Origin of the sequence: Citrobacter sp. Marseille-Q6884 (genome assembly GCF_945906775.1) — a bacterium.
GTDB lineage: Bacteria > Pseudomonadota > Gammaproteobacteria > Enterobacterales > Enterobacteriaceae > Citrobacter.
In genome coordinates, this window is record NZ_CAMDRE010000001.1 from 2,593,389 (window position 1) to 2,824,074 (window position 230,686).

A 230,686-nucleotide genomic window follows, 5' to 3' on the forward strand; every position below is an offset into this window, starting at 1 on the left:
GATCATGGTATGGCGAGTGACCGTGGTTTTGAACTCGTCGTACTCTTCCTGCGTCGGTTTTTCGCCATACAGCAGGATATAACACACTTCCAGATAGTTGGATTCAGTTGCCAACTGGTCAATCGGGAAGCCGCGATGCAGCAAAATACCTTCGTCACCGTCGATGAACGTAATTTTGGATTCGCAGGATGCGGTAGAGGTGAAACCTGGGTCAAAAGTAAACATGCCTTTTGAACCAAGGCTACGAATATCAATAACGTCTTGACCGAGTGTACCTTTTAGCACATCCAGTTCAATAGCAGCATCACCGTTTAGAGTGAGTTTTGCTTTAGTATCAGCCATTTACGGTCTCCTTAGCGCCTTATTGCTTAAGACTGCAGATGTCAGACTTGTCTTCGATACATCAATTAACCGTTACCAGTTTGTTATTCGGCTCGCCGCTCTGCGAGAGAGGAGAAAACCAGGGTACAGAGCAATGGGCGCTTGCAGGTAAATCAGTCAACTCATGGTGAATTTGCAACAAATCAACAACTTAGCAATCCGAATTATTTAACCTGTCTACACTAATAACTGTCCTGAAGGTATTGGTCAATACTCCCACACTGTTACATAACTAATTCAAGGGTGAAAGAGTGACCCCATAACTTTTACGCATTATATGCTTTTTCTGGTGTCGTTTGTAACAACTTTGTTTAATGATTGTCAAATCAGATGATTAAAAATTAAAATAATGTTGTTATCGTGACCTGTGTCACTGTTCGGGATAAAACCCGACAAACTATATGTAGGTTAATTGTAATGATTTTGTGAACGTCCTATACTGCCGCCAGGTCTCCGGAATACCCTGCAATCCCGAGCCAACCAGCGTTGTAACGTGTCGTTTTAGGAACTGGAAGCAGTGTTTTATATGACGCGTAGTTATGGTAAGGACGCTGTCTGACCCGCACGCAGACCGGAGGAAGGAAATCCCGTCGTTTTTCTGGTTACAGGTGTCTTCATCTCCTGAACCCGAAGTCCAAAGGGAATAATAAGAACAGCATGTGGGCGTTATTCATGATAAGAAATGTGAAAAAACAAAGACCTGTCAATCTGGATCTGCAAACGATCCGGTTCCCAATCACGGCGATAGCGTCCATTCTCCATCGCGTATCTGGAGTGATCACCTTCGTGGCGGTCGGGATACTGTTGTGGTTATTGGGTACCAGCCTTTCCTCCCCTGAAGGTTTCCTCGCGGCATCATCCATTATGAATAACTTCTTTGTAGAGTTAATTCTGTGGGGGATTCTGATCGCGCTGGCATATCACGCTGTAATGGGCATCCGCCATCTGTTGATGGATTTTGGCTACATTGAAGAAACCCTCGAAGCAGGGACGCGTTCCGCCAAAATTTCTTTTGTTATCATTGTCGTGCTTTCACTTCTCGCAGGAGTCCTCGTATGGTAAGCAACGCCTCCGCATTAGGACGCAATGGCGTACATGACTTCATTCTGGTCCGTGCTACCGCTATCGTTCTGACGTTATACATCATCTACATGGTCGGCTTTTTCGCCACCAGCGGCGATCTGACCTGGGAAATCTGGACCGGTTTTTTCTCATCGGCATTCACCAAAGTCTTCACCCTGCTGGCACTTTTCTCCATCTTGATTCATGCCTGGATTGGCATGTGGCAGGTGTTGACCGACTACGTTAAACCGCTGGCTGTGCGCCTGATTCTGCAACTGGCTATCGTCGTTGCGCTGGTGGTTTACGTCATTTATGGATTTGTTGTGGTGTGGGGTGTGTAATGAAACTGCCAGTCAGAGAATTTGATGCTGTTGTGATTGGTGCCGGTGGCGCAGGTATGCGCGCGGCGCTGCAAATTTCCCAGAGCGGCCAGACCTGTGCGCTGCTTTCTAAAGTCTTCCCAACCCGTTCCCATACCGTGTCTGCGCAGGGTGGCATCACCGTTGCGCTCGGTAATACCCATGACGATAACTGGGAATGGCACATGTACGACACCGTAAAAGGGTCGGACTACATTGGCGATCAGGACGCTATTGAATATATGTGTAAGACCGGCCCGGAAGCGATTCTGGAGCTGGACCATATGGGGCTGCCGTTCTCTCGTCTGGAGAATGGCACCATTTATCAGCGTCCGTTTGGCGGCCAGTCGAAAAACTTCGGCGGCGAGCAGGCGGCGCGTACTGCGGCGGCGGCTGACCGTACTGGCCATGCGCTGCTGCACACCCTGTATCAGCAGAACCTGAAAAACCACACCACCATCTTTTCTGAATGGTATGCGTTGGATCTGGTGAAAAACGCCGACGGCGCGGTTGTCGGATGTACCGCGCTGTGTATCGAAACCGGTGAAGTGGTTTACTTCAAAGCCCGTGCGACCGTGCTGGCAACCGGCGGTGCTGGCCGTATTTATCAGTCTACAACTAACGCCCACATTAATACCGGTGACGGCGTGGGCATGGCTATTCGTGCCGGTGTTCCGGTACAGGATATGGAAATGTGGCAGTTCCACCCGACCGGTATTGCCGGCGCGGGCGTACTGGTTACCGAAGGTTGCCGTGGTGAAGGCGGTTACCTGCTGAATAAACACGGCGAACGCTTCATGGAGCGTTATGCCCCGAATGCGAAAGACCTTGCGGGTCGTGACGTGGTGGCGCGTTCCATCATGATCGAAATCCGTGAAGGTCGTGGTTGTGATGGTCCGTGGGGCCCGCACGCCAAGCTGAAACTTGATCATCTGGGTAAAGAAGTTCTCGAATCCCGTCTGCCGGGTATTCTTGAGCTCTCCCGTACCTTTGCGCACGTTGACCCGGTGAAAGAGCCAATCCCGGTTATCCCAACCTGTCACTATATGATGGGTGGCATCCCGACCAAAGTCACCGGTCAGGCGCTGACCGTGAACGAGCAGGGCGAAGATGTCGTCATTCCTGGCCTGTTTGCAGTGGGCGAAATCGCCTGCGTATCCGTACACGGTGCCAACCGTCTGGGCGGTAACTCGCTGCTTGACCTGGTGGTGTTCGGTCGTGCGGTGGGTCTGCATCTGCAGGAATCTATCGCTGAGCAGGGCGATCTGCGGGATGCGACTGAAGAAGAGATCGATGCCTCTCTGGCGCGTCTGAACCGTTGGAACGGTAACCGTGATGGTGAAGATCCAGTGGCTATCCGTAAAGCGCTGCAAGAATGTATGCAACATAACTTCTCGGTATTCCGTGAAGGCGACGCGATGGCGAAAGGTCTTGAAGAGTTGAAAGCCATCCGCGAGCGTCTGAAAAACGCCCGTCTGGATGATACTTCCAGTGAGTTCAACACCCAGCGCGTTGAGTGTCTTGAGTTGGATAACCTGATGGAAACTGCGTACGCCACGGCGGTGTCCGCTAACTTCCGTACCGAAAGCCGTGGTGCACATAGCCGCTTCGACTTCCCGGAACGTGATGATGAAAACTGGCTGTGCCATTCCCTGTACCTGCCAGAATCGGAATCCATGACGCGACGTCAGGTCAATATGGAACCGAAACTGCGCCCGGCATTCCCGCCGAAGATTCGTACTTATTAATGCGGAGACAGGACAATGAAACTCGAGTTTTCGATTTATCGCTATAACCCGGATGTTGACGATGCTCCGCGCATGCAGGATTACACGCTGGAAGCGGAAGAAGGGCGTGACATGATGCTGCTGGATGCGCTGATGCAGCTGAAAGAAAAAGATCCGTCGCTGTCATTTCGTCGCTCCTGCCGTGAAGGGGTCTGCGGTTCCGATGGCCTGAACATGAACGGTAAAAATGGACTGGCCTGTATCACACCGATTTCTGCACTGAATCAGCCGGGCAAGAAAATTGTTATCCGCCCTCTGCCTGGTTTACCGGTCGTGCGTGATTTGGTGGTAGACATGGGGCAATTCTATGCACAGTATGAGAAGATTAAGCCTTACTTGTTGAATAATGGGAAAAATCCACCGGCTCGTGAGCATTTACAAATGCCTGAGCAGCGTGAGAAGCTCGATGGGCTGTATGAATGTATTTTATGTGCATGCTGCTCAACATCGTGCCCATCATTCTGGTGGAACCCGGACAAGTTTATTGGCCCGGCAGGTTTGTTGGCCGCGTATCGCTTCCTGATTGACAGCCGCGATACCGAAACCGACAGCCGCCTGGAAGGGTTAAGTGACGCTTTCAGCGTATTCCGCTGCCATAGCATCATGAACTGCGTCAGCGTATGTCCTAAAGGACTGAACCCGACGCGCGCCATCGGCCATATTAAGTCGATGCTGTTGAAACGTAGTGCGTAAGTTGTCGTTGTTGCCGGGGAAGACGTTTTCCCCGGCAGTGTAGGAAACCTCTAAAAACTGCCCCGTATTTTTGACAGTTTTTAAAGGTTCCTTCGCGAGCCATATGACAAAAGAGCTCGCAAGTGAACCCCGGCACGCACAGTGGTGTGCGTGGTAGTATCCACGGCGAATATACTCGTCATCGTTTACGTTGCATGTGCGTTGGTTGCGCTTGCTCATCCCGGTCACTTACTGGATGTAAGCTCCCGGGGATCCGCAAGCTCGATGCTTTCCTGAAACGTGATCGATTTCGAGTATTAAGTAAGCACAAAAGATGCTTAAGGGATCACGATGCAGAACAGCGCTTTGAAAGCCTGGTTGGACTCTTCTTACCTCTCTGGTTCAAACCAGAGCTGGATAGAACAGCTCTATGAAGACTTCTTAACCGACCCTGACTCGGTAGATGCTAACTGGCGTTCGACGTTCCAGCAGTTACCTGGCACCGGAGTCAAACCGGATCAACTCCACTCAAAAACGCGTGATTATTTCCGTCGGCAGGCGTTGGTTACCCCTCGTTACTCCTCCACTATTTCCGACCCTGATGCTAATGCGAAGCAGGTTAAAGTCCTGCAGCTCATTAACGCCTATCGTTTCCGCGGTCATCAACATGCGAATCTTGATCCGCTGGGACTGTGGCAGCAAGAGAACGTGGCCGATCTGGATCCTTCTTTCCACGATCTGACCGATGCGGATTTCCAGGAAAGCTTCAACGTGGGTTCATTTGCCGGTGGCAAAGATACGATGAAGCTGAGCGACCTGGTTGAGGCGCTGAAACAAACTTACTGCGGCTCGATTGGCGCCGAGTATATGCACATTACCAGCACCGAAGAGAAACGCTGGCTTCAGCAGCGCCTTGAATCCGGCCATGCCGCGTTCAGCAGCGAAGAGAAGAAACGCTTCCTCAGTGAACTGACCGCAGCTGAAGGTCTGGAACGTTACCTGGGAGCAAAATTCCCGGGCGCTAAACGTTTCTCGCTGGAAGGCGGCGATGCGTTAATTCCGATGCTCAAAGAGATGATTCGCCATGCAGGTAACAGCGGTACGCGCGAAGTGGTTCTGGGCATGGCGCACCGTGGTCGTTTGAACGTACTGGTTAACGTGCTGGGCAAACGCCCGCAGGAACTGTTCGACGAATTTGCGGGCAAACATAAAGAGCACCTCGGTACCGGTGACGTGAAGTACCACATGGGCTTCTCATCGGATATCGAAACCGAAGGCGGTCTGGTTCACCTGGCGCTGGCGTTTAACCCGTCGCACCTGGAAATCGTCAGCCCGGTCGTTATCGGTTCCGTTCGCGCGCGTCTGGACAGACTCGACGAGCCGAGCAGCAATAAAGTCTTGCCGATCACGATTCACGGCGATGCTGCAGTGACTGGCCAGGGCGTGGTTCAGGAAACCCTGAACATGTCGAAAGCACGTGGTTACGAAGTGGGCGGTACCGTTCGCATCGTCATCAACAACCAGGTGGGCTTCACGACCTCTAACCCGCTGGATGCGCGTTCTACGCCGTATTGCACCGACATCGGTAAGATGGTTCAGGCGCCGATTTTCCACGTTAACGCTGATGATCCTGAAGCGGTCGCTTTCGTCACTCGTCTGGCGCTGGATTTCCGTAACACCTTCAAGCGTGATGTCTTCATCGATCTGTTCTGCTACCGTCGTCACGGCCATAACGAAGCCGATGAGCCGAGTGCAACGCAGCCGTTGATGTATCAGAAAATCAAAAAACATCCGACGCCGCGCAAAATCTACGCTGACAAGCTGGAGCAGGACAAAGTCGCGACGCTGGAAGATGCAACCGAAATGGTCAATCTCTATCGCGATGCGCTGGATGCTGGCGAATGTGTGGTGAAAGAGTGGCGTCCGATGAACATGCACTCCTTTACCTGGTCGCCGTACCTCAACCATGAGTGGGATGAAAACTACCCGAACAAGGTTGAGATGAAGCGTCTGCAGGAACTGGCCAAACGTATCAGCACTGTGCCGGAAGCGGTAGAGATGCAGTCTCGCGTCGCCAAAATTTACGGTGACCGTCAGGCGATGGCGGCAGGCGAGAAGCTGTTCGACTGGGGCGGCGCGGAAACGCTGGCTTACGCGACGCTGGTTGATGAAGGTATTCCGGTGCGTCTGTCAGGTGAAGATGCGGGCCGCGGTACGTTCTTCCACCGTCACGCGGTGATTCACAACCAGTCAAATGGTTCTACTTACACGCCGCTGCAGCACGTTCATAACGGTCAGGGCACTTTCCGTGTCTGGGACTCCGTGCTGTCTGAAGAAGCGGTACTGGCATTCGAATACGGTTACGCCACCGCAGAGCCGCGCACGCTGACTATCTGGGAAGCACAGTTTGGTGACTTCGCCAACGGCGCGCAGGTGGTTATCGACCAGTTCATCTCCTCCGGTGAGCAGAAATGGGGCCGTATGTGTGGCCTGGTTATGCTGCTGCCGCACGGCTACGAAGGGCAGGGACCGGAGCACTCCTCCGCGCGTCTGGAACGTTATTTGCAGCTTTGCGCTGAGCAAAACATGCAGGTCTGCGTACCGTCTACTCCGGCGCAGGTTTACCACATGCTGCGTCGTCAGGCGCTGCGCGGTATGCGTCGTCCGTTAGTGGTGATGTCGCCGAAGTCATTGCTGCGTCATCCGCTGGCAGTGTCCACGCTTGACGAACTGGCTAACGGCGCGTTCCTGCCAGCCATTGGCGAAATTGATGAACTTGATCCGAAAGGCGTGAAGCGCGTAGTGATGTGTTCTGGTAAGGTTTATTACGACCTGCTGGAACAGCGCCGCAAGAATGATCAAAAAGATGTCGCCATTGTGCGCATCGAACAGCTCTATCCGTTCCCGCATAAAGCGGTGCAGGAAGCGCTGAAACCTTTTGCTCATGTACATGATTTTGTCTGGTGCCAGGAAGAGCCGCTAAACCAGGGCGCATGGTACTGCAGTCAGCATCATTTCCGTGAAGTGATTCCATTTGGGTCTGCTCTGCGTTATGCAGGTCGCCCGGCCTCTGCCTCTCCGGCAGTAGGATATATGTCCGTTCACCAGAAACAGCAACAAGATCTGGTCAATGACGCGCTGAACGTCGATTAAATAAAGGATAAATAATGAGTAGCGTAGATATTCTTGTTCCCGACCTGCCTGAATCCGTAGCGGATGCAACGGTTGCAACCTGGCACAAAAAACCGGGCGATGCAGTACGTCGTGATGAAGTACTGGTAGAAATCGAAACTGACAAAGTGGTACTGGAAGTACCGGCATCAGCGGACGGTATTCTTGATGCGGTTCTGGAAGATGAAGGCACCACAGTGACTTCTCGTCAGATCCTCGGTCGCCTGCGTGAAGGCAACAGCACCGGGAAAGAGACCAGTGCCAAGTCTGAAGAGAAAGATTCTACTCCGGCGCAGCGCCAGCAGGCGTCGCTCTCTGAGCAGAATAACGATGCCCTGAGCCCGGCGATCCGTCGCCTGCTGGGTGAGCACAATCTCGAAGCCAGCGCCATCAACGGCACGGGTGTTGGCGGTCGCATTACCCGTGAAGATGTTGAAAAACATCTGGCCAAAGCACCGGCGGCAAAAGAAGAAGCCAAAGCACCGGCCGCGGCTCCTGCAGCACAGCCTGCGCTGGGCGCACGTGGTGAAAAACGTGTACCGATGACCCGTCTGCGCAAACGCGTAGCTGAGCGTCTGTTGGAAGCGAAAAACTCTACCGCAATGCTGACGACCTTCAACGAAGTCAACATGAAGCCGATTATGGATCTGCGCAAGCAGTACGGTGACGCGTTTGAAAAACGTCACGGTATCCGTCTGGGCTTTATGTCTTTCTACGTTAAAGCCGTGGTTGAAGCGCTGAAACGCTATCCGGAAGTGAACGCCTCTATCGATGGCGATGACGTGGTCTATCACAACTACTTTGATGTCAGCATGGCGGTCTCTACGCCGCGCGGCCTGGTGACCCCGGTTCTGCGTGATGTCGATCTGCTGGGTATGGCTGACATCGAGAAAAATATCAAAGAGCTGGCAGTAAAAGGTCGCGACGGTAAGTTGACGGTTGAAGATCTGACGGGCGGTAACTTCACCATCACTAACGGTGGTGTGTTTGGCTCCCTGATGTCCACACCAATCATCAACCCACCGCAGAGCGCCATCCTGGGTATGCATGCCATTAAAGATCGCCCGATGGCTGTAGACGGTAAGGTTGAAATCCTGCCGATGATGTATCTGGCGCTGTCTTATGACCACCGTCTGATTGATGGTCGTGAGTCAGTAGGCTTCCTGGTGACCATTAAAGAGTTGCTGGAAGATCCAACACGTCTGCTGCTGGACGTGTAACCAAAAAGAGTATCACCTGCCCCGTAGGTCTGAATCTCTCATCAGGCCTACGGGTTAAAAGATAACGATTACCTGAAGGATGGACAGAACACATGAACTTACATGAATATCAGGCAAAACAACTTTTTGCCCGCTATGGCTTACCGGCACCGGTGGGTTATGCCTGTACTACTCCGCGTGAAGCTGAAGAAGCTGCATCAAAAATCGGCGCAGGCCCGTGGGTAGTGAAATGTCAGGTTCACGCTGGTGGCCGTGGTAAAGCGGGCGGTGTGAAAGTGGTTAACAGCAAAGAAGACATTCGCGCTTTTGCTGAACACTGGCTGGGTAAACGTCTGGTGACCTACCAAACAGATGCTAATGGCCAACCGGTAAATCAGATTCTGGTTGAAGCGGCGACCGACATTGGTAAAGAGCTTTACCTCGGCGCAGTCGTTGACCGTAGCTCACGTCGCGTGGTCTTTATGGCCTCCACTGAAGGCGGCGTGGAAATTGAAAAAGTGGCGGAAGAAACCCCGCACCTGATCCACAAAGTGGCTCTCGATCCGCTGACCGGCCCAATGCCGTATCAGGGACGCGACCTGGCGTTTAAACTGGGCCTGGAAGGTAAGCAGGTTCAGCAATTCACCAAGATCTTTATGGGACTGGCGAATATCTTCCTGGAGCGCGACCTGGCGCTGATCGAAATCAACCCGCTGGTCGTGACTAAGCAGGGCGATCTGATCTGCCTCGACGGTAAACTGGGCGCTGACGGTAACGCACTGTTCCGCCAGCCAGATCTGCGTGAAATGCGCGATCAGTCTCAGGAAGACCCGCGTGAAGCACAGGCTGCACAGTGGGAACTGAACTATGTTGCTCTGGACGGTAACATCGGTTGTATGGTTAACGGTGCGGGCCTGGCAATGGGCACCATGGACATCGTTAAGCTGCACGGTGGCGAACCGGCTAACTTCCTGGATGTTGGCGGCGGCGCAACCAAAGAGCGTGTCACGGAAGCATTCAAAATCATCCTCTCTGATGACAACGTTAAAGCCGTTCTGGTTAACATCTTCGGCGGTATCGTTCGTTGTGACCTGATCGCTGACGGTATCATCGGCGCGGTAGCGGAAGTGGGCGTAAACGTTCCAGTGGTTGTGCGTCTGGAAGGTAACAATGCCGAGCTCGGCGCGAAAAAACTGGCTGACAGCGGCCTGAATATTATTGCAGCGAAAAGTCTGACGGATGCAGCTCAGCAGGTTGTTGCCGCAGTGGAGGGGAAATAATGTCTGTTTTAATTAATAAAAATACCAAGGTTATCTGTCAGGGTTTTACCGGTAGCCAGGGGACGTTCCACTCCGAGCAGGCGATTGCTTACGGTACACAAATGGTCGGTGGCGTAACACCGGGTAAAGGCGGCACCACTCACCTGGGCCTGCCGGTATTTAACACCGTGCGTGAAGCCGTAGAAGCCACGGGCGCGACAGCGTCTGTTATCTATGTACCTGCGCCGTTCTGCAAAGATTCTATTCTGGAAGCGATTAACGCAGGCATCAAACTGATCATTACCATCACTGAAGGTATCCCGACGCTGGATATGCTGACCGTGAAAGTGGCGCTGGATGAAGCTGGCGTACGCATGATTGGCCCGAACTGCCCAGGTGTTATCACCCCGGGCGAGTGCAAAATCGGCATTATGCCGGGCCATATTCACAAACCGGGTAAAGTGGGTATCGTTTCCCGTTCCGGCACGCTGACTTATGAAGCGGTTAAGCAGACCACTGACTACGGTTTTGGTCAGTCTACCTGTGTAGGTATCGGCGGTGACCCGATCCCTGGCTCTAACTTCATCGATATTCTGAAGCTGTTCCAGGAAGATCCACAGACTGAAGCAATCGTGATGATCGGTGAGATCGGTGGTAGCGCGGAAGAAGAAGCGGCTGCCTACATCAAAGATCACGTAACTAAACCGGTTGTGGGCTACATCGCCGGTGTGACCGCGCCGAAAGGCAAGCGTATGGGTCACGCAGGGGCAATTATCGCAGGGGGTAAAGGTACGGCAGATGAGAAATTCGCCGCACTGGAAGCCGCTGGCGTGAAAACCGTGCGTAGCCTCGCGGATATCGGCGAAGCACTGAAAGCGGTTATTAAGTAATCCTCAAAAGCAGTAACAAAACCCGACCCCTTCGCGCGACAGGAAATAGTTGTTGTGCGAAGGATGCAGGGTTGATTCGTTTTCGACATGGTTGGCCATCTTATGATGGCCTTTTTTATTTGTCTTAATCCAATATCTTGCAAATCAATCATAATCATCTTCACAAATGAGATTATTTTTTGCGGTAAACATCATTCTTTCTTTAGGCTAAATTCTGCATATTACCGGCTCAAATATCATCGTTGCCGGAGGAATCGAGTCGTGAAAATTAAGGATGACTATTTACACTGTTTTTCCTCCATCGCAGAAATCTTCTCCCGTGCGACGGGATTAGCGGCGATGATTGTTGATGTAACAGGTAAGGCGATATCCGATTGTTATAACTTTAATTCATTTTGTACATTAATGCGTGCGAACGAAACATATCGTGCAACTTGTCAAAAGTGTGATAAGTATTGTGCTTTTGAAGCGCTAAAACAGGTCAAACCCAGAATACTCTGCTGTCATTCGGGATTAAGCATCTTCTCGATGCCTCTAATTCACGAGGGTAATCTTTACGGTTTTATTATTTGCGGTCAGGTGCGGGTAAAGTATCAGGAATATAAAACTATTATTGTTGAAGATAAACCGCAGTGGATGAATGATCCGAAAATAAAAGAAGAATGGGAACGAGTTACTGTTGTCGATAATAATACGCTGGTGGCATCGGCAAATTTATTAAGTTTTATTGTGGATAATTTTGAGCAGGAAGAAGATATGGAGAGTGTCTCTGAACCACAAGTGAGTTATGTCAGAAATTACAGTTCCGAGTTTTCTCGCCACGAGAAAAAATTATTGGCAGCGTTGCGCTATATTGATGATAATTTATATGGCGAATTGTCTCTGGAGTCCGTGGCGGCGCATGTTTGTTTAAGTGCTAATTATTTCAGTCGTTTTTTCAAAAAACGGCAGGGTGTGAATTTCAAAACCTGGGTAAATCAGAAAAAAATGCAAAAGGCAGGGGAGTTACTGCACGATCCTGTTCATTCAATAGACAGCATTGCCCGGAAACTTCAATACGCGCAAACCAGTTATTTTTGTCGCGTATTCCGGGCAGCGCATCAAACATCACCCCAGTCTTTTCGTCACGCCAGGCTTTCGCAGTAAAGATGCTCCGGCAGCGTTACGGCTTCAGGAATAAAAGACAGGCGATCGCTCAGCGTGACGACATCGCCAATAACGATCAGCGCGGGGGGCATAATGTTCGCTTCCTGCGCTTTGCTCAATAATGAACCCAGTGTGCAGGTCAGGCGGCGCTGATTTTCTCGTGTGGCGGACATGATAACGGCCACGGGGGTGTCGGCAGATTTACCGCCCATCAAGAGTTCTTCGCAGATAAACGCCAGGTTGGCGATGCCCATGACGATAACCAGCGTACCGTTGAGTTTAGCCAGTTGACGCCAGTCCTGCTGCTGATTTCCTTCCCGCGTATGGCCTGTGACCACATGAAACCCGGATGCAAAATCACGATGGGTGACAGGAATACCCGCACAAGCGAGGCCACCAATGGTGGAGCTGATACCGGGAACCACTTCAAAGGGAATGCCGACGTCAACCAGCCCTTCGACTTCTTCCGCGCCACGGCCAAACACGTAAGGATCGCCGCCTTTGAGGCGAACGATGTTCTTATGTGTTTCCGCATACTGGATGAGCAATGCGTTGATTTCATCCTGTGGAACACAATGAAAGCCCGGATTTTTACCAACATTGATCAGCAGACAGTCTGGAGATGCCCATTCCAGGATTTTAGGATTGACCAGCCGATCGTAAATAATGACGTTAGCCTGTTTAATGCACATCATCGCTTTGAGGGTGAGTAACGAAATATCGCCGGGACCTGCGCCAACGAGCCAGACCTTTCCGAAAGTTTTCACATTGCGTCCTTTATCACGTCAAACATAAAAAGGCAGAAACTACATGGAGGAGTGTTTAAAAGCAGTCGTTTGCCTGTAAGTTATAACGCTGAATTGTCCTAAATTATCGACTGAATAATATTGATTAGTCTCGCAAAGTTTTTTCCTCAATAAACAAGATGACTTGAAAAATTATTAAGAACTTATTGGCTCTATTTGCCTGAGTTTAACCTTATTTAAATTGTGTTTATTGCTGTGCTTGAGTATTATTGGCTAATATTTATACGCTATTTGTATGAGTAAATCATGGACTGGATCAATGACATCACAGGACAAAATAAAATATAACTCTCGATGCATATCTGGGTGCATTAAATTATTTTTTATAAGTTAAACTATTTTTGTACGCTGCAAATGGAAGAGGTTATGAGAGGAAAAATACCGAAGACGGAGTTGCTGGTAACTTTTGAAGTGGTTGCGCGTCACGAAAGTTATACCCGGGCAGCAGAAGAGCTGGCTTTAACACAAAGTGCGGTTTTTCGCCAGGTGAATGCATTAGAAGATTTTCTAAATACATCACTTTTTAATCATGCTAAAAAACGCATTTTCTTAAATGCCGCAGGAAAACATTATTTAAGTATCGTAAAGGAAACGCTGAATAAACTGGAACGTGATACGACCACGATCATGACCTGGCAGCCGACGGTGCAGGTCATTGAGCTGGCTGTTAATCCTACGTTTAGTACCCATTGGTTGATCCCGAACCTGCGCGAGTTCAATAAGCTCAATCCTGATATTATCGTGAATATCCATTCTTTAGCGAATATCGGTGATTTCCTTAACCGCGAGTACGATGCCGCGATCATGCGGGAAGATTTCTGTTCGCCGTGGTCTGGGGTTGAGTACCTGTTTGAAGAGGAAATTTTACCGGTCTGCAGCAGATGTTTGCTTTCTGAACCTAATCAGAAGGTGGCCGTCGATGATTTGCTGAATGAATTTCCGCTTTTGCATCAAAGCACACGGATAAAAGGCTGGCAGGAATGGTTTTCGCTGTCCGACATCAGCAGTCCGCTGGTGAACAAAGGACCTCGATTTGATTTATTGTCGATGCTCATTGCGGCGGTACGTTCCAATTTAGGTGTCGCGCTGTTGCCCCGTTTTGCTATTCAGCACGATTTGGACAGTGGTGATATGGTCATTCCTTGCGATGTGCCGATGCGTACCGGGAATCGCTTCATCATGACATGGCGTGAGGAAAAATCGGAATCCCTGCATTTACAGATATTCCGCAACTGGTTACTGAATAAATCCGCCGTATCGGCGACGTGATGGTGGCTTTGTTTTAGGAAGCCGGATGAGGCGGTTACACCGCTATCCGGCATAGAGGCAAAGCAAACAAGAGGCCGGATAAGCAGTTGGCTATCCGGCAAAAGAAAGTCGTGTTACCAGTCGATTCCGACTTGCGCCTGAATACCGCTATCAAAGGCATGTTTGACCGGGCGCATCTCACTCACCGTATCCGCAAGTTCGAGTAATTGTGTGTGGCACCCGCGCCCCGTGACGATGACGCTCTGTTCTGCAGGGCGATTTTCGATAGCGGTGAGAACCTCCTGCGTGTCCAGATAGTGATAGGCCAACATATAAGTGAGCTCGTCGAGTACCACCAGGTCGTAATGCGCATCGGCTAGCATACGCTTACTTTCTTGCCAGACGGCGGCTGCCGCTGCAATGTCGGCTTCACGGTTCTGTGTTTCCCAGGTAAAGCCGGTACCCATAATGTGAAATTCAACGCCGAGCGGTTGCAGCGTGTTGTACTCGCCATTGTCCCACTGACCTTTAATAAACTGCGCGATGCCAACGGTTTTTCCGTGACCAACCGCGCGCGTTGCCGTACCAAAGGCTGCGGTGGATTTCCCTTTACCGTTGCCGGTAAAGACGATCAGAATCCCTTTTTTCTCCGTTGCCGCCGCCACGCGGGTATCGACCTGCTCTTTCAGCTTCTGCTGCCGTTGGCGATGTCTGTCATTGTTGGCTCGCGCTTCCATTGTGTTGCTCCTTATTTCCCTGCCGGGCAGGTTGTACAGCGATGCTGCTGCTCAAACTGGCTGAAGAAGTTATTGCCTTTGTCATCCACTAACACGAAGGCTGGCATGTTTTCGACTTCCATCATCCAGACTGCTTCCATTCCCAGTTCCGGGTACTCAAGGCAGCGCAGGCTTTTCACATACTGCTGTGCCAGTAGGGCTGCCGCCCCCCCGATGCTGCCAAGGTTAAATCCGCCATGAGTGTGGCAGGCATCGGTGACTTGCTTACTGCGATTGCCTTTCGACAACATAATCAGACTGCCACCCGCCGCCTGGAAGGCATCTACGTAGCCATCCATGCGCCCGCCGGTGGTGGGACCCATTGAACCACAGGCCTGATTGTTCGGTGTTTTTGCCGGGCCGGCATAATAGACGATATGATTTTTCATGTACTCTGGCATCGGCTCACCGTTATCCAGACGTTCCTTGATTTTGGCATGAGCGATGTCACGGGCGACGACAATCGGACCGCTGAGTGACAGTCGGGTTCCAATAGGCAACGCGGTAAGGTCGTGCAGAATCTCGCGCAGTGGGCGATCCAAATTGAGCTGCACGGTTTGGGCGCCATTTTCTACGCGTTGAGAATCGGGAATATATTTGCCCGGATTATGCTCAAGTTTCTCCAGCCAGATACCGTGTTTGTTAATTTTGGCTTTAATGTTGCGATCGGCAGAGCAGGAGAGTGCCATGGCGATAGGGCAGGAGCCACCGTGACGCGGCAGACGAATCACCCGAATATCGTGAGCAAAGTATTTTCCGCCGAATTGCGCGCCAATACCAAACTCGCGGCTGGCATTGAGCAGCGTGGCTTCGAGTGCCGTATCGCGGAAAGCCTGCCCCAGTTCGTTCCCGCTGGTGGGCAGGTTATCGTAGTATTTCGTTGAGGCCAGTTTGGCGACTTTCAGTGCCTGATCGGCAGACAGACCACCGACGACAAAAGCAATGTGATACGGTGGGCAGGCTGCGGTTCCCAGCGATTTCATTTTTTCAATCAGGAACGCAGTGAGTTTCTCTGGCTGCAGAATGGATTTTGTTTCCTGATACAGCGCCGCTTTGTTTGCAGAGCCGCCGCCTTTGTTGACGAACAGGAACCGGTATTCGTTACCCGGTGTGGCGCTGATATCGATTTGTGCTGGCAGGTTAGTCTGAGTATTGACCTCGGTATACATATCCAGCGGGGCGTTTTGCGAGTAACGCAGGTTGTTTTCGGTGAAGGTGGCATATACGCCTTTGCTTAATGCTTCGGCATCGTCACCACCGGTCCAGACCTGCTGACCTTTGCTCGCAACAATGGTTGCGGTGCCGGTATCCTGGCAGTTTGGCAGTATGCCTTTGGCGGAGACTTCAGCATTGCGCAGCAGTTGAAGCGCGACGTATTTATCGTTACTGCTGGCCTGCGGGTCATGCAGGATGCTGGCGACCTGTTTCAAATGTCCGGCACGCAGAAAGAATGAAGCCTCATAAAAGGCCTGTTGCGCCAACAAGGTTAATGCCTCGGGCGCAACCTTGATCACTTCCTCTCCGTCTAACTCTGTCACCGTAACGTGCTGGTTACTGAGTAATTCATATTCTGTATTATCTTTACTCTGAACAAAGAGTTCCTGCCAGACAAATGGTTTAGACATTTACTTCTCACCTTTAAGTTATTTGGCCGGATGGCTGCGTAATGCCTGACCCGGCCTACGGGGGTTGACCGTACTGTAGGCCGGATAGCGTCAGTGCCATCCGGCTTTGGCTTAGTGCGCTAAAAAGACATTAGCTTTTGTCGCTTCGGCGACATATTCGATAGTTTTCTGGGCGCGAACGCTGTTACCGGCTTCATCCAGCGGCGGTGAATAGACGGCAATGGCATATTGGCCGGGGACGACCGCAACCATCCCGCCACCAACACCGCTCTTCGCCGGGATACCAACGGTGTAGAGCCATTTGCCGCTGCCGTCATACAATCCGGCAATCGCCATTTCGGCCAGTACCTGCGGGACATACTTTTCATTCAGCAATTGTTTACCGTTGAATGGAGATTTTCCTTTGTTCGCGAGTACAGCACCCATTTTCGCCAGTTGTTCAACGGTGATATCTACCGAACACTGACGGGTGTAAATCTCTACGGCTTCTTCTGTGTTGCCGTAGAAGCTGTTATAGGATTCCATCAGTTTTGCCAGTGCCTGGTTATGCTGGTTGGTATCCATCTCTGATTTGAAAACGGGCTCATTAACGGTGAGCGTGGCATCTGCCCAGACGTTCAGGTTGTCGAGGATTTTGTTCCAGCGATCCGTTTTGTCTTTGGCTTCGATCAGGCTAACGGTGCTCATCGCGCCAGCGTTAACGAGTGGGTTTTCCGGTGCGCCTTTAGTGAGCTCAACGGCTAAACCTGAGTTGAACGGCATGCCGGTGGCATTGGCCCCGAGTTTATCCAGCACGACCTGAGGACCGTGCTGCTCCATGGCCAGCGCCATGGTGAAAACTTTACTCAGGGATTCCATCGGAAAGGGTTTTTTGACATCGCCAACCTGGTAGATTTTGCCGTCAACCGTGGCGATGGTGATGGCAAAGTTTTTCGGACTGTAGGTTGCCAGGGCCGGAATATAGTCGGCAACTTTGCCGTCATTGTTACTTTTATACTTCTGATGCGCCTGCTCAATCAGTTTGGCGTAGTCCGGCGTGGTTTGCGCGAATGTCGTTGCGCTAAACAATACGCTGAAGGAAAAAATACTCACGCCGATAATGGATTTATTCATGGTGCATTCCCTGTTGGTGTTGTGAATAAAGATCCGTAGACCGGAAAAACCTTATGGGCCTGGTAAGACGCGTTGCGTCGCCATCAGGCATGGCTCTCTTGACGGATAGCGGCGTAAACACCTTATCCGGCCTACAGATCGTTGTTATTTAACTATCAGGACATAGCAACTTCCGTTTCGGTAACAGGACGTTCCTGTTCCGGGGTTTTAACTGGCGCAGCGCCACGACAACCCTGGCCGAAGTGTTCACCTTCCCAGCGGCTGACAATGGCAGCACCCATTGCATTACTCATTACGTTAGTGGCAGAACGACCCATATCGAGGAATGGATCAACGCCCATCAGCAGGATCAGACCGGCTTCAGGAATGTTGAACTGGTTCAGTGTTGCGGCGATAACCACCATTGATGCACGTGGTACACCGGCCATCCCTTTAGAGGTCAACATCAGGATTAACAGCATGGTGATTTGCTCGCCCATGCTCAGCTCAATGTTGCACGCCTGTGCAATAAACACTGTGGCAAAGGAGCAGTAAGCCATGGAGCCAACCAGGTTAAAGGAGTAACCGATTGGTAAAACAAAACTGGCGATTTTTGAAGAAACACCGAACTTTTCCAGCTTATCCAGCGTGCCCGGGAAAGCAGCTTCAGAACTGGAGGTAGTAAAGGCCAATAGAGCCGGTTCGAAGATTGACTTTGTCAGACGGCTGATGCAAGGGCCGACAATCATGGTAGACAAACCGATCAGGATGGCCCACAACATGCCCAGGGTCAGGTAGAACTCACCCATAAAGATACCGGCGCTAACCATTACGCCCAGACCACGTTCGGCGATCAGACCTGAAATAGCGGCAAAAACAGTCAACGGTGCAAACAGCATGACGTAGCCTGTCAGCTTCAGCATGACGTGTACCAGTGAGTCCAGAACTTTAACGATAGGCTCTGCTTTTTCGCCAATTGCAGCCAGACTGCATCCGAGGAAAATGGAGAAGACGACGATCTGCAGGATTTCGTTACGCGCCATCGCATCAACAATACTGGTCGGTACGGCGTGCGAGATAAATACTTTCAGCGTAAAGGGTTCTGACTTAACGGCGGCAACAGCCCCAACATCATGTGGAACGAAGTTAATGCCTGCGCCCGGCTGGAAGAGATTGACGATAACCAGACCCAATGCGATTGACAGCAATGAGGCGCAAATAAACAGGAAAAAAGTTTTGGAGAATATACGCCCAAGCGTTTTGGCATCGCCCATTTTAGCAATACCGACGACCAGCGTTGAAATAACTAATGGTGCGATAATCATTTTCACCATACGCAAGAAGATTGTGGTGAAAATGGAAATATCCTGTGCATATGATTTTGCTGTTTCAGCCGCTGCCATATTATTTATGGCCACCCCGGCAATCATGCCGAGTATCAGGCCTAATATGATCATCTTCGTTAAACTAATTTTCTTCATGTTTACTCCATCGGATAAAGGCTGGTAATTAAAATAGTGTAGGGTGACGTGCACCTGAGCCAGGACAGCAGCTCAGGCACACGCCTGTTGTGACCAACCGCATGAATAATTCGAAGCACTGTGATACAGCTGAATTCTGTGCTCCAATGGTTGTTATTGTGTTTTTTTGTTACAAGTCGAACTCAATACTTAATAATGGTGCATGTTGCTGTGCACCATAAACGTCATTATCACCAACGTTACCGGAGATAATGTCGCGAGGCATGACGATTTTTACTGCATTAGCCGGATCAAACCAGACGATATTATGAATAAAGTCAGGCTCGACATTATATAAACCGGCAATAAGCTGCGGCGTTAATTGCTCCGAGGCTTTCACCCGCTGATAGTCTTCCCTGGTTTTAAATAAGATATCTAAGACCAGTTCATACGGTCCGGCGTTTTTGGAACGAATGACCTGCGCCAGTGAACAAATTGAGTGTTTCATGCCTGAACTCCTTCTGGCGTCACCTGTTCAATGTGGAAATCAAAACGCAGTGCATCGCTTGCTTCAATCAGGTGGTAGATTGAGAACTCATACACCGGCCCACTCTGAATATCAGATGGTGAGAACGGGAAGGCGAGGTTGCCCGCAGTCGCAATACGATTTTCATAGCCGTAATGCAGCAGAGTTGAGCGCACCAGCGAACAAACGCTGTTGGCAATATCCTGCGTGGGCGCGACCACATCCAGTAAAATCCCCAGTTCATGCCCGGCGGTTTTCATCGGTTCATGATTACCCATCACGCCATTTTTACCGTACAGATGGAACGTCATGCGGATACTGTCATCATTCAGCGAAAGGTTACGCGCCACGCTGGCTTGTACCTCTTCAAGAATGGTGTCAATGCTGGCAATCATAATCGGGTCGCGCGTTCCGGCGATGGTCAGACAACGGAAGCCAACCTGACGCGCACCTTCCAGCTTCAGCGCATACGGCGTTTCTTCATGACGCGAACCGCTGACATACACTTCACCTTCGTTAACGGCGGTGAAGGTACATGCTTTCAGGTTCAGTACGCCACCGGGTCCTGGCAGAAAATAGGGATCGGACTTCTCATACAGGGTGTGGGCCGCTGCAGAGGTTTCAGTGAACTTACGCTTAGGGTTGAACGCCTTCAGCGTAAAGCCGTTGTCGTCAATGATCCCCATCGCGCAATCCGAGCCGGAGCCAGGGGTGGCGGCAATAGCAGCACACTCAAGGATTTTACCGCAGTGAAGCGCCAGACCTTCATCAAAGCCCTGCATAATCGGCAGTGCAGCGAAACAGGCGGGATCGTAAGCACGTCCACCCAGAACCACCTGCGCACCCGCTTCAAGCGCACGCTGGAAAGGTTCAACACCCATCTGTGCGACGATATAGGTGCTCTCTTCGATAGCCTCGTGAGTCAGTTCAGGGACAAAATCCAGTGCGGTGATTTTGCCGTTATCCAGCGCCTGATGAACGATTTCTTTATCGACATCAGACGGGATCAGCGCCAGCGAGAACGACAGTTTTTCTTCCTGTGCGATCTCATGGATTATCTGGCGACACCACTCCAGATGAGGGGCGGCACCCGAACCACCGGCGGTACCGATCACCACCGGGATGTTGTTCTTAACGCCTGCCACGATCATATAGCGCAGATCGCGTTTTACTCCAGCCCTGTCAGTAAAGGGTTTACCTGCCCCCAGGTAGTGGGGGCCAGGATCGGAGGAACCCGCGTCAACCGCAATAAGATCGGGTGACTCTTCCATGGCTTTACGAAAACTCTCTTCCGGGAAGCCATAACCCAGAATAGCTGTAGGCGATAAGATCTTAAATGTGCGTGCCATCTCTTAATCCTTAGTCTGCAACAGCGCGATGGTGCGGTTCATTTCGTTAAACACGATATTGAGACCTTCATCGAAGCCCATACCCGGTTTGATCAGCATGCGCATTGGACGTGCCGCCAACGCGACGTGTACGCAGGTGCGAGCGCTGATCTCAGTTTCGTTACAGGTACCGCCCTGGTAGGCTTCCATTGCGTGTTTGTTGCAGTACAGCACTGCATCAACGATGTTGTGAATACCACCGAGATCAGGCGTTTTGATCTGTACCATGTGGCAGCTGCCTGCATCGGTGAAGTCCACGATATCCTGATAGGTGTTACACCATTCATCAGCAACGATTTTCACACCGGAGCCCAGACGGGTCAGCTCTTTGGTGATGGCAGTCAGCATACGGATCTGATCTGGCTTGTTGCCCGCATCGACTGGACCTTCAATGTACAGTGGCAGACCCTGTGCTTCTGCTTCCAGACTGGCGATGTATTCAGCGCAACGAACCGGGTCCATATCAAAAATCAGACCAATGGTGCCGTACACATCAATATGCAGCGTTGGGTGATAACGCTCGCTGGTGCGCAAGCTTAAAATACGGTTGGACAACCAGCGCACGTATTCACGCAGTTTTTCGCCTTTATAGCCCAGTTTCTCTTCAACGTTGTTGATCAACGCGTGTGGCAGTACGTCCACGCCTTTGAGGATCATCTTGTCAACGGCGATATAGCGGTCATCACCGCTCTGACCAAATAATGGAATGGCTTCTGGCACGCAGGGTAATTGCCATTCATCGCAAACGACTTCTGTTTTCAGACGACCAGTGGCCAGTGCAGTGGCGTCAAGCAGCGCCTGAGACAAACCGTAACGGACTGCGGTATGTAACAGATTGCCTTCAATACGCAATTGGTCGAAGAAACGTGCGTTTGGCAGGAACGAATCAACGTCACGGCCTTCCAGCAGTGGTTTGATGTGATCGTTCAGGAACGGAATGAAGTTCTCAGCCAGGAACAGTGGATCACGGCCGCCTGCGCCGGAATACTGTACCGCTGCACAATCACCGACGGCTACCGCGCCATTTTCCAGAATCAACTGTACGGAAACACATTCCCCCGCCTGACGAACAGATGTAAACCCAGGTGTAACCGGATCGCCGGTATAGATAAACCCATCGTGACCTGCACCGTTTTTAATGGCCTGCTGATCGTCAAAATAAAATGAGGAGTAGCCAGCGGTGAAAAGGGCCTGTTTAATTTTCATTATGGTCTTCCTATTAATTTACTGTGGGATACGGCGTTGATGTCATCAATGACCATCTGGAAAGAAGGTTTACGACCTTCAAAATGTGCACGCTCTGCGACGTAGTCGTGGTGCAGGGCGAGAATATCTTTCGGCAGCGGAACCGCACCGGCTTCGAGAATGCGGATTGCACCAGTGTTATCGCGAACAGGCAGGATTTTGCCGGCGTTACAGGCTGCTGGAGCGAAAGGTACATCCAGAACACCTGCTTCAAAGGCCAGCACGGTGCCGCGTGCAATGTCACCATTACCCAGTTCAAAGACTTTTTTCAGTACAGCGCGGACTTCGCTCTTAATCAGCTCGACTTCCTGTTCCACGGCAGCGCACTGCGGGAATTTCTGGTCGCTGACCATGTTGAGCATCTGGCGTGAAGCTTTGAGTCCCTGGGCATTGGCCGCCGCTGTCGGGATACCGAATGCTTCATGTGGGCTTTTGGTGATCACTTTAGTGGCACCGGACATACCCGCAACTGCAGCACCCCAGGCGATAACGGAGAATGCTTTTGCTTCATCTTCCGGGAAACCGCCCATCCACTGGTGGAATACGGTGCTCAGCTCGTAATCGTCGAAGCCGTAGTTCTGGAAGTATTCGTGGGACAGTTCACGCAGAGCTTGAATTGCCGCGATATCCTGAGTCAGACTGCCGACCTGGCCGTAACCAACGGTGATGGATTTCACGCCTTGTTCCAGCGCCAGCAGACCTTCGATAATGGCAACCGAGTGGGACATAAATGGCGGGATCAGCGTACCGGTCAACGGACCAAACGGTTCACGGTTAATGCGAATGCCGTTTTCTTCGTACAGTCCCATCAGGCGATCGCAGTACTGCCAGTCACGGATAGATTTTTCCAGGGTGACGCGTTTAGCGTAAGGGATGTTGTAGGAGATACCGCCGCCTTCGTAGCTGGTAAAGCCACTGGCCATGGCGATTTCTGCCAGCAGACGCGCATCCGGCGTGCCGTGGCGAACCTGAATCGGTTTGTCCAGCGATTCTGTCATACGACGGCAGGCAGCAACACCGTGGTTGACGACCGGTAAACCATTAAGCTTGGAGGTTCCGGCTTCGATGGATTTTTGGATCCCAACGGCGGCTTCTTCATAGCGGTTCAGACGGGTATAGGCATCGATGGTGCTGGGCAGCAGATCGCACTCTTCCTGTAATGTTTTGAGCAATTCAATGTGCTCATCCATTAATGCAACGCCTGCACGCGGCTGGCTCAGGGTTTTACCTTCCTGGTCGGCCTTCAGCAGTGCAAGAGAGAAACGTTTTTTCTCTGGAATTGATTGCTGGTACTTCACGCCATCTTCAAAGTTTTCAACGTCCTTGCCGGTATGCCAGGTTTGCAGCACCTGATGCCTTTCGGTCATGAATTCATCATGGGTCAATTTTTTATTTCGAAGTTCCATTCGTAGCTGCCTTTAGTTTTGTAGGGTTAAACACTGAATGCTGGTGCGAGCAGCGGCTTGCGGGTGCAGCCTGGCGACGTTTGCCAGAAGAGGGAGCAGGCCATATGAATCGCGGTAATACTCAAACTGATTCGGTAACAGAATTCTTTTACCCTGGTCGTCCAACTCCCGGTATTTGAGCCAGTTATGGATATCGAACTGGCCGGCGCGCGAGAGCCATCCACCTGAACCGACGACTTTACGTACGGTGGTGAGATCGCGACCCATCTGTAAATCCACATTACCTACGCAGGTACAAACCTGCTTTTTAGTGCCCGCGTGGCGCTCAGTGGCATAGCCCACGCACAAACCTGCCAGCAGAGTATCGAAATACTTTTCTTCTTCGCTGATTGGCAGGTAATCCGGTTGCCCAACCAGATGCCGCAGGTAGCGGTAAAATGCTTCCTCACGCTGTGGCTGCTGGGCAAAGATAACTTTCACCATCTCCTGGGTACTTTCCCCCACGACGACGGCGGAAACGCGCATTCCCAGATCGCCTTCAACGGTACGTTTGACGAAAGGTTCTGGCACGCCATGCAGTACGGTGTCGGGGGCGAGGATATTCGCGCTGGCCGAATAGACATCCGTGGTGGCTCCGCCCATGTCGATCAGCATGAATTCCTTCCATGCACTGTCGTAATCGCTAATTGCTTTTACCAGTTCATACACCGTCCACGGTGTCGGCATGGGTTCTTCGCCAGTTTCACCTACAATGACGTCCAAACCTTTGCCTTTAACAATGCGAGACAAGAACACGTCGCAAATGGCCTGACGTGCGGCAAACGGATTTGGATGATCAAGATCGGGCAGGATGTTATCTACCGTGGTCAGATCTTTATGTCCCAGAATGGTTTGTATATCGTCCTGAATGTCCCGATTTCCGGCGTAGATAATGGCGCAATCAAGCTTTGACTCTGCCAGCGCACGCGCATTAGCAAGGCCGTAGCTTTCTTCACCGCCATCTGTACCTCCGGTAAACAGCAGGATGTCTGGTGGTGAGGATTCCAGCGCCTGAATGTCATGACGATTCAGCTTGTACGAATAATATTGCGCGATCTTTGCTCCCGCCGAATGCGCGGTTACTTTCGCCGATTCCAGCGTAATGGAAGGCACCAGCCCCATTGCTGCAACAGCGAGGCCGCCCTTGGCCGACGAGGAGTATTTCAACTGCACTTCACCACTTTTCAGTAACGGGCGAGCATCGGCAACATTCAGCACCTGATTCAGGCTGGCAAAAAAACCGTCTGCCAGATGATGTGTGGTGGTTGGGGTCAGGACATGGTTTACCAGGGTTAACGCCTCTCCTTCATGTGCGAAGAGGGCTGCCTTAGTCCATGTCGAGCCGATATCGACAGAAACTGTTTGCATCAGATAGCCTCTTCCAGGCAACGCTGTTCGAGGCCATTATGTTGATGAATATCATTAGTGATCAGCGCACAGACATCTTCGAGGTCATGGCTGGGGGCGAAGACACGGTTAAAGCCCATCTCTTTAAACTTCACTTCTACATCGGCAAAGTCATGTTTACCCACTACGAGGTTACCGCCGACATAGAGCAGGATATCGCCGAGGCCGCGTTCGATGCAGCGCTCACGTAATCCGAGGCAGTCAATGTCGCCATGGCCGTAGATGGAGGACACGACGATGGCATCGGCGCCGGTTTCAATCGCGGCATCAATATATTCATCCTGACTCACCATCACTCCGAGGTTGATTACGTGAAAATCATGAGCAGTAAATACGCGGTCCAGAACTTTATTGCCTACTGCATGGCAGTCAGCACCGATGACGCCAATAACAAGTGTAGATTTCTTCATGGGTAATCCTCTGTAGGGCTGATGGTCAATAAGTGAAAATTATTTTTAATATTTAGAGCATGGTGTATGACAACCTTTTAATAGTGTTGGAGTGTCTGTGTAAGCTAAAAAGGAAGCAATTGATCTATTTTCAAAATATCCTTCAAAAAATGATTATTATATCAATGCGAAATTAAAGTGATTTAAAATCAACGGGTTGCGCTTGTTTTTTTGCTGGGTGTTTATTATTCGTAAAAAAACGCTAATAAATGACTTGCCATGTTTGTGATCGAAATCTTATTTTATACGGGAGCCTTTCATACGCATTTTTAATAATTTCAAAAACATATTTGCTAAATAACTTGTGAACGAGTTAACGGTTTTTTATTTATTATTCTTATATGTCGAAAATAATTTATGTTAAATTTAAGATAAAAATGATAATAAAATGTGTGGAAGATATTTAATATTTGGCTCACATAGACAGAAGGGGAGGAAATGATAACTTACGGTGATGATTCTGGTGGAAAGGCTGGGTTCTGGGCGCGGGAACATGTCCATGTTGGCCTGGTGAATGAACTATTGTTCAGCTTCCAACTGAGATAGTTACATGATGGTGTTAATTATAAGTAAAATTAAAATTAATTATTTGTATAGAATAACGATTTCAAAACTTGCTAAAAAAAATCTGTGAGCTACCCGGCAATACTTACTCTTTATCTGCTACCGCATTTTGCCATCAAGATGGGTTAAAAGATCGTGTAGATTTAAATAAATAATCTATCATTTGTAGTAACGGCAATTACCCATTGAAAAACAAGCCATTAACATCATATTCACTAGTCTTGCTTGTGATAAACATTGTTAACATTAAAATTGAAAATTGATTTAAATCAATGTTTAAAACTTGGTAAACGCTATCAAATGAGGTTAAATTGCTGCAGATCAAATTGGTCTGAAAGTGATAAATTAGCTATAAATTGATCACTATCGAAAAATGCAAATTTACCTCGATAAAAACCTGTTTATTGTAAGGATTTTACGGCGTAATATAATTGCGGGATCAATTTGAGTGTTTTATTAACATGTTTGTAACTTTTCATCATTGTCCTTTCTTCAAATGAGAAGAAAGAGCAGCGATGGTTGGGAGCAAATAAATTTGTATTGGGGCATGCGTGTGACCCTTTCTAACGGGGTTCACTCTCGGAGTCTTCATGCGATGAGCAAGGAGTCATGATGTTAGATATAGTCGAACTGTCGCGCTTACAGTTTGCCTTGACCGCGATGTACCACTTCCTGTTTGTGCCACTAACGCTGGGTATGGCGTTCTTGTTGGCCATCATGGAAACGGTCTACGTCCTTTCCGGCAAACAGATTTATAAAGATATGACCAAGTTCTGGGGCAAGTTGTTTGGTATTAACTTTGCTCTGGGTGTGGCTACCGGTCTGACCATGGAGTTCCAGTTCGGGACTAACTGGTCTTACTATTCCCACTATGTCGGGGATATTTTCGGTGCGCCGCTGGCGATCGAAGGCTTAATGGCCTTCTTCCTCGAATCCACCTTTGTAGGTCTGTTCTTCTTCGGTTGGGACCGTCTGGGTAAAGTCCAGCACATGTGCGTAACCTGGTTAGTAGCCCTGGGCTCGAACCTGTCTGCACTGTGGATCCTTGTTGCTAACGGCTGGATGCAAAACCCAATCGCTGCGGATTTCAACTTTGAAACCATGCGCATGGAGATGCTGAGCTTCTCTGAACTGGTGCTCAACCCGGTTGCACAGGTGAAATTTGTACACACCGTTGCTTCTGGCTATGTTTGTGGCGCGATGTTCGTTCTGGGTATCAGCTCCTACTATATGCTGCGTGGTCGTGACTTCGCGTTCGCTAAACGCTCTTTTGCTATCGCTGCCAGCTTCGGTATGGCTGCCATTCTCTCTGTTATCGTGCTGGGTGATGAATCCGGTTACGAAATGGGTGACGTGCAGAAAACCAAACTTGCCGCCATTGAAGCAGAATGGGAAACACAGCCTGCACCAGCATCCTTTACGCTGTTCGGTATTCCGGACCAGGATGCACAGGAAAACCATTTTGCGATTCAAATTCCTTATGCGCTGGGCATCATTGCCACCCGCTCTGTCGATACACCGGTAATCGGTCTGAAAGATCTGATGGTGCAGCATGAAGAGCGTATCCGTAACGGGATGAAAGCGTATCAACTGCTGGAAGAACTGCGTGCTGGCTCTACCGATCAGGCCGTTCGCGACCAGTTCAACAGCATGAAGAAAGATCTGGGATATGGTCTGCTGCTGAAGCGTTATACCGATAAGGTCACCGACGCGACTGAAGCACAAATTCAGCAGGCAACGAAAGATTCTATTCCGCGTGTCGCTCCGCTGTACTTCGCTTTCCGAATCATGGTGGCGTGCGGCATCCTGATGCTGGCTATTATCGCGGTATCCTTCTGGACTGTGATTCGTAACCGTATCGGTGAGAAAAAATGGCTGCTGCGCACCGCGCTGTATGCGATTCCATTACCATGGATTGCTATTGAGTCCGGTTGGTTTGTTGCAGAGTACGGCCGTCAACCGTGGGCCATTGGTGAAGTGTTACCGACAGCCGTGGCGAACTCTTCGCTGACTGCTGGCGACCTCATCTTCTCGATGCTGTTGATTTGCGGCCTGTATACGCTGTTCCTGGTGGCTGAACTGTACCTGATGTTCAAGTTTGCACGCCGTGGCCCGAGCAGCCTGAAAACCGGTCGTTATCACTACGAGCAGTCCACTGTGACTTCTCAGCCGGCACGCTAAGACAGGAGTCGTCAAATGATCGATTATGAAGTATTGCGTTTTATCTGGTGGCTGCTGGTTGGCATTCTGCTGATTGGTTTTGCAGTCACCGATGGCTTCGACATGGGGGTGGGCATGCTCACCCGCTTCCTCGGTCGCAATGATACCGAGCGTCGAATTATGATTAACTCCATCGCCCCACACTGGGACGGTAACCAGGTTTGGCTGATCACCGCGGGTGGCGCATTGTTCGCTGCATGGCCGATGGTTTATGCCGCTGCGTTCTCTGGTTTCTATGTGGCGATGATCCTTGTACTGGCGTCATTGTTCTTCCGTCCGGTCGGTTTTGATTACCGCTCGAAGATTGAAGATATGCGCTGGCGCAACATGTGGGACTGGGGCATCTTCATTGGTAGCTTCGTACCACCGCTGGTCATTGGTGTGGCGTTCGGTAACCTGCTGCAAGGGGTTCCGTTCCACATGGACGAGTACATGCGTTTGTACTACACCGGTAACTTCTTCCAGTTGCTGAATCCGTTTGGTCTGCTGGCAGGTATCGTCAGCGTGGGTATGATCATAACTCAGGGTGCGACCTATCTGCAGATGCGTACCGTAGGTGAACTGCACCTGCGTGCACGTACGACTTCTCAGGTTGCGGCGCTGGTGACTCTGGTCTGCTTCGCGCTGGCAGGTGTCTGGGTCATTTACGGTATTGACGGTTATGTTGTGACTTCCGCACTGGATCACCATGCCGCATCTAACCCGATGACGAAGGAAGTGGCGCGTGAAGCGGGCGCATGGATGGTGAACTTTAATAGCTCACCGATCTTGTGGCTGGTTCCGGCTCTGGGTGTGGCTCTGCCACTGTTGACTATCCTGACTTCTCGTATGGATAAAGGGGCCTGGGCGTTTGTCTTCTCTTCACTGACATTGGCTTGCATCATTCTGACAGCGGGTATTGCCATGTTCCCGTTTGTGATGCCATCCAGCACGATGCTGAATGCCAGCCTGACGATGTGGGATGCCACCTCCAGCCAGAGAACCTTGAACCTGATGACCTGGGTTGCGGCGGTGTTTGTACCGATTATTCTGCTTTACACCGGCTGGTGTTACTGGAAGATGTTCGGTCGCATCACGAAAGAAGATATTGAAAGCAACACCCACTCTCTGTACTAAGTAAGGAGCTAAAAATGTGGTATTTCGCATGGATTTTGGGAACGCTTCTTGCCTGTGCATTTGGGATAATCACAGCGCTGGCGCTTGAGCACGTTGAAGCAGGCAAAGCCGGACAAGAAGAAAGCTAATGACCAAAATTATCGCGTTATTATATGCGGTAATGGATAAGCGCCCCTTGCGGGCGCTTTCCTTTGTGCTGGCTATTGTGTTGGCAGGCTGCATATTCTGGGACCCTTCACGGTTCGCAGCAAAGACCAGCGACCTGGAAATCTGGCATGGTTTTCTGTTGATGTGGGCGGTCTGTGCTGGAATCATCCATGGCGTGGGATTTCGTCCTCGCGCAGTGCACTGGCAGGGCATTTTCTGCCCGTTAATCGCTGACATCGTGCTTGTTGTTGGCCTGATTTTCTTCTTCTTTTGAATAAGAAACATCCTTAAATATTTATGGGCTTGCATAAGCCCGTAATTTTTTACTCTCCGTTTACTTTCCCCCATTCCAAAGCATCATTCCCGCGCGTATAGTAGCGAAGTTTGAAAGCACTAACCTTTTGTTGCATTACCAGGATGTAAAGTGAATACAGCGCGATATACAACGGCATTCTTGATGCATCGCGGCGGCAAATACGCGAGTTACCAGGTGCTTGCAAAAGCAAGTGACCAGGGCAAGTGGACGAAGCCAACAAAGAGGCAGTAAGGATGAATAAGTATATATTTCGATGGCCGGTTCGTGTCTACTATGAAGACACCGATGCCGGTGGGGTGGTTTACCACGCCAGTTACGTCGCTTTTTATGAAAGAGCACGCACAGAGATGCTGCGTCATCATCACTTCAGTCAGCAAGTGCTACTGGCTGAACGTGTAGCCTTCGTTGTGCGCAAGATGACCCTTGAGTATTTTGCGCCTGCCCGGCTTGACGATATGCTCGAAGTCCAAACCGAAATTACGTCAATGCGTGGCACCTCATTGGTTTTCACGCAACGCATTGTCAACGCAGAGAACACCGTGCTGAATGAAGCCGAAGTTCTGATTGTTTGCGTTGATCCACTCAAAATGAAGCCTCGTGCGCTTCCCAAGTCTATTGTCGCGGAGTTTAAGCAGTGACTGACATGAATATCCTTGATTTGTTCCTGAAGGCGAGCCTTCTGGTTAAACTTATCATGTTGATTTTGATTGGTTTCTCAATCGCATCCTGGGCCATTATTATCCAGCGGACCCGTATTCTTAACGCTGCTTCTCGTGAAGCAGAAGCGTTTGAAGACAAGTTCTGGTCTGGCATTGAATTATCGCGCCTGTATCAGGAAAGTCAGGGGCGTCGTGATAATCTTGCGGGTTCAGAACAAATTTTCTATAGCGGATTCAAAGAGTTTGCTCGTCTACATCGGGCAAATAGCCATGCGCCGGAAGCGGTTGTTGAGGGGGCATCTCGTGCGATGCGAATCTCCATGAACCGGGAACTGGAAACGCTGGAAACGCATATTCCATTCCTGGGAACCGTGGGTTCAATCAGCCCGTATATCGGTCTGTTTGGTACGGTTTGGGGGATCATGCACGCATTTATCGCCCTGGGTGCGGTAAAACAGGCAACTTTACAAATGGTTGCACCGGGTATTGCGGAAGCATTGATTGCGACGGCTATCGGTTTGTTTGCGGCAATCCCGGCGGTTATGGCTTACAACCGACTGAATCAGCGCGTGAACAAGCTGGAACTGAATTACGACAACTTTATGGAAGAGTTTACCGCGATTCTGCACCGCCAGGCGTTTACCGTTAGCGAGAGCAACAAGGGGTAAGCCATGGCCAGAACGCGTGGACGAGGTCGTCGCGAACTCAAGTCCGAAATCAATATTGTACCGTTGCTCGACGTATTGCTGGTGTTGTTGCTGATCTTTATGGCGACAGCGCCGATCATTACTCAGAGCGTGGAAGTCGATCTGCCGGATGCGACCGAATCGCAAGCCGTAAGCAGCAACGACGAACCACCGGTCATTATTGAAGTTTCCGGTATTGGACAATACAGCGTGGTGGTTGAGAAAGATCGTATGGATCAACTGCCGCCGGAGCAGGTTATCGCGGAAGCGAAAAGTCGGCTGCAGGCCAATCCGAAAACGGTCTTCTTAATCGGTGGTGCGAAAGACGTGCCTTATGATGAAATAATTAAAGCGCTGAACTTGTTACACAGTGCAGGCGTGAAATCGGTTGGCTTAATGACGCAGCCAATCTGATGTCTGCGTATTCCTGGCTTGAAAGATAGCGCGTAACAGGCGAACAGTTTTTTGGGAACCGAGAGTGTCAAAGGCAACCGAACAAAACGACAAGCTCAAACGGGCGATAATTATTTCAGCGGTGCTGCATGTCATTTTATTTGCAGCGCTGATCTGGAGTTCGTTCGATGAGCACATTGATGCTTCAGCCGGCGGCGGTGGCGGTTCGTCTATTGACGCCGTTATGGTCGATCCTGGCGCCGTTGTTCAACAGTACGATCGCCAGAAGCAGCAGCAGGCAAGTGCGAAACGTGCAGAAGAGCAACGTGAAAAACAGGCCCAGCAGCAAGCTGAGGAGCTTCGCGAGAAGCAGGCCGCTGAGCAAGAGCGACTGAAGCAGCTTGAAAAAGAACGTCTGGCCGCGCAGGAAAAAGTGCGCGAACAGGCGGAGCAACAAAAACAGGCAGAAGCCGCAGCGGCGAAAGCGCAGGAGCAACAAAAGCAGGCTGAAGAAGCTGCAGCGAAGGCAGCGGCAGATGCGAAGGCTAAAGCTGATGCTCAGGCGAAACAAGCTGCAGAAGCTGCGAAGAAAGCGGCAGCAGATGCGCAGAAAAAAGCTGAAGCTGAAGCGGCAAAAGCGGCAGCTGATGCCAGGAAAGTAGCGGAAGCGAAAGCTGCGAAGGCCGCCGCAGATGCTGAGAAGAAAGCGCAGGCAGAGGCTGCTAAGCAGGCTGCTGCTGAGAAAGCTGCCGCCGAAAAAGCCGCAGCCGCTGCTGAAAAAGCTGCTGCTGCAAAAGCGGCTGCCGCAGAAAAAGCTGCAGCAGATAAAAAAGCCGCAGCGGAAAAAGCGGCCGCAGATAAGAAAGCTGCCGCAGAAAAAGCCGCCGCCGATAAGAAGGCTGCTGCTGAGAAAGCGGCTGCTGCCAAAAAAGCGGCAGCAGAGAAAGCCGCGGCTGCCTCTGGCGTTGACGACTTGTTGGGCGACTTAAGCTCCGGTAAGAATGCACCGAAATCGGGTGGTGGTGCGAAAGGAAGCAATGCTTCTCCGGCAGGGAGTGGTAATACTAAAAATAATGGCGCATCGGGTGCTGATATCAGTAACTACGCCGGACAAATTAAATCGGCTATCGAGAGTAAGTTTTACGACGCATCGTCCTATGCAGGCAAAACCTGTACATTGCGTATAAAACTGGCTTCCGACGGTATGCTGTTGGATATTCAGTCTGAAGGTGGCGATCCTGCGCTTTGTCAGGCCGCGCTCGCTGCAGCCCGACAGGCAAAGATTCCGAAGCCACCGAGCCAGGCGGTTTATGAAGTCTTTAAAAACGCACCTCTGGACTTTAAACCTTAAGTAAGGTTTTCCCCGAGTTCTCGGGGAAAACAGTCTAAGGTAGAGACAGAGTTCTGGTAGTTTTGTGTATTTGAGTTTGTTAACATTCTGCTAAATTATCGTGGGCTTTCCGTCCAGATAAGGGAGATATGATGAAGCAGGCATTACGAGTAGCATTTGGTTTTCTGATGCTGTGGGCAGCGGTGCTGCATGCAGAAGTACGTATCGAGATCACCCAAGGGGTGGACTCGGCGCGCCCGATTGGTGTTGTCCCGTTCCAGTGGGCAGGACCGGGTGCTGCACCTGAAGATATCGGTGGTATCGTAGGTGCTGACCTGCGTAACAGCGGTAAATTCAACCCATTAGATCGTTCTCGTCTGCCGCAGCAGCCGGGTACGGCGCAGGAAGTTCAGCCTGCCGCATGGTCCGCGCTCGGTATTGATGCCGTGGTTGTTGGCCAGGTTACGCCGAATCCTGATGGCTCTTACAGTGTGGCGTACCAGTTGGTTGACACCGGTGGCGCACCGGGTACCGTATTGGCACAGAACACCTATAAAGTGAACAAGCAGTGGCTGCGCTACGCGGGTCATACTGCAAGTGACGAAGTGTTTGAAAAACTGACTGGTATTAAGGGCGCATTCCGTACCCGTATCGCTTATGTTGTTCAGACCAACGGTGGCCAGTTCCCGTATGAGTTACGCGTGTCTGACTACGATGGTTACAACCAGTTCGTGGTTCACCGTTCACCGCAGCCGTTGATGTCTCCGGCGTGGTCCCCGGACGGTTCGAAACTGGCCTATGTGACCTTCGAAAGTGGCCGTTCTGCGCTGGTTATCCAGACGCTGTCTAACGGTGCGGTTCGTCAGGTTGCGTCGTTCCCGCGTCACAACGGTGCACCAGCATTTTCACCGGATGGCAGCAAACTGGCGTTTGCCCTGTCTAAAACCGGTAGTCTGAACCTGTATGTTATGGATATTGGTTCTGGTCAGATTCGTCAGGTGACTGATGGTCGCAGCAACAATACTGAACCTACCTGGTTCCCGGATAGCCAAAACCTGGCCTTTACCTCTGACCAGGCTGGTCGTCCTCAGGTATACAAAGTTAATGTTAACGGCGGTGCTCCACAGCGTATTTCCTGGGAAGGTTCGCAAAACCAGGATGCGGATGTCAGTAGCGACGGTAAATTTATGGTAATGGTAAGCTCAAATGGTGGGCAGCAACACATTGCCAAACAAGATCTGGTAGCGGGTGGCGTACAAGTTCTGTCGTCAACGTTCCTGGATGAAACGCCAAGTCTGGCACCTAACGGCACTATGGTAATCTACAGCTCTTCTCAGGGGATGGGATCCGTGCTGAATTTGGTTTCTACAGATGGGCGTTTCAAGGCGCGTCTTCCGGCAACCGATGGACAGGTTAAATTCCCTGCCTGGTCGCCGTATCTGTGATAATAAATAATTGATTAATAAAGGAATCATTGAAATGCAACTGAACAAAGTGCTGAAAGGGCTGATGATCGCTCTGCCTGTTATGGCAATTGCGGCATGTTCTTCTAACAAGAACGCCAGCAATGACGGCAGCGAAGGCATGCTGGGTGCCGGCACTGGTATGGATGCAAACGGCAGCGGCAACATGTCCTCCGAAGAGCAAGCGCGTCTGCAGATGCAACAACTGCAGCAGAACAACATCGTTTACTTCGATCTGGATAAGTACGATATCCGTTCTGATTTCGCTGCAATGCTGGATGCGCACGCTAACTTCCTGCGTAGCAACCCGTCTTACAAAGTCACCGTAGAAGGTCATGCGGACGAACGTGGTACTCCTGAGTACAACATCTCCCTGGGTGAGCGTCGTGCGAACGCCGTTAAGATGTACCTGCAGGGTAAAGGCGTTTCTGCTGACCAGATCTCCATCGTTTCTTACGGTAAAGAAAAACCTGCAGTACTGGGTCATGACGAAGCGGCTTACTCCAAAAACCGTCGTGCCGTACTGGTTTACTAAGAGAATTGCATGAGCAGTAACTTCAGACATCACTTGTTGAGTCTGTCGTTACTGGTTGGCATAGCGGCCCCCTGGGCCGCTTTTGCACAGGCGCCAATCAGTAGTGTCGGCTCAGGCTCGGTCGAAGACCGTGTCACTCAACTCGAGCGTATCTCTAACGCTCACAGTCAGCTTTTAACTCAACTCCAGCAACAACTCTCCGATAATCAGTCCGATATTGATTCTCTACGTGGTCAAATCCAGGAAAGTCAGTATCAGCTTAATCAGGTTGTTGAGCGCCAGAAGCAGATATTGTTGCAGATAAATAATCTCGGCAGCGGCAGTACGCCAGCAGCGCAGTCTACGGATGGTGCTCAGAGCGGGGCTGCGGCGCCATCGCCTGATACAGGCTCTGCGGCAACGTCAGGCGCTCCGGCTCAAACTGGGGATGCCAATACGGATTACAACGCGGCAATTGCACTGGTGCAGGATAAATCCCGCCAGGATGATGCGATTGAGGCATTTCAGAACTTCATCAAAAAATACCCGGATTCCACTTATCTGCCAAATGCGAACTATTGGCTGGGCCAGTTGAATTACAACAAGGGTAAAAAAGATGATGCGGCGTTCTATTTTGCTTCGGTAGTAAAAAACTTCCCGAAATCACCTAAGGCTGCAGACGCAATGTATAAAGTTGGCGTCATCATGCAGGACAAAGGTGATACAGCAAAAGCGAAAGCGGTTTATCAGCAGGTTATCACTAAATACCCTGGTACTGATGGCGCGAAACAAGCACAAAAGCGCCTTGGTTCGATGTAATGTACACCATGCGACCAGAAATCGTGTTATTTCTGGTCGCGTCGTGTGATTCCTAAGCAGTTGAGTTATTTACATCGAAATTTTTGTTGCGCTAAAATCTGAAATCAGTAATATATGCCGCCGTTGCCACGGGATATTAAACAAACCGAAAGCAACGCAAAAGTGGGTCGTTAGCTCAGTTGGTAGAGCAGTTGACTTTTAATCAATTGGTCGCAGGTTCGAATCCTGCACGACCCACCACTCAATTAATGAGTACGCAGTATCCAGCGTAGTTCGGGTGATTAGCTCAGCTGGGAGAGCACCTCCCTTACAAGGAGGGGGTCGGCGGTTCGATCCCGTCATCACCCACCACTCGGGGCGTTAGCTCAGTTGGTAGAGCAGTTGACTTTTAATCAATTGGTCGCAGGTTCGAATCCTGCACGCCCCACCAATTTTAAATTGGTAACGAGTAAAATCTTTCAGGTAACACCCCGATGGGTCGTTAGCTCAGTTGGTAGAGCAGTTGACTTTTAATCAATTGGTCGCAGGTTCGAATCCTGCACGACCCACCATCCTGAAAAGATTAAAGCAGTAATTCCCGCAAGGGGTCGTTAGCTCAGTTGGTAGAGCAGTTGACTTTTAATCAATTGGTCGCAGGTTCGAATCCTGCACGACCCACCAATGTAAAAAGGCGCCCTAAAGGCGCCTTTTTGCTATCCGCGATTTATAAGATTCGAACCTGCAGCAGGTTCGGGTCTCACGTAGTGAGACAACGGAGCCGTTTACGGCGACGGCCCGAAGGGCGAGCGAAGCGAGTCATCCTGCACGACCCACCAATGTAAAAAGGCGCCCTAAAGGCGCCTTTTTGCTATCTGCGATTTATAAGATTCGAACCTGCAGCAGGTTCGGGTCTCACGTAGTGAGACAACGGAGCCGTTTACGGCGACGGCCCGAAGGGCGAGCGAAGCGAGTCATCCTGCACGACCCACCAATGTAAAAAGGCGCCTTAAAGGCGCCTTTTTGCTATGTACGATTTATAAAATGGGATAATCGCTCCCTGCTTTAAAACACTATAGCGCCACTCATAACAATCCGCGAAAATGTGTGTGCAGGTGAACACTGAATCTCAGGTAGTGTCTCTGAGTGCCTACAGCGCCTGTAGAGGAGTTTATGCTAGTCACCGGTAGCCACATTTGTTTTCTCTTTTCCTCCTCTTTCCGGGCGCCTCAGGCGTGCGCTATGCGCAAAAGCCACTGAGCTGGTTGTATTGATAATACGGCAGATTCAATAATGCTATCCCGCCTACCCGAGATCGATTCAGTCAATTGTCTACCAGTTTGTCCGTGCCTTGCGAGAATACGGATATCACCGCGAAGAAGATAACCGTATGACTCCTGTATGTACAAAAGGCGCCATAGTATCGCTGACAAAAATGAGTGGCATTGCGCGAGCAGTAAACCACGACTGTTCATTCGTTAATACGGTTATGCTGGATCGCTGAGATAATGATTCAGGGTATCGCGTATATTTTTTAGCGCTGACATGCTGCTCATTTCACACTGCTTTTGAAGTTGGCTATCGCTAAGTGCTTTTTGGATTGCTTTACGCGCAAGATTATCTGCGACCTTGTTCAATTCATACGTCCAGATTTCTTTACCATACTCTACCAAAATGGTCTGATGTGAGGATTTTTTTATTTCTATGGTAAGTCCTGCATTAACAAACATATGCTTAATTGCATGACTGTGTGAGTGCAATCTATCCGGTATAGTGACAATAACTCTGGTGAGATTATGTGGCTCCGTCGTCAGACGCTCGACCAAAATACCAAGTAGATGACAAATAGTTTCTTCATGATTGAAGAAGGTCTGTAGTTTTGTTGTCACAATTTCTAAGGCACTGTTTATGATATTATTTCTGTGGCTTTCATTATCATTAACAAACTTCGCAAAATCCTGAATAGAAAATGTCATACCTGCGACATATCCTTCAATCCATGCGCGATTGTGAATGTCATCGACGGCGCCCTCAGCATCACGTATTACCTTACATGCATGCCGTTGTGTGTGGTCAAGTATCTGATTAAACGTGCGATAATTGATCACATCATGATGTTTAATGATTTTACCGACACTTACCCCAGGTATTTTCTTGACGGTGATTTTCTTAAGCATATTCAAAAGCCCATTTCAAAGCAGGTAATGCACTATTTAAGCTACCACATGACGCATTTTGATAGCTAAATGATAAGGGGAAAATAAATCGTAATCTCTCCAGAAAAATCATAGGGAGAAGTTCTTTTGCAGCACCATAGATAAAATTAGCACCAACCTGGCTGATATGGCTTTTACTGAGGTCTTTTGGAATATCCACAACTTCAGGAACAGATAAGGGAAGAGGAAGGTAGATGAATTTTATTTCACTATAACTTAAGTTCTTTATATATGATGGCGTACTAATAATTTGTGCAGACAATAACTTCAGGCCTATAAGATGAGCTGCATGGCTGATTTTATCCCAGTTATTGATGAATAATGAAGTAAGCTCGTTATGATCTATATCATCACCACATAAAATGTTTGGTTCTGATTTCTCGAGAAGAAAGTGATTCTTTAAATATTCTGGCAATGCACTGATTTCAATGTCATGCAGAGAAGGAAATGCTAACCAACTGTACTCACAATAGCCGGCAGGATTGTACAGAATATTAATGAGTCTTGTATAGTAGTGCACGGCATATACCTTATCATGGATTACAATAACACTGATCAAAATTGAGGATATCATTTATACCCTCAAGCAATACAAAGAGAATTACGCCAAATCACTGTCTCTACTCTTTATAAGAGTTGTGATGTTCTTGCTTCGGAAGAAGAATAAGACAATAAGTATAAGAACAGAAACAGTCAGCAAGCCGAACACCGCGAATATCCAAACGGGGGTTGACTGTACAGGTTTACTGGGTCTGATAGTGTCACTTTTCTTGAAAATGACAACTGAAATATCTTCATACTTTATTGTACTTAAACTGTTCTTAATTAGACGTTTTATTTTGTCAATGTATTCAGCCTCGTTAACTGTATTTTTATAAATAAGCAGTACAGAAACTGATGGAGGGACTATGTTTTCATTAGTATCCGCAGTAATTGGATAACTCAGATGAACTCTCGCTGATGTAACATTGTCAATCTCCAGAATTGTCTGTCCCAATCTTTGCTCGATAGCAGAAATTAAGCGAACTTTTTCTCCCAAAGGTGTTGATACCATAGCATCTGAGGGGAACTGATCGGCAATTTCAATATGTTCAGCTGAGGGCAAATTATAGGTATTAAGCAAGTCAACTGCATCGCTCATATAATTTTTATCAACACGAATTGAAAAAATACCTTTGTCACCTTTTACCTTTTGTGCATCAATATTATTTTGCTCTAAAAGTGAAACTATTTCATTAGCTTGCCGTTCTGAGAGATTTGAAACCAATTCAGAATCGCAACCACTCAGAGCTAAGAGGCATATGAAAAGGATGAATTTTGGCACCAGGTTTTTAATCATGTTTTAACCAGGGTTTCAATCGCGGCAACACCTTTTCTGGCCAGCGTGCTACAGAAGTTGATATCCAGCGTATAAATAGAAAGTTGTTCCTGCCAGTGTGCGAGTTTGATCGGATCACTGGTGACATTCGGGTCATTCAGTGCAGAATAGATTTTTTCCCGGGTAAATTGATTTGTTACAGCCTGATTTGAAAGGGCTTCCTTGAATCTTTCTTCGAGAGAAATAATGGAAACACTGGAAAATTCTGCTTCTGTCAACTGGGTATCATGACCGTATCGACCTATGTTCCCAATAGCATTTATTTGGCTAAAAGACACATTCCACCCCAGATGTTATTTATAGTTAGCGATAATCGCTTGATCAATATCTCGGAATGCTTTGACGACGTTTGATTGTGCATTACGATACAATGTGTAAGAGGATAATGCCGACTGATACTGAGCCAACAATGCAGGGTCAGAGGGATCGGCTTGCAATGCCGAAAGGGCCTGGGTCAACTTGTCCTGAAGAGACTTTACACCCGCATCAAAGTTGTTGGATGTTTGTTCAATAAAACGAGTGGAATCACCACCGTCTACAGGTGTTATTACAGGTGTCTTAGAAACTAACATAACAAATACCTTATTTAATATTGATTTGTTGCAGTTATATCGGAATATAACCAGTGATTTCCTGGAATGACGATATAGCTATCTTTTCCAGTCTTAAATGTCCGGTTGCGTAATGGATCTTCATTTAGATTGATAATGAACTTTACATATTGATCACCATATTGAGCATAAAACTCATTAACCTGCTGGCGTAAAGTACTTAGACGAAAATCATCAACATCACCACTTATATTGAAGGTCACGTGATCTTCTGTAATATCTTTCTGGTGATAAACCCCAAGTGATTTCAGGCGTTCAGTGGCATTTGCAAGTACAATCTTATCAGAAACTCTTTGTATATTGATCGACTTCAAGTATGGGAAGTTTTTAAGTAAGACATTATGGATGAGTTGATCAGTTTTCTTAATTTTAGAACTACGTTCCTGGCTAAGTGTCAAGTTAATAGTAAATGCAGATGTGAATTTAACATCAAAAAATGGAATAACATGTTCTGAAAGCAATTTTTCTATATTTTCAACTTCTGCTGGTTCAGAAATAATATTAATGTGACTGCTGGAATGGTTACTTTTACGGAGTGCTATTTCTGACCATACGGCATCTGAGAGCGTTCTTGTCAGGATATACGTCTCGCCATTTTTATTTTGGCTAATATGAGGATTAACAGGGCTGAGCACATCTTTGAGTGTACCAACGTTATTCGTAGTGGAAAATAAAAACAGCACCGCTACACAGGCTACACAGAGGGACCCAAACACTGCACATTTAAAAAAGAACACGTGATCCTTTTTTACAGAATGGCGCAATGAGCTCTGTACTTCTGTAATCTTCTGCTGTAGGAGCGGATAATGATACTGCGTAACGTCATGGCTCCACTCCTCCGATATATGTTTGAGAGCGATAATGGCATGACCAATAGTGACAGGTTGATTCAATGATATTGCTAAAGGTTCAAAATTTTTCTCGCCGTCCGACAGAGTGATACCTTCAGATTTAGCATCGCTAATGTCATTTTGAATACTACCGTCTGATATGACTCCTTCCTCAGTGTCGCCAGTCTGGTGCAAGCCAAGTGGAATACGCTGCACTGTCACGGTTATTGTTTGATCCTCTGATAGCTCAAATTCTTCAGGTTTGGTGAGGCGCAGGAGTATTTTCTCGTTAGCGCCATAAGCACAGGGGATCACCAATGTATTTAATGAGTGCTGATACACACTCCCGGTGTGGCTTTTTTCAATGGTTTCATTATCGCAGAAAAAAAGGTGAACATTTTCACTCGGTAACCTAACATCGACACCAAACATAGGGCCAGAAAGGATCTTTAAGACAAATTCTTGCATGAGTTTACTATGCCCTGTGCCATCTCGTTCAAATCACAAAAACAATACCTGTATGAATTAATATAAATATACAGGAGTAACCAGCTTGTGAGCGCTTGAGTTGCCGTGCTCGTCTCGAAAAGGAGTTTAGCCAGAGATACAAGAATGGTTAATAAAAATTTATTTAGAGATCTGCCTGAATGGTTACAGTACGCTCTGCCCAGTAACAGCGAATGAGTGAATAACATCGTGTAGGATAGAGATACATGCGAGTGACTGAAGTTGGAAAATCAATTCATGGGCAAGAAATATGAATGTGGTGGAATTAGCAGCTATGTTGATGCGTCTGCTACTGATTTTAACAGTACCTTGGCTATTAAGCGCTTGTGTTACGCATTACAGTACAGAGCCGCAAGAGGGCGAAGTTCTGGCTGCTGATAGATTATCTGATACAACGAAGTACTCGCTAGAAACATTAAAGAAAAGAATGAGTGCTTGCGCTATACAGTATGCAATTGCAGCAAAAAAGAATGATGATTTACGTATTGAATTTAAAGCAGATAACCAACGAGTATCCTATCACTCTGCGACTCCTGATCTTACAGACTATATGAACATATGTGCCGGAGAATTCTATATCGGCAATGATCGCGACAAAGGCATCATAAGTATCTCCAGCAAAGGAGTATAATTGATGAGAAAAATTTTTAGCTGGCATACACAGTCCAGACCCGTAGAGATAACGGGTGAAAGCATATTGCTTGTCAAAGCAACATCAACAGAACGGCAACAACAAATGGCTAAAGTCGTGACTGATGCTGGAGCCCGTTATTGTGTAACAGGTATCCACGATAACGTTATGTCACTGATTTTTTCTGAACGGCATGCTTTGCTATCATTCCCTGACGATGTGCAGCATGTCTGCTTATCTATGCATCCGCTATGCGAAATAATGGCATTTTTAGACGAAAGCCAGCAGTTATCAGACGGAAATAAAGATAAAGAGCTCCTTCTGAACATAGATATTTGCTCTTATGATGAACTTATCTATTGGTTTATCTGCAGCTATTTGATGGGAAATGGTCGAGATAGCTACCTGGAATTACTCGAATGCATACGCAGGCAGGAGTCATATTTTCTAACAGGATATCTTTTTAAAAACAGATGTTCTAACGAAAAAATAAATACGCTATGCCAGACTTATGGCTTATCCTATTCGTATTTTAGGAAAATCACAAAAAAATATCTTGGTGTATCTGCAAAATCTAAAATGTCTGATTGGAGATTAGCGCAAACTATATTAGACATACTTGATGGTGAAAGAAGTATTACTGAAATAGCTCTCAAGAACGGTTATTCGTCTTCAGCCCATGTCTGTTCAACATTTAAATCGGTACTAGGTATTTCGCCCTATGCAATCAGGAAAATGAATGGAAAATGATATAACTCTCGCGACAGCAGACGGTGCCGAAATTATTGAACTTGTGCTTTTCTCACTACAGGACCCAGATTTCTTGACAAAATACAGCACGTTGTCAGCGTTATGGGCAAAGCTTATTCAACTAAAAATCGTCACAATAGCTATAGACAATAATAATGTAGTTCTTCGATTATTCACATATGAATCGGACAGCGATGTGATATTAAATACTTATTTGGATGAAGTTAGAAATGTTTTCGCTTGCATATAGTAAATGTAAATTTGGCATATTAGGCGGACTTGCCATCTTTTGTGGTTGTCAAAGTAGCCTGCTCTACGCACGTGATGCCTCCAGTCCAGGGACAACGTTGGTGTCGCTAACAACAGCAGCGGAGACGGAAAACGCATCTACTGATCACGTTGAAAATAGTTTTGTTGCCCGAGATAAAGGCGTTGATTATCTTTTTAAGGCTCTTTCGTCAAAGATACAAAAACCCATTATTGCCAGCGCAAAAGCAAAAAAGTATTTCGTGACGGGAAATTTTGATTTGACTAAACCAATTGAGACTTTATCAGCCGTAACGGCTGATTTGGGGTTGATCTGGTATTTTGATGGTTCAATCTTTTATATTTATGAGGCTTCAGAAGCTACTACTGCTGTTGTACAGTTTTCAAAACGTAACTTCGGCGACTTACTAAGTTTTTTAAAGCAAAATTCTTTATATGATAGCCGCTATCCACTAAAAATGAATTTTAGTGCTGATACGCTGTATGTATCTGGCCCTCCAAAGTATGTAGACATCATTACCGCTATTACCAGCCTAATGCAAGATAATCCGAATGATGATCTCCAGCAGCAGGTGATAGAAACGATCAAGTTGCGTCATGCTTTTGTTGACGATCGCAGTTATAAATATCGTGACCGTACTATTGCAATACCAGGAATTGCTACAACAATTAATACATTATTGTCGGATACAAACCATCCCAGAGAAATTTCATCAGCCCGTAAGCCGGTAGAAAGTAATATCGAAAGTGAGAGTCAGGTACCATCCTTTGGACAAAGCGCACGTTTTGAGCAGGATGAGATGGATGAACTAAATAATAATATGAAAGTTGTGGCATTTACCGGCCGTAATAGTTTAATGGTGAAGGGTACACGTGCCCAGGTCAATATGATTAAAGATTTGATTGCATCATTAGATGTGCCACGTAAACAAATTGAACTGTCATTATGGATTGTGGATATTAGCAAGGATGACCTCGATTCGATAGGGGTAAACTGGGGGGGGCAGTTTAAGATAGGCGATGAGATTGGTGCACTTTTTAATACAGGAAGTGTTATTAGTTCGACGCAACAGAACTTTTTTCTCGCTGAGGTTTCTGCATTAAGCAAAAATAATAAAGCAAATATTGTATCACGTCCTTTCCTCTTAGCTCAGGAGAATATGCCATCGCTGTTTGATAATACTAAGAATTTTTACGTTCGGCTGGCAGGTGAAAACAATGTTGATTTGCAAACGGTGACTTATGGCACGACGATAAGTGTCACTCCGATGATTTCTGATGATAATAAAATTACTGAAATGACACTTGAGATCATGGATGGTAGCACCAGCGTTTCAGAAGACGGCAAGGCCGAAGTTGTTGATAATTTACCTGTAGTAGGCAATACAACGATAAGCACGTTAGCACGAGTAATGGAAGGGCAAAGTTTAATGATTGGCGGTTATACCCGCGATCAGGTTCAGTTTAGTGTTTCAAAAATTCCACTACTAGGTGATCTTCCTTATGTTGGTAATCTCTTTAAAAATACTACGAACACAGTCAGTAAGACCGTACGTATTTTTTTAATCCAACCTAGAGTCTTGAAAGATTTCAGCACTGAAAATAGTGATCTTAATAAATATATAAACGATGGATGGAACGCAATTAATCATTTTGATGCTAAATATAAAATTATAAATCCTGGCAATCAATCTGGAAATTAGCAGAATCAGGTAACGCATAATGCTCATAAATATTTCGTCGCTATCACAAACTGGCATGACATCAGGTATAACTGAACTCGTCGATGATTTAGCCAGAATGCAAGATAATGCTGAGGTAAAATCAAATTATTCAACGAATTCTGTAGCTCTGGCCATGGCAGATGATTTGTCTATGTTGTTAAGCACTATGTTACAGAACCGGCGTGCTGACAAGGCACAGTCAAATTCAGCTGATGCGGAAAAAAAATATATACGAATACTGGAAGAAAAAAAACCAGAACATATTACAAAAATTATAAGTTATGCAAAAGACTCAGGCATGACACCAAAGCAATTATTGTTCATTATATCGCAAATGTATAATAACCCCGTTGATGTTGCTTTATTATTACAGTCATTCATTCAGAACAAAAAGAAAATCAGAAACAACTCTGCTGAAAATGAGTTAATGGATGTATCTCTTACGCTCCTGGAAGATACCTATAGCTTATTGTTGTCTGGACCAGAAAAAAGAAAAATAAAAACTGGGTTAAATATTCAACATCAAGTTGATGTCTACGGTAGTATGTTGAATCTTGATGCTGAAATGATGCGGAAAATATATCTAGATTTCATCTCCGAAGAGTGGGAACCTATCGATATATATAAATCTTTGATCGAAAAAGTAGGAGTTGATAAATACCATCTGGCACTAGAGTATATTGTCAGGTCACTCCATTGTGATATTAACTCATATGACCCGTCCTGTACATATCAGGAGTTTGGAGCGCTTCTGGACACATCATTTATCCTTAGCGTGATAAAATCCGCCGATATCTCATTTATGCGTGGGATTCAACATATTGGTATGTTAAATTCAACGTGGAAAATTTCGAAGTCAATGGTTCTGGATTATTTTATTTCTTTAGTCAGCAACACAAGTGAGTGCGGGAATATCACCGCAGATTTTATACAACGCTGCATGAAGTATAACAATGAAGAAGATAAAGTGAATTTTTTGCATGTCGTACAAGGCCTGGTTCGTACACTTCCTCTTTTTCTTTTTTCAAACGCAACTCAGGATTGTGCTGCCATTAAAAATGCAGTTGACCTTGAACTCAGTATCATTATGACTGGTTTTACAGCATCCACAAGAGAGTGTATACGCTATGAATGATAGTGATGCCGCATTCAAGCAACAGTTGGAGAAATTAAAGCAGGGTGGGGAATTGCAGCTTGAGTGCTGTGGCTTAAATCTGCGAGTGAGCCTGGCGCATAGCATGTTTATAATCCTGGTCGAAACGCTGGTTTCTCCTGATAGATTTTATGATTTTATTCAACGGCAGCAGGAAGACATGTGGACTAATGAGCAATACCTTTTATGTGGAAGAAAGGTTCATTATTGTCTACTTGCAGATAATATGGATTTTGGAACCATTATTAATTGTGCGTATTCGGTAGTCAACCGCAGCCAGGCATATCAGTAACGCAAGGATTATTATGTTTGCGAACATTTTTAATAAATTATCACAACGACCGGAACTGTTTCTCGTTGTTTTGATGGTCGTAATACTTGCCATGCTCATTATTCCATTACCAACATGGCTAATCGATATTTTGTTGGCGATTAACATTAGTATTTCGATACTGCTATTTATTGGTACATTTTACATTCAGAAGGTACTCGAGTTTTCAGCTCTACCCTCTGTACTGCTTATTACAACACTGTTCCGGTTAGCGTTATCAATAAGTACCAGTAGAATGATTTTAATACAAGCTGACGCAGGGCATATTATAAATACGTTTGGTAATTTTGTTATTGCTGGAGATATTATTGTTGGCTTGATTATTTTTTCTATTATCACACTGTTTCAATTTATTGTTATTACTAAAGGTTCTGAACGTGTTGCTGAAGTTTGCGCTCGATTTTCTCTTGATGCTATGCCTGGTAAGCAGATGAGTATTGATGCCGATCTGCGTGCAGGCACTATAGCTCCCGAAGTTGCACAACAACGACGTTCAATGCTGGAAAAAGAGAGTCAACTCTTTGGAGCATTAGATGGCACGATGAAGTTTATTAAAGGTGATGCGATTGCTGGTATCGTCATCATATTTGTCAACTTTCTGGGAGGGATCTCCATTGGCATGGGACGTTTAGGTATGTCTTTCTCCCATGCAACGGATATCTATACCATCTTGACTATTGGAGATGCATTGGTAGCGCAGATCCCTGCTTTATTGATCTCTATTGGCACAGGATTTGTTATTACCAGGGTTAGTGAGGATGGTAAAAATCTCGGTAACAATATTATTGAGCAGATATTTAGCCGAGATTTTGTTTTACTTGTTACCGGAGCCATCACATTGTTAATGGGAATGCTACCGGGTTTCCCGCTGATGGTCTTTTTTATATTATCCATGCTTTTTTTTGGACTATATGGGTATCGTGCATACAAGCGTAAATTAGACCAAAAATCTTCAGGTAGTAATTCTTCTTTTATGACCCCATTCTCACGAAATTTAAGTGAGGAGGACCCCGGTGATGGAGAATATACTGATCTGAGCAATATAGTACCTGAAACCTTGCCAATATTAATTCTGGTTCCTGAAGTTATTTTTGATGATAAAAAGGCCAAATCTCTATCCGGGACTCTTAAGCGCGATTTTTATATTAATTTTGGCATAGAGTTGCCGGATGTAAGAGTAAACGCTATTGTGGGAGAGTGCGTTGATAGCGTTAAACTTCTGATTAACGAGGTCCAGGCTAGTGAGTTTAATATAGCTTTTGGTTACAGCAAAATCTTGCAATGGGATAATGCTATAGAGTTGATGGATGTCGATACAAAAGTATTCACAACAGCAGGTATCCAAAGCCAGTGGATCAAAAATGAAGATTTACCCAAATTGCAGGCACTAAATCTGATGACTCGTTCAGCGGAAAATGAGTTAAGTCTAAGTGTGCAGTCAATTGTTTCGCAAAATATAGCAGAGTTTTTTGGTATTCAGGAAACTAAAAATATTCTCGATAAGATGGAAAGTCTCTATCCAGAGCTTCTAAAAGAAACATATCGCCATGCCACGGTACAACGTGTAGCAGAGGTGTTTCAGCGGTTGTTGAAAGAGAAAATTTCTGTCCGAAACATGAAGGTTGTACTTGAAGCTTTAGCATTATGGGCCGGCAAAGAGCGTGATACCATACTGCTTGTTGAGCATGTACGTGGTGCATTGGCTCGTTATATTTCAGATAAGTTTTCGGTAAACAACCATCTGTCTGTACTCCTTCTTTCTCCGGAAACCGAAAATCGTATTCGCAAAGGTATTCGTAACACTTCAACAGGATCATTTATTAATCTTGATCCAGAAGACAATGAATATGTTATGAATGTCTTTAATCACGGAATCCAGTCTATTAATTATCCGTTAAAAGAAATCGTTGTTTTAACTGCTGTCGATATCCGTCGCTATGCTAAGCGGCTGCTGGATGTTCAGTTCCCGGAACTGGAGGTGCTGTCATTTGGTGAAATTTCTGAATCTGTAAAAATCAACGTTATTAAAACACTGTAAAGGAAAAATTTATGTATCAGATTGAGTTAGTCAAAATTCTAAAAGAAGCTTTAGATTATTTGGGATGCGATCCTGCTATCATCTCCGATATTGACCACCATTCAACAATCGAATTGACATTTGAGTCCTCTCCAACACTGTTGATCTCATTTATTGATGAGAATGTGGTTATGTGGACTCAACTTGTGCCCGTAAATCCAAACTTATTAATTCAGTGTGCTCCGCAAATCATTGAGCCATTGGTTGCGGAATATGAGTGGGCGGCTAATGCACAACTCCATTTGGTTGCTGGGGATGAATGGTACGAATTGCGTGCTATTTTGAATCCTGAATATATGGAAAATGGTGAGAAGTTTGGTATGGCGCTGGAGAGTTTCTTTGAATTGATGCAAAGGTTTTATAAGGTACTAAAATAATGGACGATTTGGCCATTCACGATTTTTTTACATGCAATGCAAAAATATCTACGGTGGCTGGTTCAATTATAACAGCGCCATTAAAACTCTCTTTCGTTGGTGAGCGTTGTTTTCTTTATCGATCTCTGCAATCAAGTACACCTATCGCTCAAGCCGAGACTATCGGTCTCGGCACAGAAGGGGCGACACTCAGCCTACTTGGTTCGTCCGGGGGGATTTCTACGTCGGATCTTATTGTCCCGACTGGCAGCACCTTTTCCATTCCTCTGAGTGAATCATTGCTTGGTAGCGTCATTGATTGTCAGGGCAATGTACGTCAACGTTTTGGTGAGCACCCGAAAACCGATACGGTCTTCTCCACAACTCGTCCCATCGCAAGTTTTCCGCCTGATTTTAGTGAACGCAGACCTATTCATGAAATATTTCAGACAGGGATTAGAGCGATTGATAGCCTGCTAACATGTGGTATAGGTCAGCGTATCGGAATTTTTGCAGGTGCCGGCGCAGGTAAAACTTCTTTGATGTCGATGATCATCAACCATTCTATGGCGGATGTTTATGTTATTGGATTGGTGGGGGAACGTGGCCGTGAAGTCACTGAATTCCTGGATGAGGGACTTCCTCATGAAAAACGTTGTAATACTATTGTTGTCTATTCGACGTCGGATAGGCCAGCGGTCGAACGTCGCAATGCTGCACTGATTGCGACGACGATTGCCGAATATTTCCGCGATAATGGTATGTCAGTAGTTCTAATGGTGGACTCTATGACGCGTTATGCGCGCGCATTGCGCGATGTAGCGCTGTCTGCTGGTGAGATGCCTGCACGCCGGGGCTACCCGGCATCTGTATTTGAAGAACTACCGCGTATTCTTGAGAGAAGTGGGGCTACGCTCAAGGGGAGTATTACGGCATTTTATACCGTGTTACTTGAAGAGGAAGAGGATGTCGATCCAATAGGTGATGAAATTCGCTCTATCCTCGATGGGCATATCTATCTTTCCCGGAAGTTGGGTGGAAAAGGACATTTCCCCGCGATAGACGTTCTGCGTAGCGCCAGTCGGGTTGTCTCCTCTATTTGTGATTCAAAGCAGCTTAACCAGGCCGCAAAAATCCGTGAATATATTGCGCGTCTTGAAGAGCTCCAGCTCATGCTTGATCTGGGTGAATATACGCCAGGTGAAAATAGAGAAACGGATGAAGTCATTAATAAGCGGCCTGCAATTGATAAGTTTGTGAAGCAGGCGATGCATGATCGCAGCGATTACGCTGATACGCTGGAAATGTTATATGCGATCTAAGCATTTGGTACGTTTTTACGATGAGCACTGCAGTCGCGCCATTGCGAAAATTTCCGGATGTGAAAAGGCGTTGATGGATTCACAGACCCAATTGAAAAATATGCATGAGCAAGAAAAAGTTATGCAACAAGACCTCAGTGCTCTGTGGGAAGAGATATTGGGTAAAGCTGTAATACAGCGAGATATATTTACACTAAAACGTAAAGAGGCACTTATCTTAGTGCGGCATGATGAATTACAACTTAAGATCCAGGAAATAAAAGATTCGGTAGACTTACTCATAGATAAACGTGATGATTTTATACGTATACGCTTGCATTATGAAAAGAAAAAAAAGAAATGGGAATGGATATCTGAACGCACGAAAAAAATGCGGATCAGGAATCAACTCCAAAAGGATGAACATGCGGTTGAAGAATGTGTCACATGGGTAACTCAATGATCATCAAACCTGTTTCCCAACATCAAATATTATCTATTCATGATGATCAGCCAGTATTGTCAATTGAAGAGCGTCGTGGCATTTGGCTAAAAAAAAGAAAATGTCTCCAGGAAAGCAGCGACATTACTGACGGGCAGGGCGTCGGACTCGTGTCGTTATACCAACCACACTATGTGAAACCCACTAATCTCGTGTTGGATTCCAGAGGTGGGCAAGGGATTATCTCTGAAGTGAGCAATTCGCAACATAGTTCGGTAAAAGGCTCGATGGAATGGACTAATACAGCGCGTCCTGTTTTAGATGAGCGAGATTTCCATAGAGTCATGACGGTGAGCAAAGAGAAACTTGCTGCAACGGAAATCGTTGCTCACGCAGCGACTGTAGGTGCAAGTAAGAGACCAGGAGAAGGGCGTTCTACTACAGAACAAAGAGATTATCCGGAGGCCGTTCAGGGGAAACGGGGTGTGGATAAGCATCGCGCGAACACTCTTATCTCGGGGCCACAGAGGACACCTCCCTTAGCTGGAAACTCTGCAGACAATGCTCTGAGAATGCGCTATATAAAAAAAATAACAGATATAACATCGCCTCCAATAACACATCCAAAAGTAAACGGCGTTGTGTCAGACAGCGGAGGTTTAACGCTGCTGGACAGCGGTGTTTTACCAAAAAGTGAGGGCAACGAACAGCTTGAACTGGATACTTTTAGTCAGACAAAGGAAGTCGTTGCGCTCGGGCAGGTATTAATAACACATCGTGAGCCACCGATGCCTCAAAGAGTAGTGCAAGCAATAAGTGGTGATGAGAGAAGTGCTGACAGGGGAAAAATCAAGGATAAAAATAATTCGCTAGTGGCTGATAGAGTACACACTGAAGGCACTACGAACTTACGTGACAATTCACGGGCTGAAATGACCTGGCATTTTAAAAGTTGGACTGATAATGCTAATCACACAGCCAAATTGATTTTTCCTGATGCCCTCTCAATGGGAACTAACGTCAACATATTACCGTCCGATGAAACGGTGCGCAGTGCATTAGTAAAGCAACAAAATAGTGATGGTGTTTCTGGTATCCGAATCGACATAGCCATATCTCAGGAGCAGGGACGTGAGCACAGTAATCACTCAGGCCAGCATAGTGAAGAAGAGGAAAGCGAAAAATGAACTTCCTTGCACTGCGCGAAGTTAACAGGCACCTGACATTACTGAAAAGATATGCTAATGCTACGGGAAAATGTTATCAGACTCTAATATCGCCTTCGCAAAAGGAATTTATTCATATTACAGCAACGCTAAGCGAGCAAGTAGTTAATTTGTATTGTGATGTGGACAAACTCCTACATCACTGCTCACCGGCGGCCGAAACGTTACCCGTAGAGCTGGTAGATAAGTATTTGCTTACAGGTTTGGCCAAACGTTATTTCGCTTGTCATGATCTATTGATGCCAGTATCGCAGAAGCCTGTAGAACTTTTTGATGTACAAGGGGTGCGGAATGCTACTCAGATCGCTTACCCGTTAGTCTCAATGGATCCTTCGAAAGGGTTTATATGGGCTGAGCTTGCGGATATTACCGTTCCAATTTTGCCAAAAATAGTCAACGAAGCAAATTGGTCACATTTGATATTACAAATGAAGATCTGTTTAGGTTATACCTTAATTCACTATCCTGACATTGCTGAACTATGCTGTGGTGATTTATTCATACTGGAGGTACAAACTTGTAAAGCCACAATAGCAAATGCAATCACCATGGGGTTTAAAATAGACGAGGGAAATATGATTGTTGATTCGATGGAAGAATATGATGCAAGCACAACAGACGACAGTATATCTCTTGTAGAGAAAAATTGTCTAACAATGGACAACTTGGAATTAAAGGTGGAATTCTTCCTTGAAGAACGAATCATGACTTTGGCCGAACTACAAAGTATTAAAGTGGATGAGCACTTACCTCTGCAAAAGGTCGGTGGCACAGTCAATGTTAATCTTCGTGTCGGGAAAAAAGTCATCGCTGCAGGTGAATTGGTCCGTGTCGATGATAGATTAGCTGTAGAAATACATAACATATATGGAACTGTGTGAGATAATATCATGTGGGGAACAAATGATATTTCTTTAATCAGTCTGCTCAGTTTTGCAACACTATTGCCTTTTTTAATTGCGGGTGGTACGTGTTTCATTAAATTTTCGATTGTTTTTTCATTAATTAAAAATGCAATTGGTTTGCAGCAGGTACCCTCAACACTGACATTGAACTCACTTGCACTCTTGCTGGCTTCGTTTGTTATGTTTCCCATTGCGACGAAAGTATATGAATACTCTGTGACTGAAGGTGTAGATTTCCATCGTGTTGAGTCCGTACAGCGTTTTGTCGATGAAGGTCTCGGGGATTATAAGCGCTATCTTTTTAAATTTTCAGATAAATCATTGCTAAAGTTCTTTGATGACATATATACCCAGCAGATTAAGGTCTCAGGAAATGATAGAAAAGGGCCTGAGAAAATGACAGCTGAAAATACATCAATATTTTCACTGCTGGTATCCTATGCGTTGAGTGAAATCAAAGATGCTTTCATTCTTGGGTTTTACATATATCTACCTTTTATCGTTGTAGACCTGGTAGTATCTAATATCCTACTGGCACTAGGGATGATGATGATGAGTCCAGTTACAATATCATTGCCTATTAAATTAATACTTTTTGTCTCTATAGATGGTTGGTCAAAAGTAGCAACAGGCATGGTAATGCAATATTCAAGTTTGTGGAAAGGGTAGATCATATATGGATATGATCTTTTATATCAGTAACAAAGGACTATATCTGATCTTGCTATTATCAGCACTACCAGTCCTGGTAGCAACAGGCGTTGGGCTTCTTGTTGCATTAATCCAGGCAGTTACGCACATACAGGAGCAAACACTCCCATTTGGTGTGAAACTTTTAGCCGTTTGTTGCTGTCTGTTCGTTACTGCCCCTTGGTTTATTTCTACAATGCGACACTATGCTGTTGAAGTACTCAGTATGGCTTTTAGTGCACACTAGGCATTATTTATGAATTACTTCACGGATTTTAATTTTATTGTCATGGTGGCTATTTGTGGAATGGCCAGGTTACTTCCAATATTCCTGCTTCTACCATACTTAAATAGCCAAATACTTGGTGGCATGATAGTAAAAAATGTAATTATAATTTTTATTGTTATAGGGTTTATGCCACTTCTGACAGGGCAGTATGCTGATATTATAGATATACCTTTCGTGATGGTTGTATTGAAAGAAATTATTATCGGTCTGATCTGTGGGTTTTGTTTTGCTATACCCTTTTGGATCGTACTTGCAATCGGTGAGATCATTGACAATCAGCGTGGAGCAACGATTAGCAGTACGATGAATCCAGGTATTGGCGTTGATACATCAGTGATGGGTACTTTCATGAATTTTTATTTTGCCGCCATATTCGTAATAAATGATGGTATGGCAACCATTGCGAAGGCACTTTATGCAACTTATGCTATTTTCCCTTTGAACGAAATATTTGTTTTTAATTGGACTCTGATGTTAAAAACAATAACATTGCTTAATGCAATGATGTCTTCAGCAATTATTTTAGTTGGACCAGTAGTGGTTTCACTTTTTCTGATTGAAATTTCAATTGGCATTTTATCACGTTTTGCTCCACAGTTGAATGCATTTTCAGTGGCTCTATCGATTAAAAGTGTTATTGCTTTTTTTGTATTGCTTATTTATATGACATCAGTGCTGACCCCTAAATTATTGGATATGAAATTGCTACATTTTTTACCAGGGGCGGATGTATAATCTATGGAAGAAAAAACAGAATTACCTACAGATAAAAAGAAACAGGACTCAGCTAAAAAAGGTCAGATTTTTATTAGTCGTGACTTTATTGGATTTTTATCGCTGCTTGGTATCTCTGGTTTTGTTTATGCAACATTAGCTGCTAGTGATCTTAATTTTTATTTTGATATATTTAGTACAGGATTTGTAAATCTGTCTATAGAACAATATACCAAAATGGTTTGTATCACTGCATTGAGGATCATTGCTTCAATTGTCGGTGTTTCTATTTTTTTTGCCATAATCCTAACAATGATCCAGACGCGTTTTCATCTTGCATCAGAAGCCATTCGCTTGGATTTTTCCAGCATTAATCCGATATCAGGATTCAAAAAGATATTTAGTCTTCGATCATTAAAAGACAGCATTAAGTCTATTTTGTTTTTACTTATGTCAATATGCGGAATAGGTATTTTTGTTATAAAATATCATCAGAGAATTTTTTCTTTGCCCTATGGTGATCTGGAGCACTATATCGTAACCTGGCGGAGTCTACTGCCACCACTTGTTATTTACATGCTGATTCCTATTTTAGTTGTCATCGCTTTTGATGCCTTGGCAGATTTCTTCTTATATATAAAAGAATTGATGATGACTAAACAAGAGATTAAACAAGAGTATAAAAATAGTGAAGGCAACCCAGAAATAAAAGGTAAGCGCAAACAAATACACCAGGAATTATTATCTGAACAAATGAAATCAGACATTCGTGAATCGAAATTCATTCTTGCGAATCCAACACATATAGCTATAGGTATCTACTACCATAGTGGTTTTATGGATACACCATTTGTTTCTCTTGTTGAGAAAAATGCCAGGGCCATTGCTGTGATTGCATATGCAGAAAAACATAATATTCCTGTGCTACGTAACATTCCATTAGCGCGAGCTATTTATAAAGATGCTGAGCCATTTAAGTTGGTAGAATATAATCACTTGGTATCTATAATGCAAATTATTACCTGGTTGGAACAGGTTGAAAATGCAGGAAAACAAGAGCCAGATTTAGCTCGTAATAGTGAGGATAATGATTCACTGTATTCAACAATAAAAGATTAAAGAGGGATAATGACATGAATAAAGGGAAAGGGAATTTTATTTTATTAGTATGTATTTATACTATAACTCTGAGTGTATGGGCGCAGTCGTATTGTTATCTGGACCCAGGCGGAATTAAGCGAATATCAGTAATAAAGATAAGCCAGCATTATACTGTATGCTCACCCATATCTGATCTTCCAATAAACATTCAGCACAAGGTGAAGATAGGTATTAACCCTTATACAGAACTGTATAAAAAAAGGTGGAACTCTGCTTCGACCTGGAATAAATTAAAAGAACACTCAGAAACTAATTATTTAATACGTGCAATCTCTTACCGCTATAACGTAGATCCAAAGCTGGTTAAGGCTATTATTGCTGTTGAATCAGGATATAATCCAAATGCAGTATCATCACGTGGCGCACTAGGACTTATGCAATTGATGCCAGCTACGGCAAAAGAACTGGCTGAAAATGCAAGACTAGACTTAAAAAAAAGACATTTACTCGAACCGGAAATAAATATTCGCCTGGGGGTTAAGCACCTTTCTGAATTGGCTATCAGATACAATAATAACATTGAATTAATGTTGGCAGCTTATCATGCAGGGATTGGAAATGTTGCGCGTTATAACAATAAAGTACCGCCATTTTCGGCAACACAACGCTACATCCATGATGTCACCTGTCGTTATAAAGACAAATATGCCTCATATGATAAGAGCATTTTTTGCAAGTTCTAAATGAAACTTAATGCTAATCTTGCTCGATGGGTGTCAGGTATTAAATAGTATTATACGTTCAATATCTTGGAGAGCGGAGTTGATGACGATAACAACGATTTTGAGTATTACTCGGCAAGGTTTTTTGTCGAAAGTAGAAAATATCAATACAACAAACAATACTTCGTTAAACTCGATAAATAATGATCCATCTGCGAACAATTCAAATCAACTACGTGACAACTTAGTATCCGGATTACAATCCTATCAAAAATTATGGCTGGATACACTAAAATTTCATGGTGTAAATATTGATACTTCACCGGCACAGAATGTTCTGAAATCCATTCAACCTCTTCTGACCTCATCGGATAATACATTAAGCAATATAACAAGTAATATGATGTCTGACTGGGAAATCTATGATGATGTGTGTGACAAACTGGCTTATATGCAAGATAATTATATGGACATCTATGCTCAAGTTACGGAGCAATATCAACTTTATATGCAAGATGTAAATACTTTTAAGGCCTCGCTAACCAGTTATATGGATAATGGTACTGATGAAATTAAGTTAAATCTCACAGGTATTAAAGATGAGATCAATAAAGTCATTGATAAATGGCAGAAAAAACCAATTTTGACTGTTAACTCCAAAGAAGAAGCAGATTATTGGCAGGATCAGCTAGGATTAGATTATAGAGTGAATGGTGCAAATTACTATTTTTTTGTTAATCTACAACCGATGTATGATATACGGGATTCTGTCAATAAGTTATCATCCCCGCTGAGCACTGCGCGGTTCAATCAATGGCAAAACAGTGTCAATAGCGCATGCAGTACAATAGAGAGCGATACTCAAATTATTGCACAGAAATACTCACAGGCAAATACAGTATTTAATAACCTTGCAAAGATTTTATCCTCTACGATGGATTCACTATATCAAACAGATAAAGAATTCCTACGCAATTAATCTGGAGCGGTATCATGCGTATATCTACATTTTCTGTACCTGTCGACAGTAATAATGAATGTTCTGAAATTAATAATATAAAATCCCTAAGTAGAACCTGTCAGATGTCTGAACATATTACTAATGACTTGCTTTTTTTTGTTAAAGCTGACGATACTGATATTGTTGAAAATGAAAATCCAACAAATATGCAACCGTTAATGATGGCTACAATGATTTCACAATATCGTGTTGAGGCTATGCTAGGCGGTGATCAGAAGCAAGAAGACAATCCTATGTATATTTCTGATTGGTAAGGATTAATATATAATGTGAATAATATCTTGAGGGTTATTTATTTGGTGATTGCATTTTGCAGATTGGAAAAACATATATTATAGCTCTGGCGCTTTATTCATGTTACTCTCCCCTGATTTTCATGTTTTTATATGATTGTTATATAGTAATGGAATGTGTGCTTCTTTGATGATAATTGCTAGGGATGCGTGAATTATGCTTCAGGGAGATAACAAAAGAGTCAGAATAGCTATAGCAGATGAGCAACCTATCGTTTTGATTGGTCTGCGTTCAATTCTTGCCGGTATCGAAAATATTGAGGTGGCCCAATGCTGCTCCTCTGGGGATTCGTTGCTTAAAATGCTCATGAAGAATAATCAGCCCTTAGATATTTTGCTGACGGATTTTTCTTTTACTCAAGGGTCAAACGATGACAGTTTTCGATTAGTCCGGAGAATAATTGATTCTGGAAAAGTAAAAAATATTTTTATTTTTACCGATGTTCGTTGTGCCTGGACTCTACAACGATTGCTACAGTTAGGCGTAACTTGTTTGCTAAGTAAACGTGACGATATAGCTGAGCAAATCACTTGTGCAATATCGGCTGTCAAACGTAATAAGATTTGGCTTTCTCCCTATATTCAAATGCTTATTGCTCAGGCTGAGGTGGACTCAGTAAATTCATCAGTGATGGCGGAACTGACAGAAAGGGAATTACAGGTCGTTCGTTTATACGTTGAAGGACTTCGGCTGAAGGAAATTGCAGAAAAATTGTGTCGCTCAGTGGCTACAGTAGCTGTTCATAAACATAATGCAATGCAGAAACTGAATATCACGAATAATATTCAGCTAGTCACTTACGTAAAAAGTCTGGATATGTAATTACCATCTTACTTGTGGATGTCTCCATAAATTCAGGAGAATCCTAATACTTATTCAAGTTATTTATGAGAGATTATATGTTGTATTGTAATACTGTTAATCGCAGAGTATCCAGAAAGATTTATGTTGGCACAGTGCCTGTTGGCGGTGATGCACCTATAAGTGTGCAATCGATGACAAACACATCGACTTGCGATGTCGAAGCAACTATTAGTCAGATCCAGGCTCTACAGCGCGTAGGTGTCGATATTGTTAGAGTTTCGGTTCCGACTATGGATTCGGCCGAAGCATTTAAAATCATTCGACAGAGAGTAACGATTCCTGTCATTGCAGATATCCATTTTGATTATCGTATTGCGCTTAAAGTTGCAGAGTATGGTGCTGACTGCTTACGAATTAATCCGGGCAATATAGGTAATGAACAGCGTATCCGCATGGTTATAGATTGTGCTCGTGACAAAAACATTCCAATCCGCATTGGCATAAATGGAGGGTCTCTGGAACGTGACATTCAGGAGAAGTACCATGAGCCGACGCCAGCTGCATTGCTTGAATCGGCAATGAGACATGTCGACATTCTTGATCGCAATGATTTCCACAATTTTAAGATCAGTGTTAAAGCTTCTGATGTCTTTCTTGCGGTAGAGTCATACCGCTTACTTGCCAGACAAATCGAGCAACCCCTTCATCTGGGGATTACAGAAGCAGGGGGATTACGTGCCGGATCCGTAAAATCTGCGATTGGTATAGGGATGCTATTAGCTGAAGGAATCGGTGATACACTTCGAGTCTCCCTGGCGGCTGATCCAGTGGAAGAGGTTAAAGTTGGATTTGATATATTAAAGTCATTGCGTATTCGTTCCAGAGGTATCAATTTTATAGCCTGTCCAACCTGTTCCAGACAGGAATTCGATGTGATCAATACAGTAAATACACTGGAACAGCGTCTTGAGGATATTATTACCCCTTTGGATGTATCCATTATCGGATGTGTTGTCAATGGACCCGGTGAAGCACTGGTTTCATCATTAGGCATTGCCGGTGGTAAAAAGAACAGTGCTTTCTATATGGACGGTATTCGTCAAAAAGAACGATTTAATAATGAAAATATCATTGAGTTACTTGAGCAGAAGATTAGACTGAAAGTGCAAGAAAAAAGTGCTTCAGATTAATTGAGTAGGCGCGGTATAAATATTTATCTAATAGGTTGCGGATTTTTTATTTGCTACATTTCTCCTGTCTCATATCAACTTGTTTTACATAATATGAATTGGACAGGAGAGTATTAATATGTCAATAACGACAAACTCAATAAATTGTGCATCTTCGGTAAACATCACTAAAGTATGCCCTCCACATGTTTCATTTGATAGTTCACGAAAGAACAATTATATAATTGATAACTCCCGACAGTTAATTGAAACGATGCCGAAATTACCGGGGATTTCAGTTGATGCACAACAAGAGGATGTTCAGACACACCGCAATAATTTACTGGCATGCTTGAATGAACTTGAAAAAACGGGCACCTGGTGCCTTCAGCAGAAAGATAGCTCAATTCGTCCCAGAGCAGTAGGGTTACAGGCTATTTTTGAGCATGCATTATTAAGTTTGCTGGAGTCTGGTGAGGTAACGCGAGCAGATATTATTTTTACAACGTTAAACCCTGTAACCCCACTCTGCCATGTAAACGCTTTATGTACTCCATCACTAATATCAGGTTCCGTGTCACACCATGCAGGGAGCTATGACACTGTTATAGAAAGAGTTAAAACGGTCCCCCAATTACTTAATCACCCATCTGTCCATATATGTTCAGTTTATTCAAAGGAGAGAGAGAATCCTGTAGATCAGGCTGTGTATAATGATGTTTGCCTTATGCATCCAGATAAAAGTCAATTTTACTCATTATGTTCAGATGAACCATTGGCAGAGAGTTTATCAGGTGCAAATTATTTCTTAACATCAAAAGACAATAATGTTAGCCTGTTTGGTATAAGAATTACACAAGCTAATATAGAAACAGATAGTTGTGCGATTTTTACTAAAGATGAACAACAGAAGCTAAAAGATCTTTCTGATAATTATATGGATATTATTTTAAAAAAGCGTCCTGAAGATGAAAATTTAAGGAGTTTTGTCAGCCTACTGCATCAAAATTATTCCTAAATCAGGCCTGTATATCTTTTTGTTTCGAGATTATCCGTTCAGCCATCAATAAATATTGATGGCTGAACGGATAGAAAAAATAGGACTGAGAGATGTGTTGCACTAATTGACCGGTAAAGGTGGAGGAACAGGGATCCCTTTCAAATCGAGATTTATATTCGTTACAGATTGAAACCCTTCATCTATATTCGGTTCAATGATTTCTTTAACTGCTACAATATTTCCGGTGTCGTATTCTTTCTCAGAGTGATGTACCTCATAGTTCTCATTGGCTCTCTTCGCAAAGAGCGCATTGAGTTCACTCACTAAACCACCATGCTTTTTAGCCATTTCTGGGTCAATATTATATTGTCCTTTACTTGCAACTTTTATTTTTGCTGTACTCTCAGAGATTATTTGTGGCTTACCTTGTGTACTTAGCAGACCAACTGGCATAGGGGGTGGTAAAGGGATACCTTTAGCATCATGTTTTACTTCTGCAACAAACGCCTTCGCTTGGGCGACTGCTTGTGTCTTTGCTTCAGTATCTTCTTCTGCTTTTATAGCTGCGCTAACTCTGGCCTCCATTTTTGCTTCAGCTTCTTCTCGTTTTTGCACTGCTTCCGGGCTCTGGTATTCTTTCTTCAATTCAGCAATTTCTTGCTGAATTTTATTCATTGATTTGTCAGTGTGAGACTGGTCATCAGTAGCATGCATACTGGATAGTCTTGCTTTCAATTGTGCCATGAAGTCGACTTGTACCCCTTTACTTGTGGGGACTGGCGCATCCAGATGTTGCGCATGCTTCAGATTAGCTTGCGAGATCGCATCTGCCAGAGACCCTACCGCTTTAGGCGGGGTTGCGGAGTTTACAGGCAAGGGTAGTGGCGGAGGTTGAGGGATGCTACTTTTTTGACGTTGTGCTATCTCGATAGATTGTGGCTCTGATGCTGATGTGATTCTATTCGAGAAGAGAGCATCGCTTTGCGAATTATGTCGGACTGAACCTATTTTCCCAAAATGCTCGGTTGTCTGCACATTATCTTTGGGAGTGTGCTTGTGTGAAAGTAAAATGCGTATAGCACTAATCGCGTGCAATGCAGCACGGATCCCTGTGTGGATGAAATTATGCTTTTTATGGGGCATCTGTGAAGTTTGATTAACATCCTTCAGTTGCTCATTAAACTTTGTCGCAGTCGATTTTGGCTGCGCATCTACATTATTAATTGAAATAAAAGGGGAGCTTGGTATCACATGATTAGATATCTTCATTTGGTTTCTCATATTATCTGATGTATACATAAAATATATCATTAAAGCATTTTTTGATTTCAAAAAACGCCTTTTAATTAAGATTTGAATGTTATGTATATGATCCCGTAAAGTCTTACGCCTGAGTCTAAAGTTTTATTTAGTATAGCGTTTTTTTGATGGCTGACATTAGATACTAATGCAGTGATAATGTATTGAGGTTATAATCTCTACTACTATGTAACACTTTTTATGTATACATGTTACTGTAGGTTCAATGACAGAATCCAGGTACTAAATCAGTTTAGTTTAGTAATCAGAAGAGCGATATATATAAGTGGTCTGACTTCATTTAGTGGTATAGTCTTGCCGTTCATAAGAACTTCTTTAATGAAGGATGTATGAGCGTTGTTACGATAGGGCTTGTCAAGAAGGCAAAATATGACCACTATTAATAAAAATTTGCTTAGAGCTATTCAGAATAATTCGCTTACCTCTGTCGATACTCAAAAAGAGCCAGGGTTGGTAAATGATTGTCATGACACTTCTCAAAAGCGAACTTCGTTTGACAGTGAGCTTTCAGAGGTTAAAAATGTTACTAAGTCATTGAGTAACATGGTTAGGGTAGGAACTACGTCCTCTTCTAAAGGAGGGATATCCCAAGACTTACATCATGTAAATGTTCTGGTGTCTGGTAGTCCGCATATGATTGGGGAAGAACGCCAACGTATTGAGACCCAGAGGCGCGTCGATGAAATTGTTAATGTTTTCTTACCAAATATTGACACCACTTTTCAGGTCGCTCGAACATTATATGATAACGCTAAAATGAGTGACAAGCCTGGTTTGGTGGATGCGGAACGCATTTATACGATAGCTGATGTGCAGAAACGAGATTTACAGGATGAGGCAATATCCTTGTTCTATCAGGAAAATAGACTAAGTAGCTATAATTTAAATAGTCGTCTGGAGAAGCAAGTGACTCTTGATGGATATCCGCTATTTTCGTTAATATTTAGTTTGTCATATTCATTTGACGATGTGGAGAGATTGCTTGATAGAACTTTTGCTAAAGAGTCATTTTTACAATTTGTGACCAATGATAGCAATCGTCAAAAAATATGTGAACTATATGGGATTTTAGGAGGTAATACTAAAAATTCATTAGATAATGAAATTATGCAAACTCTGCAAAAAGCGAAATATTTTCTTTGAGTATAAAATGTGACTTATATTTGTATAGTTACCTTAATACCACGATTATATCAATAAACGATATTTTTAATATTTGTGGTCGGCTACGTTATTACTTTATATTTGATTTTTTTGTAAGATTTAAATGTCCTTTCTCTTAGAACCTATACCGAGCATGAACGTGTAATTTTATAATTCAAGTTTATTTCTATAAATTACATTAACGATACGCATCCAAAACTAGAATCAATTTTTGCCCACAAACGGCGTTCTGTAAAATTATTGTTTTTACAGTGAAATTGGTTGTTTTGATAGCTTTCGCGTAAATCTTCTGACAAACCTCATGTATAATCGACTTCTGGCATAAGTATTTCGTTATAGTATTTAATGCCTGAATTGTAGTGAGGTTTTTCCTCTGTGGATTATCTATTACCTGTGCCAGCTGTTACCTGCGATTTAAATTTGTTTTATATAGACAAGTAAATTTTTATTTATATGAATACTTGAGGGGTGGAGAAATAATGCTCTGTTGATGAGGTGCCAATGAGGCTTGAAATGAACTGCTGCGAATCGATAAACCATAAAGGTCAAAAATTATCCCTTATGAAGGAGAAATTCTGTGAGTAAAGAAATCATACCAGAGCATGTTCTGAGCGGTTTCGATATCGGGGACAGTGAAGAATTATTGACGGAGTTTATGAAAACAGGAGCATCAAAAAAGCAACTCTATGCTCTTCCTGAAAACCTCATGGAGGGATTCTATACCTGCGCTTATGACTACTACACTCAAGGTAAGTTGGATCTGGCGGAGCAGTTTTTTAAATTTCTTTTTATGTATGATCTCTATAATGCTGACTATGCATTCGGCCTCGCGTCTGTTTACCAGCTTAAAAAACAGTATCAACGAGCTCTGGATATATATTCAGTCGCATTTGCTTTAAGTAAGGATGACTATAGAGCGATGTTTGAAGCAGGGCAATGCAATATGCAACTTCGCTACATAGGAAGAGCAAAAAAATGTTTTGAACTCGTGATTGAACATGAGCAGGATACGCAATTAATAGAGAAGGCAAAACTGTATCTGGAATCAATTGACAGTATAAAAAATATCAGCGAAATCACCGCTAAGGAAGAAGAAAGGGAAAATCATGAATGGAATAACAAATAACCCACTGCCTCTGTCAGCATATACCAGTAATATTATTCAGCAAGATATCAATATCGCATCTAAAGCAGAAGCTGTTAAATTGAACAGTACGCAAATGGATGCAGCCCGAAAAATCGTTGAAAATAAAGTCATTACTCAATTTGATAAATCGCAAAACAATGGTGATACATTAAAACCCTCTTTGCGAGCACCAACCTCATCGCATAATGCCCCATCCGGACTTGAGGCCGAAAAAAAAGGGGGAATGGAGACCTACAATGAGCTGATGGCAAACATGATCACCTTGCTGGGCGAGCAAAGCATTGATGAGTTGCAAGCTCGTGTTGAAATGTACACTAAGTATAGTAAGGACAATTCGACTGCCAGCATCGAAGTTTTGAATCAGGTTGAAGCTGAAGAGCAAGATTACGCTAACGCAAAAACTGCTGAAGCGACCGCTTCACAAAACGTGAACGCTCTTGAATCCCAAATCGCACAGGTCAAGCAAGAACTCCAGTCTTTACAGCAAACTCAGGCTGATATCGAAACCCAGCTCAATGATCCAAATCTCTCCCCTGAAGAGTCTGCAAATTTAAGCTCGCAGTTGAAAAACATCAATGCACAAATTACACAAAGCCAGGCCTCGTTGAATGAACAGCAGACGGCGCTGGTGACAGCTCGTCAAACATTAAGTTTGGCATCTATTGATTTAAACCAGAAAAAAGTAAAGCTTGAATCAAGCCTCAATTATCTCGACTCACTGAACAAGAATGCTGCCAGTGTTAATACCGGGCTACAGTCCTCTTTAAAAACAACCGCAGGTACAGCTGCGTTACTGATGGCACAATTGATCGCTATTATCGGTGATTCGACAGAAGAAACGATGGAACTGAACCTGAAATTTTCACAGAAGGTTCAGGCTGCGCAGCAAGAAAAATTGACCAGCGATGCGGAAGAGGTTGAAAAGCAGCAGGAAAAATCCAAACAGATGCAGGAAACAATGGGCTGCATTGGTAAAATTATTGGCGCTATTGTGACAGTTGTCTCCGCTGTTGCTGCGGTTTTTACGGGGGGAGCATCATTGGCTCTTGCCGCCATTGGCATCGCGTTAATGACAGCAGATACCATTTATCAAAAAGTGACTGGTAATGAATCGTTTATCGCCGCAGCGCTTAAACCCATTGTAGAACATGTGCTGATGCCCATTATTCAGCTTATCACTAATGCTATTTCTCAAGTGCTCGAGAGCCTGGGCGTTAAAAACGATATTGCCGAAATTGTTGCTACTGTATTGGCGGTTGTTGTATTGATAGTTGCTGCAATAGGTGCAGCAGTCATTGCGAAAAAATTGCCTGTAGATAAATTGATGAATATTATCGGAAACATGCTCAAGAAAGTTCTGCATAATGTGTTAAGTGCTATCACTAAAGCAGTTAAACCGCTCCTTTCAGGAATAAAAAATATTACTGATGATGTTATTGCTGAAATATCGAAAGTGATGAAATCGGTAGCTAATGCATTAAATCAGTTAATTGGTGATGGGGCGAAATCCAGGATGAATTTACTGAAAGAATTCTTTGACGATGAAGTGGCGACAAAGATGCTAGGGAATAAACTCAATCTTGCAGAAGATATCCTTAGAGTTGCTGACGTCAGTGTGGACTCATCTGGCAACATTGCTGCGGGGACTCTGGAGAAGCGTGTGAGTGAAATGTTAGCGGAAATAACGGAGTTACTCTCTGCATCTGCCAGCATGAAACTCTTTACTGATGGCGTAACTGACGCATACAGTCGTTCGATTGAAAATCTTAATATGCTTATGACCAATGCTGCTGATATGGCCGGTGGCGAGCAAGAGGTTGGACGATTCATATTTGCGCACACCCGAGCATAAAAATAGTTAACGTACTGTGCGTTTTTCTGATCATCGGTGTATTGAAAAATACTTACGTTGTTAGGATATACACCGGAAAGTATCGATATTCCAGTATGTTGCTTTTTGAGATGGTGTAGGATATCTAATAAGGAATAAATGATGAATACAACAATTAATAATGTTTTCTCGCAGTTAAATATCCCTTTTGCTGGAGCTCCGATTGAGAATGGTAGCACTCAGGTTAAAGGGCTACATGTAAGGGATTCCGCTATTTCTGATTATATTGCTAACAGCCTTGCTGTCGGTACCCGTGGAAACGACGATGGAATTGACATGCACTCAGGGGTGCGTAGTGAGCAGTTTATGCAGTTGCTTAACAATTCACAGCAGGTTCTGGAGACTGCACTGGCTAAACCAGGCGATTCTAAGGCAGTCAGTCTGGTGTTGCCTAAAAGTTCTCAGCAGGCCAGTTTGATCTGTATGTTGATTGAGTTAGCGAATCAAGCATCGATCGCTGACATTGAACTGAGTAGTACTTTTGGCATCATGAGTGAAAAAAGTAATATGAATGCCGCAGATGCGCAAAAAGCTCAGGGGTTGGCTGCTTTCTCTAAAAGTATTATTTCATCATCGATCAATATGGCAAGTACGGGTGTTTCTACGCATAAATCTGTGAAAAACTATTCGGCAACGAAAGTGAATATTAATCAGAACCTGAAAGGTATGCACGATGCGGATCTCAATGTACGCCAAATGCAGAATTCATTAAACGCCAGTAAGAACGAGCGGCTTGATTTGAGTGATATTTCTGAATCGTCGTCCACTGTGAAGAAAGCAGATGGCACGCTTGCTGAATTGCAGAAGCAGGAGAGTGCTATGAAAGCGGAGCATCACGCTGTGGCCTCGCGAAATATCGATGATGCCATCAGCAATCGCGATGCTTTTAACGCGGCCTTTTTGCAAGGAGAAGCGCGTACTCGTCTCACTTCTTCTCAGATTGATGCTCAGCGCGCCATTGGTACATCCGGAGCTAATATTGCAGATGGCTCAGGTACCCTCGCCAGCAACATCGAGCAGAAAGAGGAGACTGAAGCGCGTTCGGCATCAAAAGTTATGGATGGGTCGGTTGAAATGTCACGACAACAGGCCCAGAAATCACAGCAACTTTTGTCAAATATGATGAACTTACTGAATGATGTACGACGTACGGAAGCTGATCTGGTAAGTGCTTTTGCCAATAATATGAAAGCGTAATTCAGGTTAATTCATAATTTATTTTCAACATGTTTAGTTGCATCTTTAGTATTTTAACTAAACCTTGGGGGCTTAAACTCTGAGGTTTGGTTTTTTTAGAACGTGAATGGGGTTTTCAGTCCCTAATACATTTTTGCACAGTGAGAATATTGCACATAAACCTGAAACTAAATGACAATTTATTGAACTGAAAAACCTCTTACACTACTCTGCTTTAAATTTAGCTATGCGTTTGACGACCGCATGCTTCAGCTTTTTATTTATCCATCATCAATACCTGGTCAATCTTTGATATGTTATTTTAACGGTGAATATTATGTCTATGAAGCTAACTCGTAGCGCCTCTGTTGACTCTTCAGTATATCGGCCGGTAAGCGTGGATAAAAAGCTATCTGAATTGGTTTCGGCTCTTCGGACTGTTCATACGACGTCTGAGATGAAATCAGTAAAAACGGATAATGAGTTACCGAAATTTGATTTGCTAAAATTTAGGAATCAATATCGTGAAAGCGTCGCGACAAATGTTATGTCTGCATTAAGTGATGATTTCAAGCAAGCTTATGAAACGGGCGATAATGCGCAAAAAAGAAATCTGGAAAACGTTGCAGTCGCGGTGTATCTGGCTAAGGCTCATCATGCTGATGAAGGGCGTGATGATGTGCAGTTCGGTAAACTCGTCAACAAGTGGCTTGAAGCAATAAAAAATGGTAATAAGAATCCGGGATGCCATTTTTCTGTTGAACAGAATTTCAGTGTTAATCGGAAAAATAAAGAACGTGATTCTTACCACAAAGCGGTCAATGAACTAGGCCTGTATTTAAAGGAAAACTTTGCGGGGCCAAAAGCGCTTGCCAAAGCGGTGATGGTGGATGTCAGGAAAAAATGTAGTGATGTGCTCTCTTTTCATGGCATCGATATTTCAACCGTTTCAAAATATCTGGAACAAACCGCATTTAATGCTGAAAAAAACATGTGTCATTCGATTGCTCATCTTTCCTCTCCGGGAAGGGAAGGAACGGTTTTTTTGAAGCATGCAGCAATACACATTAATTCAATGCTTAATTATCCGAACTATCTGCGAGAAATTTTAAGCCGGGCAGATAACTCCGCTTCACAGCGGGCAGCACCGCCTGTTGAACCCGAAGGAAAGGATATTCCTGCTGTAAAACCGGAAGACAAAAATATTTCTCCGACCGTCCCGGCAAACCCGCCTGTTCCTGAGAGGGAAAGCTTTTATCCGTCAGGCGCAACGCCCGTTGTTAATCTGAGTAACATCGGTAATCCGACGATACATATCGACCTTGGTGATAAACTTGAAAAATTGCTCGAAAGGGGTAATAACGTTTATCATATTCACCATTATCACATTTGTCATTGCCAGCATGTTCATGGCAGTTCTGTACTACCACATAATTTTTCTCTTTTTACACACACAGGCACGACTCAAACGGCTAATGTTGAGCCCGAGCGTTATCCGTCTGGAGTAACGCTCACCCGGCCGATAATGCCATCAATCAGGGGTGTATCGAGCACTGATTTTATAGATTCAACGGATACTGATGATGGCGCAGATGTGGTTGATGGGAGTTCGGTGAATTCTGCATTATCTTCTTTCGCAGATAGCGCTAATGATACGACAGATAACGTAGTTACTGATAAATCAGCCGCAGATAGACACGAAAATGTAGGCCATTCAGTAGACGATGATAATCAGGCCTTATCTGACAACATACAGCCCGCCAGCGAGCGGATCCCGGCTTATGAGCGTACATTTAAAAACAATGGACTCTTAACCGAACCTGTACAGATTTCCACGCCGGGTATTGAGGCATCATTAAAACCGATGCCCAACATCGACACGTTTATTGCGAAGGAAGAACGTGCCGGAGGTGCAGTAACATTGAGTGCACAGGGGTTACGGCGTCCCAATAATGTCGGTAATGATACCGCATCGTTTACCCGGCAATCAGGGTTATTTACCGGTACACTGGAGGATGCAATAAAGAATCAACCGGAACCTGACTTGCAGGTATTGCACAATATTCAGTTATCCGAGAACGAAGAGAGTGATAACACTTTTATTTCCACGGCAACTCTTACGCTTCACCAGCGTAATAAGGCGCTGGAATTCGATAATCCTGCTACGTTGAGACAGCAGGTACGTAGGTCCACTTCTTTATCTGACGAATTTCGCTCGAACAATATAGTCAGCAATAGCACCACGGTACAGGGGGATGGGGTTAATCGCATGGTATCGAACGATGACTCTACTCTTACCAATACTGCAGCAATATCATCTCTGCGGGGTGCTGAGCAAGTCAGTGATGCGACTATGCCGGAAAGAACCCAACAGAATCCGCCTGATGCCAGAATAATCCGACCCTATAGCGCTTATCTGGATGAGAAGGGTAACCCCAAATCACCTGTCACCCTGACAGTAGATGGTTTGCATCGACCACGATATTAACAGGATCAAAATAATAAAATGCAGAGTATCGAAACAATAAATGAATACATATTGTCTGAAGTGACAAAGATAAAATCATTGCCGCCTGGCTCATTTACTATCGATAGCCATATTATCTATGATCTTTACTTTGACTCAGTGGACCTCATTGATCTTCTTACAGCAATTGAAGACGATCTCAATGTAGTTATTGCGGATGATAAACTGGAAAAATTTACAACTCTCTCGTCGATTTCGCAGACGATTTTGCATTGCAGCAGTTGTTAGATTTTTTTGTTAGGGATTATCTTTTTTATTTTCAATCCGAAGGTTATTGAAGGCGAACTCTCTACGGTCATCAACTGAAAAAGACGCTTGTAGCGTCTTTTTGTTGCTGGAGATAAGTCGTTTCTTTCATCTGCGTTAGACAACGCTCACTAAGCAGTATCATCATACGCAATTCTTGTGACTTTTATGCGCCAATCCGCTATCTTGTTTAGCATATAAAACAAAGCTAACCGATTATGGCGTGCGTCACGCTTTTACTCGGTTATTTCGTTAAGTCAGTAAAACGAGAAAGCATGATGAGCGTGATGTTTGATCCAGAAGCAGCAATTTATCCGTTTCCGCCAAAACCGGCTCCATTGAGCGCTGACGAAAAGCACTTTTATCGTGAGAAAATCAAGCGCCTGCTCAAAGAGCGTGATGCCGTGATGGTCGCCCATTACTACACCGACCCTGAAATCCAACAGCTCGCGGAAGAAACCGGCGGCTGTATTTCTGACTCACTGGAAATGGCACGATTTGGGTCGAAGCATTCCGCTTCGACTCTGCTGGTTGCGGGCGTCAGATTTATGGGTGAAACAGCCAAAATTCTCAGCCCGGAAAAAACCATTCTAATGCCGACTTTACAGGCCGAATGCTCTTTGGATCTGGGGTGTCCGATTGATGCGTTTAGCGCGTTCTGTGATGCACATCCTGATCGTACTGTCGTTGTCTATGCCAACACCTCTGCTGCCGTTAAAGCGCGCGCTGACTGGGTTGTGACATCCAGCATCGCGGTTGAACTCATAGAACATCTGGATAGCTTAGGTGAAAAAATTATCTGGGCGCCGGACAGGCACCTGGGCAATTACGTGCAAAAACAGACCGGCGCAGATGTGCTTTGCTGGCAGGGGGCCTGTATTGTGCATGATGAATTTAAAACGCAGGCGTTAACGCGTATGAAAGGGCTCTACCCGGAAGCTGCCGTGCTGGTTCATCCTGAATCTCCTCAATCCATTGTTGATATGGCCGATGCAGTGGGATCAACCAGCCAGCTGATTAATGCGGCTAAAACGCTGCCGCATAAACAGCTTATTGTGGCGACTGATCGGGGCATTTTTTACAAAATGCAGCAAGCGGTTCCTGACAAAGAGTTGCTCGAAGCGCCGACGGCAGGAGAGGGGGCAACCTGTCGGAGTTGTGCCCACTGCCCGTGGATGGCAATGAACGGTCTGAAGGCGATTGCTGAAGGACTTGAGCAGGGTGGTGTAGCTCATGAGATACAGGTTGATGCAGCGCTGCGCGAAGGGGCTCTCCTGCCGCTAAACCGCATGTTGGAATTTGCGGCTACACTACGAGCTTAATTAGAGTATTTCGCTCTGGGGGAAAAGATGGATTTTTTTAGCACGCAGAACATTCTGGTACACATTCCGATTGGCGCAGGCGGTTACGATCTGTCGTGGATTGAAGCGGTGGGCACTATCGCTGGCTTACTTTGTATTGGCCTCGCCAGTATGGAGAAAATCAGTAATTACTTTTTTGGGCTGATAAACGTCACGCTATTTGCCATTATTTTCTTTCAGATCCAACTCTATGCCAGCCTGCTGCTACAGGTTTTCTTTTTTGCCGCCAATATCTACGGCTGGTACGCCTGGTCCCGGCAAACCAGTCAGCATGAAGCTGAACTGAAGATTCGCTGGTTACCGCTGTCGAAAGCGATGGGCTGGCTGGCTGTATGCGTGGTGGCCATTGGTCTGATGACTCTGTTTATCGATCCGGTCTTTGCTTTCTTGACCCGCGTTGCCGTGAACATCATGCAAGGGCTGGGATTACAGGTCGCCGTACCGGAACTGCAGCCGGATGCGTTTCCGTTCTGGGATTCCTGCATGATGGTGTTGTCAGTGGTGGCGATGATCCTAATGACGCGTAAATACGTTGAAAACTGGCTGCTGTGGGTGATCATTAACGTCATCAGCGTGGTGATCTTTGCGCTGCAAGGTGTATATGCGATGTCGCTGGAGTACATGATCCTGACCGGTATCGCACTTAACGGTAGCAGGATGTGGATTAACAGCGCGCGCGAACGTGGCTCACACGCGCTTTCCCATTAATGATGGTGATGTGTATGGCCAGACAGCCCCTGATAAAGGTGGCAGTCTGGCCCGTTACACGGCTGGTATTCCATCTGAATAGTGGCGTGCTCAATGTGGTAGTGATGTATAAGGAAATGCTGAATTCGTTCCAGCAACGCATCGTGGTCATGTGGCGGGATCACCTGCACATGCAGCGTCATGACCGGTTTTTCACCGACCATCCAGACGTGTACGTGGTGCACATTACGCACTTCTGGAATATCCCGACTGAGATGGCGTTGCAATGCAGCAATATCCAACGTGAGCGGCGCACCTTCCAGTAACTCATTCACGCTATCTTTCAATAAACGCCAGGCGCTGCGTAGTACCAGCACGGAAACCAGAATAGAAAGAATCGGGTCCGCGGGCGTCCATCCTGTCCAGATGATGATCAGCGCAGCAATAATCGCGCCGACTGAGCCCAGCAGATCCCCCATCACATGGAGTGCTGCGGCACGAACATTGAGATTTTTCTCTTCACTACCGCGATGCAGAACCCAGAAGGCCAGAACATTAGCCAGCAAACCGGCAACGGCAATCACCATCATCATACCGCCAGCTACAGGGCGGGGCGTTTGGAAACGTTCAATGGCTTCCCAGACGATTAAAATGGTGATCACCACCAGTGCAATCGCGTTCACAAACGCGGCCAGTGTGGTGAGCCTCAGCCAGCCGAAAGTGTGCCGGATGGTGGGAGGGCGACGGGAAAACTGGACGGCCAGCAACGCAAAAAGTAACGCGGCGGCATCGGTAAGCATGTGACCGGCATCTGCGAGTAATGCCAGAGAGCCAGAAAGTATCCCACCGATAACTTCAACCAGCATAAACCCCGCGGTAATACAGAAAGCGAACATCAGTCGCCGGGCATTATTATCTTCTGGCAGCTCAGGAGAAGTATGAGTGTGTGAGTGCGCCATCGTGTCATCCCTTTGTTATTCTCATCTTTACTGTATGACATCATACCGGGTTTGGGCTGACAAAATTAAAAAGGAGAGCGATTGCTCTCCCGTTATTAGCCATATTTTCAGCTTTACTGGCTGGTGCCATCCGTTTTGGTATCAACATCATTGTTGATGTCGCTTCCTACCTTTTTATTCACATCCGGACAACGACCGTCTTTACACATCGAGTTTTTATGTACCTCGTCTTTTGTCATTCCTTCATGGTTCATTGATGAACCGTTCGGGTGCAGCATGGTGCCCCCCGAATTGATTTTATTGTTATCGACGTTATTCGGCGCAACGTTTTCTCGTGCATCCGGGGCCGTTTGGCCTGCATCCGCCGAAGAATTTGCTTGTCCATTATTGGACTGCGTGGTTGTCTCTGCTGCCAGTGCCGCGCCGCTGGCGAGGGTGAGGGTGGCAGTCAGGAAAAGTGAGGCCAGCTTTGTCATTTGCATAATATGCTCCTGTTATGGTCGATATGTCGGATAACCTCTTCCAACAGTGCATGTGCCAGTTAAATCCTCAGAGAGTGGTTAAATATTTCAGTATGAAAATTAAAACCAGCATAGAATATTGAATTAAATGAAAAAATAAGTTGTTGCAGTTAAAAATTGTAGTTTAGATCTCGTTTTTCGCTACTTTATTGCGTTTTTTCGGTTGATTCCAGGATTAATCCGTCCAAAGTGTAAAACCCCGTTTACACTTTATGACTGAAGATATAGATTGGAGGGATTGCATTCATTTATATAAGTATGGCAACGCTGGAAAAATCATGAATTATCAGAACGACGATTTACGCATTAAAGAGATCAACGAGTTATTACCGCCAGTCGCACTGTTGGAAAAATTCCCCGCTACTGAAAATGCCGCAAACACGGTAGCCCATGCCCGCAAAGCGATTCATAAAATTCTGAAAGGAAGCGACGATCGTTTGCTGGTCGTCATTGGGCCATGCTCAATTCATGATCCGGCAGCCGCGAAAGAGTATGCTTCTCGCCTGCTGGCATTGCGTGAAGAGTTAAAAGACGAACTTGAAATTGTGATGCGCGTCTATTTTGAAAAGCCGCGTACCACTGTGGGTTGGAAAGGGCTCATTAACGATCCGCATATGGACGGCAGCTTCCAGATCAACGACGGCCTGCGTATTGCGCGTAAGTTACTGCTGGATATCAACGATAGCGGCTTGCCGGCGGCAGGTGAATTCCTGGATATGATCACCCCACAGTATCTCGCTGATCTGATGAGCTGGGGCGCAATCGGAGCGCGTACAACAGAGTCTCAGGTTCACCGTGAGCTGGCGTCAGGGCTTTCTTGTCCGGTTGGTTTTAAAAACGGTACTGATGGCACAATCAAAGTTGCCATTGATGCTATCAACGCCGCAGGTGCGCCGCATTGTTTCCTGTCTGTGACCAAATGGGGTCATTCCGCGATTGTGAATACCAGTGGTAATGGCGATTGCCATATCATTTTGCGCGGCGGCAAAGAGCCGAATTACAGTGCCCAACACGTTGCTGACGTGAAAGAAGGGCTGGTCAAAGCGGGTCTCTCTCCGCAGGTTATGATCGACTTCAGCCATGCGAACTCCAGCAAGCAGTTCAAAAAGCAGATGGATGTTGCCAAAGACGTTTGCGGACAGGTTGCTGGTGGTGAAAAAGCGATTATTGGCGTGATGATTGAAAGTCATCTGGTGGAAGGTAACCAGAACCCGGATAACGGTGAACCGCTGACCTACGGTAAGAGCATTACCGATGCCTGCATTGGCTGGGAAGACACGGATGCGGTGTTGCGTCAGCTGGCGAATGCGGTTAAAGCGCGTCGCGGCTAAGGATTTAGCTTCACTGAGAATAAAAAAGCGTGGATTTTCCACGCTTTTCTATTTAAGGCGAAGAAATTACTTCGCTTTGCCCTGGTTGGCGACGGCCGCCGCTTTAGCTGCGATCTCGTCAGCATTACCCAGATAGTAATGTTTGATCGGCTTGAAGTTTTCATCGAACTCATACACCAGCGGTACACCGGTCGGAATATTCAGTTCAAGAATTTCATCTTCGCCCATATTATCCAGGTATTTCACCAGCGCGCGCAGAGAGTTACCGTGAGCGGCAATAATCACGCGCTCACCGCTCTTCATACGCGGCAGAATGGTTTCGTTCCAGTAAGGGATAACGCGGTCAATGGTCAGCGCCAGGCTTTCAGTTACCGGCAACTCTTTATCGGTCAACTGCGCATAACGCGGATCGTGACCCGGGTAGCGTTCGTCATCTTTGGTCAATTCCGGCGGCGTGACGGCAAAGCCACGACGCCACTGCTTAACCTGTTCGTCGCCATATTTTTCTGCGGTTTCAGCTTTGTTCAGACCCTGCAGCGCGCCGTAATGGCGTTCGTTCAGTTTCCAGGATTTTTCAACCGGCAACCAGGCCTGATCCAGTTCATCCAGCACATTCCACAGGGTATGGATGGCACGTTTCAGCACAGAGGTATAAGCAAAATCGAAACTGTAGCCTTCCTCTTTCAGCAGTTTACCTGCCGCTTTTGCTTCGCCTACGCCTTTCTCGGACAGATCAACATCGTACCAACCGGTAAAGCGGTTTTCGTTGTTCCACTGACTTTCACCGTGACGTACCAGAACCAGCTTCGTTACAGCCATACACTCACTCCTATAAATCATATTGAATGATAATAATTCTCATTATATTGCCGTAATGCGCCAGCGGCAATGCTTACGCATAACCATAGCGAAAATAGCGACACAGTGTAAGGTTCTTGTGAACTCAAGGTTGCGATTTTGTCTTTAAGTGGTGCGATTTTGAGCGGGGCAGGGAGGGGACGAGCAATAAACCCGATGGCTTGCGTCATCGGGCTTGTCACGGTGCACTATCAGGCAGGTATAAACCGATACTCAGTCACGCTGGTGTACTCCTCGCCAGGACGCAGTAAGCAGTCTGGCTGAGGCCATTCAGGATGGTTCGGGCTGTCTGGTAGGAACTCACTTTCCAGTGCCAGTCCTTGCCAGTCGGCGTACGCTTCAGGTCCACGAGAGGGAGTGCCACCGAGGAAATTCCCGGAGTAGAACTGCAATGCCGGAGCCGAGGTGTAGACCTCCATCTGCAGTTTTTCATCCTGCGACCACAGGTGAGCGGCAGGTTTACGGGCATCACCTTGTGCCTGTAGCAAGAAGGCGTGGTCGTAACCTTTCACCTTACGCTGGTCATCATCGGCCAGGAACTGGCTGTCGATGACTTTGGGTGTACGGAAATCGAAAGAGGTACCTGCTACCGATTTCAGCCCGTCGCGCGGGATCCCTGTCTCATCAACCGGCAGATACGTATCGGCCAGGATCTGCAGCTTATGCTGGCGGATATCGGTTTTGTCACCGTCGAGATTAAAATAAACGTGATTCGTTAAATTCACCGGGCACGGTTTATTCACCGTCGCACGGTAGGTGATCGAAATACGATTATCGTCAGTCAGGCGGTACTGTGCCGTCGCGCAAAGATGGCCAGGGAAGCCCTGATCGCCATCGTCTGATGTTAAGGCAAACAGCACCTGGCGGTCGTTCTGATTCACTATCTGCCAGCGGCGTTTGTCGAAACCGTCGGGCCCGCCATGCAGCTGGTTTTCACCCTGGCTTGGCAGTAATTCAATGGTTTCGCCTGCAAAAGTATACCGACTGTTCGCGATACGGTTAGCGTAACGGCCAATCGATGCGCCAAGAAACGCAGACTGATTCGGGTATTGCTCCGGGCTGGTACAGCCGAGTAGCGCTTCGCGAACGCTACCATCGCTGAGTGGGACGCGCGCAGACAAAAGCGTTGCGCCCCAATCCATTAGGGTAACGACCATCCCTGCGTCATTCCGCAGGGTTAGCAGTCGAAACGGCTGGCCATCGGGGGCCAGTACGGGAATTTCGTTTAGCACTGTCCGGCTCCTTGTGAAGGTTTGCAGACATAGAACGTTTCTTTGATACCGGTTTTCGCTTCGTACTGTGTGGCGACAGCCTGCTGGACAGCAGGAACCAACGCTTGCGGAATCAGCGCCACAATGCAGCCACCGAAACCACCACCCGTCATGCGCACACCGCCTTGATCACCAATGGTCGCTTTGACAATCTCAACCAGCGTATCAATTTGCGGTACGGTAATTTCGAAATCATCGCGCATGGAGGCGTGAGATTCCGCCATCAGCTGACCCATGCGCAGTAGGTCGCCTTTCTCCAGCGCTTCTGCGGCTTCAACGGTACGGGCATTTTCAGTCAGCACATGGCGAACACGTTTGGCAACGATCGGATCCAGCTCGTGTGCGACGGCGTTAAATGCCTCCAGGCTGACATCACGCAGCGCGGGCTGCTGGAAGAAACGTGCACCTGTTTCACATTGTTCGCGGCGGGTGTTGTACTCACTGCCCACCAGCGTACGTTTAAAGTTACTGTTGATGATGACCACCGCCACACCTTCAGGCATGGAGACCGCTTTGGTGCCCAGTGTGCGACAGTCGATCAGCAGCGCATGATCTTTCTTGCCAAGAGCAGAGATCAACTGGTCCATAATCCCGCAGTTACAGCCGACAAACTGGTTTTCAGCTTCCTGACCGTTAAGGGCGATTTGCGCGCCATCGAGCGGCAGATGAAAAAGCTGCTGGAATACCGTTCCCACCGCCACTTCCAGCGAAGCCGAAGAACTTAAGCCTGCCCCTTGCGGTACGTTGCCGCTGATCACAAGATCCGCACCACCAAAAGCGCTATTGCGTTTTTGCAGATGCTTCACCACGCCACGCACATAGTTTGACCACTGTTGGCTGTCGTGGGCGATAATCGGCGCATCAAGAGAAAACTCATCAATCTGATTATCGTAGTCAGCGGCAATAACGCGAACTTTACGATCTTCACGCGCCGCACAACTGATGACAGTTTGGTAGTCAATTGCGCAAGGCAGGACGAAACCGTCGTTATAATCGGTATGTTCGCCGATCAGATTTACGCGACCAGGTGCCTGAATAGTATGGGTTGCAGGGTAGCCAAACGTTTCAGCAAACAGAGATTGTGTTTTTTCTTTCAGACTCATTATTTAAACTCCGGATTCGCGAAAATGGATGTCGCTGACTGCCCGCAGACGTTCAGCGGCTTGTTCTGCCGTCAGGTCGCGCTGGGTTTCCGCCAGCATTTCATAACCGACCATAAATTTACGCACGGTTGCGGAACGCAGCAGCGGCGGATAAAAGTGTGCATGCAACTGCCAGTGTTCATTCTCTTCGCCATTAAATGGCGCACCGTGCCAACCCATTGAGTAAGGAAATGAGCACTGGAACAGGTTATCGTAACGACTGGTCAATTTTTTCAGCGCCAGCGCCAGGTCAGCACGTTGCGCGTCGGTCAAATCGGTAATACGCAATACATGTGTTTTCGGTAGCAGCAGCGTTTCGAACGGCCATGCCGCCCAGTAAGGCACTACCGCCAGCCAGTGTTCGGTTTCCACCACCGTGCGGCTACCATCAGCCCGTTCACGCTGGACATAATCGACCAGCATGGGGGATCCCTGTTCAGCGAAGTACGCTTTTTGCAGACGATCTTCACGCTCGGCTTCGTTGGGCAGGAAACTGTTGGCCCAAATTTGACCGTGCGGATGCGGGTTCGAGCACCCCATCGCAGCGCCTTTATTTTCAAACACCTGCACCCAGGGATAGGTTTTACCCAGATCCGCCGTTTGTTCTTGCCAGGTTTTGACGATTTCCGTCAGGGCAGGCACGCTAAGCTCTGGCAACGTTTTGCTGTGGTCCGGCGAGAAGCAAATCACGCGACTGGTTCCACGAGCGCTTTGGCAGCGCATCAACGGATCATGACTGTCCGGCGCGTCCGGGGTATCGGACATCAGAGCCGCAAAGTCGTTAGTAAAAACGTAGGTACCCGCGTAATTCGGATTTTTGTCGCCGGTCACGCGCGTATTGCCTGCGCACAGGAAGCAGTCAGGATCATGAGCGGGCAGAACCTGCTTAGACGGCGTTTCCTGCGCCCCTTGCCAGGGGCGTTTGGCGCGATGCGGCGAAACGAGGATCCACTGCCCGGTGAGCGGGTTAAAGCGGCGATGTGGATGATCGACGGGATTAAATTGGGTCATGACAAATCCTTAGTCCGGGTATCCCTGCGGGTGGCGTGACTGCCAGTGCCAGGTGTCTTGTGCCATTTCGTCCAGCGTGCGGGTAACACGCCAGTTCAATTCACGGTCAGCTTTGCTGGCATCAGCCCAGTAGGCAGGCAGATCGCCGTCACGACGCGGTGCGAAATGGTAGTTAACAGGTTTACCGCAGGCTTTACTGAAGGCGTTGACGACGTCCAGCACGCTGCTACCGACGCCCGCACCCAGGTTATAAATATGCACGCCCTGAATGCCCGCCAGTTTTTCCATGGCGACAACATGGCCGTCAGCCAAATCCATCACATGGATATAATCACGCACGCCGGTGCCATCTTCGGTAGGGTAGTCGTTGCCAAATACCGCGAGAGAGTCGCGGCGACCAACGGCAACCTGGGCGATGTAAGGCATCAGGTTATTTGGAATGCCTTGCGGATCTTCGCCCATATCCCCTGACGGATGTGCGCCAACCGGATTGAAGTAACGCAACAGGGCAATGCTCCAGTCTGGCTGTGCTTTTTGCAGATCGGTCAGGATCTGTTCAACCATCAGTTTACTTTTACCGTATGGGCTTTGCGGCGTACCGGTGGGGAAGCTTTCAACGTAAGGGATTTGCGGTTGATCGCCATAGACTGTCGCTGAGGAGCTGAAGATAAAGTTCTTCACGTTGGCGGCGCGCATAGCGTTGACCAGACGTAGAGTACCGTTGACGTTGTTGTCATAGTACTCCAGCGGTTTAGCAACGGATTCCCCCACGGCCTTCAGACCGGCAAAGTGAATGACCGTGTCGATGGCATGATCGTGCAGAATTTCGGTAATCAATGCTTCGTTACGGATATCGCCTTCAATGAAAGTCGGATGCTTTCCACCTAAACGCTCAATAACGGGCAGGACGCTGCGCTTACTGTTGCAGAGGTTATCAAGGATGACGACATCGTGACCGTTTTTCAGTAACTGCACACAAGTGTGGCTTCCAATGTAACCGCTACCACCTGTAACCAATACTCTCATAATTCGCTCCGTTAAGCCTATGCTATGCAATAACCATAGCATATCAAAGATGCGAAAAGTGTGACATGGAATAAATTAGTGGAATCGTTTACACTTCGGCATTTTCACAAAGCTTTATCAATTATTCTTTATTAAATCATGACATTACGTGATGGTTTTGCTTTTTATCTGAAAAGGGCGGTAAGAAATGGGCGCATTCACGCGCCCCGAATGAAAATTAACGCAGGGCTGTCTGCCGATAGGCGTAGATTTCCCCGTCAGGCACAAACTCTAGGCGGTGAGTTATACACTCAGGCGCATCTTCAGCATGGTGAGAAACAAACAGCAGTTGCGTTTCGCCTTCACTGATAAGCACATCAACAAAACGGCGTATCAACTGACGGTTCAGTGGATCCAGCCCTTGTAATGGTTCGTCGAGGATCAGCAGAGTCGGGTGCTTGACCAGCGCACGGACAATCAGCGCCAGCCGTTGTTGTCCCCAGGAGAGACTATGGAACGGCGCATCCGCTGTGCGTTTATCCATTCCCAGAATGTCTAACCACCCTTGCGCCAGTTTGTGCTGCCTGTCTGAAACCGCCTGGTAAATACCGATGGAATCAAAGAAGCCCGAGAGAATGACATTGCGCACCGTGGTACTCACCCGGTAATCCAGATGCAGGCTGCTGCTGACATAGCCAATATGCTTTTTAATATCCCAGATGGTTTCACCACTGCCACGACGGCGGCCAAACAGAGTCAGGTCGTTGCTGTAGCCTTGCGGATGATCGCCGGTGATTAAACTGAGGAGGGTCGATTTCCCCGCGCCATTCGGGCCGATAATTTGCCAGTGTTCACCCGGATTTACCTGCCAGCTCAGACGATGGAGAATGGGGCGATCGTTATATGAGACAACGCCATCCTTAAGCACAATACGCGCTTCATCTGCAGGCAGCCCAAGGCGGACAGAAGGTTCATCAGGCTCGGGGAGGGTGATGCCTTCCAGTTGTTCGCTATGGGCCAGTTGGGCTATCAATGCCTGTTGTAACAGACCGGTTTTTTCGCCAGTTTCAGTCAACGTGCAATCAGCAAGAACACCAGCGAACTGTACGAATTCAGGAATTTCATCAAAGCGGTTGAGGACCAGCACCAGCGTATGACCAGCCAGATGTAATGCGGCGAGCAGATCCGCTAACTGGCCGCGTGACGCAACGTCCAGCCCGTCAAACGGTTCGTCAAGGATGAGCAGATCCGGTTCTGACATCAAGGCCTGGCAAAGCAGCGTTTTACGCGTTTCACCGGTAGAGAGGTATTTGAAGCGTCTGTCGAGTAAGGCGCTAATCCCGAACTGCTTCGCCAGCGCTGAACAACGACTGGGATCGCTGATCTCAGCCTGAATAATCTCTGCAGTCGTTCGCCCTGTGTCGTCCTCACCGGGGCTGAGGAGATCGGTGTTATTACGCTGCCATTCGTCGCTGACCAGCTTTTGGAGCTGCTCAAATGAGAGCCGGGTGATGCGGGTAAACTGGCACTGGCGCTCGCCTTTGAGCAACGGGAGCTCCCCCGCCAGCGCCCGAGCCAGCGCGGATTTTCCGCTGCCGTTAGATCCAACAAACGCCCAGCTATCACCTGCGTTTAATGTGAACGTATTCAACTGAAGCGTTTTGGTGTCGCTCAGACGAAACGTGCCTTGCGAAATTTGCAACGATGACATTTTGTATCCCAGTTATTGCAGCGATGAATGACAGGGATACGTGTTCTGCGGGTCGATGTCAATCAACTCAGCATAAAGTCGCGATAATGACTCTATCGGCATTAAAATACGCGGTGACGTTAGCACCTTCTTGTAACGTTACTGCGTCTTCGGCTGGAACCGTGGCGCATAGCGTCTGGCCATCCGGTAGCGTCATCAACACTTCGCACTGTTCCGCACCACGCTCGATATGACAAATGATGCCTTGCAGTTGGTTGTCCGCGGCCTGCGCCACGCTTTCATCCTGGGTGATGCCCACCCACGGCGCTTTAAGCAGAACCAGCACCTCTTTACCTTCATCCAGCCCGAGGCGTTCACCGCTTTGCGCCGTCAGCGCCACTTTCAGCCGTGTTTCGCCATCAGCCAGCAGGACATCGACATGCTGCTGCACCTCGTGGTGGTCGCGAGCCGTAATCGTGCCAAACCATTGGTTTCGGGCGCTGGTTTGCAAGGAAAAACGGGAGATCGCTGCCAGCAGGCTGTTAAGGGGAAGCGCATCGTCATCGCTCAGGACATCAAACGCCTTTTGTTGAATTTGTGCGAGTAAATCATACAGTTGGATCAGGCGTTGCCCGTAGCGGGTCAGCACCGCGCCGCCGCCGCCTTTGCCACCGGTGGCGCGCTCAACCAGCGTCTGCTCGCTCAGCTGGTTCATCTCGTTGATCGCGTCCCAGGCGCTTTTATAACTAATACCCGCATCCTTAGCGCCCTGACTGATAGAGCCGGAAAGCGCAATATGCTTAAGCAGAGAAATGCGGCGGGGATCGGCGAACAGTTTTTGCTGAAGTTTCAGGGTAAGAAGGATTTCGGCCTGCATATCAAGCTCCTGGCAAAAGGGGTATTGTGACGGAAAACCGCGCCGGCGCAAAGCCGACCGCACAAAAGGGGAGTGCTTTTCTGTGGTATGTGGTTAGAATACAAGTAAGGACTATATCTGGAGTTGACCATGTTAGAGTTATTGAAAAGTCTGGTATTCGCCGTAATCATGGTACCTGTGGTAATGGCCGTCATTCTGGGGCTGATTTACGGATTGGGTGAAGTGTTCAACATTTTTTCCGGTATCGGTCAGAAAGACCAGTCCAGACAGAACCATTGATTCCCCAAACGCCCGCTCAGTCGGGCGTTTTATATTCTTCGTTTTTCAGGCCGCATTTGTGTGGCTTACACCCGCTCAAAGCAACGTGAAGTTCATCCAGTCTCGCGCCTCAAGATCCTGCTTTCCCTGCCGATATTTTCTTTGTGTTACCTCTAATAGGTATCAATAACCTCTGGGAAAAGCCTGACTTACTCGTTATATTGTTGCATACATAACGAAACTCAAAGGAGTTACAGATGGCACGTACATGGGTACGCCTGTTTGCAGGGGCAACACTTTCTCTCTCAATGGTCGGGCATGCATTGGCGGATGAAGGGAAAATCACAGTGTTTGCAGCGGCTTCGCTGACAAACGCGATGCAGGACATTGCTGCACAGTATAAAAAAGAGAAGAATGTTGATGTTGTCTCCTCTTTTGCTTCTTCCTCAACGCTGGCGCGTCAGATTGAAGCAGGTGCACCAGCCGATCTGTTTATTTCTGCCGATCAGAAATGGATGGATTATGCGGTAGACAAGAAGTCAATTGATACCGCAACGCGTAAAACGCTGCTGGGGAACAGTCTGGTGGTGGTGGCGCCTAAAGCAAGCGAACAGAAAGATTTTGCCATCGACAGCAAAACCAACTGGGTCAGTCTGTTGAACGGCGGTCGTCTGGCTGTTGGCGATCCAGAACATGTTCCCGCGGGCATTTATGCCAAAGAAGCGCTGCAAAAACTGGGCGCATGGGATACCCTGGCGCCGAAACTGGCACCTGCTGAAGACGTCCGTGGCGCACTGGCGCTGGTTGAACGCAATGAAGCTCCGCTGGGCATTGTTTACGGCTCTGACGCTGTTGCCAGCAAAGGTGTAAAAGTTGTGGCAACCTTCCCGGAAGATTCGCACAAAAAAGTGGAATACCCGATCGCGATTGTTGATGGGCACAAAAACGCAACGGTCAGCGCGTTCTATGATTACCTGAAAGGACCGCAGGCTTCTGAAATCTTTAAACGTTATGGATTTACGACCAAGTAATGATACTGAGCGATCCTGAATGGCAGGCCGTTATACTGAGCCTGAAAGTTTCTTCCCTGGCCGTGCTGTTTAGTCTGCCGTTCGGGATCTTCTTTGCCTGGTTGCTTGTGCGATGCAAGTTTCCAGGTAAAGCGCTGCTCGACAGCGTTCTGCATCTACCGCTGGTTCTGCCACCTGTAGTGGTCGGTTATCTGCTGCTTATTGCAATGGGGCGACGCGGATTTATCGGCGAATGGCTGTACGACTGGTTTGGCATTACCTTTGCCTTTAGCTGGCGCGGCGCGGTTCTTGCCGCGGCAGTGATGTCCTTCCCGCTCATGGTGCGGGCAATCCGTCTGGCGCTTGAAGGCGTTGACGTTAAGCTGGAGCAGGCTGCCCGCACGTTGGGCGCCGGGCGCTGGCGTGTCTTCCTGACTATTACCTTACCGCTGATGCTGCCCGGAATCATTGTTGGTACCGTGCTGGCGTTTGCCCGCTCGCTCGGCGAGTTCGGCGCGACCATCACCTTTGTTTCTAATATTCCCGGTGAAACCCGTACTATCCCTTCGGCAATGTATACCCTGATCCAGACCCCCGGCGGTGAAAGCGCGGCGGCAAGGTTATGCATCATCTCCATTGTGCTGGCGCTGATTTCACTGCTGATTTCTGAGTGGCTGGCGCGTATTAGCCGAGAGCGGACGGGACGATAATTATGTTGGAACTCAATTTTTCCCAGACGCTGGGGACGCACTGCCTGACGCTCAACGAAACGCTACCAGCCAGCGGGATCACGGCTATTTTTGGTGTCTCCGGCGCAGGTAAAACGTCGCTAATTAACGCCATTAGCGGTCTGACTACACCGCAGTCCGGGCGTATTGTGCTCAACGGGCGGGTGTTGAACGACGTGGAAAAGGGCATCTGCTTAACGCCTGAAAAGCGCCGGGTGGGGTATGTTTTTCAGGATGCCCGCCTGTTCCCACACTATAAAGTGCGCGGGAATCTACGCTACGGTATGGCAAAAAGCATGGCAGGACAGTTCGATAAGCTGGTGGCGCTGCTGGGTATTGAACCGCTGCTCGACCGTCTGCCGGGCAGCCTTTCCGGCGGTGAAAAACAGCGTGTCGCTATTGGCCGGGCGCTGCTTACCGCACCGGAGTTGCTACTGCTGGATGAGCCGTTAGCCTCGCTGGATATTCCGCGTAAGCGTGAGTTGTTGCCGTACCTCCAACGCCTGGCGCGCGAAATCAATATTCCCATGCTGTATGTCAGTCACTCACTTGATGAAATTTTGCATCTGGCCGATAAAGTCATGGTGCTGGAAAATGGGCAGGTGAAAGCGTTTGGCTCGCTGGAGGATGTCTGGGGCAGCAGCGTGATGCATCCCTGGCTGCCGAAGGAGCAGCAGAGCAGTATATTGAAAGTCAGCGTGCTGGAGCACCACCCGCATTATGCGATGACCGCGCTGGCGCTGGGCGATCAGCATCTGTGGGTTAATAAACTGGATAAACCGCTACAAACGACGCTGCGTATTCGCATACAGGCATCTGATGTTTCTCTGGTATTACAACCGCCGCAGCAGACCAGTATTCGCAACATTTTGCGTGCGAAGGTCGCGCAGTGTTATGACGATAACGGGCAAGTGGAAGTTCAGCTTGAAGTGGGCGGCAAGACATTGTGGGCGAGGATCAGTCCGTGGGCCAGGGATGAATTGGGTATCAAACCTGGCCTGTGGCTCTACGCGCAAATTAAGAGCGTATCGATTACCGCCTGATTACAGCAGGTGAGAGTAGATAAACTTCGCGATGCTGTCAGTGGTGTTATCGCCAATGACGATATTGGCGCGTGCTTTGACGGCATCGTCCGCGTTGCCCATCGCAACACCGGTTCCTGCTGCTTCCAGCATGCTGATATCATTAAAGTTGTCGCCAAAAGCGACCACATTCTCCATTGTTCCGCCTTGCGCTTCAATCCACTGAGTGAGGCGTTTTCCCTTGCTGTTGCCTTGACGGGCGATATCGACCTGATCGTGCCAGGACCATTCACACTCCAGTCCTAACTGCTTTTCAACGTGTCGACCAAACTGCTGCAGCTTTGGAATATCTTCATCAGTCAGGGCAAATTTCCAGATAGCATTAACGTCGCGCGCGGCCTGCGCCAGTGACGGAACCTGAGTAAAGGTCGGACGTTGTTCCGGCGGCAGAGACTGCGCCCAGTTCGCGGTACGTACTACGTGCCCGGTCGGACGCTCATACAGCATCGCTTCATCGACATACATCAGTCCGTGGATCTGATGTTCATCCAGAAGATCGATCAGTTGCAATGCCTGATCCACCGCAAGCGGGTCGGATTCCAGTACGTTTTTTGCATGATAATCATACAAGTAAGTGCCATTACAGCAAATTGCAGGTGTATCCAGCGCCAGTGCCTGATAAAAAGGATGAATAGCAACGTGATGGCGACCCGTGACAATGATAAGTTGGTAGCCGGCTTGCCTGGCACGAGAAAGCGCTTCCAGGGAGGATGGCAACAAGGTTTTTTTCGGGGTCAGCAATGTACCGTCTAAATCCAGGGCAATCACGCGAGCGGTCATAGGTTTTTCCAGATTAAGGTTGAGAATTTTGTCTGCTGGAATGGTACACCGAGACGGGAGCCGGACAAAATTCTGAGCTTTAATTAAGCATTCACCGTTAAAAGCGTCTACGTTAGGCGTGTGTCAGGCAACTGCAGCCACTTGCCAAAAAGCAAAGGAGTATTCATGAAGCAAACCGTTTATACCGCCAGCCCTGAGAGTCAGCAAATCCATGTCTGGAGCCTGAATCATGAAGGTTCGCTGACGCTGACACAGGTGGTTGATGTTCCGGGTCAGGTCCAACCGATGGTCGTCAGCCCGGATAAGCGCTACCTCTATGTTGGCGTACGCCCGGAATTTCGTGTGCTGGCGTATCGCATTGCGCCTGATGATGGTGCGCTGACGTTTGCCGCGGAATCTGCGCTGCCGGGAAGTCCGACGCATATTTCTACCGATCATCATGGACGTTTTGTTTTTGTCGGTTCGTACAACGCCGGTAGCGTTAGCGTGACCCGCCTGGAGGAGGGTCTGCCGGTTGAGCTGGTGGACGTGGTTGAAGGTCTGGACGGATGCCACTCGGCCAATATCTCACCGGATAACCGTACCCTGTGGGTTCCGGCATTGAAACAGGATCGTATTTGCCTGTTCACCGTTAGCGATGACGGCAAACTGGTCGCCCAGGAACCGGCGGAAGTCACTACCGTCGAAGGCGCGGGACCACGTCATATGGTGTTTCATCCGAATCAACAATATGCCTATTGCGTCAATGAGTTGAACAGCTCGGTTGATGTCTGGGAACTGAAAGATCCGCACGGCAAAATTGAGTGTGTACAGACGCTGGATATGATGCCAGCTGATTTCTCTGATACGCGCTGGGCGGCGGATATCCATATCACGCCGGATGGACGTCATCTGTATGCCTGCGACCGTACGGCGAGTCTGATCACCGTGTTCAGCGTATCAGAAGACGGTAGCGTGTTGACCAAAGAGGGCTACCAGCCAACTGAAACACAACCGCGCGGCTTTAATGTCGATCACAGCGGTAAGTACCTGATCGCAGCCGGACAGAAGTCGCATCATATCGCCGTGTATGACATTGCGGGTGAGCAGGGGCTGCTGACGGAGAAAGGGCGTTATGCGGTAGGACAAGGCCCGATGTGGGTGGTGGTTAACGCGTATTAATTTGTCTCGCATGCCGGAAGAGGTATGAACCTCTTATCCGGCACATTGCCCGGTGGCGGATACGCTTACCGGGCTTGCGAGCGTGGGCTTACTGTTTCGGCTCAGCAATCACTTTGCTGCCAATACCGCGGTTGTTGTATTCCCACATGCGGTTAAAGTTGGTGTCGTTCAGGTTACGCTGAATCTCACCTTTATCATCTTCCGCACCGGTATTGCCTGCAAACGGATGCTTAGCGATCACGCTGTCCGCCCAGGGTTTCGCCATGTTAAAGCCTTCGTTGATCACGCTGTCGCGAATCACGACCTGACCGTTGGTGTTAGCATCAACGTCCAGTGAGCGGCCTAACTGCGCGATGCCATCGCCACTTGCCGTAAAGCGGCTGTTGGTCGCGAGGAAACCGTAGTAAATGTTCGACAGTGTCGCCGGTGCAAACACGTAGCCTTCCTGTTGAGTACGGGAGTTCACGACGCGGAAATCGGTATTATCGAACACCACGGCGCCACGGCCGGATACAATATCGACATCGCCTTCAATGTAGCTGTTGGTCACCAGCGTACGCGGTTGACGATCGTTCTCCAGACGGTTTTGTACGCCGCTATTGGTAACGAAGAAGGTATTCTGGCGACCCAGAATGTTCACATTGTTGATCTGCACTTTATCGCCATCGGTACGCAGTGCGACAGCCGGGTGATTACCCGCATCTACGCTGTCACCCAGATTGTTTTCGATGGTCAGGTTCTGCAATTGCAGACCATTGTTTTGTGACCAGACAACCGCAGAACACATCACGCCAATATTGGTAGCGCGCTTGCTCTGACAATTGTCGTACATGTACCACGCAGGTTTGCCCGGCATATATTTACCGCCCGGGTTCACCGTACGACGCCAGTCAGCCGTGTTCATCTCACCGTCAATGGCCTGGCCAATTTTGACATCCAGCGCTTTTTCGCCCGTGCCGTATAACGTCAGGCTACCTGTCGCAGCAGGAATATAAACCGTGCCCTGGTATTCACCCGGCATGATGGCGATATATTGACGCTTGTTGGTCCGTTTAATGATTGCCGCATCAACTGCCGCCTGAATCGTTGTGTGGGTCACTCCCTGCGTTCCCGCCGGGCCAACAACAAAGTCAGGCTGGGCTGGCAGAGAAATCGCAGAAGGGGTCCACGGCGCGGTGTTTGGCGTCAGTGCAGAAAAATAGTGTGCCGCAACGAAATTCGTTGCTTCATTCGCCGACAGAATCGGGCGCGAGGAGGTACCAGGCGCGGTCTGATCGGAAGGAATTTGATCGGGCGGCGTAGAGCTACAGGCGGTCAGCGTCACGCCAAAAGCCATAGCCAGCGCCAGACGGGAAACTGATGATATGTTCACAGGTTGCTCCGGGCTTTGAAAATTATCCATTGAAGCCTGCTTTTTTATACTAAGTTGAGCGAAACGGGAAGGCGAAAAGGTAAAAAGTTGTTTATTTATCCCGGCAAAGGCGGGTGCAGAGAGTCCTTGTATCACAAACAGATAACATTTATTGCCCTTCAGGTTGACAACATCCGCAGAATCAAAAATAAATGTCTATACAACCTATGACAAGTGGTGAGTGGAATGCAGCAATTTTACCCTGATGATGCGATCTGGCGTAACGTCCGCCTGGCGACCATGGATCCTGAACGTAATACCCCGTATGGACTGGTAGACGGTCATGCGCTGGTTATCCGTCAGGGGAAGATTCGGGATATCGTGCCTGAATCCTCGTTGTACCTCACACACGATAATACCTTTGATATGCAGGGCCGGCTGATTACCCCTGGCTTGATTGACTGCCATACCCATCTGATTTTTGGTGGTAATCGCGCGGGCGAATGGGAACAACGGCTCAACGGCGTGTCTTATCAGCAAATTAGCGCCCAGGGCGGAGGCATTAATGCCACGGTTGCGGCGACACGTCGCGCGTCTGACGAGCAGCTTTTTCAGGTGGCGCATGCTCGTATGGCGCGACTGATAAAAGAAGGTGTCACGCTGCTGGAGATTAAATCCGGCTACGGTCTGGATCTGGAGACAGAAGAGAAGATATTACGCGCGGCGTCTGCGCTGGCGGCGGAAAATAGCATCGAAATCACGCCGACACTGTTGGCTGCACATGCCACACCTGGGGAATATCGTGACGATCCTGACGGCTATATTACGCTGGTGTGCGAGACCATTTTGCCGCAGTTGTGGGAAAAAGGTCTGTTTGAGGCCGTCGATCTGTTTTGTGAAAGCGTCGGGTTTACGTTGGCGCAGAGTGAACGGGTATTTCAGGCAGCCCAGGCGCTGGGCATCCCGGTTAAAGGCCATGTAGAGCAGTTGTCGTTACTCGGTGGCGCGCAGCTGGTGAGTCGCTATCACGGCTTGTCGGCCGATCATATTGAATACCTGGATGAAGCCGGGGTGGCGGCAATGTGTCAAAGCGGCACGGTCGGCGTGCTGCTGCCAGGCGCCTTTTATTTCCTTAAAGAGAAACAGCGCCCGCCGGTGGAACTGATGCGCCGCTATCAGGTACCGATGGCAGTGGCGACGGATTTCAATCCGGGCACCAGCCCATTTATCAGTCTGCACTGGGCGATGAACATGGCCTGCGTACAGTTTGGCTTAACGCCGGAAGAAGCGTGGGCTGGCGTAACCCGTCATGCGGCTCGCGCGCTTGGCCGTCACATGACCCACGGACAACTGAAGACAGGATTCGTGGCTGACTTTGTTGTCTGGGATGCGGAGCTGCCGGTCGAAATTCTCTATGAGCCAGGCCGCAACCCGCTTTATCAACGCATATTCAGAGGGCAGATATCATGATCAACTGGCAACCCGCCGCCCCCACGCTCTGGCAGGGACGCGATGACAGCGCCGAGTCTTCGAATGCGCTGCGTCTGTTTCAGACCATCACGCTTAGCCCGGCATTTACCCCTGAACGGTATCGCGAACAGATAGCGCTGCTCGGATTCGCCTGCGATGAAGGCGTAAAACGCAATCAGGGACGCACAGGCGCGGCTGGGGCGCCGGATGCATTGCGTAAAGCGCTGGCGAACTTAGCCAGTCACGACGGCCACAACAGGTTGGTCGATCTGGGCAATATTGTGGCGCAGGCGCCCGATCTTGAAGGGGCACAGCAGGCGCTACGCAGTGCGGTAAAACGCTGCCAGCAGGCAGAAATGCGCACCTTTGTGTTGGGCGGTGGACATGAAACTGCCTTCGCTCACGGCGCGGGCGTACTGGATGCTTTTCCACGCTCAAAAGTCGGTATTGTGAACCTCGATGCGCATCTGGATTTACGTCATGCCGATCAGGCCACTTCCGGGACGCCATTTCGCCAACTGGCGCAACTCTGTGAAGAACAGCAGCGCGAATTTCATTATGCCTGCGTAGGCGTCAGTCGGGCGGCAAACACCCAGGCGCTGTGGGATGAAGCGCAGCGGCGCGGCGTTACCGTGGTGGAAGATCTGCATTGTCATCAGGCGCAGACACAGTTAGCGCAGTTTGCCGCCAACATGGATATTCTCTATCTGACAATTGATCTCGACGTTTTACCGGTCTGGGAAATGCCGGCAGTCTCCGCACCGGCTGCACTGGGTGTACCACTGGCAACGCTGTTGGGGCTGATTGAACCGCTTTGTCGCAGCGGCAAATTACAGGCAGTGGACATGGTTGAATTCAACCCCCGTTTTGACGATCATGGCATGGCGGCGCGCGTTGCGGCGCGGCTTGGCTGGCAAATTGCGCACTGGTGGCACTGACATGCCTGATGGCGCTATTCGGCAACGAAAATTCTCTGCTTAAGGAAGGCTTACGCATGCTCCCATCCCGCTCCCGTTCGGCTCCGGCTCCTTTCTACGAAAAGGTGAAACAGGAGATTAGCGACAAGATTGCCAGCGGTGTCTGGCAAGCGCATGACCGCATCCCCTCGGAAGCCGAGCTGGTGGCGCAGTATGGTTTTAGCCGTATGACGATCAACCGCGCGCTGCGTGAGCTGACAGACGAAGGTTTACTGGTGCGTTTGCAGGGGGTCGGCACATTTGTTGCTGAGCCAAAAGGTCAGTCTGCATTGTTCGAGATTCGCAGCATTGCGGATGAAATCATTGCTCGCCAGCACCAGCACCGCTGCGAGGTCCTGACACTGGAAAGAACGCGGGCGAATGCACTCCAGGCGGCGGCGTTGAACGTCACCGAAGGGACGTCTATTTTTCACTCGGTGATGGTGCATTATGAAAACGAGCTGCCGGTGCAGATTGAAGATCGCTGCGTGAATGCGGAAATTGTGCCGGAGTATTTGTCGCAGGATTACAGTCAGACCACCCCGCACGCGTACTTATCGCTCATCGCACCGCTGACGGAAGGTGAGCATATTGTGGAAGCCGTACGCGCCAGTGCGGAAGAGTGCGCGCTACTGAACATCAAAGAACACGATCCCTGCCTGCTTATTCGCCGTCGAACCTGGTCTGCGTCGCATATTGTCTCTCATGCCCACTTGCTTTTCCCGGGCTCCCGCTATCGTTTGCAGGGCCGTTTTATGTCCTGATACCGGGACATCAAAACCGTGATTGCTGACGCAATATAACAAAAATGTATCTTAATTGTTAAACGCATCCTTGCGGTCGCTTGTATAGACAAGTATATGTTACTCATCTGTCCGATCGTTTGTGAGGAGTGTTTGACCATGTCCCAAAGCAAGTATCGTCAGCAGGATATTCGTGCCCCAAGAGGGACGACCTTAACAGCCAAAAGCTGGCTGACTGAAGCGCCGCTGCGCATGCTTATGAACAACCTTGATCCCGATGTCGCGGAAAACCCCCATGAGCTGGTGGTATACGGCGGGATCGGACGCGCTGCGCGTGACTGGGAATGCTATGACGCCATCATTAAGGCGCTGACGAAACTGGAAGCCGATGAAACGCTGTTGGTGCAGTCCGGTAAACCGGTTGGCGTGTTCAAAACGCATGAAAATGCACCCCGCGTCTTAATTGCTAACTCAAACCTGGTGCCGCACTGGGCGACCTGGGAACACTTCAACGAGCTGGATGCGAAGGGGCTGGCGATGTATGGCCAGATGACTGCCGGAAGCTGGATCTACATCGGCAGTCAGGGCATCGTGCAGGGCACCTATGAAACCTTCGTGGAGGCCGGACGCCAGCATTATCAGGGTAACCTGAGCGGTCGCTGGGTGCTGACCGCCGGGCTTGGGGGAATGGGTGGGGCACAACCGTTAGCTGCGACGCTGGCGGGCGCATGTTCTCTGAATATCGAATGCCAGCAAAGCCGTATCGATTTCCGTCTGCGTACCCGTTACGTGGACGAGCAGGCGACAACGCTTGATGATGCGCTGGCGCGTATCGAAAAGTACACCCGTGAGGGGAAAGCGGTGTCCATTGCGCTGTGCGCGAATGCGGCTGACATTGTGCCGGAGTTGGTGAAGCGCGGTGTCCGCCCGGATATGGTCACCGACCAGACCAGCGCCCACGACCCGCTGCACGGGTATCTGCCGTCCGGCTGGCGTTGGGAAGAGTATCAGGCAAAAGCGGTATCCGACCCGCAGGGCACGGTCCAGGCTGCGAAACAGTCGATGGCGGCACACGTGCAGGCGATGCTGGCTTTCAGCAAGATGGGCGTCCCCACGTTTGATTACGGCAATAACATTCGCCAGATGGCAAAAGAGATGGGCGTAGAAAACGCCTTTGATTTCCCGGGATTTGTCCCGGCTTATATTCGTCCACTGTTCTGCCGCGGTATTGGCCCGTTCCGCTGGGTCGCGCTCTCAGGCGATGCGCAGGATATTTATAAGACCGATGCCAAAGTAAAAGAAATTGTAGCCGATGATAAGCATCTGCATCACTGGCTGGATATGGCGCGTGAGCGGATTAACTTCCAGGGCTTACCGGCGCGAATTTGCTGGGTCGGACTGGAGTGGCGACAAAAACTGGGGCTGGCGTTTAACGAGATGGTACGTCGCGGTGAAGTGTCTGCGCCTATCGTTATCGGCCGTGACCATCTGGACTCTGGCTCTGTTGCCAGCCCAAACCGTGAAACGGAAGCCATGCGCGACGGTTCAGACGCGGTCTCCGACTGGCCGCTGCTGAACGCACTCTTGAATACGGCCAGCGGTGCGACCTGGGTATCACTGCATCACGGCGGTGGTGTGGGTATGGGCTTCTCCCAACATGCCGGGATGGTGATTGTCTGCGACGGTACCGATGAAGCCGCCGCGCGTATCGCCCGGGTATTGCATAATGATCCGGCGACAGGCGTGATGCGCCATGCCGATGCCGGGTATGACATTGCGGTGGAATGCGCCGTTGAACAAGGGTTAAATTTGCCGATGATTGCCGCGACTCAGGGGAAATGCTGATATGAACATGCTTACCTTAACACCTGGCCACCTGAGCTTTGCACAGCTACGCGAGATCTGGCAGCAGCCTGTCCAGCTGAGTCTGGATGCTGGCGCGATCGATGCCATTAATGCCAGTGTGGCCTGCGTCAGTAACATTGTGGCTGAAGGACGCACGGCCTACGGCATTAATACCGGATTTGGTCTGTTGGCACAGACCCGAATCGCGGCAGAAGATCTGCAAAATCTCCAGCGCTCGCTGGTGCTTTCGCATGCTGCAGGGGTTGGCGAGCCGCTGGATGATGCGATGGTGCGTCTGATTATGGTGCTGAAGATTAACAGCCTGGCGCGCGGTTTCTCTGGTATCCGTCTGAGCGTGATTGAAGCGCTGATCGCACTGGTGAATGCCGGGGTCTACCCGCTGATCCCGGCAAAAGGCTCGGTGGGCGCTTCAGGCGATCTGGCGCCGCTGGCGCATATGTCGCTCACCTTGTTAGGCGAGGGTAAGGCTCGCTGGCAGGGAGAATGGCTTCCGGCGACAGAGGCGCTGAAGAAGGCCGGGCTGGCGCCGATTACGCTGGAGGCGAAAGAAGGGCTGGCGCTGCTGAATGGTACGCAGGCTTCCACCGCGTTTGCCCTGCGTGGCTTGATTGAGGCACAAGAGCTGTTTGCCTCAGCGACGGTGTGCGGAGCGCTGACGACGGAAGCGGTGCTCGGTTCCCGCCGTCCGTTTGATGCCCGTATTCATGCTGCGCGTGGACAGCGTGGGCAAATTGATGCCGCGTCTCTTTATCGCCATGTGTTAACCGATTCCAGTGCGCTTTCGCAATCGCACCATAATTGCGAAAAAGTGCAGGATCCGTATTCGCTGCGCTGCCAGCCACAGGTGATGGGCGCGTGTCTGACGCAGTTACGCCAGGTCATGGATGTGCTGCTGGTGGAGGCCAACGCGGTTTCAGACAACCCGCTGGTGTTTGCTGAAGAAGGGGATGTGATTTCTGGCGGCAACTTCCACGCTGAACCGGTCGCGATGGCGGCGGACAACCTGGCGCTGGCTATTGCGGAAATCGGCGCGTTATCGGAGCGGCGTATCGCGCTGATGATGGATAAACACATGTCCCAGCTACCGCCTTTCCTGGTCAAAAATGGCGGAGTGAACTCCGGCTTTATGATTGCTCAGGTGACCGCAGCCGCGCTGGCGAGCGAAAACAAAGCGCTGGCGCACCCGCACAGCGTGGACAGTTTACCGACCTCGGCTAACCAGGAAGATCATGTTTCAATGGCGCCTGCCGCCGGTCGTCGACTGTGGGAAATGGCAGCCAATACGCGCGGCGTCATTGCCGTTGAGTGGCTGGCGGCCTGCCAGGGCATTGATCTGCGAGAAGGGTTAACCTCAAGCCCGCTGCTGGAGCAGGCGCGTCAGGCATTGCGTGAAGAGGTTCCTCACTATACCCAGGATCGCTTTTTTGCCCCGGATATCGCGTGTGCGACGGCGTTGTTAGCGCAGGGGACGCTGCTGAAGCTGGTCCCTGAGTTTCTGTAAGAAAATGCCGGATGGCGCTGGCGCTTATCCGGCACAGTCGTTAACTGAACATCGCTGTAATCGACGCGCTGGCGAGCGAGTGGAAATGGACGTTAAATCCTACCATCGCGCCGCTAGCGTCTTCATCGACGTCAATGCGTTCCACATCCAGCGCATGAACCGTAAAAATATAGCGATGAGTTTCGCCTTTCGGGGGCGCCGCGCCGCCATAACCTGCTTTACCAAAGTCCGTACGGGTCTGAATGACGCCATCCGGCAGAGCCACCAGGCCTGAGCCGAACCCTTGTGTCAGAACGCGGGTATCCGCAGGCAGGTTAACCACCACCCAGTGCCACCAGCCAGAGCCGGTTGGCGCATCGGGATCGTAACAGGTCACCACAAAGCTTTTGGTTCCGGCAGGGACATCGTCCCATGCCAGATGCGGGGAGATATTGTCCCCGTCATACCCCATCCCGTTAAAGACATGGCGATGAGGGAGTTTATCCCCGTCGCGCAGATCGTTACTGATTAGTTTCATGCTGACTCCTCTCGTTAGCCAAAAAGTGTAGCCAGAAACCGCATAGCTTACCGCCGATTATTCGCTAAAAAATGTTTCATTGCGCACAGCCTCGTTCACGGCCTGCGTCAGTCGTTGAAGCTGGTCGGGGTGAATAATGTACGGTGGCATCAGATAGATGAGTTTGCCAAACGGCCGGATCCATACACCCTGATCGACAAAGAACTTCTGCAACGCCGCCATCTTCACCGGACGCGTGGTTTCTACTACACCGATTGCGCCGAGAACGCGCACGTCGGCGACATAAGGCGAATCCACAGCGGGCGTCAGTTCACGACGTAATTGTGTTTCGATAGCGGCGACTTGCGCACGCCAATCGCCCGTTTCGAGCAACGAGAGGCTGGCAGAAGCAACGGCGCACGCCAGTGGATTTCCCATGAACGTTGGGCCGTGCATAAAGCAAGCGGCCTCGCCGTTACTGATGGTTTCAGCCACGAGGCGAGTGGTTAGCGTGGCCGAAAGGGTCATGGTCCCACCGGTTAACGCTTTGCCAAGGCACAAAATATCCGGTGTGATATCGGCGTGTTCACAGGCAAACAACTTGCCGGTACGACCAAATCCGGTGGCTATTTCATCGGCGATTAGCAGAATGCCTTCGCGGTCGCACATCTTGCGAATACGCTTTAACCACTCGGGATGGTACATACGCATGCCGCCAGCCCCCTGCACAATCGGCTCGAGGATAACGGCCGCAATCTCGTGGCGATGTGCGGCCATCAAACGGGCAAACGGCACCATGTCCAGCTCGTCCCACTCGCCGTCCATTCGGCTTTGCGGGGCGGGAGCGAACAGGTTTTCCGGCAGATAACCTTTCCACAGACTGTGCATTGAGTTGTCAGGGTCGCACACTGACATCGCGCCAAAAGTATCGCCATGATAGCCATTGCGGAAGGTGAGAAAACGTTGGCGTGATTCGCCCTTAGCCTGCCAGTACTGCAGCGCCATTTTCATTGCCACTTCCACGGCAACGGAACCGGAATCGGCGAGGAAAACGCATTCCAGCGGTGCTGGCGTCATCGCCACCAGTTGACGGCACAATGCGATGGCCGGGGCATGGGTAATACCGCCAAACATCACATGCGACATGTCGTCGATCTGTGTTTTCATTGCCGCGTTCAGGTGCGGGTGATTGTAACCGTGGATCGCCGCCCACCAGGACGACATGCCGTCAACCAGCCTTTCACCGCTGGATAAAATCAGTTCGCAGCCTTCAGCGCGCGCCACCGGATAAACAGGTAGCGGAGATGTCATGGAAGTGTAAGGGTGCCAGATGTGGCGTTGGTCAAAAGCAAGATCGTCCGTTGTCATAATCGACTTGTAAACCAAATTAAAAAGATTTAGGTTTACGAGTCTACACGAAACTGACAACGAAACGTATACCAATATGGCTCACTCTCCTCGCTGGACAATGTCGCAAGTCACCGAATTATTTGAAAAACCCTTGCTGGATCTGCTGTTTGAAGCGCAACAGATCCATCGCCAGCACTTTGACCCCCAACAGATTCAGGTCAGTACGCTGCTGTCGATTAAAACCGGCGCCTGTCCGGAAGACTGCAAATACTGCCCGCAAAGTTCCCGCTATAAAACCGGTCTGGAAACTGAGCGGTTAATGGAAGTGGAGCAGGTTCTGGACTCCGCGCGTAAGGCGAAGCAAGCTGGCTCAACGCGTTTCTGCATGGGCGCAGCGTGGAAGAATCCGCATGAGCGTGATATGCCGTATCTGGAACAGATGGTTCAAGGGGTGAAAGAGCTGGGGCTGGAGGCCTGTATGACGCTGGGCACACTCAACGAAACACAGGCGCAACGGCTCGCCAGTGCAGGGCTGGACTATTACAACCATAACCTCGACACCTCGCCGGAATTCTACGGCAATATCATCACGACGCGTACGTATCAGGAGCGCCTTGATACGCTGGAGAACGTGCGTGAGGCCGGGATTAAAGTGTGTTCTGGCGGTATCGTGGGCCTGGGGGAAACGGTCACCGATCGCGCCGGGTTGCTGCTGCAGTTGGCTAATTTACCCACGCCGCCGGAAAGCGTGCCCATCAACATGCTGGTGAAGGTGAAGGGAACGCCGCTGGCGGATAACGACGATGTGGATGCGTTTGATTTCATTCGCACCATCGCCGTGGCGCGGATCATGATGCCGACCTCGCACGTGCGTCTTTCTGCAGGCCGTGAGCAGATGAACGAGCAGACGCAGGCGATGTGTTTTATGGCTGGCGCTAACTCCATTTTCTACGGCTGCAAGCTGCTGACCACGCCGAACCCGAACGAGGATAAAGATCTGCTGCTGTTTCGCAAATTGGGTCTTAATCCGCAGCAAACGGCCGTACTGGCGGGTGATAACGAACAACAACAGCGTCTGGAGCAAGCTCTGCGCACGCCGGATACCGACGATTACTACAACGCGGCGACGGTATGACCTGGCAGAAAAAAATAGACGATGCGCTGGCGGCGCGTCGTTCTGCTGATGCCTTGCGCCGTCGTTACCCGGTGACGCTGGGTGCCGGGCGCTGGTTGCAGGCCGATGGCTGTCAGTATCTGAATTTTTCCAGCAATGATTATCTCGGTTTAAGCCACCATCCGCAGATTATCTGCGCATGGCAGCAGGGCGCTGAACGTTTTGGCGTCGGCAGTGGTGGTTCCGGTCACGTTAGCGGTTATTCCATCGCGCACCAGGCGCTGGAAGAGGAGCTGGCGCAGTGGCTGGGTTATTCGCGCGCGCTGCTGTTCATCTCCGGCTTTGCCGCTAATCAGGCGGTGATTGCCGCGCTGATGGAGAAAGATGACCGAATTGTCGCCGACCGGCTCAGCCATGCTTCGCTGCTGGAAGCGGCCAGTCTGAGCCCGGCGACACTGCGTCGCTTTAGCCATAATGATTCGCAGCATCTGGCCCGCCTGCTGGCTACCCCCTGTCCGGGGCAGCAACTGGTGGTGACCGAAGGTGTGTTCAGCATGGATGGTGATAGCGCACCGCTGGCGGAAATCCACGCGATGGCGCAACAGCACAATGCCTGGTTGCTGGTGGATGATGCGCACGGTATTGGCGTGACCGGTGAGGAAGGGCGGGGTTCGTGCTGGCAACAGCAGGTCAAGCCCGAGCTGCTGGTGGTGACGTTCGGGAAAGGATTTGGCGTCAGCGGAGCGGCGATCCTCTGTTCAGACAGCGTGGCGGATTATTTGCTGCAGTTTGCCCGTCATCTGATTTACAGCACCAGTATGCCTCCGGCGCAGGCGCAGGCATTGCGCGCTTCGCTGGCGGTGATTCGCAGTCACGAAGGCGATGAGCGCAGAGCAAAACTGGCGATGTTGATTCAGCGTTTTCGCGCGGGCATCAATACCCGATCTCTCACGCTGGCGAACTCAGATAGCGCCATTCAACCGCTGATCGTTGGCGACAATCAACACGCATTACGCCTGGCGGATACCCTCCGTCAGCAGGGATGTTGGGTGACGGCAATCCGTCCGCCTACCGTCCCGGTCGGCACGGCCAGACTGCGGCTCACGCTAACGCAGGCGCACGAAACCCAGGATATCGATCGTTTGCTGGAGGTGCTGAATGGCGCAGGTTGATAAGCAAGCCATTGCCGCCGCATTCGGACGCGCGGCTTCCCAATATGAGCAACACGCTGAGTTACAGCGCCAGAGTGCCGATGCATTGCTGGCGCTGCTGGCCGGTCGGCAATATGCGCAGGTGCTGGATGCCGGTTGTGGGCCCGGGCGAATGAGCCGCTACTGGCGGGAGCAGGGAAGCGATGTCACCGCGCTCGATCTTTCTGCACAAATGCTGGCGGAAGCGCAACGGCAAAATGTTGCCCAGCACTACCTGATGGCGGACATCGAAGCGATTCCGCAAGCCACGGCCACCTTCGATCTGGCCTGGAGTAATCTGGCCGTACAGTGGTGCGCGGATTTACGTAGCGCGTTAGGCGAGCTTTACCGGGTCGTGCGCCCTGGCGGAACGGTGGCGTTTAGCACGCTGGCGCACGGTTCTTTGCCCGAATTGCATCAGGCATGGCAGGCGGTGGATGACCGGGCGCATGCCAACCATTTTCTGCCCGTAGAGCAACTGGAAACCGCTCTGCAGGGGGGGAATGTTACGTATCATCTGCATGCCGTGACGCTGTGGTTTGACGACGCGCTAAGCGCCATGCGCTCGCTCAAAGGTATCGGCGCGACACACTTGCATCAAGGACGCGAACCGCGTGTGTTGACCCGCTCACAGTTGCATCAGTTACAGTTAGCCTGGCCCCAGCAGCAGGGGAAATACCCGCTGACTTATCATCTTTTTTTGGGAGTAATTCAACGTGACCAAAACCTATTTTGTCACCGGGACGGACACCGAGGTCGGTAAAACGATCGCCAGCTGCGCACTGTTACAGGCCGCCGGCAAGTCAGGGTACCGGACTGTCGGTTATAAGCCGGTGGCGTCGGGCAGTGAAATGACCCCCGAGGGGTTGCGTAACAGTGATGCGCTGGCTTTGCAGCGCAACAGTACACTGGCCGTAGACTATGCGGATATCAATCCCTACACCTTTGCTGAACCGACGTCGCCACACATCATCAGTGCGGACGAAGGAAGGCCGATTCTGGCTCCGGTGATGTCTGCCGGGTTACGCGCGCTGGAAGCGCAGGCCGACTGGGTTCTGGTGGAAGGGGCTGGCGGGTGGTTCACCCCGCTTTCACCGACGCTGAGTTTTTCTGACTGGGTGCAAGCTGAACAATTACCGGTCATTCTGGTGGTTGGCGTCAAGCTGGGTTGTATCAACCATGCTATCCTGACTGCGCAGGCGGTGCAGCAGGCCGGGCTGACGTTGGCCGGATGGGTCGCCAATGATGTGATGCCACCGGGTAAACGTCATGCTGAATACATGGCGACGTTGACGCGTTCTCTCCCGGCGCCCTTGCTGGGAGAGATCCCCTGGCTGGCGGAAGCGCCAGAGCAGGCATCAACAGGCCATTATCTCGATCTCAGCGCTCTGTCTCTGGCGGCACCCAGCCGTTAATCAGTGGGTCGCTGAACTGCGCCATCGCGCCCTGGGCAACATTACGCCCGCGGTGTAACAGGCAATAACAGTCGGCGACCCGACGAATAAAGGGCAGACTTTGCTCCGCAAGCATAATCGCGATACCCAGTTCCTGGCTCAACCGTACAATCAGATTGCCTAATTTGTGGATATACGCCTGACCTGTCCCGCGCGTGGGTTCATCAAGGATCAGCAGACGCGGACGCGTAGCCAGAGCGCTGGCGAGCGCCAGCTGGTGCTGATTATCATCCGACAGCGTAGCGCTTTTATGACCACGCAGAACGTACAGCTGGGGAAAGAGACGGTATATATCGCTGCTGCTCATCGCCTCGCAACCCCCAACCGCTTTTCGCGCAATATGCAGATTTTCCTCAACTGTCAGTTGCGAAAATATTCGCCGCTCTTGCGACACATAGCCAATACCCAACGCGGTGCGATTTGCCGCCGGCATGGGCCGCAGATCGCACGGCGGTGCACCGGCCTGATGCCAGAACATCGTGCCGCTTTCGATCGGTAAATGACCGGTGATGCAATTGATCAGAGTGGTCTTTCCCATCCCTGGCAGCCCCAGTACCCCGGTACACTTACCGGGCGGCAGGTCGAGATCCACATTCCAAAGCGAGTGCTGGTTGCCGTAATAGTGATTCACTGCGCGAAGACTCAACATGGTTTTTCTCCAACATGATGTTATCCGCCTCACGGGCCGAGTGTCGGTAGAAAAGTGCAAATCCCTTGCCAGAAGAGGAACCCGGAAGCAAAACAGCGGCATACATCATCTGCGCGGTGTTATTTCACGGGCGGGCACGATTTCTGGCCCATGTGCGCACAGTGTCAGTGCTTCCGGGCATCATGGTGGTGCAGACAACAAAATGGTGAAAATGCGAGCAAGATCTCGGCGGCGACATGCCGCTTCGTTAGCTGATAAATATCAAAAAATAGCGATAATTTTTTTTTACGCCACCCAAAAAGGGCTGAGGCGTGTTTTTGCCAGGCGGCAGTCAGCACGGGCTGCAGACAGTTATCCACTATTCCTGTGGATAACCTTGTGCATTAGAGTTAGAAAACACAATGTAAGCGAGAGAAGACGCGGCCTGCGACTAAATTGGTGCGAAAGACGGCTCAAAAGAATAGTCATTAAAATACAGGTGGTTAGATAAAAGCAATGGCTGTCGCAGAAGTGTCATGTATTGCCACAAAACTTTCATCGGGTCGCTTGACAAATGTTAAAAAAGTCATAGGTCTGGGGATAACACATTTTTGCTGGTGTTTTATCTCGCCGGTGCCGAAATTTTCACCCGTAGTGACGGGGTTTCTCATGGCGTAACAGAAATATTCTGGCGTGTTACTGTTTTTTCATCCAGTATATTTTACTGGCAAAATATACCACTGCGAGTAAAATTACACACCTGCCCGCCCATTGCTTCAGGTAGCTGCTCATGAGTAAACCGTTCAAACTGAATTCCGCTTTTAAACCCTCTGGCGATCAGCCTGAGGCGATCCGTCGTCTGGAAGAGGGGCTGGAGGATGGTCTGGCGCATCAGACGCTGCTGGGCGTAACGGGGTCAGGGAAAACATTCACCATCGCTAACGTGATTGCGGACTTACAGCGTCCGACCATGGTGCTGGCGCCGAACAAGACGCTGGCCGCGCAGTTATACGGTGAGATGAAAGAGTTCTTCCCAGATAACGCAGTGGAGTATTTCGTCTCTTACTACGACTATTATCAGCCGGAAGCGTATGTGCCGAGCTCCGACACCTTTATCGAGAAAGATGCCTCGGTCAACGAACACATTGAACAGATGCGACTGTCGGCCACCAAGGCGCTGCTGGAGCGGCGGGATGTGGTGGTCGTGGCCTCCGTTTCCGCGATCTATGGTCTGGGGGACCCGGACCTGTACCTGAAGATGATGCTGCACCTGACGGTGGGGATGATTATCGATCAGCGTGCGATCCTGCGCCGTCTGGCGGAACTGCAATATACCCGTAACGATCAGGCGTTTCAGCGCGGTACTTTCCGTGTGCGCGGTGAAGTGATCGACATCTTCCCGGCTGAATCGGATGACATTGCGCTGCGCGTGGAACTGTTTGACGAAGAAGTTGAGCGTTTATCGCTGTTTGACCCGTTAACCGGGCACGTTGAATCCACCATTCCCCGCTATACCATTTACCCGAAGACACACTACGTGACGCCACGCGAACGTATTGTGCAGGCGATGGAAGAAATTAAAGTCGAGCTGGCAGACCGGCGTAAAGTCCTGCTGGCAAACGACAAATTGCTGGAGGAACAGCGCTTAAGCCAGCGTACGCAGTTCGATCTGGAAATGATGAACGAACTGGGATACTGCTCGGGCATTGAAAACTATTCCCGCTACTTGTCCGGGCGTGGTCCGGGCGAGCCACCGCCGACGCTGTTTGACTACCTGCCTGCTGATGGCTTGCTGGTGGTGGATGAATCCCACGTGACCATTCCGCAAATCGGCGGGATGTATCGCGGCGACCGGGCGCGTAAAGAGACTCTGGTCGAATACGGATTCCGTCTGCCGTCTGCGCTGGATAACCGACCGTTGAAGTTTGAAGAGTTCGAAGCTCTGGCGCCGCAAACCATCTACGTTTCCGCGACGCCGGGCAACTATGAACTGGAAAAATCCGGTGATGAAGTGGTTGATCAGGTGGTACGACCGACCGGCCTGTTAGACCCGGTGATTGAAGTGCGTCCGGTGGCGACGCAGGTTGACGATCTGCTTTCTGAAATACGTCTCCGTGCAGCGATCAACGAACGCGTACTGGTCACGACATTGACCAAGCGGATGGCTGAAGATCTCACGGAATACCTCGAAGAGCACGGCGAGCGGGTGCGCTACCTGCACTCGGACATCGACACCGTGGAGCGCATGGAAATCATCCGTGACCTGCGTCTGGGTGAGTTTGACGTGTTAGTCGGCATCAACCTGTTACGTGAGGGGCTGGACATGCCTGAGGTCTCGCTGGTGGCGATTCTGGACGCAGACAAAGAAGGGTTCCTGCGTTCTGAGCGTTCGCTTATCCAGACCATTGGACGTGCGGCACGTAACATCAACGGTAAAGCGATTCTCTACGGTGACAAAATTACCGCGTCAATGGCGAAGGCGATCGGTGAAACCGAACGTCGTCGCGAGAAGCAGCAACAATACAACGAAGCGCACGGTATTACGCCTCAGGGGCTGAACAAGAAAGTGGTCGATATTCTGGCGCTGGGTCAGAATATTGCGAAAACCAAGGCTAAAGGGAAAGGTAAGTCTCGTGCAGGCGCGAAGGCTGAGGTGGTCGAACTGGATATGACGCCGAAGGCGCTGCAGCAGAAAATTCATGAGCTGGAAGGGCTGATGATGCAGCATGCGCAGAACCTGGAGTTTGAAGAAGCGGCGACGATTCGCGACCAGTTGCATCAGTTGCGGGAACTGTTTATCGCAGCGTCTTAAGCTCATGCCGGATGGCGGGTAAACCCTTTATCCGGCTGACAGCAGACGTTTTGTCGGCCTGAACGCTGCGCGCCTTCAGGCCATTCCATTCAACCCAGTGCCTGTACCGCTTTCTCCAGCGCGGTGTGCAGCAACTGGCGGTCATGGCGGTAGGGAATATCGCTGGCTTCCAGCACGTCCTGAATCACCACGCGGTCGGTGACGGCGGAAACATCCACTTTTGGCCCGACAACCACCGCATCAATCACCTTCTTGCCCACGTATTGCTCAATGATTGCCAGCTTATCGGCAAGCGTCAGACTGGCGGCTGGCAGGCTTAATTCACGCCCCAGATTGCCGATATAGACCATCGGAGCCGGTGTGCGCCGTAATGCCTGCGCCATGTCGTCAAGGAGCAGAATGGGCATCAGGCTGGTGTAAAAACTGCCTGGCCCAATCAGGATGAGATCCGCTTCAGCGATAGCTTCAACCGCTTCCCGCGTCGTGGGAACCTTTGGCGACAGCATCAGTTCCTGAGGGGGGATAGTGAGCTGGTCGATATTCACTTCGCCATAGACCTCATGCCCCTGATCGTCGATAGCCATCAGATCCACCGGCAGTTCTGACATTGGAATTAAATGCGCATCCACTTTCAACAGGCTGCGAATTAAATTGATGGCCTCCAGAGGCCGCACGCTCAGGTGGTCGAGCGCCTTTAACATCAGATTTCCGAGGTTATGCCCGGAAAGTTCGCCGTTACCGCCAAAACGATACTCAAACATCGCGGATGCAACGCTTGGTTGGGTAATTAACTGGTTCAGACAGTTACGCATGTCTCCCCAGGCGATACCCCCTTCAGAGCGACGGATTCGCCCTGTGGAACCGCCATTATCGGTGGTGGTGACGATACCCGTCAGGCGTGAACCCAATGGAGAAAGTGAAGAGAGAACGCGCCCTAATCCATGCCCTCCGCCGAGAGCGACAACGCGATCCAGATCCGCCAGCGTGCGAGTACGCATATATTTTCCTGATATCAATTGATCTGCGTAACAGTAGCGTAAATTACGGGTTTTCAGCAATTAGCCAGCGTGTTTACGCGCAAATAATTTACTACGATCTACTCCTTTCTGACGATCTCCACCTGATAGCAAGATGATGTATATCAATGCAAAACTGTGGTTTTTGCATATTCTGTAGCTAAATTGCACGATCATGTCGTTATGTATGTGTTTATATAGCGAAAGTGTACATGGCAAAACCGTCATTTACACGCTAGTATCGGCATAACCACAAGTACTCTAAATAGTTTGAGTTGCAGGAAGGCGGTGAGGGAGAGAATCCCCTGGAGCGTACATCAGTACGTGACTGAGGTGAACGAACGAAGCCAACGCATCTGCAACGCACAGTATGACGAGTATAAACACTCTAGCCACTGCACCTGGGTCTAATGATACGGTGCTTTGGCCGTGACAAGGCTTCGATGAGATTGTCACCAGGGCGAAGGAAGAAATGACTTCGTCTCCCGTATTTGGAAAGGTGTACATGGGCTCTCAACTTACCGATGCTTTCGCACGTAAGTTTTATTACTTACGTTTGTCGATTACCGATGTGTGTAACTTTCGTTGCACCTACTGTCTGCCGGATGGCTACAAGCCTGGTGGCGTCACCAATAACGGCTTTCTGACCGTTGATGAAATTCGCCGCGTCACGCGTGCGTTCGCCAGTCTGGGAACGGAAAAAGTGCGTCTGACGGGAGGTGAACCGTCACTGCGTCGCGACTTTACCGACATCATCGCCGCCGTGCGTGAAAACGATGCTATTCGTCAGATTGCGGTCACCACGAACGGTTATCGCCTGGCACGTGATGCAGCGACATGGCGGGATGCAGGACTGACGGCGCTTAACGTCAGCGTCGATAGCCTGGATGCGCGTCAGTTTCATGCCATTACCGGACAAGATAAATTTCAACAGGTGATGGCGGGCATTGATGCCGCATTCGATGCCGGTTTCGAAAAAGTAAAGGTGAACACCGTGCTGATGCGCGATGTAAACCATCATCAACTGGATACCTTCCTCGCCTGGATTCAGCCGCGTCCAATTCAACTGCGTTTTATTGAGCTGATGGAAACCGGCGAGGGCAGTTCTCTCTTTCGTAAACACCATATTTCCGGGCAGGTACTGCGCGATGAATTGCTGCGTCGTGGCTGGATCCACCAGCTCCGCCAGCGCAGCGACGGCCCGGCTCAGGTGTTCTGCCACCCTGATTATGCGGGCGAAATTGGTCTGATCATGCCTTATGAGAAAGACTTTTGCGCCACCTGTAATCGTCTGCGCGTTTCCTCTGTTGGCAAACTTCATCTGTGTTTATTTGGTGAAGGCGGCGTTAGCCTGCGTGATTTGCTGGAAGATGACGCGCAACAGTCCGCGCTGGAAGAACGTATTTCGACCGCGCTGCTGGAGAAAAAGCAGACCCATTTTCTGCATCAGAATAATACGGGTATTACACAAAACCTCTCGTATATCGGCGGCTAATCTACAAAAAGGAGATTAAAGATGAGTCAGGTAAGCGCTGAATTTATCCCGACACGCATTGCTATTCTTACTGTTTCCAGTCGTCGTGGCGAAGAAGACGACACCTCCGGTCATTATCTGCGAGACTCGGCGCTTGAAGCGGGTCATCAGGTAGTGGATAAAGCGATTGTCAAAGAAAACCGTTACGCTATTCGTGCCCAGGTCTCAGCCTGGATTGCCAGCGACGACGTCCAGGTGGTGCTCATTACGGGTGGCACCGGGTTGACTGAAGGTGACCAGGCGCCGGAAGCCCTGCTGCCGCTGTTCGACAGAGAAGTGGAAGGGTTTGGCGAAGTGTTCCGTATGCTCTCTTTCGAAGAGATCGGTACCGCGACGCTGCAATCCCGTGCGATTGCCGGGGTGGCCAATAAAACGCTGATTTTTGCCATGCCGGGTTCGACAAAAGCCTGTCGTACCGCCTGGGAAAATATCATTGCGCCGCAGCTCGATGCCCGCACTCGTCCGTGTAACTTCCACCCACATTTGAAGAAATAAGTATGTCGCAACTGACTCATATTAACGCCGCTGGCGAAGCGCACATGGTGGATGTTTCTGCCAAAGCGGAAACCGTACGCGAGGCGCGTGCTGAAGCCTTTGTCACCATGCGTAGCGAAACCCTGGCAATGATTATCGACGGCAGCCACCACAAAGGTGATGTCTTCGCGACCGCCCGAATTGCGGGTATTCAGGCAGCCAAACGGACCTGGGATCTCATTCCGCTGTGTCACCCACTGATGCTGAGCAAGGTTGAAGTTAATCTGCATGCCGAGCCAGAGCACAACCGCGTACGTATTGAATCGCTGTGTCGTTTAACGGGCAAAACTGGCGTCGAAATGGAGGCCTTAACCGCGGCTTCCGTGGCGGCGCTGACCATCTACGACATGTGCAAAGCGGTACAAAAGGATATGGTGATTGGTCCGGTACGCTTGCTGGCGAAAAGCGGCGGCAAGTCAGGCGACTTTAAGGCGGATGCACATGATTAAAGTACTTTTCTTCGCCCAGGTGCGAGAGCTGGTGGGTACGGATACGGTAGAGGTTGCGGCAGAGTTTTCGACGGTTGAGGCGCTGCGCCAGCATCTGGCGGCCAAAAGCGATCGTTGGGCGCTGGCTCTGGAAGACGGCAAGCTACTGGCGGCGGTAAACCAGACGCTGGTCAGCTTTGACAGTCCCGTAAAATCAGGGGATGAAGTGGCCTTCTTCCCACCGGTAACCGGAGGCTGATATGGCGGAAACGCGGATAGTAGTTGGACATGCGCCGTTCAGCGTTGGGGAAGAGTATCCCTGGCTGGCAGAGCGCGATGAAGACGGCGCAGTGGTCACGTTTACCGGTAAAGTCCGTAATCACAACCTCGGCGACAGCGTCCAGGCGTTGACACTGGAACACTATCCAGGCATGACGGAAAAAGCGCTGGCGGAGATCGTTGAAGAGGCGCGCGGGCGTTGGCCGTTGGGGCGTGTGACGGTGATTCATCGCATCGGCGAATTGTGGCCTGGAGATGAGATCGTCTTCGTCGGCGTGACCAGCGCGCATCGCAGCAGTGCGTTTGATGCCGGTCAGTTCATTATGGATTACCTGAAAACCCGCGCACCGTTCTGGAAGCGCGAAGCCACGCCAGAAGGAGAGCGTTGGGTAGACGCGCGTGACAGCGATAAGCTAGCAGCAAAACGCTGGTAGAGTACAATTGTTGTAGGCTCATACTGATTCAGGAGATTGTCATGGACCGATTCCCACGATCCGATTCCATTGTACAGGCCCGTTCCGGCCTGCAAACGTATATGGCGCAGGTCTACGGCTGGATGACCTGCGGATTGTTACTGACGGCGTTTATTGCCTGGTATGCGGCGAATACGCCCGCGGTGATGATGTTTGTCTTTTCCAGCAAAATCACCTTTTTTGGACTGATCATCGCCCAACTTGCGCTGGTCTTTGTCTTGTCCGGAATGGTGCAGAAGCTCAGTGCCGGAATGGCAACCACGCTATTTATGCTCTATTCGGCATTAACCGGACTGACGCTGTCGAGTATCTTTATCGTCTATACCTATTCGTCTATCGCCAGCACCTTTGTGGTGACCGGCGGGATGTTCGGTATCATGAGTCTGTACGGTTACACCACGAAGCGCGATCTCAGCGGCTTCGGCAATATGCTGTTTATGGCGTTGATCGGTATCGTACTGGCGTCACTGGTTAACTTCTGGTTGAAAAGCGAAGCGCTGATGTGGGCGGTGACCTATATCGGGGTGATCGTGTTTGTCGGCCTGACAGCCTATGACACACAGAAGCTGAAGAACATTGGCGAGCAGATCGACCTGCGTGACAGCGGCAACCTGCGTAAATACGCGATTCTCGGCGCATTAACGCTGTATCTGGACTTCATCAACCTGTTCCTGATGCTGCTGCGTATCTTTGGTAATCGTCGCTAAATCTCTGTTGCCGGATGCGGTGTCACGCCCTATCCGGCAATAAAAATCCCCTTTATTTCGCCATGGCCTTTTCATTTTTCGCCCGCAGTTTTTTCGCCCGACTCTCCAGCATCAGGTAACAGACCAGTGCCAACAGCAGCGGGGTAAAATAGTAGAGCACGCGGTACGCGAGCAGAGCGGCGATGATGGTGCCCGATGAGATCTCTTCTCCTGCCAGCAAGGCCATAAACACCGCTTCGAGTACGCCTATCCCTGCAGGAATATGTACGATAACCCCGGCAATACTACTGACCAGCAGCACGCCCAGCACGAAGAAATAGTTGACCCCCTGACCCAACAATAGCCAGATGATTGCCCCCATCACCAGCCAGTTGGTGCCGGATATCGCCATCTGTACAAGGGCGAACTTCCATGACGGGAGCACCAGTTTTTGGCCTCTGATCGTCATGTGGCGGTGTTTGGCGAAAGCGCAGAACCACAGGTAGACCGCAATAATCAACAGCAGCGCCACGCCCAGAATACGTAACGTGCCCTCATCGATATACCAATGTGCGGGTAACTGGACGATGCCGAAAGTAAAAATAAACCCGCCCAGCAGAATATAGCCCAGCCAGTTAGTGGTAATACTGAGAGAGAAAATCCGCGTGATAGTACCGCCAGGCAACCCGAGGCGCGAGTAGAGGCGATAGCGCATACCAATCCCGCCAACCCAGGTGCTTAACGTCAGGTTGAAGGCGTAACAGATAAACGACACCAGCATCACCTGGCGCTTCGCCAGTTTATGGCCACAGTAATATCGCCCGAGCAGGTCATAACAGCCATAGAGTAAATAGCTGATGATCACCAGTCCGACGGCGCTGAGCAGGGCGAGGCGGTTGTAATCGCGGATAACCGTCCAGACCTCCTCCCAGTTCACCTTACTGGCATAAATGACCAGCAGTACGATCACCGCAATAAAAAACAGCCAGGTGAGGATCTTTTTCGCTAACCGCCAGCGTGGACGGGATTTTGCCATCAGGGTTTTCCTCCGGCATCCTCAGCCTGAATGCGATCCTGCGTTTCCATGGCGGGTTGCGCGGGGGGATCGACCTGAGTGAGGTGCGGGGTGTGCGCTGGTAGCCAGCCGACCAGCGCCGGGAAGTGGCGCAAAAAGTGGAACGCCAGCACGCTCTTGGTCAGGTTCCACCAGGTGCGTTTCGGCAACATTGACTCATCAACCCGCTTGCAGTCCTGCGCAATAATCGGGTTCAGATTGTCCCGCAGGGTCTGGTTGAAGGTGCGGTCATGAATAATGAGATTGGCTTCCAGGTTCAACGACAGGCTGAGCGGGTCGAGGTTGCTGGAACCTACGGTTGCCCAGTGATCGTCCATCAGGGCGACTTTGCCATGAAGAGGTTTGCGTCGGTATTCATAGACCTGCACGCCGCCTTTCACCAGGTAGTTATACAGCAGGCGGGCGCCGACTTTGACAATCGGCATATCCGGCTCACCCTGTACGATAAGCTTTACCCGCACGCCGCGACGCGCCGCTTTGCGCAGGGCATGCAGCAGACGATAGCCGGGGAAGAAATAGGCGTTGGCAATGATCACCTCGCGTCTGGCCTGGGTGAGCATTTTCAAATAATGACGCTCTATATCGTCGCGGTGTTCTTCGTTATCACGCCAGACAAACAGTGCCTGCGCTTCGCCGGGCTGACGATTTTCTATCGCCCGGTGATGACGTCGCCACCAGCGGCGCACGGCGCTTTGTCCCGGCAGGTTTTCCAGTACAAACGTCAGGATATCGACCACAATGGGGCCTTCAACCCGCACGGCGTAATCCTGCTTGGCTTCCGGGCCATAATCCGACATGTGCTCTGCGGAATAGTTAATTCCGCCGACGAAGGCGATGCGATCGTCAATCACGACAATTTTGCGATGCATCCGGCGAAAGAGATTGGTGCGCATGCCAAACAGGCGAGGGCGCGGATCGTAATAGCGAAAAACAATACCGGCCGCAGTCAATTCATTGACAAAACGATCGCTGAGATCCGGTGAACCGTACCCGTCCAGCAGCACCTCCGCTTTAATGCCCCGCTGAGCGGCACTCAGCAGTGCGGCGTGCAGTTGTATGCCGACTTCGTCTTCAAACCAGATAAACGTTTCCAGGATGACCTTTTGTTGGGCCTGTTCGATAGCGTCAAACACGGCGGGATAGTACTCGTCGCCGTTTTCCAGAAGTTGAATTTGATTGCCTTCACGCCAGCCATGTTTCATAAGTGAATCTCCGCGCTCAGGGGGGCATGGTCAGACAAATGTCGCCAGTTTCGCAGCGCCAGTGCTGTTGGCGTGCTGGCATTGGCGTTTTTGACGTAGATCCTGTCGAGGCGCAGCAGTGGCAAACGTACCGGAAAGGTTCGCGCCGGACGGCCATGGGCACGGGTAAAAATTTCGTCAAGACCGGCCAGCGTTTTCAGCGGATGGTTGGCTTTTTGCCGCCAGTCATTGAAATCCCCCGCAACGACGACGGGTTCAGCATCGGGTAGGGCATTCACCCACTCCGCCAGCATTGTCAACTGCGCCTGGCGGTGAGCTTCTCGCAATCCGAGATGCACACACATGACATGGAGAGGGTGGGGTAACATTGGCGGTACGATGCGGCAGTAAAGCACACCGCGTTTTTCGCTCCCTCCGACAGACACATCACGATTTTCATAATGTTCAATCGGGTAGCGCGACAAGACGGCATTACCGTGATGCCCCTGCGGATAGACGGCGTTACGCCCGTAGGCGAAATCGCTCCACATCGTATCAGCCAGAAATTCGTAGTGTGTGGTATCCGGCCAGTTTTCTACACGTAGCGGATGAACGTCGTGGGCTCCCATCACTTCCTGCAGACACACAATGTCGGCACCGACTGTTCTGACGGCATCCCGTAGCTCAGGCAAAATAAAACGTTTGTTAAAGGCGGTAAAACCTTTGTGAGTATTAATTGTGAGCACGTTGAATGAAAATTGAGCTTTATGTCCGGTCATGATTCTCCTGGCGACGTCACTTTCCTAATTAAAATAGTGTAGTCGCCGTCACAAAAAGATGCGGTCTTGCGGATTTTTCCGTAAAGTCCGGTACTCTGGACAATCAGTTAAAAATCCTTCAGGAGAATAGCCATGAGGTGGCAACAACGTGTTCGTGTCGCAACGGGTCTAAGTTGCTGGCAGATTGTGTTGCATTTACTGGTAGTGGCGTTGCTGGTAATGGGGTGGATGAGTGGCACGTTGGTGCGCGTCGGCCTGGGATTATGCGTCATTTATGGCGTCACGGTTTTATTAATGCTGGCGTTACAGCGCCACCATGAACAGCGCTGGCGTGATGTGGCCGACGTGCTGGAAGAGCTGACAACCACGTGGTATTTCGGTGCGGCGATGATCGTACTGTGGCTGCTGTCCCGCGTGTTGCAAAATAATGTCTTACTGGCACTGGCGGGACTGGTCATCCTTGCCGGACCCGCAGTGGTCTCGCTGCTGGCGAAAGACAAAAAACTACATGACTTTGCGTCTAAACATCGCATACGCCGCTGATCCGGTTGTGGCCGCAATCACTAACAGCGGCCACAGACTTCCCCAGACAATCTTCAGACTCGCATCCTTCAGGTAAATCTGTTTCGTGATGTCCGTAAAATGGCGGATTGGGTTTATCCACGTCAGATTCTGCAACCATACCGGCATATTTTCGACCGGAGAGACATACCCCGACAGCAAAATTGCGGGCATCATAAAGACAAACACGCCGATAAATGCCTGCTGCTGAGTTGAGCACAGCGATGAAATCAGCAGACCGAAACCCACCAGCGACAACCCATAAATCACCATCGTGAAGTAGAACAGCCCCAAAGACCCGGCAAACGGAATGTGATAGGCCCAGATGCCAATCGCCAGCACGATAGTGGCCTGACCGGTTGCCACGATCAGCGCGGGCACCGCTTTACCGATAAAAATCTGCCAGGTGGTGAGCGGGGAAACCAGCAGCTGATCCAGCGTGCCTTGCTCGCGCTCGCGAGCCACCGACAGCGAGGTGACGATCATGACGCCGATGGTCGTGATCATGGCGATCAGCGACGGAACGACGAACCATTTGTAATCCAGATTCGGGTTATACCAGTTGCGCACGACCAGTTCACTGTTGTTGGGTTTCGGTTTGCCGTCCATCAGCTCCTGCTGGTACTCCTTGACGATCTGCTGCAGATAATTCGCGGCGATCTGCGCGCTGTTTGAGTTGCGACCGTCAAGAATCAACTGCATTGGCGCCTGCTGAAACGTATCCAGGTTACGCGAAAAGTCAGCCGGGAAGCGCACCAACAGCAGCGCTTTTTGAGTGTCGATAGTGGGTTGGATTTCCTGCGGACTTTTCAGCAGCAGAATATGGGTAAAGGCGCTGGCGCGGGCAAAGCGCTGGGTTAATTCCACCGAATGTTTGCCGTTGTCTTCGTTATAAATGGCGATAGTGGCATTGGTGACTTCAAGCGTGGCCGCAAACGGGAACAGGAGGACCTGAATCAGCACCGGTAAAATCAGAATCGCGCGCGTCTGCGGCTCGCGTAACAGCGATTGCAACTCTTTGCGAATTAATGTCCATAAGCGATGAAACATGCCTGTCCCCTTAATCCAACCGACGTTTGGTTTTAAGCCACGTCAGACCAATAAACATCACCGCCGAAGCGATTAAAAACAGCACGTTGATGACCAGCACCACCGGAATGTTTCCTGCCAGGAACAGACTCTGCAAGGTGCTGACGAAATAGCGTGCGGGAATAATGTAGGTCACCGCGCGGATAATCGCCGGCATGCTGTCTATCTGAAAGATAAAGCCTGACAACATAATCGATGGCAGGAAAGCGGCGTTCAGCGCCACCTGCGCGGCGTTAAACTGATTGCGGGTGATCGTCGAGATCAGTAGCCCCATCCCTAATGTACTGAGCAGAAACAGGCTGGTGATGAAAAACAGGATCAGCAATGAACCGCGATAAGGCACGCCAAGGATAAATACCGACACCAGCATACAGAGCAACATCGCCAGCATGCCGAGGAAGTAGTAGGGGATCAGTTTGCACAGTAATAGCTCAACGCGGGTGACTTCGGTAGAGAGCAGGGCTTCCATCGTCCCGCGCTCCCATTCACGCGCCACCACGAGTGAGGTGAGGATGGCGCCAATGACCGTCATAATAATGGTCACCGCACCTGGAATAATAAAGTGCTGACTGATCGCCGCCGGGTTAAACCAGTAGCGGGTTTGCACGTCGATCAGCGGTTCGAAGGATTCTCCTCTGTCTTCCGCACGCTGTTTCTGCCAGATCTGCCAGATACCTTCGACGTAGCCCTGCACAAAGTTGGCAGTATTGGGTTCGCTGCCATCGGTGATCACCTGGATCGGCGCGATGTCGTTGGGGCGTGCCATTTGTTGGGCAAAATCGACCGGGATCACCACCAGCCCGCGAATGCGCCCGGCCTGCATTTTTTCAATCAATTCCTGGCGGTTGTCGCTGATGGTGGCATCAATATAGGGCGAGCCGGTCATGGTGTGGGTAAAATCCAGCGCCTCTTCGCTCTGTTGTTCGAGCAGAATACCTACCCGGAGCTTACTGGAGTCGAGGTTAATGCCGTAACCGAAGATAAACAGCAGCAGCAACGGGATCACCACGGCAATCAGCCAACTACTGGGGTCGCGAACGATCTGACGCGTCTCTTTCACGCACAGTGCGCGCACGCGTCGCCATGAGAGAGTGTGGTTACTCATGCGCATGCTCCTTATCCCAGTCATTGATAAGCCGGATAAAAGCCTGTTCCATAGTTGGGTCCGGCGTGTCGTTATCGGCCGCCTGTGCCTTCAGGTCGTCTGGTGTGCCGCTGGCAATTAACTTCCCGCGGTACACCAGCCCGATTCGGTCGCAATATTCCGCTTCGTCCATAAAGTGGGTGGTGACCATCACCGTGACACCTTTTTCCACCATACTATTGATGTGCAACCAGAATTCCCGGCGGGTGAGGGGATCGACGCCGGAAGTCGGCTCATCGAGGAACAGAATATCGGGTTCATGCATCAGTGAACAGGCCAGCGCCAGACGTTGCTTAAAGCCCAGCGGCAGCTCGTCGGTGGCATGGGATGCGATGCTTTTCAGGCCGAACGCCTCACTCATGCGTTCAATTTTTTCTTTCTGCGCCCGACCACGCAGGCCGTAGACGCCGGAGAAAAAGCGCAGATTCTGTTCAACGGTCAGGTTGCCGTACAGGGAGAATTTCTGCGCCATATAGCCCAGATGCTGGCGCGCTTTCCCAGAACTGATCTTCAGGTCCATATCCAGCACCAGCGCTTTCCCCGAGGTTGGAACCAGCAGGCCGCACATCATTTTAAACGTGGTGGATTTCCCTGCGCCGTTAGGTCCCAGCAGACCAAAAATTTCGCCGCGCTGAACGGCAAAATCCACATGGTCGGTAGCCGCAAAATCACCAAATTTTTTGGTCAGCGCTTTGGCTTCAATGACCGTTTCGCCTGCCTTTCCTTCAACGGTATGCAGGATGGCGCCGAGCGGTGATTCAGAGGTTCCCGCGCCGCCGAGTAAATCGATAAAGGCATCTTCGAAACGCGGAGTTGCTCCGGCGATGTTAATCTCAGGCATGCCATCGGCCTGACGAATGTCATCTGCCGTGGCCTCTTTTTTGAGGATCAGTCGGACGGATTTGCCCTGAATCATGCCGTCACTGACCTGCGGCAGTTTTAACGCGCGTTGCAGCAGTTTGCGATTATTTTCCTGCTGGCTGCTCATTAAAAAGCTGCGCCCAGCCATGGTTTGCGTAAGCCGGGTCGGTTCACCCTGGTACAGCAGTTCGCCTTCGTTCATCAGCAGCACATCGCGGCACTGCTCGGCTTCATCAAGATAGGAAGTGCTCCAGAGGATCAACATGCCATCCCCGGCCAGTTCATGCACCATTTGCCATAATTCGCGGCGGGAAATAGGATCCACGCCAACCCCCGGTTCATCCAGCAACAGCACTTTGGGTTCGCCGACCAGCGTACAGGCCAGCCCCAGTTTCTGTTTCATCCCGCCGGAGAGCTTTCCGGCCAGACGTCCGGTAAAAGGCCCCAGCGAGGTAAATTCCAGCAGGCGGGCAAACGTTTTTTGACGTGCTTCTCCGGTTACGCTGCGCAGATCCGCATAAAGATTGAGGTTCTCCATGACCGTCAAATCTTCATACAGACCAAATTTTTGCGGCATGTAACCCAGTACGGCATGCAGCGCACTGTCATCTTTTATCGGGTCAAATCCGATCACCGTTGCGCTGCCGCTGTCCGGTTTCAACAGTCCCGCCAGCATACGCATTAAGGTCGTTTTTCCGGCACCGTCCGGCCCGACCAGACCTGTGACGTAACCCGCGTGAATCGTACAGTCGAGCGGTGCGACCGCCGGTTTTTCCAGACCCGTGAAGCGCTTCATCAGCCCGTTAAGCGTAATGACGGCGTCATTCATGCCGCGCCTCGTCACCGAACTTCAGGGTTACCGGCATGCCCTGGCGCAACGCATCGTCGGCGTCAGTCACGACAATACGCAGGCGATACACCAGGTCGGTACGCAGATCTGGGGTTTCAACCGTTTTGGGCGTAAATTCCGCGGTAGGTGATACAAAGCCGATTTTACCGTGATACGGTTTGTCCGGGCGGCCATCGGTGTAGAGCAGAATTTCGCGTCCGGGTTGCGCCTGACTCAGATTTCGTTCGTCAACGTAGGCGCGAACCCAGACTGGACGGGTAAGCGATAGCGTCAGTACCGTACTGCCCGCATTCAGCATGCTGCCGGGTTCAACCGCACGAGTCAGCAGCGTTCCGTCTGACGGAGAGGTGAGAGTGGTGTCATGCAAATCAAGTTCAGCTTGTGCGAGCTGCGCCTGAGCCTGTTCGAGCGTGGCTTTCGCCTGGGCAATATCTTGCGGGCGATTACCGCTACGGTATTGCGAGAGTTTATCCTGCGCGGATTTCAGCGTCGCCAGCGCCTGATCACGTGATGAACGGGCGTTTTCCAAATCGTTGGCGGAAATCGTACGACTCTTCCATAACCCCTGCTGGCGGTTGTAAAAGTTTTGCGCGTAATCATAAGCAGCCTGGGCTTGTTTCACTGCCGCAGCCGTTTGTGCGATCTCTTCTGCACGATATCCCGCGAGCATCAGGTCATATTGAGCCTGCGCGGCGGCAACATTGGCTTTCGCTTGCATCAGTGCGTTTTCGTAAGGGGCATGATCCAGTTCGCCCAGCACCTGGCCGGTGGTGATGGCATCGCCTTCATCAACCTTCAGCGAGGCGAGTCGGCCGCCAACACGAAAACTTAAATTGACGCTACGAATATCGACGTTGCCATACAGGGTCAGGCCGTCATCTTGTCGGCTTTGGTACCACCACGTTCCACCGGCAATCACGGCAACAAGGGCCGCGATGACCAGCCCAAGAACGACAGGTTTTTTCATGAGTCCAGACTCCTTTGCGTTAAACCTTGCAGAATAAGATCGATATGACAGGTGACCGTGTCGGTGATCAGCGCGGTTTTATCCTCATCAAATTGTGACCAGCCCGTGCGTAACAGAATCGTTTCTTTGCCCAGGCGAAAGGCCAGCACCTCGCCGAGTATGGCGTGAGTGTGCAGGATCATTTGGGTATCGTTGGCATCGCAGCCAGTATAGGCTGCAATCAGGCGTGTCAGGTGCGAATGCAGTGGATCGATAACCTGATCGTGCACCAGTTGATACGCGGCAGTGGGGGAAAGCTGCTCACGCGAGATAAATTTACTCAGGTTAACGGTGTCTTCCTGGGTTAACAGCATGATCATATTTTTGCACGCGCGCAGGATCAGTTCGCGCATTGCGGCGCGGTCAGGTTCTGGCTGGGCAAATAGCCGTTCAGCTTCCTCCGTGTGGGGGCGAAACTGTGAACCAATAAAATCAGCAATCCACTGGGCGCAGGCGAGATATAAATCCTCTTTTGAACCAAAATAGTAGGTGATGGCGGCAATGTTCTGCCCGGCCTGGGCGGCAATGTCGCGCGTCGTTGCGTGCAGACCATACTCACCGAATTGCGCCAGCGCGGCGGCAATAAGCTGGTTCTTCGCCTGTTCACCTTTTGTTGTCATGGTGGGTGTATTCATTGCCTGACTCTGAACTTAATCAATCGATTGATTAAGATTATGACTGATGTTCGGTCTTGTCTAGCGTGGAGGTTTATTTTGTTTTTTTCGCTGGCGGGATAATTTATGCGGTGCATCACAAAAACTGCTACACTCCGCCCCTTCATGACATTGTGGTTTTTGTCATCTCTTTTGCGAGTATCCCCCTGAAAACGACACCGGTAACGGTCAGGGCGGTTCGGAGTAGTTATGTCTTTTGATTCCCTGGGTTTAAATCCTGATATTTTGCGTGCCGTTGCCGAGCAGGGTTACCGTGAACCAACCCCTATTCAACAGCAGGCGATCCCTGCCGTGCTGGAAGGCCGTGATTTGATGGCCAGTGCCCAGACGGGTACAGGTAAAACAGCCGGTTTTACCCTGCCGTTGTTACAACACCTTATTACCCATCAGCCGCATGGCAAAAGCCGCCGCCCGGTGCGCGCGCTGATCCTGACGCCAACCCGTGAGCTGGCCGCGCAGATTGGAGAAAACGTCCGTGATTACAGTAAATATCTGAATATTCGCTCACTGGTGGTTTTTGGTGGCGTGAGCATTAACCCGCAGATGATGAAGCTGCGCGGTGGTGTGGACGTGTTGATCGCCACACCGGGTCGTTTGCTCGATCTGGAACATCAAAATGCGGTGAAACTGGATCAGGTTGAGATCCTGGTCCTGGATGAAGCTGACCGTATGCTGGATATGGGCTTTATTCATGACATTCGTCGCGTCCTGGCAAAACTGCCGGCAAAACGTCAGAACCTGCTGTTCTCAGCAACCTTCTCTGACGACATCAAGGCGCTTGCCGAAAAACTGCTGCATAACCCGCTGGAAATTGAAGTCGCGCGTCGTAATACCGCGTCAGAGCAGGTAACGCAGCACGTTCATTTCGTGGACAAAAAACGTAAACGTGAATTGCTGTCACAGATGATTGGCCAGGGGAACTGGCAACAGGTGCTGGTGTTTACCCGTACCAAGCATGGCGCGAATCATCTGGCGGAACAGCTGAACAAAGACGGCATTCGCAGCGCTGCAATCCACGGAAACAAATCTCAGGGAGCGCGTACGCGTGCGCTGGCAGATTTTAAATCAGGTGATATTCGCGTACTGGTGGCGACCGACATCGCCGCGCGCGGACTGGACATTGAAGAACTGCCGCACGTTGTGAACTACGAGCTGCCTAACGTACCGGAAGATTACGTGCACCGCATCGGTCGTACCGGCCGTGCAGCTGCCACTGGCGAAGCGTTGTCTCTGGTGTGTGTTGATGAACACAAACTGCTGCGCGATATCGAGAAGCTACTGAAAAAAGAGATCCCGCGTATTGCCACGCCGGGCTACGAGCCGGACCCGTCCATCAAAGCTGAGCCTATCCAAAACGGACGTCAGCAGCGTGGCGGCGGTGGCCGTGGGCAAGGCGGCGCAGGACGTGGACAGCAGCCGCGTCGTCAGGATGGCGGGGCGCCAAAAGCCAAACCGCGTAATGGCGAAGGCAAGCCGACAGGCGATAAGCCGCGTCCGCCACGCCGCCCGCGCAGACCGTCTTCAGCGCAGTAATTGCGAGCCCGGCCGAAAGGCCGGGCTTTTCTTTTTGCGGCGCGTATCAGAAAGTGCCACAATAGTGGCTGTTTATACAGTATTTCAGGTTTTCTCATGGCATTAACGGCTGCGTTAAAAGCGCAAATTGCCGCCTGGTATAAGGCGCTTCAGGAACAGATCCCCGACTTTATTCCCCGTGCACCACAGCGGCAGATGATTGCTGACGTCGCGAAAACGCTGGCCGGAGAAGAAGGGCGGCATCTGGCTATTGAAGCGCCAACCGGGGTCGGGAAAACGCTCTCCTATTTGATTCCTGGCATCGCCATTGCCCGGGAAGAGCAAAAAACGCTGGTGGTCAGTACCGCCAACGTCGCGTTGCAGGATCAGATTTACAGCAAAGACTTGCCGCTACTGCGCAAAATTATCCCCGATTTACGTTTTACCGCCGCATTTGGTCGTGGACGTTATGTTTGTCCGCGTAATTTAGCGGCGCTGGCCAGTACCGAACCCAATCAACAGGATCTGCTGGCATTTCTCGATGATGAACTGACGCCCAATAATCAGGAAGAGCAAAAGCGCTGTGCCAGATTAAAAGGCGACCTCGACAGCTACAAATGGGACGGACTGCGCGACCACACCGATATCGCCATTGACGACGGACTCTGGCAGCGCCTGAGTACCGATAAAGCCAGCTGTCTGAACCGCAATTGTCACTACTACCGTGAATGCCCGTTTTTTGTCGCCCGCCGGGAAATTCAGGAAGCGGAAGTCGTCGTGGCGAACCACGCGCTGGTGATGGCGGCAATGGAGAGCGAGGCCGTCTTACCGGAGCCGAAAAATCTGCTGCTGGTTCTCGATGAAGGCCACCATCTACCGGATGTCGCACGCGATGCGCTGGAGATGAGTGCGGAAATCACCGCGCCCTGGTATCGACTTCAGTTGGATCTGTTCAGCAAATTAGTCGCCACCTGCCTTGAGCAGTTTCGTCCGAAAACCACGCCACCACTGGCAAACCCGGAACGTCTGAACGGCCACTGTGAAGAGCTGTATGAGCTGATAGCCTCATTAAACAACATCCTGAATCTGTATATGCCTGCCACGCAGGAAGCTGAACACCGCTTTGCCATGGGGGAGCTCCCCACGGAAGTGATGGAGATTTGCCAGCGTCTGGCAAAGTTGACCGAAATGCTGCGGGGTCTGGCTGAACTGTTCCTCAACGACCTGAGCGAAAAAACCGGCACCCACGATATTGTGCGTTTGCATCGGGTTATTTTGCAGATGAACCGGGCGCTGGGTATGTTCGAAGCGCAAAGCAAACTGTGGCGTCTGGCCTCGCTGGCGCAGTCATCGGGGGCGCCGGTAACCAAATGGGCAACGCGCGAAGTCCGTGACGGGCAAATTCATGTCTGGTTCCACTGTGTGGGGATTCGCGTCAGCGATCAGCTTGAACGACTGCTGTGGCGCAGCGTTCCGCACATTATTGTCACCTCTGCGACCTTACGTTCGCTGAACAGTTTCTCGCGTCTGCAGGAGATGAGTGGCCTGAAAGAAAAGGCCGGGGATCGCTTTGTCGCGCTTGATTCCCCGTTTAATCATGTTGAGCAAGGCAAAATCGTTATTCCGCAGATGCGTTATGAACCGTTGATTGATAACGAAGAGCAGCATATTGCGGAAATGGCGGCCTTTTTCCGCGAACAACTGGAAAGTAAAAAACATCAGGGCATGCTGGTGTTATTTGCCAGCGGGCGGGCGATGCAGCGTTTTCTGGAGCACGTAACCGATCTGCGTTTGCTGTTGTTGGTTCAGGGGGATCAACCACGTTACCGGCTGGTGGAATTACACCGCAAGCGGGTCGAAAACGGTGAGCGTAGCGTGCTGGTAGGGTTACAGTCTTTTGCCGAAGGCTTAGACCTGAAAGGTGACCTGCTGTCTCAGGTGCATATCCATAAAATCGCGTTCCCGCCTATCGACAGTCCGGTGGTGATCACCGAAGGCGAATGGCTGAAAAGCCTGAATCGCTACCCGTTCGAGGTGCAGAGTTTACCCGCCGCATCGTTCAATTTGATCCAGCAGGTTGGGCGACTTATTCGTAGCCACGGCTGCTGGGGGGAAGTGGTTATTTATGACAAACGATTATTGACCAAAAACTACGGCAAGCGTTTACTGAATGCGTTACCCATTTTTCCGATAGAGCAACCTGCAGTGCCAGACGTTATCGTCAAACCAAAAGAAAAAACGAAAACCACGCGCCGCCGCAGGCGTTAACGATGTGAGCAACAGGCAAGGAGTTATCGATGGATTACCGCAAAATCATCAAAGAGATTGGGCGAGGAAAAAATCACGCGCGTGACCTGGATCAGGATACCGCGCGCGGACTGTATACCCACATGTTAAACGGCGATGTGCCTGAACTTGAAATGGGCGGCGTCCTCATTGCGCTGCGAATCAAAGGGGAAGGGGAAGCGGAGATGCTGGGCTTTTATGAAGCGATGCAGAACCATACCATTCGCCTGACACCGCCTGTTGCGAAGCCTATGCCCATTGTTATTCCCAGCTACAACGGTGCGCGCAAGCAGGCGAATCTGACCCCTCTGTTAGCTATTCTGTTGCATAAACTCGGTTTCCCGGTTGTGGTACACGGCGTCAGCGAGGACCCCACTCGCGTACTGACGGAAACGATTTTTGAACTGTTGGACATTAAGCCAACACTGCATGCCGGGCAGGCGCAGGCAAAACTGGATGGACATGAACCGGTGTTTATCCCGGTGAGCGCGTTGTGTCCTCCGCTGGAGAAACAGCTGGCGATGCGCTGGCGCATGGGCGTACGCAACAGTGCGCATACCCTGGCGAAATTGGCTACCCCCTTTGCTGAGGATGCCGCACTGCGTCTTTCCAGCGTTTCACACCCGGAATATGTGTCGCGGGTGGCGAAATTCTTTGGTGACATCGGTGGTCGCGGCCTGTTAATGCACGGAACGGAAGGTGAAGTGTACGCCAACCCGCAGCGTTGCCCGCAGATAAGCCTGATAGACCACTCCGGCGTTCGGGTTCTGCAGGACAGGCAGAGCGAGATGCCGGATGAACCGGTACCGCTGCCGGTGGCAAAAGATCCTGAAACCACGGCTCGCTGGATCGAGCGTTGCCTGGCCGGAAGCGAGCCCGTACCGGCGTCGTTGAAAATTCAAATGGCATGTTGCCTGGTGGCAACGGGTGAAGTCAGGACGCTGACTGAAGGGTTTGCCCGCATCGAACAGTGCTTCTGATTGTCTGACTCTCCCGGCAGGCTTCGTTGCCTGGCCTGCCGGTTTCTTCTCTCCTGCAACGTGAAATTTTTGCACGTTTATTGACCTCCTGACGACGGTGGCGCAGCATAGTTTGTTGAAAAATAAGAAACACAACAAACACGCAACACAACAGGAGATAACAATGAACAGTGGACACCGGTTCCCTGCGTCAACGCTGCACGCCTTCATTCAGGCCGTATTCCGCCAAATGGGAAGTGATGCGCTGGAAGCGCGGCGGGTTGCCGACCATCTGATCGCCGCGAACCTGGCCGGACACGACTCTCACGGCATCGGCATGATCCCAAGCTATATTCGTTCATTCACGCAGGGGCATTTGCAGGTCAACCGTCATGCCAAAGTGGTGAAAGATGCAGGGGCTGTCATCACCCTTGACGGAGATTGCGCATTTGGTCAGGTGGCGGCACATGAAGCCATCGCGCTTGGCGTCGAGAAAGCGCGTCAGTACGGTATCGCCGCCGTCGCGTTACACAACTCTCACCATATCGGGCGTATCGGCTACTGGGCGGAGCAGTGCGCGCAGGCGGGTTTTGTCTCCATTCACTTTGTGAATGTGGTGGGGATTCCGATGGTCGCACCGTTTCATGGTCGTGACAGCCGTTTTGGCACCAACCCTTTCTGCGTCGTATTTCCGCGTAAAAATGATTTCCCGCTGCTGCTTGATTACGCGACCAGCGCTATTGCGTTTGGGAAAACGCGGGTGGCATGGCATAAGGGCGAGCCGGTTGCGCCGGGGTGTTTAATCGATGCTGATGGTGTTCCCACGACAGATCCGGCCGTTATGCAGGTTTCTCCGTTAGGTTCGTTACTGACGTTCGCCCAGCACAAGGGCTATGCGTTAGCGGCAATGTGCGAAATCATGGGCGGTGCGCTTTCCGGTGGCAAAACCACGCACGAAGCGAGTTTGCAGGATAGCGCTGATGCCATCATGAACTGCATGACGACGATAATGATTAACCCGGAATTATTTGGCGCACCGGACTGCGAAAATCAGGTTACGGCATTTGCTGAGTGGGTAAAAGCCTCGCCGCATGCGGCGGATGCACCTGTTTTACTCCCGGGTGAGTGGGAAGTGAACACACGTAAAGAGCGAATGGCGCAGGGTATCCCGCTTGACGCCGGAAGCTGGCAGGCGATTTGTGAGGCGGCACAACACATCGGTATGCCGGACGCCGTGTTGCAGGAATTTCGTCAACAGCTTGAACAGTAGGCAAAAAAAAGCCCGTCCAGAGGACGGGCAAACAAAGGGTAACAAACAGGGTCAATGAGGGTTGGAGCATTGGGTCGTGCAGGTAATCTCTCGGTTATTTATAGATAACCGCAGTGCCGCTCATTTTGTCTTTGCCGACAGCGGAAGTGATGCTGTAACCGCTGGCGCCCGCAGCCGCTGCTTTCTCAGCCAGTTTTGCTTCCAGGCCATCCAGCGTGCTGGCGCCATCAGCAGAAACTACACCAATTTTATTCATGTCTTGTGCCTGAGTAGGAGTGACCGGCTCGGCAGCGAAAACGCCAAATGACAGGGTAGACAGGGCGATGGCAGCAACAGCATATTTGATGTTTTTCATGATTAATCTCTCGCAAGTTATTCTGTTAATTCGTTGTTCTGGTAAGAAGACGTTGTTCTGTCGATGTGAGAAGTATCACGTTTTTTTATGCGAGAGAAAATCGAATAGAATTGACGGCATCAATCAAAAAAATTGAATGACAAATAACTTATTGAATATTAATAAATTCGGATGGCGGATTTACAGTTCTTCGCATTGCGCTTTACAGAGGCGCTGACAACGGCACATTTTGCTACACAGTGTGCGAAAAAGCGTGCTCGTAAAATAAAGGCGATGCACTGAAACTTTTGGTAAAGATGCGTCAACGTAGCTGGCTGTCTTTCGAACCTCTGCGATTATATCCTGAAAATGCCGAGTTATGTGAATCTTTATCCTGTTGGCAGGTAATGCATAATCGCACGCCTGGGATTGCCTCACGCCTGGCCTGAGGGATCGGATCACCACATTCCTCGCATTCATAAAGACTTTCTCCCGTGGGTAATTCGCCACGGGCACGTGCGACAGCATCTTCAATAGTATTGTTGATCTGTTCGTTTACAGCGTCGTCATTTGCCCACCCGGATGCCATGCGTACCTCCCATCGTCGGTTTACAAATAAGTATAGCGAATGCTATGGGTGAAAAACGACCACTGCTTTGGCGGGTCAGATTTCAGACCATTCACGCAGCAGGTTATGGTAGAGATTGAGCAATGACAGGATCTCTGTACTTTCTCCGTGACGCGCTTTCAGGGACTGGATGTTTTTATCCAGCTCAAAGAGCATGGCGCGGTTTTTATCGTCGCGGATCATCGACTGGATCCACATAAATGATGCCACGCGAACGCCGCGCGTAACCGGCGTGACGCAATGCAGGCTGCTGGAGGGGTAGAGGACCAGGTCGCCAGCGGGAAGCTTAACCGCATGCTGCCCGTAGGTGTCATTCACCAGCAGTTCACCGCCGTCATAGCTGTCGGGATCGTTTAAGAATAAGGTGGCCGACAGATCGGTGCGCATCCAGCCGTTTTCCGGGTGGCTGCGGACCGCGCCATCAACGTGAAAGCCGTAAGTCTCGTTGTTCTGATAACGATTGAACAACGGCGTGGACAGTGTGCGGGGCAATGCGGCGGCAAAGAAGAGTGGGCTGTTATTCACGGCCGTCGTGACAGCTTTCTGTAATACCGCGTACCGTTCGCTAAGTGTATCAACCTGCTGGTTATTCTTGACCTGCGCCCCCTGAGCGCCCGTTGTTACGCGGCCATCAACCCAGTCAGCCGCATCCAGTTGTTCACGAAACCAGGCAACGTCCTGTGGCGATAAGACGCCGGGAATGTGGTACATCATCAGTATCTCTCCTGAAAGTGGGGCTTACGCCCCACATGATGAATCAGAAATGCATATTTGCGGTGAGCAGGAAGGTTCTTGGCTCACCCGGGTGGTAACGGTATCCGCTCTTGTTGATCGAGGAGACATAGTCGGTGTCGAACAGGTTGTAGACGTTGAGCTGGAAGTCGAGGTTGCGGTTCACGCGATAGCCCAGCTTGGCGTCAGCTACCCAATAGCCTTCGGTATAGGATGGCGTGCCCACGGCACCGTCCGATCCGCGATGCATACTGCCGACATAGCGTGCGCCTGCGCCAACTGATAGATCATCGGTGGCCTGATACTGGCTCCACAACGTGAATGCATGCTCCGGTGTATACGGCAGAGAGGACGAGCCATCCTGAGCGACATCTTTTCCGTTGTGTACCGTGGCGCGTTGCTGGGTGTAACCCCCAATCACCTGCCACGCCGGGGTGATATTCCCGGCGACAGAGAGTTCATACCCTTCAACACGTTTTTCACCATATTGGGAGTAGGTTCCGTCGTCGTTCTGTTCAACTTCATTCTCGATATCCGTACGGAAAATCGCGGCGGTAAGCAGCAGGCGTTTATCCATGACTTCCCATTTGGTGCCGATTTCACTGGTTTTCGCTTTTTGCGGTTTGAAATCGGTACGGTTGGCGCTGTTACCGGTTCCGCTCTGCGCCAGGGCAAAATTGCTGCCACCCGGTGGTTGCTGAGAAACGGCGTAGTTAATGTAAACGTTGCCGTTATCCGTCAGATGATAGAGCGCCCCGGCTTTCCAGTTCACCAGATTCCCTGATTTCGCGGTATCAACGGTGGTGACCGGTGTACCTTTAGCAGCGCCCGTCGGGCATGCGACAGCGCCGCGACCGGAAGCGCCGCATGCGGTCGCGCTGTCATACTCGGTGCGGTAATTGTCGAGACGAATACCGCCGTTCAGCTCAAATTCACGTGTAATTTGCAGCGTATCGAAGGCGTAAATGCCGAAGGTATCCGTCTGTCCGTTAGCGTTTGCGCCGTTACGGGTCAATCCGCCAATACTCACGTTGCTGTTGGGATGGTAAATATTGACCGGTGGCGGCGTGAGAGGCACCACGCCGTAGTTGGTCTGCGTTTCACGTGTAAACTCAACGCCGCTGCTAATATCATGCCCGATCGAGCCGGTATAAAATTTTGAGGTCAGGTTAGTCTGGTTGGTCAGGATTTTATTGCTGACATCTTTTGTATTGGCCAGCCGTGACCAGGTCCAGGTATCGACACTGCTGGTCGGTTGCGTGATGTTTGATGCGCCGCCCATCACCGCCGTCATCAGATAATCCTGTTTAATGCGTGACCAGCGCGTGGTGTTACGAAGCGTCGTGCTGTCGTTCAGATCATGCTCAAAGCGCATCGTCGCGGTATCGGTCGTAGAGTCGTCGTAATCCGAATCGGTGCCATAGAAATTATGCGTATCCACTTTCCCGGAATGATTCAACGCGGACGTTCCTGCGGAAGGTGCCGAATATCCCGGCAGACCGATGGTCGGAATGCCGCCGTCCGGCGTGTTGTGCTGGGTGACATGCAGATAGTTCAGATACAGACGATTTTCGGTCCCTAAACCAAAGGCGATAGATGGCGCAACGCCGTAGCGTTCATTTTTAATGTTATCGCGCCCGGCATCATGTGTTTTTTCCCCCATCAGGTTTAACCGCGCAGCGGTGGTATCACCGATAACCTGATTGATATCCAGCGTCCCCCGGCGGAACCAGGCGCTACCGACGCTGGCGGAGGCATCAATGCCGGAATCCGTACGAGGCTGTTTACTGATCATGTTGATCGAGCCTGTCGGTGCGCTGCGGCCGTAATCGGTACCGGATGGACCTTTGATCACTTCGACCTGTTCGGTATTGAAGGTATCGCGTGTGACGCTACCGATATCGCGAATCCCGTCGATATAAATACTGTTGGATGTATCCGCTCCGCGCATGTAAACAGCGTCACCGGTGGTGGAGTTACCGTTCTCGCCGGCGAAAAATGCGCCCACGCCCGGTACGTTTTTCAACGCATCGGTCAGGTTTGTGGCCCCTTGATCCTTAATAACCTGCTCAGAAATCACCGTCATGGTGCGCGTGGTATCGGCGATCGGACGGGAGAACTTTGGATCGGCTGACTGGGTGGGGGCATACAGCGAGGGTTTGGCCGCTTCGACGACCAGTGTATCTTCCTGCTTCTTATCCTGATCGCCAGCGGCAACGGCCTGAGCGACCGGAGACAAGCCGATGCATAGACCGGCAAAAAAAGTCAGTGAATGAAAGCTGCTGGACGGCAGGTTGCGATTTTTATCCATATTAATGAGTAACTTATTATTTTTTGAGTTGAAGGTTTCACTCGTGCGAAGGGACATCTCTGTGGATGTTAAACCTGCAGGTCTCGCCGTCATGAATGCGTAATTGATAATGATTTTGATAAGCATTATTAATCAGTGCGACTTTTTAGCATTCATTAATTCAAAAATAAATACATTTATTTACACTGGATTCAAAATCTCAACATGATGGTTACAATTTGAGCGGGAATCGATAAGGCAGAAAGAAAACTGCATTCAGGACGAATGCAGTTGAGGTGGGGGAGAGCTATTTGTAGATAGTTGCTGTACCGTACATCTGGTTTTTGCCGCCAGCAGAATTAACCACAAAGCCTTTTGCGCCTTGTTCTTTCGCTTTTTCCGCTAGTTTGTCTTCGAGGTCACTCAGACTGGACGCTCCTGTAGCGGAAATAGTACCGGAAGCTTGTAGCTGACCGGTTGCAGGGCTGGTGGTTGGCGGAGCAGCAAAAGAAGCAAATGTCATGCCGGTGAGCAAGGCTGCGGCAAGCAACGTGAGGCATTTCTTCATGATGATATCCTCTGAAAAACAACGGGTGGTGCCTGATAAGTTTAGGACGTCATCGCAGGACATTTACCGCAAAAAATTGATGATGAAGTGAGCGTTTTTTGAACAACTCTGTTTGATCAATCCAGGCAGAAAAAAAACAGATTTTCCCTACGGTGTGTGTTTACCGCGTAACGTTATGCGGGTATCTTACGCCGCTGTTAAAAGGAGAAAGTTATGCCCCCTCAGAAACCGGGATTGCACCCACGCAACCGCCATAATGGCCGTTACGATCTTGCCACTTTATGCCAGGTTACGCCCGAACTGACACCATTTCTCACCCTGACACCAGGCGGTGAGCAGAGTGTTGATTTTGCTAATCCGCAGGCAGTAAAGGCGCTGAACAAAGCATTGCTGGCGCATTATTATGCGGTGGCAAACTGGGATATTCCAGAAGGTTTCCTGTGTCCACCGGTACCTGGCCGTGCGGATTACATTCATCATCTGGCTGATCTGTTGGGTGAAACGACGGGCACGATTCCAGACAATGCGAGCGTGCTGGATATTGGGGTAGGGGCAAACTGCATTTATCCGTTGATTGGCGTGCATGAATACGGCTGGCGTTTTACCGGTAGTGAGACCAGCAGCGAGGCGTTTAGCAGCGCGCAGGCAATCATCAATGCCAATCCGGGTTTAACCCGCGCCATTCGCCTGCGTCGTCAGAAAGATGCATCTGCGATTTTCGCGGGCATTATTCATAAAAACGAACAGTACGAAGCGACGCTGTGCAACCCTCCGTTCCATGACTCGGCGGCTTCCGCCCGTGCAGGCAGTGAGCGTAAGCGCCGTAACCTGGGGCAGGATAAAGATGATGCGCTGAACTTTGGCGGGCAGCAGCAGGAACTCTGGTGTGAAGGCGGTGAAGTGGCGTTTATCAAGAAAATGATCGCCGAAAGCCAGGTCTTTGGTCGCCAGGTGATGTGGTTTACTACGCTGGTGTCGCGGGGTGAAAACCTGCCGCCGCTGTACCATGCGTTAACCGACGCAGGCGCCGTGAAAGTGGTTAAAAAAGAGATGGCCCAGGGGCAGAAGCAGAGTCGCTTCATTGCCTGGACCTTTATGGATAACGATCAGCGCCGCCGTTTTATGGCACGTAAACGCTAAATCGTTGGCTCAGTCGGCGGCAGCTGCCCGGCTGTCGGCGTTGGGTTATTCACCGGTGCAGGCAAGACCTGATAGGTCTGCACCGGTGCGCGTACGCAGGCCAGATCAAAGTGTTTTTTTACCTGGCTGTCGAGCGCAAAACGTACCGTCCATTGCTTCAGTGGCAATGTGGTAAACGAGACCCGCAGCGTAAACGCCGTGTTGGTTAAGCCAACAATCCCGGCAAAGGACGGCTCGCCAATAATGAGTCCCCGAATATCTTCCATCTCCATCACCGCCGCGACCGCATCTTTTAGCGCCTGATTCGCTTTATCTGCATCCTCATGGCGATCCACATCGTAGTTGGCAACCACCGATCCAATACCGCGAACAAAGTTGGCGAAGGTCGTTATCGAAGACCAGGGGATGATATGGTACGCGCCGGTATCCTGTCGCACGCCCACCGAGCGGATCGACATGCGCTCAACCGTACCGGTTAGCGGGCCGATGGTCACCAGATCGCCGGTGTTCATGCCATTTTCAAACTGAATGAAAATCCCGGTAATAATATCTTTTACCAGCGTTTGCGAACCAAAAGAGATCGCCAGCCCCAGCGCGCCAGCGCCCGCCAGTAACGGCGCAATGTTAACCCCAATTTCTGACAGTACGATCATAATGGTGATGGTACTGATAATCACCGCCAGCGCGTTGCGAAACAGCGTCAGCAGTGTGCGAGTACGGGCGCTGGGGAGCGGGCGGCCATGAATATCAGAAGCCAGCCGGTTTTCAATCAGGCTGGCAAGAATGGTCCAGCCGATGGCGGAGAAGAATAAGATCAACGCGATGCGGATCAGGATATCAACGGTCTTTTCACCCGCGCCGTAGTGCAGCCAGTTCCAGAAGTCGAACAGACCCCAGGCATTGAGTAGCAGCATTACGGCGACGCAGACGGTGAGGATCCGCGCAACGCTTAACGCCGTCGATAACCAGCCATTCAGTCGCTTTTGTAATTCCGGGTAGCTGCGCTGGGTATGTGGCGACAACGTAATGGTTTTGGCTATCCAGCGGGACAACATGCCAGAAACAAAGGCAGCAATGCCGATGATCACCAGGCTGCGTAACGTCGCGCCCATCATGAATTTCAGGCTATTGCCGGGGTCGAACAGCGAGAAGAAAAACAGCACAATGAAATAGGCGCTGGCCAGCCAGTGCCAGACCAGTGCAAAGGCGCGAATAAACAGACTAAAAAACGCTAATGACCTTTCCGCCAGGCTCTGCAAATGCTGCGTAATCTCTTTTTTGTTTTTGAAGATCAGATACAACGCCCACAGCGTAATGCACAACATGATGATGACGTTTGCCATCGCGCCGACCTGCACATTGACCTGATTCGAAACAATGGGAACCACCACAATAAGCCCGTAGCCAATCAGACTGCTTAAGGAACTCAGACGACGATTCCAGTAGCGCGCGCCAGCATCCTGAATAGTAAAGGGGCGCAGCTCCGCCACCGACGGGCAAAATATCAGGCGCAAAATGGCCTTGAAGAACTCAATCAGCGCGAAAGCATTGAGAAACAGACTTTGCTGGAAGGCGATAGTCCGGCTACCGGCATTCATTTTGTCACTCAGTATCTGCCCGACGAACAGCGTGAGTGCCAGCAGCAGTAAGTCGATTATAAACGCGCCGATGATCATCGCAGGCAGCTGTAGCCAATTGCTGCGTTCACGGTTTTTTCGGCGCGCCCATTGCCCCATTTTGCGATACAACGGCAGTGCGCACAGGCGTATCAGCCAATAGAATCCAAACACGGATGCGGCCAGCATGAAAAAATGGGTCAGGGCATTGGTAAAGGTTTGCGAATTAAATGTTTTGTGCGGCGAGTCAGTGATGTTGCGATAGAGCTGGGCAAAACGGCTGGAGAGGGCCTCGCCATAGTGACGACTGACATCCGTCACGTTTTCCAGTACGGTTTTTTCTTCTGTCAGTGTGGGAGGAACGATGACTGGCACGGGGTCGGGGGGCGGCGTGGACGCAACTTTTCGCAACTGATCTATCAGCTCCTGACGTGAGGTCTCATTCTCCAGTACGTCAGCCAGTGCGCCATAGGCGGCTTTCTTTTGTTCTACATCAGGTTCTGCCGCGGGTGCGGATTGTGGACTGGCTGACGTCGTTGGCGTCACGCCGGGTATCGTCACCGCATGAGCCGGAACGCTCAGCAGGCAAAAGAAGATGAACAGGATCCACCGCATGACTCCTCCCATGAGAAAACAAACGCAAAAGGATAAGTATAGATGTCAGGGCGGGAGAGGACTGAAATGAGAGGATTCTGGTGAAGAACCTCCCTTCAGGGGAAGGGAGGTGTAAGCATCAGGATACGTGCTGTAAAAATTCCTGCAGACGCTGGCTGGGCGGATTTTCAATCAGAGTTTGCGGATTACCGTCTTCCGCAATACGACCCTTATCAATGAAAATCAGGCGTGAGGCCACTTTCTCAGCAAAGCCGATTTCGTGGGTCACAATCACCATCGTCATCCCTTCTTCGGCCAGATCCTGCATAACCTTCAGGACTTCGTGACGCAGTTCCGGGTCAAGTGCAGACGTTGGCTCATCAAACAGCATCATTTTCGGCTTCACCGCCAGCGCACGGGCGATGGCCACACGCTGCTGCTGACCGCCTGAAAGTTCTGACGGGTAGTGGTGCGCGCGTTCAGCCAGACCGACTTTCGCCAACAGCTCTTTGGCCTGTTTCTCCGCCTGCTCTTTATTCGCTCCACGCACGCGCAATGGGCCAAACATGACGTTTTCCAGCGCTGTCAGATGCGGGAAGAGATAGAACTGCTGAAACACCATCCCTGCTTCCTGGCGGATTAACCGCTCGTCTACCTTCGGGTCGTTCACTTTCAGGCCGTCGACGATCAGATCGCCGGAAGTGATCTCTTCCAGCTTGTTAATGCAGCGTAGCAGCGTGGATTTACCGGAGCCAGACGGCCCGATAATCACGACCACTTCACCCTGACCAATATTCAGGTCAATGTTATGCAGCACCTGGGTAGGACCAAAGTGCTTAGAGACATTTTTAAATTCAATCACAGGATTTTCATCCTTCTTTCCAGACGACGCAGAATGAAGCTCAGCACCAGCGTAATGATCAGATAGAACACCGCGACGGCGCTCCAGATTTCCAGTGCACGGAAGTTGCCGGCAATGATTTCCTGACCCTGACGGGTAAGTTCAGCGACGCCAATGACAATAAACAGCGAAGTATCTTTGATGCTGATGATCCACTGGTTGCCCAGCGGCGGCAGCATACGACGCAGCGCGAGAGGTAAAATAACGTGACGAATGGTCTCGGTACGTGAGAGGCCAAGCGCCAGTCCGGCTTCGCTGAAACCTTTATGTATTGAGAGTACCGCACCGCGCGTGATTTCCGCGATATAGGCACCTGAGTTAATCATGATGGTCACGACAGCGGCACTGAACGGATCAATGCGCAAATCGTTAAACGCCATCGGCAGGGCGAAGTAAATAAACATCACCTGCACAACAATAGGCGTACCGCGGATGACTTCGATAAAAACCAGCGCAACGTGGTTGGCAATCCAACCACCGAAGGTGCGCGCGAACCCTGCTGCGAGGCCGATAATCAGACCGCCAGCCAGACCGAGGACCGAAATCCACAGGGTCATTTTGGCGCCTTCTATCAGAAGCGGAATGGCGGGCCAGATGGCACTCCAGTCAAACTGCATATGTCGTTCCTGTTACCGTGGTGAGAAAAACAATGAGCCATAACGTGATGACTCAAAATTGTAGGCCCGGTAAGCGTTGGCGTTACCGGGCGTTACAGAACGCTCTTTTTATTTAGGTTCAGTACCGAACCATTTTTTGTAGATTTCGTTGTACGTACCGTTCTCTTTCAGCGTTTTCAGCGCGCCGTTCACTTTCTCGCGCAGTTCATCGCTGCCTTTCGGGAACGCGATGCCATACTGCTGAGCTTCCAGAGATTCGCCTACCGCTTTGAACTGACCGTTACCCGCGGTTTTGATGAAGTAAAGAATGTTTGGCGTATCATGCAGAACGGCGTCTGCGCGATTGGTACCCAGTTCCATATAGGCGTTATCGATGTTCGGGAACTGACGCAGATCTTTCGTTTTGATGTTCGCTTTTGCGTAATCGACAGAACCGGTGCCGCTCTTCACTGCGACGACTTTGCCATCCAGATCTTTCACGCTTTTAACGTCGTTGTTGTTAGCCTTAACCATGACTAACAGACCGCTTTTATAGTAGCCGTCAGAGAAGTCGATCGCTTTTTTGCGCTCTTCAGTGATGGTGATACCCGCCAGTGCCAGGTCGATATTTTTGGTTTGCAGAGCCGGGATGATGCCGCTGAAATCCATTGGTTTCAGTTCATAATCCAGCTTCAGCTCTTTTGCGACGGCAGCCCACAGATCCACATCAAAACCGACATATTTGTCACCCTGTTTAAATTCAAACGGAACAAAGGCAGTGTCAGTTGCAACAACGAGTTTCTTATCCGCGGCATGAGAGGACACCGCAAAAGCCAGGGTCAGTGCAGCCAGTGAAACTTTTAATACAGACTTCATAGCATTTCCTTTTATATCCACGGGGCGATCCCCTGCGAGAACACATAGCTTAATGAAAAAATCGTGCCAGTTTTGCAACCTATTGTTTTAAAAAGAGGGATTCTCAATTTACTGCACAATAAGTAGGGCAGAACACGTGATTTGCACCTTTTCAGGGCACTCATTTGGTGCACAAGCGGCAGGGTGCAAACGGTATGACTATTTAGCGTAAAAATTGTTGATAAAACAATCTTTCGTTAACGATTGTGTGAGGTGATTATTACAAATAATTTACTTCGGAGTGACGAATGATCAAACTGACGCACCATAAAAGTGCAAAACCCCCGCCGGAGCGAGGGTAATATAGGTAATTCTTATGATGTCTGTTATTCGATGTTAGCTTCGATAAACCACAAGAATTTGTCGAGATCGCGTGAAGCGGCGGTGAAGATGTCCGCGGTATCTTCATCTTTAGCTTCGCTAATGGCTTTACGTACGCTATTAGCAACCACTGCATAACGCTCGGCCAGCTCTTTTAAGTGATCCTGCACGCTATGGATATCCAGCGGATAGCTTTTCAGCGGCGTTTTGCTGTTAATAACCTGCGTTGTACCCAGGGCAACGCCGCCCAGTTGTACAGCACGTTCAGCCATGGTGTCGAGGTGATCGGTCAGCGCAGTACGGAAACCATCCAGCATTTCATGTACGGCAATAAAGTTTGCGCCGCGCATGTTCCAGTGCGCCTGTTTCGTGATCAATGACAGGTCGATGAACTGGATCACCTGCTGATTCAACAGCTCTACGGTCGCTTTCTTATCACTGTCGGATACATCGTTACGGGTATAAAGGAGGGGGGATGCTTTTGTTTTTACCAGTTTAGCTGTACTCATATTTTCATATCCTCTTGATGTTTATGTCCCAGGTCATTCAACGAGAGTAAGTATAGACCTAATTTGGGTTTAATCTTTCTGGCCTTACCTATCACTTTAATAGCGAAGTGACGAGGAAATATGAAATAGTCAATTAAATCAATGTGGTTAGTGAATCTTCTGTATTGGGTGGATTATTTATTTTAGGAGTTATATGCGAGAGGAAATAGGGGGTGAGAAATAGATTCAATGTAAGAATAATAATCACTGAAATACTGTGTTGGATATTCTGCATGATTATGCAAACCATGCAGAATATCGGGTGATTAATTCACGTCAACTTTCTTAATTTGCGGTTCCTTGCGGAGGGTGAGCGTCGATCCCATTGATGCGACAATAATGGCCCCTAACGCCAGGGTCTGGATCAGCGTCAGCGTTTCGCCGAGGAAAATCATCCCGGAAACTGCCGCCAGTGCGGGTTCCATACTCATTAACGTGCCAAAAGTACGCGTAGGCAGTCGCGTTAACGCGATCATCTCCAGCGAGTAGGGAAGCGCTGTCGACAGCACGGCCACCGCTAAGCCTAACGGAAGAACCGACCAGTGCCACAGTGCATCGCCTGTCTGCAGAACGCCGACAGGCACGAAAACAAGTGCAGCGATTAAAGAACCGACCGCCACGGTCGCGGGACCGTGTTCTTCGCCTGCGCGTTGGCCGGTGAGAATATAGACTGCCCAGCATGCGCCAGCGCCTAATGCCAGCGCAGCACCGGTTAAATCAACATGGGAGACATCCTGACCCAGCGGCAGCAGGAACCAAAGCCCAAGCACCGCCAGCGCAACCCAAATAAAGTCTACAGGACGGCGGGATGAGAACAGCGCCACGGCGAGCGGTCCGGTAAATTCCAGCGCTACGGCGATGCCGAGTGGTACGGTCTGAATGGACAGGTAAAAGAGATAGTTCATCCCGCCAAGTGACAGGCCGTAAAACAGTAAAGGCAGGCGCTGTTCTTTGGCAAATCGTAAACGCCAGGGTTTAAAGAATGCAATGAGGATTAATGTCCCTAACGCAAGACGCAGCGCAGTCACGCCCGGTGCGCCGACGAGAGGGAACAACGATTTCGCCAGCGAAGCCCCGCTCTGAATAGAAGACATTGCAATGAGCAAAACCAAAATAGGCAACCAGACTGACGCTTTACGTAACGGCCCCGGCATCCTTTCTCCTGTCAAATGATGTTGATACACCTACTCATCTGAGCGCCGCAGCCTTGCTGTGACGTGCATGAATTTGTGTATAGAAAAGTAAAAGTGCGAGTGTAATGGAAATACGTTCAACTGGTTGAGTATTCGTTGAAAAAAATTTTGCAGAGATCCGTAAAATGGAATGAAATTGATGGATTAATAATCTGTGTGATTAGGAATCATCTGGATGAATGTGTCATGTTGTGCGCGTAATAATGGCATAATTCGTTAGAAAAGTGATGTTAATTGAACGAGATAGCTGGTTTTTGACATATTTTGTTACATGAAAACCGACGTTAGACATCGCTAATCGCAAAGAGTTTCCCATCAATTTTTGGTATATTTAAAACTTAAGATTTACTTGTAGTACATTTGATATTTGAGGTGGTTATGAAAAAAATTGCATGTCTTTCAGCACTGGCCGCTGTTCTGGCTTTCACCGCAGGTACTGCAGTAGCTGCGACTTCTACCGTTACCGGTGGTTACGCTCAGAGCGATGCTCAGGGCGCAGCGAACAAAATGAACGGTTTTAACCTGAAGTATCGCTACGAGCAGGACAACAACCCGCTGGGCGTGATCGGTTCCTTCACTTACACTGAAAAAGATCGTACCGACGCTTCTGGCGACTACAACAAAACTCAGTACTACGGCATCACTGCAGGTCCGGCTTACCGTCTGAACGACTGGGCTAGCATCTACGGTGTTGTTGGTGTTGGCTACGGTAAATTCCAGAACGCAGCAACCCCTGCTGACAACCACAGCACCAGCGACTACGGTTTCTCCTACGGTGCTGGCCTGCAGTTCAACCCGATCGAAAACGTTGCTCTGGACTTCTCTTACGAGCAGAGCCGTATTCGTAGCGTTGACGTAGGTACCTGGATCGCGGGTGTTGGTTACCGCTTCTAATCACTTCGGTGATATAAAAAATCCGCCTCAAGGGGCGGATTTTTTTTGCATACTACTCAGAAGATTAGCGAGATTTGGTCTCGAAAATATCCGTTCCGAGATGGTTGTAATCGACCTTCTGCAGCTTAAAGTTGGTGATATAAACCGGACCGGCTTTTTTCTCTGAGATGAAGCGGTAGCTGTTGGCAATTTCCTTCGCGCTGATCCCCGTCCACTGCGAGAAGAAACTCAAGAAATCATTCGCCGAGCGACGCGCTTTAATCACGCGATGTGCTTTATCATCGCTGGACAGCACCATAAAAGGAACCTGGAAATTCTGCTGGAACTGATCGTCGTGCGCCAGGTACTGCACCTCTTTACCACGCTCTTTAAAAGCGAGTCCATGATCGGAGAAATAGACCATGGAGAAGCTATCGCCACTATTGCGTAATTGATCATAGAGCTGGCGCAGCAGGTCATCGGTTTGCGTCATGGTGTACAGATAACAAGAGGTCTCTTTCGACTGAACAAAGGACGCGTATTTCCCTTGGGTACGGTCACAGGCCTGCGGATGCGATCCCATTAAATGCAGGACAATCAGCTGCGGCTGAGTACGCTCGGTTGCCAGTACCTGAGCGGTCATCTTCAGCAACTCCTCATCACGCGTGTTTTTATCGGCTTCAAAGTCACCGTTTTTGAGGAAGTGCACTTCATCAGCCCGCTTCGCGATGCTGGCTATCGCTGTATCGTATTCCCCAATCTGACCCTGATTCGAAAACCACCACGTCTGGAAGCCCGCGCGGTTAGCCAGGGTAACAAAGTTATCCTGAAACTGAGGCTTATTATCGACGACACGATTAAGCGTTAAGCCGAGTGATTTCTGCGTTGATCCGCTTGCGGCAATGTAATCTGCAAAAATATAGCCATTCACGCTGCTGGCAAACGGGGTGTTATCCCAGTGGCCACCAAACGCGCCCAGCGCATCGCGTCGTGCGCTTTCACCGATAACCACGACGTAGGTGTGATATTTCGGCTTCACGGCCGTGACCGTCCAGTTATCTTTTACGCTCGACAGCGCAGCCATGCGTTCCTGTTCATCAAGCACTTCGTTGTTATTGTCGATCACGTCTTTAGCGAAGCGGAATACCGGGTAACCGGTGTCTTTCAGTTTGAAGACGCCACCCCATGCCAGGTTTTCCACGGGGGTGACAAAAAACGCAACGATGCTGACCAGTAAACACAGGCTGTCGAGTTTATTCCAGCCGCGCTGACGAACGTCTTTTTTCCGGCGTACGGCGATAACGCCAAGGGCAAAAATAAACACCCCAACCAGGTAGTTATACCAGGGGAAAATTGTCAGGATCTCGGTTGACTCTTCCATGTTGGTCGAATGCAGCGCCAGCAAGGTATTGAAGTTTGGCGAACCGTAGGCCTGACCGAAAGGGAAATACATCGCCGCAATCAGCGAGCATACGCCAATCAGCACTTTTTGCGTGCGCGGCGCATAGCGCCAAAGGAGCAGCAATATACAGGTAAAAGCGACGCTATAGAGCAGGCTAAGTGGGTAGCCTAACGCCAGGTTGATGAGCAGCGACTGTAAGAAATAAAGGCCAGTCCACGGGCAAATAGCCCGGCTACGAGCAATAAGTGAGTCTTTGAGGGTTAAATTCATATGTCACTGTTACAAAAACGCCATGTGCTTACCCTGGCGCGAAGGGTCATTGCCTGCCTGAGAGAGCGAGAAGAGGGATGAGGTCCGCATCTGGGATGCCACAATATACGCAGGGCTGCGAAAAGATAGTTTGTGCGAATGAGAAGGTCAACTACTACAAAGAAATTGTTTTGAGAGGACGGTGGCAAATCCGATAAAAAGAAGGGTTATTCGGGTAAAACCCGGCACCGAATCCGCATTACGGTCAGAAAGAGAAGCGGCGTACCGCGACGCCGCATTATTTCTCTGAGGGTTTATCCTGCTCAGGTTTGCCGTTGATCATGTCACACAGCATAGAGATCAGCATTAACCGTACTTTAAAGGGAGAGTGGCTAAACACGCGTATACACCTCTTGAATTCACTCATATGAACCTCCTGACTTCACGATCCCATCAATCCTTGAGGGATGTCTTTATTATATACAGATATAGCACAGGCTATATTATAAAGCATTAACTATCTACGAAAAACAGTAACTTACAGTGTTATCAATAAGTTACGTTAGTTAATGTTCGTGAGTATTCGGCAGTATTTCTAAGCTGTCGCGACAATTTTGCGACATTTTAAGGGGTTAAGTCGCACAGCTTCTTCAAGGTGGCTTGGGGCGAAATGCGCGTAACGCATTGTCATGGTGATATCGGCATGGCCGAGGATTTTTTGCAGAACCAGTATATTGCCGCCGTTCATCATAAAGTGGCTGGCAAATGTATGTCGTAGTACGTGAGTAAGTTGACCTGCTGGTAATTCAATGCCAGCACGTTCCAGAGCAGAACGGAAAGCGTTATAGCAGGGCTTTGGAAACAGAGCGCCTTTTGTTTCAGGTAGTTCAGCCAGCAGTTCATCATCTAACGGAATGCTACGGTTCCTTTTCCCTTTTGTTTTTATGAAGGTGACTTTTCCGCCAGCTATCTGGGAACTTTTGAGTGTTGCCGCTTCATTCCATCTTGCGCCAGTCGCCAGACAGATTTTTACGACTAACTCTAAATAACTTACTTTACTGCGTTTGCATTCCAGCAAAAGCCGATCAATTTCCTCAGCAGTGAGAAATGCCATTTCAGTTTCATCTGTACGGTACTGTCTGACGTTCTCCAGTGGGTTAGGGGCTGACCACTCACCGATCCGTTTCAGTTCATTGAACATAGCCAGAAAATATGCGTGTTCAAGGTTCATTGTTTTAGGTGAAACCTTAGAAACACGGTTAGTACGGGCATAATGCCCTTCAAGCCTTTTGGCACGGTATGCTGTAAACAGCTGGGCATTAAACTCAGTGGCCAGCGGAAAACCCATACACTCCGCTGCCCAGGTCATTGCGTCCTTACGCTTTTCACCATTGCGTAGGGCAACGCCGTGGCGCTCGTACCACATTGTAATCAGGTCGATTAAAGTTCGTTTATCTTTCCCTTCACCTAACCACGGCGCACTATCTACCTTTTGAAGCGTGTGATTCTCAAATGCCAGGGCTTCTCCCTTAGTGGCAAATTTTTTACGTATACGCTTCCCGTTCTTGCCATTGCTGCGGTTGACGGTGTAGAAGTCGGCGATCCATTCGCCAGTAGAAAGTTTACGGACACTCATTTCATTCAATCGTCAGAACAACGCGGCCGATAATTTTTATATCATCAATGCCGCAATCAAAAGCCATGCCTACGCCACTAACTCTCACCTTTCCTACTGGAATACGCGTAAGTGTTCTTATGCTGGATTTACCTTCAACCTCAACAAGCCAAACATCGTCATAAACTTCAGTAAATTCTTGATCAACAATGTATTGCATTGTGTTGTCAATCACGCAGATTGGATTCTGAGGTAAAGGTTTGCCTGGTAAAAAAGTAACCTTGTCGAGCATTAAAAAGCCGGACTCATAAAGTTTGCCATCGACAATCTTCTTACGCGGCAGCTTCATGATGTCTAATTCGTCGTCGTTAAACTTTCTACCTTGCCCAGTTGCAAGCCATTCCAACGTAGCTCCTGTTTCAGCCATGCATCTCACAACAATATCAGCTGGGAAAAAATCTCTCTTATAGCGGTTAGCTAGGCTGCTACTTGCTATATCAAGATGTTCCGCTAGAGCTAGCTTTGTGTTGAATCCGTACGCCTGAATGACCCTATCCAGTACATCAGATCCGCCTCTGGAAAACTCAATTTGTAGGTTCACGAAAGTTTTACCTTGAAATGTATCGCGAAGTGAGTTTAAACTCCGCTTTGTAGGTTTAAGTGAATATTGACAGTTACAGACCTGTATTGCCGTACAGGTTAACCAATGGAGTTTGCCTTATGCGTCCAAACATTACAATCATCATCCCAGAACCATACCTGCCTCTAGACGAGTATTGCCGCCGTACTGGTACTAACAAAGAAACCGCTAGAAACCTGATCGAATACGGAAAATTACCTATCAAGCCGAAGGGTAAGCAAAAGAAAGGCCTGGTCGAAGTCAACATGGCCGCGCTCACTATTCAGGCTTTAAGTGAATGTGATATTTCGCTTAACGCGTAATCCATCCTACGGATTAGGGAGAGGCAAACAATGTTTGATTACCAGACCTCTAAACATGCTCACTTTGATGCGGCTTGCCGAGCATTTGCAATTGAACACAATCTGGAAGATGTAGCCGCCGCCGTTGGTATGAGGCCGCAAATCTTGCGCAACAAATTGAATCCAGCACAGCCGCACCGTTTAACCTGTGACGAGCTTTTAGCCATTACGGATTACACCGAAGATGCACGTTTACTGGATGGGATGCTGGGGCAGATTAACTGCCTTCCATCTGTACCGGTGAACAATGCCACAGAAGGCAACATGCAGCTGTGCGCACTGAGTGCCACAGCCAGTGTGGGCGCAATTGCTGGGGAAGCCGTATCAACTAGCCATATGACCGCCGCCCGCCGTACACAAATTCTGGATCGCGCCCGCGATGCAATCCGTAGCTTATCCGTGCTGGCTTATACCGTTGAAAGTCGTATCCAGTCTGCGCCCGTTCTGGCCGCAGCGGTGGATCTGGTGACGGCTAACGCCACCGGCTTGATGTGAGGGAGCGCCATGAAAGCGTTTGTGACTTACCTGAAAAAAGAATCACCAGCCATGCAACGGCCAAGCGGTTCAACGGGCTGGATAGAACTGCCGAACGGTCAGCGCTGGAATCCTGGCCACACGTATAAATTCAATGCGCATGAGTCTGTTCGAATGAAAGGCGGGGTGGTTTTACGTTTCTTGCCTACAAAAGTCCGTCGTCTGGTTGGGTGTATAGGGGGGCGCTATGGCGATTAGCCAGGAACAACAAAAGCGTGGACTGGAACATTTAAAACAGATCCGCCGCAAATACTTCAGTGAAAGCAGCGAGGCCGCTGAATGGTGGGACAACCTGACACCGGAGTGGCGCGGCGTGGTGCTTTATGCCGCTGCGGTTACTTCTGGCGCCAGGGCATTTAAAGCCCACTTAAGCAAGTGCTGCTGGCGTGAGCTTTATGAACGCCTGGGCTATCGGGACATGATTCTGCTGCGCCAAGGCATTTCACGGGCGCGGTTAACGTTTGATGGTTTCGGCAGTTTACGTGACAGCGATTTTTCGAAGCGCACCGCGAACCGTCCGATCAAAAAGGTACATCCAATTTATAGCAGTAGCGGGGTGCAGATGGTAATCGCGCCTCATATCGTCCAAAAGTTGCAGCAGCAGGGGAATCACTAATGACTATTATTTCCGTCGAGGGTAGATCGTTGGGTGCAGAGTTGGCTGCGTGGGGAGTCCCGCATAACTACGCCTTAGCATTTGCAGAGAAAAGCACCAGTAAAAATGGTCGCATTGCGTTGCATCCATTCTTCTTTAATGACACTGAGCACATGACTAATCCGCGTCACTGGCTGGCAATCAATGCCGCTTTCTGGTGCTGCGTGTACCGCGAGGCCGAAAGCAAAGAAGCACAGATTGAAGCGCTGGCCGGGATCCGCGCCATTTTCTATACGGCCGGTGCGCTGGGTGTTGGCGAAATTAAAGCACTGATCCAGGAGTGGTGGCGGACAACGTACGAGCTGCACCTTATTCCAGCACCGAACCATTCCGCTGTCACTGTACAACCCGCTTTTCACTAATTAAAAACCTGAATTTTTTGGTCACAGCTTAGGTGGCCGGGGATTCTTTTGCTTTAAGGAAACCAAAATGCACATGACACACCAGGATTTACCCGCAACGAAATCAGGTACTGACCTTCTGGCCATGCTCACCAAAGCCACACAGGAAGGTAAAGCCGCAGCTGCTGATCTATGTTCCACCCGTCTGGATAAGCTGGCCACCCACGCAGCCAATGAAGGTTTAAGCGCAACGGAAATCGTTGAGTTAATCCGCGAAGAAGCTGCGGCGATTTGCAGCAAAGGCGGTGCCGCATGGCAGTAAAAATTCATACGGTAAAAATCGCGCCCAAGTACCTTAACGCAGTAGTCGATGGTCAGAAAAAAGCAGAACTGCGTAAGAATGATCGTAACTATAAAGCCGGAGATGTTCTTTCGCTGTGCGAGTGGAAGCACGGGAAATACACCGGGCGAGAGTGGGCGGCCGTTATTACCCATGTTTTGCCGGTGAATGAAATCATTGCCAATACGGATAACTGGGTAGTGTTGTCTGTTCGGCCATTGTCCCCCCTTGAAGTGCTGGAATACATCATTTCTAACGGTGTATCAGAATTGTTTTTAAGTGGGGTTGAATATGGCCGTTAAAACTCCGCTTAAGTGGGTGGGCAGCAAAGCCCGCCTTATGCCACAGTTGCTTCCCCATCTGCCGGAGGGTAAGCGCTTGATTGAACCTTTCGCCGGTTCCTGTGCTGTCATGATGAATACGGATTATGACGAGTATCTGATCGCTGATGTGAATCCCGACCTGGTGAATCTGTATAAGACAATGGCCTATCAGACTGATGCATTGCTCATTGAGCTGGAGGCTTTATTTTCTGCCGGTTCATTAGGCGATGAAGAAAGCCGCGCTGTGTTCTATTACGCGGTGCGTGATACCTTCAACCAATCAGGCAAATCCTTTGGTTCTGAATCTGTGGAAGCTGCGGCGCGTTTTCTTTATCTGAACCGTCACTGCTTCAATGGCCTGTGCCGATACAATCGCCGTGGCCAGTTCAATGTTCCTTTTGGTAAGTACAAAAAAACGTACTTTCCTGCTGATGAAATCCGCGCTTTTGCTGAAAAAGCGAAACGTGCAACGTTCATTACTGCCCACTATTCAGAAACGCTTGATTTGGTGCGGGACGGGCATGACGTTGTTTATTGTGATCCGCCTTACCTGACTGATACTGACAATTTCACCGCTTACCATGAGCGTGGTTTTTCTCACATGGATCAGGGACGGCTGGCGCGTAAGCTGCGCCGCCTGGCTGAACGTGGAGTTAAGGTTGTTGCGTCAAACAGTGATCTGGAAATGGTGCATTACCTTTACGCAGGTTTTGAGGCCGTAAAGGTTAATGCGCCGCGCAGCGTTGGTGCGGCAGCTTCAAGCCAGAAAGTGGCGGCAGAACTGATACTTAAATGGCCTTTGCCGGCAGCGCTTGAGGCCAGCGCATGACGCTGGCAATAAACGAACAATGTTATGCCGTTGATGCCTGGCGACGTGAAACTTTTGCGCCAGGTACACCGGCAGATGCGACAATCACAGAACGCCGCCTGTGGGCTGTTAACCCACAGGATTATGAATGGCGTTCCCAGTACCTGCATGAGATACCCGACTGGTTAGCCGGGTATTTCGGTAACCGTTACGAAAAGTTATTAACTGGCCGTGACGGGCGTCGCCGTGCCAATACATTCCTGCGCAAAACAATCGGCGGGAATGTATTGCCACGTCTGCGCAAAGTGGCTGCACGTTACAAGCTGGCCGCTGATACGCTTGATCTTCCTTTTGGTAAGTCGCTGGAGCGCTTGCCGTCATTAGACCGTCCTGATCTTAAAAAACTGGCTGGCCAGGTCTCTGGCTGGATTTCGCAGTTACTTTATGACTTCACCGAACAGTTTGATTCAGGCACTGACGACGCCAGAGAGTTGCACCGCCGCACTCTGGAATCTTACCGCAACCTTTGTGCATGTTGCCTGATGCTGAACAATCAGCCCCCGTACTGGGCTGAACATGAAGCCAATGAAGGCCAACTAGACATGCGTAAGGCTGAATCCGGGATACTGCGCATGATGGCGCCAGAATGGTGGTACCAGCGTCTTAAACGAGCACGAGACGTGCAGCGTGAACATATGGCCATAGCCGTGGGGCAGGTGCAAAAAGCAGCCAGTGCTTATGTGTCACGTAAAACCCTGGGCGAATGGATAGACCAGAAAAAGCGGAATCTTGAGTTTTTTAAAAAGTTTGACCTGCTGAATGATGAAGGGCTGCGTATTGCACTGGACAGCATGGTGCACCGCAGTGTTGCAAATCCGGCGATCCGTCGCTGTGAGCTAATGGTAAGAATGCGAGGATTTGAAGATATGGCCAACGAAGAAGGGCTGGCAGGTGAGTTTTACACCATCACCGCGCCATCGCGTTTTCACGCGGTACACAGCAAAGGGGGCTTTGTTTCACAATGGGATGGCTGCACCCCGCAGGACACCCAGCGCTATTTATGTGGTGTATGGGCGAAAGCCCGCGCCGCTATTTCCCGGGCAGGTATCCATATTTTTGGTTTTCGTGTGGTAGAGCCTCACCACGATGGGACACCACACTGGCACATGCTGCTTTTTATGCGTCCCCGTGATGTGGATACCGTGCGCGATATTCTTTGCTATCACGCCAGAATTACCGACTCCGAAGAACTGCAAACGCCAAACGCGCTAAAGGCACGTTTCCATGTTGAAGCCATCGATCCAGCTAAAGGTTCGGCTACGGGTTACATCGCCAAATATATATCCAAAAACATTGATGGGTTTGCGCTGGATGGTGAGCAGGACGACGAAACAGGGGAGAACCTGCGGGATATGGCCAAATCCGTTTCTGCATGGGCTTCCCGCTGGCGCATTCGCCAGTTTCAGCAGATTGGCGGTGCGCCGGTGACTGTCTGGCGCGAATTACGCCGGTTGCGTGATCAGGTACTGACTGACCGCAGAATGGATGCGGTTCTGGCTGCTGCGGATGTTGGGGACTGGGCTGCATACACCCAGGCGCAGGGTGGTGCACTGGTTGCCCGCCGAGATCTGGTTGTTCGTCTGGCTTATGAAATCACAGAGCAGGGCAATGAATACGCAGAAGATGTGCAGCGCGTTCAGGGTGTCTATTCTCCATTGGTTCCAGATTCGGCGGTATGTACGCGCCTGGTGAAGTGGCAGAAGGTTGCGAAGTTGGCCGAAGCGCCAGCGGAGGCGGGTTTTTCTGGCGGCAACGCCGCCCCTTGGAGTTCTGTCAATAACTGTACGGAGGGTGGAACCCGCAGACGGTTAAAACTGGAATTGCGCAGCCGGGGTTTTGATGGTTCTGACGATGAAATAGCCATTCTCATGCGGGGTAGTGGTTTGAGATTTGGCCAGGTGGCATTGATTTACCGTAATGGCCGGTTGCAAGAGACACGAAGCGAGCCAATGCACGAGCTGTGGCCGGGGTGGTTGTAGCTGTATAAATCTGTGTAACACATTCATTTGTCAGTAGATGGCAGGAAAATACATTTCACAATTTGTGCTTTACGGTGTACTGTATGTATATACAGTTATATATTGTTTGTGGGGGCTAAATGGATCTTTTGGAAGCGTCGGCACAGCTGGAGCGCATTGAGTTATTGGCCAAAATTGCCCATGTGTACGAAAGTAACCAGAGAGAAAAAACAATCGCTTTGGCCTGGATTGGTGAGATTGCTGGAGAAATGCGGGAGATGGTCAGAACAGAAGCTAAAAACCCCCAGGAAGGGGGCTTATCAGGCGGCGGGAGTCGCTTTCAGTAGGTCTAATGCCATTTGGCGCTGATCGGGTGAAAGTGCATTCAGTATTTTCTGCACCATCGCATCACCCGTTTTCGCGCTGGGGCTGAGAGTGTGGGAGAACGTCAGATTCATCACAAACGTATGGCCACACTCCACATCTGAACAGGCGCAGTAAATATCCGCAATCTGCCGGTGCTTCCGGTTTGTTTTACGAATAACAGCCTTTGAGCCGCATTCCGGGCATTCGATTTTCAGAACTCGCATATTCCATGCTCCAGCTGTTAAATGATGCCTGGATTTTAGCCTTTTTCGCCTCATGCCGCATCCTTATCCGTTGATTCTGTGTAACTTAAATCAAAGTTAAGGTGCAGCCTCTCCGGTATTTCGGGATCGTTGTTAACAGCGGTCATAAACCGGCGCTGAATGGGCGCTATTTCGCTTTTCTTGTAAATCCTTTCCGCCTTTTCAACATCCCCCAGACCGGCAGTGTTCTGCGGGACAATTCCGGCCAGGCCAGCAGGAAAGCGATGCGCGTTGAGAATGTCCTGCGCACTGATGTTTTTGATGTTGGCAAATTCATCTTTTGCAGAGATATCACCCATTTCGATGAACTTGATCGCGTCCCCATCCCCGCCAGGAATGTTCACCAGAATAGTGGAGAAGTTGCCAATACCTTTGCTGTCACGCAGCTGCTGTTCAATTTCTTCTTCCATTTCATCCGTCATGCTGGGATCGCGTGTATAGAGAATGCCGCCAGTATGGGCGCCGTTGTGGTAGTAGCGGCGGCGGAAAATGACGGCTTCACTGTTAAGCAATGCCGAGTGTACGCCGCCGATATAGTCGGGCAGCCCGTAAATATGCTGCTGCGGGTCGTACATCTTGATAAAAATGATATCTTCCTGCGGCCATACCTGCGGTTCACCGTCCTGCAATACCACGTAATCGCCGGGCTGGTCTGTGGCGTTGTCTCTGACTTTTCGGCGGCGAATATACAGGCCGGGTAAAGGTTCCAGGGCAATCACCTCCCCCCATCCGTTGCGGATTTTGCCAATCGCAATATCCCCGAAGGTTGTATAGTCAAACGCCGCAGCTTCCAGCTGGTCGTAAGTCAGGCCACCGCCCAGATAATCAGACACAATCATATTTTTCCGGGCGTGGATGATGCCGCCATGCTGACCATTCAGATTGATAAGTTGTGCCAGTGCCAGCCGGTCAATCGGTTGGGTAAAGTGATCGGCGGCATTGTCGTACCAGATGTCGCGGTAATCCGTGCCGGTGGTCAGTACGGGTTCTGGTTTGCCGAATGTGATGATGCTCATTTTTTTGGACTTATCGCCGCGCGGGTTGCGCTTAACGAAGCGGTTTTTTTTACTCATGCAGCCTCTTTCCTTACACCCCAGCGGGATTTCGGTTTGTTTTCGTAGTTGAGTGGTTCGTTATGCAGGGCGTGGGTAATTGCCCAGAACGCCTCCGCGTGGCCAGTGTCCTGGCTGCGGTCAGCGACAAATGTCATGGCGTTACCGCTTTGCGTGGTGGTGCGGCGTACAGCCATAAAGCTGGCTGGGATCTCTTTCAGGTTTTTGTCCCATTCAATACGCTGGCTTTCCACCACGTCCGCCGCTTTCAGTACCAGCTGATTTTTCGTGTTCATGTCGTAACGAATGGCGACGGCCACACGCATGGCAAAATGCTGGATGTTGTCAAAAACCCCCTGGCCAATGCCGGTAACGTCCACTCCCAGATAGGTGAAGTTATATTTTTTAAACAGCAGTTCGATCTGCCTGGCCTGATAGCGGAAGTTCATGCCCTTCCAGTTAATGACCTTCAGAACGCGGAATTTCTCTGCGGCGTACATCGGCGGGGCAATAATCACAAAACACGACAAATCGCCGCTACGTGCCGGGTCAAAGCCTCCCCACACTGGCCTGTCACCAAATGGCCGCGCAGCGTCCGGGTTGTGATCCTGCCAGGTGTCCACCTCCACGCCACAGGCTTCCAGGTCTGAAAAGCTGAATACAGAATCTTTGCTGTCCACGAACACACACATATAGAGCATGTTGAAGGTGGCGGTGTTGTAGCGGTTGCGCAGCTTCTCGATGTTGGCCAGGTTGAAACCGCCCGCAATGGCATCTTCCATCGTGATGACATAGCGCCACTGACCATCCGGGCAAAGCCGTCCGCCGTTGCGCATTTCATCAAAGGACGGGAACTGAGCGGCCGCGCGTTTTTTGCTGCCCTGTTTCCATTCCTCACCCGTCCAGAACGGGTAAGCCTGGTGTGTTTTGGCCGATGGTGTTGAAAAGTAGGTGGTGCGCCATTTGTCATGGGTGGCCATTGCGCTGGCCACTTCGTTAAGCCTGGCGAAGTTAGGCACCCAGAAATATTCGTCACAGTACAGGTGGCCACTGTAAGACTGTGCCGTGTTTTTGTTGGTTGAGAGAAAACGCAGTTCAGCGCCATTGCTGAGGCGGATCGGGTTACCGGTCAGCGTGATGCCAAAATACTGCTCTGCAATGTTGACGATGTAAGACCGGAAGTATTCCGCCTGGACTTTGGAGGCAGACAGGAAGATTTGCGGATCGCCTGTCATGACCGCGTTTTCAAAGGCTTCAAATGCAAAGTACCAGGTGGCACCGATCTGGCGGCTTTTAAGGATGTTCCTGACCTGCTGGCCAATATTCCTGCGCAGGTGTTTCTGGTATTCAAAAAGATGTTCATCCGCCCAGGTGTCAAAATCCGCCTGAGTCAGAGAAGAAATATCGTTTTTCCTGTTTTTGCGTTTGGGGCGCGGTTCATCGCTGTCGCTGTCCCGCACAGCTGCCTGCCCGTTACTCTGGCCACTGGCCATCTTTTCTTTATGCTTATTGCTTTGAGCACGCAGCTTTGTGGCGTGGGCAATCAGCATGTCCATTTCTTTCAGGTCGAGATCGGTTTTATTATCGCGGCTGGCCAGCAGCTGGTAGCGGCGTTCAATTGCCTCCTCTGTGCTTTCAAAACTGAGTAAATCCGCCCAGCTGTATTTCTCAGCCCAGTAGTAAACGATCCGCGCATTCGGCAGATTTAATTCTGATGCAATTTCTTTTGGCGTATAGCGGCGCAAATAAAGTGCGCGGACAACGCCTTTTAGTTCTTCTGAGTATTTAGCCATGCGGATAATTATGCCGTGGCTGTTATGAAAAAACGGCGGTGTTAATTCGCGTCTGTTCGGTAATACGTGATAACCGAACTGTTCAGAATAAAGCGTGATGCGGTGGTGGTTTTATTTGGCAATAATTGATTTGCAGCGTCGGTGAATAAATCAGGGGGGATATGTCGCATTTAAAAACTGACTGGCTGTGTGTTGCTACCGAAGGGGATACCGTTGACGGCAGAGAGATTAAACGCCAGTGGATTATCGATATGGGGGAAACCTATGACTATAACCACTATGTCGCTTTGATCTGGCCTGAACACGAGGATGATTGCGGTAATTTTGGGGAGGTGCTGGAGGCCACCTGGCATGATGGCGATGACGGACTGGCGCGGCTTTATGTCAGCCTTTGCCCGAATATGCGTTTAATTTTCGCCAACCATGAAGATCAGCTCCTGTTCTTTTCGATTGAACCGGATGAGAACTGGCGAGGGAGTGGGCGTACATACCTCAAGGGGCTGGCGGTAACAGATACTCCCGCCAGTGTTGGCACCACACGGCTGCGCTTTAGTAGTCGGCGCAAAAAATTATCTAAGCAGGGATATTACAGTTGCGTGATTTCCCGTGACGGAAAAATTAAACAGGACATACGAATGAAGAACTGGCAAAAATTATTTGGTATTAAACCGAAGTTTGAAGATGAAACGCCGCCTGATGATACCGCGCAGGGTGATGATAAGTTACAGGCGCTGGCCAATGTGGTAAACGAACTGGAAGGCCGTGTGGCCAAAATTGAAAATCAGCTGAATGATGTTCAGGGTGATGTGGATACCATTGCGGAAGTGGTCGATACCGAAGAATTTGCGGCTATTCGTGATAATGCAAAAGATATCGTTAAACGTTTTAACGATCTGGGTAATAAATCCACCCGTGCACCAGGACGCAAGATTTCAGAAAAAGCGGGTAAATTTAATTTCCTGTAATACGTTCTGACGTTAATTAGTACAAAACATTTTTATTATCGCTTAATCGCGAGGGAGTTTTATGCACCTTAATAATCGTGCACGGGATTTACTGGATAAATATTCGAGTGGTATGGCGCAGCAGTTTGGCGCACGTGATACCAGTCGTTATTTCTCCCTGAATGACCCGCAGGAAAATGCGCTACGTCTGGCGCTGTTGGAGTCCGTGGAGTTCCTGAACATGATCACCTGTCTGGACGTTGACCAGCTGAGTGGCCAGGTGATTTCTGTCGGTTCCTCCGTGCTGCATACCGGCCGCAGTGAAAATGGCCGCTTTGTTCGTCAGGTTGGCGTGGACGGCAATGACTACTCACTGGTTGAAACGGACAGTTGCGCCGCACTGCGCTGGGATCTGCTTTCGGTCTGGGCAAATGCCGGTAAGGACGAAAACGAGTTTTACAACCTGGTTCAGGCGTTTACCACACAGGCTTTTGCGCTGGATATGCTGCGTATTGGTTTTAACGGTAAGAGTCGCGCAAAAACGACGAATCCAACGGATAACCCGAACGGCGAAGATGTCAACATCGGCTGGCATGAGCGTATGAAAACGCTGCTGGGTGGTAATCAGATTATGACCGATCCGGTCGTGCTGGATGAAGCCGGGGATTACAAATCACTGGATGCAATGGCTTCAGACCTGATTAACGCCAAGATTCCGGCACAGTTCCGCAATGACCCGCGTCTGGTGGTTCTGGTCGGTGCCGATCTGGTCGCTGCTGAACAATACCGACTGTATCAGGCCGCAGACCGCCCGACTGAGAAAATCGCGGCGCAGATGCTGGGCAGCACTATTGCTGGCCGTCCTGCTGTTATCCCGCCGTTTATGCCGGGTAAACGTATGGTCGTCACGCCGCTTTCTAATTTGCATATCTACACCCAGCGCAACACCCGCATGCGTAAGGCGGAATTTGTTGAAGATCGTAAGCAGTTCGAAAACAAATACCTGCGTAACGAAGGCTATGCGGTTGAAGTGCCGGAACTGTATGCGGCCATTGATGAATCCGCCGTGACCATTGGCAAGGTTTCCGAACCAGCAGAGGGCTGATAAATGGCACTTTCTCCCGCGCAGCGTCACAGCCAGCGCATTGCGATGGAACAAAAGCTGAAACGCAGTCAGGCACTGGAAACCACAGAAAGCATGCACCTGTTGATTAAGGCGCTGGAAACGGATGTGGAGCATGCCCGTAACCTGCCGACAATCGCGGATCGCGTTGAGTTTAAGCGGGATGTGTTGTTGCCGCGCTGGACACCGACTGTGGAAGCGTATCTGGAAAGCGGGCAGGTGTACGCCAACCCGGTATTTGCCTGGTGTGTTATCTGGCTGTTTGACGTGGGCGATTTGGATAAGGCGCTGGACTGGGCTGACATTGCAATCAGCCAGCAGCAGGCAACCCCGGATCGGTTGCGCAGCAATTTTCCTACGTTCGTGGCCGATACGATGCTGGCCTGGGCGCAGGAAACATCCGGGCGCGGGGAAAGTGTTGAGCCGTATTTTTCCCGCACATTTGAGCGTGTCGCCAGTACCTGGCGGCTGCATGAACAGGTTACGGCCAAGTGGTTCAAATTTGCCGGGCTGGAGCTGCTGCGCGGCGAAGATGGCCAGACAACGGCCGCGAGTGTTGACGACATTGAAACGCTGGAGAAAGCCGATCAACTGCTGGCCACCGCAGAAAAATACTATTTAAAAATCGGCGTCAGAACGGCACGGCAGACGATTGCCGCCCGTATCCGAAAACTGACGCAGGGGTAAAGACTACCGCAAGCCAGGCGGACGCGGTGGAGGGCAGAACACTCCATGTGTCACTGTGCCGTGGAAACCGGTCAGTCCGCCTTTTTCGGGGGAATTATGTTTAGCGGAAAACCGCTGGATTATCAGGATGAACCGCTGACGAATAACGGGTTCTGGCCGGATCTGAATCTGAAGGACTTTCAGGCGCAGCGGTCACTGCCAGCCGATATCGACGCGGACACCATCAGTCAGGCGCTGCTGGCCGCAGTCGCGGAGGTGAATGCCGAGCTGGAAAACGTGGAGGCCAGCTGGAAAACAAAAGGCCACACGCTGGCAGCAGATGTTCCGGGCGTAAAAATGGGCGGGCTTAACAGCCTGTGCGCCCAGTACATGAAAGCGGTATTTGCCAGGGCAAAAGCGGATTTGCTGGGGGAATTTGCCACTGTCGGGCGACGTGAAACCCATCCGGGGCAGGAGAGTATGGAAACCCGCGCCGGGTTACTGGCTGAGGCCTCAGTGGTTATCCGTCGCATGAAGGGGCTTAAACGTGCAACGGTGAAAAAAGTATGAGCCAGACACAGCTTGAGAGCCTGACCGCATTTTTTCAGCAAAACGTGCCGCCGCGCGCCATGCAGTCATTTGACAGTGTGCTGGATGAAATGAAGTTCATCCCCGCTGCGAAGGATTACGGGCTGGGGCAGTACCGCCAGGCGGTGATTCGCTATGACGCGGTAATCAGCTGGCAGCGTTTCCCGTACCGCCTGTGTCCGCCGCAGTTGCTTATGTCGCTGCTGGCCGCGTGGCTGGATGAGGCTGACAGGGAATTACTGGATGAAGTCGGCCTGACTGAAGCTGAACCGGACTGGGATGTGTCAGTGGAGGATGAGGAAACCGCCACTATTGTGCTGACGGTACCAATGGCGGAAGAACTGGTGATCAGGGAGGACGAAAACGGGGCAATCCCGTGGCAGGGGAAACGCTGGTCGCTGGTTAATCCCGAAGTCTGGATAGCGATCACCGCCAATATTTATGGCGTGGATGAAACCGGTGCGCCGGTAGGCGGTAACGAATGATTGCCGGTGGCGAGCTGAATAAAAAGCAGCTGGCAGAGTTGCGTAAATCACTGGCCAGCATGGAACTGCCGCCCAAAAAGCGCCAGCGTCTTATCTGGAGGCTGGCCAAATATGGCGTGATTACCGCAGCAAAACGGCACGTTCGCAATCAGGAAGCACCTGATGGCCAGAAGTGGCCGGGGCGTAAAACGAAGCGCAAAGGGAAGATGCTGCGGAACCTGCCAAAACTACTGCATATCCGGGAAATGCCAGAGATTCAGGCGGTACGGATTTATTTGCAGGGCGGTGGCTACCGGAACGGGGAAACGCCGGTACCGGCCGGGACAGTCGGATATGCGCAACAAAACGGGATGCGCGTCAGTGTCAGCTGTCGCAGCCAGCCACGGAAGGCGGAGGCCGGAAAAATGGCCACGCCAGCCCTGGCCAAAAAACTGCGGGCGCTGGGGTACCGGGTACGCACCGGTAAACGCTGGAAAAAGCCCACGCTGGGCGAGTTAACCCAAACAATGCCATACAGCCGGGCGGGGTTACTGATTCGAAAACTCAGCGGTAAGGCGGTGAAAACCAGCTGGACAGTGGATCTTCCTGCCCGTGTCTTTCTGGGCATGAGTGACGATGAATTTGATAACGCGCTGGCGCGTCAGCTTCAGGCCATTGGCTTTGGCTGGGATGTTAAGGCGCAGGATATTAAGGGGAAAGCATGACCTGGCCAAACGTGACCGTGAACCAGGTAAACCAGCTGCTGGGTGAAACCAATGAAGTGGGGCGCACGCTGCTGTTTATCGGTACGGGTACCAAAAATGTGGGGAAAACGCTGGCGGTGAATGCCCAGAGTGATTTTGATGCACTGCTGGGTGAAGGGGAAAGCCCGCTGAAAAACGATGTTCTGGCGGCACTGGCAAACGCCGGTCAGAACTGGTGGGCATTTATGCATGTGCTGCCCGCAGATGCTGAGGACGATGCCTGGGTAAAAGCGGTACTGGCCGCACAGGTGGTGTGTTCGGTGGAAGGGGTGGTGCTGTCCAGTGATGTGACGGCAAAAGCCCAAGTGAATCAGGCGGCGACGTTACGATCCACGCTGATTTCCAAATATGGGCGTTGGGTGTGGTTCATCCTGGCCGTGCAGGGAATGCAGGAAGAAGAAGCCCAGGCGGATTACCTTACCCGTGTGTCTGCTATTCAGGATGGTATTGCAGAGAAGGCGGTGCAACTAGTTCCGCGTCTGTGGGGAAATGAGCCGGGTGTGCTGGCTGGCCGTCTGTGCAGTCGTGCCGTGACTATCGCAGACAGTCCTGCCCGTGTGAAAACCGGGGCGCTGCTGAATCTGGGAAGTGATGAAATGCCGGTTGATGGTACCGGGGCGGTGCTGGAACTGGCCACGCTTCAGGCACTGGAAGCCCAGCGCTTTAGTGTGCCGATGTGGTACCCGGACTATGACGGTTTTTACTGGGCTGACGGGCGGACGCTGGATGTGGAAGGCGGCGATTACCAGTCGATTGAAACCCTGCGTGTTGCCGATAAAGCGGCGCGTCGTGTACGTCTGCTGGCTATCAGCAAAATTGCGGATCGTTCACTGAACAGCACACCGGGCAGCATTGCTGCACACCAGACGCTGTTTGCACGTCCACTGCGTGAAATGTCCACAGCGGCCAGTATCAATGGCGTGTCATTTCCGGGGGAAGTAAAGCCGCCGCAGGACGGTGACGTGACCATTGTCTGGAAGAACAAAAAGACGGTGGATATTTATCTGGTGGTACGCACCTGGGAAGTTCCGCTGCAAATCACCATCAGTCTGTTACTGGATGCCAGTCTGGAGGGCGCTGCATGAGTAAACGTATTTCGGGTATGTCGTTTGATACCTATCTTGACGGCGATCTGATTCACATCGAGAAAATCACACTCGATATTACGGATAACAGCGCCGCCGCCCAGACCCGTGGTGTGCCGGATGGCCATGTTGATGGCGATGTGGCCGCAGAGGGAGAAATTGAAGTCAGTTCCAAAGTGCTGGGCGTACTGACGGCCAAAGCCCGCGCCGCAGGTTCGTGGCGTGGTATTCCGCCGCTGGATTTTCTTTTCTATGCCAAAGCGGGCAGCGAAGAAATGAAAGTGGAATCGTTCGGCAACAAACTTCAGCTAAGTAATCTGCTGGATATCGATCCAAAGGGCGGCGGTGTGGCGACGCACAAAATCAAATATTTTGTGACCAGTCCCAAGTTCGTGAACATCAACGGTGTGCCGTATCTGGAAGCGGAAGCCACGGAAAACCTGATCGGATAAGGAAGCCGGAATGCAGGAACATGAAAAGAGCCTTTATTCACTGCTGATTATGGGGGCGCTCATTGCTGTTGCGAAGGTGCTGGCCAGTGATGATCCCATTACACCGCGCCTGTTTATCAGCCGTGTGATCCTGGGCAGTTTTGTTTCAGTTATCGCTGGCGCGGCGCTGATTCAAATCCCGGAAGCCAGCCCGCTGGCTATTCAGGGGCTGGGGGCTGCGCTGGGTATTGCTGGTTATCAGGCTGTTGAAATGTGGCTGCGCAGACGTGCAGCGGGAAAGAAGAACGGGAGCGTGACAAATGACCCTGAGTGAAAAGCAGCAGCTGTTTACCGTCATGGTGGCCAACCTGATCCACTGGGCAGAAGAACGCGGCTACCGGCTGACGTTTGGCGAGGCGTACCGCACCCCGGAACAGGCGGCGCTGAACGCGAAGAAGGGCAGCGGTATTTCGAACAGTCTGCATACCCAGCGTCTGGCCGTGGATTTTAATCTGTTTGTGAACGGCCAGTACCAGACCCGTACAGAGGACTATCTGCCACTGGGGGAATACTGGGAATCGCTGGGCGGAAGCTGGGGCGGGCGCTTCAAATCCAGACCGGATGGTAATCATTTCAGCCTGGAACATAACGGGGTGCGCTGATGAGTCACGCGCAGTGGCTGGTTGTGGTGGCGCTGGCGTTTGCCTGGGGCTGGCTGACTGCTGACTGGCGGCGAGACAGCCTGGAACTGGCAATCAACACGGCGGCGCAGGTGGCGGGTAATGAATCGCGAAAGGTGATGCAGGGCATTGCCAGTGATTCCGCCAGGGCGCTGGAAGATAAACTGGAGGCGCTAAGAAATGCGCAACCGCGAGAGATCCGCACGGAAGTGCTTAAGCCGGTTTTTACTAACAGGTGCCTGTCTGATGAGTTTGTCAGCATGTACAACAGCGCCGTCGCCGGTACCGAACGTGCGTTATCAGGAAAACCTGAAAACACGATGCGCCACGCAGCTGCCGCGTCTGAACGGGGCAACAGGTAAAGATGCAGCGGAACTGCTGACTGTTTACCTTGAAATATATGGCCAGTGTGCGGCGCGTCATAATCAGTTAGTCGATGAAATTAATTTAAGAGAGCATGTTATTTATGGAACAAATTAAACTGAGTGTTTGTGGTGCAGATATTGTTTTTGAACCTAATCAGACTGCCTACAATAAACTGATTAATGAAATGACGATGGATAATAAAGTTGCACCTGCAAATAATTATCTGATGCGTATTGTTACCCCGGAAACGAAAGAAGCACTGATTGACGTATTAAAACGTCCGGGTGCAGCACTGCAACTTGTCAGTAAGGTTAATGATATTTACGCGCCTGAACTGGAGGTTGAAGTAAAAAACTGACAAAGCGAGTCCATGATATTGAACGAAATGGACTCGAACAGTATTTAATTCTTCGCCGTCATTATTTACCACATGGTCAGGATTCTGTTGACGATATTGCCGCCGCTATATGGCTGGATAACCGTCACTGGGAATATACGGGAATAGCCGTGGCTAATGGCGTGGCTAAAGCATTTAAAGGCACTGAATGAAACAGTTAGATTTTACATTAAGCCTTATTGATAAATTGTCCCGCCCGTTAAAACAGGCGCAGGGCAACGTAACGGGCTTTGCTGAAAAATCAAAAGAAGCCTTTATGCAGATTGGCGGCGGCGTTCTGGGGCTGGCGGGTACAGGGATGGCCATTAAAGGTGCGCTGATGCCCGCCATTGAAATGTATGACGCGCTGAATGATGCGGCCGCAAAAGGGATCGATGATTCTGCGCTTAAGGCCGTTCAGCGTGATGCGCTGCGCTTCAGTACGACCTACGGCGCCAGCGCGGTAGAGTTTGTACAGTCCACGGAAAGTATAAACGCCTCCATTGCCGGGCTGACCGGGAATGAGCTGCCGAAAGTGACGAAAGTCGCCAATACCCTGGCGTTTGCGCTCAAATCAACCGCAGCGGAAACCGCTGAGTTTATGGGGCAGATGTTCGGTAACTTTTCCGCCGATGCCAACCGGCTGGGCAAAGTTGAGTTTGCTGAACAGCTGGCCGGAAAAATGGTGTACATGCGCAAAACCTTTGGCACGGAAATGGCCGCTATCAAGGATTTGATGGAAGGTGCGCGCGGCGTGGGTACCAACTACGGCGTGGGGCTGGATGAACAGCTGGCCGTGCTGGGACAGCTTCAGCGGACACTGGGCACGGAAGCCAGCAGCGCTTATGAAGGCTTTATGACCGGAGCCATTGAGGGCGGTAAAAAGCTTGGGCTGTCTTTCACGGATTCCACCGGCAAAATGCTGTCCATGCCCGAAATGCTGATCAAGTTACAGGGCAAGTATGGCAAAAGCCTGGAAGGGAACCTGAAAGCCCAGGCTGAACTGGATGCGGCATTTGGTGACAGTTCGGCAGTGGTAAAACACCTGTACGGTAATGTGGCGCTGCTTCAGCGCAATATCACAGAACTGGGCGGTGCTGATGGTCTGAAGCGTACCCAGGAAATGGCGCAGAAAATGGTGAGGCCGTGGGATCGGTTTGTCGCAATCCTGAAGGCTATCCAGACCGTAATCGGCCTGACGTTGATCCCGGTGTTATATCCGGTACTGAATCGTCTGGCCGATATGGGGCAGACCTTTGCCCGCTGGATGCAGCTGTTTCCCAACATTGCGCGTGTTGTCGGTTATGCGGCAATGGCCTTGCTCAGCTTTGCGGCTGTGGGCGCAGTCGCCAACATCGTGATGGGTGTCTCCAGATTCATCATGATGGGGTTGCGCGGGATCTGGGTGGCGCTGACGGCCGTTACGAAAATCTACACCGCGGCTGTCTGGCTGGGGAATATTGCCGTGGTCGCCTGGAACGCCACGCTGAAATTTCTGCGCGGTACGTTGCTGGCGGTTCGTATGGCGGCAATGATGGCCGGGATAGGTATCAATCTGATGAGCTGGCCGATCCTGCTGGTGATTGGTGCCGTTGCTTTGCTTGCTGCCGGTTGCTGGCTGTTGATTAAACACTGGGACACGGTAAAGAACGCGGTCATGGATACCGCTGCATTTCAGGCATGCGCCAGGGTAGTGGCATGGCTTGCCGGGGTGTTTGCTTCAGCCTGGCAGTTTATCAGCGAAGGCTGGAACGGTTTTATTTCCATGCTGACCGGGTTTTCTCCTTCCCAGGCATTAAGCGGGCTGGCCACGGGCATTGTGTCATTGTTTGATAATGTCTGGCTGTCCGTTAAAAACGGCTTTCTGAAATCATGGAACTGGATTGTAAGTAAATTAAATAATATTCCTGGTGTTGATATTGAACTGGCGGGCGCTGCTTCAGCGGGTATCGCTAAAAATGAAACAGCGGTGTATCCGGTACCAGAGTTAAAACAATCCGCGAAAGCTGAAGGCGCACTTCCTGCGGCGACGCAAAATAGTTTCACCCCAGACAGGCTTTTAACCGGAGGTGAATTAAAAGGCATTGAGAAGGGCGGAATTACCAAAACGATTAACAGTAATGCTAAGTCCGTAACCGACAATAGCCGGAAAATTGACACGGTAAACATTTATCCGAAAGAAATGATTACACCCGGTCAGTTAATGGAATTTCAGGAGCTGGGCGCATGAGTGAGAGCCTTTATATTGATTTGCTTATTCAGGGCGGTGATTTTGTTCTGAATACCGGATATGAACCTGAACTGTGTAATAACCGTAAAAGTATCGGACAGGACATTATTCATTCCATTATTGAAAGCGGACTGGCAACGGAACTGATTGCCGAACGCAGTCCAACAATGCGGGCGGATATTTTTACCCGTATGGAATTACTGATTGAAGATGATGAACGGATTATTCCGGGAACAGTGGAAATCAGTGAGGAAAGTCAGAAACGATTATGGATAACGGCCAGCACCTATGATTTTGGCGGCATTTCTGCGCAGGTGGATTTATGACAGAAAAACCGCAGGTTGATTTTGAGGAAGTGGTGAAGGCCAGCGGGATGCCGGTGACGGAATCTGAAGTGCGGGATCGCTTTAATGCGATTGCGGCTGAGGAAGGCATGATCACCAACACATCCCGCATGTCACCGTTCTGGCGGTTAGTCACGGCCATTGTGACTGCGCCGGTGATGTGGCTAAAAGAGGTTCTGGTATCCACGGTGCTGGCCAATATGTTTGTGGCCACGGCCTGCGGGAGCATGTTGCGTCTGCTGGCCTGGGCGGTGAACGTGACGGCGAAGCCCGCCAGCGCCGCGCAGGGTGTGATCCGCTTCTTTAAGGAAGATGCCAGAGCCGTTGTGACGGTGAAGGCCGGGACGGTTATCCAGACTGAACGCATCAACGGCAGGGTGTACGAACTGGCGACCACCGGCGATGTGGTGATCCCTTCCGGCACGGCCAGCGCATTGCTGCCGGTAAAAGCCACCGGAACCGGGGGAGCCTATAACCTTGCACCAGGGTATTACCGCATTTTGCCTGTGGCCGTGGATGGTATCAGTCATGTGGCCAGCGAGGAAAACTGGCTGACGGTGCCGGGTGCCGATGAAGAAAGTGATGATGAACTGCGTGAACGTTGCCGCAACCAGTTCAACCTGGTGGGCAATTACCACACGGATGCGGTTTACCGTTCAATGATTGCCGGTGTTGCCGGGCTGAGTATTGACCGGATTTTCTTTGAGCATGAAGCGCCGAGGGGACCGGGTACCGCAAACGCCTATCTGTTGCTGGACAGTGGGGTGGCTTCCGCACCGTTCGTGAATGCGGTGAATGATTACATCAACACGCAGGGACACCACGGCCACGGCGACGATATGCAGTGTTATGCCATGCCGGAAACCCGTCACGATCTGGCCGTGACGGTGTATGTCAGAAATCTGGCCAACCTGACAGACGACGAACAGAACAGCCTGAAGGCCGGGATTGAAAACATGATCCGCTGTGCTTTCCGTGAAAACGCTGATTTTGACGTCAGAAAGACGTGGCCATATTCGCGGTTCTCGTTTTCTCAGCTGGGACGGGAGATCCACAAAACTTTTGCGCTGGCGGATTCGCTGTCCTTTTCACTGGGTGACATTACCAGTGAGCTGAATGTGCCACGTCTGAAGTCACTGGTAGTGAGTCTTGAGAATGAATGAGTTCATGAAAAAGCTGGCCGGGATGGTGCTTCCCTCCTGGATGAATCAGGGGGAGCCGGACAAGCTGCTGAAAACAGCGCGGCGATTCTGGGCGGAGGTTTACGGCTGGATAACCTGGCCACTGAACCAGTTTGATCCGCTGACCTGCACACCGGCATTACTGAACCTGCTGGCGTATGACCGGGACATAACCCGCTTTGACGGTGAGCCACTGAGCCTGTTTCGTAAGCGTGTGGCATATGCCTTTGTTAATGCCCGTGATGCTGGTTCCGTTGAAGGGTTTATCAATATCTTTGAACGGCTGGGTATTGGATATGTGGAGCTGCGGGAGCGCCAGCCAGGTATTGACTGGGATGTGATCCTGGTGCGAGTGACAGACAGCCAGATAGCGGACAACACGCAGCTGCTTATCCAGATAATCCGGCAGTACGGGCGAACATGCCGCCGCTATCAGTTTGAGGTGATCACATCGGAAAAAATGGCTATCAGAGCCGGATGGGATCAGGGGGAATACGTGGTTTATCCGGCTTCGTTAGCAGGGACGGAAACCCGAAGCGCGACATTCAGCGCAGGTTTGTAAGGAGTTTTTTATGTCACAGACAGCTATCACGCTGGCGTTTGAACACTGGAAAGCGCAGCAGGGTGCAACCGGCGAGCCGGTGTTACTGAATGAATTTGTGTTTGCGAATGTGCCAGGGCTGAACCCGGATATTCCCGTTGATCGTAGTGAAGCATTGCCGCCTGCGGAGCAGATTGTGCACCGGCAGCCTGTTACCCGCACTGGCGTGGTGAATGAAAATGGCGTGGTGTATTCCGCCGTTCTGGGCGCTGACGTGGGCGATTTCAGTTTCAACTGGATCGGTCTGCTGAATAAGGCCAGCGGCACCCTGGCCATGATTGTTCATGCGCCTGTGCAGCAAAAGCTGAAAACAGCAGAAGGTCAGCAGGGGAACGTGCTTACCCGTTCGTTTCTGATGGAGTACAACGGCGCACAGACTGAAACCGGGATAAATACACCGGCCGAGACCTGGCAGATTGATTTCACGGCGCGTATGGCCGGTATGGATGAGCGTAATCGCCTGGAGAATGTGGATATTTACGGCGTTGCGGCATTCTTTGGCGATGGCTGGCTGGTCGGTAAAACGGGTAATCAGTTTTTTGTCACCAAAGGCACCGGCTACGTGGCAGGGCTGCGTACATCACTGGCCGCAAATCAGAATATCACCGTGACGACAAAACCGGTCAAAGTCTGGCTGGATGTGTGCTGGACGGGAACGCTTACCAGCGTGTGGAATACGCAGTGCAAAATCACCGTTACAGAAAACCTGGCGGATTACGTGCAGAACGGTGTGCAGCATTACGTGTTTGCTGTGGCCAGTCTTGATGTAAATGGCAATATCACTGATTTACGGCCAAAAGGGACGCTAAATGATCAGGTGGCCAGCGATGCACTGAAAAAGCATGAGCAGTCCCGAAACCATCCTGATGCCACGACCAGTGCGAAGGGGTTTGTGCAGTTAAGCAGTGCAACAGACAGCGACTCCGAAAAGCTGGCCGCCACGCCAAAGGCATTAAAAGCAGTGAATGAGAATGCAAATGGTCGTGTGCCGTCAGGAAGAAAGGTTAACGGGCATCCGTTAACAGGTGATATCAGTGTCACTGCACAGGATATTTTCGACGGTCAGAGTATTGCAATCGGTGCTGGTCAGGATCTGGATAATTACCAGACGCCAGGTCTGTATCACCAGACAATGAATGCGAATACCAGTGCAGCGCTGCATTACCCGGAAAATAATGCCGGTTCTTTGGTTGTTTTAAAGAACGCTGGAATAACGCAAATTTATCGCGTGTACAACAGTTCCCGAAGCTATTCGCGTAGTAAGTATTCAACAGGTAACTGGACGCCGTGGACGCCGGATGATGTTTTTCCAGTTGGTGCGCCCGTTCCCTGGCCATCCGATACCACTCCATTGGGTTATGCACTAATGCAGGGGCAGTCATTTGATAAATCTGTCTACCCATTACTGGCTTCTGCGTATCCCTCGGGGATTATCCCAGATATGCGCGGTCAGACGATTAAAGGTAAGCCAGTCAGTGGCCGCGCGGTATTATCACAAGAGCAGGATGGTATTAAGTCGCATGACCACTCAGCATCATCTGCAAATACAGATCTCGGAACAAAAGCGACTACATCATTTGATTATGGGACAAAAACATCCAGTTCATTTGACTACGGTACAAAAACAACAAACACCACGGGGGCGCATACTCATACATACACAGCCCCAACTTCAACGACTGTTAAAGATGGTGACCGTAACCAGGCATTAGCAAGCATGGGAACCTTGACGACAAGCTCATCGGGAAATCATGCCCATACAGTTAGTATTGGTGCTCATACTCATACAGTTGGCATTGGCGCTCACACCCATAACGTTATTTTGGGTGCGCATAATCACGCAATTACGGTCAATGTTTCGGGCAATGCAGAAAACACAGTAAAAAACACCGCATTTAACTATTTAGTGAGACTTGCATAATGACTTTTAAAATGACCGACTCAGATCGAGTTATTACTATTTTTAATCTTTCATCTGACACAAATGAGTTTATCGGGAAAGGTGATGGGTATATTCCGGCGCATACCGGGTTACCTGCCTATTGCACAGATATTGCCCCGCCAGCGGCATCTGATGGTTTTGTTGCTGTTTTTAATTATGAATCAGAAAAATGGTCACTTGTTGAAGACCATCGCGGGAAAACTGTCTACGACATTGGTAATGACTCCAACTTACTGATAGTGTTTTATGTTCAGATAATGCCCGATGACCTTGTCATGCAGCTCCACCGATTTTGAGAACGACAGTGACTTCCGTCCCAGCCTTGCCAGATGTTGTCTCAGATTCAGGTTATGTCGCTCAATGCGCTGAGTGTAACGCTTGCTGATAACGTGCAGCTTTCCCTTCAGGCGGGATTCATACAGCGGCCAGCCATCCGTCATCCATACCACGACCTCAAAGGCCGACAGCAGGCTCAGAAGTCGCTCCAGTGTGGCCAGAGTGCGTTCACCGAAGACGTGCGCCACAATCGTCCTCCGTATCCTGTCATACGCGTAAAACAGCCAGCGCTGACGTGATTTAGCACCGACGTAGCCCCACTGTTCGTCCATTTCAGCGCAGACAATCACATCACTGCCCGGCTGTATGCGCGAGGTTACCGACTGCGGCCTGAGTTTTTTAAGTGACGTAAAATCGTGTTGAGGCCAACGCCCATAATGCGGGCGGTTGCCCGGCATCCAACACCATTCATGGCCATATCAATGATTTTCTGGTGCGTACCGGGTTGAGAAGCGGTGTAAGTGAACTGCAGTTGCCATGTTTTACGGCAGTGAGAGCAGAGATAGCGCTGATGTCCGGCAGTGCTTTTGCCGTTACGCACCACCCCGTCAGTAGCTGAACAGGAGGGACAGCTGATAGAAACAGAAGCCACTGGAGCACCTCAAAAACACCATCATACACTAAATCAGTAAGTTGGCAGCATCACCTACGACATTAATACAGGTAAAGCCATCACCATTAGCCAGTTAGGTAAGCTACCTGATGACGTTGTTTCCATTGCGCCAGAAGGCCATTTTGTGAAGTGGGACGGGAAAAAGTGGGTGCATGATACTGACGCTGAAAAAACGGCGCAGATTACACAGGCGACACAGCAAAAAGAAAGCCTTCTGACGTCAGCCACGTCAAAAATTGGACCGCTACAGGACGCTGTTGATTTAGGTATTGCGACAGATGCGGAAACAGCGCTTTTACAGGCGTGGAAAAAATACCGGGTTCTAATCAATCGCGTTCAGCCAGAAGATGCACCAGATATTAACTGGCCGGAGGTGCCTGATGTGGCGTGAAGCGCTTCTGGCTTTTACTGACTCACTGGCTGCGCTGAATTGTTCCATTGTTCCGGCGCATCCGTGGATAAACGGTCTGGGGCAACAGACGGATAACGGGGCATATCTCAGCCCGGTGAACGCCGTCCGCTATCTTGCTGAAAGGCTGGCCGGAACGGGCGGGAATGCCGATGTGATGATCATGATGGTGACAGGCCAGACGCATGATAATTTTATGACCCGCCTCAACGGTCTGGTAGATGTTTTTCCGGCACCGGCATTCACTCAGGTAAAACGCCTGGCACAATCCGCTGCGGCGCTGGCCATCGAAAAAATGCAGATCCCCGCTAAAACCGGGGCGGGGTTGCCGGTGGCCATTCCGCTGTCTGTGCCAACCAGCAGGGCGGCATTGTCTGCGGCGGCTGTCAGCCAGGCACAAAAAGCGGCCAGTGCGGGATTCAGTCTGGACGGGCTAAAGCGGCAACTGGGCGAGTTCGCGCAGCTGCGTGACAGCCTGATCAGAGATGTGGCCAGCGGGCTGAATGATTTGCAGGGGAAAAGTGCCAGAGCATGGGTGTTTACCAGCACCGGCGATACGGCCACCACGCTGCTGGAGCTGGTAAAGGATATCCCGCAACCGTCAGCCGTCTATACCGCGGCGGTGATGCTGGTCGGTGACAATCTGGATGGAATAAAGGGAATGATTCATGACTTCGATCCCAACGCTGGCGCTTAATGGTGAGGCTATCCAGCTGAAAAATATGCGCGTGACCGTATCGCAGCAGTTTCAGGATAAAGACCAGTCCGGCCAGACAAGCGCCACAACCAAATCAGAGCAGGGGGCAAAAGGGAAAGAACTGCGTATCAGTGGCGAAATTCCTTTTAAAAGCCCGGAGATCCTGAAGCGTATTTTTGAACTGGCCAGCGCCACGGATGCCGGAGGAAATCGACAGAAATACCGCGTGGCACATGAAGTGGCCAGAGCCGTGAATTTTCGCGAGGCGACATTCAGCGGGACGCTTGATGCTCCGCAGCAGGACGGGAAAATGGCCTGGCTGGTCACCTTTACGCTGGCAGAACATATCAGTGTGCAGGAAAAGCGGGAAGCCAGGGCTACAGGCAAAACGTTTGCTAAAAAACAGACTGCCGGTAATGCGGGACAATCTGGTGGCCAGAGTGCCGGGGAAGATGAAGAAAAACTGACGTGGTTTGAAAAACGGGTGCTGAAACCCGTCAATGATGCTTTGGGTTAATGATGAAACCAGTTAAACGCCTGTACCTTTCAACGGATGAAGTTCACCTGGCTGATGCCAGCCTGGTGCTGGAGCTGAACAGCTGCGGCCGGGGATTTATCACTGCACAGACAGCCACGGATTACACCGGGAAACTGGTGCGGCTGGATGTGGGGTATTCCGATCTGCTTTTGCGCTGGTTTACTGGTTATGTTGAACGCTCACAACCCGCCGAAAATGGCTTTCAGCGTCTGTTTGTACGCGAGCTGGTTGGCGTATTTGAAAGGATGTGGCCATGTTCATTTCAGCACCCCACTTTGCGCAAGGTAGCCAACTGGCTGGAGGAAAACAGCGGAATTGCTGTCAGTGTGCCGGATGCCCCTTACAGCGATAAACCGATCCCTCATTTCACCCACAACGGCACAGGTTATCAGTTGCTGAATAATCTGGGCAGGGCGTTCAGTATCCCGGATTACATCTGGTACCAGCTGCCGGATGGTTCCCTGTATGTGGGCGGCGCTGAAAAAGCGATGTTTGCCGGTCGTCCGGTCGATATCCCGGCAGAGTTCAGTCAGGGGGCTGCTGGCGGTAATTCCATGACGTTGCCAGTGATCCAGAGTCTGCGGCCGGGTGTGGAGCTGAACGGGGAGCGCGTGACCAAAGTTCATCTGACCAATGACACAATGGCTGTCACCTGGACACCCAGAAATCGCGCAACAGGTCAGCCCTTACAGAAAACACCGGCACAGCGTCAAATTGAAAGCCACTACCCGGAACTGGCTTCCGGGCTGCACCTGCCAAAACTGGCCAGAGTGGTGGCACCCAGTGAGGCCGTGAAAAGTGGTAATTTTGCCGATCCGTTCCGGCCGCGCTATGCCGTTGATGTGCAGCTGCTTGATGCAGACGGCAACCCGGATAACCAGACGCCGGTTTATTCTGCGGTGCCACTGCCGGTACCTATGGCCGGTAATGACTCCGGCATGTTCCAGTTCCCGCCAGAAGGGACGCTGGTTGAAGTTGCGTTTACCGGAGGGCGCCCGGATAAGCCGTTTATCCGGCAGACATTACCGGATGGCACCAGTCTGCCGGATGTTAAACCCGGCGAGCAGCTGCAACAGCAGCGGGCGGAAGTGTCGCAACGCGTTACCCAGGCTGGCGACTGGGTGAGACAGACCGATCAGACCATCAGTGAAACATCGATGGCGCGTACGGTCAAAGCCGACACGGAACAGCGCGAGCTGGTCAGCCGTGAAACCACGGTTAAAGCTACCGATAAGACCACGGTGCTGGGTACTGCCATCCTGATGGCCGGAGCTATTCAGCAGGTCAGTGCCGGTGATTATAGCCAGGCCGTGAAAGGCAACAGGCTGGCTAGCATTGAAGGGAATGACGAAACCGATATTGCAGGGAAACAGTCCACAAAGGTGGCCGGAGCCGTGGATGTTGATGTGGGGGGAACCCTGACTGAAAAGATTGCCGCATTGCGTAAATCGGTGGCGGCGGGCGGCCAGCAGATTATGGGACCAACCGTCCATATTGGCAGTGAGAGCGTCAACACGCTGACCATGATGCTGGACACCATTGATTTACTGGCCGAGCTGGCGCAGCAGTGTGCGAGTCATTCACACCCCAGTGTTGGTACGCCAACCAATGCCGGGGCATTCACACAGACGGCGGAGAAGGCCGGACAGACCCGAAGTAAGTACCAGAAAATAATCGCCTGACCATCCTATCAGCCCGCGCATGTTGCGGGCTTTTTGATACCTGTTAACCGCGATACCTAGGAGTAGCGGAACTGATTGCATAACAGATACCTTTAGAGTGAGTGAATATTGAGCACTTCAACATTGCGTGTTGGGAAATGGTAAAATGTGATTTTCATAAAAAGAGGAAAACACTATGGCAACCTGTTCCATCAATCCCTACCATGGCATTGCAGATGAAAGCAAACGTGACGCCATTGTCAAAATATTGGCTTTGCTCAATGAAGAAGAACAGCCTGAATCTGCACTAATTAAACATTCTGGTGCTGGTAGTCGCTCAGAACACATACTGGGTGAATTGCGTATGTTTGGGTTGATTCAACCCAGCGTAAGGGATGGCTTTTTTGCACTCACTGATAGAGGTGCGTACGCACTTAACGAAATGAAGTAACTCTCCTTAGTACCCGCCTAGTGCGGGTTTTTTTATACCTGCATTCTCACGCAACCAGAAGCATTCTAAGCACTTTTTTTCTCTGACCACCATCCCGTAACACCACAAAAGGATCTGTGCTGTCACGTTACGCTGACGGCGTTACACCCTGACAAAATAAATCTTTCGCAGACAAAAACGGCACTACACCGCACCCGCCTGCGGTTTCTGGATCGATAAAATTTTTCAGTTTTCTTTTTCTACAAACCAGACCGCCAGATAGCGCCAGTTCTGGCTGCTTCGCGGAAAACCAGAACTGAAAAGAATGAAAGGAATTTCAGCGTTTTTCAGTTTTCACGATCCCAAAAGGAATGTTATAAATAATTAAGTAATTGTTTTGATGGTTTTTTTTTGATTTTATGTGATTTGAAATGAACTTGCGGATGAGATTTATATATAGAGCGAAAAGCAAAGAAGGCAGGTGTGATACGGTATGAGGAACAGTTTTAACTTCTTTGCGAACTGAAAAATATTACAGGGTGTTATTATATACAAAGCTTTGTGGTTATCAGCGAAAAATGAGGAAAATTCCATTAATGAAACAGTTTTTTATGTTCTTGCTAAGGGGGCAAAGATACAAAAAATTGTGAATGCTATGAATCACTTAAGGGTGTGTGTAAAGTATATGAAAATGCAATGAGGTATGAAAATGAACGATGTATTTTTTTTGGAAGGGAGAACGATTACATCCTCAAATGAAATTTTTGGGGGGGTAAACTCAGAGTCAATAATAACTATTATCAACTGTAATATATTGATCAGTGAGGTTGATATACCAAGCAACATATCTGCTGTGATTTTTGTTTTATGTGCTTGTAACTTACCATTGACCATAAACTCTGAAAATGAAAAGACTGAACTGAGGTTTGAGTATGGTAACATATTTAAGCAGGTGCTCGTAGGTGGTGATTATGATAGAGTGATATTTAATTCAACTCCTCTTTTCGGTAGGGTGAAATATCCAAGAGATTATAAACCAAGTAAGTTTTCTGTAATTTCTTTTTTGAAAAATGCTAGGGCTAATAGGTTGGAATTCTTATCTTTGATTTCCAATTCTATAAAATGTGAAGGTGCTGCTAAGGATTTTCTTATACATGAAGCAAATGTTAGTGAGGATGTTACAATTATATCCAGTGAATCTAATTTGGTATCCATTAGAAGCCTTGAAACGAAAGAGTTACATTTTGTTGGTGATTTCAGAGAAATTCATTTGGGCTACAAATTTAATATCGGAACTCTTTCTTTTAATGCGAGCACCAACCGAATGCAAAACGTCCAAATTGATATGCAGGACTCCAGTATATATCAACAACTACAGATAGCGAATGCCACTGATAGCAAGGTAACACAGTTCATTATTAAAAATGCTGGTTTTAAATCGATAAAGAATTTGGTACTCCACCAATCGCTTTTAAGTTGCTTTGTTATGTCTAACTGTGACTTGACCAAGACGGAGGTGAGCTTTATTAATTGCAAAATAGATGATTTATTAATGGAGGGAGTGAGTTGGCCATTTAATATAGAAGTAAGTCATCATAATTATAGGAAGCAATCTTTTTTAGAATTTGAGCAAAAGCAATCTGTATACAGACAACTAAAAAGCATTAGCCAGAGAAATAAGGATGTAGATAATTTTTATTTTTTTAGACGAAGGGAGTATGATACAACGTTGTCAATTTTAAGCAGAAAAATGATGTTGTTTTTTAGTTATTTCATCACTATCTTATGTGACATTCTCGGATTAGGGAGGAAACGTTTTTTACCTGTGATTGATAAAATGGCACATGAAAACAAATATTCTGGTTTTGTTAGTGTTTTATCCAGTTGGATTATTCTTAAAATATCTTCATTAGTGTCTGTTCATGGGACAAGTTTGTTTAGGCCTGTTGCTATACTTCTTTGTGGAATACCACTGCTATTGTGCATCTTTGGATATTATGAATCAATAGAGCAGTTATTGGCACTTAGCGCATACGTTATAGATCCCACCCATAAGTTAGATGCCTCTATCTTGGGTGAAAAAATAACCTTAAACCCAATTCACAGTTTAGTATTTAAAATAATATCATCTTCTTTACTTTTTAAAATAGTGCTTGTGTTTCGAAAATATGCTGTATCGCTTTAGTTTGATATTTATAGTTGTCTCATTTCAATGAGTGCTTACGAGGGGCGTATCCTTTTATAGGATTGCCCACACACTTTGTTAATTAAGCAGCTAAATGATAACCAGCAAAAACATGCACTTACAAAGATGCAGTAGTTGGTTGTGAAATGTAGCGAGGAAAGATTTATTGAAAATATTGCGACACTTTTGCGACAAAGTGTTGTTTTTGTGTATAAATATCCTTATTTATCATCATGTTTTATTTGTTTACAGGCTATATTATATAGCTATTGCTAAAACGTTAATTTTTTGTGCCCACGCAACTCTGGTTTACAATGAGCGCTCTCTAATCAGATGCCGTTAACGCGTCACAGTAATGAGGAAGCAGAATGAGTCGTCGCGCAGGTACGCCAACAACAAAAAAAGTGACGCAATTGGTGAATGTTGAGGAACACGTTGAAGGGTTTCGTCAGGTCAGGGAGGCGCATCGTCGTGAACTGATTGACGATTACGTTGAGCTGATTTCCGATCTTATTATTGAAGTGGGTGAGGCGCGTCAGGTGGATATGGCGGCACGACTTGGCGTTTCTCAGCCAACCGTAGCCAAAATGCTAAAACGCCTGGCATCCGTAGGGCTTATCGAAATGATCCCCTGGCGCGGTGTCTTTTTAACTGCCGAAGGTGAAAAGCTCGCGCAGGAGAGTCGGGAACGTCATCAGATAGTGGAAAACTTTCTGCTGATGTTGGGTATCAGTCCGGAAATCGCCCGCCGCGATGCAGAGGGGATGGAACACCACGTGAGTAAGGAAACACTCGAGGCTTTCAGAACGTTTACACAACAGCAAGGAACCGCCTCTGAATGAGTTTCCCGTTTTTACGCGCCTTACAGCGCGATCGCTTTTTCCAACTGTTAATCATTGTTGGGATTGTTCTAAGCCTGTTCGTACCGTTTGCCCCCCGGTCCTGGCCAGGTGCGATTGACTGGCACACGATCATTACGCTCAGCGGTCTGATGCTTCTGACCAAAGGCGTGGAGCTCAGCGGTTATTTCGATGTGCTGGGGCGCAAGATGACGCGCCGTTTCAATACGGAACGTCAGTTGGCTATTTTTATGGTGCTGGCGGCGGCGTTACTGTCAACGTTTCTGACCAACGATGTTGCCTTATTCATTGTTGTTCCGCTGACGATTACCCTGAAAAAACTCTGCGCCATCCCGGTTAATCGCCTCATTATCTTTGAGGCGCTGGCGGTGAATGCCGGTTCGCTCCTGACGCCAATAGGCAATCCGCAGAATATCCTGATGTGGGGACGTTCCGGTTTGTCATTTACCACGTTTACCTGGCAAATGGCGCCGCTCGCGGGGGCCATGATGCTGACGCTGGTAGTGCTGTGCTGGTTCAGTTTTCCGCGCAACGTATTGCATTACCATACCGGTACTCGTGCACCTGACTGGCAGCCGCGGCTGGTCTGGAGTTGCCTGGCGTTCTATATCGTCTTTCTGGCCGCGCTGGAGCTCAAGCAAGAACTCTGGGGTCTGGCGATCGTGGCAGCGGGATTTCTGATACTGGCGCGTCGCGTGATCATTAGCGTGGACTGGACGTTGCTGTTGGTTTTTATGGCGATGTTCATCGATGTGCATCTGCTGACACAACTGCCTCTGCTGCAGGGAATGGCGAACCATATTGGAACGCTGTCAGCGCCAGGGCTATGGCTGACGGCAATCGGCTTGTCACAGTTTATCAGTAACGTGCCGAGTACGATTTTGCTGCTGAACTATGTGCCGCCGACGCTACTGCTGGCCTGGGCCGTCAATGTCGGTGGTTTTGGTCTGTTGCCGGGGTCTCTGGCAAATTTGATTGCATTGCGTATGGCAAACGACCGGCGTATCTGGTGGCGTTTCCATGTGTATTCGGTGCCGATGTTGATATGGGCGGCGCTGGTAGGATATGGATTGCTGCTGTTGATGAGATAGAAGCGGTTTGCCCGATGGCGCGATGCCTGGTGGGCAAACCCAATGTACAGGCCGGAGGGTGGCAAACACGCTCCGGCTTTTACTGCAGATTAGTTCAGACGAACTGGCATACCTGAGCGATTCTGTACAGCCTGTTCAACGACGGCCTGATCGACGTCAGACTGACCGGTGATGCTGGTAATGCTCTTGGTCAGCGTAATCGGTACGATTTCCCCACCTTCGAACTGTGCTTCAGTGGTTGACAGTGGGTTATGTACTTCAATGTAACGGCTACCGTCTGGTTCGGTGGTGGCTTTCACCGGCTCATCGATAAACTGTACGCGCGTACCGACCGGAACATTTTCAAACAAGAATTTAATGTCTTCGTTACGCAGACGTACACAACCGTGGCTGACGCGTAAGCCGACGCCGAAGTTAGCGTTGGTACCGTGGATAGCGTACAGACGGCCAATATACAGCGCATACAGCCCCATCGGGTTATCCGGGCCTGCCGGAACAACGGCTGGCAGCGGTTCGCCTGCAGCAGCATATTCAGCGTGCATTTTCGCGGTTGGCGTCCAGGTCGGACCCGCTTTTTTACGTTCCACTTTGGTGGTCCAGTTGATCGGCGTGTCTTTGCCTAACTGACCGATACCAATCGGTAAAACGATAACGGTGTTGGTACCTTTCGGGTAGTAGTACAGACGCATTTCGGCGCTGTTGATAACAATACCTTCATGGACAGTGTCCGGCAGGATCAGCTGCTGAGGAATGTTCAGCACGGTACCGCCTTTTGGCAGGAAGGTGTCCACGCCCGGGTTGGCTTCCAGCATGTTGGACAGACCCATCTGGTATTCTGCCGCAAAATACTCCAGCGGTTGGGTATTGCCTTCAGGAATAGTGATGACCTGGTTTTGGCCAATCAAACGACTACCATCGGTTGGCAGCGGGTACGTGACGGCTGAGGCAGAGTGACAAAAACCAACTACTGCGAGTGCCGCCGCGAAAAGCGTTGTTAATTTCATTTTCATAGTCATGTATGCGAGATTCAGTGCCAGGCAGGCGAGTGGGTTGAGATTTATGTAGTGTTGGGCACGCATTATATGTGCAATCGGGGCAACAAGGAATTCGGATGTGTACTAAATCACATTTTTTTCCTTTTGGTTTCACTTTATCCCTTCAGGATGAATACGCGATCTTATTCCAGAGTTATGGCATAATAAGCGGTTTGTCACATATTTCTTCTTTCAGGATACGCCAGTGTTAGTTTCCAGCAACGTCACCATGCAGTTCGGCAGTAAGCCGCTGTTTGAAAATATTTCCGTCAAATTTGGCGGCGGCAACCGTTACGGCCTGATTGGCGCGAACGGTAGCGGTAAATCCACTTTTATGAAAATTCTCGGCGGCGACCTCGAACCGACGCTGGGTAACGTCTCACTCGATCCGAATGAGCGCATCGGTAAACTGCGTCAGGATCAGTTTGCCTTTGAAGAGTTCACCGTTCTGGACACCGTGATCATGGGTCACGCTGAACTGTGGGAAGTGAAACAGGAACGTGATCGCATCTACGCGCTGCCGGAAATGAGCGAAGAAGACGGCTATAAAGTTGCCGATCTCGAAGTGAAATACGGCGAAATGGACGGTTATTCTGCTGAATCCCGCGCAGGCGAACTGCTGCTGGGCGTTGGCATTCCGGTAGAGCAGCATTACGGCCCGATGAGCGAAGTTGCGCCCGGCTGGAAGTTGCGCGTATTGCTGGCGCAGGCGCTGTTCTCTAACCCGGACATTCTGCTGCTTGACGAACCTACGAACAACCTGGATATCGACACTATTCGCTGGCTGGAGCAGACGCTCAACGAGCGCGACAGCACCATGATCATCATTTCGCACGACCGTCACTTCCTCAACATGGTCTGTACGCACATGGCGGATCTGGATTACGGTGAACTGCGTGTTTACCCGGGTAACTATGATGAGTACATGACGGCGGCCACCCAGGCGCGCGAACGTCTGCTGGCCGATAACGCGAAGAAGAAAGCGCAGATTGCGGATTTGCAATCCTTCGTCAGCCGCTTTAGCGCAAACGCCTCTAAATCGCGTCAGGCGACCTCTCGTGCTCGCCAGATCGACAAAATCAAACTGGAAGAAGTTAAAGCGTCCAGCCGCCAGAACCCGTTCATCCGTTTCGAGCAGGACAAGAAACTGTTCCGTAACGCGCTGGAAGTGGAAGCCCTTACCAAAGGCTTTGATGAAGGCCCGCTGTTTAAGAACTTCAACCTGCTTCTGGAAGTGGGCGAGAAGATTGCCATTCTGGGTGCCAACGGCGTGGGTAAATCGACCATGCTGAAAACGCTGGTGGGCGAAATGCAGCCGGATAACGGTACGGTGAAATGGTCCGAAAATGCGCAAGTAGGTTACTACGCGCAGGATCACGAATACGAGTTCGAAAACGATCTGACCGTATTCGAATGGATGAGCCAGTGGAAACAGGAAGGCGACGACGAGCAGGTTGTTCGTAGCTTCCTCGGGCGTCTGCTGTTCAGCCAGGATGATATTAAAAAGCCTGCGAAGGTACTTTCCGGTGGCGAAAAAGGCCGCATGCTGTTTGGCAAGTTGATGATGCAGAAGCCGAATATTCTGGTCATGGATGAACCGACCAACCACCTGGATATGGAATCGATCGAGTCGCTGAACATGGCGCTGGAAATGTACCAGGGCACACTGATCTTCGTTTCTCACGACCGTGAGTTCGTTAGCTCACTGGCAACGCGTGTGATTGAAATTACGCCGGAGCGCGTGATTGACTTCACCGGTAACTACGAAGATTACCTGCGCAGTAAAGGCATCGACGGTTAATTTCTCACCGTCTTTCATGCGGCAGATGCGTTTATCGTACCTGCCGCATGAGTCAGTTATTCCATTCCCAGCGCCCGCTTACCGTGAATGTTGAGGTCGGCAAGCGTAAAGCGTCCTTCCCAGTTTGTTTCATAGTCCTCGCGCGGGAAGTCGCCCGGCGATGCGCCTTTTTCCAGCGCGGCCTTCACCTTGTGCGCGTAGGCAAGATTTTTCTCGCACATCGGTGCCGCAGGGATGTACATCACGTTGCCCCAACCCTGTTGATTTTCAACGGGGGCTACGGAATGGATGACATCGCAGTGCCACCAGACCGAGTCTCCAGCTTCGAGTTGTGGAATGCTGGTTAGTGCCTCAATCAACAGTGGATGCCATTGCTCTGACACCGGCAATACTCTTCCGGGCGCTACGCCGCAGAGTTCATCCTCCGGGACATCATCAAGCAGCGGACGTAACAGCACGTACGCCATGGCTTCAGGAATGGGCACAACGTGCAGCAACCCCTGACCAGGCAGCATATCAGAGAGCGCTGTCCAGCCCTGGAATGTCCGAAACACGGAACATTTGGTGGTGTTGTCCACCGTGTACTCTTCAACTTCCGTACGATGTGCCGCATGCCAGGGATCGTATTTCGCCAGATTGCCATTAAAGACGTTGGCGAAAACACGCTGATACGCCGGAAGCAGCCAGCGTTCCAGTGCCCCGGAGTCGGTATGCGCTCCGAGACCTTTGGAGGTCGTTCCGGGTGGGCGGCGGCGGATACGGTCAGGGTAGATGACGCTCACATCCGGGTTAAACCATTGCTTTCCATCACTTTCAAATGTCCACAGGCGATTGAGAAACGACTGCGCATTCGCCATTTCTTCACTTTGGCGGGCCTGCATTTGCGCCTGTGACCAGTAGATGGGGTAAATCTCGGGACGTGAAGCGCTGAGCGTTCCGAAGAAATTATCGCCGGGGCCTTTGTAGACCTCGTCAAAGCGGTTGCGGTCCAGATAGTCCAGCATCGACTGATCCCAGCCTAGCGCCTGCTCGCGGGGGAAATGGCCTTTTATCACCGCGCAACCGCGACGTTTAATCTGTTCGCGCTGCTCTGCAGTAACATTGCCAGCTTTGATATCGGCATAAGACAGTACCGGCCAGACGGCATCGCCCTGTGCTTTGAGTGCGTTGATTTCAGCCACTCGCGTGGCAATGTCATCGCTTAGCTGATTAAAGATCTGCTGGACGTCGCCAAGCTGCGCCCGCAGCGCGTGCTTCATCTGACGGATAGCTGCTTTGTGATCGGCAGGCAATGTGTCGCTGGTAAAAGTAAAAGCCATAACCACCTCGCATTAACTTTCATTCGAAACTAAATTGATTTACATGTGACAATATAAGTTATAAATAAGTTAATGCAAGTTTAATAATTTGATGTGATGCACAGGATGTAAAAAAGAAGGGAAAACCGGAGCGAAAGGCTCCGGTAGACAGGTCAGCTGTTAAAAGGGGATGTGTTATCCAGTACGGCCTGAATCACGTTCAGCGCACCCTGATGGTTATTGTCGTCGGTTTGGTAACGGGCAATCGATTTGATGCTCTCGGCTGCATTTGCCATCGCGAAAGCGTAGTGCGCCATTTTCAACATCTCCGCATCGTTACCGCTGTCGCCAATGGCGACGACGTTTTGCGGGGACAGATTCCACCGTTTCAGCAGGCGGCTGATACCGTTCGCTTTATGCAAGCCCGGGATTATCAGATCAATAAAGCCAAAGCCGCTGGTGACGGGCTTCATAATGCCGTCCAGAGCGGTATGCAGATGGTCAATCACCAACGGGATTTGCTGATCGGGCAGGTTCAGTGAAAACTTGAACAGCACATCATCAATATCCTGATAATCCTTTACCGACTTCAGGCGATGATAGTGTTTCGACATCAGCGTGACAAAAGCCTCAGGCGCATTTTCACTGATATAAGCACTTTGCAGGCCGCAGGCCACAAAATTAAGCTGTTTGTCTTTTAGCAGTTCACCAATGACGATACGCGACTCGTGCCGGGTCAGCTCACCGTGAAAAAGCTGTTTACCATGCTCAAATACCAGCGCACCGTTTTCAGCGACAAAAGAGATCTCGTCTTTAAGTTCCGGGAAAAAGGAGATGAGCTGGTAATACTGATTGCCGCTGGCCACGACAAATTCGATATCTCGTTTTTTGAGTTCCTGGTACTGCGCCATAAATCGTGCGTGGTTGTATTTCTTGGCGTCATCAAGAAAAGTTCCGTCCATATCGGTGACGATAACTTTGATGGTCATATATGCTCCTGGAATAGGGCCAGCATTATTAAGCTATTTTACTTGCCATTTTGAACCAGGGCAGTGCTCACAATCCTCACGTACTACGTGTACGCTCCGGTTGTTGCGCGCTGTCCGTGTCCAAACTGGCTGCGACAATGACGCTTAATAAGTCTGGCTCATAACTGCAACCAGAAACATTCTAATAACAATGTGACATGAAGCACAAATTTAATTTCGAATGAAAGTTTCCCCGTCGTCTTTCACGCCACAGGGGCGTTGGCTGTGGCGGTTCGCCCCAGTCACTTACTTATGTAAGCTCCTGGGGACTTACCGCCTTGCCGCCTTCCTGCAACGTGAAATCCATTGGGGAAGGGTTCAAGGCGGAGTCAACACAGCCGTTATCCGAAGGTTGTTACAGCATATGCTCCGTACGGGCAATAATATCGTCCTGCGCATCCGGGGAGAGGGCGGTAAAGAAGGCGGAGTAGCCTGCGACGCGCACCACCAGGTCACGATACTGATCCGGGTGTTTTTTCGCTTCCAGCAGCGTTTCACGAGAAACAATGTTGTACTGAATATGCCAGCCTTTGTGCTCTTCAAAGAAGGTACGCAGCAGGATCATCAGCTTTTGCTTATCAGACTCATTCTCCAGCGTTGCCGGGTTCAGTTTCTGATTGAGCAGTACGCCGCCGAGAATCGAACCGGTAGGCAATTTGCCAACCGAGCCAATCACCGCCGTTGGACCGAGATGATCGGTACCGGAGGCTGGACTTGCGCCTTCTGCCAGCGGTGTATGGGCTTTACGACCATCTGGTGTCGCCATGGTTGCCGCGCCAAACGGCACGTTTGCGGAGATAGATGAGGTGCCGGCATAGTAATTGCCGCCAACCGGACCACGACCGTAACGAGGGTTATGGTACTGTTTCAGCTCGTCGATATAGGTCTGGTAAGCGCGGGCCAGCAGCGTATCGACGCTGTCATCATCGTTACCGTACTTCGGCGCGCCGTTGATCAGACGCTGGCGCAACTGCTCGTGGGTCAGACCGTCAAAATCATCTGCCAGTGCGGCCGCCAGCTGCTGCTGACCGATAACCCCCTGATCAAAGACCAGTTTCTTCACCGCCGCCAGGCTGTTGCCGAGGTTTGCAATGCCGACCTGCAAACCGGAAACCCAGTCATATTTGGCGCCGCCTTGCTTAATGCTTTTAGCGCGTTCGATGCAGTCATCGACCAGGGCTGAGCACAGGATATCGTGCACGTTTTCTTCCAGCATGGTATCCACGACGTACTCAATCTCAATGGATTTGCGCGTGTAATAGCGGATCTGCGTATCCCAGGCCTCCATCACTTCGTCGAAATGATGGAAATTACCGGCCGAGAGCGCTTTTTCTTGCGGCAGGAACACTTTTCCGCTGGTGGCATCGCGGCCACCCTCCAGCGCAGCCAGCATCACGCGGGCAAAGTTAATAAAGCTCATGCCCGTACAGCGGTAGCCCCATTTGCCGCCAACCGCGGTTTCGATGCAGCCAATTGCCGCATAGTCGTACGCATCTTGCGGCTCGATACCGAGTTTAATGAATTCCGGGATGACGATTTCATCGTTGTTAAATGCCGGCATCCCAAAGCCGCAGCGAATCACCTGCACGCAGGCATCAAGGAAATCGTTACTCATCCCCGCGTGATAACGCACGCTAAGGTTCGGCTGGGTAGAGCGCAGGCGACCACAGGATTCGAGAATCGCGTAGGAGAGCGGGTTGACTGCATCCACCGGCTGACCATTAAGCAGATTCTGACCGCCAATGGTGACGTTCTGGTATAACGGACTGCCCGCAGAAGCCTTCGAGTGGGAACCGGAGCGGATTTTGTTCACTTCCAGCAGCTTCAGCCAGCAGCTGTGCAGTAATTCAATCGCATGTTCACGATCCAGCGACTGGTTTAGCTCCACGTCACGGCGATAGAACGGATACAGATACTGGTCCATGCGGCCAAACGATACCGAGTGACCGTTAGATTCGATCTGCAGGATCAACTGGATGAAGTAGCACAATTGCAGCGCCTGCCAGAGGGTTTGCGGCGGCTGATGCGCGATAACATCGCAGTTTTCCGCCATAGCCAGCAGTTCATCGCGACGGCTTTCGCGGGTTTCGGTTTCTGCCATTTTGCGCGCCAGATCGGCAAAACGCTCGATATGCAGGCTGACCGCGTCGAGTACGATATCAATCGCTTTCAGAAACTGATCGCCGTGCAGGTCTTCCAGACAGGTGAGATTAATGCGGGAACGGCGTTCATCAACTTTGTGACGCAGCCCGTCGAGACCTTTTTCCAGTACCAGCGGGAAGTTCACTGCCAGGTGCGCATCGCCGGACGTCATATTGCCTTCGGCTTTGATAATGCCGGTTTCCAGCAGACCTTTTTGCTCGTCGGTAAACATCCCATAGCAGCGATCCTGTACGGTTTGACCACGCCACCACGGGCAAATCTCATGCAGGACACGCTTGTTTTCCTCACTGACCGCAAATCCTGCGCCAGGACGATCGGCCAGGTCATCGATCTCTTTTTCGATCCACGACACGGTGTATTCCGGGAAGATCGGCGCGGCGCGGACTTCACTTGCCTGGTTGCCGATAATCAGTTCGTCATGCTTGATCCAGATAGTGCGTTCCGCCAGATGATGAGCCAGCGCCAGTGCGCGGCGTACCGGGATAGGCTTATCCAGATTTTGTTGATACATCTCGGTATAGTGCTGGGCGCGTTCGGTACAAACCGGGGGTTTCACAATATGGATCAGCGCTGTTTTGTGCGCTTTAATACGGTCGCTGAGCGTATCCAGTTTCAGTGTGGTCATGGCGGTTATCCTCGTAGGGTCGCGGTTAAACCTTTTTGGCTGGCATACTGACTGGCAAATTCAAGCAGCGCAGGCGCATCCAGCGGTTTATCCGGGGCGTTGTAGGGTTGACTGAGTAAGTGGTATTTGTTGATGCCCAGGGTGTGGTAGGGCAAAAAATGAATTTCACCGACGTGAAGTTCGTCGGCAGCAAAATCGGTAATGGCTTTGATCGCTTCTTCGTCTGCGTTGAAACCCTGAATCAGCGGTACACGGATAATTATTTTTTTACCGGCAGCGGCAAGTTTTTTCAGATTATCCAGTACGCGTGCGGCGTTACCCTCGGTCCACTGTTTAAACGGCGCGTCGGCCACATGTTTTAAATCGGCAAGAAACAGATCGACGTTGGGCAATGAAGGTTCAATATACTTCCACGGAACATGCAAACAGGTTTCGACGGCGGTATGAATGCCTGCGTCGTGGCTGGCTTTGAATATTCCGGCAGCCAGTTCCGGCTGCATAAACGGTTCACCGCCGGAAAGCGTGATGCCACCGCCGCTGCGATCATAGAAGGGTTTATCACGCAGTACGGTCTCCATGATGTCCTCTACGCTTTTGACTTCGCCACAGACGGTTAATGCCTGGGTTGGGCAGCAGTGAGTCAGCGCGGTGAACGTGTCATCGGTGAGTTTTTCGCGGTGGATTAACAGGCCGTTCAGCGCGCGTTCTATCACCTCCGGGGCGGCCTGAGCGCACAGGTTACAGCCGTCCAGACACAGGCGTGCGTCGTAGAGCAGATCCTGTGTGCGGGCGCGGCTCTCCGGGTTCTGGCACCAGCGACAGCCCAGGGAGCATCCTTTAAGGAACACTACGGTACGGATACCGGGACCATCGTGGGTGGAATAGCGCTGAATATTGAAAATCATAAGCGGCCTCGTTTCTTTCGTATAAAGATTAAATTACTTTCGAATGAAACTTATATTGACGTGCGTCAACTAACAGCGCGGTTTCGTCGTGCTATTTTTGCTTCATGCAATTATCCGTTTGAGGAAAGGTTATGGAACTCTATTTAGATACGTCTGACGTTGATGCAGTAAAAGCTCTGGCGCGTGTTTTTCCATTAGCCGGGGTGACCACTAACCCGAGCATCGTGGCGGCAGGTAAAAAGAGTCTGGAAGTGTTACTACCGCAATTGCAGGAGGCAATGGGGGGACGGGGTCGTCTGTTTGCTCAGGTGATGGCGACCACGGCTGAAGGAATGGTCAGCGATGCGCGTAAACTGCGGGCAATCATTCCTGATATTGTGGTGAAAGTGCCGGTCACAACAGAAGGTCTGGCGGCGATCAAGTTACTGAAGGAAGAAGGGATCCCTACGCTGGGTACGGCAGTATACAGTGCGACACAGGGGCTGTTAGCCGCACTGGCGGGGGCAGAGTACATCGCGCCTTATGTGAACCGTGTAGATGCTCAGGGAGGGGATGGGATTCAGACGGTGATCGATCTGCAAAGCTTGCTGAAAATGCACGCCCCGCATGCCAAAGTGCTGGCAGCCAGTTTTAAAACACCCCGCCAGGCGCTGGATTGCCTGCTGGCAGGCTCTGAAGCCATCACGCTGCCGCTGGACGTTGCTCAACAGATGATGACCTCCCCGGCCGTTGATGCTGCCGTGGCGAAGTTTGAACACGACTGGCAAGGCGCGTTCGGACGCACTTCTCTTTAAGCAGAACGTGCCGGGGTTACCCGGCACTTTTGCGTATCACCGGGGCGGCAGATTACTGTCCACACACCTCACAGCCCGGGTTGCGCATGAGCTTCATTTCCCGGAACTGACAGGTCATCGCATCGTACATGACGATTTTACCTGTCGCTGGCTTACCGTAGTTTGTCAGCAATTTAATCGCTTCCATTGCCTGCAGAGAACCGATCACGCCAATCAGCGGAGACATGACGCCGGCTTCCACACAGGTTAAGGCGTTTTCCCCGAACAGGCGGCTCAGGCAGCGATAACAGGCTTCCCCGTCCTGATACGTAAAGACGGTGATTTGCCCTTCCATGCGGATGGCTGCGCCGGACACCAGTGGAACCTGAGTGGCAAAACAGGCGGCATTCAACTGATTGCGCACCGCGACGTTATCGGTACAGTCCAGCACCAGGTCATGCTCAGCAATCAGCGCATGAATGGCGGCGTCATCCAGCAGAGCATTGATCGGTGTAATGGCGATATGCGGGTTAATCCGCGCCAGTGCATCGCGGGCTGATTCTACCTTCGGTAGCCCAACGGTCGCGTCGCTGTGCAGCGTCTGGCGCTGAAGGTTAGATACGGACACCGTATCAAAGTCGAGCAGCGTTAACTGCCCGACGCCAGCTCCTGCCAGATACTGGGTGGCGGCACAGCCTAACCCTCCCAGGCCAACGACCAGTACTCGTGCTTCTTTTAGCGCTTCCTGACCGTCAAAATCGAAGCCGCGCAGGATGATTTGCCGGTTATAGCGCAGCATTTCCTGGTCGCTGAGTTCCGCCATTACAGGCCTCCAAACAGGGCATTAAAGGATTCGACTTCGACCCATTCTCCGGGTTCTACGTTACCGCGTTCGCGTTCCAGAACGATAAAGCAGTTGCCCTGGCTGAAGGAACTAAAAATATGTGAACCCTGATGGCCCGTGGTGGTGACTTCCAGCTCACCGTCAGCCGTTCGCTGCAATACGCCGCGCTGAAAATCCAGGCGTCCCGGTGTTTTCTTCAGGCGTGATGCGGTGCGTACACGCTGGCGCGGAGGCAGTCCGCTGGCAGTGTTGCCGCTGAGTTTCGCCAAAAGCGGCTGCACAAGTTGATAAAACGTAAGCGCTGCAGAAACTGGATTTCCTGGCAGGCCGCAAAACCAGCTATTGCTCAGTTTACCGAAAGCAAACGGCTTGCCAGGTTTGATCGCCAGTTTCCAGAAAGCGATTTCACCGAGTTCTTCCAGAATCGTTTTGGTGTAATCCGCCTCGCCCACGGACACACCGCCGGAGCTAATGACCACATCGGCCTGACTGTCGGCTTCGATAAACGCCGCACGTAGCGCGTTTGGATCGTCGCGGATAATACCCAAATTAATGACTTCACAACCCAACTGTTGCAGCATCAGATGTACGGTTAGACGATTGGTGTCATAGATCTGTCCATCCCCCAGCGGCTGGCCGGGCAACTGTAATTCATCCCCGGTGGAGAATACGGCCACGCGCACTTTGCGTACCACGGACACATCGGCGATACCCAGTGAGGCCAGAACAGGCAGTTCAGCGGTTGTCAGGCGCGTTCCTGCGGGAAAGACGACCGCGCCGTTGGCGATATCTTCGCCGCGAAGACGAATATTTTGTCCGCTGCGTACACCAGCGGTAAAACGAATGCCGTCGTCAGTTTGTTCTGTTTGTTCCTGCATGACCACAGCTTCGCAACCCGCAGGAACCGGCGCGCCAGTCATAATACGAATGCAGGTACCCGCAGGCCATTCGCCATGAAAAGGCTGACCGGCAAAGGCTTTGCCTGCCACTGTGAGCGGCTGGCCGGACTCCACATCGGCCACACGTACCGCATAGCCGTCCATTGCCGAGTTATCGAATCCCGGTACGTCAATGGGAGAAACAACGTCGGTTGCCAGAATACGTCCGAAGCATTCAACCAGCGGCAGCGTTTCGACGGCGGTGAGTGGGGTAACACGCGAAAGCATTTGAGAGAGAGCCGTTTCAAGCGGCATCAGTCCGGCGGTAAATTCCATGAGAAGACTCCTGCGGGGCAAAATCGAATCCGGTCATTATGTCAGAAAATGAACGCGGGCAGTATGCCACCTCCGGCTTAGCGTTATTTTATTGACGTCAACCTGTGCTGCCGGCTGAGGCAAGCAGAAAGCGAAAAATAACGGTAAGCTCATCACCCTGTCGGGTAAAGAAACGCTGTTTGAGCCAGGGGAAAACATGACAAAGAATATACCGGACGCAATTCGAGGGCAGGTGAATGCCGCTAGCACACTTATCCGCCAGATTATCGACGGGGATCTCGTTGCCATCCATTTATATGGTTCTGCGGTTGAAAGCGGCTTAAAACCCCAAAGCGACATTGATTTGTTGGTTACCCTACGCAATCCCATGAATGACTGGCAAAGAAAAAAACTGATGCAGGATTTGCTGACCATTTCGGCACCACCCGGTACCTCTGAGCGCTATCGCGCGCTGGAAGTGACCGTTGTTCTGTATTCGCAGATAGTACCCTGGCGATTCCCACCGGTGAGGGAAATGCAATTTGGTGAATGGTTGCGTGACGATATCCACGCTGGAATTTTTGAACCTGCGCAGACAGATCCTGATCTTTCCATTCTGCTGACACAAGCCCGCCACGTCAGTGTACCGCTGTTCGGTGAGCGCGCTGAGACGTTATTTAACGTCGTGCCTGAAAGTGATTTATTGCAGACCTTTCGCCATACCCTTGAACTGTGGCAGGAACCGGCGGATTTACTGGGGGACGAGCGTAATATCATCCTTGCGCTGGCGCGTATCTGGTATAGCGTTGTGACGGGCAATATTGTCGCTAAAGATGAGGCCGCGTCCTGGCTCCTGCCGCAATTACCCGTTGAACATGCTGACATACTACACGCTGCGCGTTCGGAATATCTGGGGTTGACCCAACAGGACTGGGCAGTATCTATGCCGTCTGTAGAACGCTTTGTGTTTTATGCAAAAAAACAGATTACCGGGCTGCTCTAGTCGTTTATTCAACAGCGTCGAGAGATATCTTTCCTGTTTAACACATCTGCATTCCCTGATTGGATCGGTTCCGAGGGGCGGGCCTTTACCTTTACATGACGTCTGCATCTTTCTATAGTCAAAAATCGAATCAATAACTCACAGAAATTCTGATATTTATAACCCGATAACTGCCATCTTAATGGACGATAAAAATGGGCAAAGCAGTCATTGCAATTCACGGCGGTGCTGGCGCAATAACCCGCTCACAGCTAAGTCAGGAGCAGGAGTTACGCTACATTCAGGCGCTGTCAGATATCGTTGAGGTGGGACAACGTATGCTTGAGGCGGGGCAGAGCGCGCTGGATGTCGTCACTGAGGCCGTGCGATTGCTGGAAGAATGTCCGCTGTTTAATGCCGGAATCGGCGCTGTCTTTACCCGTGACGAAACCCATGAGCTGGATGCGTGCGTGATGGACGGTAATACGCTTAAAGCAGGTGCCGTCGCCGGTATTCGCCACTTACGCAATCCGGTCCTCGCGGCGCGGCTGGTGATGGAGCTCAGCCCACATGTGATGATGGTTGGCGAAGGGGCGGAGAATTTTGCTATTGCGCAGGGAATGACGCGCGTATCTGCGGATATTTTTTCTACACCGGAACGTTATGCGCAACTGCTGGCGGCGCGTGAAGCGGGTGAAACCGTACTTGACCATAGCGGTACTCCGCTCGATGAAAGCAACAAAATGGGAACCGTTGGCGCGGTCGCGCTGGATCAATTCGGTAATCTGGCGGCGGCGACATCGACCGGTGGGATGACCAATAAACTGCCGGGGCGTGTCGGAGACAGTCCGCTGGTCGGCGCGGGATGTTATGCCAATAACGCCAGTGTTGCCGTCTCTTGTACCGGTACCGGCGAGGTATTTATTCGTGCGCTGGCGGCATATGACATCGCCGCGCTGATGGATTATGGCGGCCTGAGCTTATCAGAGGCCTGCGAACGTGTGGTGATGGAAAAATTACCGGCACTGGGCGGTAGCGGTGGGCTCATTGCTATCGATCACGAAGGCAACGTCGCCTTACCGTTTAACAGTGAAGGCATGTACCGTGCCTGGGGATACGCTGGCGATACGCCAACCACCGGTATTTACCGGGAGAAAGGAGATACCGTTGCCACACAGTGATGAGCTTGATGCCAGCGATGTTCTGGCCGTCAGCAATCTGAATATTGCTTTCAAGCAAGAGCAGCAGCGTATCACGGCGGTACGCGACCTCTCTTTTCGCCTGAAACGTGGGGAAACGTTGGCGATTGTTGGCGAGTCCGGCTCGGGGAAATCGGTAACGGCGTTATCGCTAATGCGATTGCTTGAACAGTCAGGCGGGGAAGTCAGCTGCGATGAAATGTTGCTGCGACGGCGTAACCGGCAGGTCATTGAGTTGAGTGAGCAGAGCGCTTCGCAGATGCGCCATGTGCGCGGTGCGGATATCGCCATGATCTTTCAGGAGCCGATGACCTCGCTCAATCCGGTGTTTACCGTTGGCGAGCAAATTGCCGAGTCAATCCGCTTACACCAGGGAGCCAGCCGTGAAGAGGCGATGGCAGAGGCGAAACGCATGCTCGATCAGGTGCGGATACCCGAATCGAGAGCTATTTTGTCTCGTTTTCCCCATCAGCTTTCCGGCGGTATGCGCCAGCGGGTGATGATTGCCATGGCGCTGTCGTGCCGCCCGGCTGTATTGATTGCTGATGAGCCGACAACCGCGCTGGATGTCACGATTCAAGCGCAGATCCTGCAACTGATTAAAGTGTTGCAGCAGGATATGTCCATGGGCGTGATTTTTATCACTCACGATATGGGCGTGGTTGCTGATATTGCCGATCGTGTGCTGGTGATGTATCAAGGCGAAGCGGTGGAAACCGGCAGCGTTGAGCAGATCTTTCATGCGCCGCAACATCCTTATACCAAAGCGCTTCTGGCTGCTGTGCCGCAACTCGGGGCCATGAACGGACACGACTTTCCGCGTCGTTTTCCTCTCATTTCACTGCATGATCCTGACCATATTGAACCGCAGACTGAGCAGGACACCGTAGTCGAAGGCGAGCCGATTTTGCAGGTACGCAATCTGGTGACGCGTTTTCCATTGCGCAGCGGGATTCTTAATCGTGTCACCCGCGAAGTACATGCGGTGGAAAATGTCAGCTTTGATCTTTGGCCGGGCGAAACGCTTTCGCTGGTGGGGGAGTCGGGCTGCGGTAAATCCACCACCGGCCGGGCATTGTTGCGTCTGGTCGAGTCTCAGCGTGGTGAGATCACCTTCAATGGACAACGTATAGATTCGCTGGCGACCAGCAAACTTCAACCGCTGCGCCGGGATATCCAGTTTATCTTCCAGGATCCTTATGCCTCACTCGATCCGCGCCAGACGGTTGGGTATTCCATTCTGGAACCGCTGCGCGTTCATGGCTTGCTGCAGGGAGAAGCCGCGGCAAAACGCGTGGCGTGGTTGCTCGAGCGTGTTGGGTTGCTTCCTGAACATGCCTGGCGTTATCCGCACGAATTTTCTGGCGGTCAGCGTCAGCGCATCTGCATAGCCCGGGCGTTGGCACTCAATCCGAAAGTGATTATTGCCGATGAGTCGGTGTCTGCGCTGGATGTTTCTATTCGTGGGCAGATCATTAACCTGTTGCTCGATCTGCAGCGAGAAATGGGCATTGCCTATCTGTTTATTTCCCACGATATGGCGGTGGTCGAGCGTATCAGTCACCGTGTGGCCGTGATGTATCTTGGGCAGATTGTTGAGATCGGGACGCGGCGGGCGGTGTTTGAAAATCCGCAGCATCCCTATACACGTAAATTATTGGCGGCAGTACCGGTCGCCGATCCGTCACATCACAGGCCACAGCGCGTGCTGCTGTCGGATGACATCCCCAGTAATATCCGCAAACGCGGTGAAGAGATCCCCCCCGTTGCACTACAGCTCGTGGGGCCGGGGCACTATGTTGCGCGTCCGCAACCGGAAAATGCGCTTTCGCGTTTATAACAGGCAGGCAGGGTTCAGGAGAATAACATGACACAAATTGTTGCTCGTAAATGGCTGGTTGCTCTGGGGGTCGCCTCTGCGCTGGCCGCATCCCCTTCCTGGGCGGCCAAAGATGTGGTGGTGGCGGTAGGATCGAATTTCACCACGCTCGATCCGTATGACGCGAACGACACGCTGTCACAGGCGGTGGCAAAGTCGTTTTATCAAGGCCTGTTTGGTCTTGATAAAGAGATGAAGCTGAAAAATGTGTTGGCGGAGAGTTACTCCGTTTCCGACGATGGTCTGATCTATAGCGTAAAACTGCGTCAGGGTGTGAAGTTCCAGGATGGGACTGACTTTAATGCGGCAGCGGTAAAAGCTAACCTGGATCGGGCCAGCAACCCGGAAAACCACCTTAAACGCTATAACCTGTATAAGAATATCGATAAAACCGAGGTTGTTGATCCGTCTACGGTGAGGATTACGCTCAAGCAGCCGTTCTCTGCGTTTATCAATATTCTGGCGCATCCGGCGACAGCGATGATTTCTCCGGCAGCACTGGCGAAATACGGGAAGGACATTGGTTTCCATCCTGTAGGAACCGGACCGTATCAGCTTGAGACCTGGAATCAGACCGATTTTGTTAAGGTGAAGAAGTTTGCGGGCTACTGGCAGCAGGGTTTGCCAAAGCTTGATACCATTACCTGGCGTCCGGTGACGGACAACAATACCCGTGCGGCGATGTTGCAGACGGGCGAAGCGCAGTTTGCTTTCCCGATTCCTTACGAGCAGGCGGCGTTGCTGGCTAAGAATAAAAATCTGCAGTTGGTGGCCAGCCCGTCAATTATGCAGCGCTATATCAGTATGAACGTCACGCAAAAACCGTTCGATAATCCAAAAGTTCGCGAGGCGCTGAATTATGCGATCAACCGACAGGCGCTGGTGAAAGTCGCTTTCGCCGGTTACGCGACACCTGCGACGGGTGTACTTCCGCCAGCGATTGCTTACGCACAAAGCTATACGCCGTGGCCTTACGATCCGGCGAAAGCGCGCGAGTTGCTGAAAGAGGCGGGTTACCCTAACGGTTTTACCACCACGTTGTGGTCTTCACATAACCACAGTACTGCGCAGAAAGTGCTGCAATTTACGCAGCAGCAGTTGGCGCAGGTGGGCATTAAGGCACAGGTGACGGCGATGGATGCCGGACAACGTGCTGCGGAAGTCGAAGGGAAAGCGCAAAAAGAGAGTGGGGTTCGCATGTTCTACACCGGCTGGTCGGCGTCTACGGGCGAAGCTGACTGGGCGCTGTCACCGCTGTTTGCCTCACAAAACTGGCCACCCACGCTGTTTAATACGGCGTTCTACAGTAATAAGCAGGTGGACAGCGACTTAGCGGCGGCATTGCAGACCAACGATCCGGCTGAAAAAGCGCGGTTGTATAAAGATGCGCAGGATATCATCTGGAAAGAGTCGCCGTGGATCCCGCTGGTGGTGGAGAAACTGATCTCGGCGCACAGTACGAATTTGACCGGGTTCTGGATCATGCCGGACACCGGGTTTAGTTTTGATGATGCGGATTTGAAATAAGCTATTCATGCGGCTCCTGAACCACGGAGCCGCCGAAGGGAGTCTGATGCTTAACTATGTTTTCAAGCGCCTGCTGGGGTTAATTCCAACCCTGTTGATCGTCGCCGTGCTGGTGTTCTTATTTGTGCACCTGCTGCCCGGCGATCCTGCCCGTTTGATTGCCGGGCCGGAAGCAGATGCGCAGGTTATTGAGCTGGTACGTCAGCAATTGGGCCTGGATCAGCCGCTGCACGTTCAGTTCTGGCATTACATTACCAATGTTTTGCAAGGCGATTTCGGGACGTCGATGGTTTCCCGTCGCCCGGTTTCTGAAGAGATTGCCAGTCGTTTTATGCCGTCGCTGTGGTTGACGATAGCCAGTATGGCGTGGGCGGTTTTATTTGGGATGACGGCAGGGATTATCGCCGCGGTATGGCGTAATCGCTGGCCGGACAGGTTGAGTATGACACTGGCGGTGACGGGAATCTCTTTCCCGGCGTTTGCGCTCGGTATGCTGCTCATGCAGATATTCTCCGTTGAGCTGGGCTGGTTACCGACCGTTGGCGCCGACACCTGGCTGCACTACATCCTTCCCTCTATCACGCTGGGGGCAGCGGTGTCAGCGGTATTGGCACGTTTTACCCGCGCGTCGTTTGTTGATGTACTCAGTGAAGATTATATGCGCACGGCTCGTGCGAAAGGGGTGAGCGAGACCTGGGTGGTGTTAAAACACGGTCTGCGTAACGCGATGATCCCCGTGGTCACGATGATGGGGCTGCAGTTCGGCTTTTTGCTTGGCGGCTCTATTGTGGTGGAGAAAGTGTTCAACTGGCCAGGGCTCGGGCGGCTGTTAGTGGACTCGGTTGAAATGCGAGATTACCCGGTCATTCAGGCTGAGGTGCTGTTGTTTTCTCTGGAGTTTATTCTTATTAATTTAGTGGTGGATGTGCTCTACGCCGCCATTAATCCGGCTATCAGGTATAAGTAAGGATGCGATTTTTAAACTGGCGCCGACAGGCGATTTTAAATGCGATGCCCCTCGTTAAGCCAGAGCAGATCCGTACGCCGTGGCATGAGTTCTGGCGTCGCTTTCGTCGTCAGCATGTGGCGATGATCGCGGGGTTATTTGTGCTGGCTCTGATTCTGGTGGCGATTTTTGCCCGCTGGCTGACGCCATTTGATGCCGAGAACTACTTTGATTATGACCGCCTCAATGACGGGCCGTCGATGCTGCACTGGTTTGGCGTCGATTCGTTGGGCAGGGATATTTTCAGCCGCGTACTGGTCGGTGCGCAAATCTCGTTAGCGGCGGGGGTTTTTGCCGTCTTTATCGGCGCGGCGATAGGAACGGTTTTGGGCCTGCTGGCCGGCTATTACGAAGGCTGGTGGGATCGGCTGATTATGCGGGTTTGCGATGTGTTATTCGCTTTTCCGGGGATTTTGCTGGCAATTGCGGTGGTCGCGGTGCTGGGAAGCGGCATTGCGAACGTTATTATTGCGGTTGCTGTCTTCTCTATTCCCGCCTTTGCGCGTCTGGTGCGCGGAAATACGCTGGTGCTCAAGCAACAGACGTTTATTGAGTCGGCGCGCAGTATCGGTGCGAGCGATACCACCATCATTTTCAACCATATTCTGCCCGGAACGGTCTCCTCGATTGTGGTCTTTTTTACCATGCGTATCGGGACGTCGATTATTTCTGCGGCGAGTCTGTCATTCCTGGGATTAGGCGCACAACCGCCGACACCGGAGTGGGGAGCAATGCTTAACGAAGCGCGTGCCGATATGGTGATCGCGCCGCACGTAGCGATTTTCCCGGCGGTGGCGATATTTCTGACGGTGCTGGCGTTTAACTTACTGGGGGATGGGCTGCGCGACGCGCTGGATCCGAAGATTAAGGGATAACATGCAGGCCTGATAAGACACGTTTGCATCATTATCAGGCCAAATGCCCGGTGAACTCACCGGGCATTCAACACGTTAGACGCGAGAGCCCCACAGATCGTATTCGTCTGCGTTTTCGACCTTCACGCGGATAATATCGCCGGGTTTAACCGCCGTTTCGCCGTTCAGATAGACCGCGCCGTCGATTTCAGGTGCGTCTGCCATGCTACGACCAATGGCGCCTTCTTCGTCAACTTCATCAACGATGACCATGATTTCGCGACCCACTTTTTCCTGCAAGCGTTCAGCAGAGATCTGCTGCTGCAGTTGCATAAAGCGGTTCCAGCGCTCTTCTTTCACCTCTTCCGGGATTTGATCCGGCAGGTCATTCGCCGTTGCGCCTTCAACCGGGCTGTACTTAAAGCAGCCGACGCGATCCAGGCGCGCTTCTTTCAGGAAGTCGAGCAGCATCTGGAAATCTTCTTCTGTTTCACCCGGGAAACCGACAATAAATGTTGAGCGCAGGGTCAGCTCAGGGCAGATTTCACGCCACTGTTTAATGCGCGCTAATTGTCTGTCCACGGAGCCCGGGCGCTTCATCAGTTTAAGAATGCGCGGGCTGGCATGCTGCAGTGGGATGTCCAGATACGGCAGGATTTTACCTTCCGCCATCAGCGGAATAACGTCATCGACGTGTGGATACGGGTAAACATAGTGCAGACGGGTCCAGATCCCCAGTTTTGACAACTGTTCGCACAGGTCAACCATACTGGTTTTTACCGGCTCGCCGTTATGGAAACCGGTACGGTGCTTCACATCTACGCCGTAGGCCGACGTGTCCTGGGAGATCACGAGGATCTCTTTTACACCGGCATCCACCAGACGTTTGGCTTCGCTGAGCACATCGCCAATAGGACGGCTGACCAAATCGCCACGCATGGACGGAATGATGCAGAACGTGCAGCGGTGGTTGCAGCCTTCAGATATTTTCAGATAGGCATAGTGACGCGGGGTCAGTTTAACACCCTGTTCAGGAACCAGGCTCTGGAACGGATTGTGCTTCGGTTTGGGGACGTAATGGTGAACGTGTTCCAGAACCTGCTCGTAGCTGTGCGGTCCGGTGATTTCCAGTACCTTTGGGTGAACTTCACGGATCTGATCGACTTTCGCGCCCAGACAACCGGTGACAATCACCTTGCCGTTTTCGTTCAGTGCTTCACCAATCGCTTCCAGGGATTCCTGGACAGCACTGTCGATAAAGCCGCAGGTGTTAACGATAACCATATCCGCATCGTCGTAACTTGGCACAACATCATAACCTTCAGTGCGAAGTTCAGTCAGGATGCGCTCGGAATCGACGAGGTTTTTCGGACAACCTAGTGATATAAAACCAATTTTTGCCATTTTCTTATACTGTACATTGCTCGTAATCGGGGGATTATACAGATGCCTTCACACTACATCTATATCTGATGCGCATAAGACGCAGGGAATAAAGAGAAATACCCACAATTTGTGTATCCATCGCAAAAGGTGTTTAGCGAGTCTAATTCCGGCTTTAAGTGTCACTTCTTGGCTATAGAAATATATTGTCGTAAATTTATTTCGTCGAGCGTTAACAATGAGGTTAGATTTGAAAGATATTGTTTTACAGTCAAAACTTGAAATGGCTAAAACCCTTTATTCAAACGGTGTGAGTTTATATTATATTTCTCTCGCTACAGGTTTAAGTTGGCGTGTTTTAATGTCAGAATTAAATTATATTACCCGCCACGAAATCATCCTGAAAAAGTTTGACGCTCGCAAACCGAAATTTAAATAATTCATCTGTCTATGACTTATCCTATAATATTCTGAAAGGTAACGTTATATGTATATTTCGCCACTTCCGGTCACCGTAGATTCTGATGTCGATAAACTCAGAGATGATATTGCTAATAAACTGTTATTTACTATTGGCAAAGATCCCGCAATCGCCACGAAACGGGAGTGGTTAAATGCAACGCTGTATGCCGTACGAGACAGAATGGTGGAACGTTGGCACCGTTCCAATCGGGCGCAATTCTCTCAGGATGCCCGTCAGGTTTATTACCTGTCGATGGAGTTCTTAATTGGCCGCACCCTGTCGAATGCGCTGCTTTCATTGGGGATATACGATGAAGTTAACAGCGCGCTTGAAGCGATGGGACTTGAGCTGGAAGAGCTGATCGACGAAGAAAATGATCCGGGATTAGGCAATGGCGGCCTTGGGCGTCTGGCTGCCTGTTTCCTGGATTCATTGGCCACGCTGGGGCTACCGGGATGCGGGTACGGTATCCGTTATAACTACGGTATGTTCAAACAAAATATCGTTAATGGGGTGCAAAAGGAGTCTCTGGATTATTGGCTGGAGTATGGCAATCCATGGGAATTCAAACGGCACAACACGCATTATAAAGTGCGTTTCGGTGGCCGTGTTCAGCACGAAGGACGCAAAACCCGTTGGGTGGACACCGAGGATATTCTGGCCGTCGCGCACGATCAAATCGTGCCTGGTTATGCGACGGACACAACGAATACATTGCGTTTGTGGAATGTGCAGGTTAACAGCGAAGTGAATTCAGGCAACCTTCAACTGAATGATGATTTTGCTGTTGAGGTGGAAAACAAATACCACTTTGAAAGAATTTCGCGGGTGCTGTACCCGGACGACTCAACCGATGCTGGACGTGAACTGCGTTTGCGCCAGGCCTATTTTCTGGCATCCGCCACTATTCAGGACATTCTGAGCCGCCATTATCAGCTCCACAAAACCTACCATAATCTGGCAGATAAGATCGCTATCCATCTTAATGATACCCATCCGGTACTGGCGATCCCTGAACTGATGCGTTTGTTGATCGATCAGCATCAATATGCCTGGGACGATGCGTTTGATGTGACCTGTCAGATTTTCTCCTATACCAATCACACTCTGATGAGCGAGGCGCTGGAAACATGGCCGGTAGACATGTTGAGCCGAATTCTGCCCCGTCATTTACAAATTATTTTTGAAATTAACGATCGTTTTCTGAAATCCGTGAGTGAAAAGTATCTAGGTGAGAGTGATTTATTACAGCGTGTGTCGTTAATTGATGAGACGAATGGGCGCGTAGTGCGCATGGCCTGGCTGGCCGTTGTGGTCAGTCACAAAGTGAATGGCGTGTCGGCATTACATTCAAAGTTGATGACGGAATCACTGTTTGCGGATTTTGCGCGTATTTTCCCGCTGCGTTTTACCAATGTGACGAATGGCGTTACGGCGCGTCGTTGGCTGGCGCTGGCTAATCCGCCGCTCGCCCGAGTGCTGGATGAGAATATCGGTCATACCTGGCGGACCAAACTCCTCCAGCTTGGTGAGCTGAAACAGTATATTGATTATCCGTCCGTCAATGAGGCGGTACGCCGTGCGAAGCGAGAAAACAAACAGCGCCTGGCGCACCATATTGCGACGCGATTTGGTGTGGTGGTCAATCCTGATGCGCTGTTTGATGTGCAGGTAAAGCGCATTCATGAGTACAAACGGCAATTGATGAATGTACTCCACGTGATTACCCGTTATAACCGCATTAAAGCCGCACCGGATGCTGACTGGGTTCCTCGTGTGAATATCTTTGCGGGTAAAGCCGCCTCGTCGTATTACATGGCGAAACAAATTATTCGTTTAATTAACGATGTGGCGCAGTGGGTCAACAATGACCCGCAAATTGGCGGCAAACTGAAGGTCGTGTTTATACCGGATTACAGCGTTAGCCTGGCACAACTGATTATTCCGGCGGCAGATCTTTCTGAGCAGATTTCACTGGCAGGTACTGAAGCTTCCGGGACCAGCAACATGAAGTTTGGCCTGAATGGCGCGTTGACTATCGGTACGTTGGATGGGGCGAATATCGAGATGCGGGAATATGTCGGGGAAGATAATATCTTTATCTTTGGCAATACCGCGCAGGAGGTCGAAACCCTGCGACGTGAAGGCTACGATCCGAGAACCCTTTTTGAGAAAGATGCTGAGTTGCATCAGGTATTGACTCAAATTGGCACCGGCGTGTTCAGCCCGCAGGAGCCGGCACGGTACAGAAACATCCTGGATTCATTAATTAACTTTGGCGATCATTATCAGGTGCTGGCGGATTATCGTCGTTATGTAGATTGTCAGGATGCGGTTGATGAACTGTATCGCCATCCCCGGGAGTGGACGACGAAAACAATGCACAATATTGCCAATATGGGCTATTTTTCGTCGGACAGAACGGTTCAGGAATATGCCGACCATATCTGGCGCATTGCGAAAATTCACGTATAAACCCTCACCAGGATAAACCTCTTCTCTGGTGATCAGGACAGGGAAGAGGTTTGTAAATCAGCGAGAATAGGCGACAAAATTTTATGGGTATTCGTTTCTTTGCGTGAGGAAGCAAATAAACTAAATTGCGGTAACGGGAACGGGGTGTTTATTTTTTTTAATCCATAAAGATGGGCGTGCGTTTCGAATACTTTTTCCGGGATCACGCCTAAGCAATGGGTCGTAGAGACAATTGTGAGTATTGATGTAAAAGATGACGTTAACAGGCAGCGTTCACCGGTTCTGAATTTTTTATCCACAATACTTCTGTGGTAAATAATCTTTTCATTCTTTGTATTGTAGCCTACCAGATTCGCGTTTCTGAACATCTCTTCACTGATCGAATGACCATACAATGTATTATTCTGCGAGGCGGCCAGCACCAGGCGCATATCACAGATTTTTTGGCAGGAGATGCCTCCAGACTCAACGGAAAAAGTCGAAAAAACAACGTCCGCCTGCCGCATATTTAACAGTTCGATAATGCTCTGCTCATTCAAATCGGCAGTAAGATGCAGAAGACTGACGTCTGTATCGTTATTGATCATTTTTGCGGTGACATCGGGAATAACGATAGGGGAAATAAACGATTCGGTATACAGCGTCAGTCTTTTTTTGGCGACCGGGGAGGAGTGGGGCATCAGGAGTGACAGTTTGTCGATAATTGGGATCGTATTGTCATAAAGTTCATCGGAATAGACGGTCGGTAACAGTGCATTACCGCTACGAACAAATAAATTATCTCCCATCAGTTCACGCAGCTTTCTTAACGACTGACTGACGGCCGAGGGGGAAATATTCAGCATATCAGCGACCCTGCTGATGCTGCCAACGCTATAGATCAGGCAGAAAATGGTCAGCAGATTCAGATCGATTTTTGATAGCGTGCGTATTTTCTCTGCATCATTTGCTTTTGACATAGTCCCCTCATTGTTAGCGCCGCGGCAGTCATCACAGAAGATATAGCAAAAAATGGCCGGTAAGTCAGAGATGGGCCCCCTCTAAGTACAGCCCTTACACCGTGTGAAGTTGTAACATTGTAAATTATGTTAATCAATTAGGCTTTATTGATGTGGGACATCAAATTGTTCAAAAAACAACCATACTATTAAGTTGCACCAGAGTTGGAAAGAGGAGGAACAAAGTATGGTTGTTGACAGACTGAGAACCGATCTTCTCAACAAGTTGATAAACGCCCGTATCGATCTTGCCGCTTATCTGTTGTTGAGGAAAGCGAAAGGCTACATGTCAGTCAGCGAGAGCGATCGTCTGCGTGATAATTTTTTTGAACTGAATCGCGAACTACACGATCAATCACAACTTCACGGTATGCATCTTGATCAGGAAGAGTGGAATGCCCTTCGACGTGCTGAAGGAGCATTAGCCGCCGCTGCCGTTTGCCTGATGAGCGGGCATCACGATTGCCCGACATTTATCGCCGTTAACGCAGAGAAACTTGAAAACTGCCTGACAACGCTGACGCTGAGCATCCAGAGTTTGCAGAATTACGCAACGCTGGAGCACGTCTGAATCAGGGGGAGGGCGCTCCCCCTTTTCGTCAAGATTATGTAAAAGTAGCGGGTTATCTCCCTCTTGCTGGCTACGCTTTATGCAGAACCATTCAGGAGGTGTTATGCGTCGATTATTTCTCTGGGTTTCCTCAATCGCCTTACTTTCCCCTTATGCCAGTGCAGAACTGCCCGCCGTAAAGGTGGAAGTGCTGCAAACTAAACTTGACCATCCCTGGTCATTAGCATTTTTACCCGACAATCGCGGCATGCTGATTACGCTTCGGGGAGGGCAGCTTCGACACTGGCAATCTGGCAAAGGACTTTCTGATCCGCTGACCGGTGTGCCAAAGGTTTGGGCTAACGGGCAAGGGGGCTTACTGGACGTGGTGCTGGCGCCGGATTTTGAGCACTCGCGTCGGGTCTGGCTCAGTTACGCAGAAGCGGACCGCGAAGGAAAAGCGGGTACAGCGGTGGGCTATGGACGACTGAGTGATGATCTCAGGCATCTGGAAGGATTTCAGACAGTCTTTCGCCAAATGCCTAAGCTCTCAACCGGCAACCATTTTGGCGGCCGTATGGTGTTTGATGGAAAAGGTTACCTGTTTATTGGTCTCGGTGAGAACAACCAGCGCTCAACGGCTCAGGATCTCGATAAATTGCAGGGGAAGGTTGTGCGCCTGACCGACCAGGGCAAAATCCCGGCGGACAATCCTTTTGTGAACCAGACGGGCGCGCGCCCTGAAATCTGGTCATATGGGATCCGTAACCCGCAGGGTATGGCGATGAATCCCTGGAGCAATACGCTGTGGTTGAATGAACATGGTCCGCGCGGTGGAGATGAAATTAATATCCCTGAAAAAGGCAAAAACTACGGTTGGCCGATAGCGACCTGGGGCGTGAATTACAGTGGTTTTAAAATTCCGGAAGCGCAGGGAAAAATTGTTGCCGGAACGGAGCAGCCTGTTTTTTACTGGGAAAAATCCCCGGCGGTGAGTGGAATGGCTTTTTATCACAGTGCTACTTTCCCGCAGTGGCAGCAGAAGCTGTTTATTGGCGCGCTGAAAGAACAAGATGTGATTGTGCTCAGCGTTAAGGGCAATAAGGTGACGGAGGATGGACGCCTTTTACAGGATAGAGGTAAGCGCATTCGTGACGTGCGCGTCGGACCCGATGGCTATTTGTATGTGTTAACCGACGAGTCCGACGGGGAGTTACTCAAGGTCAGTCCCTGAGTGCGATGGTGTTGATGCGATTAACTGACCGGGATCATGACCACTTTCTGGAATGCCGGACGCTCAGTGAGCTGCTGATACCAGCGTTCGAGATGAGGTCGGTGTGTCCAGTTCAGACCGACGTTAAACAGGTTATAGATGAACGGTGCGACGGCAATATCGCCGGTACCAAATTCAGCCCCGGAAAACCACGTCTGGTTAGCCAGCGCGTCGTCGAGAATACTGAACAGGTTATCGCACACCTTCGCGCCGGCATCGATGGCCGCCTGGTCGCGTTGTTCAACCGGGGTTCTGACCAGTCCAAATAAAATAACCCGATGCGCGGGACTTAATGTCTGGTTAGCCCAGTCCATCCACTTTTCGCCCTCAGCGCGTTTTGCCGGTGCATCAATCCACAAACGCTTTTGCCCGTACTGGGCTGCCAGATAGCGGACGATGGTATTGGATTCCCACAGCAACACGTCGGTTTCATCATCGCGAAGCAGCGGGACCAGGCCGTTAGGGTTCATTGCCAGATAATCGGCATCGTGGTTAATGCCAAATTGCCCGCCAGCCAAAATTTGGTTATACGGTAGTTCCAGTTCTTCGAGCGTCCACAACACTTTTTTTACGTTGGTCGAATTATTTCGACCCCACAGTGTAATCATAGTAACCCCGCAAATTAATAGAGCAGCTCATTGGCTGCATTTGGCATCTGACAAGCTCACATGGTGGGTTAAACCTAATATTTACGCAACAACCGATAAAAAAATCGTGATCAGTACAGCGCAGCGTGGCGTTATTGCATAAACTTTAAAAACTTTACCAACTTACGGTTTCTTTAAGCTCGTTAGTGCGTTATTACTCACCGCACTTATTTTACACGTCATCCATCAGGCTTCTTCTGCGTGGGTGAGCCAATGCAGTTTGTGTAAACATGGTGTGTATGACGTGGTTTTTTGGAATGGATACTCGGGTGGCATTTATGACGCAATACTTCTCTCTCCTTCGCAGCTTTGCTGCAGGTTCCGCACTCTTATTCCTTTTTGCGCCGACCGCACAGGCGGTAGAGCAGCCAACGGCCCCGCCGAGCGTGGATGCGCGGGCGTGGATCTTAATGGATTACGCCAGCGGTAAAGTGCTGGCGGAAGGCAATGCCGATGAGAAACTGGATCCAGCCAGTCTGACCAAGATCATGACCAGCTATGTGGTGGGTCAGGCGCTGAAGGCCGGGAAAATTAATCTGACCGATATGGTCACCGTAGGGAAAGACGCCTGGGCAACGGGGAATCCGGCTCTGCGCGGCTCGTCGGTGATGTTCCTGAAGCCTGGCGATCAGGTTGCTGTTTCTGATCTGAATAAAGGCGTGATCATTCAGTCAGGTAATGATGCCTGTATCGCGCTGGCAGATTACGTGGCCGGTAGCCAGGAATCCTTTATTGGTTTGATGAACGGTTATGCGCAAAAACTGGGACTGACCAATACCACTTTCCAGACAGTACATGGTCTGGATGCGCCAGGACAGTTCAGCACCGCGCGTGATATGGCCTTGCTGGGTAAAGCGTTAATTCACGATGTGCCGGAAGAGTACGCCATCCATAAAGAGAAAGAATTTACCTTTAATAAAATCCGCCAACCGAACCGCAACCGCCTGTTGTGGAGTACCAACCTGAATGTGGATGGGATGAAAACGGGTACGACGACCGGCGCGGGTTACAACCTGGTGGCTTCCGCTACCCAGGGCGACATGCGTTTGATCTCCGTGGTGCTGGGGGCAAAAACCGATCGTATTCGCTTCAACGAGTCGGAAAAACTGCTGACGTGGGGCTTCCGCTTCTTTGAAACGGTCACGCCGATCAAGCCTGATGCCACCTTTATCACCCAACGCGTCTGGTTTGGTGATAAGAGTGAAGTCAATCTGGGCGCCGGGGAAGGGGGTTCTGTGACCATCCCGCGCGGTCAGCTTAAAAATCTGAAAGCCAGCTTTACCCTGACTGAGCCGCAATTAACCGCGCCGCTGAAGAAAGGCCAGGTCGTCGGGACAATCGATTTCCAGCTTAATGGAAAATCGATCGAACAGCGTCCGTTGATGGTGATGGAAGCGGTTGAAGAGGGCGGATTCTTTAGCCGGATGTGGGACTTTGTGATGATGAAATTCCACCAGTGGTTTGGTGGCTGGTTCTCTTAATCGCTGTGATGGCCGGATAACGCTTATCCGGCCAACGATCAGGGCAACACCGTACGCCGGAAAAGACGCGATAACGTCGCCATCCGGCGTCAGTTTAATAGATGAGCTTGATGCGCTGCGCTTTTGCGTACTCGACAAATTCATCGTCAGGGCGGTTATCGCTGATGATGGTATCAAAACACGTCAATTCCCCCATCCTGGCGGGACGCACTTTCCCAAACTTACTGTGATCTACCACCAGAACGTGGTACTGCGCCATCGACATCGCCCAGTGCTTAACCGGTAATTCTTCCAGATTGAAACAGGTAGCCCCTTTATCAGGGTGAACGCCAGCGGCCGAGTAAAATGCGATATCCGGGCACAGGTTGTTCAGCGTTTCCTGGAAATCGAGTGGTTTGAAAATCGCATTGCTGGCATGGAACTCACCGCCACAGAGAATGACACGGCACTGCGGTTTTTCCTGTAGCACCAGAAACGTGTTCAGTGAGTAGCAGATTGCGGTGAAGGGCAGTTCATTATCAATCGCTTCAATGATCCACGGCGTGGTGGTGCCGCAGTCAAAAAAGAGCGTCTGATGCGCCTGGACGAGCTTCGCGGCCTGCTGCGCGGCACGACGTTTTTCATCCACCAGACGGGATTTTTGATCGCTAATTAAGTAGTGACTGGCGCTGCGGGGTTCCAGAACAATATAACCGCCGAGCAATACAACAGGGGCGTCGTTATTGTTCAGATCGCGACGGATGGTCATCTCAGATACGCCCAACAGCGTCGCGGCTTCTTTAAGGTGTAATTTATCGCTGCGTTTTAGCGCCTGCAGCAATTGACCAATACGCTCGTCGCGTCGTGTTTCCATAGTTCCCCTGGTGAGTAGAGTAAGCGCTCAGTATCGCGCGCCTAATACTACTCTCTTTACCGTGGGTTAGTCACGTACCCAGCCTTTACGGATGGGCAGGGCGAAGCAGGTGCGGTAGCAGGTTTGCAAACCGGGATACACAGTTGTGCCGAAGCGTTGCCAGAACATCTGAGCGCTCAGGCAGCCAATCAGCCCCGCCAGTAACCCACCTAACATATCCAGCGGCCAGTGGACGCCGAGGTAAACCCGTGACCAGGCAATCGCGACGGCCACGACCATCAGCAGTGCGCCGGACCAGATGCGGTGCCAGAATAAGAACGCCAAAGCAAAGGTAAAGATGACCGTACCGTGATCGCTTGGGAAAGAGTCATCCGCTGCATGGTGCAGGAAGTTATAGCCGATATGGTTAACGAACGGACGATCGTGCGGAAACACATGTCCCATCACCCATGAAATAGTCAGACCGACGATCAACGCGATCGCCATTTTGATCACCAATTGGCGCTGAACAGTCACGCGGTTGCGCGGCCCCCACAGCCAGAGCACAACCGCCATCAGCGGTACGATGCTGATCAGATCTTTGGCAATAAAAATGGCCAGCGTGATCATCCATTGCGCAGAGTCGGGCGTCGCGTTGATCAGGTAAAAAAGCGAGTTATTCAGATTTTCCAGCATAACATCCAGACTCAGTGCGTTCGTTAAAAAGGGTCCCATAGTGGGGAGAGCATAAAATCGCTTTGACGAGATAAAAAGCGGTCTAGTCTTATTTGTCTGTTAACTGACTATTTTTAATGCAATTAATGAGATCTATCCGTCATGATAACGGCGCCAACTTAAATTAACCTTAAAGCAGAAAAGTATTGTGAAAATGAGTGTAAAAATGTGCGCATTTTGCTTTCAGAACACATAATTCACTATCACCAGTCCGGCGCATTTATTACACTTTGCGCGTTTTTTCATTAGTTAAGAGACTGCATGCAGAACCGTTTATCTTCGGGCGCCCGCTTGGGACGTCAGGCATTACTATTCCCTCTCTGCCTGGTACTTTACGAATTCTCTACTTATATCGGCAACGATATGATCCAACCCGGTATGTTGGCGGTGGTGGAGCAATATCAGGCTGGATTAGATTGGGTTCCCACCTCCATGACCGCGTATCTGGCGGGTGGCATGTTTTTGCAGTGGTTGTTAGGGCCGCTGTCGGATCGTATTGGTCGTCGTCCGGTGATGTTAACCGGCGTGGTGTGGTTCATTGTGACCTGCCTTGCCACGCTGTTTGCGCAGAACATTGAACAATTTACTTTCCTGCGTTTTTTGCAGGGGATCAGCCTGTGCTTTATCGGCGCGGTGGGCTATGCCGCTATTCAGGAGTCGTTTGAAGAGGCGGTCTGTATAAAGATTACCGCACTGATGGCGAACGTGGCGTTGATTGCCCCCCTATTGGGGCCGTTGGTTGGCGCGGCCTGGGTGCATGTACTCCCGTGGGAAGGCATGTTTGTTCTGTTTGCTGTGCTGGCGGCAATCGCCTTTTTTGGTCTGCAACGCGCGATGCCTGAAACCGCAACCCGTCTGGGCGAGACGCTGTCAATTAAAGCGCTGGGCAAAGACTATAAGCTGGTGCTCAAGAATGTGCGCTTTGTCGCGGGTGCGCTGGCCCTGGGGTTTGTTAGCCTGCCATTGCTGGCCTGGATTGCACAATCACCCATTATCATCATCAGCGGCGAACAGCTTAGCAGCTATGAATATGGCCTGTTACAGGTGCCGATTTTTGGTGCGCTGATTGCCGGTAATCTGGTGCTGGCACGTCTGACTGCGCGACGCACCGTGCGATCGCTGATCATCATGGGCGGCTGGCCCATTGCCGTAGGGTTGATTATCGCTGCAGCAGCAACGGTAGTGTCTTCCCATGCGTACTTGTGGATGACGGCGGGTCTGAGCATATATGCGTTTGGTATCGGTGTGGCGAATGCCGGGCTGGTGCGCCTGACGCTGTTTGCCAGCGATATGAGTAAAGGGACCGTTTCCGCTGCGATGGGCATGTTACAGATGCTGATTTTTACCGTCGGTATCGAATTGAGTAAGCATGCGTATCTGATAGGCGGGAATGGCTTGTTCAGCCTGTTTAATCTGGCAAGCGGTGTGTTGTGGCTGCTGCTGATGTTTATCTTCCTGAAAGATAAACAGGTCGGAAATTCGCGGGAAGGCTAGAAAAGGCAATGCCTGATAAGCTGTGCGCTATCAGGCATTGAACCTGTTTGTGTTAATGCGTAAACGGCGCTTCGTTTTTCAGTACGCAGTCGATAATATCCAGCACGCCTTCTTCGTTATTTGAACCCGCGCGATATTTTGCCGCAGAGGCCACGGTGTCTTTGGCATTTGCCATCGCAAAACTAAAGCCCGCCTGACGTAGCATCTCAATATCATTTCCACCATCGCCAAATACGACGACCTCATCATCGGCAATATTCCAGCGTTGTTGCAGCAAGCGCAGGCCGTTTGCTTTATGAACGCCAGGAATAATTAAATCGATGCTGCCATAGCCTGTATGAACCGGAACCATAATATCGCCAATCGCATCGTGCAATGCCGTCTGGACGTGGGGAATACGATCGTCTGAGATATTCAATCCGAACTTGAAGAAAACGTCGTTAATATTGTCAAAGTTGTCTACAAATTCCAGGCGATGATAGTACATCGCAGCAACGGATTTTAACTCATCGCTGTACTGTTTCAGGGTGTAGGCGCTGTTTTTCCCACAGGCAATAATGTCGATGTCTGTGCGTGTCAGCAGGTGCTCCACGACGGTATGAAAATCTTCTTTTGCCAGTTCACCGTTAAACACATCTTCCCCTTCACTGACCACCCAGCCCCCGTTTTCCGCCACAAATGAGATTTCGTGAGCCAGTTCGGGGAAAAAGGAGATCAGCTGGTAATACTGGTTGCCGCTGGCGACCACAAAGCGGATACCGCGTGCTTTCATTTGGTGATATTGGGCCATAAACCGCTCGCGGTTATAGGTCTTATTGTCACTCAGAAACGTGCCGTCCATGTCTACCGCAATCAGCTTGATACCCATTAATTATTCTCCATAACAGATTGTCTGTTTGATGTTGGTTTGGCGACAGCTTTGGCCACCACGGCGGCCAGGATCACCAGCGCCAGAACAACCAGCATTGCACTGCGCAGTCCGTAGTGCTCACCCAGATAGCCCAGCAACGGCGGTCCAACCAGGAAAGCCAGATAGCCCGTGGTTGCCACCACGCTCACGCGGGTTGGCGCATCAGGGCCCGTGTCGCTGGCCGCTGAAATGGTCAGCGGGAAGCCGAGCGATGCGCCGAGTCCCCACAGAATGACCGACACCCCTGCGATCCAGGCGCTATCGACAAAAATAATCAGGCTAATTCCGAGCGCCCCCATCAGCGCACTGGCGCGCACCACTGCAACGCGGCTGTAGCGGTCGATAAACCAGCCACCGGTAAATCGTCCCACGGTCATACCCAAGGTAAAGCCCGCATAAATCAGTGAACCGGATGTTGGACTAAAACCATGTCCGTCAACCATCAGCAGCGGGAGCCAGTCGTTGGCGGAACCTTCAGCAAATGCCATCGCCAGAACCACTACGCCGATGAGCAACAACTGGATATCACGGTAAAATGGCAGCCCTTTTTCGCTGGAATGAGAGCCGTCAGCGGCATTTTTACCCGTACCGTCAGGAATCGCTTTGATGGCGATAAAGATAGGGGCAATTGCGACGCAAGCTGCCAGCAGAATATGCGTAGTGGCGGGCACACTGAACGCGGTAAGCGCCATACCGACACCCGCGCCTGCCAGTGTTCCCAGACTGTAAAAGCCATGCATCATCGGTAGCACGGTTTTATTCATTTCACGCTCAACCGCTGCCCCTTCGACATTAATAGCGACTTCTGCAGAGCCAAAGCTGGCGCCAAAAACCCCAAGACCAAACGCAAATATCCATGCGGAATGCCACCAGAGCGCCATGCTGAGGATCATCATTCCCACCACGGCACATGACATGGTGGTACGTATCACATTGCGCGTACCAAATCGTTTAACCAGCCAGGCTGAACAGAGAATGCCGCTCATCGAGCCGATAGAGAGCCCGAACAGCACCGCGCCCATCTCAGCTGTTGAAATGGAGAGCGTGTCTCTGATGGCTGGGGTACGCGTTGCCCAGGAAGCCATTAATAAACCGGGTAAAAAGAAAAAGGTAAAAAGCGCCAGGGTACGACGTCTCAAGGCTTTGCGTGATGAGGTGCCGGTCATAAATTCGAGCCAAAAAGAAGAGGAATAAAGACAACATTAACAAGATTGTGTACATTTGTACACAAATGCAATGAGAGGAAATGCAGTGCGACGCGCGAACGATCCGCAACGGCGGGATAAAATAGTTCTGGCTACTCTGGAGGCGGTAATAACCCATGGTATTCATGCGGTTACGCACCGTAAAATTGCGCAAATCGCTCAGGTGCCGTTGGGCTCTATGACCTATTATTTTTCAGGAATAGATGAGCTTTTAATGGAGGCATTTAGCCGTTTTACTGAAACCATGTCGCGGCAGTATCAGGCTTTTTTTGAGGGTGTTTCGGATGCGCGAGGTGCCTGCGATGCCATTACCGATATGATTTACAGCTCCCAGGTGACCACGCCAGATAACATGGAGCTGATGTACCAGCTGTACGCGTTTGCCAGCCGAAAACCTGCGCTGAAAACCGTGATGCAAAACTGGATGCAGCGCAGTCAACACACGCTGGAGCAGTGGTTTGAGCCTGTGACGGCTCGGGCGCTGGATGCGTTTCTTGAGGGAATGACGCTCCATTTTGTGACGGACAAAACGCCGCTCAGACGAGAAGACATTCTCGTGATGGTAGAACGCATTGCGGGCTTGCCACAGAAATGATGCGTTAACACGCGGGACACGCATGTTAACCGAGGGTGGCACCTCCGGTGATATTTACCACCGTTGCGGTCATCCCCCCGGCATGATCGGATGCCAGAAACGTCATGGTTTCGGCAATCTGCGCAAGCGTGGGCAGGCGTTTAATCAGGGTACTTTGTGCCGCGCCGCCTAACCATTGTTCGACGCTGAGCCCCATTGACTGTGCTTTTGCGCTGAATATTTCCCCAGTATAAGAACCTGCCTGCACAGCATCGACGATCGCATGCGAACGCACGCCGAGAACACGAATATTTCGTGGGCCGAGTTCGCTGGCGAGCGCTTTGATAAACGCTTCCATTCCCGCACAGCCGACGATATGGCCCAGATGGCCAGGCATAGCCATAGGCGCTGCGGGGGCCACGATGGAAATAATACTGCCTGCTCGTTCACCGCCCATGTGCGGCGCGACAGCACGGGATATGTTGAATTGTGCCGAGATAAATGGGGTGATGCCGCTCATGAATTCGGGCAGAGAGAGTTTTTCCAGGCATTTGCCTTGCTCGTGCATAAAGCCGGTGGCGTTGACCACCACGTCAATACCACCGGCTTGCTGAGCCACGCGTTCCACATCTTTAGCCGTGGCATGTTCGTTGAGTACATCGGTAATGAAGGTTTCAGCCGCACCTCCTGCCATACGGATGCTGTCAGCAGTCCTGTCCAGTTTCTCCTGATCGCGTGCGCCAAGGTAGACATTCGCGCCTTCACGCGCCATGGCATGTGCGACCGCACGACCAATCGCGCCGCTTCCTCCGAAGATCACAGCAACTTTGCCAGCAAGCAACATTGCACACCCCCATCACCTATAACCTCAATCAAAAGTATGTGCCATAACCAGCAGGCTGCAAATGGGGTTTTCAACAAGGGGAGTGCGAGGGATAGGGAGGGGAGACAAAATTCAGGCAACAAAAAAAACATTTATGTAAACGGGCTAGTTAAAACAACAACTTGCAATATAATCAATAAGTTAGGTTAGTGGTAAGGAGTGGCGATTACGGAGTAGTGCCAACCGCTGTCGCCACTTGGTAGGGTAGCCAACGGGTTGAAGCGCAGGACTGTTTCAAGATGGCCCGGTGCCAGATGAGCATAACGCATGGTCATTTTTATATCGTGGTGTCCCAGGATTTTCTGCAGGGCAAGGATATTCCCGCCGGACATCATAAAGTGTGCTGCAAACGTATGGAGCAAGACGTGGGTAAACTGTCCATGAGGCAGCACGATAGGGGTCTTTTCCATCACAGATAAAAACTGGAAGTAGCAGTCGGTAAAGAACCTGAAGCCGTCCAAAGAAATGATTTCCTCATACAGCTCTTTGCTAATAGGAATGCTGCGGTTCTTTTTGTCTTTGGTTCAGACGACAGTGATGCGGTACTTAGTGAGCTGGGAGCGCGTGAAGTTTACAGCTTCCCGCCAGTATGCCCCGGACTCAGACAGATTATGACAACCAGAGCGAGCAGGGGACTTTAGTAGTTGCAGTGTTATGAGCGCTTTTTTTGTGCGTCAATTGCGTCTTTTAATTGCTTGTAGAGCTTGTGTCGCAATTCATCCAGGTCGTCGTTTTCCCGTATCAAAGGTATTCCATCTTTATGTAGAATCACGTCGTTAAACGATCCCATACCGCCGTAAAGCGCCTTCAGAGAGTGAAGGGATGATTCATAATTTTTATCGATATCATAACCCAGTTTTTCAAAAATTTGAGCCCAAGAATATTCATCATTTGATTGCAATAGGTTGGTAATGCTGACTACTGTTTCTCTTATCTCATTTTTCATTTTAAACCCCCATTGCCAAGTATTTTAACACCTGGAATTTTCCACGGAGTGGGAACTAAAACTTGCTCTGTACCTCCAGAGTACAGCTCAGTTTGGTATCCGACCTCTCCAACGTAGACCTTTGTTCCTGCAGGAATTTGAATTTCGTGATAGCTATCAAGAGGGGATGTGCTGCGATTGGGCCATTTAGGCAATAGCGCTTTCTCTACCCGGGTTTGAAGTATCCCTTGAGGTTGCTCGTAACCGAAAAATTGACCTAAGGGCTTACCTGCAGTGCCGCCCCGGTAAAAAGTTGTATCTGTTGAAAGCGTTATTTCTTTGTACGCTCCGCTAGAAAATGTTTCAGCCAGATTGTCTGATAATGGCCCTGGCTTGAGCATTGAATACTCCCCCTCGACTTTCCCAAGAATATGGAGATTTTTAAGTTCAGAAAGCTTTTGTGCGGCGCCTAAGCTACCCATACCTAGCCCAGCTGCGATTGATGCACTTGCAATGAGCAAACCTTTGGTCTGGTCGTTCATGATCTGATCGTAACCTGCCGGGGCATCCCCTCCGAGTTGCTCAGCTGTCTGATGATATCCTTCGATATTGCCGTTATAAATCCCACCTCCGGCAAGCAATCTACCAGCGGCTTTACTGTTGATCGTTTTTGCGGCCTGTGCGTGCTGTATTGGTGCGTCGGTATAGTGTTGCTTAATTTGAAGTGGTTTACTGAATTTGGCCACCTGAACAGAGGTGATATGCTCATCTCAGAACAATACAGGTGTCCCAATGAAAAAAAGAAATTTCAGCGCAGAGTTTAAACGCGAATCCGCTCAACTGGTCCTTGATCAGAACTACACCGTTGCAGCTGCGGCCAGTGCTATGAATGTGGGTCTTTCTACCATGACGCGATGGGTAAAGCAGTTGCGGGATGAACGACAGGGCAAAATACCTAAAGCCTCCCCTATAACCCCGGAACAGATTGAAATACGTGAGCTGAAGAAAAAGCTACAACGCATTGAAATGGAAAACGACATATTAAAAAAGGCTACTGTAGATTCAATCTGTCAATGCAACACCCCTTTCAATTATCTCTTTCGGTGTTTTGAACTTCAGTGTCTTTCTCGGTCTGTTGTTTAGCTGAGCAGCAACCAGATCTAGTTCATGTTGAGTATATTGGGCAAGACATGTCTTTTTAGGAAAGTACTGCCGAATTAGCCCATTTGTGTTCTCATTTGTTCCCCGCTGCCAAGGACTCTGAGGATCGCAGAAGTAAACTTTAACGCCGGTGCTGACAGTAAATTCTAGATGTCTGGCCAGTTCCATTCCTCTGTCCCATGTCAGTGATTTTCTGAGTTCTGACGGTAAACTCAGGAATTTGTCGGTAAGAGCCTGATTTACTGAGACAGAATCTTTGCCCCTGAGTCTAAGGATGATCGTATAACGTGATTTTCGGTCTACAAGTGTGGCTATATGAGAGTTTTTTGTACCTGAGACTAAATCGCCCTCCCAATGCCCCAGAGAGCGTCTGTTATCGATATTTCGGGAACGTTCGTGAATTGGTGTTCCGTTCACTATGTTAATCGTACCTCTTTCGCCTTTGCGGGTATGACGCCTGCCATGGCGAAGGCTATGCGACCGTCGCAGATGCTGTATATTCAGGTGGTGTAGCGCTTCACGGCTACGAAAGTACAGCGTTTTATAAATTGTCTCAGGTGATATTCGCAGCGTTTTTTGACGTGGTTTTGTTCGCCTTAACCATCCTGATATTTGCTCTGGAGACCATTTCATCTCCAGCTTTTCCAGAACAAGCTTTCGCAATGGTAAATTTTGATCCAGTAAGCACGGTTTTGGCCTTTTCGCCATTCTGTTGGCTCGGTTATTAGCATCAACAGCTTTGTAATAGCGTCTGCCCCGATTACGCTGAACTTCACGTGAGATCGTCGAAGGACTGCGATTCAGCGCAGTAGCTATCGCACGAATGCTCATTTTGGCTGACAAACCAGCTCGTATCTCCTCGCGCTCAGACAGTGTCAGGTGAGCTACAGCCCGCTTACGCTCATGGGGTTTTATGCCGCCAGTATCCCTTAACATAGTGAAGATCGTTCCGGGTTTTGAACCCAGGATATTCGCTATTTCACTGAAGCCTGTTCCGTTCTTCCATAGTTCAAAAACAGAGGCTTTTTCCTCTGCTGTAAATGTTCGTCTCATTCAAAAAACCTCCGCAACCCCATGTTTTCACATAACTGTTGCGTTGACCAATTGAATCTACAACCGCGCTCTTGATGTCAGACTCCCTGAACAGTTCTCGTTAATCGGGAAACTCAGAGCGCAGTATCCTGTGGTCACACTCTGCCACGTGTTCGGGGTTCATCGCAGCAGCTACAAATACTGGGAAAAAAGCCCCGAAAAGCCAGACGGCAGGCGAGCGGTGTTACGCAGTCAGGTTCTGGAGCTGCATAACATTAGCCATGGTTCTGCTGGTGTAAGAAGTATAGCGATTATGGCAACCCTGAGAGGCTTCAGAATGGGACGCTGGCTTGCCGGCAGGCTCATGAAAGAACTGGGGCTGGTGAGTTGTCAGCAACCTACCCACCGGTATAAACGCGGTGGTCATGAACACATCGTTATCCCGAATCGCCTTGAGCGACAGTTCGCAGTGACAGAGCCTAATCAGGTGTGGTGCGGCGATGTGACGTATATCTGGACAGGCAAGCGTTGGGCTTACCTCGCTGTTGTTCTCGATCTGTTCGCAAGGAAACCGGTGGGCTGGGCAATGTCATTCTCACCAGACAGCAGGCTGACCATCAAAGCGCTGGAAATGGCGTGGGAAACTCGCGGTAAACCAGCCGGAGTGATGTTCCACAGTGACCAGGGTAGCCACTATACAAGCAGGCAGTTCCGGCAGTTACTGTGGCGTTGCCGGATCAGGCAGAGTATGAGCCGACGTGGAAACTGTTGGGACAACAGCCCGATGGAACGCTTCTTCAGAAGTCTGAAAAACGAGTGGGTGCCAGTGACAGGTTATATAAACTTTAGCGAAGCTGCTCATGCGATCACAGACTATATCGTCGGTTATTACAGCTCGCTAAGGCCGCATGACTATAACGGTGGGTTACCCCCAAACGAATCGGAAAACCGATACTGGAAAAACTCTAAAGCTGTGGCCAGTTTTAGTTGACCACTTCAATTGTCGGTGCGGGTTTGTTTCCTTGATGTTCGTTCAGGCTGTACTCGTAAATGTCCCTGACTTCAATCTGAAAGCTCTCACCATAATGGTCCATGAAACAATCGTAAATCAGGTTACTGTCTTTATCGAAGTAGAAAGGATTACGGAAGTGATCCCATTTTTCAGTAGTATCAATCCCCACCATCCAACCGTGCTCTAGCTGCCATTTAACATCATCATAGATTTTGTCGTACTCAGTGATGTGTTTCCGTTTGTAGGGTCGTGTAGCGAATCGGTGGTAAACCCCTTTTTTCCGCTGTGGAACGTGATGAGGGATGATCCGGGTTGTGTATTCCAGGTAATCCATCTCATAAAATACGCACGCCATTTCCATGGCTGTATCGGGTGAAAGAATGAACTGAATGTCTTCAGGAGCCAGTTCGCGGCGAGCTTCCCATTTCATATAAAGCGTAAACATCAGCCTTTACTTTATCCATAGTAGCCGTGTGGATTTTCAGCTAGAAATGGGTGTTAATCAATCATCTGACAATGAAAATCTAATGTAGGGATACAGTTGATGGGGCAAAATTTGTTACCACTACACGAGGGGATCAGTGAAGGTGGTGCTATGGCATGGGAACCTCCGGCTGTAACCTAAAGAATCACAGCTCAAAGTGCACAATTTGTGTATAGCGTTGTCAGCGATAACTCTATGCGAAGTCTGGATTTTGTTCTAAGCAAAGATGCTTACCTTCCCCTTGCAATTACTGCCAGTGCTAAAGAGGAATTTTTGAGCCTCCTCGAATGAACATTTGATGTCAGGCAGTTGACATTATTCCCAGACCTCGATGGTTTCTGTCATACCAATACTGAAAGAAATGGGTGTGGGGATAATGAATGAGGGTAATGCGTCAAAAACGCTACCACCATTTTGTCGCCATCTGGTTTTAAAGTGGTTCGTAAGTGGTTGATTGGAAGGGGCCTGAAATTCAGGCAACAAAAAACCCATCAACCTTGAACCAAAACGGCGGGGTTGATGGGCTCCACAAATTGGGGACATCAAAGAAAAGCAGTGGCACTAGTTATGACTGACACCTTGAAGAAAAGTTCTGCTGATCTGCAAAATATTTTCATTTAAGGGTAAAAATCAGTTCTAACCAAAGCCAGGCCAGATGATGACAATGAGTGTCCCCGCCAGCGTGAGCAGGACGTTCGCAATGGCATAAGTGCCTGCGTAGCCTAACGCCGGAATGTTGCTGCGTGCTGTGTCGCTGATGATTTCCATTGCCGGCGCACAGGTTCGCGCCCCCATCATGGCACCAAACAGCAGGGCGCGATTCATACGCAACACGTAAGCGCCAAACAAGAAGCAGATCACCACCGGAACCAGGCTGACAATCAAACCGGCAATCAGCATTTGACCACCTACCGCGCCAAGGCCATTGCCAATGCCGCTACCAGCGCTTAAGCCGACGCCTGCCATAAAGACCATCAGACCAAACTCTTTCACCATGTTCAGCGCACCCTGCGGGATATAGCCAAATGTAGGGTGGTTGGCACGCAGAAAGCCCAGCATGATCCCGGCGAACAGCAATCCGGCCGCATTACCGATACCGAAGCTGAAATTGCTGAACTGGAAGGTGATCATCCCGATCATCAAACCGATGATAAAGAAGGCGCAGAAGGCCAGGAGGTCGGTCACCTGGCTGTGAATTGAAATGAAGCCGATACGATCTGCAATGGTTTTCACACGGCGGGCATCACCGCTGACCTGCAACACGTCACCTTTATTGAGCACGACGTTGTCATCGATAGGCATCTCAATCTGGCTGCGGATCACGCGGTTGAGGAAACAACCGTGATCGGTCAGTTTCAGCTGTGCCAGACGACGGCCAACGGCATTGTGGTTTTTAACCACGATTTCTTCGGTGACGATACGCATATCAAGCAGATCGCGATCGAACACTTCTTTGCCGTTACGGAAGCTTGGGTCGAGGCGAGCATGCGCATCCGGGTAACCGACCAGCGCGATCTCATCGCCCATTTGCAGCACCGCATCACCATCTGGGTTGGCCAGAATACCGTTGCGGCGGATGCGTTCAATATAACAACCTGTCTGACGATAGATGCCCAGCTCACGCAGGTTTTTACCATCAGCCCATGCAACCAGCTCCGGGCCGACACGGTAGGCACGAATCACGGGCAGGTAGACTTTCCGGTTAGCGTCGGTGTCGAGGCCACGTTCGCGGGCGATTTGCTGGGCGCTGGTTTGCAGATCCTGATGTTGCAGTTTCGGCAAATAGCGCGCGCCGACGATCAGGCTGACCAGCCCGATCAAATAGGTGAGGGCGTAACCCAGACTCAGATTATCAAGCGCGCTTGAAAGCTGTGTGCCCGTCATTCCTGAGTGGCGTAATGTGTCACCTGCGCCAACCAGCACAGGCGTAGAGGTCATAGAGCCAGCCAGCATACCGGCGGTCAGGCCGATGTCCCAGCCAAATAGCTTACCCAGCCCCAGGGCGATCAGCAGTGCACTCCCGACCATCACCAGAGCAAGCATCAGGTAATTTTTCCCATCGCGGAAAAAAATCGAAAAAAAGTTGGGGCCGGCTTCAACACCGACACAAAAAATAAACAGCATAAAGCCGAGATTTAATGCATCAGTGTTAATACTAAAGTGCTGCTGCCCTAATAATAGGGAGACCACCAAAACGCCAATGGAATTACCAAGTTGGACTGAACCCAGGCGTAATTTACCCAGACACAGGCCCAGAGCCAGGACCACAAATAATAACAGGATGTAATTCCCATTTAACAAATCTGCGACGTTTATATTCACGGAGACTAACTTCTTGTTTACTAGTAAGCTATTGAAAGAAATGGCAATTTACGCTAATGTTTTTGCCAGAAATTAAGGGGCGACAGCATCGTATACAGCCCCAAATAAAGCAGCATGACAATATATGTGGCTAGTTTAATCTCATTACGTATCAACGGCTATAAGAATCGTGTGGGTGTGTTTTGGCATGGAATGCCGAGTAACTTTATCTGACTGGACGCCCTTGGGCGAAAAGAGTGTTCGATAGAGAACGTATCAGGAGGAACGGTTGAAACATAAGCAAGGTTGGGCGGGTGCGATCTGCTGCTTTGTGCTTTTTATTGTGGTGTGCCTTTCATTAACGCTGAATGTGAAAGGGGCATTTAGAGCAGCCGGACATCCGGAGGTCGGGTTGTTGTTTTTTATACTGCCAGGTGCTGCGGCAAGCTTTTTTTCTCATCGTCGGGAGGTGCTTAAACCCCTTCTTGGCGCAATGTTGGCGGCACCGTGCTGCCTGTTGTTGATGCGTTTCGTCTTTATGCCGACACGCTCGCTGTGGCAAGAGGTCGCGTGGTTATTTAGCGCCGTATTTTGGTGCGCGCTTGGCGCATTGTGTTTTTTGTTTATCAGTAACTTGTTCAGCCAGCATCAACGGCGGAACAAAGAGTGACAACGCCCTCCGGTGGAGGGCGCTGAGAGCTTAATCAAGCGAACAGATTGGCATTCTCTTTTGCCCATGCTTCAAAATCCGTGCAGCCGCCGATGTGTTTTTGATCGACAAAAATCTGCGGTACGGTTTCAACAGGTTTGCCTACCGTTTTTTCCAGATCCGCTTTAGTAATACCTTCGGCGTGGATATCAATGTAGCGGTAGTTAAAATCGTCATGCTCATTGCTTAATTTTTCTGCTAACTCTTTTGCGCGCACGCAATAGGGGCACCCTGGACGACCAAAAATAACGGCAAACATCTCTCTCTCCTCGAACTTATCAGGCCGGATGGCTAATGGGGGTTATGATGCCGCGATTTACGGCGGATGAAAAGCAGGTTCAACCTGTTGCTTTGATATCTTTCGTCTTTCAAGCCAGATTTTTGTGCGCAATCGTTGTTCACTTCATGTCATTCGACCTTGATAAGGTACATATTTGTTAAACACGAGGAGTTGGAACGTTTTACACTAGGCGCCACTTCACCGGGAGGCTACGTATGCGCACAATAGGCGTGTTACCCAAAAGCGTATTGATTCTGGAAATCATGGGGATGGTGTTGTTATCGCTGGCTCTGCTGTCGCTTAACGATTATCTGACCTTACCCGCACCACTCAACAGTTCACTGGCCTGTGTGGTGATGATATTTCTGGGTGTCTTACTGATGCTTCCTGCTGCGGTGGTATTGATGTGGCGCATTGCACAACTGTTAGCACCACAGCTAATGTCACGTTCATTCGACGTTTCTTCCCGTTCAGTCAGAGATAAAAGAGATGACTCCAACCATTGATTTACTGCGCAGCCACCGTTCAATTCGCCATTTTACCGATGAGCCGATTTCGGATGCGCAGCGTGACGCGATTATTGCTGGCGCTCAGGGAACGTCTAGCTCCAGTTTTTTACAGTGCACATCCATAATTCGGATTACCGACAAAACGCTGCGTGAATCGCTGGTGACATTGTCGGGAGGGCAAAAGCACGTGGCTCAGGCCGCTGAGTTCTGGGTGTTTTGCGCCGATTTTAATCGCCATCTACAGATTTGCCCTGATGCACAGTTAGGGCTGGCAGAGCAGTTGCTGCTTGGCGTGGTCGATACCGCGATGATGGCGCAAAATGCGCTGACGGCCGCGGAGTCTCTGGGACTCGGTGGCGTGTTTATCGGCGGTCTGCGCAACAATATTGAACCGGTTACCGAATTGCTGAAGCTGCCCCAGCATGTCCTGCCGTTGTTTGGCCTGTGTCTCGGCTGGCCGGCCGATAACCCGGATATCAAGCCACGACTGCCTGCTGCAATTGTCATGCACGAAAATCAGTATCAACCTCTCGATATGGACGAACTGGCTCACTATGATGAACAGCTCGCACAGTACTATCTGACCCGAGGCAGCAATACACGTCGTGATACCTGGAGCGATCATATTCGCCGTACCATTATTAAAGAGAGCCGCCCCTTTATTCTGGAATATTTGCATAAACAGGGTTGGGCGACGCGCTAAAGATTTTAACCCGGTGTATGATACGCCGGCTTTTACCAGGTCTTTCAGAGAGGTGCAGGGTGAAAATTGCCATTTTGTCCCGGGACGGAACGCTCTATTCGTGTAAACGCCTGCGTGAAGCGGCGATGAATCGCGGTCACCTGGTTGAAATCATCGACCCCCTTTCTTGTTATATGAACATTAGCCCGGCGGCTTCTTCTATTCATTACAAGGGCCGTCAGCTCCCTCATTTTGATGCAGTCATTCCACGCATTGGCTCGGCGATTACCTTTTATGGGACGGCGGCGTTGCGTCAGTTTGAGATGCTGGGGAGTTATCCGTTGAATGAATCGGTGGCGATTACCCGTGCACGCGACAAATTGCGTTCGCTGCAACTGCTGGCGCGCCAGGGGATCGATCTACCGGTAACCGGAATCGCACACTCGCCTGACGATACCAGTGACATGATTGACATGGTCGGTGGCGCACCGCTGGTGGTGAAACTGGTAGAAGGAACGCAGGGGATTGGCGTGGTGCTGGCGGAAACGCGTCAGGCGGCAGAGAGCGTCGTGGATGCGTTTCGTGGGCTGAATGCGCACATTCTCGTGCAGGAATACATCAAAGAGGCGAAAGGTCGCGATATTCGCTGCTTCGTGGTGGGGGATGAAGTCGTGGCCGCCATTGAGCGTTGCGCAAAAGAGGGAGATTTCCGCTCGAATCTCCATCGCGGCGGCGCTGCCAGTATTGCCAATATTACGCCTCGCGAAAGAGAAATAGCGCTCAAAGCTGCCCGGACAATGGGCCTGGATGTGGCGGGTGTGGATATTCTCCGCGCAAACCGCGGGCCGTTGGTCATGGAAGTTAACGCTTCTCCTGGGCTGGAAGGCGTTGAGAAAACGACGGGAATTGATATCGCTACGCGAATGATTCAATGGATCGAACGGCATGCGACGCCCGAGTTTTGCCTTAAAATCGGCGGTTAAGCGCAATATCGATTACCAAAGTAGTATGCCATGCGCTTTTTGCGTAAGCTGTGCCGGTATTTTTTTCATCAATAGAGGTCGCACATTATTATGACATCACTGGTCGTTCCCACTCTGGATACGTTGCGTCAATGGCTCGACGACCTGGGCATGAGTTTTTTTGAATGCGATACCTGTCAGGCGCTGCATTTACCGCACATGCAGAACTTTGACGGCATCTTTGATGCAAAAATTGATTTGGTAGATAACATCATCCTGTTCTCCGCGATGGCGGAAGTCAGACCTTCTGCTTTGTTGCCCCTTGCTGCCGATCTTTCTGCCATCAATGCCAGTTCGCTGACGGTAAAAGCATTTCTGGATATGCAGGATGATAATCTGCCAAAGCTGGTGGTTTGCCAGTCTTTATCCGTTATGCCGGGCGTTACCTTCGAGCAGTTCGAATATTTTGTTCGTCAGAGCGAAGAGCAGGTGTCAATGGTGATCCTTGAAGCCGGCGCGCACCAGCTATTATTTAACGCTGAAGACGAAACGCAAAACAGCAGCACCGAGAACCATTTCTTGCATTAATACTTTCTGAACAATCACGCCTTTAGCGCAGCCGCTGCCAGAGCGGTTGCGTATTCCACGTTTTTATTCTGCATTTAACCTTTTGTTAAAGAATTATTCACTTCAATTCCGCGCCGCCCGCTTTATGTCATAGACAAAACCTGCATAAAAAATTGATAAAAGACGTTTTTTAATCTGGGCTATATCCTTGAATCCTGGCTAAAGTTATTCTTGCGAGGCTCTTAAACGTCATCCTTCATTTGTCCCTTGTGAGCTGACATATTGTCACTATGCATGTGGATGGAGTGAGCGTCTGTCAGCGAGCTGAAGCGGCATGCGGAGAAGCCACTTTTCTCATCGGTGCCTAATGAAAGAATATGCACGTTTCTTGCATATCGTAGAGTGTGACTTTTTTGTTCGTTTGTTAACGAACTTTCAGAAGGAAAGAGATTATGACCGCCTTAAATAAAAAATGGTTATCAGGCCTGGTTGCGGGTGCTCTGATGGCCATCTCTGCCGGCACGCTCGCTGCTGAACAAAAAACACTGCATATTTATAACTGGTCTGATTATATCGCCCCGGATACGGTGGCTAATTTTGAAAAAGAGACCGGGATTAAAGTCATTTATGATGTCTTCGATTCCAATGAGGTGCTTGAAGGAAAGCTCATGGCCGGCAGTACCGGTTTTGATCTGGTGGTACCTTCCGCCAGTTTCCTTGAGCGTCAGTTGACCGCGGGTGTTTTTCAGCCGCTGGATAAAAGCAAACTTCCGGGCTGGAAAAACCTCGACCCTGAATTGCTGAAGCTGGTAGCGAAACACGATCCCGACAATAAATTTGCCATGCCATATATGTGGGCAACCACCGGCATCGGCTACAACGTCGATAAAGTTAAAGCGGTATTGGGTGCTGATGCCCCGGTAAACAGCTGGGATCTGATCCTGAAGCCAGAAAATCTGGAAAAACTCAAAAGCTGCGGTGTCTCTTTCCTGGATGCGCCCGAAGAAGTCTTTGCTACCGTGCTGAACTATTTGGGGAAAGATCCTAACAGCACCAAAGCGGATGATTACACCGGACCGGCAACTGACCTGTTGTTGAAACTGCGTCCGAATATTCGCTACTTCCACTCCTCTCAATACATTAACGATCTGGCAAATGGCGATACCTGTGTCGCGATTGGCTGGGCAGGGGACGTATGGCAGGCCGCTAACCGTGCTAAAGAAGCGAAAAATGGCGTCAATATCTCCTTCTCGATTCCAAAAGAAGGGGCAATGGCGTTCTTTGATGTTTTCGCAATGCCGGCTGACGCGAAAAACAAAGATGAGGCATACCAGTTCCTTAACTATCTGCTGCGTCCGGACGTGATTGCCCATATCTCTGATCATGTGTTCTACGCGAATGCCAACAAAGAAGCGACGGCGCTGGTCAGCGCTGAGGTTCGTGACAACCCAGGCATTTACCCGCCTGCCGATGTGCGAGCTAAGCTGTTCACGCTGAAAGTACAGGATCCGAAGATCGATCGTGTCCGTACCCGTGCCTGGACGAAGGTGAAAAGCGGGAAATAACCTGATGCTCGGGACATGACCCGGTGGTGCTTGTGCCCGCCGGGGCTGTATTGATCCCGAACACGTATAACCCGGCAATACGCACCATTGTGGTGCGTTATTTGCACCGTTTCTTTGTTTTATGCCGGAGAGCACTCGAGTGAATGATGCAACCCCCCGCCCGCAGGCGAAGACCCGTAAAGCGCTGACCCCGCTCCTTGAAATTCGTAACCTGACCAAGTCATTTGATGGCCAGCATGCTGTCGATGATGTCAGCCTCACTATCTATAAAGGCGAAATCTTTGCCCTTCTGGGCGCATCCGGCTGCGGCAAATCGACCTTGTTGCGTATGCTCGCGGGGTTTGAACTGCCGACGACCGGGCAAATTATGCTGGATGGCGTCGATTTGGCGCATGTCCCGCCGTATCTGCGCCCGATCAATATGATGTTTCAGTCCTACGCGCTGTTTCCGCACATGACGGTGGAGCAGAACATCGCTTTTGGGCTCAAGCAGGACAAACTGCCGAAGTCTGAAATCACCAGCCGGGTTAACGAGATGTTGGGGCTGGTGCATATGCAGGAGTTTGCCAAACGTAAGCCGCATCAGCTTTCCGGCGGCCAGCGTCAGCGTGTGGCGCTGGCGCGTAGCCTGGCGAAGCGTCCAAAGCTGCTGCTGTTGGATGAACCGATGGGCGCGTTGGATAAAAAACTGCGTGACCGTATGCAGCTGGAAGTGGTCGATATCCTTGAGCGCGTGGGCGTGACCTGCGTAATGGTGACGCACGACCAGGAAGAAGCCATGACCATGGCGGGTCGTATCGCGATCATGAATCGCGGCAAGTTCGTGCAAATTGGCGAGCCAGAAGAGATTTATGAGCATCCGACCACACGTTACAGCGCGGAATTTATCGGTTCGGTAAATGTCTTTGAGGGATTGCTGAAAGCGCGTCAGGAAGATGGCCTGGTGATTGACTCTCCTGGGCTGGTACACCCGCTGAAAGTGGATGCGGATGCCTCGATTGTTGATAACGTGCCGGTCTATGTCGCGCTACGCCCGGAAAAAATCATGCTCTGTGAGGCTCCTCCGGCTGATGGCTACAACTTTGCGGTGGGGGAAGTGGTACACATTGCCTATCTTGGCGATTTGTCTGTCTACCACGTGCGTTTAAAAAGCGGCCAGATGCTGAGTGCCCAGTTACAAAACGAACATCGCTATCGCAAAGGGTTACCGACCTGGGGTGATGAAGTTCGTTTGTGTTGGGATGCGGACAGCTGTGTCGTGTTGACGGTTTAAGGAGTGAAGATGAGTACACTTGAACCTCCGGCGCGTATGGATAAAGCAGGCCGTTTTACGCTGTTTATGTCGCGGATGCAGATGAAACACGGGCGAAAGCTGGTGATAGCCTTGCCTTATGTTTGGCTGGTTCTCCTGTTTTTGCTGCCTTTTCTGATCGTCTTTAAGATAAGCCTCTCAGAGATGGCGCGGGCGATTCCTCCGTATACCGATCTTGTTGCATGGGCGGACGATCAGTTATCCATCACACTCAATCTGGGCAACTTTCTACAACTGACGGACGATCCTCTCTATTTTGATGCCTATTTGCAGTCTCTGCAGGTGGCAGGGATCTCGACGATCTGTTGTCTGTTGCTGGGGTATCCGCTGGCATGGGCGGTGGCGCACAGCAAACCGTCAACGCGAAACATTTTGCTGTTACTGGTGATCTTGCCTTCCTGGACCTCTTTTCTGATTCGTGTTTATGCCTGGATGGGGATCCTGAAAAACAACGGGGTATTGAACAACTTCCTGATGTGGTTGGGGGTTATCGATCAGCCGCTGACAATTCTGCATACCAATCTGGCGGTTTATATCGGAATTGTTTATGCCTATTTGCCCTTTATGGTGCTGCCAATTTATACCGCATTAACGCGCATTGATTATTCACTGGTGGAAGCCGCGCTCGATCTCGGCGCCAGACCGTTGAAAACCTTCTTTAGCGTGATTGTGCCGTTGACCAAAGGCGGGATTATCGCCGGGTCAATGCTGGTGTTTATTCCGGCAGTAGGGGAGTTTGTGATCCCTGAACTGCTAGGCGGACCTGACAGCATTATGATTGGTCGTGTGCTGTGGCAGGAGTTCTTCAACAACCGTGACTGGCCAGTGGCCTCTGCAGTCGCCATCATTATGTTATTGCTGCTGATTGTGCCGATCATGTGGTTCCACAAATATCAGCAAAAAAGTGTGGGGGAACACGGATGAATAACTTACCGGTCGTTCGCTCGCCGTGGCGTATTTTTATTCTGGTGCTGGGATTTACCTTCCTGTATGCGCCGATGCTGATGTTGGTGATCTATTCGTTCAACAGCTCCAAACTGGTAACGGTTTGGGCGGGCTGGTCAACACGCTGGTACGGTGAACTATTCCACGATACCGCGATGATGAGCGCTGTGGGGATGAGCTTAACGATTGCCGCCTGTGCGGCGACGATGGCAGCTATCCTCGGCACGATTGCTGCGGTTGTGATGGTCCGTTTTGGTCGTTTCCGTGGATCAAACGGTTTTGCTTTTATGATAACCGCGCCACTGGTTATGCCGGATGTGATTACCGGTTTGTCGTTGCTCCTGCTGTTTGTGGCTATGGCGCATGCCATTGGCTGGCCCGCGGATCGCGGCATGCTGACCATCTGGCTGGCGCACGTCACCTTCTGTACGGCGTATGTTGCGGTGGTTATCTCTTCGCGCTTGCGCGAATTGGATCACTCGATCGAAGAAGCGGCAATGGATCTGGGGGCGACACCGCTGAAGGTCTTTTTTGTCATCACGCTGCCAATGATTATGCCTGCGGTGATCTCCGGCTGGTTGCTGGCGTTCACGCTGTCGCTGGATGATCTGGTGATCGCCAGTTTTGTCTCTGGCCCCGGGGCGACAACCTTGCCGATGCTGGTGTTCTCCAGCGTACGCATGGGGGTGAACCCGGAGATTAACGCGCTGGCAACGCTGATTCTCGGTGTGGTCGGAATTATCGGATTTATCGCGTGGTATCTGATGGCTCGGACAGAAAAACAGCGGTTGCGCGATATCCAGCGTGCAAGACGCAGCTGAAAAAACTAAAATCTGCCAACCTGTCTACACGGTGCAGCGTTTATCGTTGCACCGTTTTCACGGAAGACGACGCGTTGGGTTTTTTTAAGAAATCTTCGACATCTCATGCCCGCTTAAATGTACCTGCTCTGGTGCAGGTGGCGGCGCTCGCTATTATTTTGATTCGCGGCCTCGACCTGTTGATGATTTTTAATACGCTTGGCGTTCGAGGAACAAGCGAGTTTATTCATCGCAGTGTGCAGACCTGGGATTTGACGCTGGTATTTTTAGGCAGTCTGGTGCTGCTCTTTATTGAGATTTATTGCGCCTTTTCCCTGGTAAAAGGCCGTAACTGGGCACGATGGGTGTATCTGTTGACGCAGATTGTTGCGACCAGCTACCTGTGGGCAGCATCGCTGGGCTATGGGTACCCGGAACTGTTCAGTATTGCCGGTGAATCCCGACGTGAAATTTTCCGTACGCTGGTGATGCAAAAATTGCCTGATATGCTGGTGCTACTGCTGCTGTTCGTTCCTGCGTCCAGTCGACGGTTCTTCCGCTTGCAATAATGTGTATAATCTTCGCCCCGGTAAATTTGAAGGTTTTTGTATGCAGTGCGCACTCTATGATGCCGATCGCTGTCGCTCCTGTCAGTGGATAAAGCAGCCCATCGGCGATCAACTCTCCGCGAAAACAGCCGATCTCCAAAATCTGCTTGCTGATAATACGATCGGAGAATGGTGCGCGCCGGTCAGTGGCCCGGAAAGCGCTTTTCGTAATAAAGCCAAAATGGTCGTAAGCGGCAGTGTGGAAAAACCGCTGCTGGGCATGTTGCATCGTGACGGCACGCCTGAGGATTTATGCGATTGCCCGCTCTATCCTTCCTCATTTGCTCCGGTATTTGCCGCACTAAAACCGTTTATTGCGCGCGCGGGGCTTACGCCATACAACGTGGCACGCAAACGGGGTGAACTCAAATATTTGCTGTTAACGGAAAGTCAGTTCGACGGCGGTATGATGTTGCGTTTTGTCCTACGCTCAGATGCCAAACTGGCGCAACTGCGCGCGGCATTGCCGTGGTTGCAGGCACAGTTACCGCAGTTGAAGGTCATTACAGCCAATATTCAACCCGTTCATATGGCGATTATGGAAGGGGAGAGGGAAATCTTCCTGACAGAGCAACAAGCCCTGGCTGAACGGTTTAACGATGTACCCTTGTGGATACGCCCACAGAGCTTTTTCCAGACTAACCCTGTTGTGGCCAGTCGTTTATACGCTACGGCGCGAGACTGGGTTCGCCAGCTTCCCGTTAATCATATGTGGGATCTGTTTTGCGGTGTAGGAGGTTTTGGCCTGCATTGTGCGACACCTCAGATGAAACTGACAGGTATTGAAATCGCGCCAGAGGCGATTACTTGCGCGAAACAGTCCGCGCAAGAATTAGGGCTACAGAATCTGCATTTTCAGGCGTTTGACTCAACCCAATTTGCCACCGCACAAGCAGACGTACCGGATCTGGTGCTGGTTAATCCGCCGCGTCGCGGAATTGGCAAACCGTTGTGCGATTTTCTTTCCGGGATGGCGCCACGTTTTATCGTGTATTCCAGCTGCAATGCCCAAACCATGGCTGCGGATATTCGTGAGCTGTCGGGATACCACATTGAACGGGTTCAGCTTTTCGATATGTTCCCGCATACCGCCCATTATGAAGTGTTGACGCTGCTCAGCAGACGATAATTTATTTTATGCCTGATGGCGGGCAATATTCAGGTAATACACGCACCCATACGGGTGCGTGGTTACAGTCATAAATTTATAGTTGAGCTAACTCAATCGGAACGGGTTTTCCAATATGATAACCCTGTAACCAGTCAACGCCCATATCAATGAGCATTTTTGCTATTTCTTCATTTTCCACAAACTCGGCAACGATTACCATTTTCTTCAGCTTTGCGATTTCGCAAAATGATTTAACTGCACAATAGCTGAATGGGTCTGAGGTAATTTTTTTTATAAATGAACCATCGATTTTCAGGATATCGGCATCCAGGCTACGGAGTCGCTCATAGCTGGATGATCCTGTGCCAAAGTCATCAATTGCAATTCTACTTCCTGTTTCTCGTAGTCCGTTTAATGTGTTTGAGACATGTTCATTATCAAGGATTTCAGATTCAATGATTTCGAATATAATACGATTTGGTGCAATCTTATATTTTTTAAATAATGTCTGTACATTAGCCAGAAAATTTGTCTGGATCATTGATTCTGGCATAAGGTTTATTGAAAAAAAACAATCAGGAGCAGAGTTTTTACGAGATTGCATAAAATGAAGCGTTTGTTCAATTACAGTGATATCTAATGATGGCAGTAATCCTCCTTTACGTGCAACAGAAATAAATGTATCAGGGAAAATTAATTTTCCATCCTCCGTTTTTAGACGTGTAAGGATCTCATGATAGTGGGTTTTACCGCAGTTGGAGATGATTGGCTGTACAGTTAACATCGTTGTCATAATAGGTTGTGCCATCAATTGAAATGACTGTCGGTCAATTGCCTTTTGTAATACATCCCGTATAAGTCCGGTGCTGATGATATTTTCACCTGGAGAAGACCCACTGATAGCTATTGGTCTGCCTTGAAGTATTGATATATGACTATTATTTCTTAGTTTTTTTATCGTCTCTGAGTATTCATGAATTAAGTATTCATCTGTAGTATAAGCAATACCGCAGTTGATACCTAACGTGAAATTATCCCATTTAAATCTGAAGTTATTCACAGCATTATAGATAAATGAAATATCCGGAGTGGAATTAAGCCTGAGTATTAATCCCTGGCCTGGTGTATAATATATTTGCTCATGACAATGTAATAACTTCGTCAGATATGAACTTAATGCTTTAATGAATCCAAATCGAAATTCAACGCCATAGGTTTGCTCTAACTCATTTAATTCTAAAAAACGGATTTGACATAATACCTTTGTTTGTTTTTTCATCACATCCATTCGTAGAGCATGAAGGTTTGGTAGGCCAGTATTAGGTTCGGAGCGATATAGCCTCGTAAGATGTCTGACATTTCTTCGGTTACGGTCTGATAAAATACCGGTAGTTACAATTGATAGCGAGTAAATGAAAAGTATAGTAGAAGATATGATTAAGCTATGTATGTAGTTGTCAAACGAAACTGTATCATTTTGGAAGATGTAGCCATTAACATATACTCCTAACAATATAAGAATAATTACCCAGATTGGAGCCAATAATGCATGTCCAATGTTTATTGCTCCCCATAACATAATTGGCAATAGCCATAATGATGAATAATCAGTAAATAATAATATACTATTTTTTTCTGAAATAAGACATGCCATGATGATTATGATTAATAATAGCCAGATGCATTGATATTCAGGTCTGGGGCCTGTTTTTATTAGAAATGACATCCTATTTATATAGTTTAATCCCCACTTAGGTTTATTACAAATTCTAAGTAATAGATAACAAAAAGGGATGCCTGTAATGCATGAGTTCATTACCCATTGCAAATTTATTAGCACTTGTTGACTGAAAATATCTGTAGATAATACGGTGCCAAACCAAGATTGCAGCCCGCAATTAAATATAATAAACAAGGCTGAATTGCAACATATTAACCATCCAAGCCGCCAGATAAGAAATTGGCTACGTCCAAAGCTAACGATACCTCGCTTCCCTGTGCTGCGATAATATAAAATCTGACTCATCAATGCAGCCAGCAACTGTGAAGTCAGTATTATTGTATCTGGTAATGGATTAAAGGTAAGAGAATAAATCCATAGTATGGACAGAGCCGGAAGTGCATTTATTCTATACAGCACAAGAAAAGCAGAAATTAAGGGTAATGAAAGATCATAGAATCTTAATGTCGTGCTCGCAATATGCTCATGGGTAGTTAAATTTCCTTCTATAAATTGAAAGAACAGAAAGAAGAGACTTGTGTACAAAAAGTTTGTCTTCATTTTAAAGGGTACTGCATCTTTTTTTGCTATGTACATTATACTTTATTTGTTTTTGGTGGAATCTTAGCCACCAGAGTTATTAATGTTGACATTGTGAAAATGATGCCACATTTTTACTCTGGTGTATCCTTTGTGTTTATTTTTTGTTGTGGTGTTATAAAAATACAAACACACATGTTTGTACTATATTTTGATCGGTTATAACGATCAATACATGTTAATCAATAGTTTCGATTGATAGGTTTTGTAGATCAGTGGATATAAAAATGATCGCTGCTGGCTATCATTTGGCATTTTTTTATTTCATGACTTTTAAATAATTAGATGTAGATCTCTTTATTTGAACACCAGGAATGAAAAGGGCTGACACTGATATGTGGTAGTCAGTTTTTGTATCGTATGGAGACATGCCAAATGAGAGAGTTCTGAATAGGTTGCAGAAATTTTAGATAAGGTAATAATCGAAATACGGAAGAATGTTAATATTATGTTTCTTTTTTTGTTCTGGTTAAAGTAAACATGAATAAAATTTAATGATAACATTTATTTTGGGAGCATTTTGTCCACACCTGCCAGTCTCAACTTTGCAATCTCTCGTTTTCCTTATTTTAACTATCTGTAATTTAATGTTTTTTATATTACTTGTTTTGAATGAAGTTCTTTTGAGATAAAAGTGAAAGTTGACTTTCTAAATGAAGCCAAAAAAAACATTAACAGCAATTATATTAAAAATATTTTGAAAAAATAACATCAAAGAAAAATTGATTTAATTGATGGGTTTGAGTAATTTATGCATCTATGACTCATTGGGTTGACAAATAAAACAATGTTTCACATGTGTTTTTTTTCGGTACAATTCCCTATAAGGTCTTTTTAAATCATTCATTATCAATAAAGAATGATTAATATAAGTAATCGCTTTTTTATGGAATCTATAATGGAAAAAGTCTCTGGTAAAAAATTACAATTTATATTGTGTATGATGCTATTAGTTCCTTTGTCTATAATGTCGTTGACATTTTATATATATATCAAAGTGTCTTCAACTGAATCTTTAAATGAGACGTTATATCGTTTTAATATAAATACGGCAATTGATAGTATTAGTATTCCCGTATCAGATATAAATAAAACACTGGCTAATATTTCTGAAATATTAGCCAGTCCTGAGCAGATTCAAAAATATATATCTCCTGATTCAAAATCCGTTAATGATAAAATCGCAGCAATAATGAATTCATATTCGTATCTTGAAAACATTGTTGTTGTAAATGATATTAATGGGAATTATAAAACCTATCCTGAACATATCCGATTCGAAAAGGATTTTGATCCCAAACTTAGGCCATGGTATAGATTAAATCAATCGGGGCAAATCTATTACACCGATCCCTATATAACTACTGGCCAGGATGCTATTGACAATAAGCAGTGGCATGTAACAAGCAGCGTCACAATTATAAGCGAAGATAGCCGAATGTTGGGTGTTATTGCAGCTGATGTGGATTTAAATAAAATATCAGAACTTCTTAGAGATAAAATCATTCCATATCATGGTCAGTTTTTAATTACAACCTATGATGGTAGGGTGGTTATTTCCCCTAACTCTCGTGAAATATTGCGCAGCGAAATACCACAAGAGTGGATTGAAAAAGCAAAGAAGACCTCTGGGTATTTCTATGATAAAGATAATGCGCTGGTATTTTATAAGTATTATTCAGCACCTAACTGGATTGCGTTTACCTCTGTAGATGAATATAACCAAAGTAAATATTTTGAACGTTCATATTTGTTGTTCTACGTAGCATCAATAATCTGCATATTAATATTGTTAATATTGTTCTTTTTGTATAGCACATATAATAAACAATTGGTAGGGAAGATTTATCTTGGTGCAAATGGTATTGATGTATCATCTAAAAGCTTAAACCTGGATGGGTTGGAACGAGAAATTGCAAAACAACGAACTAGGCTTAAATTAGTGCAGCATGAAATGGTGGTCGATAATTTGACCCATTTATTTAATCGCAAAAAACTCGAAGATGATATTGATATCTTGATCTCAGAACAAAGTGAGTTCTGTCTGGCAATGATTGATTTGGATGATTTCAAATTAATAAATGATAATTTTGGACATCTTATTGGGGATGATGTTCTAAAATTCGTTGCAAGAGAAGGTAAAAGAATTTTAGGAGAAGAGAATCCTATTTATCGAGTAGGCGGGGAAGAAATTATTATTCTTTTCCCGAAGAAAGATCTCCAAACGAGTATATCGTTACTTAACGCATGGCGTTTACAGGTTAATGAGCGAGACTGGAAAGAGTCTGCACTGAAAGTTTCTTTCAGTGGTGGGATAACCACATGGGAGAACGGTGACTATCTTGATGATCTGATTTCTCGTGCCGATCAAGCACTTTATAATGCTAAGAAAAGCGGGAAAAATATGATAATAAGTAATTAACTATGAAGAATGAGGAGTGTTTATAACTGAACACTCCCTATTTTATTCGTGACCTGCCCGACTGTTGTGAAACCCCGGTCCGGTGTTCTCATCCTCTGGTGGGTGCTAAATGCGAAAAAAAAGCCCGCATATCAATGCGAGCTCTTCTTCAAATATGGCGGTGAGGCGGGGATTGACTCGCTTTGCTCGCCCCTTCGGGGCAGCCCACTCTCTGCGTTCGTGGTCTGTCCAACTGGCTGCGCCAGTTGTCGAACCCCGGTCCGGTGTTCTCATCCCCTGGTGGGTGCTAAATGCGAAAAAAAAGCCCGTACTTTCGTACGAGCTCTTCTTCAAATATGACGGTGAGGCGGGGATTCGAACCCCGGATACGTTGCCGTATACACACTTTCCAGGCGTGCTCCTTCAGCCACTCGGACACCTCACCATATTGTATTGCTGCCTGACCGCTTGGGGGGCAACGGGGCGCTACTATAGGGAGTTGCGCTAAAACGGTCAAGCAGAATTTACGTGTTCACTGTCGTTTGGTTACGCAATGTACATATTCTCCGCCCGAATAGGCGCGGAGAGGAGTATTAACGCTGAGAGTCCAGCTTTTCGCCGTTGGTTACGACTTCCTGAGCCTTGCTGTAGCTTTCAATCAGCAACTGATAGGCCGGGAATACTTTTGTGTACACTTCCGCCCATTCTGCGGCGTCTTCACGGTTCCATGTCCCCTGAATCTCAGAAGCGACAGCAGCGGTATCCATCGGCACGACACCAGCCTGAACCACGCGTGCCAGCGTGATTTCCTGTGCCATCTTGCTGTAGGTACCGGAAGCATCAATCACAGCAAAAACCTTGTAACCTTCGGCAACTGCGCTTATCGCTGGGAAGGCCATACACACGCTGGTAATTGTACCGGCGATAATCAGTGTCTTACGCCCGGTTGCTTTTAC

General features: G+C 49.8%; 226 protein-coding genes, 6 tRNA genes, 2 other RNA genes, 7 pseudogenes and 1 riboswitch (2 of these 242 only partly in view). Of the genes and pseudogenes, 154 read left to right on the plus strand and 87 right to left on the minus strand.

The window, feature by feature from the left end; translation table 11 throughout:
• Positions 1-342, minus strand: partial view of a citrate synthase gene (locus tag N7268_RS12205; RefSeq protein ID WP_008784136.1) — the 5' end (the start) only. Its footprint begins 942 nt before the window's first position; only the first 342 of its 1,284 coding nucleotides appear in the window; the start codon lies at positions 340-342; its stop codon lies off the left edge, out of view.
• Positions 343-1,038: 696 nt separating this feature from the next.
• Here N7268_RS12205 and sdhC point away from each other — a divergent pair.
• From sdhC to N7268_RS12250, 9 genes are all read left to right on the plus strand, one after another.
• The gene (gene sdhC, locus N7268_RS12210; protein ID WP_161959010.1) at positions 1,039-1,443 is read left to right on the plus strand and encodes a succinate dehydrogenase cytochrome b556 subunit; all 405 of its coding nucleotides are present in this window, start codon (positions 1,039-1,041) and stop codon (positions 1,441-1,443) included.
• On the plus strand, positions 1,437-1,784 hold the full coding sequence (sdhD, locus tag N7268_RS12215; RefSeq protein WP_198904906.1) for a succinate dehydrogenase membrane anchor subunit: 348 nt from the start codon (positions 1,437-1,439) through the stop codon (positions 1,782-1,784). Before sdhC ends, sdhD begins: the two co-directional genes overlap by 7 nt.
• A complete protein-coding gene (gene sdhA, locus N7268_RS12220; RefSeq protein ID WP_260863127.1) occupies positions 1,784-3,550 on the plus strand; it encodes a succinate dehydrogenase flavoprotein subunit in 1,767 nt (588 codons plus the stop codon). The genes sdhD and sdhA overlap by 1 nt, the downstream gene beginning before the upstream one ends.
• A 15-nt stretch (positions 3,551-3,565) precedes the next feature.
• Positions 3,566-4,282, plus strand: coding sequence for a succinate dehydrogenase iron-sulfur subunit (sdhB, locus tag N7268_RS12225; RefSeq protein WP_198904904.1), 717 nt, complete (start codon positions 3,566-3,568; stop codon positions 4,280-4,282).
• A 330-nt stretch (positions 4,283-4,612) separates the two neighbouring features.
• Positions 4,613-7,414, plus strand: coding sequence for a 2-oxoglutarate dehydrogenase E1 component (gene sucA / locus N7268_RS12230; RefSeq protein ID WP_260863128.1), 2,802 nt, complete (start codon positions 4,613-4,615; stop codon positions 7,412-7,414).
• Positions 7,415-7,428: 14 nt separating this feature from the next.
• A complete protein-coding gene (gene odhB / locus N7268_RS12235) occupies positions 7,429-8,652 on the plus strand; it encodes a 2-oxoglutarate dehydrogenase complex dihydrolipoyllysine-residue succinyltransferase (RefSeq protein ID WP_260863129.1) in 1,224 nt (407 codons plus the stop codon).
• A gap of 92 nt (positions 8,653-8,744) precedes the next feature.
• On the plus strand, positions 8,745-9,911 hold the full coding sequence (sucC, locus tag N7268_RS12240) for an ADP-forming succinate--CoA ligase subunit beta (RefSeq protein ID WP_198904901.1): 1,167 nt from the start codon (positions 8,745-8,747) through the stop codon (positions 9,909-9,911).
• A complete protein-coding gene (gene sucD, locus N7268_RS12245; protein WP_198904900.1) occupies positions 9,911-10,780 on the plus strand; it encodes a succinate--CoA ligase subunit alpha in 870 nt (289 codons plus the stop codon). The genes sucC and sucD overlap by 1 nt, the downstream gene beginning before the upstream one ends.
• Before the next feature lie 261 nt (positions 10,781-11,041).
• Positions 11,042-11,926, plus strand: a complete 885-nt coding sequence (locus N7268_RS12250) for a PocR ligand-binding domain-containing protein (RefSeq protein ID WP_260863130.1) — start codon at positions 11,042-11,044, stop codon at positions 11,924-11,926.
• On the opposite strand, the gene cobA is transcribed toward N7268_RS12250, so the two are convergent.
• Complete coding sequence (gene cobA, locus N7268_RS12255) at positions 11,905-12,693, minus strand: uroporphyrinogen-III C-methyltransferase (RefSeq protein WP_198904899.1); 789 nt, start codon at positions 12,691-12,693, stop codon at positions 11,905-11,907. The genes N7268_RS12250 and cobA overlap by 22 nt on opposite strands.
• A 405-nt stretch (positions 12,694-13,098) precedes the next feature.
• Here cobA and N7268_RS12260 point away from each other — a divergent pair, with 405 nt between their 5' ends.
• Entirely contained in the window at positions 13,099-14,001 is a 903-nt protein-coding gene (locus tag N7268_RS12260; protein WP_198904898.1) for a LysR substrate-binding domain-containing protein, read from the plus strand.
• Between the two features lie 113 nt (positions 14,002-14,114).
• Here the strand turns inward: N7268_RS12260 and cobO are convergent, their stop codons facing one another.
• From cobO to glmS, 10 genes and pseudogenes are all read right to left on the minus strand, one after another.
• A complete protein-coding gene (gene cobO / locus N7268_RS12265) occupies positions 14,115-14,717 on the minus strand; it encodes a cob(I)yrinic acid a,c-diamide adenosyltransferase (protein WP_260863131.1) in 603 nt (200 codons plus the stop codon).
• An 11-nt stretch (positions 14,718-14,728) separates the two neighbouring features.
• Positions 14,729-16,381: a class I fumarate hydratase gene (locus N7268_RS12270; protein WP_260863132.1), complete on the minus strand. Its 1,653-nt coding sequence runs from the start codon at positions 16,379-16,381 to the stop codon at positions 14,729-14,731.
• 111 nt (positions 16,382-16,492) lie between these two features.
• Positions 16,493-17,494: a glutaminase A gene (gene glsA, locus N7268_RS12275; protein WP_198904895.1), complete on the minus strand. Its 1,002-nt coding sequence runs from the start codon at positions 17,492-17,494 to the stop codon at positions 16,493-16,495.
• A 148-nt stretch (positions 17,495-17,642) separates the two neighbouring features.
• A pseudogene (locus N7268_RS12280) lies at positions 17,643-18,954 on the minus strand (dicarboxylate/amino acid:cation symporter).
• Between the two features lie 169 nt (positions 18,955-19,123).
• Positions 19,124-19,441, minus strand: a complete 318-nt coding sequence (locus N7268_RS12285) for a DUF4387 domain-containing protein (RefSeq protein ID WP_198904893.1) — start codon at positions 19,439-19,441, stop codon at positions 19,124-19,126.
• The gene (locus tag N7268_RS12290; RefSeq protein WP_198904892.1) at positions 19,438-20,808 is read right to left on the minus strand and encodes an acyclic terpene utilization AtuA family protein; all 1,371 of its coding nucleotides are present in this window, start codon (positions 20,806-20,808) and stop codon (positions 19,438-19,440) included. The genes N7268_RS12285 and N7268_RS12290 overlap by 4 nt, the downstream gene beginning before the upstream one ends.
• Before the next feature lie 3 nt (positions 20,809-20,811).
• Positions 20,812-22,053 (minus strand): methylaspartate ammonia-lyase, encoded by a 1,242-nt coding sequence (locus N7268_RS12295; RefSeq protein WP_198904891.1) that lies wholly within the window; start codon positions 22,051-22,053, stop codon positions 20,812-20,814.
• Complete coding sequence (locus N7268_RS12300) at positions 22,053-23,498, minus strand: methylaspartate mutase subunit E (RefSeq protein WP_260863133.1); 1,446 nt, start codon at positions 23,496-23,498, stop codon at positions 22,053-22,055. The genes N7268_RS12295 and N7268_RS12300 overlap by 1 nt, the downstream gene beginning before the upstream one ends.
• 12 nt (positions 23,499-23,510) lie before the next feature.
• Positions 23,511-24,905, minus strand: a complete 1,395-nt coding sequence (gene glmL, locus N7268_RS12305) for a methylaspartate mutase accessory protein GlmL (RefSeq protein WP_260863134.1) — start codon at positions 24,903-24,905, stop codon at positions 23,511-23,513.
• Positions 24,905-25,354: a methylaspartate mutase subunit S gene (glmS, locus tag N7268_RS12310; RefSeq protein WP_003022963.1), complete on the minus strand. Its 450-nt coding sequence runs from the start codon at positions 25,352-25,354 to the stop codon at positions 24,905-24,907. Before glmS ends, glmL begins: the two co-directional genes overlap by 1 nt.
• A 1,215-nt stretch (positions 25,355-26,569) precedes the next feature.
• Here glmS and cydA point away from each other — a divergent pair.
• The 18 genes from cydA (at position 26,570) to N7268_RS12400 (ending at position 36,590) form a co-directional block, all read left to right on the plus strand.
• Positions 26,570-28,138, plus strand: coding sequence for a cytochrome ubiquinol oxidase subunit I (gene cydA / locus N7268_RS12315; protein WP_045441113.1), 1,569 nt, complete (start codon positions 26,570-26,572; stop codon positions 28,136-28,138).
• Positions 28,139-28,153: 15 nt separating this feature from the next.
• Positions 28,154-29,293: a cytochrome d ubiquinol oxidase subunit II gene (gene cydB / locus N7268_RS12320; protein WP_260863135.1), complete on the plus strand. Its 1,140-nt coding sequence runs from the start codon at positions 28,154-28,156 to the stop codon at positions 29,291-29,293.
• 14 nt (positions 29,294-29,307) lie between these two features.
• A complete protein-coding gene (gene cydX, locus N7268_RS12325) occupies positions 29,308-29,421 on the plus strand; it encodes a cytochrome bd-I oxidase subunit CydX (protein ID WP_071828905.1) in 114 nt (37 codons plus the stop codon).
• Positions 29,421-29,714 carry a cyd operon protein YbgE gene (gene ybgE / locus N7268_RS12330; RefSeq protein ID WP_260863136.1) on the plus strand — a complete coding sequence of 98 codons (294 nt, stop codon included), beginning with the start codon at positions 29,421-29,423 and terminating at the stop codon, positions 29,712-29,714. Before cydX ends, ybgE begins: the two co-directional genes overlap by 1 nt.
• 275 nt (positions 29,715-29,989) lie before the next feature.
• Positions 29,990-30,394 carry a tol-pal system-associated acyl-CoA thioesterase gene (ybgC, locus tag N7268_RS12335; protein WP_045441116.1) on the plus strand — a complete coding sequence of 135 codons (405 nt, stop codon included), beginning with the start codon at positions 29,990-29,992 and terminating at the stop codon, positions 30,392-30,394.
• Complete coding sequence (tolQ, locus tag N7268_RS12340; RefSeq protein ID WP_003022976.1) at positions 30,391-31,083, plus strand: Tol-Pal system protein TolQ; 693 nt, start codon at positions 30,391-30,393, stop codon at positions 31,081-31,083. The genes ybgC and tolQ overlap by 4 nt, the downstream gene beginning before the upstream one ends.
• A 3-nt stretch (positions 31,084-31,086) precedes the next feature.
• Complete coding sequence (tolR, locus tag N7268_RS12345; RefSeq protein ID WP_045441118.1) at positions 31,087-31,515, plus strand: colicin uptake protein TolR; 429 nt, start codon at positions 31,087-31,089, stop codon at positions 31,513-31,515.
• 64 nt (positions 31,516-31,579) lie between these two features.
• Positions 31,580-32,845, plus strand: a complete 1,266-nt coding sequence (gene tolA / locus N7268_RS12350; RefSeq protein WP_198904885.1) for a cell envelope integrity protein TolA — start codon at positions 31,580-31,582, stop codon at positions 32,843-32,845.
• 131 nt (positions 32,846-32,976) lie between these two features.
• Positions 32,977-34,269 carry a Tol-Pal system beta propeller repeat protein TolB gene (tolB, locus tag N7268_RS12355; protein ID WP_260863137.1) on the plus strand — a complete coding sequence of 431 codons (1,293 nt, stop codon included), beginning with the start codon at positions 32,977-32,979 and terminating at the stop codon, positions 34,267-34,269.
• A 34-nt stretch (positions 34,270-34,303) separates the two neighbouring features.
• Positions 34,304-34,822: a peptidoglycan-associated lipoprotein Pal gene (gene pal / locus N7268_RS12360; RefSeq protein ID WP_006685431.1), complete on the plus strand. Its 519-nt coding sequence runs from the start codon at positions 34,304-34,306 to the stop codon at positions 34,820-34,822.
• A 9-nt stretch (positions 34,823-34,831) separates the two neighbouring features.
• Positions 34,832-35,620: a cell division protein CpoB gene (cpoB, locus tag N7268_RS12365; protein WP_198904884.1), complete on the plus strand. Its 789-nt coding sequence runs from the start codon at positions 34,832-34,834 to the stop codon at positions 35,618-35,620.
• A 164-nt stretch (positions 35,621-35,784) separates the two neighbouring features.
• A tRNA-Lys gene (locus N7268_RS12370) sits at positions 35,785-35,860 on the plus strand.
• 35 nt (positions 35,861-35,895) lie between these two features.
• A tRNA-Val gene (locus tag N7268_RS12375) sits at positions 35,896-35,971 on the plus strand.
• A gap of 3 nt (positions 35,972-35,974) precedes the next feature.
• A tRNA-Lys gene (locus N7268_RS12380) sits at positions 35,975-36,050 on the plus strand.
• Positions 36,051-36,095: 45 nt separating this feature from the next.
• A tRNA-Lys gene (locus N7268_RS12385) sits at positions 36,096-36,171 on the plus strand.
• Between the two features lie 33 nt (positions 36,172-36,204).
• Positions 36,205-36,280: transfer RNA gene (locus tag N7268_RS12390), tRNA-Lys, on the plus strand.
• Between the two features lie 29 nt (positions 36,281-36,309).
• Positions 36,310-36,435, plus strand: a non-coding RNA gene (locus N7268_RS12395) — RtT sRNA.
• A gap of 29 nt (positions 36,436-36,464) precedes the next feature.
• A non-coding RNA gene (locus tag N7268_RS12400) (RtT sRNA) lies at positions 36,465-36,590 on the plus strand.
• 493 nt (positions 36,591-37,083) lie between these two features.
• Here the strand turns inward: N7268_RS12400 and N7268_RS12405 are convergent.
• The 6 genes from N7268_RS12405 to N7268_RS12430 form a co-directional block, all read right to left on the minus strand.
• Positions 37,084-37,773 carry a hypothetical protein gene (locus tag N7268_RS12405; protein ID WP_260863138.1) on the minus strand — a complete coding sequence of 230 codons (690 nt, stop codon included), beginning with the start codon at positions 37,771-37,773 and terminating at the stop codon, positions 37,084-37,086.
• Entirely contained in the window at positions 37,766-38,332 is a 567-nt protein-coding gene (locus N7268_RS12410) for a hypothetical protein (protein WP_260863139.1), read from the minus strand. The genes N7268_RS12405 and N7268_RS12410 overlap by 8 nt, the downstream gene beginning before the upstream one ends.
• 81 nt (positions 38,333-38,413) lie before the next feature.
• Positions 38,414-39,151 (minus strand): type III secretion system inner membrane ring lipoprotein SctJ, encoded by a 738-nt coding sequence (sctJ, locus tag N7268_RS12415; RefSeq protein ID WP_260863140.1) that lies wholly within the window; start codon positions 39,149-39,151, stop codon positions 38,414-38,416.
• Positions 39,148-39,468 carry a type III secretion system inner rod subunit SctI gene (gene sctI / locus N7268_RS12420; protein ID WP_260863141.1) on the minus strand — a complete coding sequence of 107 codons (321 nt, stop codon included), beginning with the start codon at positions 39,466-39,468 and terminating at the stop codon, positions 39,148-39,150. The genes sctJ and sctI overlap by 4 nt, the downstream gene beginning before the upstream one ends.
• Positions 39,469-39,483: 15 nt before the next feature.
• Positions 39,484-39,762, minus strand: a complete 279-nt coding sequence (locus tag N7268_RS12425) for a type III secretion system needle complex protein (RefSeq protein ID WP_198904879.1) — start codon at positions 39,760-39,762, stop codon at positions 39,484-39,486.
• Positions 39,763-39,776: 14 nt separating this feature from the next.
• Positions 39,777-41,099, minus strand: coding sequence for a PrgH/EprH family type III secretion apparatus protein (locus N7268_RS12430; RefSeq protein ID WP_260863142.1), 1,323 nt, complete (start codon positions 41,097-41,099; stop codon positions 39,777-39,779).
• Positions 41,100-41,388: 289 nt separating this feature from the next.
• Between N7268_RS12430 and N7268_RS12435 the strand changes: the two genes are divergently transcribed.
• From N7268_RS12435 to N7268_RS12540, 22 genes are all read left to right on the plus strand, one after another.
• On the plus strand, positions 41,389-41,769 hold the full coding sequence (locus N7268_RS12435; RefSeq protein WP_260863143.1) for a hypothetical protein: 381 nt from the start codon (positions 41,389-41,391) through the stop codon (positions 41,767-41,769).
• Between the two features lie 3 nt (positions 41,770-41,772).
• The gene (locus N7268_RS12440) at positions 41,773-42,519 is read left to right on the plus strand and encodes an AraC family transcriptional regulator (protein ID WP_260863144.1); all 747 of its coding nucleotides are present in this window, start codon (positions 41,773-41,775) and stop codon (positions 42,517-42,519) included.
• Positions 42,509-42,769, plus strand: a complete 261-nt coding sequence (locus tag N7268_RS12445; protein WP_260863145.1) for a hypothetical protein — start codon at positions 42,509-42,511, stop codon at positions 42,767-42,769. Before N7268_RS12440 ends, N7268_RS12445 begins: the two co-directional genes overlap by 11 nt.
• The gene (gene sctC / locus N7268_RS12450) at positions 42,750-44,489 is read left to right on the plus strand and encodes a type III secretion system outer membrane ring subunit SctC (protein ID WP_260863146.1); all 1,740 of its coding nucleotides are present in this window, start codon (positions 42,750-42,752) and stop codon (positions 44,487-44,489) included. The genes N7268_RS12445 and sctC overlap by 20 nt, the downstream gene beginning before the upstream one ends.
• 19 nt (positions 44,490-44,508) lie before the next feature.
• The gene (locus tag N7268_RS12455) at positions 44,509-45,645 is read left to right on the plus strand and encodes an HrpJ domain-containing protein (RefSeq protein ID WP_260863147.1); all 1,137 of its coding nucleotides are present in this window, start codon (positions 44,509-44,511) and stop codon (positions 45,643-45,645) included.
• The gene (locus N7268_RS12460; protein ID WP_260863148.1) at positions 45,638-45,955 is read left to right on the plus strand and encodes a hypothetical protein; all 318 of its coding nucleotides are present in this window, start codon (positions 45,638-45,640) and stop codon (positions 45,953-45,955) included. Before N7268_RS12455 ends, N7268_RS12460 begins: the two co-directional genes overlap by 8 nt.
• 13 nt (positions 45,956-45,968) lie before the next feature.
• Positions 45,969-48,032, plus strand: coding sequence for an EscV/YscV/HrcV family type III secretion system export apparatus protein (locus N7268_RS12465; RefSeq protein WP_260863149.1), 2,064 nt, complete (start codon positions 45,969-45,971; stop codon positions 48,030-48,032).
• Between the two features lie 11 nt (positions 48,033-48,043).
• On the plus strand, positions 48,044-48,448 hold the full coding sequence (locus N7268_RS12470) for a hypothetical protein (protein ID WP_260863150.1): 405 nt from the start codon (positions 48,044-48,046) through the stop codon (positions 48,446-48,448).
• Positions 48,448-49,749: a type III secretion system ATPase SctN gene (sctN, locus tag N7268_RS12475; RefSeq protein WP_260863151.1), complete on the plus strand. Its 1,302-nt coding sequence runs from the start codon at positions 48,448-48,450 to the stop codon at positions 49,747-49,749. The genes N7268_RS12470 and sctN overlap by 1 nt, the downstream gene beginning before the upstream one ends.
• Positions 49,739-50,191 (plus strand): hypothetical protein, encoded by a 453-nt coding sequence (locus N7268_RS12480; RefSeq protein WP_260863152.1) that lies wholly within the window; start codon positions 49,739-49,741, stop codon positions 50,189-50,191. Before sctN ends, N7268_RS12480 begins: the two co-directional genes overlap by 11 nt.
• Positions 50,176-51,357 carry a hypothetical protein gene (locus N7268_RS12485; protein ID WP_260863153.1) on the plus strand — a complete coding sequence of 394 codons (1,182 nt, stop codon included), beginning with the start codon at positions 50,176-50,178 and terminating at the stop codon, positions 51,355-51,357. The genes N7268_RS12480 and N7268_RS12485 overlap by 16 nt, the downstream gene beginning before the upstream one ends.
• On the plus strand, positions 51,354-52,277 hold the full coding sequence (locus tag N7268_RS12490) for a FliM/FliN family flagellar motor switch protein (protein ID WP_260863154.1): 924 nt from the start codon (positions 51,354-51,356) through the stop codon (positions 52,275-52,277). Before N7268_RS12485 ends, N7268_RS12490 begins: the two co-directional genes overlap by 4 nt.
• 9 nt (positions 52,278-52,286) lie before the next feature.
• The gene (locus N7268_RS12495; RefSeq protein ID WP_260863155.1) at positions 52,287-52,970 is read left to right on the plus strand and encodes an EscR/YscR/HrcR family type III secretion system export apparatus protein; all 684 of its coding nucleotides are present in this window, start codon (positions 52,287-52,289) and stop codon (positions 52,968-52,970) included.
• Positions 52,971-52,983: 13 nt separating this feature from the next.
• Complete coding sequence (gene sctS / locus N7268_RS12500) at positions 52,984-53,238, plus strand: type III secretion system export apparatus subunit SctS (RefSeq protein ID WP_313958411.1); 255 nt, start codon at positions 52,984-52,986, stop codon at positions 53,236-53,238.
• 9 nt (positions 53,239-53,247) lie between these two features.
• Complete coding sequence (gene sctT / locus N7268_RS12505) at positions 53,248-54,015, plus strand: type III secretion system export apparatus subunit SctT (RefSeq protein WP_260863156.1); 768 nt, start codon at positions 53,248-53,250, stop codon at positions 54,013-54,015.
• Between the two features lie 3 nt (positions 54,016-54,018).
• A complete protein-coding gene (locus N7268_RS12510; protein WP_260863157.1) occupies positions 54,019-55,113 on the plus strand; it encodes an EscU/YscU/HrcU family type III secretion system export apparatus switch protein in 1,095 nt (364 codons plus the stop codon).
• A 14-nt stretch (positions 55,114-55,127) separates the two neighbouring features.
• Complete coding sequence (locus N7268_RS12515) at positions 55,128-55,838, plus strand: lytic transglycosylase domain-containing protein (protein ID WP_260863158.1); 711 nt, start codon at positions 55,128-55,130, stop codon at positions 55,836-55,838.
• An 82-nt stretch (positions 55,839-55,920) separates the two neighbouring features.
• Positions 55,921-56,796 carry an IpaD/SipD/SspD family type III secretion system needle tip protein gene (locus tag N7268_RS12520; RefSeq protein ID WP_260863159.1) on the plus strand — a complete coding sequence of 292 codons (876 nt, stop codon included), beginning with the start codon at positions 55,921-55,923 and terminating at the stop codon, positions 56,794-56,796.
• A gap of 14 nt (positions 56,797-56,810) precedes the next feature.
• Positions 56,811-57,092 carry a hypothetical protein gene (locus tag N7268_RS12525; RefSeq protein ID WP_260863160.1) on the plus strand — a complete coding sequence of 94 codons (282 nt, stop codon included), beginning with the start codon at positions 56,811-56,813 and terminating at the stop codon, positions 57,090-57,092.
• A gap of 196 nt (positions 57,093-57,288) precedes the next feature.
• Positions 57,289-57,954, plus strand: coding sequence for a response regulator transcription factor (locus N7268_RS12530; RefSeq protein ID WP_260863161.1), 666 nt, complete (start codon positions 57,289-57,291; stop codon positions 57,952-57,954).
• A gap of 77 nt (positions 57,955-58,031) precedes the next feature.
• Positions 58,032-59,126: a flavodoxin-dependent (E)-4-hydroxy-3-methylbut-2-enyl-diphosphate synthase gene (gene ispG / locus N7268_RS12535; RefSeq protein ID WP_260863162.1), complete on the plus strand. Its 1,095-nt coding sequence runs from the start codon at positions 58,032-58,034 to the stop codon at positions 59,124-59,126.
• Positions 59,127-59,244: 118 nt separating this feature from the next.
• The gene (locus tag N7268_RS12540; RefSeq protein WP_260863163.1) at positions 59,245-60,123 is read left to right on the plus strand and encodes a hypothetical protein; all 879 of its coding nucleotides are present in this window, start codon (positions 59,245-59,247) and stop codon (positions 60,121-60,123) included.
• A 102-nt stretch (positions 60,124-60,225) separates the two neighbouring features.
• Here N7268_RS12540 and N7268_RS12545 read toward each other — a convergent pair whose 3' ends face one another.
• Positions 60,226-61,437 carry a hypothetical protein gene (locus tag N7268_RS12545; RefSeq protein ID WP_260863164.1) on the minus strand — a complete coding sequence of 404 codons (1,212 nt, stop codon included), beginning with the start codon at positions 61,435-61,437 and terminating at the stop codon, positions 60,226-60,228.
• Positions 61,438-61,794: 357 nt separating this feature from the next.
• On the opposite strand from N7268_RS12545, the gene N7268_RS12550 reads away from it, so the two are divergent.
• The 8 genes from N7268_RS12550 (at position 61,795) to pnuC (ending at position 71,645) form a co-directional block, all read left to right on the plus strand.
• The gene (locus N7268_RS12550) at positions 61,795-62,568 is read left to right on the plus strand and encodes a hypothetical protein (protein ID WP_260863165.1); all 774 of its coding nucleotides are present in this window, start codon (positions 61,795-61,797) and stop codon (positions 62,566-62,568) included.
• A 598-nt stretch (positions 62,569-63,166) separates the two neighbouring features.
• The gene (locus N7268_RS12555) at positions 63,167-63,715 is read left to right on the plus strand and encodes a SycD/LcrH family type III secretion system chaperone (RefSeq protein WP_260863166.1); all 549 of its coding nucleotides are present in this window, start codon (positions 63,167-63,169) and stop codon (positions 63,713-63,715) included.
• Positions 63,696-65,588, plus strand: a complete 1,893-nt coding sequence (gene sctE, locus N7268_RS12560; RefSeq protein ID WP_260863167.1) for a type III secretion system translocon subunit SctE — start codon at positions 63,696-63,698, stop codon at positions 65,586-65,588. Before N7268_RS12555 ends, sctE begins: the two co-directional genes overlap by 20 nt.
• 141 nt (positions 65,589-65,729) lie before the next feature.
• A complete protein-coding gene (locus tag N7268_RS12565; protein ID WP_260863168.1) occupies positions 65,730-66,824 on the plus strand; it encodes an IpaC/SipC family type III secretion system effector in 1,095 nt (364 codons plus the stop codon).
• A gap of 316 nt (positions 66,825-67,140) precedes the next feature.
• Positions 67,141-69,291 carry a hypothetical protein gene (locus tag N7268_RS12570; RefSeq protein WP_260863169.1) on the plus strand — a complete coding sequence of 717 codons (2,151 nt, stop codon included), beginning with the start codon at positions 67,141-67,143 and terminating at the stop codon, positions 69,289-69,291.
• A gap of 18 nt (positions 69,292-69,309) precedes the next feature.
• Positions 69,310-69,558: an acyl carrier protein gene (locus N7268_RS25195; RefSeq protein WP_409929189.1), complete on the plus strand. Its 249-nt coding sequence runs from the start codon at positions 69,310-69,312 to the stop codon at positions 69,556-69,558.
• Between the two features lie 296 nt (positions 69,559-69,854).
• Entirely contained in the window at positions 69,855-70,898 is a 1,044-nt protein-coding gene (gene nadA, locus N7268_RS12575; protein WP_260863170.1) for a quinolinate synthase NadA, read from the plus strand.
• 27 nt (positions 70,899-70,925) lie between these two features.
• Positions 70,926-71,645 (plus strand): nicotinamide riboside transporter PnuC, encoded by a 720-nt coding sequence (gene pnuC / locus N7268_RS12580; protein ID WP_198904850.1) that lies wholly within the window; start codon positions 70,926-70,928, stop codon positions 71,643-71,645.
• Here the strand turns inward: pnuC and zitB are convergent.
• Both zitB and N7268_RS12590 read right to left on the minus strand, forming a co-directional pair.
• Positions 71,642-72,583: a CDF family zinc transporter ZitB gene (zitB, locus tag N7268_RS12585; protein WP_260863171.1), complete on the minus strand. Its 942-nt coding sequence runs from the start codon at positions 72,581-72,583 to the stop codon at positions 71,642-71,644. The genes pnuC and zitB overlap by 4 nt on opposite strands.
• A gap of 113 nt (positions 72,584-72,696) precedes the next feature.
• Positions 72,697-73,065, minus strand: coding sequence for a YbgS-like family protein (locus N7268_RS12590; RefSeq protein ID WP_260863172.1), 369 nt, complete (start codon positions 73,063-73,065; stop codon positions 72,697-72,699).
• Between the two features lie 317 nt (positions 73,066-73,382).
• Between N7268_RS12590 and aroG the strand changes: the two genes are divergently transcribed.
• Positions 73,383-74,435, plus strand: coding sequence for a 3-deoxy-7-phosphoheptulonate synthase AroG (gene aroG, locus N7268_RS12595; protein WP_260863173.1), 1,053 nt, complete (start codon positions 73,383-73,385; stop codon positions 74,433-74,435).
• A 66-nt stretch (positions 74,436-74,501) separates the two neighbouring features.
• On the opposite strand, the gene gpmA is transcribed toward aroG, so the two are convergent.
• From gpmA to modE, 7 genes are all read right to left on the minus strand, one after another.
• The gene (gpmA, locus tag N7268_RS12600) at positions 74,502-75,254 is read right to left on the minus strand and encodes a 2,3-diphosphoglycerate-dependent phosphoglycerate mutase (protein WP_260863174.1); all 753 of its coding nucleotides are present in this window, start codon (positions 75,252-75,254) and stop codon (positions 74,502-74,504) included.
• A 230-nt stretch (positions 75,255-75,484) separates the two neighbouring features.
• The gene (galM, locus tag N7268_RS12605) at positions 75,485-76,525 is read right to left on the minus strand and encodes a galactose-1-epimerase (RefSeq protein ID WP_260863175.1); all 1,041 of its coding nucleotides are present in this window, start codon (positions 76,523-76,525) and stop codon (positions 75,485-75,487) included.
• Positions 76,519-77,667, minus strand: a complete 1,149-nt coding sequence (gene galK, locus N7268_RS12610; RefSeq protein ID WP_260863176.1) for a galactokinase — start codon at positions 77,665-77,667, stop codon at positions 76,519-76,521. Before galK ends, galM begins: the two co-directional genes overlap by 7 nt.
• 3 nt (positions 77,668-77,670) lie before the next feature.
• On the minus strand, positions 77,671-78,717 hold the full coding sequence (gene galT / locus N7268_RS12615; RefSeq protein WP_260863177.1) for a galactose-1-phosphate uridylyltransferase: 1,047 nt from the start codon (positions 78,715-78,717) through the stop codon (positions 77,671-77,673).
• Between the two features lie 9 nt (positions 78,718-78,726).
• Positions 78,727-79,743 carry a UDP-glucose 4-epimerase GalE gene (gene galE, locus N7268_RS12620; protein ID WP_260863178.1) on the minus strand — a complete coding sequence of 339 codons (1,017 nt, stop codon included), beginning with the start codon at positions 79,741-79,743 and terminating at the stop codon, positions 78,727-78,729.
• A gap of 217 nt (positions 79,744-79,960) precedes the next feature.
• On the minus strand, positions 79,961-81,433 hold the full coding sequence (gene modF / locus N7268_RS12625; RefSeq protein ID WP_260863179.1) for a molybdate ABC transporter ATP-binding protein ModF: 1,473 nt from the start codon (positions 81,431-81,433) through the stop codon (positions 79,961-79,963).
• A 67-nt stretch (positions 81,434-81,500) separates the two neighbouring features.
• Positions 81,501-82,289 (minus strand): molybdenum-dependent transcriptional regulator, encoded by a 789-nt coding sequence (modE, locus tag N7268_RS12630; protein ID WP_260863180.1) that lies wholly within the window; start codon positions 82,287-82,289, stop codon positions 81,501-81,503.
• Positions 82,290-82,418: 129 nt separating this feature from the next.
• Here modE and N7268_RS12635 point away from each other — a divergent pair, with 129 nt between their 5' ends.
• The 4 genes from N7268_RS12635 (at position 82,419) to modC (ending at position 85,328) form a co-directional block, all read left to right on the plus strand.
• Positions 82,419-82,568: an AcrZ family multidrug efflux pump-associated protein gene (locus N7268_RS12635; protein ID WP_045441137.1), complete on the plus strand. Its 150-nt coding sequence runs from the start codon at positions 82,419-82,421 to the stop codon at positions 82,566-82,568.
• Between the two features lie 236 nt (positions 82,569-82,804).
• Positions 82,805-83,578: a molybdate ABC transporter substrate-binding protein gene (gene modA, locus N7268_RS12640; protein ID WP_260863181.1), complete on the plus strand. Its 774-nt coding sequence runs from the start codon at positions 82,805-82,807 to the stop codon at positions 83,576-83,578.
• Positions 83,578-84,267, plus strand: a complete 690-nt coding sequence (gene modB / locus N7268_RS12645; RefSeq protein ID WP_198904838.1) for a molybdate ABC transporter permease subunit — start codon at positions 83,578-83,580, stop codon at positions 84,265-84,267. The genes modA and modB overlap by 1 nt, the downstream gene beginning before the upstream one ends.
• Before the next feature lie 2 nt (positions 84,268-84,269).
• Positions 84,270-85,328, plus strand: a complete 1,059-nt coding sequence (gene modC, locus N7268_RS12650) for a molybdenum ABC transporter ATP-binding protein ModC (protein ID WP_198904837.1) — start codon at positions 84,270-84,272, stop codon at positions 85,326-85,328.
• Here modC and N7268_RS12655 read toward each other — a convergent pair whose 3' ends face one another.
• On the minus strand, positions 85,329-86,147 hold the full coding sequence (locus N7268_RS12655; RefSeq protein WP_260863182.1) for a pyridoxal phosphatase: 819 nt from the start codon (positions 86,145-86,147) through the stop codon (positions 85,329-85,331).
• 165 nt (positions 86,148-86,312) lie between these two features.
• Here N7268_RS12655 and pgl point away from each other — a divergent pair, with 165 nt between their 5' ends.
• Entirely contained in the window at positions 86,313-87,308 is a 996-nt protein-coding gene (gene pgl / locus N7268_RS12660; RefSeq protein WP_260863183.1) for a 6-phosphogluconolactonase, read from the plus strand.
• Between the two features lie 88 nt (positions 87,309-87,396).
• On the opposite strand, the gene N7268_RS12665 is transcribed toward pgl, so the two are convergent.
• Complete coding sequence (locus N7268_RS12665) at positions 87,397-88,680, minus strand: putative acyl-CoA thioester hydrolase (protein WP_260863184.1); 1,284 nt, start codon at positions 88,678-88,680, stop codon at positions 87,397-87,399.
• 225 nt (positions 88,681-88,905) lie between these two features.
• On the opposite strand from N7268_RS12665, the gene hutI reads away from it, so the two are divergent.
• The 5 genes from hutI (at position 88,906) to hutH (ending at position 95,195) form a co-directional block, all read left to right on the plus strand.
• Entirely contained in the window at positions 88,906-90,129 is a 1,224-nt protein-coding gene (hutI, locus tag N7268_RS12670; protein WP_260863185.1) for an imidazolonepropionase, read from the plus strand.
• Positions 90,126-91,067 carry a formimidoylglutamase gene (gene hutG, locus N7268_RS12675; protein ID WP_260863186.1) on the plus strand — a complete coding sequence of 314 codons (942 nt, stop codon included), beginning with the start codon at positions 90,126-90,128 and terminating at the stop codon, positions 91,065-91,067. The genes hutI and hutG overlap by 4 nt, the downstream gene beginning before the upstream one ends.
• 56 nt (positions 91,068-91,123) lie before the next feature.
• Positions 91,124-91,849: a histidine utilization repressor gene (locus tag N7268_RS12680; RefSeq protein ID WP_260863187.1), complete on the plus strand. Its 726-nt coding sequence runs from the start codon at positions 91,124-91,126 to the stop codon at positions 91,847-91,849.
• Positions 91,850-91,987: 138 nt separating this feature from the next.
• The gene (hutU, locus tag N7268_RS12685) at positions 91,988-93,673 is read left to right on the plus strand and encodes a urocanate hydratase (RefSeq protein ID WP_198904830.1); all 1,686 of its coding nucleotides are present in this window, start codon (positions 91,988-91,990) and stop codon (positions 93,671-93,673) included.
• 1 nt (position 93,674) lies between these two features.
• Positions 93,675-95,195 (plus strand): histidine ammonia-lyase, encoded by a 1,521-nt coding sequence (gene hutH / locus N7268_RS12690; protein WP_260863188.1) that lies wholly within the window; start codon positions 93,675-93,677, stop codon positions 95,193-95,195.
• Between the two features lie 40 nt (positions 95,196-95,235).
• On the opposite strand, the gene N7268_RS12695 is transcribed toward hutH, so the two are convergent.
• Together N7268_RS12695 and bioA are read right to left on the minus strand one after the other, a co-directional pair.
• The gene (locus N7268_RS12695; protein ID WP_260863189.1) at positions 95,236-95,712 is read right to left on the minus strand and encodes a kinase inhibitor; all 477 of its coding nucleotides are present in this window, start codon (positions 95,710-95,712) and stop codon (positions 95,236-95,238) included.
• A gap of 57 nt (positions 95,713-95,769) precedes the next feature.
• A complete protein-coding gene (gene bioA, locus N7268_RS12700) occupies positions 95,770-97,059 on the minus strand; it encodes an adenosylmethionine--8-amino-7-oxononanoate transaminase (protein WP_260863190.1) in 1,290 nt (429 codons plus the stop codon).
• A 76-nt stretch (positions 97,060-97,135) separates the two neighbouring features.
• Between bioA and bioB the strand changes: the two genes are divergently transcribed.
• Genes bioB through bioD form a run of 4 tightly spaced genes read left to right on the plus strand, consistent with a single transcriptional unit; the run spans position 97,136 to position 100,760 of the window.
• Entirely contained in the window at positions 97,136-98,176 is a 1,041-nt protein-coding gene (bioB, locus tag N7268_RS12705; protein ID WP_198904826.1) for a biotin synthase BioB, read from the plus strand.
• Positions 98,173-99,327, plus strand: a complete 1,155-nt coding sequence (gene bioF, locus N7268_RS12710; RefSeq protein WP_260863191.1) for an 8-amino-7-oxononanoate synthase — start codon at positions 98,173-98,175, stop codon at positions 99,325-99,327. The genes bioB and bioF overlap by 4 nt, the downstream gene beginning before the upstream one ends.
• Positions 99,314-100,108, plus strand: a complete 795-nt coding sequence (gene bioC, locus N7268_RS12715; RefSeq protein WP_260863192.1) for a malonyl-ACP O-methyltransferase BioC — start codon at positions 99,314-99,316, stop codon at positions 100,106-100,108. Before bioF ends, bioC begins: the two co-directional genes overlap by 14 nt.
• Entirely contained in the window at positions 100,062-100,760 is a 699-nt protein-coding gene (gene bioD / locus N7268_RS12720; protein WP_260863193.1) for a dethiobiotin synthase, read from the plus strand. The genes bioC and bioD overlap by 47 nt, the downstream gene beginning before the upstream one ends.
• Here bioD and N7268_RS12725 read toward each other — a convergent pair.
• Complete coding sequence (locus N7268_RS12725) at positions 100,726-101,448, minus strand: ABC transporter ATP-binding protein (RefSeq protein WP_260863194.1); 723 nt, start codon at positions 101,446-101,448, stop codon at positions 100,726-100,728. The two genes, bioD and N7268_RS12725, sit on opposite strands and share 35 nt — an antisense overlap.
• A gap of 769 nt (positions 101,449-102,217) precedes the next feature.
• Between N7268_RS12725 and uvrB the strand changes: the two genes are divergently transcribed.
• On the plus strand, positions 102,218-104,239 hold the full coding sequence (gene uvrB / locus N7268_RS12730; RefSeq protein ID WP_260863195.1) for an excinuclease ABC subunit UvrB: 2,022 nt from the start codon (positions 102,218-102,220) through the stop codon (positions 104,237-104,239).
• A gap of 89 nt (positions 104,240-104,328) precedes the next feature.
• Here uvrB and yvcK read toward each other — a convergent pair whose 3' ends face one another.
• The gene (gene yvcK / locus N7268_RS12735) at positions 104,329-105,237 is read right to left on the minus strand and encodes a uridine diphosphate-N-acetylglucosamine-binding protein YvcK (protein WP_198904819.1); all 909 of its coding nucleotides are present in this window, start codon (positions 105,235-105,237) and stop codon (positions 104,329-104,331) included.
• Positions 105,238-105,627: 390 nt separating this feature from the next.
• Positions 105,628-105,773, plus strand: a riboswitch (molybdenum cofactor riboswitch).
• Here yvcK and moaA point away from each other — a divergent pair.
• From moaA to N7268_RS12765, 6 genes are all read left to right on the plus strand, one after another.
• Complete coding sequence (moaA, locus tag N7268_RS12740; protein WP_260863196.1) at positions 105,761-106,750, plus strand: GTP 3',8-cyclase MoaA; 990 nt, start codon at positions 105,761-105,763, stop codon at positions 106,748-106,750. It overlaps the preceding riboswitch by 13 nt.
• Positions 106,751-106,771: 21 nt before the next feature.
• Complete coding sequence (moaB, locus tag N7268_RS12745; protein ID WP_260863197.1) at positions 106,772-107,284, plus strand: molybdenum cofactor biosynthesis protein B; 513 nt, start codon at positions 106,772-106,774, stop codon at positions 107,282-107,284.
• Between the two features lie 2 nt (positions 107,285-107,286).
• Positions 107,287-107,772, plus strand: a complete 486-nt coding sequence (gene moaC / locus N7268_RS12750) for a cyclic pyranopterin monophosphate synthase MoaC (protein ID WP_198904816.1) — start codon at positions 107,287-107,289, stop codon at positions 107,770-107,772.
• The gene (gene moaD, locus N7268_RS12755) at positions 107,765-108,010 is read left to right on the plus strand and encodes a molybdopterin synthase sulfur carrier subunit (RefSeq protein WP_260863198.1); all 246 of its coding nucleotides are present in this window, start codon (positions 107,765-107,767) and stop codon (positions 108,008-108,010) included. Before moaC ends, moaD begins: the two co-directional genes overlap by 8 nt.
• 1 nt (position 108,011) lies before the next feature.
• Complete coding sequence (gene moaE / locus N7268_RS12760; protein WP_260863199.1) at positions 108,012-108,464, plus strand: molybdopterin synthase catalytic subunit MoaE; 453 nt, start codon at positions 108,012-108,014, stop codon at positions 108,462-108,464.
• Positions 108,465-108,505: 41 nt separating this feature from the next.
• Positions 108,506-109,210 carry a Bax inhibitor-1 family protein gene (locus N7268_RS12765; RefSeq protein WP_198904813.1) on the plus strand — a complete coding sequence of 235 codons (705 nt, stop codon included), beginning with the start codon at positions 108,506-108,508 and terminating at the stop codon, positions 109,208-109,210.
• 52 nt (positions 109,211-109,262) lie between these two features.
• On the opposite strand, the gene N7268_RS12770 is transcribed toward N7268_RS12765, so the two are convergent.
• From N7268_RS12770 to N7268_RS12780, 3 genes are read right to left on the minus strand one after another with little or no spacing between them, the layout of a single operon-like run.
• Positions 109,263-110,225, minus strand: coding sequence for a lysylphosphatidylglycerol synthase domain-containing protein (locus N7268_RS12770; protein WP_260863200.1), 963 nt, complete (start codon positions 110,223-110,225; stop codon positions 109,263-109,265).
• Entirely contained in the window at positions 110,225-111,466 is a 1,242-nt protein-coding gene (gene clsB / locus N7268_RS12775; protein WP_260863201.1) for a cardiolipin synthase ClsB, read from the minus strand. The genes N7268_RS12770 and clsB overlap by 1 nt, the downstream gene beginning before the upstream one ends.
• Positions 111,463-112,224 carry an endonuclease/exonuclease/phosphatase family protein gene (locus N7268_RS12780; RefSeq protein WP_260863202.1) on the minus strand — a complete coding sequence of 254 codons (762 nt, stop codon included), beginning with the start codon at positions 112,222-112,224 and terminating at the stop codon, positions 111,463-111,465. The genes clsB and N7268_RS12780 overlap by 4 nt, the downstream gene beginning before the upstream one ends.
• 132 nt (positions 112,225-112,356) lie before the next feature.
• Between N7268_RS12780 and N7268_RS12785 the strand changes: the two genes are divergently transcribed.
• On the plus strand, positions 112,357-112,767 hold the full coding sequence (locus N7268_RS12785; RefSeq protein WP_260863203.1) for a YbhQ family protein: 411 nt from the start codon (positions 112,357-112,359) through the stop codon (positions 112,765-112,767).
• Here N7268_RS12785 and N7268_RS12790 read toward each other — a convergent pair.
• The 5 genes from N7268_RS12790 to cecR are packed head-to-tail and all read right to left on the minus strand — an operon-like array spanning position 112,729 to position 118,370.
• Positions 112,729-113,835 carry an ABC transporter permease gene (locus tag N7268_RS12790; protein WP_198904808.1) on the minus strand — a complete coding sequence of 369 codons (1,107 nt, stop codon included), beginning with the start codon at positions 113,833-113,835 and terminating at the stop codon, positions 112,729-112,731. The two genes, N7268_RS12785 and N7268_RS12790, sit on opposite strands and share 39 nt — an antisense overlap.
• Positions 113,836-113,845: 10 nt before the next feature.
• On the minus strand, positions 113,846-114,979 hold the full coding sequence (locus N7268_RS12795; RefSeq protein ID WP_260863204.1) for an ABC transporter permease: 1,134 nt from the start codon (positions 114,977-114,979) through the stop codon (positions 113,846-113,848).
• Positions 114,972-116,708, minus strand: coding sequence for an ATP-binding cassette domain-containing protein (locus N7268_RS12800; RefSeq protein ID WP_260863205.1), 1,737 nt, complete (start codon positions 116,706-116,708; stop codon positions 114,972-114,974). The genes N7268_RS12795 and N7268_RS12800 overlap by 8 nt, the downstream gene beginning before the upstream one ends.
• Positions 116,701-117,696 (minus strand): secretion protein HlyD, encoded by a 996-nt coding sequence (gene hlyD, locus N7268_RS12805; protein WP_260863206.1) that lies wholly within the window; start codon positions 117,694-117,696, stop codon positions 116,701-116,703. Before hlyD ends, N7268_RS12800 begins: the two co-directional genes overlap by 8 nt.
• The gene (gene cecR, locus N7268_RS12810; protein ID WP_260863207.1) at positions 117,693-118,370 is read right to left on the minus strand and encodes a transcriptional regulator CecR; all 678 of its coding nucleotides are present in this window, start codon (positions 118,368-118,370) and stop codon (positions 117,693-117,695) included. Before cecR ends, hlyD begins: the two co-directional genes overlap by 4 nt.
• Positions 118,371-118,598: 228 nt before the next feature.
• Here cecR and rhlE point away from each other — a divergent pair, with 228 nt between their 5' ends.
• From rhlE to N7268_RS12830, 4 genes are all read left to right on the plus strand, one after another.
• Complete coding sequence (gene rhlE / locus N7268_RS12815; RefSeq protein ID WP_260863208.1) at positions 118,599-119,942, plus strand: ATP-dependent RNA helicase RhlE; 1,344 nt, start codon at positions 118,599-118,601, stop codon at positions 119,940-119,942.
• Between the two features lie 96 nt (positions 119,943-120,038).
• Positions 120,039-122,189, plus strand: a complete 2,151-nt coding sequence (gene dinG / locus N7268_RS12820) for an ATP-dependent DNA helicase DinG (protein ID WP_260863209.1) — start codon at positions 120,039-120,041, stop codon at positions 122,187-122,189.
• Between the two features lie 29 nt (positions 122,190-122,218).
• Positions 122,219-123,187 (plus strand): DNA-binding protein YbiB, encoded by a 969-nt coding sequence (gene ybiB / locus N7268_RS12825; protein WP_198904801.1) that lies wholly within the window; start codon positions 122,219-122,221, stop codon positions 123,185-123,187.
• Positions 123,188-123,350: 163 nt separating this feature from the next.
• The gene (locus tag N7268_RS12830; RefSeq protein ID WP_260863210.1) at positions 123,351-124,436 is read left to right on the plus strand and encodes a malate/lactate/ureidoglycolate dehydrogenase; all 1,086 of its coding nucleotides are present in this window, start codon (positions 123,351-123,353) and stop codon (positions 124,434-124,436) included.
• Positions 124,437-124,530: 94 nt separating this feature from the next.
• On the opposite strand, the gene ybiJ is transcribed toward N7268_RS12830, so the two are convergent.
• The 5 genes from ybiJ to mcbA form a co-directional block, all read right to left on the minus strand.
• Positions 124,531-124,791 (minus strand): DUF1471 family protein YbiJ, encoded by a 261-nt coding sequence (gene ybiJ, locus N7268_RS12835; RefSeq protein WP_198904800.1) that lies wholly within the window; start codon positions 124,789-124,791, stop codon positions 124,531-124,533.
• A 301-nt stretch (positions 124,792-125,092) separates the two neighbouring features.
• Positions 125,093-125,359: a DksA/TraR family C4-type zinc finger protein gene (locus N7268_RS12840; RefSeq protein WP_198904799.1), complete on the minus strand. Its 267-nt coding sequence runs from the start codon at positions 125,357-125,359 to the stop codon at positions 125,093-125,095.
• A gap of 75 nt (positions 125,360-125,434) precedes the next feature.
• A complete protein-coding gene (gene ybiX / locus N7268_RS12845; protein ID WP_260863211.1) occupies positions 125,435-126,112 on the minus strand; it encodes a PKHD-type hydroxylase YbiX in 678 nt (225 codons plus the stop codon).
• A gap of 43 nt (positions 126,113-126,155) precedes the next feature.
• Positions 126,156-128,441 carry a catecholate siderophore receptor Fiu gene (locus tag N7268_RS12850; RefSeq protein ID WP_260863212.1) on the minus strand — a complete coding sequence of 762 codons (2,286 nt, stop codon included), beginning with the start codon at positions 128,439-128,441 and terminating at the stop codon, positions 126,156-126,158.
• Positions 128,442-128,727: 286 nt separating this feature from the next.
• Positions 128,728-128,988, minus strand: coding sequence for a DUF1471 family periplasmic protein McbA (mcbA, locus tag N7268_RS12855; RefSeq protein WP_260863213.1), 261 nt, complete (start codon positions 128,986-128,988; stop codon positions 128,728-128,730).
• Between the two features lie 213 nt (positions 128,989-129,201).
• Between mcbA and rlmF the strand changes: the two genes are divergently transcribed.
• Complete coding sequence (gene rlmF, locus N7268_RS12860) at positions 129,202-130,128, plus strand: 23S rRNA (adenine(1618)-N(6))-methyltransferase RlmF (protein WP_260863214.1); 927 nt, start codon at positions 129,202-129,204, stop codon at positions 130,126-130,128.
• Here rlmF and ybiO read toward each other — a convergent pair.
• The 6 genes from ybiO to rhtA all read right to left on the minus strand — a co-directional run bounded on the left by ybiO (position 130,125) and on the right by rhtA (position 136,773).
• Positions 130,125-132,359, minus strand: coding sequence for a mechanosensitive channel protein (gene ybiO, locus N7268_RS12865; protein WP_260863215.1), 2,235 nt, complete (start codon positions 132,357-132,359; stop codon positions 130,125-130,127). The genes rlmF and ybiO overlap by 4 nt on opposite strands.
• Before the next feature lie 118 nt (positions 132,360-132,477).
• Positions 132,478-133,200, minus strand: coding sequence for a glutamine ABC transporter ATP-binding protein GlnQ (glnQ, locus tag N7268_RS12870; RefSeq protein WP_198904795.1), 723 nt, complete (start codon positions 133,198-133,200; stop codon positions 132,478-132,480).
• On the minus strand, positions 133,197-133,856 hold the full coding sequence (gene glnP / locus N7268_RS12875; RefSeq protein WP_003035248.1) for a glutamine ABC transporter permease GlnP: 660 nt from the start codon (positions 133,854-133,856) through the stop codon (positions 133,197-133,199). The genes glnQ and glnP overlap by 4 nt, the downstream gene beginning before the upstream one ends.
• A 108-nt stretch (positions 133,857-133,964) precedes the next feature.
• Positions 133,965-134,711 carry a glutamine ABC transporter substrate-binding protein GlnH gene (gene glnH / locus N7268_RS12880; RefSeq protein WP_198904794.1) on the minus strand — a complete coding sequence of 249 codons (747 nt, stop codon included), beginning with the start codon at positions 134,709-134,711 and terminating at the stop codon, positions 133,965-133,967.
• Between the two features lie 365 nt (positions 134,712-135,076).
• Positions 135,077-135,580 (minus strand): DNA starvation/stationary phase protection protein Dps, encoded by a 504-nt coding sequence (gene dps, locus N7268_RS12885; protein WP_260863216.1) that lies wholly within the window; start codon positions 135,578-135,580, stop codon positions 135,077-135,079.
• Positions 135,581-135,885: 305 nt separating this feature from the next.
• Positions 135,886-136,773, minus strand: coding sequence for a threonine/homoserine exporter RhtA (gene rhtA / locus N7268_RS12890; RefSeq protein ID WP_260863217.1), 888 nt, complete (start codon positions 136,771-136,773; stop codon positions 135,886-135,888).
• 417 nt (positions 136,774-137,190) lie between these two features.
• Between rhtA and ompX the strand changes: the two genes are divergently transcribed.
• A complete protein-coding gene (ompX, locus tag N7268_RS12895) occupies positions 137,191-137,706 on the plus strand; it encodes an outer membrane protein OmpX (protein WP_198904791.1) in 516 nt (171 codons plus the stop codon).
• Positions 137,707-137,770: 64 nt separating this feature from the next.
• Here the strand turns inward: ompX and N7268_RS12900 are convergent, their stop codons facing one another.
• The 4 genes from N7268_RS12900 to N7268_RS12915 form a co-directional block, all read right to left on the minus strand.
• Positions 137,771-139,357 (minus strand): phosphoethanolamine transferase, encoded by a 1,587-nt coding sequence (locus N7268_RS12900; RefSeq protein WP_260863218.1) that lies wholly within the window; start codon positions 139,355-139,357, stop codon positions 137,771-137,773.
• A gap of 277 nt (positions 139,358-139,634) precedes the next feature.
• A complete protein-coding gene (gene mntS, locus N7268_RS12905; protein WP_198904789.1) occupies positions 139,635-139,763 on the minus strand; it encodes a manganase accumulation protein MntS in 129 nt (42 codons plus the stop codon).
• A 168-nt stretch (positions 139,764-139,931) separates the two neighbouring features.
• Positions 139,932-140,972: a tyrosine-type recombinase/integrase gene (locus tag N7268_RS12910; protein ID WP_260863219.1), complete on the minus strand. Its 1,041-nt coding sequence runs from the start codon at positions 140,970-140,972 to the stop codon at positions 139,932-139,934.
• Position 140,973: 1 nt separating this feature from the next.
• Complete coding sequence (locus tag N7268_RS12915) at positions 140,974-141,552, minus strand: phage repressor protein CI (RefSeq protein ID WP_260863220.1); 579 nt, start codon at positions 141,550-141,552, stop codon at positions 140,974-140,976.
• 119 nt (positions 141,553-141,671) lie between these two features.
• Between N7268_RS12915 and N7268_RS12920 the strand changes: the two genes are divergently transcribed.
• The 10 genes from N7268_RS12920 to N7268_RS12965 all read left to right on the plus strand — a co-directional run bounded on the left by N7268_RS12920 (position 141,672) and on the right by N7268_RS12965 (position 147,298).
• On the plus strand, positions 141,672-141,893 hold the full coding sequence (locus N7268_RS12920) for a hypothetical protein (protein ID WP_001247709.1): 222 nt from the start codon (positions 141,672-141,674) through the stop codon (positions 141,891-141,893).
• A 30-nt stretch (positions 141,894-141,923) separates the two neighbouring features.
• Entirely contained in the window at positions 141,924-142,427 is a 504-nt protein-coding gene (locus tag N7268_RS12925) for a phage regulatory CII family protein (RefSeq protein WP_260863221.1), read from the plus strand.
• A 9-nt stretch (positions 142,428-142,436) separates the two neighbouring features.
• Positions 142,437-142,664, plus strand: a complete 228-nt coding sequence (locus N7268_RS12930; protein ID WP_058331639.1) for a phage filamentation protein Fil family protein — start codon at positions 142,437-142,439, stop codon at positions 142,662-142,664.
• Positions 142,654-143,082, plus strand: coding sequence for a hypothetical protein (locus tag N7268_RS12935; protein ID WP_260863222.1), 429 nt, complete (start codon positions 142,654-142,656; stop codon positions 143,080-143,082). Before N7268_RS12930 ends, N7268_RS12935 begins: the two co-directional genes overlap by 11 nt.
• Positions 143,082-143,483, plus strand: a complete 402-nt coding sequence (locus N7268_RS12940) for a hypothetical protein (protein WP_260863223.1) — start codon at positions 143,082-143,084, stop codon at positions 143,481-143,483. Before N7268_RS12935 ends, N7268_RS12940 begins: the two co-directional genes overlap by 1 nt.
• 67 nt (positions 143,484-143,550) lie before the next feature.
• Positions 143,551-143,784, plus strand: coding sequence for a DUF2732 family protein (locus N7268_RS12945; RefSeq protein WP_163183936.1), 234 nt, complete (start codon positions 143,551-143,553; stop codon positions 143,782-143,784).
• Positions 143,775-144,104 carry a DUF3850 domain-containing protein gene (locus tag N7268_RS12950; protein WP_260863224.1) on the plus strand — a complete coding sequence of 110 codons (330 nt, stop codon included), beginning with the start codon at positions 143,775-143,777 and terminating at the stop codon, positions 144,102-144,104. The genes N7268_RS12945 and N7268_RS12950 overlap by 10 nt, the downstream gene beginning before the upstream one ends.
• Positions 144,094-144,954: a DNA adenine methylase gene (locus tag N7268_RS12955; protein ID WP_260863225.1), complete on the plus strand. Its 861-nt coding sequence runs from the start codon at positions 144,094-144,096 to the stop codon at positions 144,952-144,954. The genes N7268_RS12950 and N7268_RS12955 overlap by 11 nt, the downstream gene beginning before the upstream one ends.
• Positions 144,951-146,972, plus strand: a complete 2,022-nt coding sequence (locus N7268_RS12960; RefSeq protein WP_260863226.1) for a replication endonuclease — start codon at positions 144,951-144,953, stop codon at positions 146,970-146,972. The genes N7268_RS12955 and N7268_RS12960 overlap by 4 nt, the downstream gene beginning before the upstream one ends.
• Before the next feature lie 119 nt (positions 146,973-147,091).
• Positions 147,092-147,298, plus strand: a complete 207-nt coding sequence (locus tag N7268_RS12965; protein ID WP_000364823.1) for a hypothetical protein — start codon at positions 147,092-147,094, stop codon at positions 147,296-147,298.
• Here the strand turns inward: N7268_RS12965 and N7268_RS12970 are convergent.
• The 3 genes from N7268_RS12970 to N7268_RS12980 are packed head-to-tail and all read right to left on the minus strand — an operon-like array spanning position 147,272 to position 150,425.
• Positions 147,272-147,595: an ogr/Delta-like zinc finger family protein gene (locus N7268_RS12970; protein ID WP_012602735.1), complete on the minus strand. Its 324-nt coding sequence runs from the start codon at positions 147,593-147,595 to the stop codon at positions 147,272-147,274. The genes N7268_RS12965 and N7268_RS12970 overlap by 27 nt on opposite strands.
• Positions 147,592-148,653 carry a phage portal protein gene (locus tag N7268_RS12975; protein WP_260863227.1) on the minus strand — a complete coding sequence of 354 codons (1,062 nt, stop codon included), beginning with the start codon at positions 148,651-148,653 and terminating at the stop codon, positions 147,592-147,594. Before N7268_RS12975 ends, N7268_RS12970 begins: the two co-directional genes overlap by 4 nt.
• Positions 148,650-150,425, minus strand: a complete 1,776-nt coding sequence (locus tag N7268_RS12980; RefSeq protein WP_260863228.1) for a terminase large subunit domain-containing protein — start codon at positions 150,423-150,425, stop codon at positions 148,650-148,652. The genes N7268_RS12975 and N7268_RS12980 overlap by 4 nt, the downstream gene beginning before the upstream one ends.
• A 161-nt stretch (positions 150,426-150,586) precedes the next feature.
• Here N7268_RS12980 and N7268_RS12985 point away from each other — a divergent pair, with 161 nt between their 5' ends.
• From N7268_RS12985 to N7268_RS13075, 20 genes and pseudogenes are all read left to right on the plus strand, one after another.
• Positions 150,587-151,390: a GPO family capsid scaffolding protein gene (locus N7268_RS12985; RefSeq protein ID WP_260863229.1), complete on the plus strand. Its 804-nt coding sequence runs from the start codon at positions 150,587-150,589 to the stop codon at positions 151,388-151,390.
• A gap of 61 nt (positions 151,391-151,451) precedes the next feature.
• Positions 151,452-152,474 (plus strand): phage major capsid protein, P2 family, encoded by a 1,023-nt coding sequence (locus N7268_RS12990; protein WP_003838043.1) that lies wholly within the window; start codon positions 151,452-151,454, stop codon positions 152,472-152,474.
• Positions 152,475-152,477: 3 nt separating this feature from the next.
• Entirely contained in the window at positions 152,478-153,179 is a 702-nt protein-coding gene (gene gpM / locus N7268_RS12995) for a phage terminase small subunit (protein WP_032950218.1), read from the plus strand.
• 96 nt (positions 153,180-153,275) lie between these two features.
• Complete coding sequence (locus N7268_RS13000; RefSeq protein ID WP_260863230.1) at positions 153,276-153,728, plus strand: head completion/stabilization protein; 453 nt, start codon at positions 153,276-153,278, stop codon at positions 153,726-153,728.
• Positions 153,725-154,231: a phage tail protein gene (locus N7268_RS13005; protein WP_021293728.1), complete on the plus strand. Its 507-nt coding sequence runs from the start codon at positions 153,725-153,727 to the stop codon at positions 154,229-154,231. The genes N7268_RS13000 and N7268_RS13005 overlap by 4 nt, the downstream gene beginning before the upstream one ends.
• Positions 154,228-154,935 (plus strand): hypothetical protein, encoded by a 708-nt coding sequence (locus tag N7268_RS13010; RefSeq protein ID WP_260863231.1) that lies wholly within the window; start codon positions 154,228-154,230, stop codon positions 154,933-154,935. The genes N7268_RS13005 and N7268_RS13010 overlap by 4 nt, the downstream gene beginning before the upstream one ends.
• Positions 154,932-156,059: a DUF2586 domain-containing protein gene (locus tag N7268_RS13015; protein ID WP_260863232.1), complete on the plus strand. Its 1,128-nt coding sequence runs from the start codon at positions 154,932-154,934 to the stop codon at positions 156,057-156,059. Before N7268_RS13010 ends, N7268_RS13015 begins: the two co-directional genes overlap by 4 nt.
• Positions 156,056-156,511: a phage protein gene (locus tag N7268_RS13020; protein WP_000044253.1), complete on the plus strand. Its 456-nt coding sequence runs from the start codon at positions 156,056-156,058 to the stop codon at positions 156,509-156,511. Before N7268_RS13015 ends, N7268_RS13020 begins: the two co-directional genes overlap by 4 nt.
• Before the next feature lie 10 nt (positions 156,512-156,521).
• The gene (locus tag N7268_RS13025; protein WP_001155240.1) at positions 156,522-156,824 is read left to right on the plus strand and encodes a phage holin family protein; all 303 of its coding nucleotides are present in this window, start codon (positions 156,522-156,524) and stop codon (positions 156,822-156,824) included.
• Positions 156,811-157,152 (plus strand): M15 family metallopeptidase, encoded by a 342-nt coding sequence (locus tag N7268_RS13030; protein WP_000175561.1) that lies wholly within the window; start codon positions 156,811-156,813, stop codon positions 157,150-157,152. Before N7268_RS13025 ends, N7268_RS13030 begins: the two co-directional genes overlap by 14 nt.
• Positions 157,152-157,532 (plus strand): hypothetical protein, encoded by a 381-nt coding sequence (locus N7268_RS13035; protein WP_260863233.1) that lies wholly within the window; start codon positions 157,152-157,154, stop codon positions 157,530-157,532. The genes N7268_RS13030 and N7268_RS13035 overlap by 1 nt, the downstream gene beginning before the upstream one ends.
• On the plus strand, positions 157,462-157,650 hold the full coding sequence (locus N7268_RS13040) for a hypothetical protein (protein ID WP_096880779.1): 189 nt from the start codon (positions 157,462-157,464) through the stop codon (positions 157,648-157,650). Before N7268_RS13035 ends, N7268_RS13040 begins: the two co-directional genes overlap by 71 nt.
• Entirely contained in the window at positions 157,637-157,894 is a 258-nt protein-coding gene (locus N7268_RS13045; RefSeq protein ID WP_260863234.1) for a putative phage tail assembly chaperone, read from the plus strand. Before N7268_RS13040 ends, N7268_RS13045 begins: the two co-directional genes overlap by 14 nt.
• Positions 157,895-157,941: 47 nt before the next feature.
• A complete protein-coding gene (locus N7268_RS25200) occupies positions 157,942-158,085 on the plus strand; it encodes a DUF6890 family protein (protein WP_370922079.1) in 144 nt (47 codons plus the stop codon).
• Positions 158,082-160,142, plus strand: a complete 2,061-nt coding sequence (locus N7268_RS13050) for a phage tail tape measure protein (protein ID WP_260863235.1) — start codon at positions 158,082-158,084, stop codon at positions 160,140-160,142. Before N7268_RS25200 ends, N7268_RS13050 begins: the two co-directional genes overlap by 4 nt.
• Positions 160,139-160,468 carry a DUF2590 family protein gene (locus N7268_RS13055; RefSeq protein WP_000004502.1) on the plus strand — a complete coding sequence of 110 codons (330 nt, stop codon included), beginning with the start codon at positions 160,139-160,141 and terminating at the stop codon, positions 160,466-160,468. The genes N7268_RS13050 and N7268_RS13055 overlap by 4 nt, the downstream gene beginning before the upstream one ends.
• Positions 160,465-161,649: a baseplate J/gp47 family protein gene (locus tag N7268_RS13060; protein WP_260863236.1), complete on the plus strand. Its 1,185-nt coding sequence runs from the start codon at positions 160,465-160,467 to the stop codon at positions 161,647-161,649. Before N7268_RS13055 ends, N7268_RS13060 begins: the two co-directional genes overlap by 4 nt.
• Positions 161,642-162,229 (plus strand): phage tail protein, encoded by a 588-nt coding sequence (locus N7268_RS13065; protein ID WP_260863237.1) that lies wholly within the window; start codon positions 161,642-161,644, stop codon positions 162,227-162,229. Before N7268_RS13060 ends, N7268_RS13065 begins: the two co-directional genes overlap by 8 nt.
• 10 nt (positions 162,230-162,239) lie before the next feature.
• Positions 162,240-164,189: a phage tail protein gene (locus N7268_RS13070; protein ID WP_260863238.1), complete on the plus strand. Its 1,950-nt coding sequence runs from the start codon at positions 162,240-162,242 to the stop codon at positions 164,187-164,189.
• Positions 164,189-164,449 (plus strand): annotated as a pseudogene (locus N7268_RS13075) (tail fiber assembly protein); the annotation flags it as partial. The gene N7268_RS13070 and the pseudogene N7268_RS13075, both read left to right, overlap by 1 nt.
• Here the strand turns inward: N7268_RS13075 and N7268_RS13080 are convergent.
• Positions 164,441-165,138, minus strand: a protein-coding gene (locus tag N7268_RS13080) for an IS1 family transposase (RefSeq protein WP_226683650.1) whose coding sequence is annotated in 2 segments (ribosomal slippage) — positions 164,441-164,889 and positions 164,889-165,138 — 699 coding nt in all. Because the reading frame shifts where the segments join, the coding sequence is not laid out codon by codon here. The pseudogene N7268_RS13075 and the gene N7268_RS13080 overlap by 9 nt on opposite strands.
• An 85-nt stretch (positions 165,139-165,223) precedes the next feature.
• Here N7268_RS13080 and N7268_RS13085 point away from each other — a divergent pair.
• The 8 genes from N7268_RS13085 to N7268_RS13120 all read left to right on the plus strand — a co-directional run bounded on the left by N7268_RS13085 (position 165,224) and on the right by N7268_RS13120 (position 173,030).
• Positions 165,224-165,550 carry a tail fiber assembly protein gene (locus N7268_RS13085; protein ID WP_260863552.1) on the plus strand — a complete coding sequence of 109 codons (327 nt, stop codon included), beginning with the start codon at positions 165,224-165,226 and terminating at the stop codon, positions 165,548-165,550.
• Complete coding sequence (locus tag N7268_RS13090) at positions 165,540-166,265, plus strand: hypothetical protein (RefSeq protein WP_260863239.1); 726 nt, start codon at positions 165,540-165,542, stop codon at positions 166,263-166,265. Before N7268_RS13085 ends, N7268_RS13090 begins: the two co-directional genes overlap by 11 nt.
• Positions 166,237-166,782, plus strand: a complete 546-nt coding sequence (locus N7268_RS13095; protein WP_260863240.1) for a hypothetical protein — start codon at positions 166,237-166,239, stop codon at positions 166,780-166,782. Before N7268_RS13090 ends, N7268_RS13095 begins: the two co-directional genes overlap by 29 nt.
• The gene (locus N7268_RS13100; protein WP_260863241.1) at positions 166,782-168,485 is read left to right on the plus strand and encodes a hypothetical protein; all 1,704 of its coding nucleotides are present in this window, start codon (positions 166,782-166,784) and stop codon (positions 168,483-168,485) included. Before N7268_RS13095 ends, N7268_RS13100 begins: the two co-directional genes overlap by 1 nt.
• A gap of 175 nt (positions 168,486-168,660) precedes the next feature.
• Entirely contained in the window at positions 168,661-168,915 is a 255-nt protein-coding gene (locus tag N7268_RS13105; protein ID WP_260863242.1) for a hypothetical protein, read from the plus strand.
• A 688-nt stretch (positions 168,916-169,603) separates the two neighbouring features.
• Positions 169,604-171,079 carry a hypothetical protein gene (locus tag N7268_RS13110; protein WP_260863243.1) on the plus strand — a complete coding sequence of 492 codons (1,476 nt, stop codon included), beginning with the start codon at positions 169,604-169,606 and terminating at the stop codon, positions 171,077-171,079.
• 368 nt (positions 171,080-171,447) lie between these two features.
• Entirely contained in the window at positions 171,448-171,921 is a 474-nt protein-coding gene (mntR, locus tag N7268_RS13115) for a manganese-binding transcriptional regulator MntR (RefSeq protein WP_198904788.1), read from the plus strand.
• Entirely contained in the window at positions 171,918-173,030 is a 1,113-nt protein-coding gene (locus tag N7268_RS13120; protein WP_260863244.1) for an anion transporter, read from the plus strand. The genes mntR and N7268_RS13120 overlap by 4 nt, the downstream gene beginning before the upstream one ends.
• 89 nt (positions 173,031-173,119) lie before the next feature.
• Here N7268_RS13120 and ldtB read toward each other — a convergent pair whose 3' ends face one another.
• Positions 173,120-174,040, minus strand: a complete 921-nt coding sequence (gene ldtB / locus N7268_RS13125) for a L,D-transpeptidase (protein WP_260863245.1) — start codon at positions 174,038-174,040, stop codon at positions 173,120-173,122.
• Between the two features lie 229 nt (positions 174,041-174,269).
• On the opposite strand from ldtB, the gene N7268_RS13130 reads away from it, so the two are divergent.
• Positions 174,270-175,865: an ABC-F family ATPase gene (locus N7268_RS13130; protein ID WP_198904785.1), complete on the plus strand. Its 1,596-nt coding sequence runs from the start codon at positions 174,270-174,272 to the stop codon at positions 175,863-175,865.
• Between the two features lie 56 nt (positions 175,866-175,921).
• Here N7268_RS13130 and N7268_RS13135 read toward each other — a convergent pair whose 3' ends face one another.
• The 4 genes from N7268_RS13135 to N7268_RS13150 form a co-directional block, all read right to left on the minus strand.
• Positions 175,922-177,184: a DUF1479 domain-containing protein gene (locus tag N7268_RS13135; protein ID WP_260863246.1), complete on the minus strand. Its 1,263-nt coding sequence runs from the start codon at positions 177,182-177,184 to the stop codon at positions 175,922-175,924.
• A 152-nt stretch (positions 177,185-177,336) separates the two neighbouring features.
• On the minus strand, positions 177,337-178,152 hold the full coding sequence (locus N7268_RS13140) for a Cof-type HAD-IIB family hydrolase (RefSeq protein ID WP_260863247.1): 816 nt from the start codon (positions 178,150-178,152) through the stop codon (positions 177,337-177,339).
• A gap of 394 nt (positions 178,153-178,546) precedes the next feature.
• Complete coding sequence (locus N7268_RS13145; protein WP_260863248.1) at positions 178,547-180,979, minus strand: glycyl radical protein; 2,433 nt, start codon at positions 180,977-180,979, stop codon at positions 178,547-178,549.
• 5 nt (positions 180,980-180,984) lie between these two features.
• Positions 180,985-181,884: a glycyl-radical enzyme activating protein gene (locus N7268_RS13150; protein WP_260863249.1), complete on the minus strand. Its 900-nt coding sequence runs from the start codon at positions 181,882-181,884 to the stop codon at positions 180,985-180,987.
• 131 nt (positions 181,885-182,015) lie between these two features.
• Here N7268_RS13150 and fsa point away from each other — a divergent pair, with 131 nt between their 5' ends.
• On the plus strand, positions 182,016-182,678 hold the full coding sequence (fsa, locus tag N7268_RS13155) for a fructose-6-phosphate aldolase (protein WP_260863250.1): 663 nt from the start codon (positions 182,016-182,018) through the stop codon (positions 182,676-182,678).
• Positions 182,679-182,730: 52 nt separating this feature from the next.
• Here fsa and moeB read toward each other — a convergent pair whose 3' ends face one another.
• Together moeB and moeA are read right to left on the minus strand one after the other, a co-directional pair.
• Positions 182,731-183,480 carry a molybdopterin-synthase adenylyltransferase MoeB gene (gene moeB, locus N7268_RS13160; RefSeq protein ID WP_198904780.1) on the minus strand — a complete coding sequence of 250 codons (750 nt, stop codon included), beginning with the start codon at positions 183,478-183,480 and terminating at the stop codon, positions 182,731-182,733.
• Positions 183,480-184,715, minus strand: a complete 1,236-nt coding sequence (gene moeA / locus N7268_RS13165; RefSeq protein ID WP_260863251.1) for a molybdopterin molybdotransferase MoeA — start codon at positions 184,713-184,715, stop codon at positions 183,480-183,482. Before moeA ends, moeB begins: the two co-directional genes overlap by 1 nt.
• 196 nt (positions 184,716-184,911) lie before the next feature.
• On the opposite strand from moeA, the gene N7268_RS13170 reads away from it, so the two are divergent.
• The 6 genes from N7268_RS13170 to gsiD all read left to right on the plus strand — a co-directional run bounded on the left by N7268_RS13170 (position 184,912) and on the right by gsiD (position 192,162).
• A complete protein-coding gene (locus N7268_RS13170; protein ID WP_260863252.1) occupies positions 184,912-185,697 on the plus strand; it encodes an aminoglycoside adenylyltransferase family protein in 786 nt (261 codons plus the stop codon).
• A gap of 194 nt (positions 185,698-185,891) precedes the next feature.
• Positions 185,892-186,857, plus strand: a complete 966-nt coding sequence (iaaA, locus tag N7268_RS13175; protein WP_260863253.1) for a beta-aspartyl-peptidase — start codon at positions 185,892-185,894, stop codon at positions 186,855-186,857.
• Positions 186,844-188,715, plus strand: a complete 1,872-nt coding sequence (gene gsiA, locus N7268_RS13180) for a glutathione ABC transporter ATP-binding protein GsiA (RefSeq protein ID WP_260863254.1) — start codon at positions 186,844-186,846, stop codon at positions 188,713-188,715. The genes iaaA and gsiA overlap by 14 nt, the downstream gene beginning before the upstream one ends.
• A 27-nt stretch (positions 188,716-188,742) precedes the next feature.
• The gene (gsiB, locus tag N7268_RS13185; RefSeq protein WP_260863255.1) at positions 188,743-190,281 is read left to right on the plus strand and encodes a glutathione ABC transporter substrate-binding protein GsiB; all 1,539 of its coding nucleotides are present in this window, start codon (positions 188,743-188,745) and stop codon (positions 190,279-190,281) included.
• A gap of 46 nt (positions 190,282-190,327) precedes the next feature.
• Positions 190,328-191,248 carry a glutathione ABC transporter permease GsiC gene (gene gsiC, locus N7268_RS13190; protein WP_198904774.1) on the plus strand — a complete coding sequence of 307 codons (921 nt, stop codon included), beginning with the start codon at positions 190,328-190,330 and terminating at the stop codon, positions 191,246-191,248.
• A 2-nt stretch (positions 191,249-191,250) separates the two neighbouring features.
• A complete protein-coding gene (gene gsiD, locus N7268_RS13195) occupies positions 191,251-192,162 on the plus strand; it encodes a glutathione ABC transporter permease GsiD (RefSeq protein ID WP_260863256.1) in 912 nt (303 codons plus the stop codon).
• Positions 192,163-192,237: 75 nt separating this feature from the next.
• Here the strand turns inward: gsiD and rimO are convergent, their stop codons facing one another.
• Positions 192,238-193,545, minus strand: a complete 1,308-nt coding sequence (rimO, locus tag N7268_RS13200) for a 30S ribosomal protein S12 methylthiotransferase RimO (RefSeq protein ID WP_198904772.1) — start codon at positions 193,543-193,545, stop codon at positions 192,238-192,240.
• 229 nt (positions 193,546-193,774) lie between these two features.
• On the opposite strand from rimO, the gene N7268_RS13205 reads away from it, so the two are divergent.
• Both N7268_RS13205 and glgP read left to right on the plus strand, forming a co-directional pair.
• Entirely contained in the window at positions 193,775-193,963 is a 189-nt protein-coding gene (locus N7268_RS13205) for a glycine cleavage system protein T (RefSeq protein WP_260863257.1), read from the plus strand.
• 48 nt (positions 193,964-194,011) lie between these two features.
• Positions 194,012-196,462: a glycogen phosphorylase gene (glgP, locus tag N7268_RS13210; protein ID WP_260863258.1), complete on the plus strand. Its 2,451-nt coding sequence runs from the start codon at positions 194,012-194,014 to the stop codon at positions 196,460-196,462.
• A gap of 32 nt (positions 196,463-196,494) precedes the next feature.
• Here the strand turns inward: glgP and N7268_RS13215 are convergent, their stop codons facing one another.
• On the minus strand, positions 196,495-197,421 hold the full coding sequence (locus tag N7268_RS13215) for a LysR family transcriptional regulator (RefSeq protein WP_260863259.1): 927 nt from the start codon (positions 197,419-197,421) through the stop codon (positions 196,495-196,497).
• A gap of 226 nt (positions 197,422-197,647) precedes the next feature.
• On the opposite strand from N7268_RS13215, the gene bssR reads away from it, so the two are divergent.
• Complete coding sequence (gene bssR / locus N7268_RS13220; protein WP_260863260.1) at positions 197,648-198,031, plus strand: biofilm formation regulator BssR; 384 nt, start codon at positions 197,648-197,650, stop codon at positions 198,029-198,031.
• A gap of 103 nt (positions 198,032-198,134) precedes the next feature.
• Positions 198,135-199,244: a PQQ-dependent sugar dehydrogenase gene (locus tag N7268_RS13225; protein WP_260863261.1), complete on the plus strand. Its 1,110-nt coding sequence runs from the start codon at positions 198,135-198,137 to the stop codon at positions 199,242-199,244.
• A 20-nt stretch (positions 199,245-199,264) separates the two neighbouring features.
• Here N7268_RS13225 and N7268_RS13230 read toward each other — a convergent pair whose 3' ends face one another.
• Positions 199,265-199,891: a glutathione S-transferase family protein gene (locus tag N7268_RS13230; RefSeq protein WP_260863262.1), complete on the minus strand. Its 627-nt coding sequence runs from the start codon at positions 199,889-199,891 to the stop codon at positions 199,265-199,267.
• A gap of 317 nt (positions 199,892-200,208) precedes the next feature.
• On the opposite strand from N7268_RS13230, the gene dacC reads away from it, so the two are divergent.
• Positions 200,209-201,411, plus strand: coding sequence for a serine-type D-Ala-D-Ala carboxypeptidase (gene dacC / locus N7268_RS13235; RefSeq protein WP_260863263.1), 1,203 nt, complete (start codon positions 200,209-200,211; stop codon positions 201,409-201,411).
• 94 nt (positions 201,412-201,505) lie between these two features.
• Here the strand turns inward: dacC and deoR are convergent, their stop codons facing one another.
• Together deoR and ybjG are read right to left on the minus strand one after the other, a co-directional pair.
• Positions 201,506-202,264: a DNA-binding transcriptional repressor DeoR gene (gene deoR / locus N7268_RS13240; protein WP_260863264.1), complete on the minus strand. Its 759-nt coding sequence runs from the start codon at positions 202,262-202,264 to the stop codon at positions 201,506-201,508.
• A 66-nt stretch (positions 202,265-202,330) separates the two neighbouring features.
• A complete protein-coding gene (gene ybjG, locus N7268_RS13245) occupies positions 202,331-202,939 on the minus strand; it encodes an undecaprenyl-diphosphate phosphatase (protein WP_260863265.1) in 609 nt (202 codons plus the stop codon).
• A 300-nt stretch (positions 202,940-203,239) separates the two neighbouring features.
• On the opposite strand from ybjG, the gene N7268_RS13250 reads away from it, so the two are divergent.
• Positions 203,240-204,472, plus strand: a complete 1,233-nt coding sequence (locus N7268_RS13250; RefSeq protein ID WP_260863266.1) for an MFS transporter — start codon at positions 203,240-203,242, stop codon at positions 204,470-204,472.
• Between the two features lie 52 nt (positions 204,473-204,524).
• Here the strand turns inward: N7268_RS13250 and N7268_RS13255 are convergent, their stop codons facing one another.
• Both N7268_RS13255 and N7268_RS13260 read right to left on the minus strand, forming a co-directional pair.
• Complete coding sequence (locus tag N7268_RS13255; RefSeq protein WP_260863267.1) at positions 204,525-205,340, minus strand: Cof-type HAD-IIB family hydrolase; 816 nt, start codon at positions 205,338-205,340, stop codon at positions 204,525-204,527.
• Complete coding sequence (locus N7268_RS13260) at positions 205,340-206,548, minus strand: MFS transporter (protein WP_260863268.1); 1,209 nt, start codon at positions 206,546-206,548, stop codon at positions 205,340-205,342. Before N7268_RS13260 ends, N7268_RS13255 begins: the two co-directional genes overlap by 1 nt.
• Before the next feature lie 85 nt (positions 206,549-206,633).
• Between N7268_RS13260 and N7268_RS13265 the strand changes: the two genes are divergently transcribed.
• Positions 206,634-207,182: a TetR/AcrR family transcriptional regulator gene (locus N7268_RS13265; RefSeq protein WP_260863269.1), complete on the plus strand. Its 549-nt coding sequence runs from the start codon at positions 206,634-206,636 to the stop codon at positions 207,180-207,182.
• 25 nt (positions 207,183-207,207) lie between these two features.
• On the opposite strand, the gene N7268_RS13270 is transcribed toward N7268_RS13265, so the two are convergent.
• The 4 genes and pseudogenes from N7268_RS13270 to N7268_RS13285 form a co-directional block, all read right to left on the minus strand.
• Entirely contained in the window at positions 207,208-208,005 is a 798-nt protein-coding gene (locus N7268_RS13270; RefSeq protein ID WP_260863270.1) for an SDR family NAD(P)-dependent oxidoreductase, read from the minus strand.
• Between the two features lie 180 nt (positions 208,006-208,185).
• Positions 208,186-208,681 (minus strand): annotated as a pseudogene (locus N7268_RS25205) (tyrosine-type recombinase/integrase); the annotation flags it as partial.
• 15 nt (positions 208,682-208,696) lie between these two features.
• A complete protein-coding gene (locus N7268_RS13280) occupies positions 208,697-208,990 on the minus strand; it encodes a DUF6966 domain-containing protein (RefSeq protein ID WP_260863271.1) in 294 nt (97 codons plus the stop codon).
• A pseudogene (locus N7268_RS13285) lies at positions 208,987-209,652 on the minus strand (hypothetical protein); the annotation flags it as partial. The pseudogene N7268_RS13285 and the gene N7268_RS13280, both read right to left, overlap by 4 nt.
• 109 nt (positions 209,653-209,761) lie before the next feature.
• Between N7268_RS13285 and N7268_RS13290 the strand changes: the two are divergent.
• Positions 209,762-210,019 (plus strand): annotated as a pseudogene (locus tag N7268_RS13290) (transposase); the annotation flags it as partial.
• A gap of 12 nt (positions 210,020-210,031) precedes the next feature.
• Here the strand turns inward: N7268_RS13290 and N7268_RS13295 are convergent.
• Together N7268_RS13295 and N7268_RS13300 are read right to left on the minus strand one after the other, a co-directional pair.
• On the minus strand, positions 210,032-211,183 hold the full coding sequence (locus N7268_RS13295; RefSeq protein ID WP_001254932.1) for an IS30-like element IS30 family transposase: 1,152 nt from the start codon (positions 211,181-211,183) through the stop codon (positions 210,032-210,034).
• Positions 211,180-211,260 (minus strand): annotated as a pseudogene (locus N7268_RS13300) (hypothetical protein); the annotation flags it as partial. The gene N7268_RS13295 and the pseudogene N7268_RS13300, both read right to left, overlap by 4 nt.
• Here N7268_RS13300 and N7268_RS13305 point away from each other — a divergent pair.
• Positions 211,248-212,153, plus strand: a pseudogene (locus N7268_RS13305) (IS3 family transposase); the annotation flags it as partial. The pseudogenes N7268_RS13300 and N7268_RS13305 sit on opposite strands and share 13 nt — an antisense overlap.
• Here N7268_RS13305 and N7268_RS13310 read toward each other — a convergent pair.
• Both N7268_RS13310 and N7268_RS13315 read right to left on the minus strand, forming a co-directional pair.
• Positions 212,146-212,619 carry a hypothetical protein gene (locus tag N7268_RS13310; RefSeq protein WP_260863272.1) on the minus strand — a complete coding sequence of 158 codons (474 nt, stop codon included), beginning with the start codon at positions 212,617-212,619 and terminating at the stop codon, positions 212,146-212,148. The pseudogene N7268_RS13305 and the gene N7268_RS13310 overlap by 8 nt on opposite strands.
• Before the next feature lie 675 nt (positions 212,620-213,294).
• Entirely contained in the window at positions 213,295-214,980 is a 1,686-nt protein-coding gene (locus tag N7268_RS13315; RefSeq protein WP_260863273.1) for an aspartate:alanine antiporter, read from the minus strand.
• Positions 214,981-215,248: 268 nt separating this feature from the next.
• Here N7268_RS13315 and N7268_RS13320 point away from each other — a divergent pair, with 268 nt between their 5' ends.
• Entirely contained in the window at positions 215,249-215,629 is a 381-nt protein-coding gene (locus N7268_RS13320) for an inner membrane protein YbjM (RefSeq protein ID WP_198904731.1), read from the plus strand.
• Positions 215,630-215,663: 34 nt separating this feature from the next.
• Here N7268_RS13320 and N7268_RS13325 read toward each other — a convergent pair whose 3' ends face one another.
• Entirely contained in the window at positions 215,664-215,927 is a 264-nt protein-coding gene (locus N7268_RS13325; protein WP_045441230.1) for a GrxA family glutaredoxin, read from the minus strand.
• A gap of 236 nt (positions 215,928-216,163) precedes the next feature.
• On the opposite strand from N7268_RS13325, the gene N7268_RS13330 reads away from it, so the two are divergent.
• The 10 genes from N7268_RS13330 (at position 216,164) to rlmC (ending at position 225,027) form a co-directional block, all read left to right on the plus strand.
• Positions 216,164-216,454, plus strand: a complete 291-nt coding sequence (locus N7268_RS13330) for a YbjC family protein (RefSeq protein WP_260863274.1) — start codon at positions 216,164-216,166, stop codon at positions 216,452-216,454.
• Entirely contained in the window at positions 216,438-217,160 is a 723-nt protein-coding gene (gene nfsA, locus N7268_RS13335) for a nitroreductase NfsA (RefSeq protein ID WP_260863275.1), read from the plus strand. Before N7268_RS13330 ends, nfsA begins: the two co-directional genes overlap by 17 nt.
• A gap of 59 nt (positions 217,161-217,219) precedes the next feature.
• The gene (gene rimK / locus N7268_RS13340) at positions 217,220-218,122 is read left to right on the plus strand and encodes a 30S ribosomal protein S6--L-glutamate ligase (RefSeq protein WP_198904728.1); all 903 of its coding nucleotides are present in this window, start codon (positions 217,220-217,222) and stop codon (positions 218,120-218,122) included.
• A gap of 90 nt (positions 218,123-218,212) precedes the next feature.
• Positions 218,213-218,689: a YbjN domain-containing protein gene (locus N7268_RS13345; protein WP_260863276.1), complete on the plus strand. Its 477-nt coding sequence runs from the start codon at positions 218,213-218,215 to the stop codon at positions 218,687-218,689.
• Between the two features lie 431 nt (positions 218,690-219,120).
• The gene (gene potF, locus N7268_RS13350) at positions 219,121-220,233 is read left to right on the plus strand and encodes a spermidine/putrescine ABC transporter substrate-binding protein PotF (RefSeq protein ID WP_260863277.1); all 1,113 of its coding nucleotides are present in this window, start codon (positions 219,121-219,123) and stop codon (positions 220,231-220,233) included.
• 139 nt (positions 220,234-220,372) lie between these two features.
• Positions 220,373-221,506 (plus strand): putrescine ABC transporter ATP-binding subunit PotG, encoded by a 1,134-nt coding sequence (gene potG, locus N7268_RS13355; RefSeq protein ID WP_260863278.1) that lies wholly within the window; start codon positions 220,373-220,375, stop codon positions 221,504-221,506.
• Positions 221,507-221,515: 9 nt separating this feature from the next.
• Entirely contained in the window at positions 221,516-222,469 is a 954-nt protein-coding gene (gene potH / locus N7268_RS13360) for a putrescine ABC transporter permease PotH (RefSeq protein ID WP_260863279.1), read from the plus strand.
• A complete protein-coding gene (gene potI / locus N7268_RS13365) occupies positions 222,466-223,311 on the plus strand; it encodes a putrescine ABC transporter permease PotI (protein ID WP_260863280.1) in 846 nt (281 codons plus the stop codon). Before potH ends, potI begins: the two co-directional genes overlap by 4 nt.
• A gap of 20 nt (positions 223,312-223,331) precedes the next feature.
• Entirely contained in the window at positions 223,332-223,859 is a 528-nt protein-coding gene (locus tag N7268_RS13370; RefSeq protein ID WP_260863554.1) for a YbjO family protein, read from the plus strand.
• 40 nt (positions 223,860-223,899) lie between these two features.
• Entirely contained in the window at positions 223,900-225,027 is a 1,128-nt protein-coding gene (rlmC, locus tag N7268_RS13375; RefSeq protein WP_260863281.1) for a 23S rRNA (uracil(747)-C(5))-methyltransferase RlmC, read from the plus strand.
• Between the two features lie 76 nt (positions 225,028-225,103).
• Here rlmC and N7268_RS13380 read toward each other — a convergent pair whose 3' ends face one another.
• Positions 225,104-227,326, minus strand: a complete 2,223-nt coding sequence (locus N7268_RS13380; protein ID WP_260863282.1) for an EAL domain-containing protein — start codon at positions 227,324-227,326, stop codon at positions 225,104-225,106.
• Positions 227,327-228,227: 901 nt separating this feature from the next.
• On the opposite strand from N7268_RS13380, the gene N7268_RS13385 reads away from it, so the two are divergent.
• On the plus strand, positions 228,228-229,751 hold the full coding sequence (locus N7268_RS13385) for a sensor domain-containing diguanylate cyclase (protein WP_260863283.1): 1,524 nt from the start codon (positions 228,228-228,230) through the stop codon (positions 229,749-229,751).
• A 339-nt stretch (positions 229,752-230,090) separates the two neighbouring features.
• On the opposite strand, the gene N7268_RS13390 is transcribed toward N7268_RS13385, so the two are convergent.
• Both N7268_RS13390 and N7268_RS13395 read right to left on the minus strand, forming a co-directional pair.
• Positions 230,091-230,175 (minus strand) — tRNA-Ser (locus tag N7268_RS13390).
• Between the two features lie 148 nt (positions 230,176-230,323).
• A protein-coding gene (locus tag N7268_RS13395; RefSeq protein WP_005123590.1) for an isochorismatase family protein crosses the window boundary here: on the minus strand, positions 230,324-230,686 show its 3' portion. 315 nt of this gene lie beyond the right edge of the window; 363 of the gene's 678 nt are visible here — the last part of the coding sequence; the start codon falls outside the window, past its right edge; the stop codon is at positions 230,324-230,326.

Excerpts from the sequence above, each read along its gene's own strand:
- sdhC (WP_161959010.1), top strand. The coding sequence starts at position 1,039 with ATGTGGGCGTTATTCATGATAAGAAATGTGAAAAAACAAAGACCTGTC.
- sdhD (WP_198904906.1), top strand. The coding sequence starts at position 1,437 with ATGGTAAGCAACGCCTCCGCATTAGGACGCAATGGCGTACATGACTTC.
- sdhA (WP_260863127.1), top strand. The coding sequence starts at position 1,784 with ATGAAACTGCCAGTCAGAGAATTTGATGCTGTTGTGATTGGTGCCGGT.
- sdhB (WP_198904904.1), top strand. The coding sequence starts at position 3,566 with ATGAAACTCGAGTTTTCGATTTATCGCTATAACCCGGATGTTGACGAT.
- sucA (WP_260863128.1), top strand. The coding sequence starts at position 4,613 with ATGCAGAACAGCGCTTTGAAAGCCTGGTTGGACTCTTCTTACCTCTCT.
- odhB (WP_260863129.1), top strand. The coding sequence starts at position 7,429 with ATGAGTAGCGTAGATATTCTTGTTCCCGACCTGCCTGAATCCGTAGCG.
- sucC (WP_198904901.1), top strand. The coding sequence starts at position 8,745 with ATGAACTTACATGAATATCAGGCAAAACAACTTTTTGCCCGCTATGGC.
- sucD (WP_198904900.1), top strand. The coding sequence starts at position 9,911 with ATGTCTGTTTTAATTAATAAAAATACCAAGGTTATCTGTCAGGGTTTT.
- N7268_RS12260 (WP_198904898.1), top strand. The coding sequence starts at position 13,099 with ATGAGAGGAAAAATACCGAAGACGGAGTTGCTGGTAACTTTTGAAGTG.
- cobO (WP_260863131.1), bottom strand. The coding sequence starts at position 14,717 with ATGGAAGCGCGAGCCAACAATGACAGACATCGCCAACGGCAGCAGAAG.
- N7268_RS12270 (WP_260863132.1), bottom strand. The coding sequence starts at position 16,381 with ATGTCTAAACCATTTGTCTGGCAGGAACTCTTTGTTCAGAGTAAAGAT.
- glsA (WP_198904895.1), bottom strand. The coding sequence starts at position 17,494 with ATGAATAAATCCATTATCGGCGTGAGTATTTTTTCCTTCAGCGTATTG.
- N7268_RS12285 (WP_198904893.1), bottom strand. The coding sequence starts at position 19,441 with ATGAAACACTCAATTTGTTCACTGGCGCAGGTCATTCGTTCCAAAAAC.
- N7268_RS12290 (WP_198904892.1), bottom strand. The coding sequence starts at position 20,808 with ATGGCACGCACATTTAAGATCTTATCGCCTACAGCTATTCTGGGTTAT.
- N7268_RS12295 (WP_198904891.1), bottom strand. The coding sequence starts at position 22,053 with ATGAAAATTAAACAGGCCCTTTTCACCGCTGGCTACTCCTCATTTTAT.
- N7268_RS12300 (WP_260863133.1), bottom strand. The coding sequence starts at position 23,498 with ATGGAACTTCGAAATAAAAAATTGACCCATGATGAATTCATGACCGAA.
- glmL (WP_260863134.1), bottom strand. The coding sequence starts at position 24,905 with ATGCAAACAGTTTCTGTCGATATCGGCTCGACATGGACTAAGGCAGCC.
- glmS (WP_003022963.1), bottom strand. The coding sequence starts at position 25,354 with ATGAAGAAATCTACACTTGTTATTGGCGTCATCGGTGCTGACTGCCAT.
- cydA (WP_045441113.1), top strand. The coding sequence starts at position 26,570 with ATGTTAGATATAGTCGAACTGTCGCGCTTACAGTTTGCCTTGACCGCG.
- cydB (WP_260863135.1), top strand. The coding sequence starts at position 28,154 with ATGATCGATTATGAAGTATTGCGTTTTATCTGGTGGCTGCTGGTTGGC.
- cydX (WP_071828905.1), top strand. The coding sequence starts at position 29,308 with ATGTGGTATTTCGCATGGATTTTGGGAACGCTTCTTGCCTGTGCATTT.
- ybgE (WP_260863136.1), top strand. The coding sequence starts at position 29,421 with ATGACCAAAATTATCGCGTTATTATATGCGGTAATGGATAAGCGCCCC.
- ybgC (WP_045441116.1), top strand. The coding sequence starts at position 29,990 with ATGAATAAGTATATATTTCGATGGCCGGTTCGTGTCTACTATGAAGAC.
- tolR (WP_045441118.1), top strand. The coding sequence starts at position 31,087 with ATGGCCAGAACGCGTGGACGAGGTCGTCGCGAACTCAAGTCCGAAATC.
- tolB (WP_260863137.1), top strand. The coding sequence starts at position 32,977 with ATGAAGCAGGCATTACGAGTAGCATTTGGTTTTCTGATGCTGTGGGCA.
- pal (WP_006685431.1), top strand. The coding sequence starts at position 34,304 with ATGCAACTGAACAAAGTGCTGAAAGGGCTGATGATCGCTCTGCCTGTT.
- cpoB (WP_198904884.1), top strand. The coding sequence starts at position 34,832 with ATGAGCAGTAACTTCAGACATCACTTGTTGAGTCTGTCGTTACTGGTT.
- N7268_RS12405 (WP_260863138.1), bottom strand. The coding sequence starts at position 37,773 with ATGCTTAAGAAAATCACCGTCAAGAAAATACCTGGGGTAAGTGTCGGT.
- sctJ (WP_260863140.1), bottom strand. The coding sequence starts at position 39,151 with ATGATTAAAAACCTGGTGCCAAAATTCATCCTTTTCATATGCCTCTTA.
- N7268_RS12425 (WP_198904879.1), bottom strand. The coding sequence starts at position 39,762 with ATGTTAGTTTCTAAGACACCTGTAATAACACCTGTAGACGGTGGTGAT.
- N7268_RS12430 (WP_260863142.1), bottom strand. The coding sequence starts at position 41,099 with ATGCAAGAATTTGTCTTAAAGATCCTTTCTGGCCCTATGTTTGGTGTC.
- N7268_RS12435 (WP_260863143.1), top strand. The coding sequence starts at position 41,389 with ATGAATGTGGTGGAATTAGCAGCTATGTTGATGCGTCTGCTACTGATT.
- N7268_RS12440 (WP_260863144.1), top strand. The coding sequence starts at position 41,773 with ATGAGAAAAATTTTTAGCTGGCATACACAGTCCAGACCCGTAGAGATA.
- N7268_RS12445 (WP_260863145.1), top strand. The coding sequence starts at position 42,509 with ATGGAAAATGATATAACTCTCGCGACAGCAGACGGTGCCGAAATTATT.
- sctC (WP_260863146.1), top strand. The coding sequence starts at position 42,750 with ATGTTTTCGCTTGCATATAGTAAATGTAAATTTGGCATATTAGGCGGA.
- N7268_RS12455 (WP_260863147.1), top strand. The coding sequence starts at position 44,509 with ATGCTCATAAATATTTCGTCGCTATCACAAACTGGCATGACATCAGGT.
- N7268_RS12460 (WP_260863148.1), top strand. The coding sequence starts at position 45,638 with ATGAATGATAGTGATGCCGCATTCAAGCAACAGTTGGAGAAATTAAAG.
- N7268_RS12465 (WP_260863149.1), top strand. The coding sequence starts at position 45,969 with ATGTTTGCGAACATTTTTAATAAATTATCACAACGACCGGAACTGTTT.
- N7268_RS12470 (WP_260863150.1), top strand. The coding sequence starts at position 48,044 with ATGTATCAGATTGAGTTAGTCAAAATTCTAAAAGAAGCTTTAGATTAT.
- sctN (WP_260863151.1), top strand. The coding sequence starts at position 48,448 with ATGGACGATTTGGCCATTCACGATTTTTTTACATGCAATGCAAAAATA.
- N7268_RS12480 (WP_260863152.1), top strand. The coding sequence starts at position 49,739 with ATGCGATCTAAGCATTTGGTACGTTTTTACGATGAGCACTGCAGTCGC.
- N7268_RS12485 (WP_260863153.1), top strand. The coding sequence starts at position 50,176 with ATGGGTAACTCAATGATCATCAAACCTGTTTCCCAACATCAAATATTA.
- N7268_RS12490 (WP_260863154.1), top strand. The coding sequence starts at position 51,354 with ATGAACTTCCTTGCACTGCGCGAAGTTAACAGGCACCTGACATTACTG.
- N7268_RS12495 (WP_260863155.1), top strand. The coding sequence starts at position 52,287 with ATGTGGGGAACAAATGATATTTCTTTAATCAGTCTGCTCAGTTTTGCA.
- sctS (WP_313958411.1), top strand. The coding sequence starts at position 52,984 with ATGATCTTTTATATCAGTAACAAAGGACTATATCTGATCTTGCTATTA.
- sctT (WP_260863156.1), top strand. The coding sequence starts at position 53,248 with ATGAATTACTTCACGGATTTTAATTTTATTGTCATGGTGGCTATTTGT.
- N7268_RS12510 (WP_260863157.1), top strand. The coding sequence starts at position 54,019 with ATGGAAGAAAAAACAGAATTACCTACAGATAAAAAGAAACAGGACTCA.
- N7268_RS12515 (WP_260863158.1), top strand. The coding sequence starts at position 55,128 with ATGAATAAAGGGAAAGGGAATTTTATTTTATTAGTATGTATTTATACT.
- N7268_RS12520 (WP_260863159.1), top strand. The coding sequence starts at position 55,921 with ATGACGATAACAACGATTTTGAGTATTACTCGGCAAGGTTTTTTGTCG.
- N7268_RS12525 (WP_260863160.1), top strand. The coding sequence starts at position 56,811 with ATGCGTATATCTACATTTTCTGTACCTGTCGACAGTAATAATGAATGT.
- N7268_RS12530 (WP_260863161.1), top strand. The coding sequence starts at position 57,289 with ATGCTTCAGGGAGATAACAAAAGAGTCAGAATAGCTATAGCAGATGAG.
- ispG (WP_260863162.1), top strand. The coding sequence starts at position 58,032 with ATGTTGTATTGTAATACTGTTAATCGCAGAGTATCCAGAAAGATTTAT.
- N7268_RS12540 (WP_260863163.1), top strand. The coding sequence starts at position 59,245 with ATGTCAATAACGACAAACTCAATAAATTGTGCATCTTCGGTAAACATC.
- N7268_RS12550 (WP_260863165.1), top strand. The coding sequence starts at position 61,795 with ATGACCACTATTAATAAAAATTTGCTTAGAGCTATTCAGAATAATTCG.
- sctE (WP_260863167.1), top strand. The coding sequence starts at position 63,696 with ATGAATGGAATAACAAATAACCCACTGCCTCTGTCAGCATATACCAGT.
- N7268_RS12565 (WP_260863168.1), top strand. The coding sequence starts at position 65,730 with ATGAATACAACAATTAATAATGTTTTCTCGCAGTTAAATATCCCTTTT.
- N7268_RS12570 (WP_260863169.1), top strand. The coding sequence starts at position 67,141 with ATGTCTATGAAGCTAACTCGTAGCGCCTCTGTTGACTCTTCAGTATAT.
- N7268_RS25195 (WP_409929189.1), top strand. The coding sequence starts at position 69,310 with ATGCAGAGTATCGAAACAATAAATGAATACATATTGTCTGAAGTGACA.
- nadA (WP_260863170.1), top strand. The coding sequence starts at position 69,855 with ATGAGCGTGATGTTTGATCCAGAAGCAGCAATTTATCCGTTTCCGCCA.
- pnuC (WP_198904850.1), top strand. The coding sequence starts at position 70,926 with ATGGATTTTTTTAGCACGCAGAACATTCTGGTACACATTCCGATTGGC.
- zitB (WP_260863171.1), bottom strand. The coding sequence starts at position 72,583 with ATGGCGCACTCACACACTCATACTTCTCCTGAGCTGCCAGAAGATAAT.
- N7268_RS12590 (WP_260863172.1), bottom strand. The coding sequence starts at position 73,065 with ATGCAAATGACAAAGCTGGCCTCACTTTTCCTGACTGCCACCCTCACC.
- aroG (WP_260863173.1), top strand. The coding sequence starts at position 73,383 with ATGAATTATCAGAACGACGATTTACGCATTAAAGAGATCAACGAGTTA.
- gpmA (WP_260863174.1), bottom strand. The coding sequence starts at position 75,254 with ATGGCTGTAACGAAGCTGGTTCTGGTACGTCACGGTGAAAGTCAGTGG.
- galK (WP_260863176.1), bottom strand. The coding sequence starts at position 77,667 with ATGAGTCTGAAAGAAAAAACACAATCTCTGTTTGCTGAAACGTTTGGC.
- galT (WP_260863177.1), bottom strand. The coding sequence starts at position 78,717 with ATGACCCAATTTAATCCCGTCGATCATCCACATCGCCGCTTTAACCCG.
- galE (WP_260863178.1), bottom strand. The coding sequence starts at position 79,743 with ATGAGAGTATTGGTTACAGGTGGTAGCGGTTACATTGGAAGCCACACT.
- modF (WP_260863179.1), bottom strand. The coding sequence starts at position 81,433 with ATGTCATCGTTGCAAATTTCGCAAGGCACGTTTCGTCTGAGCGACACC.
- modE (WP_260863180.1), bottom strand. The coding sequence starts at position 82,289 with ATGCAGGCCGAAATCCTTCTTACCCTGAAACTTCAGCAAAAACTGTTC.
- N7268_RS12635 (WP_045441137.1), top strand. The coding sequence starts at position 82,419 with ATGTTAGAGTTATTGAAAAGTCTGGTATTCGCCGTAATCATGGTACCT.
- modA (WP_260863181.1), top strand. The coding sequence starts at position 82,805 with ATGGCACGTACATGGGTACGCCTGTTTGCAGGGGCAACACTTTCTCTC.
- modB (WP_198904838.1), top strand. The coding sequence starts at position 83,578 with ATGATACTGAGCGATCCTGAATGGCAGGCCGTTATACTGAGCCTGAAA.
- modC (WP_198904837.1), top strand. The coding sequence starts at position 84,270 with ATGTTGGAACTCAATTTTTCCCAGACGCTGGGGACGCACTGCCTGACG.
- N7268_RS12655 (WP_260863182.1), bottom strand. The coding sequence starts at position 86,147 with ATGACCGCTCGCGTGATTGCCCTGGATTTAGACGGTACATTGCTGACC.
- pgl (WP_260863183.1), top strand. The coding sequence starts at position 86,313 with ATGAAGCAAACCGTTTATACCGCCAGCCCTGAGAGTCAGCAAATCCAT.
- hutI (WP_260863185.1), top strand. The coding sequence starts at position 88,906 with ATGCAGCAATTTTACCCTGATGATGCGATCTGGCGTAACGTCCGCCTG.
- hutG (WP_260863186.1), top strand. The coding sequence starts at position 90,126 with ATGATCAACTGGCAACCCGCCGCCCCCACGCTCTGGCAGGGACGCGAT.
- N7268_RS12680 (WP_260863187.1), top strand. The coding sequence starts at position 91,124 with ATGCTCCCATCCCGCTCCCGTTCGGCTCCGGCTCCTTTCTACGAAAAG.
- hutU (WP_198904830.1), top strand. The coding sequence starts at position 91,988 with ATGTCCCAAAGCAAGTATCGTCAGCAGGATATTCGTGCCCCAAGAGGG.
- hutH (WP_260863188.1), top strand. The coding sequence starts at position 93,675 with ATGAACATGCTTACCTTAACACCTGGCCACCTGAGCTTTGCACAGCTA.
- N7268_RS12695 (WP_260863189.1), bottom strand. The coding sequence starts at position 95,712 with ATGAAACTAATCAGTAACGATCTGCGCGACGGGGATAAACTCCCTCAT.
- bioA (WP_260863190.1), bottom strand. The coding sequence starts at position 97,059 with ATGACAACGGACGATCTTGCTTTTGACCAACGCCACATCTGGCACCCT.
- bioB (WP_198904826.1), top strand. The coding sequence starts at position 97,136 with ATGGCTCACTCTCCTCGCTGGACAATGTCGCAAGTCACCGAATTATTT.
- bioF (WP_260863191.1), top strand. The coding sequence starts at position 98,173 with ATGACCTGGCAGAAAAAAATAGACGATGCGCTGGCGGCGCGTCGTTCT.
- bioC (WP_260863192.1), top strand. The coding sequence starts at position 99,314 with ATGGCGCAGGTTGATAAGCAAGCCATTGCCGCCGCATTCGGACGCGCG.
- N7268_RS12725 (WP_260863194.1), bottom strand. The coding sequence starts at position 101,448 with ATGTTGAGTCTTCGCGCAGTGAATCACTATTACGGCAACCAGCACTCG.
- uvrB (WP_260863195.1), top strand. The coding sequence starts at position 102,218 with ATGAGTAAACCGTTCAAACTGAATTCCGCTTTTAAACCCTCTGGCGAT.
- yvcK (WP_198904819.1), bottom strand. The coding sequence starts at position 105,237 with ATGCGTACTCGCACGCTGGCGGATCTGGATCGCGTTGTCGCTCTCGGC.
- moaA (WP_260863196.1), top strand. The coding sequence starts at position 105,761 with ATGGGCTCTCAACTTACCGATGCTTTCGCACGTAAGTTTTATTACTTA.
- moaB (WP_260863197.1), top strand. The coding sequence starts at position 106,772 with ATGAGTCAGGTAAGCGCTGAATTTATCCCGACACGCATTGCTATTCTT.
- moaC (WP_198904816.1), top strand. The coding sequence starts at position 107,287 with ATGTCGCAACTGACTCATATTAACGCCGCTGGCGAAGCGCACATGGTG.
- moaD (WP_260863198.1), top strand. The coding sequence starts at position 107,765 with ATGATTAAAGTACTTTTCTTCGCCCAGGTGCGAGAGCTGGTGGGTACG.
- moaE (WP_260863199.1), top strand. The coding sequence starts at position 108,012 with ATGGCGGAAACGCGGATAGTAGTTGGACATGCGCCGTTCAGCGTTGGG.
- N7268_RS12765 (WP_198904813.1), top strand. The coding sequence starts at position 108,506 with ATGGACCGATTCCCACGATCCGATTCCATTGTACAGGCCCGTTCCGGC.
- N7268_RS12770 (WP_260863200.1), bottom strand. The coding sequence starts at position 110,225 with ATGGCAAAATCCCGTCCACGCTGGCGGTTAGCGAAAAAGATCCTCACC.
- clsB (WP_260863201.1), bottom strand. The coding sequence starts at position 111,466 with ATGAAACATGGCTGGCGTGAAGGCAATCAAATTCAACTTCTGGAAAAC.
- N7268_RS12780 (WP_260863202.1), bottom strand. The coding sequence starts at position 112,224 with ATGACCGGACATAAAGCTCAATTTTCATTCAACGTGCTCACAATTAAT.
- N7268_RS12785 (WP_260863203.1), top strand. The coding sequence starts at position 112,357 with ATGAGGTGGCAACAACGTGTTCGTGTCGCAACGGGTCTAAGTTGCTGG.
- N7268_RS12790 (WP_198904808.1), bottom strand. The coding sequence starts at position 113,835 with ATGTTTCATCGCTTATGGACATTAATTCGCAAAGAGTTGCAATCGCTG.
- N7268_RS12795 (WP_260863204.1), bottom strand. The coding sequence starts at position 114,979 with ATGAGTAACCACACTCTCTCATGGCGACGCGTGCGCGCACTGTGCGTG.
- N7268_RS12800 (WP_260863205.1), bottom strand. The coding sequence starts at position 116,708 with ATGAATGACGCCGTCATTACGCTTAACGGGCTGATGAAGCGCTTCACG.
- hlyD (WP_260863206.1), bottom strand. The coding sequence starts at position 117,696 with ATGAAAAAACCTGTCGTTCTTGGGCTGGTCATCGCGGCCCTTGTTGCC.
- cecR (WP_260863207.1), bottom strand. The coding sequence starts at position 118,370 with ATGAATACACCCACCATGACAACAAAAGGTGAACAGGCGAAGAACCAG.
- rhlE (WP_260863208.1), top strand. The coding sequence starts at position 118,599 with ATGTCTTTTGATTCCCTGGGTTTAAATCCTGATATTTTGCGTGCCGTT.
- dinG (WP_260863209.1), top strand. The coding sequence starts at position 120,039 with ATGGCATTAACGGCTGCGTTAAAAGCGCAAATTGCCGCCTGGTATAAG.
- ybiB (WP_198904801.1), top strand. The coding sequence starts at position 122,219 with ATGGATTACCGCAAAATCATCAAAGAGATTGGGCGAGGAAAAAATCAC.
- N7268_RS12830 (WP_260863210.1), top strand. The coding sequence starts at position 123,351 with ATGAACAGTGGACACCGGTTCCCTGCGTCAACGCTGCACGCCTTCATT.
- ybiJ (WP_198904800.1), bottom strand. The coding sequence starts at position 124,791 with ATGAAAAACATCAAATATGCTGTTGCTGCCATCGCCCTGTCTACCCTG.
- N7268_RS12840 (WP_198904799.1), bottom strand. The coding sequence starts at position 125,359 with ATGGCATCCGGGTGGGCAAATGACGACGCTGTAAACGAACAGATCAAC.
- ybiX (WP_260863211.1), bottom strand. The coding sequence starts at position 126,112 with ATGATGTACCACATTCCCGGCGTCTTATCGCCACAGGACGTTGCCTGG.
- N7268_RS12850 (WP_260863212.1), bottom strand. The coding sequence starts at position 128,441 with ATGGATAAAAATCGCAACCTGCCGTCCAGCAGCTTTCATTCACTGACT.
- mcbA (WP_260863213.1), bottom strand. The coding sequence starts at position 128,988 with ATGAAGAAATGCCTCACGTTGCTTGCCGCAGCCTTGCTCACCGGCATG.
- rlmF (WP_260863214.1), top strand. The coding sequence starts at position 129,202 with ATGCCCCCTCAGAAACCGGGATTGCACCCACGCAACCGCCATAATGGC.
- ybiO (WP_260863215.1), bottom strand. The coding sequence starts at position 132,359 with ATGCGGTGGATCCTGTTCATCTTCTTTTGCCTGCTGAGCGTTCCGGCT.
- glnP (WP_003035248.1), bottom strand. The coding sequence starts at position 133,856 with ATGCAGTTTGACTGGAGTGCCATCTGGCCCGCCATTCCGCTTCTGATA.
- glnH (WP_198904794.1), bottom strand. The coding sequence starts at position 134,711 with ATGAAGTCTGTATTAAAAGTTTCACTGGCTGCACTGACCCTGGCTTTT.
- dps (WP_260863216.1), bottom strand. The coding sequence starts at position 135,580 with ATGAGTACAGCTAAACTGGTAAAAACAAAAGCATCCCCCCTCCTTTAT.
- rhtA (WP_260863217.1), bottom strand. The coding sequence starts at position 136,773 with ATGCCGGGGCCGTTACGTAAAGCGTCAGTCTGGTTGCCTATTTTGGTT.
- ompX (WP_198904791.1), top strand. The coding sequence starts at position 137,191 with ATGAAAAAAATTGCATGTCTTTCAGCACTGGCCGCTGTTCTGGCTTTC.
- N7268_RS12900 (WP_260863218.1), bottom strand. The coding sequence starts at position 139,357 with ATGAATTTAACCCTCAAAGACTCACTTATTGCTCGTAGCCGGGCTATT.
- mntS (WP_198904789.1), bottom strand. The coding sequence starts at position 139,763 with ATGAGTGAATTCAAGAGGTGTATACGCGTGTTTAGCCACTCTCCCTTT.
- N7268_RS12910 (WP_260863219.1), bottom strand. The coding sequence starts at position 140,972 with ATGAGTGTCCGTAAACTTTCTACTGGCGAATGGATCGCCGACTTCTAC.
- N7268_RS12920 (WP_001247709.1), top strand. The coding sequence starts at position 141,672 with ATGCGTCCAAACATTACAATCATCATCCCAGAACCATACCTGCCTCTA.
- N7268_RS12925 (WP_260863221.1), top strand. The coding sequence starts at position 141,924 with ATGTTTGATTACCAGACCTCTAAACATGCTCACTTTGATGCGGCTTGC.
- N7268_RS12930 (WP_058331639.1), top strand. The coding sequence starts at position 142,437 with ATGAAAGCGTTTGTGACTTACCTGAAAAAAGAATCACCAGCCATGCAA.
- N7268_RS12935 (WP_260863222.1), top strand. The coding sequence starts at position 142,654 with ATGGCGATTAGCCAGGAACAACAAAAGCGTGGACTGGAACATTTAAAA.
- N7268_RS12940 (WP_260863223.1), top strand. The coding sequence starts at position 143,082 with ATGACTATTATTTCCGTCGAGGGTAGATCGTTGGGTGCAGAGTTGGCT.
- N7268_RS12945 (WP_163183936.1), top strand. The coding sequence starts at position 143,551 with ATGCACATGACACACCAGGATTTACCCGCAACGAAATCAGGTACTGAC.
- N7268_RS12950 (WP_260863224.1), top strand. The coding sequence starts at position 143,775 with ATGGCAGTAAAAATTCATACGGTAAAAATCGCGCCCAAGTACCTTAAC.
- N7268_RS12955 (WP_260863225.1), top strand. The coding sequence starts at position 144,094 with ATGGCCGTTAAAACTCCGCTTAAGTGGGTGGGCAGCAAAGCCCGCCTT.
- N7268_RS12960 (WP_260863226.1), top strand. The coding sequence starts at position 144,951 with ATGACGCTGGCAATAAACGAACAATGTTATGCCGTTGATGCCTGGCGA.
- N7268_RS12965 (WP_000364823.1), top strand. The coding sequence starts at position 147,092 with ATGGATCTTTTGGAAGCGTCGGCACAGCTGGAGCGCATTGAGTTATTG.
- N7268_RS12970 (WP_012602735.1), bottom strand. The coding sequence starts at position 147,595 with ATGAGGCGAAAAAGGCTAAAATCCAGGCATCATTTAACAGCTGGAGCA.
- N7268_RS12975 (WP_260863227.1), bottom strand. The coding sequence starts at position 148,653 with ATGAGTAAAAAAAACCGCTTCGTTAAGCGCAACCCGCGCGGCGATAAG.
- N7268_RS12980 (WP_260863228.1), bottom strand. The coding sequence starts at position 150,425 with ATGGCTAAATACTCAGAAGAACTAAAAGGCGTTGTCCGCGCACTTTAT.
- N7268_RS12985 (WP_260863229.1), top strand. The coding sequence starts at position 150,587 with ATGTCGCATTTAAAAACTGACTGGCTGTGTGTTGCTACCGAAGGGGAT.
- N7268_RS12990 (WP_003838043.1), top strand. The coding sequence starts at position 151,452 with ATGCACCTTAATAATCGTGCACGGGATTTACTGGATAAATATTCGAGT.
- gpM (WP_032950218.1), top strand. The coding sequence starts at position 152,478 with ATGGCACTTTCTCCCGCGCAGCGTCACAGCCAGCGCATTGCGATGGAA.
- N7268_RS13000 (WP_260863230.1), top strand. The coding sequence starts at position 153,276 with ATGTTTAGCGGAAAACCGCTGGATTATCAGGATGAACCGCTGACGAAT.
- N7268_RS13005 (WP_021293728.1), top strand. The coding sequence starts at position 153,725 with ATGAGCCAGACACAGCTTGAGAGCCTGACCGCATTTTTTCAGCAAAAC.
- N7268_RS13010 (WP_260863231.1), top strand. The coding sequence starts at position 154,228 with ATGATTGCCGGTGGCGAGCTGAATAAAAAGCAGCTGGCAGAGTTGCGT.
- N7268_RS13015 (WP_260863232.1), top strand. The coding sequence starts at position 154,932 with ATGACCTGGCCAAACGTGACCGTGAACCAGGTAAACCAGCTGCTGGGT.
- N7268_RS13020 (WP_000044253.1), top strand. The coding sequence starts at position 156,056 with ATGAGTAAACGTATTTCGGGTATGTCGTTTGATACCTATCTTGACGGC.
- N7268_RS13025 (WP_001155240.1), top strand. The coding sequence starts at position 156,522 with ATGCAGGAACATGAAAAGAGCCTTTATTCACTGCTGATTATGGGGGCG.
- N7268_RS13030 (WP_000175561.1), top strand. The coding sequence starts at position 156,811 with ATGACCCTGAGTGAAAAGCAGCAGCTGTTTACCGTCATGGTGGCCAAC.
- N7268_RS13035 (WP_260863233.1), top strand. The coding sequence starts at position 157,152 with ATGAGTCACGCGCAGTGGCTGGTTGTGGTGGCGCTGGCGTTTGCCTGG.
- N7268_RS13045 (WP_260863234.1), top strand. The coding sequence starts at position 157,637 with ATGGAACAAATTAAACTGAGTGTTTGTGGTGCAGATATTGTTTTTGAA.
- N7268_RS13050 (WP_260863235.1), top strand. The coding sequence starts at position 158,082 with ATGAAACAGTTAGATTTTACATTAAGCCTTATTGATAAATTGTCCCGC.
- N7268_RS13055 (WP_000004502.1), top strand. The coding sequence starts at position 160,139 with ATGAGTGAGAGCCTTTATATTGATTTGCTTATTCAGGGCGGTGATTTT.
- N7268_RS13060 (WP_260863236.1), top strand. The coding sequence starts at position 160,465 with ATGACAGAAAAACCGCAGGTTGATTTTGAGGAAGTGGTGAAGGCCAGC.
- N7268_RS13065 (WP_260863237.1), top strand. The coding sequence starts at position 161,642 with ATGAATGAGTTCATGAAAAAGCTGGCCGGGATGGTGCTTCCCTCCTGG.
- N7268_RS13070 (WP_260863238.1), top strand. The coding sequence starts at position 162,240 with ATGTCACAGACAGCTATCACGCTGGCGTTTGAACACTGGAAAGCGCAG.
- N7268_RS13090 (WP_260863239.1), top strand. The coding sequence starts at position 165,540 with ATGTGGCGTGAAGCGCTTCTGGCTTTTACTGACTCACTGGCTGCGCTG.
- N7268_RS13095 (WP_260863240.1), top strand. The coding sequence starts at position 166,237 with ATGACTTCGATCCCAACGCTGGCGCTTAATGGTGAGGCTATCCAGCTG.
- N7268_RS13100 (WP_260863241.1), top strand. The coding sequence starts at position 166,782 with ATGATGAAACCAGTTAAACGCCTGTACCTTTCAACGGATGAAGTTCAC.
- N7268_RS13105 (WP_260863242.1), top strand. The coding sequence starts at position 168,661 with ATGGCAACCTGTTCCATCAATCCCTACCATGGCATTGCAGATGAAAGC.
- N7268_RS13110 (WP_260863243.1), top strand. The coding sequence starts at position 169,604 with ATGAACGATGTATTTTTTTTGGAAGGGAGAACGATTACATCCTCAAAT.
- mntR (WP_198904788.1), top strand. The coding sequence starts at position 171,448 with ATGAGTCGTCGCGCAGGTACGCCAACAACAAAAAAAGTGACGCAATTG.
- N7268_RS13120 (WP_260863244.1), top strand. The coding sequence starts at position 171,918 with ATGAGTTTCCCGTTTTTACGCGCCTTACAGCGCGATCGCTTTTTCCAA.
- ldtB (WP_260863245.1), bottom strand. The coding sequence starts at position 174,040 with ATGAAAATGAAATTAACAACGCTTTTCGCGGCGGCACTCGCAGTAGTT.
- N7268_RS13135 (WP_260863246.1), bottom strand. The coding sequence starts at position 177,184 with ATGGCTTTTACTTTTACCAGCGACACATTGCCTGCCGATCACAAAGCA.
- N7268_RS13140 (WP_260863247.1), bottom strand. The coding sequence starts at position 178,152 with ATGACCATCAAAGTTATCGTCACCGATATGGACGGAACTTTTCTTGAT.
- N7268_RS13145 (WP_260863248.1), bottom strand. The coding sequence starts at position 180,979 with ATGACCACACTGAAACTGGATACGCTCAGCGACCGTATTAAAGCGCAC.
- N7268_RS13150 (WP_260863249.1), bottom strand. The coding sequence starts at position 181,884 with ATGATTTTCAATATTCAGCGCTATTCCACCCACGATGGTCCCGGTATC.
- fsa (WP_260863250.1), top strand. The coding sequence starts at position 182,016 with ATGGAACTCTATTTAGATACGTCTGACGTTGATGCAGTAAAAGCTCTG.
- moeB (WP_198904780.1), bottom strand. The coding sequence starts at position 183,480 with ATGGCGGAACTCAGCGACCAGGAAATGCTGCGCTATAACCGGCAAATC.
- moeA (WP_260863251.1), bottom strand. The coding sequence starts at position 184,715 with ATGGAATTTACCGCCGGACTGATGCCGCTTGAAACGGCTCTCTCTCAA.
- N7268_RS13170 (WP_260863252.1), top strand. The coding sequence starts at position 184,912 with ATGACAAAGAATATACCGGACGCAATTCGAGGGCAGGTGAATGCCGCT.
- iaaA (WP_260863253.1), top strand. The coding sequence starts at position 185,892 with ATGGGCAAAGCAGTCATTGCAATTCACGGCGGTGCTGGCGCAATAACC.
- gsiB (WP_260863255.1), top strand. The coding sequence starts at position 188,743 with ATGACACAAATTGTTGCTCGTAAATGGCTGGTTGCTCTGGGGGTCGCC.
- gsiC (WP_198904774.1), top strand. The coding sequence starts at position 190,328 with ATGCTTAACTATGTTTTCAAGCGCCTGCTGGGGTTAATTCCAACCCTG.
- gsiD (WP_260863256.1), top strand. The coding sequence starts at position 191,251 with ATGCGATTTTTAAACTGGCGCCGACAGGCGATTTTAAATGCGATGCCC.
- rimO (WP_198904772.1), bottom strand. The coding sequence starts at position 193,545 with ATGGCAAAAATTGGTTTTATATCACTAGGTTGTCCGAAAAACCTCGTC.
- glgP (WP_260863258.1), top strand. The coding sequence starts at position 194,012 with ATGTATATTTCGCCACTTCCGGTCACCGTAGATTCTGATGTCGATAAA.
- N7268_RS13215 (WP_260863259.1), bottom strand. The coding sequence starts at position 197,421 with ATGTCAAAAGCAAATGATGCAGAGAAAATACGCACGCTATCAAAAATC.
- bssR (WP_260863260.1), top strand. The coding sequence starts at position 197,648 with ATGGTTGTTGACAGACTGAGAACCGATCTTCTCAACAAGTTGATAAAC.
- N7268_RS13225 (WP_260863261.1), top strand. The coding sequence starts at position 198,135 with ATGCGTCGATTATTTCTCTGGGTTTCCTCAATCGCCTTACTTTCCCCT.
- N7268_RS13230 (WP_260863262.1), bottom strand. The coding sequence starts at position 199,891 with ATGATTACACTGTGGGGTCGAAATAATTCGACCAACGTAAAAAAAGTG.
- dacC (WP_260863263.1), top strand. The coding sequence starts at position 200,209 with ATGACGCAATACTTCTCTCTCCTTCGCAGCTTTGCTGCAGGTTCCGCA.
- deoR (WP_260863264.1), bottom strand. The coding sequence starts at position 202,264 with ATGGAAACACGACGCGACGAGCGTATTGGTCAATTGCTGCAGGCGCTA.
- ybjG (WP_260863265.1), bottom strand. The coding sequence starts at position 202,939 with ATGCTGGAAAATCTGAATAACTCGCTTTTTTACCTGATCAACGCGACG.
- N7268_RS13250 (WP_260863266.1), top strand. The coding sequence starts at position 203,240 with ATGCAGAACCGTTTATCTTCGGGCGCCCGCTTGGGACGTCAGGCATTA.
- N7268_RS13255 (WP_260863267.1), bottom strand. The coding sequence starts at position 205,340 with ATGGGTATCAAGCTGATTGCGGTAGACATGGACGGCACGTTTCTGAGT.
- N7268_RS13260 (WP_260863268.1), bottom strand. The coding sequence starts at position 206,548 with ATGACCGGCACCTCATCACGCAAAGCCTTGAGACGTCGTACCCTGGCG.
- N7268_RS13270 (WP_260863270.1), bottom strand. The coding sequence starts at position 208,005 with ATGTTGCTTGCTGGCAAAGTTGCTGTGATCTTCGGAGGAAGCGGCGCG.
- N7268_RS13280 (WP_260863271.1), bottom strand. The coding sequence starts at position 208,990 with ATGAAAAATGAGATAAGAGAAACAGTAGTCAGCATTACCAACCTATTG.
- N7268_RS13295 (WP_001254932.1), bottom strand. The coding sequence starts at position 211,183 with ATGAGACGAACATTTACAGCAGAGGAAAAAGCCTCTGTTTTTGAACTA.
- N7268_RS13310 (WP_260863272.1), bottom strand. The coding sequence starts at position 212,619 with ATGTTTACGCTTTATATGAAATGGGAAGCTCGCCGCGAACTGGCTCCT.
- N7268_RS13325 (WP_045441230.1), bottom strand. The coding sequence starts at position 215,927 with ATGTTTGCCGTTATTTTTGGTCGTCCAGGGTGCCCCTATTGCGTGCGC.
- N7268_RS13330 (WP_260863274.1), top strand. The coding sequence starts at position 216,164 with ATGCGCACAATAGGCGTGTTACCCAAAAGCGTATTGATTCTGGAAATC.
- nfsA (WP_260863275.1), top strand. The coding sequence starts at position 216,438 with ATGACTCCAACCATTGATTTACTGCGCAGCCACCGTTCAATTCGCCAT.
- N7268_RS13345 (WP_260863276.1), top strand. The coding sequence starts at position 218,213 with ATGACATCACTGGTCGTTCCCACTCTGGATACGTTGCGTCAATGGCTC.
- potF (WP_260863277.1), top strand. The coding sequence starts at position 219,121 with ATGACCGCCTTAAATAAAAAATGGTTATCAGGCCTGGTTGCGGGTGCT.
- potH (WP_260863279.1), top strand. The coding sequence starts at position 221,516 with ATGAGTACACTTGAACCTCCGGCGCGTATGGATAAAGCAGGCCGTTTT.
- potI (WP_260863280.1), top strand. The coding sequence starts at position 222,466 with ATGAATAACTTACCGGTCGTTCGCTCGCCGTGGCGTATTTTTATTCTG.
- rlmC (WP_260863281.1), top strand. The coding sequence starts at position 223,900 with ATGCAGTGCGCACTCTATGATGCCGATCGCTGTCGCTCCTGTCAGTGG.
- N7268_RS13380 (WP_260863282.1), bottom strand. The coding sequence starts at position 227,326 with ATGTACATAGCAAAAAAAGATGCAGTACCCTTTAAAATGAAGACAAAC.
- N7268_RS13385 (WP_260863283.1), top strand. The coding sequence starts at position 228,228 with ATGGAAAAAGTCTCTGGTAAAAAATTACAATTTATATTGTGTATGATG.